Source organism: Paraburkholderia agricolaris (assembly GCF_009455635.1).
In the GTDB taxonomy this organism is placed as follows: Bacteria; Pseudomonadota; Gammaproteobacteria; order Burkholderiales; family Burkholderiaceae; genus Paraburkholderia; species Paraburkholderia agricolaris.
The window spans coordinates 4020083-4250768 of sequence record NZ_QPER01000001.1; the positions used below are offsets into that span (position 1 = coordinate 4020083).

At 62.1% G+C, this 230686-nt stretch carries 206 protein-coding genes, 1 tRNA gene and 1 riboswitch (2 of these 208 cut by a window edge); of the genes, 86 read left to right on the plus strand and 121 right to left on the minus strand.

Going from position 1 to position 230686, the window contains the following annotated elements; genetic code table 11:
• The 6 genes from GH665_RS17610 to glyA all read right to left on the minus strand — a co-directional run.
• A protein-coding gene (locus GH665_RS17610; RefSeq protein WP_408274715.1) for a pilus assembly PilX family protein crosses the window boundary here: on the minus strand, window positions 1-563 show its 5' portion. It extends 16 nt beyond the left edge of the window; only the first 563 of its 579 coding nucleotides appear in the window; the start codon lies at window positions 561-563; the stop codon falls past the left edge of the window.
• A complete protein-coding gene (locus GH665_RS17615; RefSeq protein ID WP_153137091.1) occupies window positions 560-1369 on the minus strand; it encodes a PilW family protein in 810 nt (269 codons plus the stop codon). The genes GH665_RS17610 and GH665_RS17615 overlap by 4 nt, the downstream gene beginning before the upstream one ends.
• Complete coding sequence (locus GH665_RS17620) at window positions 1366-1824, minus strand: type IV pilus modification PilV family protein (RefSeq protein WP_408329456.1); 459 nt, start codon at window positions 1822-1824, stop codon at window positions 1366-1368. The genes GH665_RS17615 and GH665_RS17620 overlap by 4 nt, the downstream gene beginning before the upstream one ends.
• A complete protein-coding gene (locus tag GH665_RS17625) occupies window positions 1821-2381 on the minus strand; it encodes a GspH/FimT family pseudopilin (protein WP_153137092.1) in 561 nt (186 codons plus the stop codon). Before GH665_RS17625 ends, GH665_RS17620 begins: the two co-directional genes overlap by 4 nt.
• A 205-nt stretch (window positions 2382-2586) precedes the next feature.
• Entirely contained in the window at window positions 2587-3069 is a 483-nt protein-coding gene (gene nrdR, locus GH665_RS17630; RefSeq protein WP_027799387.1) for a transcriptional regulator NrdR, read from the minus strand.
• Window positions 3070-3075: 6 nt separating this feature from the next.
• Entirely contained in the window at window positions 3076-4323 is a 1248-nt protein-coding gene (gene glyA / locus GH665_RS17635; RefSeq protein WP_153137095.1) for a serine hydroxymethyltransferase, read from the minus strand.
• A 166-nt stretch (window positions 4324-4489) separates the two neighbouring features.
• A riboswitch (ZMP/ZTP riboswitch) is annotated at window positions 4490-4598 on the minus strand.
• Between the two features lie 238 nt (window positions 4599-4836).
• Here glyA and ydfG point away from each other — a divergent pair.
• The 9 genes from ydfG (at window position 4837) to GH665_RS17680 (ending at window position 11438) form a co-directional block, all read left to right on the plus strand.
• Entirely contained in the window at window positions 4837-5583 is a 747-nt protein-coding gene (ydfG, locus tag GH665_RS17640) for a bifunctional NADP-dependent 3-hydroxy acid dehydrogenase/3-hydroxypropionate dehydrogenase YdfG (RefSeq protein ID WP_153137097.1), read from the plus strand.
• A gap of 70 nt (window positions 5584-5653) precedes the next feature.
• Window positions 5654-6133: a tol-pal system-associated acyl-CoA thioesterase gene (gene ybgC / locus GH665_RS17645; RefSeq protein WP_153138556.1), complete on the plus strand. Its 480-nt coding sequence runs from the start codon at window positions 5654-5656 to the stop codon at window positions 6131-6133.
• Window positions 6134-6288: 155 nt separating this feature from the next.
• Entirely contained in the window at window positions 6289-6966 is a 678-nt protein-coding gene (tolQ, locus tag GH665_RS17650) for a protein TolQ (RefSeq protein WP_012431821.1), read from the plus strand.
• 10 nt (window positions 6967-6976) lie between these two features.
• Window positions 6977-7420 carry a protein TolR gene (gene tolR / locus GH665_RS17655; RefSeq protein WP_153137099.1) on the plus strand — a complete coding sequence of 148 codons (444 nt, stop codon included), beginning with the start codon at window positions 6977-6979 and terminating at the stop codon, window positions 7418-7420.
• Window positions 7417-8424, plus strand: a complete 1008-nt coding sequence (gene tolA, locus GH665_RS17660) for a cell envelope integrity protein TolA (protein WP_153137101.1) — start codon at window positions 7417-7419, stop codon at window positions 8422-8424. The genes tolR and tolA overlap by 4 nt, the downstream gene beginning before the upstream one ends.
• 138 nt (window positions 8425-8562) lie before the next feature.
• Complete coding sequence (gene tolB, locus GH665_RS17665; RefSeq protein ID WP_153137103.1) at window positions 8563-9855, plus strand: Tol-Pal system beta propeller repeat protein TolB; 1293 nt, start codon at window positions 8563-8565, stop codon at window positions 9853-9855.
• A 32-nt stretch (window positions 9856-9887) separates the two neighbouring features.
• On the plus strand, window positions 9888-10397 hold the full coding sequence (pal, locus tag GH665_RS17670) for a peptidoglycan-associated lipoprotein Pal (RefSeq protein WP_028198812.1): 510 nt from the start codon (window positions 9888-9890) through the stop codon (window positions 10395-10397).
• 19 nt (window positions 10398-10416) lie between these two features.
• On the plus strand, window positions 10417-11166 hold the full coding sequence (gene ybgF, locus GH665_RS17675; RefSeq protein ID WP_153138558.1) for a tol-pal system protein YbgF: 750 nt from the start codon (window positions 10417-10419) through the stop codon (window positions 11164-11166).
• Window positions 11167-11362: 196 nt separating this feature from the next.
• Window positions 11363-11438: transfer RNA gene (locus GH665_RS17680), tRNA-Lys, on the plus strand.
• 89 nt (window positions 11439-11527) lie between these two features.
• Here the strand turns inward: GH665_RS17680 and GH665_RS17685 are convergent.
• From GH665_RS17685 to GH665_RS17735, 12 genes are all read right to left on the minus strand, one after another.
• On the minus strand, window positions 11528-11872 hold the full coding sequence (locus GH665_RS17685; RefSeq protein WP_153137105.1) for an HVO_A0114 family putative DNA-binding protein: 345 nt from the start codon (window positions 11870-11872) through the stop codon (window positions 11528-11530).
• 49 nt (window positions 11873-11921) lie between these two features.
• The gene (locus tag GH665_RS17690; protein WP_246216241.1) at window positions 11922-12959 is read right to left on the minus strand and encodes a tyrosine-type recombinase/integrase; all 1038 of its coding nucleotides are present in this window, start codon (window positions 12957-12959) and stop codon (window positions 11922-11924) included.
• Between the two features lie 43 nt (window positions 12960-13002).
• Entirely contained in the window at window positions 13003-13221 is a 219-nt protein-coding gene (locus tag GH665_RS17695) for a DUF4224 domain-containing protein (protein WP_153138559.1), read from the minus strand.
• Between the two features lie 2 nt (window positions 13222-13223).
• Window positions 13224-14003, minus strand: a complete 780-nt coding sequence (locus GH665_RS17700) for a rolling circle replication-associated protein (RefSeq protein ID WP_153137109.1) — start codon at window positions 14001-14003, stop codon at window positions 13224-13226.
• A 413-nt stretch (window positions 14004-14416) separates the two neighbouring features.
• Window positions 14417-15808, minus strand: a complete 1392-nt coding sequence (locus GH665_RS17705) for a type II secretion system protein GspD (protein WP_246216242.1) — start codon at window positions 15806-15808, stop codon at window positions 14417-14419.
• Window positions 15805-16740: a zonular occludens toxin domain-containing protein gene (locus GH665_RS17710; protein ID WP_153137110.1), complete on the minus strand. Its 936-nt coding sequence runs from the start codon at window positions 16738-16740 to the stop codon at window positions 15805-15807. Before GH665_RS17710 ends, GH665_RS17705 begins: the two co-directional genes overlap by 4 nt.
• Window positions 16737-17015 carry a DUF2523 family protein gene (locus GH665_RS17715; RefSeq protein WP_153137112.1) on the minus strand — a complete coding sequence of 93 codons (279 nt, stop codon included), beginning with the start codon at window positions 17013-17015 and terminating at the stop codon, window positions 16737-16739. The genes GH665_RS17710 and GH665_RS17715 overlap by 4 nt, the downstream gene beginning before the upstream one ends.
• Window positions 17012-17140, minus strand: coding sequence for a hypothetical protein (locus GH665_RS39445; protein WP_281357245.1), 129 nt, complete (start codon window positions 17138-17140; stop codon window positions 17012-17014). Before GH665_RS39445 ends, GH665_RS17715 begins: the two co-directional genes overlap by 4 nt.
• Window positions 17137-18387, minus strand: coding sequence for a virulence factor TspB C-terminal domain-related protein (locus GH665_RS17720; RefSeq protein WP_217361886.1), 1251 nt, complete (start codon window positions 18385-18387; stop codon window positions 17137-17139). The genes GH665_RS39445 and GH665_RS17720 overlap by 4 nt, the downstream gene beginning before the upstream one ends.
• 282 nt (window positions 18388-18669) lie before the next feature.
• A complete protein-coding gene (locus tag GH665_RS17725; RefSeq protein ID WP_153137116.1) occupies window positions 18670-18933 on the minus strand; it encodes a hypothetical protein in 264 nt (87 codons plus the stop codon).
• Between the two features lie 66 nt (window positions 18934-18999).
• Complete coding sequence (locus GH665_RS17730) at window positions 19000-19212, minus strand: major capsid protein (RefSeq protein ID WP_153137118.1); 213 nt, start codon at window positions 19210-19212, stop codon at window positions 19000-19002.
• A gap of 224 nt (window positions 19213-19436) precedes the next feature.
• The gene (locus GH665_RS17735) at window positions 19437-19745 is read right to left on the minus strand and encodes a cellulose synthase (protein ID WP_153137120.1); all 309 of its coding nucleotides are present in this window, start codon (window positions 19743-19745) and stop codon (window positions 19437-19439) included.
• A gap of 157 nt (window positions 19746-19902) precedes the next feature.
• Between GH665_RS17735 and GH665_RS17740 the strand changes: the two genes are divergently transcribed.
• The gene (locus GH665_RS17740) at window positions 19903-20493 is read left to right on the plus strand and encodes a hypothetical protein (protein ID WP_153137121.1); all 591 of its coding nucleotides are present in this window, start codon (window positions 19903-19905) and stop codon (window positions 20491-20493) included.
• Window positions 20494-20776: 283 nt separating this feature from the next.
• On the opposite strand, the gene GH665_RS17745 is transcribed toward GH665_RS17740, so the two are convergent.
• Both GH665_RS17745 and GH665_RS17750 read right to left on the minus strand, forming a co-directional pair.
• Window positions 20777-21580, minus strand: a complete 804-nt coding sequence (locus GH665_RS17745; RefSeq protein WP_153137123.1) for an inositol monophosphatase family protein — start codon at window positions 21578-21580, stop codon at window positions 20777-20779.
• A gap of 175 nt (window positions 21581-21755) precedes the next feature.
• The gene (locus GH665_RS17750; protein ID WP_153137125.1) at window positions 21756-22652 is read right to left on the minus strand and encodes a phosphatidylinositol-specific phospholipase C; all 897 of its coding nucleotides are present in this window, start codon (window positions 22650-22652) and stop codon (window positions 21756-21758) included.
• Between the two features lie 129 nt (window positions 22653-22781).
• Here GH665_RS17750 and GH665_RS17755 point away from each other — a divergent pair, with 129 nt between their 5' ends.
• Entirely contained in the window at window positions 22782-23810 is a 1029-nt protein-coding gene (locus GH665_RS17755) for a LacI family DNA-binding transcriptional regulator (protein WP_153137127.1), read from the plus strand.
• A gap of 7 nt (window positions 23811-23817) precedes the next feature.
• On the opposite strand, the gene ugpC is transcribed toward GH665_RS17755, so the two are convergent.
• The 5 genes from ugpC to GH665_RS17780 all read right to left on the minus strand — a co-directional run bounded on the left by ugpC (window position 23818) and on the right by GH665_RS17780 (window position 29360).
• On the minus strand, window positions 23818-24912 hold the full coding sequence (ugpC, locus tag GH665_RS17760; protein WP_153137128.1) for a sn-glycerol-3-phosphate ABC transporter ATP-binding protein UgpC: 1095 nt from the start codon (window positions 24910-24912) through the stop codon (window positions 23818-23820).
• Window positions 24913-25060: 148 nt separating this feature from the next.
• A complete protein-coding gene (locus GH665_RS17765; RefSeq protein ID WP_153137130.1) occupies window positions 25061-26266 on the minus strand; it encodes a porin in 1206 nt (401 codons plus the stop codon).
• 112 nt (window positions 26267-26378) lie between these two features.
• The gene (locus tag GH665_RS17770; protein ID WP_153137133.1) at window positions 26379-27230 is read right to left on the minus strand and encodes a carbohydrate ABC transporter permease; all 852 of its coding nucleotides are present in this window, start codon (window positions 27228-27230) and stop codon (window positions 26379-26381) included.
• Window positions 27227-28099 carry a carbohydrate ABC transporter permease gene (locus tag GH665_RS17775; RefSeq protein WP_153137135.1) on the minus strand — a complete coding sequence of 291 codons (873 nt, stop codon included), beginning with the start codon at window positions 28097-28099 and terminating at the stop codon, window positions 27227-27229. The genes GH665_RS17770 and GH665_RS17775 overlap by 4 nt, the downstream gene beginning before the upstream one ends.
• A 22-nt stretch (window positions 28100-28121) precedes the next feature.
• Window positions 28122-29360 carry an ABC transporter substrate-binding protein gene (locus tag GH665_RS17780; protein ID WP_153137137.1) on the minus strand — a complete coding sequence of 413 codons (1239 nt, stop codon included), beginning with the start codon at window positions 29358-29360 and terminating at the stop codon, window positions 28122-28124.
• Window positions 29361-29771: 411 nt separating this feature from the next.
• Between GH665_RS17780 and GH665_RS17785 the strand changes: the two genes are divergently transcribed.
• A complete protein-coding gene (locus GH665_RS17785; RefSeq protein ID WP_153138563.1) occupies window positions 29772-30143 on the plus strand; it encodes a hypothetical protein in 372 nt (123 codons plus the stop codon).
• Between the two features lie 193 nt (window positions 30144-30336).
• On the plus strand, window positions 30337-31149 hold the full coding sequence (locus GH665_RS17790; RefSeq protein WP_153137139.1) for a mechanosensitive ion channel family protein: 813 nt from the start codon (window positions 30337-30339) through the stop codon (window positions 31147-31149).
• A gap of 166 nt (window positions 31150-31315) precedes the next feature.
• On the opposite strand, the gene GH665_RS17795 is transcribed toward GH665_RS17790, so the two are convergent.
• Window positions 31316-31987, minus strand: coding sequence for a DedA family protein (locus tag GH665_RS17795; protein ID WP_028198817.1), 672 nt, complete (start codon window positions 31985-31987; stop codon window positions 31316-31318).
• A 263-nt stretch (window positions 31988-32250) separates the two neighbouring features.
• Here GH665_RS17795 and mutL point away from each other — a divergent pair, with 263 nt between their 5' ends.
• Both mutL and miaA read left to right on the plus strand, forming a co-directional pair.
• Entirely contained in the window at window positions 32251-34290 is a 2040-nt protein-coding gene (mutL, locus tag GH665_RS17800; RefSeq protein ID WP_153137142.1) for a DNA mismatch repair endonuclease MutL, read from the plus strand.
• A gap of 43 nt (window positions 34291-34333) precedes the next feature.
• Window positions 34334-35290, plus strand: coding sequence for a tRNA (adenosine(37)-N6)-dimethylallyltransferase MiaA (gene miaA / locus GH665_RS17805; RefSeq protein ID WP_153137144.1), 957 nt, complete (start codon window positions 34334-34336; stop codon window positions 35288-35290).
• Window positions 35291-35358: 68 nt separating this feature from the next.
• On the opposite strand, the gene purM is transcribed toward miaA, so the two are convergent.
• Window positions 35359-36426 carry a phosphoribosylformylglycinamidine cyclo-ligase gene (purM, locus tag GH665_RS17810; protein ID WP_153137146.1) on the minus strand — a complete coding sequence of 356 codons (1068 nt, stop codon included), beginning with the start codon at window positions 36424-36426 and terminating at the stop codon, window positions 35359-35361.
• 311 nt (window positions 36427-36737) lie between these two features.
• Between purM and GH665_RS17815 the strand changes: the two genes are divergently transcribed.
• From GH665_RS17815 to panB, 7 genes are all read left to right on the plus strand, one after another.
• Entirely contained in the window at window positions 36738-37814 is a 1077-nt protein-coding gene (locus tag GH665_RS17815) for an AI-2E family transporter (RefSeq protein WP_153137148.1), read from the plus strand.
• An 82-nt stretch (window positions 37815-37896) separates the two neighbouring features.
• Window positions 37897-38691 (plus strand): DnaA regulatory inactivator Hda, encoded by a 795-nt coding sequence (gene hda, locus GH665_RS17820; RefSeq protein ID WP_153137150.1) that lies wholly within the window; start codon window positions 37897-37899, stop codon window positions 38689-38691.
• Window positions 38684-39370, plus strand: a complete 687-nt coding sequence (locus GH665_RS17825; RefSeq protein WP_153137152.1) for a histidinol-phosphatase — start codon at window positions 38684-38686, stop codon at window positions 39368-39370. The genes hda and GH665_RS17825 overlap by 8 nt, the downstream gene beginning before the upstream one ends.
• On the plus strand, window positions 39367-40947 hold the full coding sequence (pcnB, locus tag GH665_RS17830) for a polynucleotide adenylyltransferase PcnB (protein WP_153137154.1): 1581 nt from the start codon (window positions 39367-39369) through the stop codon (window positions 40945-40947). Before GH665_RS17825 ends, pcnB begins: the two co-directional genes overlap by 4 nt.
• 48 nt (window positions 40948-40995) lie before the next feature.
• Window positions 40996-41544, plus strand: a complete 549-nt coding sequence (gene folK, locus GH665_RS17835) for a 2-amino-4-hydroxy-6-hydroxymethyldihydropteridine diphosphokinase (protein ID WP_028198825.1) — start codon at window positions 40996-40998, stop codon at window positions 41542-41544.
• The gene (locus GH665_RS17840) at window positions 41541-42221 is read left to right on the plus strand and encodes a deoxynucleoside kinase (RefSeq protein ID WP_153137156.1); all 681 of its coding nucleotides are present in this window, start codon (window positions 41541-41543) and stop codon (window positions 42219-42221) included. The genes folK and GH665_RS17840 overlap by 4 nt, the downstream gene beginning before the upstream one ends.
• Window positions 42222-42257: 36 nt before the next feature.
• On the plus strand, window positions 42258-43073 hold the full coding sequence (gene panB / locus GH665_RS17845; protein ID WP_153137158.1) for a 3-methyl-2-oxobutanoate hydroxymethyltransferase: 816 nt from the start codon (window positions 42258-42260) through the stop codon (window positions 43071-43073).
• A 376-nt stretch (window positions 43074-43449) separates the two neighbouring features.
• Here panB and pabB read toward each other — a convergent pair whose 3' ends face one another.
• The 8 genes from pabB to hrcA all read right to left on the minus strand — a co-directional run bounded on the left by pabB (window position 43450) and on the right by hrcA (window position 52959).
• Window positions 43450-45348, minus strand: a complete 1899-nt coding sequence (pabB, locus tag GH665_RS17850; protein ID WP_153137159.1) for an aminodeoxychorismate synthase component I — start codon at window positions 45346-45348, stop codon at window positions 43450-43452.
• A 24-nt stretch (window positions 45349-45372) separates the two neighbouring features.
• Complete coding sequence (gene dnaJ, locus GH665_RS17855) at window positions 45373-46515, minus strand: molecular chaperone DnaJ (RefSeq protein ID WP_153137161.1); 1143 nt, start codon at window positions 46513-46515, stop codon at window positions 45373-45375.
• Between the two features lie 266 nt (window positions 46516-46781).
• Entirely contained in the window at window positions 46782-48734 is a 1953-nt protein-coding gene (gene dnaK, locus GH665_RS17860) for a molecular chaperone DnaK (RefSeq protein WP_153137163.1), read from the minus strand.
• A gap of 153 nt (window positions 48735-48887) precedes the next feature.
• Entirely contained in the window at window positions 48888-49106 is a 219-nt protein-coding gene (locus GH665_RS39120; RefSeq protein WP_408274659.1) for a hypothetical protein, read from the minus strand.
• Window positions 49107-49163: 57 nt separating this feature from the next.
• On the minus strand, window positions 49164-49748 hold the full coding sequence (gene grpE, locus GH665_RS17870; protein ID WP_153137165.1) for a nucleotide exchange factor GrpE: 585 nt from the start codon (window positions 49746-49748) through the stop codon (window positions 49164-49166).
• A 521-nt stretch (window positions 49749-50269) separates the two neighbouring features.
• A complete protein-coding gene (locus GH665_RS17875) occupies window positions 50270-50677 on the minus strand; it encodes an RNA-binding S4 domain-containing protein (RefSeq protein WP_153137167.1) in 408 nt (135 codons plus the stop codon).
• 7 nt (window positions 50678-50684) lie between these two features.
• Window positions 50685-51755, minus strand: coding sequence for a ferrochelatase (gene hemH / locus GH665_RS17880; RefSeq protein ID WP_153137169.1), 1071 nt, complete (start codon window positions 51753-51755; stop codon window positions 50685-50687).
• A 184-nt stretch (window positions 51756-51939) separates the two neighbouring features.
• Window positions 51940-52959 (minus strand): heat-inducible transcriptional repressor HrcA, encoded by a 1020-nt coding sequence (hrcA, locus tag GH665_RS17885; protein ID WP_028198834.1) that lies wholly within the window; start codon window positions 52957-52959, stop codon window positions 51940-51942.
• 351 nt (window positions 52960-53310) lie between these two features.
• On the opposite strand from hrcA, the gene GH665_RS17890 reads away from it, so the two are divergent.
• Both GH665_RS17890 and recN read left to right on the plus strand, forming a co-directional pair.
• Complete coding sequence (locus tag GH665_RS17890; protein ID WP_153137170.1) at window positions 53311-54213, plus strand: NAD kinase; 903 nt, start codon at window positions 53311-53313, stop codon at window positions 54211-54213.
• Window positions 54214-54308: 95 nt separating this feature from the next.
• Entirely contained in the window at window positions 54309-55976 is a 1668-nt protein-coding gene (gene recN / locus GH665_RS17895; protein ID WP_153137172.1) for a DNA repair protein RecN, read from the plus strand.
• A gap of 132 nt (window positions 55977-56108) precedes the next feature.
• Here recN and glnE read toward each other — a convergent pair whose 3' ends face one another.
• Complete coding sequence (glnE, locus tag GH665_RS17900) at window positions 56109-58907, minus strand: bifunctional [glutamate--ammonia ligase]-adenylyl-L-tyrosine phosphorylase/[glutamate--ammonia-ligase] adenylyltransferase (protein ID WP_153137174.1); 2799 nt, start codon at window positions 58905-58907, stop codon at window positions 56109-56111.
• A gap of 197 nt (window positions 58908-59104) precedes the next feature.
• On the opposite strand from glnE, the gene GH665_RS17905 reads away from it, so the two are divergent.
• The 6 genes from GH665_RS17905 to GH665_RS17935 all read left to right on the plus strand — a co-directional run bounded on the left by GH665_RS17905 (window position 59105) and on the right by GH665_RS17935 (window position 68254).
• Window positions 59105-63316 carry a YhdP family protein gene (locus tag GH665_RS17905; protein WP_153138565.1) on the plus strand — a complete coding sequence of 1404 codons (4212 nt, stop codon included), beginning with the start codon at window positions 59105-59107 and terminating at the stop codon, window positions 63314-63316.
• A gap of 118 nt (window positions 63317-63434) precedes the next feature.
• Complete coding sequence (locus GH665_RS17910; RefSeq protein WP_153137176.1) at window positions 63435-64322, plus strand: carbon-nitrogen hydrolase family protein; 888 nt, start codon at window positions 63435-63437, stop codon at window positions 64320-64322.
• A 96-nt stretch (window positions 64323-64418) separates the two neighbouring features.
• Window positions 64419-65885, plus strand: coding sequence for a metalloprotease TldD (gene tldD, locus GH665_RS17915; protein ID WP_028198840.1), 1467 nt, complete (start codon window positions 64419-64421; stop codon window positions 65883-65885).
• A 404-nt stretch (window positions 65886-66289) separates the two neighbouring features.
• Window positions 66290-67363, plus strand: a complete 1074-nt coding sequence (gene aroG / locus GH665_RS17925; protein WP_074285379.1) for a 3-deoxy-7-phosphoheptulonate synthase AroG — start codon at window positions 66290-66292, stop codon at window positions 67361-67363.
• Between the two features lie 216 nt (window positions 67364-67579).
• Entirely contained in the window at window positions 67580-67918 is a 339-nt protein-coding gene (locus GH665_RS17930; RefSeq protein ID WP_153137179.1) for a type II toxin-antitoxin system RelE/ParE family toxin, read from the plus strand.
• A gap of 3 nt (window positions 67919-67921) precedes the next feature.
• Entirely contained in the window at window positions 67922-68254 is a 333-nt protein-coding gene (locus GH665_RS17935) for a helix-turn-helix domain-containing protein (protein WP_028198843.1), read from the plus strand.
• 56 nt (window positions 68255-68310) lie between these two features.
• Here the strand turns inward: GH665_RS17935 and hmpA are convergent, their stop codons facing one another.
• Both hmpA and GH665_RS17945 read right to left on the minus strand, forming a co-directional pair.
• Window positions 68311-69516: an NO-inducible flavohemoprotein gene (gene hmpA / locus GH665_RS17940; protein ID WP_153137181.1), complete on the minus strand. Its 1206-nt coding sequence runs from the start codon at window positions 69514-69516 to the stop codon at window positions 68311-68313.
• Window positions 69517-69633: 117 nt separating this feature from the next.
• Entirely contained in the window at window positions 69634-70179 is a 546-nt protein-coding gene (locus tag GH665_RS17945; RefSeq protein ID WP_153137183.1) for a cob(I)yrinic acid a,c-diamide adenosyltransferase, read from the minus strand.
• A gap of 250 nt (window positions 70180-70429) precedes the next feature.
• On the opposite strand from GH665_RS17945, the gene GH665_RS17950 reads away from it, so the two are divergent.
• From GH665_RS17950 to proC, 6 genes are all read left to right on the plus strand, one after another.
• Window positions 70430-71845 carry an FAD-linked oxidase C-terminal domain-containing protein gene (locus GH665_RS17950; protein WP_153137185.1) on the plus strand — a complete coding sequence of 472 codons (1416 nt, stop codon included), beginning with the start codon at window positions 70430-70432 and terminating at the stop codon, window positions 71843-71845.
• Between the two features lie 110 nt (window positions 71846-71955).
• Window positions 71956-73449, plus strand: a complete 1494-nt coding sequence (locus GH665_RS17955) for an FAD-linked oxidase C-terminal domain-containing protein (protein ID WP_153137187.1) — start codon at window positions 71956-71958, stop codon at window positions 73447-73449.
• Between the two features lie 288 nt (window positions 73450-73737).
• Complete coding sequence (gene glcE, locus GH665_RS17960) at window positions 73738-74826, plus strand: glycolate oxidase subunit GlcE (RefSeq protein WP_153137190.1); 1089 nt, start codon at window positions 73738-73740, stop codon at window positions 74824-74826.
• 8 nt (window positions 74827-74834) lie between these two features.
• The gene (gene glcF, locus GH665_RS17965) at window positions 74835-76061 is read left to right on the plus strand and encodes a glycolate oxidase subunit GlcF (protein WP_046566737.1); all 1227 of its coding nucleotides are present in this window, start codon (window positions 74835-74837) and stop codon (window positions 76059-76061) included.
• Between the two features lie 154 nt (window positions 76062-76215).
• Window positions 76216-76914, plus strand: a complete 699-nt coding sequence (locus GH665_RS17970; protein ID WP_153137192.1) for a YggS family pyridoxal phosphate-dependent enzyme — start codon at window positions 76216-76218, stop codon at window positions 76912-76914.
• A 47-nt stretch (window positions 76915-76961) separates the two neighbouring features.
• Entirely contained in the window at window positions 76962-77777 is an 816-nt protein-coding gene (gene proC, locus GH665_RS17975; RefSeq protein WP_153137194.1) for a pyrroline-5-carboxylate reductase, read from the plus strand.
• 39 nt (window positions 77778-77816) lie between these two features.
• On the opposite strand, the gene ubiA is transcribed toward proC, so the two are convergent.
• The 7 genes from ubiA to recG form a co-directional block, all read right to left on the minus strand.
• Window positions 77817-78680 (minus strand): 4-hydroxybenzoate octaprenyltransferase, encoded by an 864-nt coding sequence (gene ubiA / locus GH665_RS17980; RefSeq protein WP_028198852.1) that lies wholly within the window; start codon window positions 78678-78680, stop codon window positions 77817-77819.
• Window positions 78681-78936: 256 nt separating this feature from the next.
• Window positions 78937-79425, minus strand: coding sequence for a Dps family protein (locus tag GH665_RS17985; RefSeq protein WP_027777895.1), 489 nt, complete (start codon window positions 79423-79425; stop codon window positions 78937-78939).
• A 172-nt stretch (window positions 79426-79597) separates the two neighbouring features.
• Window positions 79598-79759, minus strand: coding sequence for a hypothetical protein (locus GH665_RS38770; RefSeq protein ID WP_167530963.1), 162 nt, complete (start codon window positions 79757-79759; stop codon window positions 79598-79600).
• 87 nt (window positions 79760-79846) lie between these two features.
• Complete coding sequence (locus GH665_RS17990; protein WP_153137196.1) at window positions 79847-81301, minus strand: catalase; 1455 nt, start codon at window positions 81299-81301, stop codon at window positions 79847-79849.
• Between the two features lie 87 nt (window positions 81302-81388).
• Window positions 81389-81529 carry a hypothetical protein gene (locus GH665_RS38775; protein ID WP_167530964.1) on the minus strand — a complete coding sequence of 47 codons (141 nt, stop codon included), beginning with the start codon at window positions 81527-81529 and terminating at the stop codon, window positions 81389-81391.
• Window positions 81530-81702: 173 nt separating this feature from the next.
• Window positions 81703-82662, minus strand: a complete 960-nt coding sequence (locus GH665_RS17995) for a LysR substrate-binding domain-containing protein (protein WP_153137198.1) — start codon at window positions 82660-82662, stop codon at window positions 81703-81705.
• Window positions 82663-82786: 124 nt separating this feature from the next.
• The gene (gene recG / locus GH665_RS18000) at window positions 82787-85081 is read right to left on the minus strand and encodes an ATP-dependent DNA helicase RecG (RefSeq protein ID WP_153137200.1); all 2295 of its coding nucleotides are present in this window, start codon (window positions 85079-85081) and stop codon (window positions 82787-82789) included.
• A 148-nt stretch (window positions 85082-85229) separates the two neighbouring features.
• On the opposite strand from recG, the gene queA reads away from it, so the two are divergent.
• From queA to secF, 5 genes are all read left to right on the plus strand, one after another.
• Window positions 85230-86279, plus strand: a complete 1050-nt coding sequence (queA, locus tag GH665_RS18005; protein ID WP_153137202.1) for a tRNA preQ1(34) S-adenosylmethionine ribosyltransferase-isomerase QueA — start codon at window positions 85230-85232, stop codon at window positions 86277-86279.
• 111 nt (window positions 86280-86390) lie between these two features.
• Window positions 86391-87596, plus strand: a complete 1206-nt coding sequence (gene tgt, locus GH665_RS18010; protein ID WP_153137203.1) for a tRNA guanosine(34) transglycosylase Tgt — start codon at window positions 86391-86393, stop codon at window positions 87594-87596.
• 206 nt (window positions 87597-87802) lie between these two features.
• A complete protein-coding gene (yajC, locus tag GH665_RS18015) occupies window positions 87803-88132 on the plus strand; it encodes a preprotein translocase subunit YajC (protein ID WP_007179286.1) in 330 nt (109 codons plus the stop codon).
• 118 nt (window positions 88133-88250) lie between these two features.
• Window positions 88251-90296: a protein translocase subunit SecD gene (gene secD / locus GH665_RS18020; protein WP_153137205.1), complete on the plus strand. Its 2046-nt coding sequence runs from the start codon at window positions 88251-88253 to the stop codon at window positions 90294-90296.
• Between the two features lie 18 nt (window positions 90297-90314).
• Window positions 90315-91265 (plus strand): protein translocase subunit SecF, encoded by a 951-nt coding sequence (secF, locus tag GH665_RS18025; RefSeq protein ID WP_153137208.1) that lies wholly within the window; start codon window positions 90315-90317, stop codon window positions 91263-91265.
• Window positions 91266-91352: 87 nt separating this feature from the next.
• Here the strand turns inward: secF and GH665_RS18030 are convergent, their stop codons facing one another.
• The 5 genes from GH665_RS18030 to GH665_RS18045 all read right to left on the minus strand — a co-directional run bounded on the left by GH665_RS18030 (window position 91353) and on the right by GH665_RS18045 (window position 94700).
• On the minus strand, window positions 91353-92630 hold the full coding sequence (locus tag GH665_RS18030; protein WP_153137210.1) for an MFS transporter: 1278 nt from the start codon (window positions 92628-92630) through the stop codon (window positions 91353-91355).
• 111 nt (window positions 92631-92741) lie between these two features.
• On the minus strand, window positions 92742-92876 hold the full coding sequence (locus GH665_RS39450) for a hypothetical protein (protein ID WP_281357246.1): 135 nt from the start codon (window positions 92874-92876) through the stop codon (window positions 92742-92744).
• Between the two features lie 43 nt (window positions 92877-92919).
• Window positions 92920-93489, minus strand: coding sequence for a YceI family protein (locus GH665_RS18035; protein WP_153138567.1), 570 nt, complete (start codon window positions 93487-93489; stop codon window positions 92920-92922).
• 78 nt (window positions 93490-93567) lie between these two features.
• Window positions 93568-94131, minus strand: a complete 564-nt coding sequence (locus tag GH665_RS18040) for a YceI family protein (RefSeq protein ID WP_153137212.1) — start codon at window positions 94129-94131, stop codon at window positions 93568-93570.
• An 8-nt stretch (window positions 94132-94139) separates the two neighbouring features.
• The gene (locus GH665_RS18045; protein ID WP_153137215.1) at window positions 94140-94700 is read right to left on the minus strand and encodes a cytochrome b; all 561 of its coding nucleotides are present in this window, start codon (window positions 94698-94700) and stop codon (window positions 94140-94142) included.
• Between the two features lie 450 nt (window positions 94701-95150).
• Between GH665_RS18045 and GH665_RS18050 the strand changes: the two genes are divergently transcribed.
• The 5 genes from GH665_RS18050 (at window position 95151) to GH665_RS18070 (ending at window position 100279) form a co-directional block, all read left to right on the plus strand.
• A complete protein-coding gene (locus GH665_RS18050) occupies window positions 95151-95906 on the plus strand; it encodes a paraquat-inducible protein A (RefSeq protein WP_153137217.1) in 756 nt (251 codons plus the stop codon).
• 7 nt (window positions 95907-95913) lie between these two features.
• On the plus strand, window positions 95914-96564 hold the full coding sequence (locus tag GH665_RS18055) for a paraquat-inducible protein A (protein ID WP_153137219.1): 651 nt from the start codon (window positions 95914-95916) through the stop codon (window positions 96562-96564).
• Window positions 96557-98215, plus strand: a complete 1659-nt coding sequence (locus GH665_RS18060) for a PqiB family protein (RefSeq protein ID WP_153137220.1) — start codon at window positions 96557-96559, stop codon at window positions 98213-98215. The genes GH665_RS18055 and GH665_RS18060 overlap by 8 nt, the downstream gene beginning before the upstream one ends.
• Window positions 98212-98946, plus strand: coding sequence for a PqiC family protein (locus GH665_RS18065; RefSeq protein ID WP_153137222.1), 735 nt, complete (start codon window positions 98212-98214; stop codon window positions 98944-98946). The genes GH665_RS18060 and GH665_RS18065 overlap by 4 nt, the downstream gene beginning before the upstream one ends.
• Window positions 98947-99148: 202 nt before the next feature.
• A complete protein-coding gene (locus tag GH665_RS18070) occupies window positions 99149-100279 on the plus strand; it encodes an IS481 family transposase (RefSeq protein WP_153137224.1) in 1131 nt (376 codons plus the stop codon).
• A gap of 212 nt (window positions 100280-100491) precedes the next feature.
• On the opposite strand, the gene GH665_RS18075 is transcribed toward GH665_RS18070, so the two are convergent.
• The 3 genes from GH665_RS18075 to GH665_RS18085 form a co-directional block, all read right to left on the minus strand.
• Window positions 100492-100878, minus strand: coding sequence for a RidA family protein (locus GH665_RS18075; protein WP_028200605.1), 387 nt, complete (start codon window positions 100876-100878; stop codon window positions 100492-100494).
• 83 nt (window positions 100879-100961) lie between these two features.
• A complete protein-coding gene (locus GH665_RS18080) occupies window positions 100962-102443 on the minus strand; it encodes an N-acyl-D-amino-acid deacylase family protein (protein ID WP_153137226.1) in 1482 nt (493 codons plus the stop codon).
• A gap of 3 nt (window positions 102444-102446) precedes the next feature.
• Window positions 102447-103337: a MurR/RpiR family transcriptional regulator gene (locus GH665_RS18085; protein ID WP_153137227.1), complete on the minus strand. Its 891-nt coding sequence runs from the start codon at window positions 103335-103337 to the stop codon at window positions 102447-102449.
• 158 nt (window positions 103338-103495) lie between these two features.
• Here GH665_RS18085 and GH665_RS18090 point away from each other — a divergent pair, with 158 nt between their 5' ends.
• Window positions 103496-104773 carry an amino acid deaminase gene (locus GH665_RS18090; protein ID WP_153137230.1) on the plus strand — a complete coding sequence of 426 codons (1278 nt, stop codon included), beginning with the start codon at window positions 103496-103498 and terminating at the stop codon, window positions 104771-104773.
• Window positions 104774-104914: 141 nt separating this feature from the next.
• On the opposite strand, the gene GH665_RS18095 is transcribed toward GH665_RS18090, so the two are convergent.
• Window positions 104915-105421 carry a MarR family winged helix-turn-helix transcriptional regulator gene (locus GH665_RS18095; protein WP_153137232.1) on the minus strand — a complete coding sequence of 169 codons (507 nt, stop codon included), beginning with the start codon at window positions 105419-105421 and terminating at the stop codon, window positions 104915-104917.
• A gap of 31 nt (window positions 105422-105452) precedes the next feature.
• Window positions 105453-107048 (minus strand): MDR family MFS transporter, encoded by a 1596-nt coding sequence (locus GH665_RS18100; RefSeq protein WP_153137234.1) that lies wholly within the window; start codon window positions 107046-107048, stop codon window positions 105453-105455.
• Between the two features lie 139 nt (window positions 107049-107187).
• Here GH665_RS18100 and GH665_RS18105 point away from each other — a divergent pair, with 139 nt between their 5' ends.
• Window positions 107188-108030 (plus strand): EcsC family protein, encoded by an 843-nt coding sequence (locus GH665_RS18105; RefSeq protein WP_153137236.1) that lies wholly within the window; start codon window positions 107188-107190, stop codon window positions 108028-108030.
• On the opposite strand, the gene GH665_RS18110 is transcribed toward GH665_RS18105, so the two are convergent.
• From GH665_RS18110 to GH665_RS18120, 3 genes are all read right to left on the minus strand, one after another.
• Complete coding sequence (locus GH665_RS18110) at window positions 108000-108974, minus strand: alpha/beta hydrolase (protein WP_153137238.1); 975 nt, start codon at window positions 108972-108974, stop codon at window positions 108000-108002. The two genes, GH665_RS18105 and GH665_RS18110, sit on opposite strands and share 31 nt — an antisense overlap.
• Window positions 108975-109094: 120 nt before the next feature.
• A complete protein-coding gene (locus tag GH665_RS18115) occupies window positions 109095-109529 on the minus strand; it encodes a CHRD domain-containing protein (RefSeq protein ID WP_153137240.1) in 435 nt (144 codons plus the stop codon).
• Between the two features lie 187 nt (window positions 109530-109716).
• On the minus strand, window positions 109717-110844 hold the full coding sequence (locus tag GH665_RS18120; RefSeq protein ID WP_153137242.1) for a porin: 1128 nt from the start codon (window positions 110842-110844) through the stop codon (window positions 109717-109719).
• 318 nt (window positions 110845-111162) lie between these two features.
• Between GH665_RS18120 and GH665_RS18125 the strand changes: the two genes are divergently transcribed.
• Window positions 111163-112284 carry a LysR family transcriptional regulator gene (locus GH665_RS18125; protein ID WP_343038725.1) on the plus strand — a complete coding sequence of 374 codons (1122 nt, stop codon included), beginning with the start codon at window positions 111163-111165 and terminating at the stop codon, window positions 112282-112284.
• Window positions 112285-112503: 219 nt separating this feature from the next.
• On the opposite strand, the gene GH665_RS18130 is transcribed toward GH665_RS18125, so the two are convergent.
• The 6 genes from GH665_RS18130 to GH665_RS18155 form a co-directional block, all read right to left on the minus strand.
• A complete protein-coding gene (locus GH665_RS18130; RefSeq protein ID WP_246216243.1) occupies window positions 112504-116328 on the minus strand; it encodes an ATP-binding protein in 3825 nt (1274 codons plus the stop codon).
• Window positions 116329-116348: 20 nt separating this feature from the next.
• Window positions 116349-117095, minus strand: a complete 747-nt coding sequence (gene aqpZ / locus GH665_RS18135; protein WP_153137244.1) for an aquaporin Z — start codon at window positions 117093-117095, stop codon at window positions 116349-116351.
• 243 nt (window positions 117096-117338) lie between these two features.
• Window positions 117339-117983 carry a response regulator gene (locus GH665_RS18140; RefSeq protein ID WP_025496142.1) on the minus strand — a complete coding sequence of 215 codons (645 nt, stop codon included), beginning with the start codon at window positions 117981-117983 and terminating at the stop codon, window positions 117339-117341.
• 111 nt (window positions 117984-118094) lie between these two features.
• Window positions 118095-118787, minus strand: a complete 693-nt coding sequence (locus GH665_RS18145) for a response regulator (protein ID WP_153137246.1) — start codon at window positions 118785-118787, stop codon at window positions 118095-118097.
• Between the two features lie 138 nt (window positions 118788-118925).
• Window positions 118926-119591: a response regulator gene (locus GH665_RS18150; RefSeq protein WP_174771727.1), complete on the minus strand. Its 666-nt coding sequence runs from the start codon at window positions 119589-119591 to the stop codon at window positions 118926-118928.
• 374 nt (window positions 119592-119965) lie between these two features.
• Window positions 119966-121282 (minus strand): MFS transporter, encoded by a 1317-nt coding sequence (locus GH665_RS18155; RefSeq protein ID WP_153137248.1) that lies wholly within the window; start codon window positions 121280-121282, stop codon window positions 119966-119968.
• A 98-nt stretch (window positions 121283-121380) separates the two neighbouring features.
• Here GH665_RS18155 and GH665_RS18160 point away from each other — a divergent pair, with 98 nt between their 5' ends.
• Window positions 121381-122274 carry a LysR family transcriptional regulator gene (locus GH665_RS18160; protein WP_153137250.1) on the plus strand — a complete coding sequence of 298 codons (894 nt, stop codon included), beginning with the start codon at window positions 121381-121383 and terminating at the stop codon, window positions 122272-122274.
• A 236-nt stretch (window positions 122275-122510) separates the two neighbouring features.
• On the opposite strand, the gene GH665_RS18165 is transcribed toward GH665_RS18160, so the two are convergent.
• Window positions 122511-123641, minus strand: a complete 1131-nt coding sequence (locus GH665_RS18165; protein ID WP_153134442.1) for an IS481 family transposase — start codon at window positions 123639-123641, stop codon at window positions 122511-122513.
• A gap of 175 nt (window positions 123642-123816) precedes the next feature.
• Between GH665_RS18165 and GH665_RS18170 the strand changes: the two genes are divergently transcribed.
• From GH665_RS18170 to GH665_RS18195, 6 genes are all read left to right on the plus strand, one after another.
• A complete protein-coding gene (locus tag GH665_RS18170) occupies window positions 123817-124983 on the plus strand; it encodes an IS30 family transposase (RefSeq protein WP_153134736.1) in 1167 nt (388 codons plus the stop codon).
• A 393-nt stretch (window positions 124984-125376) separates the two neighbouring features.
• Window positions 125377-126447, plus strand: a complete 1071-nt coding sequence (locus GH665_RS18175) for an IS30 family transposase (protein WP_153135631.1) — start codon at window positions 125377-125379, stop codon at window positions 126445-126447.
• Between the two features lie 170 nt (window positions 126448-126617).
• Window positions 126618-128726: a site-specific recombinase gene (locus GH665_RS18180; RefSeq protein ID WP_153137252.1), complete on the plus strand. Its 2109-nt coding sequence runs from the start codon at window positions 126618-126620 to the stop codon at window positions 128724-128726.
• A 216-nt stretch (window positions 128727-128942) separates the two neighbouring features.
• Complete coding sequence (locus GH665_RS18185; RefSeq protein WP_153137254.1) at window positions 128943-130238, plus strand: THUMP domain-containing class I SAM-dependent RNA methyltransferase; 1296 nt, start codon at window positions 128943-128945, stop codon at window positions 130236-130238.
• Between the two features lie 199 nt (window positions 130239-130437).
• The gene (locus tag GH665_RS18190) at window positions 130438-130821 is read left to right on the plus strand and encodes a VOC family protein (protein WP_046566769.1); all 384 of its coding nucleotides are present in this window, start codon (window positions 130438-130440) and stop codon (window positions 130819-130821) included.
• 67 nt (window positions 130822-130888) lie between these two features.
• Window positions 130889-131629 carry a helix-turn-helix transcriptional regulator gene (locus GH665_RS18195; protein WP_153137256.1) on the plus strand — a complete coding sequence of 247 codons (741 nt, stop codon included), beginning with the start codon at window positions 130889-130891 and terminating at the stop codon, window positions 131627-131629.
• A 58-nt stretch (window positions 131630-131687) separates the two neighbouring features.
• On the opposite strand, the gene GH665_RS18200 is transcribed toward GH665_RS18195, so the two are convergent.
• The 3 genes from GH665_RS18200 to GH665_RS18210 are packed head-to-tail and all read right to left on the minus strand — an operon-like array spanning window position 131688 to window position 134641.
• Window positions 131688-133142: an NAD(P)(+) transhydrogenase (Re/Si-specific) subunit beta gene (locus GH665_RS18200; protein WP_153137258.1), complete on the minus strand. Its 1455-nt coding sequence runs from the start codon at window positions 133140-133142 to the stop codon at window positions 131688-131690.
• The gene (locus GH665_RS18205; RefSeq protein ID WP_153137260.1) at window positions 133142-133486 is read right to left on the minus strand and encodes an NAD(P) transhydrogenase subunit alpha part 2; all 345 of its coding nucleotides are present in this window, start codon (window positions 133484-133486) and stop codon (window positions 133142-133144) included. The genes GH665_RS18200 and GH665_RS18205 overlap by 1 nt, the downstream gene beginning before the upstream one ends.
• Before the next feature lie 12 nt (window positions 133487-133498).
• On the minus strand, window positions 133499-134641 hold the full coding sequence (locus GH665_RS18210) for a Re/Si-specific NAD(P)(+) transhydrogenase subunit alpha (protein WP_153137263.1): 1143 nt from the start codon (window positions 134639-134641) through the stop codon (window positions 133499-133501).
• Between the two features lie 293 nt (window positions 134642-134934).
• On the opposite strand from GH665_RS18210, the gene GH665_RS18215 reads away from it, so the two are divergent.
• The 4 genes from GH665_RS18215 to GH665_RS18230 all read left to right on the plus strand — a co-directional run bounded on the left by GH665_RS18215 (window position 134935) and on the right by GH665_RS18230 (window position 139466).
• Window positions 134935-135417 carry an NUDIX hydrolase gene (locus GH665_RS18215; RefSeq protein ID WP_153137264.1) on the plus strand — a complete coding sequence of 161 codons (483 nt, stop codon included), beginning with the start codon at window positions 134935-134937 and terminating at the stop codon, window positions 135415-135417.
• 134 nt (window positions 135418-135551) lie between these two features.
• Window positions 135552-136697, plus strand: a complete 1146-nt coding sequence (gene mnmA / locus GH665_RS18220) for a tRNA 2-thiouridine(34) synthase MnmA (RefSeq protein ID WP_153137266.1) — start codon at window positions 135552-135554, stop codon at window positions 136695-136697.
• Window positions 136698-136835: 138 nt separating this feature from the next.
• A complete protein-coding gene (locus tag GH665_RS18225; protein WP_153137268.1) occupies window positions 136836-138446 on the plus strand; it encodes an FMN-binding glutamate synthase family protein in 1611 nt (536 codons plus the stop codon).
• Window positions 138447-138611: 165 nt separating this feature from the next.
• Window positions 138612-139466, plus strand: a complete 855-nt coding sequence (locus GH665_RS18230; protein ID WP_246216244.1) for an FkbM family methyltransferase — start codon at window positions 138612-138614, stop codon at window positions 139464-139466.
• 268 nt (window positions 139467-139734) lie between these two features.
• Here the strand turns inward: GH665_RS18230 and GH665_RS38945 are convergent, their stop codons facing one another.
• Window positions 139735-139953, minus strand: a complete 219-nt coding sequence (locus tag GH665_RS38945; RefSeq protein ID WP_217361888.1) for a hypothetical protein — start codon at window positions 139951-139953, stop codon at window positions 139735-139737.
• A gap of 191 nt (window positions 139954-140144) precedes the next feature.
• Complete coding sequence (locus GH665_RS18240; RefSeq protein WP_153138578.1) at window positions 140145-140672, minus strand: RHS repeat-associated core domain-containing protein; 528 nt, start codon at window positions 140670-140672, stop codon at window positions 140145-140147.
• A gap of 462 nt (window positions 140673-141134) precedes the next feature.
• Between GH665_RS18240 and GH665_RS39550 the strand changes: the two genes are divergently transcribed.
• Window positions 141135-141380: a SymE family type I addiction module toxin gene (locus GH665_RS39550; protein ID WP_343038757.1), complete on the plus strand. Its 246-nt coding sequence runs from the start codon at window positions 141135-141137 to the stop codon at window positions 141378-141380.
• On the opposite strand, the gene GH665_RS38780 is transcribed toward GH665_RS39550, so the two are convergent.
• From GH665_RS38780 to GH665_RS39660, 4 genes are all read right to left on the minus strand, one after another.
• Window positions 141283-141738, minus strand: a complete 456-nt coding sequence (locus GH665_RS38780) for a hypothetical protein (protein ID WP_167530885.1) — start codon at window positions 141736-141738, stop codon at window positions 141283-141285. The genes GH665_RS39550 and GH665_RS38780 overlap by 98 nt on opposite strands.
• Window positions 141735-142259 carry an RHS repeat-associated core domain-containing protein gene (locus tag GH665_RS18250; protein ID WP_153137271.1) on the minus strand — a complete coding sequence of 175 codons (525 nt, stop codon included), beginning with the start codon at window positions 142257-142259 and terminating at the stop codon, window positions 141735-141737. The genes GH665_RS38780 and GH665_RS18250 overlap by 4 nt, the downstream gene beginning before the upstream one ends.
• A gap of 172 nt (window positions 142260-142431) precedes the next feature.
• On the minus strand, window positions 142432-142923 hold the full coding sequence (locus tag GH665_RS18255) for a hypothetical protein (protein WP_153137273.1): 492 nt from the start codon (window positions 142921-142923) through the stop codon (window positions 142432-142434).
• Complete coding sequence (locus GH665_RS39660) at window positions 142839-143375, minus strand: RHS repeat-associated core domain-containing protein (protein WP_153138581.1); 537 nt, start codon at window positions 143373-143375, stop codon at window positions 142839-142841. Before GH665_RS39660 ends, GH665_RS18255 begins: the two co-directional genes overlap by 85 nt.
• Before the next feature lie 285 nt (window positions 143376-143660).
• On the opposite strand from GH665_RS39660, the gene GH665_RS18265 reads away from it, so the two are divergent.
• Together GH665_RS18265 and GH665_RS18270 are read left to right on the plus strand one after the other, a co-directional pair.
• Complete coding sequence (locus GH665_RS18265) at window positions 143661-143843, plus strand: hypothetical protein (protein ID WP_153137275.1); 183 nt, start codon at window positions 143661-143663, stop codon at window positions 143841-143843.
• Window positions 143844-143943: 100 nt separating this feature from the next.
• Window positions 143944-144180 carry a SymE family type I addiction module toxin gene (locus tag GH665_RS18270; protein WP_153137277.1) on the plus strand — a complete coding sequence of 79 codons (237 nt, stop codon included), beginning with the start codon at window positions 143944-143946 and terminating at the stop codon, window positions 144178-144180.
• 52 nt (window positions 144181-144232) lie between these two features.
• On the opposite strand, the gene GH665_RS18275 is transcribed toward GH665_RS18270, so the two are convergent.
• The 3 genes from GH665_RS18275 to GH665_RS39130 are packed head-to-tail and all read right to left on the minus strand — an operon-like array spanning window position 144233 to window position 148418.
• A complete protein-coding gene (locus tag GH665_RS18275; protein WP_153137279.1) occupies window positions 144233-144619 on the minus strand; it encodes a DUF4279 domain-containing protein in 387 nt (128 codons plus the stop codon).
• A gap of 15 nt (window positions 144620-144634) precedes the next feature.
• Window positions 144635-148099 (minus strand): RHS repeat-associated core domain-containing protein, encoded by a 3465-nt coding sequence (locus GH665_RS18280; RefSeq protein ID WP_153137281.1) that lies wholly within the window; start codon window positions 148097-148099, stop codon window positions 144635-144637.
• A gap of 37 nt (window positions 148100-148136) precedes the next feature.
• Window positions 148137-148418: a hypothetical protein gene (locus GH665_RS39130; RefSeq protein WP_246216245.1), complete on the minus strand. Its 282-nt coding sequence runs from the start codon at window positions 148416-148418 to the stop codon at window positions 148137-148139.
• Between the two features lie 498 nt (window positions 148419-148916).
• Here GH665_RS39130 and glyQ point away from each other — a divergent pair, with 498 nt between their 5' ends.
• From glyQ to GH665_RS18310, 5 genes are read left to right on the plus strand one after another with little or no spacing between them, the layout of a single operon-like run.
• Complete coding sequence (gene glyQ, locus GH665_RS18290) at window positions 148917-149924, plus strand: glycine--tRNA ligase subunit alpha (RefSeq protein ID WP_153138583.1); 1008 nt, start codon at window positions 148917-148919, stop codon at window positions 149922-149924.
• A gap of 15 nt (window positions 149925-149939) precedes the next feature.
• Window positions 149940-152039 carry a glycine--tRNA ligase subunit beta gene (glyS, locus tag GH665_RS18295; RefSeq protein WP_153137283.1) on the plus strand — a complete coding sequence of 700 codons (2100 nt, stop codon included), beginning with the start codon at window positions 149940-149942 and terminating at the stop codon, window positions 152037-152039.
• 10 nt (window positions 152040-152049) lie between these two features.
• Complete coding sequence (gene gmhB, locus GH665_RS18300) at window positions 152050-152604, plus strand: D-glycero-beta-D-manno-heptose 1,7-bisphosphate 7-phosphatase (protein WP_144194646.1); 555 nt, start codon at window positions 152050-152052, stop codon at window positions 152602-152604.
• A 40-nt stretch (window positions 152605-152644) separates the two neighbouring features.
• On the plus strand, window positions 152645-153403 hold the full coding sequence (locus tag GH665_RS18305) for a lysophospholipid acyltransferase family protein (RefSeq protein ID WP_153137285.1): 759 nt from the start codon (window positions 152645-152647) through the stop codon (window positions 153401-153403).
• Between the two features lie 44 nt (window positions 153404-153447).
• Complete coding sequence (locus tag GH665_RS18310) at window positions 153448-154338, plus strand: M48 family metallopeptidase (RefSeq protein WP_153137287.1); 891 nt, start codon at window positions 153448-153450, stop codon at window positions 154336-154338.
• A 102-nt stretch (window positions 154339-154440) separates the two neighbouring features.
• Here GH665_RS18310 and GH665_RS18315 read toward each other — a convergent pair whose 3' ends face one another.
• From GH665_RS18315 to GH665_RS18340, 6 genes are all read right to left on the minus strand, one after another.
• Window positions 154441-154839, minus strand: a complete 399-nt coding sequence (locus GH665_RS18315) for a hypothetical protein (protein WP_153137289.1) — start codon at window positions 154837-154839, stop codon at window positions 154441-154443.
• 26 nt (window positions 154840-154865) lie between these two features.
• On the minus strand, window positions 154866-155252 hold the full coding sequence (gene gloA, locus GH665_RS18320; protein ID WP_153137290.1) for a lactoylglutathione lyase: 387 nt from the start codon (window positions 155250-155252) through the stop codon (window positions 154866-154868).
• Between the two features lie 122 nt (window positions 155253-155374).
• Window positions 155375-157027, minus strand: a complete 1653-nt coding sequence (locus GH665_RS18325; RefSeq protein WP_153137292.1) for a long-chain-fatty-acid--CoA ligase — start codon at window positions 157025-157027, stop codon at window positions 155375-155377.
• A gap of 96 nt (window positions 157028-157123) precedes the next feature.
• On the minus strand, window positions 157124-158944 hold the full coding sequence (locus GH665_RS18330; RefSeq protein ID WP_167530965.1) for an alkyl sulfatase dimerization domain-containing protein: 1821 nt from the start codon (window positions 158942-158944) through the stop codon (window positions 157124-157126).
• A 109-nt stretch (window positions 158945-159053) separates the two neighbouring features.
• Window positions 159054-159743, minus strand: coding sequence for a TetR/AcrR family transcriptional regulator (locus GH665_RS18335; protein WP_153137297.1), 690 nt, complete (start codon window positions 159741-159743; stop codon window positions 159054-159056).
• A 162-nt stretch (window positions 159744-159905) separates the two neighbouring features.
• Window positions 159906-160862, minus strand: a complete 957-nt coding sequence (locus tag GH665_RS18340) for a LysR family transcriptional regulator (protein ID WP_153137298.1) — start codon at window positions 160860-160862, stop codon at window positions 159906-159908.
• 102 nt (window positions 160863-160964) lie between these two features.
• Here GH665_RS18340 and GH665_RS18345 point away from each other — a divergent pair, with 102 nt between their 5' ends.
• Window positions 160965-162311 (plus strand): MFS transporter, encoded by a 1347-nt coding sequence (locus GH665_RS18345; RefSeq protein WP_167530966.1) that lies wholly within the window; start codon window positions 160965-160967, stop codon window positions 162309-162311.
• A gap of 9 nt (window positions 162312-162320) precedes the next feature.
• On the opposite strand, the gene GH665_RS18350 is transcribed toward GH665_RS18345, so the two are convergent.
• The gene (locus tag GH665_RS18350) at window positions 162321-163430 is read right to left on the minus strand and encodes a porin (RefSeq protein WP_153137301.1); all 1110 of its coding nucleotides are present in this window, start codon (window positions 163428-163430) and stop codon (window positions 162321-162323) included.
• A 356-nt stretch (window positions 163431-163786) separates the two neighbouring features.
• Between GH665_RS18350 and GH665_RS18355 the strand changes: the two genes are divergently transcribed.
• Window positions 163787-164722 (plus strand): DMT family transporter, encoded by a 936-nt coding sequence (locus GH665_RS18355; protein ID WP_153137302.1) that lies wholly within the window; start codon window positions 163787-163789, stop codon window positions 164720-164722.
• 81 nt (window positions 164723-164803) lie between these two features.
• Here the strand turns inward: GH665_RS18355 and rsmA are convergent, their stop codons facing one another.
• The 4 genes from rsmA to GH665_RS18375 form a co-directional block, all read right to left on the minus strand.
• Entirely contained in the window at window positions 164804-165700 is an 897-nt protein-coding gene (gene rsmA / locus GH665_RS18360) for a 16S rRNA (adenine(1518)-N(6)/adenine(1519)-N(6))-dimethyltransferase RsmA (protein WP_153137304.1), read from the minus strand.
• A gap of 152 nt (window positions 165701-165852) precedes the next feature.
• Window positions 165853-166863 (minus strand): 4-hydroxythreonine-4-phosphate dehydrogenase PdxA, encoded by a 1011-nt coding sequence (pdxA, locus tag GH665_RS18365; protein WP_153137306.1) that lies wholly within the window; start codon window positions 166861-166863, stop codon window positions 165853-165855.
• A gap of 5 nt (window positions 166864-166868) precedes the next feature.
• Window positions 166869-168233: a peptidylprolyl isomerase gene (locus tag GH665_RS18370; RefSeq protein ID WP_153137307.1), complete on the minus strand. Its 1365-nt coding sequence runs from the start codon at window positions 168231-168233 to the stop codon at window positions 166869-166871.
• Window positions 168234-168300: 67 nt separating this feature from the next.
• The gene (locus GH665_RS18375; protein ID WP_153137308.1) at window positions 168301-170667 is read right to left on the minus strand and encodes an LPS-assembly protein LptD; all 2367 of its coding nucleotides are present in this window, start codon (window positions 170665-170667) and stop codon (window positions 168301-168303) included.
• A gap of 222 nt (window positions 170668-170889) precedes the next feature.
• Between GH665_RS18375 and GH665_RS18380 the strand changes: the two genes are divergently transcribed.
• On the plus strand, window positions 170890-171981 hold the full coding sequence (locus tag GH665_RS18380; RefSeq protein ID WP_153137310.1) for an aminoglycoside phosphotransferase family protein: 1092 nt from the start codon (window positions 170890-170892) through the stop codon (window positions 171979-171981).
• A gap of 3 nt (window positions 171982-171984) precedes the next feature.
• Window positions 171985-172698: an N-acetylmuramate alpha-1-phosphate uridylyltransferase MurU gene (murU, locus tag GH665_RS18385; RefSeq protein ID WP_153137312.1), complete on the plus strand. Its 714-nt coding sequence runs from the start codon at window positions 171985-171987 to the stop codon at window positions 172696-172698.
• 78 nt (window positions 172699-172776) lie between these two features.
• Here murU and GH665_RS18390 read toward each other — a convergent pair whose 3' ends face one another.
• Entirely contained in the window at window positions 172777-174666 is a 1890-nt protein-coding gene (locus GH665_RS18390) for an ABCB family ABC transporter ATP-binding protein/permease (protein WP_153137314.1), read from the minus strand.
• Window positions 174667-174959: 293 nt separating this feature from the next.
• On the opposite strand from GH665_RS18390, the gene GH665_RS18395 reads away from it, so the two are divergent.
• Entirely contained in the window at window positions 174960-175355 is a 396-nt protein-coding gene (locus GH665_RS18395) for an acyl-CoA thioesterase (protein ID WP_153138584.1), read from the plus strand.
• 157 nt (window positions 175356-175512) lie between these two features.
• Here GH665_RS18395 and GH665_RS18400 read toward each other — a convergent pair whose 3' ends face one another.
• A complete protein-coding gene (locus tag GH665_RS18400; protein WP_153137316.1) occupies window positions 175513-175839 on the minus strand; it encodes a DUF4148 domain-containing protein in 327 nt (108 codons plus the stop codon).
• A 214-nt stretch (window positions 175840-176053) separates the two neighbouring features.
• The gene (locus GH665_RS18405) at window positions 176054-176959 is read right to left on the minus strand and encodes a LysR substrate-binding domain-containing protein (RefSeq protein WP_153137317.1); all 906 of its coding nucleotides are present in this window, start codon (window positions 176957-176959) and stop codon (window positions 176054-176056) included.
• 159 nt (window positions 176960-177118) lie between these two features.
• Here GH665_RS18405 and GH665_RS18410 point away from each other — a divergent pair, with 159 nt between their 5' ends.
• A complete protein-coding gene (locus GH665_RS18410) occupies window positions 177119-177733 on the plus strand; it encodes a glutathione S-transferase family protein (RefSeq protein WP_153137319.1) in 615 nt (204 codons plus the stop codon).
• Between the two features lie 78 nt (window positions 177734-177811).
• Here the strand turns inward: GH665_RS18410 and GH665_RS18415 are convergent, their stop codons facing one another.
• Together GH665_RS18415 and GH665_RS18420 are read right to left on the minus strand one after the other, a co-directional pair.
• Entirely contained in the window at window positions 177812-179107 is a 1296-nt protein-coding gene (locus GH665_RS18415) for an MFS transporter (RefSeq protein ID WP_153137320.1), read from the minus strand.
• Window positions 179104-180315: a serine hydrolase domain-containing protein gene (locus GH665_RS18420; protein ID WP_153137322.1), complete on the minus strand. Its 1212-nt coding sequence runs from the start codon at window positions 180313-180315 to the stop codon at window positions 179104-179106. Before GH665_RS18420 ends, GH665_RS18415 begins: the two co-directional genes overlap by 4 nt.
• A 110-nt stretch (window positions 180316-180425) precedes the next feature.
• Between GH665_RS18420 and GH665_RS18425 the strand changes: the two genes are divergently transcribed.
• The gene (locus GH665_RS18425) at window positions 180426-181322 is read left to right on the plus strand and encodes a LysR family transcriptional regulator (RefSeq protein WP_153137324.1); all 897 of its coding nucleotides are present in this window, start codon (window positions 180426-180428) and stop codon (window positions 181320-181322) included.
• 36 nt (window positions 181323-181358) lie between these two features.
• On the opposite strand, the gene GH665_RS18430 is transcribed toward GH665_RS18425, so the two are convergent.
• Window positions 181359-184469 carry a sensor domain-containing protein gene (locus GH665_RS18430; RefSeq protein ID WP_153137326.1) on the minus strand — a complete coding sequence of 1037 codons (3111 nt, stop codon included), beginning with the start codon at window positions 184467-184469 and terminating at the stop codon, window positions 181359-181361.
• 207 nt (window positions 184470-184676) lie between these two features.
• Window positions 184677-185153 carry a nitrate reductase associated protein gene (locus GH665_RS18435; RefSeq protein ID WP_153137327.1) on the minus strand — a complete coding sequence of 159 codons (477 nt, stop codon included), beginning with the start codon at window positions 185151-185153 and terminating at the stop codon, window positions 184677-184679.
• 157 nt (window positions 185154-185310) lie between these two features.
• Here GH665_RS18435 and fdhD point away from each other — a divergent pair, with 157 nt between their 5' ends.
• A complete protein-coding gene (gene fdhD / locus GH665_RS18440; protein WP_153137329.1) occupies window positions 185311-186150 on the plus strand; it encodes a formate dehydrogenase accessory sulfurtransferase FdhD in 840 nt (279 codons plus the stop codon).
• A gap of 48 nt (window positions 186151-186198) precedes the next feature.
• Here the strand turns inward: fdhD and GH665_RS18445 are convergent, their stop codons facing one another.
• The 19 genes from GH665_RS18445 to GH665_RS18535 form a co-directional block, all read right to left on the minus strand.
• Window positions 186199-186969 carry an enoyl-CoA hydratase gene (locus GH665_RS18445; RefSeq protein ID WP_153137331.1) on the minus strand — a complete coding sequence of 257 codons (771 nt, stop codon included), beginning with the start codon at window positions 186967-186969 and terminating at the stop codon, window positions 186199-186201.
• Window positions 186970-187107: 138 nt separating this feature from the next.
• The gene (locus GH665_RS18450; RefSeq protein ID WP_153137332.1) at window positions 187108-188307 is read right to left on the minus strand and encodes an acetyl-CoA C-acyltransferase; all 1200 of its coding nucleotides are present in this window, start codon (window positions 188305-188307) and stop codon (window positions 187108-187110) included.
• 79 nt (window positions 188308-188386) lie between these two features.
• On the minus strand, window positions 188387-190822 hold the full coding sequence (locus tag GH665_RS18455) for a 3-hydroxyacyl-CoA dehydrogenase/enoyl-CoA hydratase family protein (protein ID WP_153137335.1): 2436 nt from the start codon (window positions 190820-190822) through the stop codon (window positions 188387-188389).
• 123 nt (window positions 190823-190945) lie between these two features.
• On the minus strand, window positions 190946-192733 hold the full coding sequence (locus GH665_RS18460) for an acyl-CoA dehydrogenase C-terminal domain-containing protein (RefSeq protein WP_153137336.1): 1788 nt from the start codon (window positions 192731-192733) through the stop codon (window positions 190946-190948).
• 96 nt (window positions 192734-192829) lie between these two features.
• Window positions 192830-193429 (minus strand): TetR/AcrR family transcriptional regulator, encoded by a 600-nt coding sequence (locus GH665_RS18465; protein WP_046566835.1) that lies wholly within the window; start codon window positions 193427-193429, stop codon window positions 192830-192832.
• 324 nt (window positions 193430-193753) lie between these two features.
• Complete coding sequence (locus tag GH665_RS18470; RefSeq protein ID WP_153138586.1) at window positions 193754-195313, minus strand: tetratricopeptide repeat protein; 1560 nt, start codon at window positions 195311-195313, stop codon at window positions 193754-193756.
• Window positions 195314-195594: 281 nt separating this feature from the next.
• Entirely contained in the window at window positions 195595-196854 is a 1260-nt protein-coding gene (gene clsB / locus GH665_RS18475) for a cardiolipin synthase ClsB (protein ID WP_153137338.1), read from the minus strand.
• Window positions 196851-197351 carry a dihydroneopterin triphosphate diphosphatase gene (gene nudB, locus GH665_RS18480; protein WP_153137340.1) on the minus strand — a complete coding sequence of 167 codons (501 nt, stop codon included), beginning with the start codon at window positions 197349-197351 and terminating at the stop codon, window positions 196851-196853. Before nudB ends, clsB begins: the two co-directional genes overlap by 4 nt.
• A 204-nt stretch (window positions 197352-197555) precedes the next feature.
• A complete protein-coding gene (gene aspS, locus GH665_RS18485) occupies window positions 197556-199355 on the minus strand; it encodes an aspartate--tRNA ligase (RefSeq protein ID WP_120347544.1) in 1800 nt (599 codons plus the stop codon).
• 77 nt (window positions 199356-199432) lie between these two features.
• A complete protein-coding gene (locus GH665_RS18490) occupies window positions 199433-200086 on the minus strand; it encodes a DUF502 domain-containing protein (RefSeq protein WP_153137342.1) in 654 nt (217 codons plus the stop codon).
• A gap of 75 nt (window positions 200087-200161) precedes the next feature.
• Window positions 200162-200566 carry an FmdB family zinc ribbon protein gene (locus tag GH665_RS18495; RefSeq protein WP_153137344.1) on the minus strand — a complete coding sequence of 135 codons (405 nt, stop codon included), beginning with the start codon at window positions 200564-200566 and terminating at the stop codon, window positions 200162-200164.
• A gap of 170 nt (window positions 200567-200736) precedes the next feature.
• Window positions 200737-201360, minus strand: coding sequence for a methyltransferase domain-containing protein (locus GH665_RS18500; RefSeq protein ID WP_153137346.1), 624 nt, complete (start codon window positions 201358-201360; stop codon window positions 200737-200739).
• Window positions 201361-201389: 29 nt separating this feature from the next.
• Complete coding sequence (gene ubiB, locus GH665_RS18505) at window positions 201390-202967, minus strand: ubiquinone biosynthesis regulatory protein kinase UbiB (protein ID WP_153137348.1); 1578 nt, start codon at window positions 202965-202967, stop codon at window positions 201390-201392.
• 15 nt (window positions 202968-202982) lie between these two features.
• Complete coding sequence (locus GH665_RS18510; RefSeq protein ID WP_153137350.1) at window positions 202983-203627, minus strand: ubiquinone biosynthesis accessory factor UbiJ; 645 nt, start codon at window positions 203625-203627, stop codon at window positions 202983-202985.
• Window positions 203628-203780: 153 nt separating this feature from the next.
• Window positions 203781-204773, minus strand: coding sequence for a Tim44 domain-containing protein (locus GH665_RS18515; RefSeq protein WP_153137352.1), 993 nt, complete (start codon window positions 204771-204773; stop codon window positions 203781-203783).
• Window positions 204774-204811: 38 nt separating this feature from the next.
• Entirely contained in the window at window positions 204812-205543 is a 732-nt protein-coding gene (gene ubiE / locus GH665_RS18520; RefSeq protein WP_153137354.1) for a bifunctional demethylmenaquinone methyltransferase/2-methoxy-6-polyprenyl-1,4-benzoquinol methylase UbiE, read from the minus strand.
• Between the two features lie 69 nt (window positions 205544-205612).
• Entirely contained in the window at window positions 205613-206026 is a 414-nt protein-coding gene (locus tag GH665_RS18525) for a gamma-butyrobetaine hydroxylase family protein (protein ID WP_153137357.1), read from the minus strand.
• Window positions 206027-206112: 86 nt separating this feature from the next.
• On the minus strand, window positions 206113-206541 hold the full coding sequence (locus tag GH665_RS18530) for an HIT family protein (protein ID WP_153137360.1): 429 nt from the start codon (window positions 206539-206541) through the stop codon (window positions 206113-206115).
• A gap of 34 nt (window positions 206542-206575) precedes the next feature.
• On the minus strand, window positions 206576-210670 hold the full coding sequence (locus tag GH665_RS18535) for a DUF3683 domain-containing protein (RefSeq protein ID WP_153137362.1): 4095 nt from the start codon (window positions 210668-210670) through the stop codon (window positions 206576-206578).
• Between the two features lie 514 nt (window positions 210671-211184).
• Between GH665_RS18535 and ilvA the strand changes: the two genes are divergently transcribed.
• Genes ilvA through queF form a run of 3 tightly spaced genes read left to right on the plus strand, consistent with a single transcriptional unit; the run spans window position 211185 to window position 214455 of the window.
• Window positions 211185-212708, plus strand: a complete 1524-nt coding sequence (ilvA, locus tag GH665_RS18540; RefSeq protein WP_153137363.1) for a threonine ammonia-lyase, biosynthetic — start codon at window positions 211185-211187, stop codon at window positions 212706-212708.
• Between the two features lie 23 nt (window positions 212709-212731).
• On the plus strand, window positions 212732-213634 hold the full coding sequence (locus GH665_RS18545) for a 5'-nucleotidase (RefSeq protein ID WP_153137365.1): 903 nt from the start codon (window positions 212732-212734) through the stop codon (window positions 213632-213634).
• Window positions 213631-214455: an NADPH-dependent 7-cyano-7-deazaguanine reductase QueF gene (queF, locus tag GH665_RS18550; protein ID WP_153137367.1), complete on the plus strand. Its 825-nt coding sequence runs from the start codon at window positions 213631-213633 to the stop codon at window positions 214453-214455. The genes GH665_RS18545 and queF overlap by 4 nt, the downstream gene beginning before the upstream one ends.
• Before the next feature lie 123 nt (window positions 214456-214578).
• Here queF and GH665_RS18555 read toward each other — a convergent pair.
• A protein-coding gene (locus GH665_RS18555) for an IS3 family transposase (RefSeq protein ID WP_246216246.1) occupies window positions 214579-215753 on the minus strand; the annotation gives its coding sequence in 2 pieces (ribosomal slippage) (window positions 214579-215495 and window positions 215495-215753; 1176 coding nt in all).
• Window positions 215754-215913: 160 nt separating this feature from the next.
• On the opposite strand from GH665_RS18555, the gene GH665_RS18560 reads away from it, so the two are divergent.
• Window positions 215914-217460 (plus strand): IS3 family transposase gene (locus GH665_RS18560; RefSeq protein ID WP_408279059.1). Its coding sequence is split into 2 segments (ribosomal slippage): window positions 215914-216379 and window positions 216379-217460, totalling 1548 coding nucleotides; the frame shifts between segments, so codons are not numbered across the junction.
• Between the two features lie 193 nt (window positions 217461-217653).
• Here GH665_RS18560 and GH665_RS18565 read toward each other — a convergent pair.
• A complete protein-coding gene (locus GH665_RS18565) occupies window positions 217654-218598 on the minus strand; it encodes an IS110 family RNA-guided transposase (protein ID WP_174771707.1) in 945 nt (314 codons plus the stop codon).
• An 842-nt stretch (window positions 218599-219440) separates the two neighbouring features.
• Here GH665_RS18565 and GH665_RS18570 point away from each other — a divergent pair.
• Window positions 219441-220571 carry an IS481 family transposase gene (locus tag GH665_RS18570; RefSeq protein WP_153134442.1) on the plus strand — a complete coding sequence of 377 codons (1131 nt, stop codon included), beginning with the start codon at window positions 219441-219443 and terminating at the stop codon, window positions 220569-220571.
• A 219-nt stretch (window positions 220572-220790) separates the two neighbouring features.
• Here GH665_RS18570 and mtgA read toward each other — a convergent pair whose 3' ends face one another.
• From mtgA to mpl, 5 genes are all read right to left on the minus strand, one after another.
• On the minus strand, window positions 220791-221513 hold the full coding sequence (gene mtgA / locus GH665_RS18575) for a monofunctional biosynthetic peptidoglycan transglycosylase (RefSeq protein ID WP_028196445.1): 723 nt from the start codon (window positions 221511-221513) through the stop codon (window positions 220791-220793).
• Window positions 221514-221569: 56 nt separating this feature from the next.
• The gene (gene aroE / locus GH665_RS18580; protein WP_153137369.1) at window positions 221570-222433 is read right to left on the minus strand and encodes a shikimate dehydrogenase; all 864 of its coding nucleotides are present in this window, start codon (window positions 222431-222433) and stop codon (window positions 221570-221572) included.
• Window positions 222430-224550 carry a ribonuclease catalytic domain-containing protein gene (locus GH665_RS18585; protein ID WP_153137371.1) on the minus strand — a complete coding sequence of 707 codons (2121 nt, stop codon included), beginning with the start codon at window positions 224548-224550 and terminating at the stop codon, window positions 222430-222432. Before GH665_RS18585 ends, aroE begins: the two co-directional genes overlap by 4 nt.
• A gap of 175 nt (window positions 224551-224725) precedes the next feature.
• Entirely contained in the window at window positions 224726-225328 is a 603-nt protein-coding gene (locus GH665_RS18590) for a YqiA/YcfP family alpha/beta fold hydrolase (RefSeq protein WP_153137373.1), read from the minus strand.
• Window positions 225325-226719 (minus strand): UDP-N-acetylmuramate:L-alanyl-gamma-D-glutamyl-meso-diaminopimelate ligase, encoded by a 1395-nt coding sequence (mpl, locus tag GH665_RS18595; protein WP_153137375.1) that lies wholly within the window; start codon window positions 226717-226719, stop codon window positions 225325-225327. Before mpl ends, GH665_RS18590 begins: the two co-directional genes overlap by 4 nt.
• A gap of 214 nt (window positions 226720-226933) precedes the next feature.
• Here mpl and GH665_RS18600 point away from each other — a divergent pair, with 214 nt between their 5' ends.
• The 5 genes from GH665_RS18600 to accC all read left to right on the plus strand — a co-directional run.
• Window positions 226934-227587, plus strand: coding sequence for a UDP-N-acetylmuramate--alanine ligase (locus tag GH665_RS18600; protein WP_153137376.1), 654 nt, complete (start codon window positions 226934-226936; stop codon window positions 227585-227587).
• An 11-nt stretch (window positions 227588-227598) separates the two neighbouring features.
• The gene (locus tag GH665_RS18605; RefSeq protein ID WP_153137378.1) at window positions 227599-228147 is read left to right on the plus strand and encodes a TlpA family protein disulfide reductase; all 549 of its coding nucleotides are present in this window, start codon (window positions 227599-227601) and stop codon (window positions 228145-228147) included.
• A gap of 194 nt (window positions 228148-228341) precedes the next feature.
• Window positions 228342-228797 carry a type II 3-dehydroquinate dehydratase gene (gene aroQ / locus GH665_RS18610; protein WP_074282168.1) on the plus strand — a complete coding sequence of 152 codons (456 nt, stop codon included), beginning with the start codon at window positions 228342-228344 and terminating at the stop codon, window positions 228795-228797.
• Between the two features lie 69 nt (window positions 228798-228866).
• Window positions 228867-229337: an acetyl-CoA carboxylase biotin carboxyl carrier protein gene (gene accB / locus GH665_RS18615; RefSeq protein WP_028196453.1), complete on the plus strand. Its 471-nt coding sequence runs from the start codon at window positions 228867-228869 to the stop codon at window positions 229335-229337.
• A 129-nt stretch (window positions 229338-229466) separates the two neighbouring features.
• A protein-coding gene (gene accC, locus GH665_RS18620; protein ID WP_007180351.1) for an acetyl-CoA carboxylase biotin carboxylase subunit crosses the window boundary here: on the plus strand, window positions 229467-230686 show its 5' portion. Its footprint extends 148 nt past the window's final position; 1220 of the gene's 1368 nt are visible here — the first part of the coding sequence; the start codon lies at window positions 229467-229469; its stop codon lies beyond the right edge, outside the window.

Sequence of the window (230686 nt, forward strand, 5' to 3'; positions counted from 1 at the left end):
ACGACATGACGCCAATGGCGCTCGATCTGTTCACCCTCGACCACGAGTTCCATCTGCAACCACACCTGCGACTCTTCCGTCCGGCCAAAGCCACGCGAGGTGAGTAAATAGGCGCGGGCATCGGCGCGCGTGCCCAGACGCCAGGCTTCGATCAAACATTGCGGCGCACGCAGCGATCCTGGCCACTGCGCGACCGGCGCGACAGCGCCGGCCTCAAAGGCGGCTTCGCGCTTCCATTGCGTCGGCTCGCCGGGCAAGAGCGAAGCCACTGGCTGCGATTCGAAAGCTGCCGCGGCAATCGCGCTCCGCGCACAGAGGGTCAGCGCCGAATCCGCGGCATGAAATGCCTGCAGGTAGTCGCGCGCGTTATTGGCGCCGCGCGCCGCCGCTAGCGATGTTTCGAACCAGGCCGCGGAGGTGGTCAACATCATCGCGGAAATCAGCAGGACGATCGGCAGAACAGTGCCGACGTTGCGAATACGTGATCCAAGACCGGTATGGATAGAACGTGCCGGATATTTCAGCGACACACGACGCGTCGGACCACGAAGTTCTCCTGTCATGGGGAATCCTCCGGGTGATTACGCATCGCCGCCCGCCGCCAGAAGGCCTGCCGCGCGCGCATGTCGGTGCCCAGAGCGCTCACGCCATCGCAATCCACATAGCGCACGCGCCGCCCTTGCGGCGCTCCGCGAACAAGTACGCAAAGGTCGACGGCGACGATCTCCGCCCATTGACTGGCCGTCACTACCGAAGCGTCTACGGCCGCCAGCCCGCCGCGCAGCCAGTACTTGAAACGCACACGTTCGACGCCTTCGACCAGCGGTTGCGTGGACCCTGGCTTGCCATTGCCTTCACAGTAAAGTTCCGGCTCACCCGTCGACCCGCTGACCCTGGCGAAGTATCGATTGACCACTAACACGCCCTGGCCACCGAGTGCCGCATCGTTGTTCGTTACAGCCTGACCCAGACAGTCGGTCGATTGGCCGGTCGCCGACGGCCATGTCGACACGGCGTCTCCGACATAGCGAATCAGAATGCCGTCCGAGCGGCCAGGTAATGCCTCGCAGGCAACGCTGCTGTCCGTGCCGGCCGGGCGTCCTCCCGAACATCCGAACAACGCTGGCGGACTGTTGAATCTCACGACGTCCGCAGGCACGAAGCCGGCCATTTGAAGTTGCTGCCCCAGCAGCGTAAGCGCGGTCAGGCCGGCTTCGCGGATCCGCATCGCATCGCTCTCGCGCTCGAACACGTTACGCTGCGTTGTGTAGAGCGAGACCGCACCGGCGGTCACCACCAATCCCAGTGCGATTGCGATCACTAATTCGACGAGCGTATGACCACGCGTGCTCTCGATACGTCGCATCATTTCGCGAACGCCAGCGCGACACATGAGGAGCCCGCGGGAACATCCGCACCGCCGCACGACTCGGGCTTGTCGATAACCTCGTCGGCACGCGGCAGATTGCGCATGGCCGCCCAGGTGACACGCGCGGCAGACACACCGCCGCTTTCCCGTACCGACGCCTCGCCGTGCGGCAACAGGGCCGCAGCAAGCGTACTCCATTGCCTGATCGCAGAATCGCCTGCCGCAGGCTCGCGCATCGCCTCGGCGACGGCATCGACAATCCATGCCGCGTGCTCGCGCATTGCCATCGCATGGGCTTCGCGTGCAATCCACAATTGACCGGCGATCAACCCGAGCGTCGTCACTGCCAGCAGCGCAACGGCCAGCATCACTTCAATCAGCGAACTACCTCGATGCCCTGTTGAGCCGCTTACCGGGCCGTTGTGCGCCCGCGGGCGCGACGGATATCGGCTCATGATGCCGCTCCACAGGCGCCTGCGACAATCCGCGGCCGCCCGCCTGCCGCGATGCGGATGCAGCGCCGCCACTGGTCACCCCGCGTCGCTTTTGAAGGCACGCGCGGCGCGATATCGAAGCTGCGGAAGGCACCGATTAGCTGCCCCGCCGGCGGCGTAAACGTGAGACTGGTCTGCGTCCCGGTGATGCTGACCGCTGCGAGCGATGGCTGGGCGCGCAGCAGCGAAAGCGTACCGCCCCGCTCGGCCAATACGGCCCAGCCGCATGACCAGTCGGTGACGCCGTTGCCGCAAGCTTGCCCTGCGGCAAGGCAATGCCGCGCCGCATCGATTCGGCACACCGTGACGCGAGCACCGCGACGCAATGCCTCGCTGCGCGCATAAGCGAGTGTTGCGGCAAGCACTTTTGCGCGAGCGTCGACCTGGTCGCGCAAATGCCACGCAACGAACGACGGCGTCGCCATCACCGCGATTATCGACAGCAGCGTGACAACAGCCAGTGTTTCCACAAGCGTAAAGCCGCGATGCTGCCGCCAACAGACTGCATTCCATTTCATCTGCATCCCTGATCGTTGCAAAGAATGCAGCCAATCTAGCGATTCGCAAACGGGTCAACAATCGGCCGAATGGCCAGGTGGCACTCAGACGCTATCCCGCGCAAAAATGCACGCGTAACGGACCATAACGGGAGTGGAGATGCAGATGCGTGAACCTACGCAGCGGAAAACAGAACCTGGAGCCCGGCTTCGGGTACGGCAGCAATCAGCGCTTGCGAGAAGGCTTGGGAGGAGAAGAGGCGCGGCGAAATTCCTCGATCACGTCCTCGAATTCGGAGACGTCTTCGAAGCGCCGGTAGACAGAAGCGAAACGTACGTAAGCAATGGTGTCGAGCGCACGCAACTCGTTCATCACGAGTTCGCCGAGGCGCTCGCTGCGCACCTCGCGCTCGCCGCTGCCGAGCAGTTGATATTCGATACGCGCGACAGCCGCATCGATCGCGTCCGCTGCGACCGGGCGCTTGCGCAGCGCCAGTTGCATGCTTGCGACGATCTTGCGGCGATCGAATTCCGTGCGGCTGCCATCCTTCTTGACGACCGACGGCAACGCCAGCTCGACCCGCTCATACGTCGTAAAACGTTTGTCGCAGGCCGGGCAGCGGCGGCGCCGGCGAATCGTCGCGCCGTCTTCGGATACGCGGGAATCCACAACTTGCGTATCGGCGTGACGGCAGAAGGGGCAATGCATGGCGTCTTAACGGTAAACCGGGAAGCGCTGGGTCAGCTCAGCGACTTGTGCACGCACACGTTCGATCGTGGCTGCGTCTTCCGGGTTGTCCAGCACATCGGCGATCAGGTTACCCACCTGCTCCGCTTCCTTGACGCCGAAGCCGCGCGTGGTCATGGCAGGCGAGCCGAGACGCACGCCGCTCGTAACGAACGGTTTTTCCGGGTCGTTCGGAATCGCGTTCTTGTTGACCGTGATGTGCGCCGCACCGAGCGCAGCTTCCGCCGCCTTGCCGGTGATCTTCTTCGCGCGCAGATCGACCAGCATCACGTGGCTTTCAGTGCGCCCCGAGACGATGCGCAGACCACGTTTGACCAACGTTTCAGCCAGCACGCGCGCGTTCTCGACGACTTGTTGCTGATAGGTCTTGAACTCCGGCGACAGTGCTTCCTTGAACGCGACGGCCTTGCCGGCGATCACGTGCATCAGCGGACCACCTTGAATGCCCGGGAAAATTGCCGAGTTGATCTGCTTTTCGAACTCGGCCTTCATCAGGATCACACCGCCGCGCGGGCCGCGCAGGCTCTTGTGCGTGGTGGTGGTGACGAAATCGGCGTGCGGCACCGGGTTCGGGTAGACGCCCGCGGCGATCAGGCCGGCATAATGCGCCATGTCGACCATGAAATACGCGCCAACCGACTTGGCGATCTTCGACAGGCGTTCGAAATCGATACGCAGCGCGAACGCGGAGGCGCCCGCCACGATCAGCTTCGGCTTATGTTCCTGAGCCAGCTTCTCAGCGGCTTCGTAGTCGATGTCTTCAGCTTCGTTCAGGCCGTAGCTCACCACGTTGAACCACTTGCCCGACATGTTGACCGGCGAACCGTGCGTCAGGTGACCGCCGTGCGCGAGGCTCATGCCCATGATCGTGTCGCCCGGCTTGAGCATGGCGAAGAACACGCCCTGGTTCGCCTGCGAGCCGGAGTTCGGCTGCACGTTGGCGGCTTCGGCGCCGAACAGTTGCTTGACGCGGTCGATCGCCAGCTGCTCAGCGATGTCGACGTATTCGCAGCCGCCGTAATAGCGCTTGCCCGGGTACCCTTCGGCGTACTTGTTGGTGAGTTGCGAGCCCTGCGCAGCCATCACGGCCGGGCTCGTGTAGTTTTCCGACGCGATCAGTTCGATGTGCTCTTCCTGACGGCGGTTTTCCTGCTGGATGACGCTCCAGAGTTCAGGATCGACGTTGGCGATGGTGCTTTGGGCTCTATCAAACATACGGATTCCGTTGAGTGTGTTCAGGTTGACCGGATCGTGCGCCGAATCTTGCGTAGAGGGTACGCAGCGCTGCTGGCGGCTGGGCCAGCCCTGACGTGGCGGATGGAGATTCGCCGCACACGCGAGGCAGGACAGCCACCGTCAGCGCAGATAAATGCGCGCGGATCACAGCTGCCCAGGCGAACGGCAAAACGGCACCCCGCGCTTCACGGTGGGTTGTTCCACCTTGAATCCGATTGCTTGAACCGGTTCTATCGCCAGTCACGCAGGGATGAGCGCGTTAGTTTATTGGAAGAGGATCGAATAGGCAACCGGCTTCCCGCCGCCCCGGCGGGTGCTCGCCAAGCCGGTTGTGGCGCCGCCGCAAGCCGCGCGCCAACGGCCGGTCAAAACGGACCCGGAACCCGCTCTGCGTGCCTCCCCCAGCCGTTTGTACGGCTGGTTCATCCTTGCCGCAGCGCCGCATTGGAAGTAGGCTTGGGACCTTTCTCCTCTACCAGCCAGGAAACTGCAATGATCGTGTTCGTCACCGGAGCGTCCGCGGGATTCGGCGCCGCTATCGCCCGAGCTTTCGTCAAGGGCGGCCACCGCGTCGTCGCCACCGCGCGCCGTAAAGACCGCCTGCAGGCACTCGCCGACGAACTCGGCGACGCCCTTCTGCCGTACGAGCTCGACGTGCGCGATCGCGCCGCCGTCGAGGCGGTGCCGGCCTCCCTGCCGGCCGACTTCGCGGCGCTCGACGTGCTCGTCAATAACGCCGGCCTCGCACTCGGCATCGAACCGGCGCAAAAGGCGAGCCTCGACGAATGGAACACCATGATCGAGACCAACTGCACGGGCCTCGTGCAGATCACGCACGCGCTCCTGCCCGGCATGGTGGAGCGCAACCGTGGCCACATTTTGAATCTGGGTTCGGCGGCGGGAAGCTGGCCGTACGCGGGTGGCAACGTCTATGGCGCCACCAAGGCATTCGTGCACCAGTTCAGCCTGAATCTGCGGGCCGATCTGGCCGGCACGGCATTACGCGTGACCAACATCGAGCCGGGCCTGTGCGGCGGCACCGAGTTTTCGAACGTGCGTTTTCGTGGAAACGACGAAAAAGCAGCCAAAATGTACGAAAACGTACAACCGCTGACGCCCGAGGACATCGCCGACTCGATCTATTGGGTCGCCACCCGGCCTGCACACGTCAACGTCAACACGATCGAGCTGATGCCGGTGGCCCAATCGTTCTCCGCTTTGTCGGTACAGCGCGGCTGAAATCCCGGCTGAGGCCCGCCGGGCGGGGCGCACATCTTGATACAGACCTCGGGGTGTGCGTTCCGGTAAAATGCGCCGCATGAATATGTCGACCAGCCAGCCCGGCACGGAAATCGGCTTCACGTGGCCAATCCGCGTGTACTACGAAGATACCGACGCCGGCGGCATCGTGTTTTACGCGAACTACCTGAAATTTTTTGAGCGGGCGCGCACCGAATGGCTGCGCGCGTGCGGCGTCGACCAGAACCGGCTTGCCGACGAAGCGAACGCGATCTTCATCGTCCGCAGTACTGCAATCGACTATCGGGCACCGGCCCGGCTCGACGATGTCGTCAAGGTGGTAAGCCGAATCGAGCGTCTCGGCCGCGCCTCCGTCGATTTTGCGCAGGAAGCGTGGCGCGACGATACGCTGCTTGCCAGTGGCGCGATCCGGGTCGGCTGCGTCGAGCGTATTGCGCTGCGGCCGACCGCGATTCCTGCACCGGTTCTCGCTGCTTTGCGGCGCGGGCCAAGCGTGAACGGTGGCGGTATGTCAACGGACAACGACTGAACCCCGTTGTTACGGGGCCAGTGAACTCATATCGATCAAGCAACACAAAGCATGGTTCGGCTTGCAATATCGCCGATGCTTCCGTTTTGCTCACGGCAAGCTTCGAGTGACCTTGCAGCCGGACGCCCCCTTCCGGGACGTTAAAACGAACCTTTATGAACACTACACAAGATCTGTCGATCGTTTCTCTCGTACTTAATGCGAGCCTTCTGGCACAGGCCGTCATGGCCCTGCTGCTTCTGCTGTCGCTGCTGTCGTGGACTTTCATCTTCCGCAAGTGGTTTGCGATCCGCCGGGCCCGCGCGCAAACTGAACGCTTCGAACGCGACTTCTGGTCGGGCGGCGACCTGCAGGCGCTCTATCAGAGCGCAGCGAACAACCGCCACACGATCGGCGCGCTGGAACGGATTTTCGAATCCGGCATGCGCGAATTCCTGAAGGGCAAGGAAAAGCGCCTGAACGATTCAGGAGCGATTCTCGACGGCGCGCGCCGCGCCATGCGCGCCGCGTTCCAACGCGAAATGGACGTGCTCGAGGCAAATCTGGCGTTTCTCGCGTCGGTTGGCTCGGTCAGCCCGTATATCGGTCTGTTCGGTACGGTGTGGGGGATCATGAATGCATTCCGCGGCCTCGCCAACGTGCAGCAGGCTACGCTTGCGAACGTGGCTCCTGGCATCGCCGAAGCGCTGACTGCCACCGCAATCGGCCTGTTCGCCGCGATTCCGGCCGTGGTCGCCTACAACCGCTACGCGCACGACATCGACCGTCTGGCGATCCGCTTCGAGACCTTCATCGAAGAATTCTCGAACATCCTGCAGCGTCAGGCACAGTAAGGAGTCCACGATGGCAGGCTCTTCCTCAAGCATGCGCGGCTCGCGTCAGCGCCGCGCCATGGCCGACATCAATGTCGTGCCATACATCGACGTGATGCTCGTGTTGCTCGTGATCTTCATGGTGACCGCGCCGCTCGTCGCCCCGTCGATCGTCAATCTGCCGACCGTCGGCGGCGCCGCGCCCCAGCAGCAAACGCCGCCCGTGATCGTGAACATTCGCGCGGACGGCAATATGAGCGTCAAATACAAGGACGACGCCGGCGCACAGCAGCAGGAAGACATGAGCAAGGCCGATCTGCACGGCTTTATCGCCGATCGCGCGCAATCGCACCCCGACCAGCCGGTCGTGATCGCCGCCGACAAGACCGTGAAGTACGAAGTCGTGATGAATGTGATGTCCGATCTGAAGGCTCAGGGCGTCAAGCGCGTTGGATTGCTCGTCAAATCGCAATGATCCGCAAGAATTCCGAATACCCGCTCCAGCCACCGCGTGAACGCGGCACCGGGCGAGCCTTTGCGTTCGCGCTGGTGATGCATGCGCTGCTCGGATTCTTCCTGTACCACGGCATTCAGTGGCAAAACAGCACGCCGGCCGGCGCGGAAGCCGAGTTGTGGACCGAGGTGCCCGACACGGCCATCCCTCGCCCGCCTCCTCCGCCGCCCGTGCCGGTAGCCCCCGCCCCGCCACTGCCGGACGAACAGGCCGACATCGCGCTGCAGGAAAAGAAACGCCAGCAGCAGGAAGCGGCCCGTCAGGCGCAACTGGCCGAGCAGCAGCGCCTGCAGAAGCTGCAAGCCCAGCAGGAAGCCGAGGCGAAGCGCCAGCAGCAACTGGCGGCCGATCAGGCCGCGCAGCTCGCCGCGCAAAAAGCAGCGGCAGCCAAACAGAAACAGTTGCAACAACAGCAACAGCAGCAGGCCGATAAACTGAAGCAGCAGCAATTGGCCGACCAGCAAAAGCAGCAGCAGGCCGAGCAGCAGAAACAGGCCGAAGCGGAAGCGCAGAAGAAGGCTGATGCGCAGAAAGCGGCGAAGGCCAAGGCGCAAGCCGATGCTGCGGCGCAAGCGAAGAAGCTGGACACGGAACGTCGTGCGCGGCTTGCCCAGATGCAAGGTTTGGCGGGCGGCGAAGGCTCGTCCGGCAATGGGCTGGCCAAGAGCGGCACGGGTAGCGGCTCGGGTGGCACCGCGACTTCGCCGGGTTATGCGGATAAGGTGCGCCGTGTGGTGCGTCCGAACATCTCGTGGGGCGGTGAAACGGAAGGTCTGGAGACCGTCATTTCCGTGCGCTGCTCGCCGACAGGCACGTTGCTGGACGCGCAGATCTCGCGCAGCAGCGGCAATGCGGCATGGGACGACGCGGCACTCCGGGCCGTCCAGCGTTCTAATCCGATGCCTCAGGATATCGACGGGAAAACGCCGACCAGCTTCAAGATTACGTTGCGCCCGGCAGGTTGATAGCAGCAATTTGCAGTCAGTTGACCGCAGAGTCCGCGCCCCGCCCGGCGCGGCGTGCCCGGGAACGAATTAGTTGTTTTCGGGTCTCTCTGCTGTCATGAAGTGTTAGTAAAACCGTTTTTGGGGAAACCATTCAGCATGAGTTTGATGACCAAGCTAGGCCTGCGGACACTTGTAGCGTCGTGCCTGATCGCCGTCGGCGGCGCCGCCAATGCCCAGCTCAACGTCCTCGTGACGGGCGTCGGGTCCACCCAGTTTCCGATCGCAACGGCGAATTTCGCCAATGAAGCGAACTCGCCGCAGCAGGTCAGCACGATCGTGCGTCAGGATCTGCAACGCAGCGGGAAATTCACGAATATCGACGCGGGCAGCACGCCGGTTGCGGAAACCGATTCCGTCGACCTCGGCAGCTGGAAAGCCAAGGGCGCCAATGCGTTCGTCTCGGGCAGCGTGAACCGTTTGCCGAATGGCCAGTATGAAGTGCGTTTTAAACTGTACGACACCGTGAAGGGCGAAAGCCTTGGCGGCCTCGTGCTGGTGAGCCCGGAAAGCGGCTTGCGCATGAGCGCGCACAAAGTCGCGGACTATATCTACGCGAAGCTGATGGGTAGCCGCGGCGTGTTCGCCACGCGCTTGTCGTATGTCATCAAGACCGGCGGCCGTTATCAGTTGCAGATTTCCGATTCGGACGGCCAGGACGCGCACATCGCGTTGTCGAGCCCCGAGCCGATCATCTCGCCCGCATGGTCGCCTGACGGCACCAAGGTCGCTTACGTTTCGTTCGAAAAGAAGAAGCCCATTGTCTACATCCACGATCTGCCTACGGGCCGTCGCGTGATCGTATCGGACCAGAAGGGTAACAACAGTGCGCCGGCGTGGTCGCCGGATGGCCGCACGCTGGCCGTCGCGCTCTCGCGCACCGGCAACACGCAGATTTTCGCCGTCAATGCGGACGGCAGCGGCTTGCGGCGCCTAACGCAAGGCAGCTCGATCGACACTGAACCGTGCTTCTCTCCTGACGGCCAGTCGATCTACTTCACCAGCGACCGTGGCGGTCAGCCGCAGATCTACAAGATGTCGGCTCAGGGCGAGAGCGCCGGCGCCGCACAACGGGTAACGTTCACGGGCAACTACAACACCAGCCCGCGCGTGAGCCCGGACGGCAAGCAGCTCGCCTATATCTCGCGCGTCGGCGGCGGGTTCAAGCTCTATCTCCAGGACCTGCAAGGCAATACGGCCACGGGCCTGACGGACACCACACATGACGAATCGCCGAGCTTTGCGGCGAACGGTCAGTACATTCTTTACGCCACACAGGTGAACGGCCGTGGCGTGTTGGCCGCAGTATCGACCGACGGTCGCACTCGGCAGGTCCTGTCCGTTCAGGGTGGCAGCGTACGCGAGCCATCCTGGGGCCCGTTTATGCAGTAACGTTGATGCAATAACACAAGGAGAGTAACAAAATGATGTCTAAACTTCGTTTCGCATTTGCCGTATTGATGGTCGGTGCGCTGGCCGCATGTCACTCGGGCGTCAAGCTCGACGAAAACGCTAACAAGGGTGGCGCAGTTTCGACGCAACCGAATCCGACCGATGTCGCTCAGGTCAACGTCGATCCGCTGAACGATCCGAACAGCCCGCTCGCCAAGCGCAGCATCTACTTCGACTTCGACAGCTACTCGGTCAAGGACGACTACCAATCGCTGCTGCAACAACACGCGCAATACCTGAAGAGCCATCCGCAACGTCACGTCCTGATCCAGGGCAACACCGACGAACGCGGCACCAGCGAATACAACCTGGCACTCGGCCAGAAGCGTGCTGAAGCTGTGCGCCGTTCGCTGTCGCTGATGGGCGTCGCAGACTCGCAAATGGAAGCCGTGAGCCTCGGCAAGGAAAAGCCGCAAGCAACCGGTCATGACGAATCGTCGTGGGCACAAAACCGCCGCGCCGACCTCGTGTACCAACAGTAAGTAACGGGTGATGAGCCGAATGACGCATCGTTTCTCCTGGCTGCGGTTTGCCGCAGCGGCCTGCGTCGCGGGCACGGCCTTTGTGGCTGTGCCCGCGCATGCGGGCATCTTCGACGACGATCAGGCCCGTCAGGCCATTCTCGATCTGCGTTCGAAGACCGATAGCCTGTCGAGCCAACTGTCGGCCGCACAGCGCACGATTCTCGATCAGTCCAACCGTCTCGATCAGCTGAATCAGCAAGTCGCGACGTTGCGTGGGCAGAACGAGGATATGGGCAACCAGCTCGCCACGCTGCAAAAACAGCAGAAGGACTACTACACCGATCTGGACACGCGGCTGAAGAAATTCGAGCCGCAGCAACAGACGGTGGACGGCGTCCAGGGCGAGGTGCAGCCGGGTGAAACCGATTCGTTCAATGCGGCTTCACAGCAGTTCCGCAACGGCGACTTCAAGAATGCGGCGGCGTCGTTCCGCAGCTTCATCTCCAAGTATCCGAATAGCCCCTACCAGCCGACCGCGCAGTACTGGCTCGGCAACGCGCTGTATGCGCTGCGTGACTACAAGGGCTCGACGGCGACCTGGCAAGGTGTGGTGAAGAACTACCCGCAGCATCCGCGTGCGCCGGAAGCGCTGCTCGCGATTGCGAACAATCAGCTTGAGCAAGGTCAGAAGGCTGCGGCCAAAAAGACGCTTGAGCAGATCGTCGCGCAGTACAGCGGCTCGGACGTCGCGCAGTCGGCTCAGAGCAAGCTGTCGCAGATCAAGTAGTCGCGCAAGGTTGGTGCAGTTGATGTAACGCGCAGTGGCTGCGCCGTCTCCAAATTAACGGCCACGCGCGCCTCTCGCCGGAAAGCCCGGGGTAGCAATACCCCGGGCTTTTCACTATCTGAAGTGCGGATAGCCCAACTAACCACCATGGGTTGACAGCCCACGGGGGCTATCGCTATAATCTCGCTTCTCTTTTGGGTCGTTAGCTCAGCTGGTAGAGCAGCGGACTTTTAATCCGTTGGTCACAGGTTCGAATCCCGTACGGCCTACCAAAAGATTCAAGGGCTTAGCTTCGGCTAAGCCCTTTTTCTTGCTCCGCAAAATCACACTTGCTCCGCAAAAAAGAACGTTTCGCGCTCTCTCAAACGTTTCTGCTCCAGACGAAATCCACCTCGACGCGGTCGTACGGAAACACAACGCACCCGTGCGAATCCTCGTCAACAATGCCACGCTCCACGAGCAACTTGAAATCGGCACAGACTTCTTTCAGCGAACGACCAACCAGCTCCTGAACGTCTACGACCAGCATTGCACCCCGGCCGGCCAGCATAGTCAAAATCTCCCAGCGGTCAGGCGTCAACGTCTCCAACAAAGCCGCCGCCGATTCAAAACTTATAAATTCGCCCTGGGTATTACCCTTCAGCGCGGACACGAACCGCGAGTCAAACGCTTCACGCGGTTCCACAACGATTTTCACAGTACGCATCTAACCTCCCCAAGAAACCTCGCCAAAGCCGATCGTCCAGCCGGAAGACTTACCTAGTCGGACCCACCTTATCGCCCTTCCGCTCACGCACATAGTGCTCCGTCATCTTCAACGACTTGTGCCCTAACTGAAGCTGAGCCGCCCGAATATCGCCGGACAATTCAGTCTTATCGGTACCCGCCTTCGCGCGGAGATCCCGAAACTGAAACAAATCCTTCTGCACCCGCGCAGCGAGCCGCGCACGATCAAACCGAAACCGAAGGGCGTCACGCATCAGACGCTCGCCCCCTTCGTTGACCACAAGCGCCTCACACTTCGCGTTGCATGCCGCTTTGCGTGCACGGATCCGCTCGATCACTGCCGCCAGCTCACCAGACAAGGTAATGCGCAACTTCTTGCCACGCTTGCCTTGCACCACCCAAAGCTCATCGCCTCGAATATCGCTTTCCATAAACTTCAATGTGTCCGCCGGCCTTTGCCCAGTCAGATACGCCAAATCCATCGCGTCGCGCGTCGGCTCGTCAGCCACCTGCCACACCCTCCGAAACACGTCATCCTCGACGTAGACCGTCCTACCAACTTCCCTGTTCCGGCGCACGCCTACACACGGATTGACGGCGTCAGTTATCCCATGCTCGCGCGCAAAGTTAAAGATATGCGAGAACAACGCGACCTCACGATTTGCTCGAACGTGCCCCGGTTGAACAGGTACGACACGCTTGCGCTCTACATACCACTGCCGAGCCAGTTCACTTCGCCACGACAGGTACTGCTTCACGTGTACGGGCTTAATATCTGCAAGCAACGCTGGCGGATCGTCAAAAAACTTAAAGAGATTCTCAAGCTCCAACAAGTTGTCTCGCTGTGTGCGCCGTGACTTCAACGGCAAGACTTCGCGCACATACCGCTCAGCGGCATACCGGAACGTTACCAACTGCGCATGCCGATTCTGGCTTTGCGCTTCCAACTCTGACCACTTCCGCACCGCCTCTACGAAGTCCGCACCCAGCGGGATTTCACGACGAGGCGTCCCGCCGACATCAAAGTAATAATAGACAGCCCCGCTTCGCTGCACCCGCGCACGCATGCCCGGCGGCAAACTTAGGTTCTTCCACGGCCGACGCCCCATATCAACCCGCCAACACTCGCGGTTGCCACGACGAGCGTACAGGACGCTCCCTGACGGCCTCACCTTTACCCTCTATTGCAGCACGCGCGACCACAGGCCTGCCTAGCGCATTAACAAAGAACGCTATCCCCATCCGACGCAACGCATCAATTTGCTTTGCCTTCACCTTTCTCCCCGTAAGTTGTACTAATTCTTGTGTCGAAAGAAACATATCGGACATCGTCAATTTTCCCGTGTAGATAGCCAGAAACACCCAAGCTCCTGATTCCAGTACGACTGACAGCGGTCAAGCGACGAGCCGACCCTCAGCGCGGCATTGAATACCGTCTTGATGGCCTCGGCCGGGTTATCGCAAAGCAGATGTGCGATCGGATGCTGTTCAGGAATCGCTATGCCGCGACTGGTCCAATAGCGCTTCTCATTAAGCGCATGCTCGCCGAAATCTTTGGTGATGTATTTCCCCAGATATGCCGCCAGCTTATGGCGCAACCCCTTCTCCCTGAATGGGTTCCGTACATCCACATTTCCGTTGTCCACCCCAACCACGCTATGCCATATGGCACGAAGAACGCGATAGTTTTGACGCCCCTTCACAGCAATGTGCAGATGCCACGCTCCGCGTTTTTGGCGCTCCGGAACTGCCACATACTCAAATCCCTGAATCTTCGCAACGCGTCGCCTAAATGCATCGAAGTGCTTTTTCAGCCTTGTTTTGTCCGTCATGTTCTCTCGGTACGTTGTGGTAATCATCCTATCCGCACCGATCGCCTTGCATCGAAGTCGCACCTGTTGCTTTGCGCGTTTCGCCGCGTCCATCAGATTCTGTTCAGTGTTCTCCGACTCGCCGCGCCTAGCTTTCGGCATCGAGCTCATCCGTTGAGCCCCGACATACCGATCAAACCGCGTCGCCGATACCTCAACCTGGCCGTCACCGAAATTGCGACCGCGAATCACCCATTCACGGCGAAACGCCGAGAAATTGCCTATACTGTCGTCGTGCATTGCAACTAGTCCTTGTAATGCTGTTGTACGAGCCTCGAACCGTTGCAGCGGTCGGGGCTTTTTTCTTTTCTAAATTCGGCGTTGTGCCACTGTTCTCGTAGGCCGTGCTGTATCTCCGTACGTTAAGTGTCCCTGATATAAATCTAGGCGCGCTTCGCGCGCCCGGCTGATCGCGCTACCGCTGCGATCTGCCGGCCGCGCACCGCACAACTCCACACCCTCACAATCCATCAACACCTCGGCAGCCAACTCCGCGCGCGAACAGCTACCGCGCTATTGTCGTCATGGCTTGCGCCGTCCTGCGGCCGACACAACCCATGACGCGAGCGTTTCGCGGTCTAGCTGGCATCAAGGCCAAGCCCTACGGGTCGCTATCGCGAGCCTTGACCCCAGCGCACGGGCTATCCACCAGATCAAAGCTCCGAAGCTTCCACACGCTGCACCTGCAACACTAGAAGCACCTCCGTGCGACTTTTAGACGACCCGCGACCATCGAGAAACTTCGGCAACCAGCCTGGACTACTGACGGAAGATGAATCGCTGTCCTGCACCAATCCGCCCAACACGATTACCTCACCATCCTGCATGCTCACGGTCGTCTGCATCTGCCGGGTGTTCTTGGTCGGCGAATTGTTGACGCCGGTCGTTGTCGGAACGAAGCTCGACATCTGCTCCTGCAACTGCACCTGAATCGCATCGGCCATCACGGTCGGCTGCACATCGAAGATCAAACCTGCGTCCTGATACTGGACCGACTGAACCGGTGTGCCACTCACACCCTGATAGCTGATACTGCCCAAGGTCGGCACCTGAGACCCCACGTTAAGGCGCACTTTCTCGCCCGACACCACACGCACATGCGGATCGCTCACCTGCTTGAAGCGCGTGTCAGCATTCAGCGCGGAAATGGCAACGTCGAGAAAGTTGCTAGTGAACCTCAACGCCGTCCCATCCTGATCAGTCTGCCCGTTCGACGCCGACAGCTTCCCGCCGATCCCTCTCAACACCGTCGCCGCGATAGAAAACGCTGAGTTCTTATCCGATGTACTAGTCACTTCATAGACCCACCCACGCACGACCACTTCACCAGGCGCCCGATCCAGCTCTTGCAACAACTTCCGCAGATCATGAATCTCGGACAGTTGACCGGAAAACACCAACTCGTCTGCGGCAGACACTCCAGACTGCGACCGCACCGCCTCCATAGGAGCCGCCACACTCGCACCCGACGCCCCGACAGGGGCCAGCGCAGATTCAGGCACAGACATCCCCGCAGCCGGCATCGAGCCCGCATTCATGCGACCAGAGAAAAGCGGCTGCACGACCTTCGCCAGATAGTCGGCCGTGCGATATCGCGGCCGGTACACGAACGTCTCCCTCTCCGGCTGCTTGACCTCATCGGCAGGTTTCTTCGTCACGAAGTCCACTCCGTCTCGCGTCTCGACCCTGAACCCCTGCGAATCAAGAAACACCTTCACGAACGCGTGCAGATCGCCCGCCTTTCCGTCGTACTGAAAAGACACGAGCCGCGTATCCTGCAACACGTCCGAGCTGATCACGTGCGGCACATGCATCGCATCACCGTAGAGCAAATCGACAAGCTGCCCCACATTCACGAACCGCAGGTCGAACGCCCCGCCCTTAATGCGAGGTAACGGCACAAGCGGCACCGACGGCAGCGGCGCAGCCATCGCAGGCACCGCCAGCGACGACACCGGCAACGTCGGCAACGGCGGAATTGACTCCGCAGCGGCCGCCGAGGCAGACAGACACACCCCACACAGGACCCCGATAGCTTGTTTCACTTGTGCCCCCCAACGGCGTTGTCACTGCTTGCCGTAGCACCCGACCAGACCGCAACACGCTCGCCGTCCACGATCCCCGTCACACCCAAGGTCTCGCCTCTAAAATCGTCACTAGACTCGCGACGAAAATGCCCCTGCGTGTCGGTCAGCAGCACGTAACCCCGCCCATCAATCGCGTACCGCCCGGCAACACGCCACACATTCGAAACCGCGCCGTTCACGCCACCACCAACCGGGCCGGCACTTGCTTTCGCCGCACCCGACGCAGCAGGACCAGAAGCAGCGCCCGGAACCTTCGCCGCGTCGATACCAAACCCCGTATTGACACCATGGAGCCCCTTCCACGTAAGCACCATCGCTACCACAGCGGCGATCGGCAACACGAAAAGGGCTTTCGGGATAACGGCTTTCGGTTTCGTGTGCATCTCCGCGCTGGTGTACAGCTTGTAGACGCTCTTCGGATACGCCCACATGGTCTTAACCGCGTCCCGAAAACCGGAATTCGGGTTATGTGCCATATCCCACTGGTACAACATCGCCCGCGACAACCCGAACAACTTACGCACGTGAACGTGCCGCCCCACCAAGTCACGCACCGTCTTATTCATCCGATTCGGATGCTGCGTGATCACCACAAAATCAACGCCCCTATGGCGATGCACGTGCAACTGCTCGATGTCCTCAGTCGGCTTCACGCTGGACGACACAGGCGGCCAGATCCTCTGCACTTCATCAACCAAAACGATATCGTTCTGCTGACACCGGTTATGCCAATCGCGCACCCAATCGTCGTCGACAAGCTCATGATCGAGCAGCAAATCCTTCACGCCGTTAACGACAAGCCGACGCCCGGCCGCGACCTCCTTCTGAAGCCACCAGACCGTATAAAGCGTCTTGCCGCTACCCGGCACCCCGGTAATGAGATGGATCATTTGATGAAGAACTTCTTCGCACCGGCCACACCAGCCATCGCAACGCGCGCACTAATTCCGCCGCCGATGTAGCCCATACCTTGGAAAATGCCGCCCATCGCTAACATGTTCGCCATGTCCGACGACAGACCGCCGACTGACGACGTAAGCCAACCCAACGCCGTGTTAACCGCCAGATCAATCCCTCCGACCGTCAACACGCCAACCCCCAACGCAATCAACGCCTGCACAATCAGCGGCTGAACCAGTCCAAGCAGCCATGCAGCCCACGTCATCGCCCGTACCTCGCCATCATCAAATCAGCGGCATCGTTCGCCTGCTCAGCCGTGCGCACCACCGACGCGAAGATGTACCCAAAGAACAGCGCTATCACCACCGCGCACACGGTCAACACCTTCATAGCGACACCCCCATAGCAACGATCAAAGCGGCAGCCAACGCACAAATAGCCAAGATCAACGGGCGCACCTTCTGCACGAACTGACACACCGGATCCCATGACAAAGACAACGGACTACCCAGCACCGTGACGACCTGTGGCGCCGGGCACACGCCATCCGGTGCGCCCACGGCCCACGGCGACATCGACACGTTCGCCGAGCTAGTCGGAATAGGCGGCGCAGCCGGCGCGGTACCCAACGGCGCACACGCCGATGCATTCGGCTCCAGCTGGCAGGGATCCTGAGTAGTCGGCGTCGTGCCGGTCGTACCGCTCGACGGATTGACGGGGGTCGTTTGACCCGGCGTATACGGACTATTCGGAATGGGATTCGTAGAAATCGGCACCGACGTTGAACCGGTCGGACGAGGCATTGCCTCCACAACGTCATTCCACGTCGGAGACACCGGCGCAGTCGCCACATCGGACTGCGAGACCGGATTCGTCGCGTCATACGGATAGCCGTCATACCCCGGCTGCGATGCGGCGTTCTTCCACAGCTGATCAGCCAACGCCGCTGTCATCGTCTGCGGGAAAGGCTGCGTCAACATGTTCGCGGTCGGTGATAGCGACTGCAACGAACCCGTCTGCGTCGTGGGCGGCGCAACGTACGCCGGGTTCGTGGATGGCCACACCGGATAGCTCGCACCAGTAACAGTCGGGTTGTTCGGCTGAGCAGGCCACGTGAGTTGAACCGTGTACGCCAATGGCTCCGCCGTACAGGTCGAACACTGCTGCGCGATAGACACGCTGATCGTGCCTTTAATGCCTGGCTGATTGAAATTCAACTCCGCTGCCGCAGTCTGTTGCGCGCAGTCCAGCCCACTCGCACAGCCAAATACGGCACCAGAGTTGGGATATCCGTTCATGTAATACGGGATCGTCGCCGGCAGCGGATTATTCCCGCACGTCGTGGTCACTGCCGGATTACAAAACGGGTTGGTGTAGCTCGTCCACGATCCTTGCGGCGCAGGCTGTGGAGGCGGCGTCGTACTCGGATTCTGAGGTGTCAACGTCAGCGACGGGTTTGAAGACGAGCCCGTCTGCGTAAGGTTATATATGCCCCAAGCCACTGCACCAGCCGCCGCCAGCGCGCCCACGCTCACAAGCGCACTGAGCCACACGGGAGCACCAAAGATCGTCGCAACGGTACCCGCTGCCATGCTCGCATACGACGCATCATTGGCGGCCTTGCCGACAAATGACATGGTCTCTGCAAACATCGCGTCATTTGCCGCAACCGTGATCCCACGACGCGCGAGATTAGCCATGATTCCGGACCCAATCGCACGGTTAATAACGCCGCTGAAAATCGGGCTAGTCCAGATCGGCAACGCCTGGGCTTGTGCTGCCTGCTGCTGAATTAACATCGAGCACAACGCAGCAATCAAGACGATCCTTTTAAACATAGCGTTCACGCAAAGAGAATCAGGCCAATTGCCCAGCATGTCCCAACCGCTATCGCCACGCACTCGTAATACCAAGTCATCTCACACCTCCCCTGAAAAATCCAAGTGACGCCTGATCGCCCGAATCGACCACGCCACCGCCATCGCACTTAGCACCGCACCGCCGATCTGCAAACCGGCCACCTCGCCACCCGACACCGGCTGATCATTGCTAAGCGTCGAGACCTGCAACACCAACGCGTTACCCGCCGAATCAGTCCCGCACGAAACCGCCCGACCACTTGCCGACACGTAGGTCACGCCAGCCTCAGACGCAGGACCGCACACCACTGCAGACACCGCCATACCCCCCCCGCATGAAAAAAGGCGTCCGGTATCCCAGACGCCTTTACGTGCTCACTCGGGAGCGCCTTAGCGGCCGAGGAAGCCGCCGACCTTGCGGAAGCCCCAAACGACAGCCGACACTGCCAGCACCGCCCCACCTACCGCGACCACCGAAGTTGTCACGCTGCTGATCGACGACGTAACAGCCGTCACGTCCACACCCGACGCCTGCGCGAAAGCACCAGCCGACACAGCGACACCACCAGCGACAACAGCCAACTTCTTATTCAGGCTCTTCATGTTGATTACCCTCTAGACAACGGCCCAATGAATGAGACCCGCCCGCCCGGGCCAGCCGCGAACGAATCAGCTACCCTACGAACTGCGCGGACGCCACAAACGCGACGCCAGCATCAAAACCTTCAAGGCCAAGTGCAGCACAAGCAGCAGGTTCAGCAATGCCAACTGCGCTGATACTGGATCAACTGCATACGACGACAGGCGGTCCATAGCGAACGGGCAACCTATGCGGCGCTCACGCCGGCAGACGGTTTGGCCTTCTGTGCTCCGAACGGGACAAGAGAAACAATGCGCGGCTCGAGCTTTCCATCCATCGACTGCGCAAGGCCGAACTCAGCGAGGTAGTCGCCTGGTTGCGACGCCCACAACTCTTTCGGCAAGTTGACCGTGCCCACGAGCAACTCCCGGCCGTTCTTCTCCGTTTCCTGCTCGAGGATGCATTGCGCAGAATGAATCTCCCACGGCAACCCCGTTTTCTTCGACGTGCCACCCTTTTGAATAACTTGCAAAATCGTAAGCTTCTGCTTGGACATTTGTACTTTCCCCGAGAGGTAAAATTGCGAAAAAGGGACGTTTCCCTAGACTATTCGCACACTCTTGGTGTGCACTTTATGAACACAAAATCTACACTACAGTGTAAATTTATCGTCATTGCCACTTCAGTGCAACTACTTTTTTGAGGCCAAGCAAATGACCGTTTCGAACGAGCGTCGCGAACTGGGTGAGCGACTGCGCTATCTGATAGGACACACATTTCCGACAGCAGGGCGATTCCAAGCGCTCGAAGTGGCCAGCAGCATAAAAGCTTCCAAGTGGAAAAACTTCTATTACAGGAAGCAAGAGGCGAGTAGCGAGATGGTGGAATTTTGGTGCAAAAAATACCCGAATGACGAAAAACTACTCCGCACTGGCGAAATGCACCCACCGGGCTCGACCTTCATGGTGGGTGCGCCGGTTCCAATCAACTGGACAGGTCAAACCGTCGGAGACAGGCTCGTTTGGGTAATTACAGAATGGGCCTCGGCCAAGGCAGACCAAGTTTTTAGCTACCTCGAACAACGCTCGCGCGGCGCAATACCCGCCAGCGAATGGGCATCAGTCGTCATGCGGATGCGCGAACCGACAGTCGAAATGATCGAAGTCGTATGCAACGCAAGACCCCACTTCACGGAATGGGTCATTACAGGCCGAACGTGCGGCCTACCTTCCGTTGACCCGACATCCGAAAAATCAGTAGCTGAATACAAACACGCCACATTCCCCGCAACTGCGCCGAATTGAGCCATGGGAAAGCAAGTGCCGCACAAGTCAAATTTTGCACCGCAATTGCCGACGGCCCCTTACGGGCAAAGGCTCACCAACTAGTCGGTAAGCAGCGATTGCGGAGCAAAAATTAGTCGCTCAGTCCTGTTTTTATTGAGCATTGGTCCGGACTTTTAATCCGTTGGTCACAGGTTCGAATCCCGTACGGCCTACCAAAAGATTCAAGGGCTTGCACGCGTCAGCGTCGCAAGCCCTTTTTCTTTGTTGAGCCAATTCAGCTACGCGAACCCAACGCCCCACCTCAGCACAACCCATGCTTCGTACGACTGTACCCCGCGAGCATAGGCACCATCTGCGCGTACAACTGCGGGTTGCCCGCGACGATTTCGCCGATGCGCAGAAAGTCGGCGCCGCCGGTATAGTCGCCAGCCAGGCCACCGGCTTCCGTGATCAGCAGACTGCCTGCCGCCATATCCCACGCGCTTGATCCCTGTTCGAAGAAGCCGTCGAGGCGGCCGGCCGCGACATTCGCGAGATCGAGCGCACCTGCGCCCGGACGGCGCAAACCGGCACAAGCCCCGGTCATTTCGGCGAACAGGCGTGTGTACGAATCGAGGTCGGCTGTATCGCGGAACGGGAAACCGGTGCCGATCAGGCCGTGGGCGAGGCGGTCGCGCCCCGCCACGCGGATGCGACGATCGTTCAGGAACGCACCGCTGCCGCGTGTGGCCGTGAACAGATCGTTGCGGGTCGGGTCGTAGACCACGGCCTGCTTAACCGTACCCTTGTGCGCAAGTGCGATCGACACGCAGTAGTACGGAAAGCCGTGGATGAAATTCGTGGTGCCATCGAGTGGATCGATGATCCATTGGTATTCGGACTCATTGCCCGACTGGCCGGATTCTTCGGCGAGAATCGCGTGATCGGGGTAGGCGGTCTTCAGCGTCTCGATGATTGCCGCTTCGGATGCCTTATCAACTTCCGTCACGAAATCGTTGTGCTGTTTCTTACTGACCTGGAGCAGATCTAGATCGAACGACGCGCGGGTGATAATCTGCGCGGCGCGACGGGCAGCGTTGACGGCGATATTGAGCATAGGATGCATAAACCTGAATCCTTTTGGCGGACAGGCATGGTGACCGTCCGCTAACAAAGTTGACTGGAAACAATGGGAAAGCAGCGCGGCATCGAGGGCTATCCGGACCCGTCAGAAGTCTCGTCATCGATGTCCCGCGCTCGCGTTTGTTGCACCTGACGCATCACGTTCAGGTTAAGTCGAGCTAAGTCGGCCTCGAAAGCCGGCTCACATTGCGCGCCACCAGCGCACGAACCAGCGCCCAGTCCGCGTACTCGCAAAAATCGATCATTAGCGTCCCGCACGGCCCGTCGTGGGTCACGAGACGCTCGACCAGCATGTCATTGATACCGCGACGCCGGCCATCCCCACAGGCCACCCTGCGTGGATTTGCACCCATTCCGGTACCGCTGCAGAAATTGACGACCCAGCGCTCCGTCACGCGCTGCCCCGTGAGCACAAGGAGCGCTTCAATCGCACGGTATTTGTAATCAATCGATGCCTCCACCGGTACGCGGAATTCGTCCTGAATGGCAAAGGCTGCGCCCGGCCGGTCGAGTTCGAACGTGGCATTGTCAGGCCACATCGACAGATCGATCCCCAACGCAAACTCGCTCGCGAATCTTCGCAACAGCACGATCGAGCCGCGCACTTCGCCCAGACGCGGAATTGTGCCGCCCAGATACCAGGGTACGTTTGCGGCGTAAAGCTCGGCATACGACTCGAACGTCTGCGCGAAGCTGCGCGTGCAGTCCTCACTGCCACATTCGTCCTTGACCGACATCACGATGCATTCACCAGGGTGCAGCGCCAGAAACGCCGCGCACGTGGCGACGACATCGTCGAACATCAGGCCAAGCGGAATGCGCGCGTGGTTGATGTGAAATACATCGCCCTCATGCCGGCAGCGAATATCGAGTACCCGCACGCCATGCTTCAACTGCTCCGCCAGACTCGCACCCTGCGTCCTCGCGAGTGAATCCGTCACGGTATAGGCACAGCTATCGTGGCTGCCCGGCAACGTTAATCGGTTCAATGCGGAATCGTCGGGAAGGTTCGACATCCAGCCAGCCAGCGCCGAGGCGCCAATATCAATGTGCATGGGTTGTAATGGATTAAGTGACCCGGAAATCGCTTTCTTCCGTTGTATATTGTTTGACAGTCATCTTCCTGTCCTCTTGATCGGGCAAGCTGCGCGGAGCAAGCTGTGCATCCCTTCACTCGTTAATACATGCCGAAGAAACAAACGCTTTGGGTTACCGCCGCCGACGTCGCGCGCCGCGCCGGTGTCTCGCGTTCTGCCGTCTCGCGCGCTTTCTCGCCGACTGCCAGCATCGCGCCCGAGACGCGGGAGCGCGTCATGGAGGCTGCCCGCGCCCTCGGCTATCAGGTCAACCTGATCGCGCGCGAAATGATCATGCAGCGCAGCAGCATGGTCGGCGTCGTCACCGCGGGTTTCGAAAACCCGTTTCGCGCGAAACTGCTGTCGCAGATCATCGCCGCGCTCGGGCGCCGCCAACTCACCCCGCTCGTGATGAACGCGGAAGATCCTGTGCAAATCAAACAATCGCTCGATATGCTGCTGAGCTATCGGATCGCCGGCATCATCATGACCTCCGCGTCTCCTCCACTCGACCTCGCTCGCCAGTACCTCGAGGGCGAGATTCCCGTGGTGATGATCAACCGCGCATCGAATCTGCCCGGCGCGGATGTCGCGGTGAGCGATAACGCGGCGGGTTCCGCGATGGCAGCGCAGATGCTGGTTGATGCCGGAGCCACCCGGCTTGCTTTCGTCGGACCGACCAGGACCAGCTACAACGGAAAGTCGCGCGGCACCGGTTTTTCTCGCGCAGTCCAACGCATTGCAAAGGAAAACCGGCGGCTTGCCCATCCGGTCGAGGTCCACGTCACAACCGCCGATACGTACGAATGCGGCATGGCGGCAGCGCACGCGCTGTTGAAACAGAAAGCGCGTCCGGACGGCGTGTTCTGCTCGTCCGATCTGCTCGCTCTGGGTTTTATCGACGCCGCGCGGCAGCACTTCGCGATCCGCGTGCCCGATGAGCTTCGGGTAGTAGGTTTCGATGATATCCCCGCCGCCAGCTATGAAAATTACCAACTCACCACCATCCAGCAGGACACGTCCGGCCTGGCAAATGCGGCGACCGAGATGCTTGTGGACCGTATGAACGCGTTCTCCGGCGCGTCCCGTACTCACGTAGTGCCGGTAGCGGGCGTGGTGCGAAAAAGCTGCACCTGAATGCCACTCAAGCGATGCGTCGACCGCTCTGCGCATCAAAAAAGTGGAGCTGCCCAGCCAGCAGCGTTACGCCGAGCAGTTCTCCCGATGTGGGTCGCCGGTGATACGGCAGGCGCACCACCAGACTCTGCTTGCCCAGACTGCCGAACGCGAGATTGTCCGCGCCCAGCATCTCGCACGCATCGACAGGCAGGCGGATCTGCTGATCGGATTCTTCGCCGCCGGCCGCCAGCATCACATGCTCTGGGCGAATGCCCAGCACGCATTCGCGACCGGCCATGATGGCCGCGCCGGAATCGCGCGCGCCGGCAATGGCAATCCTCGGTCCATCGTTAACGTCGAAGTGCCGCCGGTCGTCGGAGAGCCGGCCGTACAACAGATTCATCGCAGGCGAGCCCATAAAACTGGCAACGAAAGTGCTCTGCGGGCGTTCGTAGATTTGCTCCGGAGTCCCGATCTGCTCAACCCTTCCCTGATTCAGCACGACGATTCGCTGCGCAAGCGTCATCGCCTCAACCTGATCGTGCGTGACATAGAGCGTGGTCGTACCGAGCCGTGTGTGCAGGTTGCGGATCTCCGCACGCATCTGACTCCGCAATTTGGCGTCGAGGTTCGACAGCGGTTCATCGAACAGGAAGAGCGCGGGTTCGCGCACGATCGCGCGCCCCATTGCGACCCGTTGCCGTTGTCCGCCTGATAACGCATGCGGCTTGCGCTCGAGCAAGGCGTCGAGCGAAAGCATCTGTGCCGTTGCCGCGACTCGCTCGCGAACCTTTTCCGGCGTCATGCCGCGCATCCGCAGACCGAATGCGATGTTCTGCGCGACCGTCATGTGAGGATAGAGCGCGTAACTTTGAAATACCATCGCGACGTTGCGGTCTTGTGGCTCGACCTGATTAACTATGCGCGAGCCGATCCTGATGTCGCCGGACGTGATGCTTTCGAGCCCGGCTGTCATCCTCAAAAGGGTCGATTTTCCGCAACCCGAAGGACCGACCAGCACCACAAATTCGCCGTCCGCCACGTCGAGATCGATGTCGCGCAAAACCTGTTGCCGAGCGTGCCGCGTCTTGCAGACCGCACGGAGTGTGAGTGTAGCCACCGTGTATTTCCTGTCGTATTACCGTCGATTCCGGCCACGGAGCCGTGCCGCAGCGGAAGGCTGCCTCCCAGGCGTCGCACGCAATGAGAAGCAGCCCGTACAACCGCGGATCTGAGCGCCGCGCGCCGCCTCGTAGCGGCGGCCGTGATCAGAACCGGTGGAGAATGCCGACACCCGCGGTGACCTGGCTACCCGACGACGACGGAGAGCCATTGAAGCCGTCGCCGATCGAGGCCGTGGCGTCGATGATCTTCACGCCGTTCGAGCCGATCGTCTTGCCGCTCGAGTGCTGATACGCCTCGCCCAGATACAGGCCGGTACGCGCCGACAGGCTGTAGTACTGCGTCAGCGAGATCTGATGATATTGCGCCGCGCTTGTGATGCCGTTCGACTGCGTTGCGCGCGTATAGCTATAGCCACCCGCGAAATCCCAGCTCACAGTCGGCTTCCAGTGCAATACCGCGCCTGCCGTATTGAAGGTCGCCGTGTTGCGGAACGACGAACCCACGCCCGGGATGTACTGAACGTTCGAGTACGACACCGACACGTCCCACGCCGGCGAGAACTTGTAGCCCGCCGTCACCGCGACGCGTTGCTGTCCTTGCGCGGTCTGGTAGCCATTGTTGATGGCTGAAACACCAGGCTGACCGCCCGAATTCGTCGTCGAGTCCGTGCCCCATGCGCCGCCGCCGAGCGTCGAATTGTTGGCGCGCTGGAAACCGGCCGCGATACCGAACGGACCATTCAGATACTGGATCGCCGCGCTCCACGTCGAACCGCGATTGGTGCTGCCCGCCACGCCGCCGAGCGCATACGAACCGCTCACCGTGAAGCCGTAGAGTTTCGGCGACGTATAGACCAGCGAATTATTCGCGCGGATCGTCGTGTCGAGCGAATCGATATCGCCCGGGTGGGCGCCGAAGAAGCCCGTCAGATAGGTGGTCGGGCTATACGGCGAAAGCAGCGAGTAGTACGACGTGTACTGGCGACCCGCCGTGAGCGTACCGTAGGCGGGATTCGTCAAACCGACCCAGCCCTGGCGCGTAAACATCCCACCCGTGAATTGCGACTGGCCGTTTGCACTGTTCACGCCGGCTTCGAGCTGGAAGATCGCCTTCGTCCCGCCGCCGAGATCTTCACCGCCCTTCAGGCCGAACCGGCTGCCGGCCCACGCGCCGTTCGACATCGTGACGGCGGAGTGGCCACCCGTCGTCGAGCCCCGCGAGGTACTGCTGTTCTGATAGACGATGCCGTTATCGATTACCCCGTAGAGCGTGACGCTGCTCTGAGCCTGGGCCGTCGTGGCCGCTGCAAGGCCTGCAGCCGCCATCGCGACCGCCAAGTGCTTCTTCATTTGAGTGGATCTCCAGTGTGGTAGGTAGACGGGCGCCCTGGCACCCGGCACATTGACAATGTCACCTGACGCAGGCGCCATCGAGCGGCGCGTGACGCCTGCTTTATTCGATCTACTTCAGGCCGCCGGCAAAACCGCGCAACAGGTAGCGCTGCACATATCCCGCGACTGCCAGCGTCGGCAGGGACGCGATCATTCCGACGCTCATCAGATCGCCCCAATCGATGCCGTTCTCCGTGACGTATCCGGCCACCGCGAGCGGCAGCGTGAAGCGGCTCGGCGTGGAGAGAAACAGCAAGGCAAGCAGAAATTCGTTCCAGGCCGTAATCAGCACGAAGATCGCAGTAGCGACGAGCCCGGGCGCGCACAGCGGCAGCACGATATAGACGAGCCTCTGGGCGAGACCGGCGCCATCGAGGCACGCCGCCTCTTCGTAGTCGATAGGGATTTCACGCACGAACGAAAGCAGCATCCAGATCGACAGCGGCAGCGTGTACACCTGGTAGGCGAGCATCAGTCCAAACTCGGAATCGAGCAGATGCAGATTTTTCGCCAGCGTGAACAGCGGCACCGCCACCGTGATCGGCGGCATCAGTTTGACCGCCAGGACCAGCATCAGGAACAGCAGGTCGAGGCGCGCCGGAAAGCGCAAGCGCACGAGCGCATACGCGGCCGGAAACGCAAGCATCAGCGCAAGCAAGGTGGTGCCGCAACTCACGAGCAGCGAGTTCAGCAACTGGCGGCCGATGCCGCTTGCCCACACCGATTCGAAGTGCTGCAGGGTCGGCACCTGCGGCCATAACGCGAGCGGATGATCGAGACGTTCGAGGGTCGGCGTGAACGCGGCGCCGAGCATCCAGATGCAGGGCAGCAGCAACAGGATCAGCGCAGTGGCGCGCAGCAGCCCAAGCACCACATGCTGGCCCGTCGGACGAAAAACAGGGGATGAAGAAGCGGAATTCATCGTGCGCCTGCCTTGCGGATCGACAACCACACGTTCACCGAGACCAGCACGGCCGCCACCAGCAGCATCAACACCGAAGCGGCGCTGGCCGGCCCGACATTGAAGAAGCGGAAACCCGTGTCATAGACATAGGTCGACAGCGTCTGGGTTGCGTTCCCAGGACCGCCGCCCGTCAGCGCATAGACCTTGTCGAACAGCTTGAAGGTGTCGATCGAGCGCAGCAGCATGGCCAGCACGATCTGCGGCACGATAAGCGGCAGCGTGATGTGACGTAGACATTGCCACTCGCTCGCGCCATCGATGCGGGCCGCTTCGTACAGTTCGGGAGCGATGGACTGCAAACCGGCGAGAATGATCAGGAATGCCATGGGTGTCCATTGCCAGACATCGACGAGAATCAGCGACCAGATTGCGAGGTTCGGATCGGACAGCCATTGCACGCCCGGCAGACCGAACACCGCGAGCAAAGCATTCAGGAAGCCGCTGTAGTTCAGCCAGTTGCGCCAGATTGCCGAGCACACCAGAGTCGAAAGCATCATCGGCAGAATGAGAAGCGGCATGACGAAACGGCGGCCACGAAATGCACGGTAAAACAGCAACGCCAACGCAGCGCCGAGCACAACCTCGCTAACCGATGCCACAACTGTGAACTGCAGCGTGTTGAAGAAACTGGCGGTAAATTCGCTGTCCGCGAGCACCGCACGATAGTTTTCCAGCCCGGTAAACGCGCGTTGCCCCGACGCATAGTCAACGTTGAAAAATGAATCGACCAGCACCCGCAGGACCGGGTACAGCGCCAGTACGCCGAGTACCAGCCCAGCCGGCCCGACCAGCACGACCAACGGCAGAAAACGACGCACAGCGCTCATGGATGGGTTCAATGCGGCGTCGTTATTTGACAGTGGCGGCCATCGCCGGCGTGATCTTCTGTGCGGCTTGATGCAGCGCCGCGTCGGGAGTGAGTTGCCCCGTCAGCACAAGTTGCAAGGCGTCGCCCAGAATGCTCTCGATCTGCTGCCAGTCCTTCACACGCGGGCGGGCGCGGCCAGCTTTGAGCGCCTTGAGCTGATCCGGATACCAGCGGAATTGCTGCACGAGTGCCGGGTCTTCAAACACACTCTTGCGGGTCGGCGGAATACCCATTGCGGCGAGGCGCGTTTGCGTATCGCGCGCGGTCAGGTAGGCGAGGAATTCCTGTGCCAGAGGGGCATGCGGCGCGTCCTTCGGAATGGCCATTTGCCAGATGCCTAACATCGGCGACGGTCCCTTCACCTGTCCGGGCGGCGCCTGCAGCGCAACTTCGCCGACTACGCGAGACTGTTTCGGATCGTCGAGTGCCGGAATCCATGCCGGCCACACCTCGAGCGCCTGCGCCGCGGCACCCTTTTGCAAGGCGTCGCGCACTTCGGCCGCGCCGTAAACCGCGACGTCCTTCGGCGCATAGGCTTTCAGCGCAATGAACATCTTCAATGCCGCCAGGGCTTGCGGGGAATCGATCGTCACCTTGCCGCCCTGATCGATCACGTCACCGCCATATGCCCACAGAATCGGCATGAAACCTGTCACGACGGGGTTGCCCTTGGTACCGCGAAACACCACGCCGGACACATTCGCATCCGCAGCGCTGGTGACTTGCGCGATCTTCAGCACTTCGTCCCAGTTGCGCGGCGGCTGCAGCTTGTATTTCGCGAGCAGGTCGCGGCGGTAGGCGAACATTTCAACGTTGCCGACCACCGGCAACGCATACAGGCCGCCCGACGGCGCACGGCCGAGCGCGACCGTCGATGCGACCATGTCGGCGTCGGCCAGCGTGGCCGGCAACGGCTTAAGCCAGCCGTTCGCGATGAATTCGGGCGACCAGGTGTCGTCCATCATGACGAGGTCGTATGAGCCGGTTCCTTCGCGCATCGATAGCTTCGGCTTCTGATAGAGGTTCGCATTCGGCAGCTTCAGCAGTTCGATGTCGGCGCCGGGATGCAGCTTCGTGAAACCGGCGACAGCCTCCGCCAGACCGCGGCCATAGATATCGTCGCGCCCCGCGATCACGAGATCGGCTGCGCTGACGCTCAACGTCACAACGGATAGAGCGACGGCGACGGATACGGCGCGCAGGCTACTGAACAGTTTCATGCGATATCTCATTGGATTTGCGGACTCAACACGACGCGTTGCACACGTGTGCAACGCGGACGAAAAAAGAAGGCCACTCAAGGCATGGGCGCCATTCTCGCCGCGGATCGTTAAAGATTTGTGGCAAGCAAACAGAAAGGTGCAACTGTCCGGCTCGGAGAGGCTCAGGCTTCAGAAGCGCCCACGCGGGAAACATCCTCACAGCGCAGATCGCCACACCCCACACAACCAAGAGATCCTTCCTACAACGCGCCTATTCGATATCGAATCAGATACCACGGACTCCGAACATTGATATTTATTGAGACGTAAAGACATGCAATGATCGCCGCCGATTCCGTTCACGGCGCCATTCCGCGTGAGCAGACGCTCTGGCAAAACCGCAGCGCCCTGCACTTTCATTCCGTCAATATGACCAATTTTCTGTTCGGCCTTATCTCGAGCCTTGTCCTGCTGGCTATCGTGCTGAGCACATGTCTTCTGTGCAACCGGCTCATACCCGGCGCCACACTCAATGGTCCGCACATTTTTGTCGCGCTGGCTTCAACGGCGTTGCTGCTCGACGCCGCCCTGACCTTTCTCGTGTTCGCCGATGCGCAGAGCCGCTACGGCAAGTTCAGCTCGTCGAGTGCATTCTTCGAACGCGGCAGCGCGTACGCGGTGGCAGCCATTGCCGCACTGGCATGGCAGCATGTGGCGCGTCGCGCGCGTCATGCCAAAACAAACGACAACACGCTGGTCATTCGCACATCTGCGTATTCCGAATCCCGTCTGCCGATGTAACGCCGCACGGACTGTTTTCTTCCGTCACGCAATTCGCATCATCATCAGGAACGGACCTTGCGTATGGGCGCGCCGTCGCCTATAACTTCCGAAGACCGAGAGTTACCGTTTGCGCCCGTCACCGGGCATTTGCCGCTGTATTGCACTCCCGCCGTTCAATCAGTCGAAGGCAACTTAACCAACGAGGAACATCTTGGATCTCGATACCGTACGCGTGTTCATCATGACCCGAGGCATCGACCTCGGCACCAAGGTACTCGGCGCGATCGTGTTGTGGATCGTCGGCCGCTGGGTCATTGGCCTGATCACCGGCTTGCTTCGCAAGCTGCTGTCGAAAAACGGCCGGGTCGATCCAACCCTCGCTCATTACCTCGGCTCGATTCTCGGCGCACTGCTGAACCTGCTGCTGATCCTCGCGATCCTGCAGGTGTTCGGCGTCCAGACGACCTCGTTCGCCGCCTTGCTCGCCGGCCTCGGTCTCGCTATCGGCACTGCGTGGGGCGGCTTGCTTGCCCACTTCGCGGCAGGCATCTTCATGCAGGTGCTGCGGCCGTTCAAGGTGGGCGATTTCGTTATGGCTGGCGGCGTCACAGGCACGGTCTCGGAACTGGGTCTGTTCGGCACGACCATCGTGACGCCCGACAATGTGACGACGATCGTCGGCAACAACAAGATCTTTTCGGACACAATCTCGAACTACAGCGCATTGCCGGTGCGGCGCGTCGAACTGACCGCGAAGATTGCGAACGGCGTTGATCCTACAGATGCGATGAACCGGCTCAAGGCGGCCGTGACACAAATTCCGAACGTGGCCGAAAGTCCTGCTCCGGATATCGAAGTGTTGAGCTTCACGCCTGAAGGGCCGTTGCTGTGCGTGCGGCCCTACACGCACACCGATCATTACTGGCAGGTCTACTTCGACACCAACCGCGCGATCATCCAGACCTTCAAGGATGCGGGCTATCCGACACCGGAAACACCGCTTGCACCGCGCATAGTCAGTTGAGCCCGATTGGGGCTTAGGCCGCTGGATGGAGGTTGACGTTCGCTGAGATGAGGCGTTTTTTCGCTACCTCGACGGACCAGTTCAACGGAAACCAAAGCACCAATGAAAAACGGCGTCGCGAGATTCGCGACGCCGTTTGTTCTTCTGCCCGGTGCGAGCTGCAAAGTCAGCGGGTGCCCGCCTTCGACGTGTTCTTGCGCGTCATCTTCCATACCGCGCCAAGCACAACCGGCACCACGGCCGCGCCGATACCCACCAGCACGATCAGGTTCAGATACTGCCGGATGAACGGAATGTTGCCGAAGAAGTAGCCGAGCAACACCAGCAGGAGCACCCACAAAAGCGCGCCGAGAATGTTGAACAACTGGAACCGGCTAACTGTCATTTCCGATGCACCGGCAACGAACGGGGCGAATGTCCGCACGACCGGAATGAAGCGCGCCAGCACGATGGTTTTGCCACCATGCTTTTCATAGAAGTTATGAGTCTTCTGCAGCGCGGCACGGTCGAGAAAGCGCTCGAGAAGCGGGATGTGTGAATTGAACACCCGCGGCCCGATCGCCCGCCCGACCATATAGTTCACCGTGTTGCCGGCGATCGCGGCAACCAGCAGCAGCACGATCAGCAACCCGAGGTTCATTTCACCGGTCGCGCAAAACGCGCCACCGATGAACAGCAGCGAATCGCCCGGAAGAAACGGCAGAACAACCAGCCCGGTTTCGCAGAATACGATCAGAAACAGCACCGCATAGACCCAGGCGCCGTACTCGTGAATAAAGACTCCCAGAAACTTGTCGATGTGCAAGACAAGATTGGCGAACTGCAGCAGCGTGTCCAAAAAGCGTCCTTTATTGAGCGAATGTGAGCGTGGCAGGAATGGCCGCACGAGCGGCCTTGCGGGCGATGAGCGGCGAACGCGTGTTCGCCGCCGGAAATTGACCGCGTCATGATACCGAAAGTGCCCGGATGCGATTAAAAATCTGCCGTGCGGGACCGATTTCGATACCGTGAGGCAGTTCAGTGGCACCGGCGCAAAATCACCGCGAACCACGCCTTCGGTCCGCATCCAGCCTGCCCGCGCCGAATCGCTATAATTTCGCTATGTCAGAATTCTCCGAAACGCCTGCCGGCACCGCCGACGCGGCCGCGATTTCCGCCGCCGCGCCCGTCCCACGCCCGTTGCGGGCGATCCAGCCCCTGCCCGATCAACTGATCAGCCAGATTGCCGCTGGCGAAGTGGTCGAGCGGCCGGCCTCGGTGGTCAAGGAATTGCTGGAAAACGCGCTCGACGCCGGCGCGCAGACGCTGCGCATCCTGCTCGACGAGGGCGGCGTCAAACGCATCTCAATCACCGACGACGGCTGCGGCATCCCCGAAAACGAGCTCGCGCTCGCGCTGATGCGTCACGCAACCAGCAAGATCCGCTCGCTCGCTGAACTCGAAGCGGTTGCCACGTTGGGGTTTCGCGGCGAAGCGCTGGCGTCGATTGCGTCCGTCGCGCAGATGAGCATCACGAGCCGCACGGCGGACACGCCGCACGCCGTGCGTGTCGACGCGCAAACCGGCGTGCTGAGCCCCGCCGCCGGCACCCAGGGCACCACGATCGAAGTCCGCGAGCTGTATTTCAATACGCCTGCGCGCCGCAAATTCCTGAAAAGCGAACAGACTGAACTCGGCCATTGCCTCGAACAGATTCGCCGCGCCGCGCTGGCACGGCCGGACGTGGCGATTTCGGTCCTGCATAACGGCAAGGCGGTCGAACACTGGAACGCCAGCGAGCCGCCCGCGCGGGTCGCGAAGATTCTTGGCGAAACCTTTGCGACGGCGCATTTGCCGCTCGACGAATCCGCCGGACCGCTCTCGGTCTACGGTTGCGCGGGCCTGCCGACCGCGAGCCGCGGACGTGCGGACCAGCAATACTTCTTCGTCAATGGCCGCTTCGTGCGCGACAAGCTGCTCACGCACGCCGTGCGCGCCGCCTATGAAGACGTGCTGCACGGCGATCGCTATCCGTCTTACGTACTTTTTCTCGATCTGCCGCCAGAAGGCGTCGATGTAAACGTTCACCCGTCGAAAATCGAAGTGCGGTTTCGCGATTCGCGTTCGATTCACCAGTTCGTGTTCCATGCCGTGCAGCGTGCGTTGGCGCGGCACGCGGGTGCGTCGCCGGAAACCACCGCCGGTGGGCATGCGGCGCATCTCGAAGCGGCGCCGGGTGGACCGGCTTCGTTCGGCGCTACGCCGCTGGGCGGTGCGGGGGCAGGAAGCGGCGGAGGCTTCGGCACGGGGGCAGGCGACCTTGGTAATGCGGCGGGAAGCGGCTTCGGCGCCTCGCAGCCCGGCAATACCTGGATGCGTCAGGCGCGCATGACACAGGGAACGCTGCCGGTTGCGCAGCCACTGGCCTTCTACGACGCGCTGTTCGGCCGCAGGGACACGAACGCCGGCACGGCGGAAGGCGCGACGCTATTCGAAGCGCGCGATTCGGCTGCGGAAACGCCGTCCCCGTACAACACCTCGGGACCGTACGCGTCGCCTGCTTTCAATGCCTCGGATGAGCAACCGCTCGGCTTCGCCCTCGGCCAGATTCACGGTATCTATGTGCTTGCGCAGAACGCGCACGGACTCGTGATTGTCGACATGCACGCCGCGCACGAGCGCATCCTGTATGAGCAGTTCAAGAACGCGCTGGCCGATCGTACGATTGCCGTGCAGCCACTGCTGATCCCGCAAACGATGCAGGCCGATCCGATCGAAATCGGCACGGTCGAAGAAGAGCGCGACACGCTGGACGCACTAGGTTTCGATCTCGCCGTGCTGTCGCCGACCACGCTCGCGATCCGCGCGGTGCCCGCATTGCTGAAAGATGCCGATCTGCAGGCGCTGGCACGCGCGGTACTCTCCGATCTGCACGCGTTCGGCGGCTCCCGCGTGTTGACCGAGCGTCAGCACGAACTGCTCGGCACACTCGCGTGCCATCACGCGGTGCGCGCGAACCGGCGTTTGACGCTCGATGAAATGAACGCACTGTTGCGTCAGATGGAGGCAACCGAACGCGCCGATCAATGCAACCACGGGCGTCCGACGTGGTATCAGTTGACGCTGTCCGATCTGGACCGGCTGTTCATGCGTGGCCAATGACAGTGCGCCTGATTACGCTGAATCGGCGCGCGCCGTCTTGCCCATGACTTCAAGCACTACCCCCACGCCCGCGCCCATCCCTTGCCTGCTCGGCCCGACCGCGTCCGGCAAAACCGCTGCCGCGCTGGCGCTGGCTGCACGGAGACCGGTGGAAATCATCAGTGTCGATTCGGCGCTGGTCTATCGCGAGATGGATATCGGCACCGCCAAGCCCACACCGGAAGAACGCGCGGTGGCGCCGCATCATCTGATCGATATCGTCGATCCGGCGGATTCATACTCAGCAGCGGAGTTTCGCAGCGATGCGTTGCGTCTGATCGGTGAGATCAGCGCGCGCGGGCGGCTGCCTTTGCTGGTCGGCGGAACCATGCTGTACTACAAGGCGCTCACACAGGGACTAAACGACCTGCCCGGCGCCGATGCCGACGTGCGTGCGACGCTCGATGCCGATGCCGCGCGTGCCGGCTGGCCGGCGCTGCATGCGCGGCTCGCGGCGGCCGATCCCATTACAGCCGCACGCCTCGCGCCGAACGATTCGCAGCGAATTCAGCGGGCGCTCGAAGTTTTCATGCTGACGGGACAAGCGATGTCCGCTCTGCTGGCCGCGCCCGCCCGAACGGACGGCGCCGCTTTGGCCTGGCGCTTCGTACCGATTGCGCTTGAGCCGTCCGACCGGAGCGTGCTGCATGCGCGCATCGAAAAGCGCTTCGACGCCATGCTGGCCAATGGCTTTATCGACGAAGTCGTGAAATTGCGCGAACGCGGAGATTTATTGCCCGAGATGCCCTCCATGCGCTGCGTGGGATACCGGCAAGCCTGGGAATATCTCGACGGCACGGTCGACTATTCGACCATGCGGGACAAGGGGGTCTTTGCTACCCGGCAATTGTGCAAGCGGCAACTCACATGGCTGCGCAGCATGACGGAGCGGGTTGTGGTGGATTGCTGCGATCCCGGCGCGACTGCGCAGGCCGTCAGCTTGATTGAAGCGATGATTTGAGGTTTTTTACCCGCGCGACGCTCTTTGTGTGCGCCGCGCAGGCCAACCGGCCTTGAGTCGGGCGCGGGTTAGACGACCACCGTCTGAGCTTCGCCGGCCGCGCTTTCGCGGATCACGCCGATCTTCCAGACTTGCTCGCCGGCAGCCGACAACAGGCCGATCGCCGCGTCGGCGTCAGCAGCGGACACCACCACGGCCATGCCAATCCCGCAGTTGAACACGCGATGCATTTCCGCATCAGCCACGCCGCCGTGTTTCTGCAACCACGAGAACAGCGGCGGCAGCGGCCAGCTGCGATGATCCAGCTCAGCCGTCAGACCTTCACGCAGAACACGCGGAATATTCTCGACCAGGCCGCCGCCGGTGATGTGCGCCATACCCTTGACAGCGATCTGCTGCATCAAGGCCAGCAAAGGCTTCACGTAGATATGCGTAGGCGCCATCAAGGCATCGGCCAGCGTGCGGCCGTCAAAATCCGCATTCAGATCAGGCTGCGCGCGCTCGATGATCTTGCGCACCAGCGAAAAACCGTTCGAATGGATGCCGCTCGAAGCCAGACCCAGCACCACATCGCCCGGGGCGATCGTGCTGCCGTCGATAATCTTGCTCTTTTCCACCGCGCCGACCGCGAAACCGGCCAGATCGTACTCGCCATCCGGGTACATGCCCGGCATTTCAGCCGTTTCACCGCCGATCAGCGCACAACCGGACAGTTCGCAACCATACGCGATGCCCTTCACGACCGTTGCCGCGGTCCCGACGTCCAACTTGCCGCAAGCGAAATAATCGAGGAAGAACAGCGGCTCAGCGCCCTGAACCAGAATGTCGTTCACGCTCATGGCCACCAGATCCTGGCCGACCGTGTCGTGTTTGTTCAGTTGAAACGCGAGGCGCAGCTTGGTGCCGACGCCGTCCGTGCCCGATACCAGCACTGGTTCCTTATACTTCTTCGGCACTTCGAACAGCGCGCCAAATCCGCCGATGCCGCCCAGCACGCCGTCGCGCATCGTCTTTTTGGCAAAGGGCTTGATCGCGTCGACAAGGGCGTCGCCCGCGTCGATGTCCACGCCGGCGTCGCGATACGACAACCCTTGGGCCGAATCAGTTGAATGCTGGTCGGATTTCGGTTGATTCATGGGGAAGTGCTCGAAGGTCGGTAAAATGCGATTTTACCCGATGCCGACCCGAGTTGGCGCTTCAGCGCTTACTCGGGTCCCATGCAGAGTTGCCGACCCGAGTTGGCGCTTCAGCGCTTACTCGGGTCCCATACAGAGTTGCCGACCGGAGTTGGCGCTTCAGCGCTTACTCCGGTCCCATACAGAGTTGCCGGCCGGAGTTGGCGCTTCAGCGCTTACTCGGGTCCCATACAGAGTTGCCGGCCGGCTGGCTGGCTGGAATTTGAATCATCCTGAATCTTCCGGTCGGGACGACACCTGGGAAACAAACTTTGCAACAGAACTCCTCGATCCTGACGCCTGTGCAGCGCCGCGCCTTTATCTGGCTGGCGATCGCGCTGGTTGTTGGTATTCTGCTCTGGCTCCTGAGTCCGGTCCTCACACCGTTCCTACTCGGCGCGATTCTCGCGTACATTCTGCAGCCGGGCGTCGCGTGGATGGTGCGCCGGCGTGTGCCGCGCGGACTCGCCGCCTTGCTGATGATGCTGCTGTTCACGTTGCTGATGACAATGCTCGTGCTGCTGGTGCTGGCCGTCATCCAGAAAGAAGGTCCGCAGTTGAAACAGCAGGTGCCCGTGCTGTTTGCGCATGTGAGCGCGTGGCTGCAACCCAAGCTTGCGTGGCTCGGTCTCGCCGACTCGCTCGATTTTGCCAGTATTCGCGATCTCGTGATGGGGCAGCTCGAAGGCAGCGCGCAACAGGTCGCGATGTATGCATGGACCTCGATCCGCACCAGCGGCAACGTCATGATGACGGTGGTCGGCAACCTCGTGATGGTGCCGCTCGTGCTGTTCTATCTGCTGTACGACTGGAATCGGATGCTCGCGCGCGTGCAGATCGTGGTGCCGCGCCGCTGGCTCGACAAGACGCTGCAACTCGCACGCGACATGGACCAGATGCTGTCGCAATACCTGCGCGGCCAGTTGCTCGTGATGGGCGTGCTCGCGGTCTATTATGCGATTGCGCTGACCATCGCCGGTTTCGAGATCGCGCTGCCGGTAGGTATCTTCACCGGCCTCGCGGTGTTCATCCCGTACATCGGCTTTGCGACCGGGCTTGCCTTGGCGCTGCTCGCGGCGCTGCTGCAATTCGGCGACTGGTATGGCTTCGGCGCGGTTGCGTTGATTTACGGCGTCGGCCAGATCGTGGAGAGCTTTTATCTCACGCCGCGCCTGGTCGGCGAGCGGATCGGCCTGCACCCGCTCGCGGTCATCTTCGCGTTGCTCGCGTTCGGCCAGCTGTTCGGCTTTTTCGGCGTGTTGCTGGCGCTGCCGGTCAGCGCGATTCTGTCGGTGGCGATGCGCGAGTTGCGTCAAAGCTACCTGGCTAGCACGCTTTATAACAACTGAGTCACTGACTGCTCATTGACGTTTTAGGGCCCGAGGTTCGGGCCATTTGCGGCCCAAGCCCCATTTTCGGCATTAACCTACTGTGCTTCGTCAACTGACGCTCGATCTCGGCACCCCGCCGCCATCGACATTCGACAATTTCTTCGCCGGCGCCAACGCCGAGCTGGTCACGCGGCTGCGCGAGCTCGACAACGCGCTCGCGGCCGGCCCAGTGGCCGATCGCACCTTCTACATCTGGGGCGAAGCCGGCAGCGGCCGCACGCACCTGCTGCAGGCGCTGGTCCACGAAGCGCCACCGGGTCATGCGCGCTTTGCCGGTCCGCAGAGCAGCCTCGCCGCCTTCACGTTCGACCCGCGCGTCGCGCTGTATGCGATCGACGATTGCGACGACCTGTCCGCGGCCCAGCAGATCGCCGTGTTCAACCTGTTCAACGAAGTGCGCGCGCATCCCACCAGCGCGCTGGTCGCCGCGGGCAATGCGCCGCCGATCGGCATGACGGTGCGCGAAGATCTGCGCACGCGCCTTGGCTGGGGCCTCGTATTCCATCTCGCGCCCCTGCCGGACGAAGGCAAGGCCGCAGTGCTGAAACATGCGGCGCGCGAGCGCGGCATCATGCTGGCGGACGACGTCCCCGCCTATCTGTTGACGCATTTCCGCCGCGACATGCCGAGCCTGATGGCCTTGCTCGACGCGCTCGACCGCTTCTCCCTCGAACAGAAGCGCGCGGTCACGCTGCCGCTTCTGCGCACCATGCTGGCCTCGCCTGAGGCCGACGACCGGCGCATGGCGCCCGCCTCATCGGCTGCATCCGGGTCGGCCGCCGCCTCATCCGCGTCCCCCGACGCCGCTTCAAGTAAAATAGGCCCCCATGGCTAACCTCGCACTCTTCGACCTCGACCACACGCTCATTCCCACCGACAGCGACCACGAATGGGGCCGCTTCATGGTGAAACAAGGCATGGTCGACGCGGAAAACTTCGCCCGTGAAAACGACCGTTTTTTTGCCGACTATAAAGCCGGCAAGCTGGACATTCACGCTTACCTGATCGCCATGCTCACGCCGCTCTCAAAGTACACGCGCACCCAGCTTGCCGATCTCCACGCGCAGTACATGCATGACGTGATCACGCCCGCGATCTTTCCGGTCGCGCTGGAGCTGGTCAGGGAGCACCGCGAAGCCGGCGATCTGTGCTGCGTAGTCACCGCCACTAACGAATTCATTACCCGCCCGATCGCGCAGGCGTTCGGCGTCGATGCGCTGATCGCCTGCGAGGCGGAAACCGTCGACGGCCAGCCGCATTCGCCGTACACCGGCCGCCCCACCGGCACGCCGAGCTACAAGGAAGGCAAGATCGTCCGTACCGAAGCGTGGCTGGCATCGCTCGGCAAGACCTGGAGCGATTTCGAGCACAGCTATTTCTATAGCGACTCGCACAACGACATCCCGCTGCTGGAAAAGGTCACCGATCCGATCGCGACCAATCCCGACGACACATTGCGCGCCCATGCGCAGGCCAAAGGCTGGCGCATCCTCGAACTCTTTCAACCCTCGTGATCAAAAAACTTATCCGCAAGCTATTCGGCCAGGACTCGGCGCCCGCTGACAACGCCGCGCCCGCCGCAGCCGAAGCAGACGAAACCGGTGAATCGCCGGCACGCAATACGTCCGGCGCCGGCAAAACGCGCCGCAAACCGGCGCGCCCCGCCGCCAAAGCGGTGCGGGACCCCGACGTGCCGGTCATCATTCCGCACGACGTGCATGGCATCGATCAGTCGCTGATCTCACGGAACGCGATTCGCGTTACCGAGGGCCTGCAGGAAGCGGGGCATCGCGCGTTTATCGTCGGCGGTGCGGTGCGCGATCTGCTGCTCGGCATCAAGCCGAAAGACTTCGACGTCGCGACCGACGCCACGCCCGAACAGGTGCAGAAACTGTTCCGCCGCGCCCGCATCATCGGCCGCCGGTTCCAGATCGTGCACGTGCAGTTCGGCCAGGAAATCATCGAAACCTCGACGTTCCGTGCGCTGGTCGATCCGCCCGCGGCCGACGCGGCGCCGCCACGCCGCCTGAAGCGCGACGAGCTCGATCGCCGCACCCATGCGGTGGACGCCAGCGGCCGCGTGCTGCGCGACAACGTCTGGGGCGAGCAACACGAAGACGCCACGCGCCGCGACTTCACGATCAACGCGATGTACTACGATCCGGCCACGCAAACCGTGCTGGACTATCACAACGGCATGGCCGACATGCGCGCGCGTCTGCTGCGCATGATCGGCGACCCGGCCACGCGTTATCGCGAAGACCCGGTGCGGATGCTGCGCGTGGTGCGTTTCGCCGCCAAGCTCGACTTCGAGATCGAATACACGACTCGCGCGCCGATCGCCAACATGGCCGATCTGATCAACAACGTACCGGCCGCGCGTCTGTTCGACGAGATGCTCAAACTGATGCTGTCGGGCCACGCGCTCGCCTGTTTGAAACGTCTGCGCCAGGAAGGCCTGCATCACGGTCTGCTGCCACTGCTCGACGTCGTGCTGGAACAGCCGATCGGAGAGAAATTCATCACGCTCGCGCTCTCCAACACAGACGCCCGCGTACGCGCCGGCAAACCGGTTTCGCCGGGCTTCCTGTTCGCCACCTTGCTGTGGCACGACGTGCAGACGCGCTGGCAGCAATTTGAAGCAAACGGCGAATATCCGGTGCCGGCCCTGCATCGCGCGATGGACGAAGTCCTCGACATGCAAACCGAGAAACTCGCGATCCACAAGCGCTTCTCGTCGGATATGCGCGAGATCTGGGGCCTGCAGTTGCGCCTCGAAAAACGCTCGGGAAGAAGTGCGCTAAAGCTGCTGGAACACCAAAGATTTAGAGCGGGGTATGATTTCCTCCTGTTGCGCTGCGAATCGGGCGAACTCGATGAGTCGGTCGGTGCGTGGTGGACGGAGTTCATTGAAGGAGACGTCGCCGCGCGTGAGACTTTACTCACGCAAGGCGGGAAGGACCGGAGCCCCAGAAAACGACGGAGGCGCAGCAGTGGCGCCAGAACCCGCAAACCGGGCGACGGAATGGAGGGCGGTTCGCCAGAACGCGCAGCCAACGACGCGGGCCATGACAGCTCGCACGATGACTGACACGACGTTGGCTGAGGCCGTCGAACGATAGTTGCAGGAAGTTATGCCATGACGGTTGCTTATCTCGGCCTCGGCGCGAATCTCGGGGACGCGCGCCAGACCCTGAAAGACGCGGTGGTGTGCCTGGCCCAACAGCACACCATCACCGTGCTCGCGAAGTCGAGCTTTTATCGTACTGCCCCGATCGACGCGGGCGGCGACGACTATTTCAACTGCGTCGTGAAGGTCGATACGACGCTCCCCGTGCGGCATCTGCTTGCGCTGTGCCACAAGATCGAACATCAGTTCGGCCGCGAACGGCCGTTTCGCAACGCACCGCGCACGCTCGATCTCGACATCCTGCTATACGGCGATCAATCGATCGACGAAGCCGATCTGATCGTGCCGCATCCGCGTTTGATCGAGCGCGCCTTTGCACTTGTCCCGCTAGTCGAGATCGACCCGGCGCTGATCATCCCGCAACACGGCCGTGCCGAGGCACTGCTCGAAGGTGTGCGCGATCAACGCATCGAAAAGGTCAAAGGGCCCTGTCAGTGTCCAATGCTCAATGCATTGACTGCCGGCGCCCCCGCCGCGGACAAGGGACGTTGCGAATGAGTTCGCCACCACTCACCGTCACCGCCCCGCAACTGCGGCCGCCGTTTGGCTATCTCGCGATCGAAGGGCCGATCGGCGTCGGCAAGACCTCGCTCGCACGGCGGCTCGCACAACGCTGGTCGATGCAGGAGTTGTTCGAGCGGCCGCAAGACAATCCCTTTCTCGAACGTTTTTATCGCGACACCGCACGTTATGCGCTTCCCGCGCAATTGCACTTCGCCTTGCAGCGCGCGCAGCAGGCCCAGGAGGTCGTGGCCGCGCATGTGGCGGGCACACCGCTTATCGCCGATTTCATGACGCAGAAGAACGAGATCTTCGCGCGTCTGACGCTGCAGGAAGACGAGTGGCAACTGTATCGCGCTCTCGCCGCACGACTCGACGTCAGCGCGCCGGCACCGGATTTCGTGGTCTACCTGCAAGCCAGTCCTGAAGTGCTGTTCGCGCGCATCCAGAAACGGGCCGTGCCCATGGAACTGCAGATTTCCGATGCGTATCTGCACGCGCTCTGCGACGCCTACAACGAGTTTTTCTATCACTACGACCGCACGCCCGTGCTGACGGTCAATGCTGAACATCTGAATCCGCTCGACTCGGACGCGGACCTTGCGCTACTCGCCGAACGCATCGAAACCATGCGTGGCCGCAAGGAATTCTTTGTCAAAGGCACGTCGCTTTAAGCGACGCGCCCCCTCTTTTTCCAACGGATTTTCTCCATGACCTATTTGCAGGAAACGAGCCGGAACGCCATCACCGTGCCGAAACTGCAGGCGATGCGCGATGCCGGCGAAAAGATCGCCATGTTGACCTGTTACGACGCGAGCTTCTCCGCGCTACTGGATCGCGCAGGTGTCGACGTGCTGCTGATCGGCGACTCGCTCGGCAACGTGCTGCAAGGCCAGACGACCACGTTGCCGGTGTCGCTCACCGACATCGCGTATCACACGGCGAGCGTCGCGCGAGCACGGCCCTCGGCGTTGGTGGTCGCCGATCTGCCGTTCGGCACGTATGGCACGCCGGAGGACGCCTTTAAAAGCTCAGTAGAACTCATGCGTGCCGGCGCCCAGATGGTGAAGCTGGAAGGCGGTGAGTGGCTCGCGGACACGGTGCGTTTTCTGGTCGAACGGTCGATTCCGGTGTGCGCGCACGTTGGCCTCACACCGCAATCGGTGCATGCGTTTGGTGGCTTCAAGGTGCAAGGCAAAACCGAGGCGGGCGCGAGCCAGTTGTTGCGCGACTCGCTCGCCGTACAGAACGCCGGCGCCCAACTGATCGTCATGGAAGCGATCCCGACGCTGCTCGCAAGCGAAGTCACGAAGCAATTGCGGATTCCGACGATCGGTATCGGTGCGGGTCTCGACTGCTCAGGCCAGGTGCTGGTGCTGCACGACATGCTGGGTATTTTCCCCGGCAAGCGGCCGCGCTTTGTGAAGGATTTCATGCAGGGACAACCGAGCATTCAGGCGGCCGTGGAAGCGTATGTGCACGCTGTGAAGGACGGCACGTTCCCGGGGCCGGAACATACGTTCTAAGTTCGGGCCGGCCTTGGGAACCGTCTCGATCAGGCGCATCCGGGCACGTTTTGAGACCAGTCTGATATCGTCTTAAACCCGGGGCATCTATCTTCGTCTACCTTGTTAACGGCGGCCCTGCCGCCAGCCGAAGAGAGATGACCATGAGCCCCTTTTGCCTAATCGATGTAGCAGAAATCCGCAGTCACGCCACTGCGCCGCATGGCGTGCGCGAATCCACATGGCATGCACGCCTTACGGGATGGGTGGCACGCCTGCTGCACGTTCGCCACGGTTGAGCTACCTGTGGCATGGCGGCGCGCGGCGCTCAAATCCTCGCTCGCCCACCGGCACGGCTGACTTCTTTGGCCTTTCTTCTATAGCCCTGCGCCTTGCCTTAGCCCAGCACGCGCGCCTGTACCGCGCCTCGCAGCGCGTTGCACACGAGAAGCGCTTCCGCATTCTGCACATCGACTCGAGTCAACACGCGTTCCGCCGCGTGAAGGTCGATATCCTCCAGCAGCACGCCCCGCATGATCCCGGGCAGAACGCCTGACTCCAATGGCGGCGTCCACCACTGTCCCGCCAGCTTCACAAACACGTTCGAGCGCCCGCCTTCGGTCAGTTCACCGCGCTCGTTAAAGAACAGCGTGTCGAAAGCCCCCTGCGCTTCGGCTTCGTGCCAGCCACGATCATATTCGGCACGGCGCGTGGTTTTGTGCTGCAGCAGCGGATCATCGGCATGCATAACGGGGAACGCATGATACGGCCCGAGCAACACACCGACGGTCGAGTCGGCCAGCGGTGTCAACACCGCAGCCGTTAATTGCACTGCGCCGTTCTTGCTCAGCGCGAGACGCATGCGGTGCGGAATTTGCGCGGGCAACGCCGCACATTTCTCCGTGATTTGCGCGCGAATTTCGTTTTCGTCGTCGAGTCTGAAACCCAGCGCCGCGGCGCTCGCCGAGAGTCGTGCGAGATGGCGCGATAGATGGCGCACGCCCTCGTCACGCGTTCCATACATCGTTTCGAAAAGCTCGAAACCCGGCTCGGCACCGGTCAGAAAGCTGGCCTTCAATTGGCACTCCGCATATTCGTCGGCGGCAACACTGTCGAGCACGATACCGGCGCCCACGCCCATCGTGCCTCGCAGCACGCCGAGCTGTGCGGCCGGGCTTAAGGTCAGGGTGCGGATCGCGACGGACAGGCAGAAGTCGCCGCAGGCGATGTCGTTTGCGGTGCTTGCGGTGCCTGAGAGCGCGTCGAGCCAGCCGATCGCGCCGGTGTAAAGTCCGCGCGGCGTGCTTTCGAGCTCGTCGATCAATTGCATCGTGCGATGCTTCGGCGCACCGGTAATCGAGCCGCACGGAAACAGCGCGCGCATGATCGCAGCGAAAGAAGTGCCGGCGCGCAGCGTCGAATGGACCGTCGACGTCATCTGCCAAACCGACGCATACGGTTCAATCGAAAACAAGGCCGGCACCTTGACGGAGCCCGTCTGCGCCACGCGCGACAGATCGTTGCGCAACAGGTCGACGATCATCACGTTCTCGGCACGATTCTTCGGGTCGTTGGCCAGGAACTCGGCGGCGTGACGATCGGCCACGGGGTCGGCTGATCGCGGCGCCGTGCCCTTCATCGGCCGGGCACGCAACATGGCGCCTTCTTTCTCGATGAACAACTCTGGCGAGCACGACAAAACCCACTCGTCGCCCGGCAACGCGATCAGCGCGCCATATGGAACCGGCTGGCGCGCCCGCAGGCGCCGATAAAGTGCGGTCGGCGAGCCGAATACATCGAAACCGAGCCGATACGTATAGTTGACCTGATAAGAATCGCCGGCGCGCAGGGCGGCATGGATCGCATCGATCGCTTCGTTGAATTGCGGTGGATCGACGCTCGCGCACATATTCGCTGTACCCGCCACGGATGGCTCGGCCGCGCCGCCGTCGCCTTGCATGAGCCACGCATCGACGTCGTCGCGAGATAGTTTCTCGCAACGTTCAAACAATAAAAAACGCAGCGTGGCATCGCCACGCTGCGTTTCTTTTAATGCCCGGTGAGCCTGGTCGCCATCAAGAAGATGCCGGCCAAACTCATAGTCGGCAAGCACGACGGCATGCAAACCACGCCGCGCATCCGCGGCCACGGTCTCGCACATGAGCTCAAGTTGCGTGGCGTCCACGCACACCCGTTCATGCACAAAACCCGTGTACAGACGACTCGAACGGCGCGCCGCCGTCGCGTCGCAATCGTCGAGCAACGCGAAAACCGCGTTGCGCTCAGCTGCCGTCATGCTTACCGCCAAATCAAACCGCAATTAATCGAAGAAGCTCTTCACCCGATCAAACCAGCTCTTGCTCTGCGGGCTATGCCGCGCGCCGCCTTCCACGAGTGCCTTCTCGAATTGCTGGAGCAGATCGCGCTGCGACTCGGTGAGCTTGACCGGCGTTTCGACTTGCACGTGCACGTACAGATCGCCGGCAATGCTCGAACGCAGCCCCTTGATACCCTTGCCGCGCAGACGGAAGGTCTTGCCCGACTGCGTGCCTTCCGGCACCGTGAAGCTCGCGCGGCCCGCGAGGGTCGGTACTTCGATTTCGCCGCCGAGTGCCGCCGTGGTGAACGGAATCGGCATCTGGCAATGCAGATCGTCGCCGTCGCGTTCGAACACCGAGTGCTGCTTGATGTGAATCTCGACGTACAGATCGCCCGACGGACCGCCGTTGATACCAGGCTCGCCGTTGCCGGCCGAGCGGATACGCATGCCGTCGTCGATACCTGCCGGGATCTTCACTTCCAGCGTCTTGGTTTCCTTCACCTTGCCCGCGCCGTGGCAATGGCCGCACGGCTCAGGGATATAGGTGCCGGTGCCGTGGCACTTCGGGCAGGTCTGCTGGATGCTGAAAAAGCCCTGCGACATCCGCACCGAACCCGAGCCGCTACAGGTCGGGCAGGTCTCCGGCTTGGTGCCGGGCTTCGCGCCCGAGCCATGACAGATTTCGCACGACACCCAGCTCGGCACGCGAATTTGCGTGTCGTAACCGTGCGCGGCCTGTTCCAGCGTGATTTCCATGCTGTAGCGCAGATCGGCGCCGCGATACACCTGCGGGCCTGCACGGCCGCCACCGCCGCGTGCGGCACCGCCGGCAGCCTGGCCGAAGATGTCGCCGAAAATATCGCCGAATGCATCGGCAAAACCGCCGAAGCCTTGTGCCCCGGCTCCGCCCATGTTCGGATCGACGCCCGCGTGACCGTACTGATCGTACGCAGCACGCTTTTGCGAGTCCGACAGCATTTCATAGGCTTCCTTCACCTCTTTGAAATGCTCTTCCGCATCCTTGTTGCCCGGATTGCGGTCGGGGTGGTGCTTCATCGCAAGCTTGCGATAAGCCTTCTTGATTTCGTCGTCGCTCGCGTTCTTTGCGACGCCCAGAACCTCGTAGTAATCCCGTTTCGCCATATCGGTTCAACGCCACTCGCGCAATGGGGCGCGGTGGCTCCTCTTGAATGCTGGAGTCTTGCGACTCGTCCGGCCGTTGTTTACGCCGCTTTCAGGCGGTTCAAACAACGTCCTCCATAAAACAAATGTGCCCGGAGAGCCCAAACAGGCTCACCAGGCGCGATAACCGCTTTGCAGGTTCATGCTCCCTAACGGGAGCAGACCGTTTTGCAGCCGGGCCGCACACATTGCTGTGTGCGGCTTTACGGTCAAATTGCGACCTGGCTTTAGTCTTTCTTGACTTCCTTGAACTCCGCGTCGACCACGTCGTCCTGCTGCTGGCTCGCGCCACCTGCCGATGCGCCCGCACCTGCCGCGCCCGCTGCCGCAGCTTCGGCACCTTGTGCAGCCTGCATGTCGGCGTACATCTTCTCGCCCATCTTCTGCGAGGCGGTCGCCACCACTTCGATCTTGGCTTCGATCGCGGCCTTGTCGCTCGAACCACTCTTCAGCGTTTCTTCGAGGTCCTTCAGCGCGGTTTCGATCGCTTCCTTCTCAGCGGCTTCGAGCTTGTCGCCGTATTCGGTGAGCGCCTTCTTCGTGCTGTGGACCAGCGCGTCGCCCTGGTTGCGGGCATCGGCCAACTCGCGCAGCTTGTGATCTTCTTCCGCGTTCGCTTCGGCGTCCTTCACCATCTTCTCGATTTCGGCTTCGGACAGACCCGAGTTCGCCTTGATCGTGATGCGGTTTTCCTTGCCGGTCGCCTTGTCTTTCGCGCCGACGTGCAGAATGCCGTTCGCGTCGATGTCGAAGCTCACTTCGATCTGCGGCGTGCCGCGCGGTGCCGGCGGAATGCCTTCGAGGTTGAACTCACCCAGCAGCTTGTTGCCCGCTGCCATTTCGCGTTCGCCCTGGAACACCTTGATCGTCACGGCGCCCTGATTGTCGTCAGCCGTCGAGTAGACCTGAGCGTGCTTGGTCGGGATCGTGGTGTTCTTGTTGATCATCTTCGTCATCACGCCACCGAGCGTTTCGATGCCAAGCGACAGCGGAGTCACGTCGAGCAGCAGAACGTCCGTACGGTCGCCCGACAGAACCTGACCTTGAATCGCGGCGCCAACGGCCACGGCTTCGTCCGGGTTCACGTCACGGCGCGGATCCTTGCCGAAGAATTCCTTAACCTTTTCCTGCACCTTCGGCATACGGGTCATACCGCCGACCAGAATCACGTCGTCGATTTCGCCGACCTTCACGCCTGCGTCCTTGATAGCCATGCGGCAAGGTTCGATCGTGCGTTCGATCAGCTCTTCAACCAGTGCTTCCAGCTTGGCGCGCGTGATTTTCAGGTTCAAGTGCTTCGGACCCGACGCGTCGGCCGTGATGTACGGCAGGTTGATTTCGGTTTGCTGACTCGACGACAGTTCGATCTTCGCCTTTTCAGCCGATTCCTTCAGGCGTTGCAGCGCAAGCACGTCTTTCGACAGATCGACGCCTTGTTCCTTCTTGAACTCACCGATGATGTAATCGATGATGCGCTGGTCGAAATCTTCACCGCCGAGGAACGTATCGCCGTTCGTGGACAGCACTTCGAACTGCATTTCACCGTCGACATCCGCGATTTCGATGATCGACACGTCGAACGTACCGCCACCCAAGTCATACACCGCGATCTTGCGGTCGCCCTTTTCGGCCTTGTCCAGACCGAATGCCAGAGCGGCGGCGGTCGGTTCATTGATGATCCGCTTCACTTCCAGACCGGCGATGCGGCCTGCATCTTTGGTAGCCTGGCGCTGGCTGTCGTTGAAGTACGCGGGAACCGTAATCACAGCTTCGGTGACCGGCTCGCCAAGGTAATCTTCAGCGGTCTTCTTCATCTTGCGCAGCGTTTCCGCGGAGATTTGCGGCGGCGCGAGCTTCTGGTCGCGCACTTCGATCCATGCGTCGCCGTTGTCGGCTTTCATGATCTTGTACGGCATCAGAGCGATGTCTTTCTGCACTTCTTTTTCTTCGAAGCGGCGGCCGATCAGGCGCTTGACGGCGTACAGCGTGTTCTTCGGGTTCGTGACCGACTGACGCTTGGCCGGTGCGCCGACGAGAATTTCGCCGTCTTCCATGTAAGCGATGATCGACGGCGTGGTGCGCGCACCTTCCGAGTTCTCGATCACTTTGACCGAATTGCCTTCCATGATCGCCACGCACGAATTGGTCGTGCCGAGGTCGATACCGATGATTTTGCCCATTTTTACTAATCTCCTAACTTTGATCGCTGCGGGAATCGCCGGTTTTGCCCATCTGGCGGTACGGCGATCCGCTCTCAATTCCTACCTGCACTCAACATAAGTGCGTCCGCATCGTTTTCAAGACCTCTTTTACGATGCGGTCTTTAATTTTTTTCAATCAGTCGAACTTTTGCCGCTTTTTTCACCATCTGCCGTGCTCCCGACCGCATTGGCCGGCCAATTCTTGTCCCACTCGGCGGCAACCGCCCCTTCGAGTGGCCCAAGGCCGCGCCAGCCAGTTGCCAGGCTGAGCCGCTTGCCTCGGTAAAAGAAGAGCCAGGTGAGCACGCCGTGAAGCATGAGCCCGGCGGCGGCGACGGGAACGTTGGCCATAGCGGCGCGTGTCAGGCGCAACGGCAAATAAACGGCTTGTACAGCGCCTTGCGATGCTTACTTCGGCGCCGCGACAGTCACGAGGGCCGGACGCAGCACGCGGTCGGCGATCACGAAGCCTTTTTGCAGCACGGCGACCACGGTGTTCGGCTCCTGATCGGCCGGCACCATTGAAATAGCCTGATGACGATGCGGGTCGAACTTCTCGCCAACCGGGTTCAAGGCGACGACGCGCCCCTTCTCCAGTGCGCCGGAAAGCTGGCGCAGCGTGAGTTCGACGCCCTCACGAACCTTTTGCAGGTCGTCGGACGAATGGGCAACCGCTGCCTCAAGACTATCGACCACCGGCAGCAAATGCTCAGCGAAGCTTTCGATCGCGAACTTGTGGGCCTTCGCGACATCTTCCTGGGCGCGGCGGCGCACATTCTCAGTCTCGGCCTTCGCGCGCAGGAAGCTTTCCTGCAGCTCGGCGATCTTCGCCTCTGCTTCGGTCAATGCAGCTTCCACGCCGGTTGCCGGCGCTTCTGGAGCCGCGCTTGCAGCCGCGTCCTGCTGGGGTGCCGCGGCCTCGGCGGCCTGACGCGCGGTTTCGTCGGCGGGCGTGGGATTCTGGCTCGTCGGGTTCTCTTGCGTGTTTTCCATGTCGCTGAAAGTCGTTAAAAAGTTAAAGCTAAAAGTGACGGCAACGCGTCAAAGCCTGCGCAATTTGTGCGTTGCAAAATTGCGACAGACAACTTGGCGCAAAACCTGGTGCGTTGACGCTTTTCGAAACGGCAGATGGGGCCGGAAAGACCCATTTCAAGCGCCTCTCCCGGAACTTTTCACACCACGCGCGCGCGGCCGAAACGCTCCGTTACAACCATTATTGCGTCGCAATCAGATTGAGATTGAGTGCGCCCGACAAGTGGCCTATGCTCCAATAAAGCATCGGAAAAGACACGTTAACCCTAATCTAACGTAATCCTTACCGAAATTTTTCAATCCACCTGATTCGCCTGTTTCCGTCCCGAATCTTCCCAAGGGGAGTACCGTGAAACTGACCTTTGCAATATCGGTGGTCGCATTGGTACTCATCGCGGGCACCACGACCATCTGCATGTCCGGGGCCGTCAACGATCACACTACCGAGTACGGTGGTGTGCACGCGACGATGGAACAGTTGTTCAATCCCCACCTGAAAGTTTGTCGATAGTGCGCCGGTCGCGCTTGGTCGGCCTTCCGTGCAATGCGGCGGCCGGCTCGCGGTACGTCTTGCGCCGCTCCTGTTCGACCTGCCGCCTCATCCTGCTCTCTTCGGTTTCCGCATAAAGCGTCTGCGCGACGTTGGCTGGGCCGCGCACGTCGCACACACCTAGCACTTCCACCTGCCACACAATCCGTTCGATCTCGATCTCGACCAGGTCGCCGACGCGCACGTCTTTGGCCGGCTTGACGCTGGCGCCGCCAATGCGCACATGACCTTTGTCGACAGCGTCCGCCGCGAGCGAGCGGGTCTTGAAGAAGCGCGCAGCCCACAGCCATTTGTCGATGCGCAACTTCGCGCCCGCTTCAGTTGAAATCCTGTAATTCATGAGCTGCTTAAGCCCCTGTCGTATGCGGCACCGGCACCGCTTGCACGGGCCAGCCCTGCAGGTTCTGGGCAACGATTTCGCCTAGCGCGGCGATCCATGGCTGCGAGGCGTTCACGCAGGGAATCCGATGAAACTCCTTGCCACCCGCATGCAGGAATTCGTCGCGTACTTCCATGCCGATTTCTTCAATCGTTTCAAGGCAATCGGCGGTAAAGCCCGGACAGAACACGTCGGCTCGACGCACGCCTGCCGAACCGAGTTCCTTCAGGGTGGGCGCAGTGTACGGTTGCAGCCATTCGGCCTTGCCGAAGCGCGACTGAAACGTAATGCGGCATTCCACCTGCGTCAATCCCAGCGCCTGCATCAACAGCGCGCCGGTTTGCTGACATTGCTCGTGGTACGGATCGCCGAGATCCATCGTGCGCTTGGGCACGCCGTGAAAGCTCAGCACCAGCTTGTCTCCGGCCGCGAAATCCGGCCGGCCGTGCTGATGCCAGTAGTGATGCACCTGAGCGGCGAGCGCGGCGATATACGCCGGATGATCCGCGTACTGCCGCACCGTGCGGATTTCCGGCTGATTGCGCATGCGCTTGAGGGCCGAAAAAGCGTCGTCGAAAGCCGTAGCCGTGGTCGACGACGAGTATTGCGGATACATGGGCACCAACAGCACGCGCTCCGCGCCAGCCAGCTTCAACTGGTTCAGCATGGCCGGAATACCGGGCGTGCCGTAGCGCATGGCGTAGTCGACCAGCACCGTGTAGTCGTTCAATTGCAACAGATGGCGCAAACCCTCCACCTGCTTCTCCGTGAAGACACGCAGCGGCGAGCCTTCCGGCATCCACACGGCCGCGTACTTCTTCGCCGACGCGCGGCTGCGGAAAGGCAGAATCAACAACCGCAAGATCACTTGCCAGAGCAGCGCCGGAATTTCGACCACACGGGGATCGGACAGGAACTGCGCAAGATAGCGATGGACTGCACGCGGCGTTGGCGCGTCGGGCGTGCCGAGATTGATCAGCAGCACGGCGACACGGTGTGACGTGGCGTTCTGTGAGGGCCGCTCGAGGTCGAAGCGCATAGGCAGCAGGGATAACCGCTTGGGGCGGAGAGTCGGTTCAGGTGGAATTCATTATAGCGGCGCGGTCCACTGCAAGGTCCGCCAGGGACCCCTGGCCATTCGGCCAATTGGCAAGCCGCGCGCCGTCGCGCATCATTTGCAGCATGAGATGCCGCAGTGGACAGTGACCGGAAACCGGCGCGGATTACTGCTGGCTGAGCGTGAGGGAAAGCAGCCGCGCGGTGATGTCGACAATCGGAATCACGCGGTTATAGGCCATGCGGGTCGGCCCGATCACGCCGAGTGTGCCGACGATCTTGCCGTTCACCTCGTAAGGCGCGGTCACCACGCTCATTTCCTCGATCGGCACCAGATTCGATTCGCCTCCGATGAAAATCTGCACGCCCGCGGCGTGACTCGACACGTCGAGCAACTGAAGGAGACTGGTTTTTTGATCGAACACATCGAACAGCTTGCGCAGGCGCGCCATGTCCGACGAAAGGTCGGCCACTTCGAGCAGATTACGCTCGCCGGAAATCAGCACGGTCTCGCCGGTGTCGGTTTCATCCGTGCTGGCCGTGACCGCCGCGTGCATCAGCGTAGTCATGTCACCACGCAATTCGTCGATTTCTTCGCGCAGACGGCGGCGCACGTCGTCGAACGAGAGGCCGGCGAAGTGCGCGTTGATGTAATTGGACGCTTCCACCAGTTGCGACGGCGAGAAGTCACGCTGGGTCGCCATGATGCGGTTCTGCACGTCGCCCTCGGGCGTCACGATGATCAGGAGAATGCGCTTGTCCGACAGGCGCATGAACTCGATCTGCTTGAACACGTGGCTGCGGCGCGGCGTAAGCACTACACCGGCGAACTGCGACAGATTGGACAGCACGCTGGCCGCCGCGGCGACGATTTTCTGCGGTTCGCCCGCTTGCAGCGTGGTTTTGACGATGCGCATCACCGCTTCTTCGTCCGCGGCGGATTCCAGGGTCAGCATGGTATCGACGAACAGCCGGTAGCCACGCGGTGTAGGAATGCGGCCCGCAGACGTATGCGGACTGATCACGAGCCCCAGGTCCTCGAGATCGGACATCACGTTGCGGATCGTCGCCGGACTCAGTTCGAGGCCGGAATAACGTGACAGCGTGCGCGAGCCGACCGGCTGACCTTCGGCGATGTAGCGCTCGATCAGCGTTTTGAGGAGGGTTTGTGCGCGGGGATCTAGCATGAGGGAAAATTTTAGCTCAATGACGCGACTACAGCGAGCGCTAACGGCGCCCACCCCTGACTATCGCGCCGCCGGCCGGCGGGGCGGCGCCTGGTATTGCATGTGGCGCGTTGACTGGCGCTGGGTCCAACATGGTCGGCGCCTCGCCGGGATTCGAATCCTGCGTCTCGCCAGCCACCGGTCCGGCAAGTCCGCTGGCGGCGCGCCGCCGGACTATAACCGGCGCGCATGCCATCAAGACTTCACCATTCTAACGATAATCGCTCAATGCGCCGGCAGCCCGCTTGCGCAGGCCCGCTACCGGGTCTGTCTGCGGTTCTTTTCAGGCCCTACCTATGGTGTAATGCCGGCATGCAAGTGACCAGCCAGTTCAAGACCGTCGCGCTCGTCGGGCGCAACAATACGCCAGGTATCGGCGAACCGCTGACCGCGCTCGCCTCGTGCATCGCGAAGCGCGGCTTCGAGGTCGTATTCGAAGCCGACACCGCCGCCGAAATCGGCGTCGCCGACTACCCGGCGCTGCGTCCCGCCGAGATCGGCGCGCGCGCCGACGTAGCCGTGATCCTCGGCGGCGACGGCACGATGCTGGGCATTGGCCGCCAGCTTGCGCCCTACCGCACGCCGCTGATCGGCATCAACCACGGGCGGCTCGGCTTCATTACCGACATTCCGATCTCCGACATGCGCGAGATCGTGCCGCAAATGCTCGCGGGCAACTTCGAGCGCGAAGAGCGCACGCTGCTCGAAGCGCGCATCATGCGCGACGGCACGCCGATTTACCACGCACTGGCCTTCAACGACGTGGTGGTCAACCGCAGCGGTTTCTCCGGGATGGCGGAACTGCATGTCTCGGTGGATGGCCGCTTCATGTACAACCAGCGCTCGGATGGGCTGATCGTCGCCACGCCTACGGGCTCGACCGCCTATGCGCTGTCGTCGCAGGGGCCGATCCTGCACCCGCAATTACAAGGCATCGTGCTCGTGCCGATCGCGCCGCATGCGCTGTCGAACCGGCCAATCGTGCTGCCGGACGACTCGAAGGTGAGCATCCAGATCGTTTCAGGCCGCGAAGTCAACGTCAACTTCGACATGCAGTCGTTCACTTCGCTGGAATTGGGTGACACGATCGAAGTGCGCCGCTCGCGTCATACCGTGCCGATTCTGCACCCGGTCGGCTACAGCCACTACGCCACGCTGCGCAAAAAGCTGCACTGGAACGAATATCCGTCCCACGAAGAAGATACCAAACCCTGAGCGGCCGGAACGCCGGAACGCCGGGCCGCCGGCCCCTTGGAACGCGAACGACACCGCTGCCGAACCCTGAATATCAAGCTCACCAGACGACCTCCATGCTTCGCCACCTCTCGATACGCGACTTCGTCATCGTCGCCGCGCTCGACCTCGAATTCGACAGCGGCTTTACCGTTTTTTCGGGCGAAACAGGCGCCGGCAAGTCGATCCTGATCGACGCGCTGGCCCTTGCGCTCGGTGCCCGCGCCGACGCAAGCGTGGTGCGCACCGGCGAAAGCCGCGCCGACATCACTGCGGAATTTGACACGCATGCGCAAGTCGAGCAATGGCTCGACGAGCAGGCGCTCGGCGCGCCTGTCGACGACGATCATCACGGCACCGTGATGCTGCGTCGCGTGATGGATACAAACGGCCGCTCGCGCGCGTTCATCAACGGTACGGCGGCAACGCTCACGCAGTTGCGCGAAGTCGGCGAGATGCTGGTGGATATTCATGGCCAGCATGCCCACCAGTTGCTGATGCGCCCCGACGCGCAACGCGAACTGTTCGACACCCACGCAGGCCTCACGGAAACCGCGGCAACCGTCACGCGGGCATGGCGGGCATGGCGCGAAAAGGTTCAGGCCGTCGAACACGCACAAACGCGCGACCGCGAGCTGCAACTGGAGCGCGAGCGGCTCGCCTGGCAACTCACCGAACTGGACAAACTTTCGCCGCAATCGGGCGAATGGGAAGAGGTCAACACCGAACACCGGCGACTGTCGCATTCAGCCAATCTGATCGACGGCGTTCAAGGCGCGCTCGGCGCGTTGTCTGAATCGGACGAGGCGATGATCACGCATCTCGCCTCGATCGTGTCGAAGGTGCGCGATCTGGCCGAGATCGACCCGGCGCTGAACGACGTGCTGGCGGCGCTGGAGCCGGCCGAGATCCAGTTACAGGAAGCGGCCTATTCGCTCAGCCACTACGCGCAAAAGCTCGAACTGGATCCGGACCGGCTCGCCCAGGTCGAAAAGCGTCTGGACGCGCTGCACTCGGCCGCGCGCAAATTCCGCCTGCAACCCGAGACGCTGCCGCAAGAGCATGAAGCGCGTCGAGCGCAACTCGCCGCGCTCGACGCGGCAGCCGATCTCGACAGCCTGCATGCGGCCGAAGCCAAGGCAAAAGAAGCCTTCCTCACCGAAGCGAAAAAACTGTCAAAGGCGCGCGCCAAGGCCGGCAAGGCCCTGGGCGCCGCCGTGACCACCGGCATGCAGGAACTGTCGATGAAAGGCGGCAGCTTCGAAGTGGCGCTGGTGCAACTGCCGGAAGGCGGCGCACATGGGCTCGAGCAGGTCGAATTCCGCGTCGCCGGTCACGCCGGCGTACCGCTGCGGCCGCTCGCGAAAGTTGCCTCAGGCGGCGAACTGGCGCGGATCAGCCTCGCATTGGCGGTGATCGCGAGCGCCGCGAGTCCGACACCGACTCTGATCTTCGACGAGGTGGATACCGGCATCGGCGGCGGCGTCGCCGAAGTAGTTGGACGGCTGCTGCATCAACTGGGACAGGCGCGTCAGGTGCTGTGTGTCACCCATTTGCCGCAGGTCGCCGCGCGTGGCGACCATCATTTCCAGGTGGCGAAGTCGGGCAACGGCAAGGGCGGCACGGTCAGCAGCGTGACGTCGCTAGACCGCGCGAGCCGCGTCGAAGAAGTCGCGCGGATGCTCGGCGGACTGGAGATCACCGCGACGACGCGGAAACACGCCAAGGAAATGCTGGCGGCCTAGCCGTCCCATCGGTCGGAGGCCGGTCGGGAGCCAGTGGGAAGCCGCTGCGACCGTTAGTCTGAAAATGCGCGAAGGCAGCGCCGCTTGCCTTCGCGTCAGTCATTCAGCCATTCAGGCGCAGACTTCCAGTCCTCAGCCAAACACCCGCTTCCAAAGCCCCAGCACCGCCTCACGCTCAGTCACCACCAAGGCCGGATCGACCCGAGCCTTCTCCATCCCATCGAGCCGCAGCTTGTGCTGCAACTTCCGGTAGGTCCGGTAAGCCGCGCCGACCGTCTCCGCTTCCGCCTCGCTCATCAAGCCAAAGCGCGACACTTCGCGCAGCAACGCAATGTTGCCGGTATTGCGGATCAGTTCCGGATCGCTCGCCGCGTGCAGCAGCACCCAGTACTGCACGGTGAATTCGATATCGACCATGCCGCCACGATCGTGCTTCAGGTCGAACAGCGCCGTCTGGTTCGGGTGTCCCGCCTCGACGCGCTCGCGCATTTCGACGATTTCCTTCGCAAGCGGTGCAGCTTCGCGCGGCGTGGTCAGCACCTGTTCGCGGATCAGCTCGAACTTCGCGCCAATTTCGGCGTCGCCCGCGCAGTAGCGCGCGCGGGTCAGAGCCTGATGCTCCCACACCCATGCGGTATTGGCGGCATCGCCTTCGCGCAGTTGATACCGGCGGAACGCATCCAGGTCGGTGACGAGCAGACCCGACTCGCCGTTCGGCCGCAATCGCAAGTCGACGTCGAACAAAGTACCCGCGCCGGTGGCCGTCGTCAGCCAGGTGATGAGGCGGCGAGTGTAGGTGGCGTAGACGTCGGCGGCGGCATCGTCCGGATCGTCGTATAGGAAGATGACGTCGAGGTCCGACGCGTAACCCAATTCCTTGCCGCCCAGCTTGCCGTAGGCAATCACCGCGAACTTCGGCACCTCGCGATGGCGTTTGGCCAACTGCTTCCAGACGGCTTCGAGCGTGACGTCGAGCACCGCGTCGGCGAGTTCGGACAAACGGTCGCTCACATGTTCGACGCTCAGCCGGCCGGCCAGATCGATCAACAGGATGCGGAACACCTCGGCCTGGTGCGCGTGGCGCAGCAGATCCATCTGTTGCTCGACACCGTCCGCCGCGGCCAGACGCAAACGCAGCGTGCGCTTGAATTCGGGCCAGTCGAACGGACTGTCCATTGCCTCGTCGTCGAGAAGTTCGTCGAGCAATTGCGGGTGGCGAATCAGATAGCCCGCGGCCCAGCGCGAGCCACCCAGCACCGACAGCACCCGATGCAGCGCCTGCGGATATTCCGTTAGCAGCGCAAGGTACGCACCGCGCCGGCTCACGGCTTCGAGCAGGTCGAACAGGCGCGCCACCGTATCGCCGCGCCGTTCGGGCGGCTCCAACGTCCGCGCGGCTTCCAGCGCACGCTGCGCGACGATGTCGAAGCGCTGCCGGCTACGTTCGGCGAGCCCCGCGTAACGCGACGACTGCCACACCGCGCGCAAACGCGCCAGCAGTTCGCCCGGCTCGGGCACGCCCAGTTCAATCAGACGCGCGCGCAGCGCTTCGTCGGCGCTGTCGTCGGCGAGCGCGCTGCTCCAGATCCAGGTCGCCGCGCCGTCTTCCCGTGCGCCGCAACCGTCGCGGCCGCTCACCTTGTCGGCAAAAATCTGGTCGAACTGCTGCTCGACGAACTCGCGGTGCGCGTCGAGCTTGAGCATCAGCGCAGCATAATCGTCGCAGCCCATGGCGTGCGCGAGCGCCACGCGTTCCTCGGGATCGACCGGCATCGCATGGGTTTGCGCGTCGTTGCGGTATTGCAGGCGATGCTCGAGTTCGCGCAGGAAGCGGTACGCCTGTGACAGTTTCACGCAAACCGAGGTATCGATCAGCCCATGGGTCGCCGCGTGCCGCAAGACCGCGAGCGTCGGACGCACCCGGAAGCCGGCATCCTGGCCGCCGCGGATCAGCTGAAATACCTGCGCGCTGAATTCGATTTCGCGGATGCCACCGCGGCCCAGCTTGATGTCGTCGGCCTTGTCGGGCCGCATCGAGGCGCGCCGCTGCGCTTCCTGGCGAATCTGCAAATGCAGAGCCCGAATCGCGCTGATTACACCGAAGTCGAGATAACGTCGATAGACAAACGGCGTGACGATCGCGTCGAGTTGCTTCTGCAGCCGCACTGCCGCCTCGCTCGCGCCTTCGGACACGAGCCGGCCCTTGATCCACGCATAGCGCTCCCACTCGCGGCCCTGCACGTAAAAATATTCTTCGAGCATGCCGAGGCTGCACACGAGCGGCCCCGAATCGCCGTTCGGCCGCAAGCGCATATCGACCCGGAACACGTAGCCGTCGGCAGTCACCTCAGCCAATGCGCCGATCAGGCGCTTACCGAGCCGTGTAAAAAAGTCCTGCGTCGCGATCGGCGAACGCTGACCGCCGGCGGTCTCGCCGTCCTCTTCATAGACGAAGATCAGGTCGATATCCGACGACACATTCAGCTCACGCCCGCCCAGCTTGCCCATTCCGACCACGCCGAGCGCGAGCCGCTCGCCCTGCGGTCCACGCGGTTCGCCGTAAAGCGCTTCGAGCTCGGCGGACACAACCGCCAAGGCGCGCTGGATCGTCGTCTCCGCCAGATCGGTCATCGCGCCGGTGACTTCGGCGACATCCGCCTCGCCCGCCAGGTCGCGCTCCATCACGGCGCAAAATACTTCGGTGCGCAGCCGGCGCAAGGCTCGTTTGAGTGCATCCTCGCTCAACGGGCCACCGCCCGCGCCGGCGCCGGCGCCCTCGGCGCACAGCGCGTCGAAGCGCGCGTCGATCCGCTCGCGCGTGAGGGGCGCGGACGCGAGCGCCGCCACCTGTGCCACGATTTGCGGGCGGGCCGCCGCGGCACGCGCCGCGTAATGTGAATAGCTGGAACTCAGGAGTGTGGCGTCAGTCATCTAGGGTCTGGCTCGCTCGTTGCTTTAACAGCGTGGTTCAGTTCGCTGTAGCACACGGGTCCAGGTGGAGCCAGGCAACCTCGCGCAGGTCGCGAGACGGCATGCAGAAAGGGTTTGCCGGAGGTCCGCCGACGCTTTCCCGTGTGTTACATTTCGTCGTTAATTCGCAAAACTACCATACGCCCACCCGCTGCAGCATGTCCGAGCGAAACGAATCCGCCGACCCGCACGAAACTGGGCAGGTCCGGCCTGTGAGCGGAAGCGACCACATCGTGCTGCGTCGGACCCTTCGCGTGGTCCTGGCGCTGGCACTCGTTCTGTACTTCATCGCAACGAGTCTCTTTCTCGGCCTGCGTTACGTACTGCTGCCGCGCGTCGATTCGTTCCGGCCGCGCATCGAAGCCACGGTTTCCGAAAAGCTGCACGCGCAGTTCACCATCGGCAAGCTGGCGCCGCACTGGAGCGGTTTTCAGCCCGGCCTCGACGTCGCCGACATCGTCATCCGCGACCCCGACGGCAGAGCGGCGCTGACCATTCCGCACGCCACCGCCACGCTTTCATGGAAGTCGCTCTGGCAATTCCATCCCGCGCTTTCCAGCCTGATCGTCGATCAGCCCGACGTGCTGGTGTCGCGCAATGGCGACGGCGTGATCTCGGTGGCGGGCGTGCCGGTGCCGACCCGGCACAGCGGCAACGACACCTTGTCCACGTGGCTCTTGCGCCAACAGGCGATCGTGGTGCGCGGCGGGGTGCTGCGCTGGCGCGATGCCGAACACGACGCGCCGGAACTCGCCCTGCGCGACATCAGGATCGCGATTCTCAACGACGGCTACGACCACCGGCTTGCGTTGCAGGCGCCCGCCGACGGTCAGGTGCTGCACGGGCCGATCGACTTCCGCACCCATTTCAAACACGCCCGCCTCTCGGCGATCGGCAAGCCGGTCAACTGGGCCGGCCAGGTCTACATGTCGACCGGCCCGGTCGATCTGCCGACTCTTGCGCGTTACATCAATTTCCCGATCGAGACCTTCGCCGGCCGCATCGACAATGCGATCTGGGGCGATTTCGCCGATGGCCGCATGACCTCGGCGAGCGGGCAGCTGGCCGGCACGAATGTCTCGATGCGGGTCCGCCCGACCCAGCCGAAGCTGGACGTGCCGATCGCCAACTTCTCGTGGCGCGTCACGGTCAACCAGGGCGACTACACGCTGCAGCTCAATAACCTGCACGCCGAGCTCGGCCAGCCGCCGCTCGACGACGGCACGCCGCTGACCCGCACCCTCGCGCTCTCCACGTTGAACGGCCGCTTCCGGACCGCGTCGCTGCAGCATGGGCAACTCGTCAGCTTCAGCGGTGACCGCGTCGACCTGGGCATCCTCGCGGAATTCAGCCGCGCGCTGCCGTTGCCGCGCCCGCTGCTGAACAATCTGGTGCGCTTCAATCCCCGCGGCATGGTGGCGAACTATGTGATCGAAGTCGAACGCGGCAAACCTGAGTCGGGCGAAGCAGGCAGCGACCACCGGCCAAGCGGCACCGAGCCGATCGAGCGCTATCGCTTCAAGGGCGACCTGCAAGGCATCAGCTTCGCCGCGCAGGAGCCGCCGCCGGGGCTTACCGCGCTGAATCACCCGCGCGCCGGCATTCCCGGCATCGAAAACCTGTGGGGCAGCGTCGACGCCGACGAAAAACACGGCACCGCGACGCTCGACACCTCCAAGGTCGCGATTACGTTGCCGGGCGTGTTCGACGACCCGCGCCTGAAATTCGACCGCCTGCATGGCCGGGCGGACTGGACCATCACGCCGAAGGCGCCGGGCGAGAATCACCCGGCCTTCACTGTCAAACTGGCCGACTTCGGCGTGTCGAACGCGGACGCGGACGCCACGGCCACCGCCAATTACAGCAACCCGGGCCACGGCCGCGGCTCGCTCGACCTGAAGGCCGACTTCCAGCGCGCGCAGGTCACCCGCATCGTCCGCTATCTGCCGACCAGCATCAGCGAAAAGCTGCGCATTTACCTGGGCCATGGGCTGCAATCCGGCATATCGCGCGGTGCGACAATCGAAATCCACGGCGATCTGACCAAATTCCCCTACTCGCGCGCGCCGGAAGCCGGGATCTTCCATATCGTCGCGCCGTTCAAGAGCGGCAAGTTCGACCCTTCGCCGTACCCGCCGCGCAAGATGAAGAACGGCACACCGAACGTGTGGCCGCCGCTGGACGGTATTGACGGCGTGTTCGAACTCAAGCAGAACCTGCTGCGCTTCGACATCGACCGCGCCCATTACAAGCAGGTCGCCTTGAACAAGGTGAATGGCAAGATCGACGATCTCGGCACCAAGGCGTCGGATCTCGTCATCACGGGCAACGGCCGTGGGCCGCTTGCCGACATGCTCGACTACGTCAACGAAAGCTCGCTCGGCATCATGTCCAAACATGCGACCGAAAAAGTGCGCGCCGAAGGGCCCGCCGCGCTGGCGCTCAAACTAACCGTGCCACGCACGCCGAAGCCGCATATCGGCGTGGAAGGCGCAGTGGGCTTCCAGAACAACCGCCTGACGGTCGACAACGTGCCGCCGTTGTCGCAACTGAACGGCAAGGTGCGTTTTACCGAACATACGGCGCAGCTCGACCGGCTCTCGGGCCAGTTCCTCGGCGGCGACGTGCACGCGGACGGCGGCCTGAAGCAGGACGGCACGTATTCGCTCGCGCTCGGCGGCCATATCGCCGTGGATGCCGCGCGCGGTCTGAATCTGCACGGCCCGGCCGCCGAAGTGCTGACGCGCATGAGCGGCAGCGCGCCCTACGCGCTCAACGTGCGCGGCGCCAGGGGGCGCTTGCCGGAGGTCACGGCGAACTCCGATCTGACCGGCCTTGCGCTCGACTTCCCCGCGCCGTTCGACAAACCGGTCGGCACGCCGATGCCGCTGCGCTTCGCGGTCAAACCATCCACCGATACGAGCGAAGCCGGGCTGGAACGCGCCGACCTCACCTTCGGCCCGATCGTCGCCACCTATCTGCTGCGCTATGAGCCCAAAGCCGGGCCGAAGACACCACCCACGGTCGTACGCGGTGCGATCGGCGTCAACAAGCCCGCCGACCTGCCCTCCGATGGCGTGATCGCCACCGTCGACGTCGAAGCCTTCGACGCCGATGCCTGGCGCGCGCTCCTCACGCAAATGCGCAACAAAGATGCGCCCACTCCGTCGCCCAGCGCCGCGGCAGCGCCCGCTGCACCGAATCCGGCCCTCGCCCAGTTCCTGCCGAACCGCTTCGCGCTGCATATCGGCACGCTGACGCTGCTCAAGCGGCATTGGGATAGCGTGATCGTCGGGGCGTCGCATGCGGACGGCAAATGGCAGGCCAACATCGCGTCGAACCAGGTGTCGGGCCACGTTTCCTGGCTGCCGGGCGCCAACAAGGCGTCGCCCGGCACGCTGCAGGCGCGCTTTGCCCGGGTGGTGATTCCGTCCGTCACAGACCAGGATTTGCTTGGCCAGGCCATGTCGGCGCCGGCGCAGAACATGCCGTCGATCGATCTGGTGGTCAACGAATTGATCGTACGCAATCGCAACATTGGCCGGCTCGAAGTCGACGCGCACAACTTCGAGGAAGACGGCGTGCCGGTCTGGCAACTCGACAAGCTCGACATCACCAACCCAGCCGCCACGCTGAGCGCCACGGCGAACTGGCGCACCTCGACAGGCCTCGGCAATACCGCTGACGAGGCCACGCCGCGCCGTACCGTGTTCGATTTCAAACTCGACATCAAGGATGCCGGCGCCCTGCTGGAGCGCTTCGGCCAGCCGCACACGCTCAAGTCCGGCAATGGCTCGCTGTCGGGCAAGGTGGTGTGGCGCGGCGGCCCAACCAAGATCGACTACCCGACCCTCAATGGCAATCTGGCCGTCGACCTGCGCCATGGGCAGATTCTCAAGGTCGACCCGGGCGTCGCGAAATTGCTGGGCGTGCTCAGCCTGCAAAGCCTGGAGCGCTTCGCCACGCTCAATTTCCGCGACGTGATCGGCGAAGGGTTGCCGTTCGAACACGTCACCGGCACGGGCGAGATCCACAACGGTATTGGCCGCACCGAGAATTTCGAAATGGTGACAGCGCCGGCCCGCGCCGAGATGAAGGGCTCGGTGGATCTGGCGCAGGAAACCCAGGATCTGCACGTGCAGATCGTGCCGACTGTCAGCGCTGGCGCTGCCGTGATCGCCGCGACCGTGATCAATCCGCTCCTCGGGTTAGGCGCGCTAGTGGCCGATCTGGCGTTCAGCAAATCGGTCTCCACGGCGTTTGCGCGCGAGTACGCGATCACCGGTTCGTGGTCGAAACCGCACGTCGAGCGGGTGAAGAGCGATCGCGGTAAGATGGACGTTCCGGCTTCGACCGTGGGCGCACACTGAACTCGAACCCTCGTTTGATCAGAAGAGTGCCGCGCCACAGGCCCCAGCCAGTCTTGAACGACGTATGCGGCGCCAGCAGTTCGCGCCGCCGCCTTGCCGGGAGTTCTTCGAAACGCTCATGAGCGAAACACACGTCTCTTCATCTTCGTCCGCTGCTTCGTCCACCGCCTCGCCTGCGGCGTCCAGCGGCTCCTCCGGGAGCGCCTTCCGCGTTGCCGCGCTGCAAATGGTGAGCACGCCGGACCGCGAGCGCAATCTGGCCGAAGCGGAACGCCTGATCGCCGAAGCCGCCGCCGACGGCGCGCAACTCGTCCTGCTGCCCGAGTACTTCTGCTTCATGGGTTTCAAGGACACGGACAAGCTCGGCGTACGCGAGCCCTATCAGGACGGCCCGATCCAGCGTTTTCTCACCGATGCCGCGCGCCGGCACAAAGTGTGGGTGATCGGCGGCACCTTGCCGTTGATGTCGCAGGAACCCGCACGCGTGCTCAACACCACGCTGGTGTTCGACCCGCAAGGCAACGAGGCGGCGCGCTACGACAAGATCCATCTGTTCAACTTCGAAAAGGGCGAGGAATCGTTCGACGAGGCGCGCACCATCTGCCCCGGCGGCGAAGTCCGCACCTTCGAAGCGCCGTTCGGCCGGGTCGGCCTGTCGGTCTGCTACGATTTGCGCTTTCCTGAGCTGTACCGGCGCATGGGCGACTGCGCGCTGATCGTGGTGCCGTCGGCGTTCACTTACACCACCGGCCGCGCACACTGGGAGATGCTGCTGCGGGCCCGGGCGGTCGAGAACCAGTGCTATGTGCTGGCCGCCGCGCAAGGCGGCAAACATGAGAACGGCCGCCGGACATGGGGCCACAGCATGCTGATCGACCCGTGGGGCGAACTCGTCGCGGTGCGCGACGAAGGCGCCGGCGTGGTGGCCGGCAATCTCGAGCGTGCGCGCATCGACGAAGTGCGGCAGAGCCTGCCCGCCTGGCGTCACCGCGTGCTGAGCTGCTGACGTATTACCTGACATTGAAAGTGCGGCGCTTGTCACCCATATCCCAGTGATAGCAGCGCTAACCGAATCCTTCGTATCGAGCAGAACATACTTCGCATGAACATCATCGAACCCGGTATCCGTAATCTCGCCACCGCCAAGGATATTCTCCTGACGCCCTACGGTCTCGACGAGTCCCTGCTCACCCGCACGCTCGCCGAAATCTTCACGCACAAGATCGACTACGCCGACCTGTACTTCCAGTACACGCGCAGCGAAGCGTGGAGTCTCGAAGAAGGCATCGTGAAGTCGGGCAGCTTCAGCATCGACCAGGGTGTCGGCGTGCGCGCCGTGTCGGGCGATCGCACGGCTTTCGCGTATTCGGACGATCTGTCGCCCGAAGCGATCCGTCAGGCGGCGCTCGCCACCCGTTCGATTGCCAAGGCGGGCGGCGGCAAGCAGAAGATCAAGGCGGCCTCGTCGCTGACCGGCATTGCCGGGCGCGATCTGTACCTGCCGTCCGATCCGCTGCATTCGCTCGACGCGACCGCCAAGGTCAAGCTGCTCGAGCGCATCGAAAAGATGGCGCGCGGCCGCGATCCGCGCATCCAGCAAGTGATGGCAGGCCTCGCCGGCGAATACGACGTGGTGCTGGTCGCACGCAGCGACGGCGGCTTCGCGGCCGATATCCGTCCGCTCGTGCGCGTGTCGGTCACTGTGATCGCCGAGCAGAACGGCCGCCGCGAAATCGGCAGCGGCGGCGGCGGCGGCCGCTTCGACTATGGCTACTTCACCGACGAAGTGCTGTCGCGCTATGTCGACGACGCCGTGCATGCAGCGCTCGTCAATCTCGACGCCCGTCCGGCTCCGGCCGGCGCCATGACCGTCGTGCTCGGCCCGGGCTGGCCCGGCGTGCTGCTGCACGAAGCAATCGGCCACGGCCTCGAAGGCGACTTCAACCGCAAGGGCTCGTCGGCGTTCGCGGGTCGGATCGGCGAGCAGGTCGCGGCGAAGGGCGTGACGGTGGTCGACGACGGCACGCTGCCGAACCGCCGCGGCTCGCTGAACATCGACGACGAAGGCAATCCGACCCAGTGCACGACGCTGATCGAAGACGGCATCCTGAAGGGTTACATCCAGGACACGCTGAACGCGCGCCTGATGAAGATGCCGGTCACCGGCAACGCGCGTCGCGAATCGTACGCCGCGCTGCCGATGCCGCGCATGACCAACACGTACATGCTCAATGGCGACAAGGACCCGCAGGAAATCATCGCGTCCGTGAAGAACGGTTTGTACGCGGTGAACTTCGGCGGCGGCCAGGTCGACATTACAAACGGCAAGTTCGTGTTCTCGGCCTCCGAGGCGTACATGATCGAAAACGGCAAGGTCACCTACCCGGTCAAGGGCGCGACGCTGATCGGCAGTGGGCCGGAATCGCTCAAGTTCGTCAGCATGATCGGCAACGACATGAAGCTCGATTCGGGTGTCGGCGTATGCGGCAAGGAAGGCCAGAGCGTGCCGGTCGGCGTCGGTCAGCCGACGCTGCGTATCGACCGGATGACGGTTGGCGGCACGGCCTGATTTTGATGTGGACGCATACTTCGTGCATGATATTCACGAAGTATGCGGATTTACCGCATTTTTACACCTTGCAGCTTGCCAGCCCAGCTTACCCGGGTTATAAAGTCACTCACCCTTTTTGACCAGCGACCTATTTCGCCATGTCCGCCAAGTTTTACTTTTACTTTTTTTGGTATCTCAGACCGCTGGCGGATCGAGAGGGGTGTTAGTGCACGCAAGACACTCAGAATTCACGAAAACCGCCAGCTAGCCTGGCGGTTTTTTTTTCGCCCCACGTCTTTGAAACTTTTGCCGTTGAAATCTTTTTGATTGTTGTTCGCCCTGGCATCGCTGCCTGATCGCAGTCTGATCGCAGCCCTTGTTGCCCGCGCGAACACGCTACGACCCGATTCAGGAGAACAAACATGCCCCCGCACAACACCGACGATGTCCGCATCCGCGAATTGAAAGAACTTACGCCGCCCGCTCACCTGATCCGTGAATTCGCCTGCGACGAAACGGTGTCCGACGTGATCTACAACTCGCGCAACGCGATGCATCGCATCCTGCACGGCATGGAAGACCGGTTGATCGTCATCATCGGGCCGTGCTCGATTCACGATACGAAGGCGGCAATGGAATACGCCGGGCGTCTCGTCGAACAGCGCAAGCGCTTCGCCGGCGAACTCGAAATCGTGATGCGGGTGTACTTCGAAAAGCCGCGTACGACGGTGGGCTGGAAGGGTCTCATCAACGACCCGCACATGGACAACAGCTTCAAGATCAACGACGGCCTGCGCACCGCGCGCGAGTTGCTGCTGCGTATCAACGAACTCGGGCTGCCGGCCGGCACCGAATACCTCGACATGATCAGCCCGCAGTACATCGCCGATCTGATCTCGTGGGGTGCAATCGGCGCGCGTACGACCGAATCGCAAGTGCACCGCGAACTGGCTTCGGGCCTGTCGTGCCCGGTCGGCTTCAAGAACGGCACGGACGGCAACGTCAAGATCGCCGTCGACGCGATCAAGGCCGCGTCGCAGCCGCACCATTTCCTGTCCGTCACCAAGGGCGGCCACTCGGCGATCGTCTCGACCGCCGGCAATGAGGACTGCCACATCATCCTGCGCGGCGGTAAAACGCCGAACTACGATGCGGATAGCGTCAACGCCGCATGTGCCGACATCGGCAAAGCGGGTCTCGCGGCGCGTCTGATGATCGACGCGAGCCACGCGAATAGCTCGAAGAAGCACGAGAACCAGATTCCGGTGTGCGCGGACATTGGCCGCCAGATTGCTTCGGGTGACGAACGGATTGTCGGCGTGATGGTGGAATCGCATCTGATCGCCGGGCGCCAGGATCTGCAGGAAGGCTGCACGCTCACGTACGGTCAGAGCATCACCGATGCCTGTATCGGCTGGGACGAAAGCGTTGCCGTGCTGGAAGGTCTCGCCGAAGCGGTCAAGCAACGGCGCGTGGCGCGCGGCAGCGGTAATTAAACGCCGCTTCACGCACGTTGCGCACGTTGCGCATCGGCGCGATTGCTGTAGTGGTTGCATCGAAAACCCGGCTCGACAAGCCGGGTTTTTTTATTGGCCGAACGGATGAATGGTGCTTCAAGCCCCGCCTATGTACCGTAACAACTCGTTGCCAGGTCGGATACGACTTGACAGGGCTGAATGTTGCGTATAAAATTTTGTACATGAAAGGTGCTTATGGAGCAGGAGAAAGAAATTCGCTGGATGGGCTCCAGCTATCACGATTTACTCATCTTTCCTGAAGAACCACGTCGCCGGGCCGGTTTTCAGTTGGGCAAGATTCAGGCTGGCCTTGACCCCGACGATTGGAAGCCATTTGATTCGATCGGCGCTGGAACACGCGAGATTCGCATCAGAGAAGCTGATGGCATTTATCGCGTGATGTACGTCACGAAATTTGTGGAAGCGCTGTACGTTCTGCATTGCTTCCAGAAGAAAACTCAGAAACTTCCGCCGCTGGATAGAAAGATTGCCGAGATGCGGTATCGCGCCATCATCAATGATAGGAAACCTTAACAAATGACGATCGACACAAAAATCCGTCACGTAACAAAACCCGGTGCAAACCTGTTTCTCGAACTCGGCTTCTCCGCCGCAGAAGCGAAGCGCTTGCACGCCGCTTCGCAGAAACAGATTAACGACACGCGTCTGCTCAAGGAACAGTTGATGACCGAACTGTCCAGCTGGATCGAACAGCATCATCTGAAGCAGGCCGAGGCCGCTGAGATTCTGATGGTGTCGCGACCGCGCGTGTCGGACGTGGTCAACAAGAAGAGCGCCAAGTTCACCATCGACACACTGGTCGAAATGATGAGCCGGATCGGCAAGCCGGTCACACTGGCGATTGGATAAGGCGCATGGCGCGCCCTACGCGGGCTTTCCCACATCGCTCGCCATGCGCCCTCGCTTCACTGCACCGCGCCTGAACCGAACACTTCAGTGTGAATCCGGGTTGCATCCACACCGAGCGCGGTCAACGCCTCGTATTGCGCGCGCATGAACGGCACCGGGCCGCAGATGTAGTAATCCGCATCGGGAATCATCACCTTGCCGGTAATTTTCGTGAGGTCGAGGCGGCCTTCGAAGTCGTAGTCGACACCCGCGCGATCCCCCGTTTCAACGGCTTCGTAGAACACTGCGCGCGTAACATTGGGATGCGCGGCAACCGTGTCGTTAAGCCACTGCCGGAATGCATGCACGCGTCCATTGCGGCAGGCATGCACGAAAGTCACGCTGCGCTCGCTGTGATCGGCGAGCAAGGTGGAGAGCATCGAGGTCATCGGCGTCACGCCCACACCGCCGCTCATTAGCACCACGGGCGTCGTCTTCTCGCGCGCCAGCGTGAAATCACCCATGGGCGCGCTGACATGCACCACCTCGCCCACTTCCACACCATCGTGCAGAAGGTTCGATACATGGCCGGGCGCCTGATCTTCACGGCCGGCCTCGCGCTTCACCGAAATACGCAGCCATTTTCCGTTCGAGGCGTCCGACAAGCTGTACTGCCGCGGCTGATCGACGCCGAGTTCATCCACGAAACGCTTCACGCTCAGATATTGGCCAGGCTCGAAGCCGCAAGCCGGTGAGCCATCGGCGGGCGTCAGATAGAACGACGTGATTTCATCGCTCTCCACTTCCTTGCGCGCAACCTTGAACGGCCGGAAGCCACTCCATGCCGCACCTTCATAGAGCTTCGCTTCCGCGCCGATGAAAATGTCCGCGAGTTGCCCATATGCGACTTCCCACGCGCCAAGCGTCTCCTGATCGACCGCATCGCCGAGCACATCGACGAACGCACCCAGCAGGTGCCGCCCCACGATCGGATACTGCTCCGGCCGGATATTCAGACTCGCGTGCTTATGAGCGATTCGCGAGACAGTCGGGCCCAGCGCGCCGAGGTTATCGATATTGGCCGCGTATGCGTACACCGCTTTCGCGAGTGTTTCCGGCTGATTGCCGCTCTTCTGGTGAGTCTGGTTGAACACATTCTTCAACTCAGGATGATGCGCGAACATGCGCTTGTAGAAGTGTTTGGTGATGGTCGTGCCGTGTACGGCGAGCACGGGTACGGTGGCTTTGACTCGAGCGATCTGGTCGGCGGTGAGAACGGTCATGACTACTTCTCCTTAAAGATGTATCTACAATACATTTTTAAGAAGCAAGTTTGACCCGGACAGATTGTCACAGCACTCATACGGCTTAAAGGGACCGAAGCGCGATGCTAGCCGGCCCTACCGATCGTGCTGCCATAACACGTCGCTGCCGCCATCCGCGCGATTGAGTACGCGCGCGAGCACGAACAGCAGGTCGGACAGACGGTTCACATACTGGCGCAGTGCTTCATTGATTGCTTCGCTTTCACCCAGGGCCACGATCGAGCGCTCGGCGCGCCGGCACACCGTACGGCCCACGTGCGCAAGCGCGGCCGCGCGCGAGCCGCCGGGCAAAATGAATTCCTTCAACGGCGGCAGGGTCGCGTTGTAGTCGGCCAGCCAGCCGTCGAGTTGGCCGAGTTGCTTGTCGGTGATCATCGTATGACCGGGAATGCAAAGCTCGCCGCCAAGATCGAACAGGTCGTGCTGAATTGCGACCAGCGCCGCTCGCACGTTGTCAGGCAGCGTTTCGCACAGCAACACGCCGAGATTCGAATTGAGCTCGTCAACGTCGCCGATGGCGGCAATGCGTGCGCTGTCTTTGCGTACGCGGCGGCCGTCGCCGAGACCGGTGGTGCCGTCGTCGCCCGTACGGGTGGCGATCCTGCTCAAGCGGTTGCCCATGATGTCTCCCATGCATTCACATTCAGTAACGATGCGTTGGCGCGGTGCGGCCGAATCCATCCGGCGCATCCGGCAAACAGGCCACCGCGTTAGCCACCGCATTGGCCACCGCGTTTATCCATATTGCGCGCATCGCGAGGTCGCCACCATTATAGGAGCGGCAGCCGCGCCCGACGCCGGTCCCCGGGCGATCGGCGTAAAATGAAGCACAAGCTGTAGAACAGCTCTGCCCTACTATCAGGAGACATGCGTGAATCATCCCGTGCCGCCGGCCCCATTGCGCCGGCCGTTTCCCGCCGAATTGCTGACCGCCCTCAAAGCCGCTTTCGGCGAGCGCGTCTCTACCGCTGAAGCCGTGCGCGCCCACCACGGCCGCGATGAATCCCCGTTCGATCCGCAACTGCCCGACGCCGTCGTGTTCGCGCGCAACACGGAAGACGTGCAAACCATCGTGAAGCTGTGCGGCCAGTACGACGTACCGATCATCCCCTACGGCAATGGTTCGTCGCTCGAAGGGCATCTGCTGGCGGTCCAGGGCGGCGTATCCATCGACCTGTCGGAAATGAACCGCGTGTTGTCGATCAATGCCGAAGACCTGACCGTCACGGTCGAACCCGGCATCTCGCGCAAGCAGTTGAACGAAGCGCTACGCGACACCGGCCTGTTTTTCCCGATCGACCCGGGTGCCGACGCGAGCATCGGCGGCATGTCGGCTACGCGCGCGTCGGGCACCAACGCCGTACGCTACGGCACGATGCGTGAGAACGTACTCGGGCTGACGGTGGTGCTCGCCGACGGCCGCGTGATCAAAACCGGCACGCGCGCGCGCAAGTCGTCGGCGGGTTACGACCTCACGCGTCTGTTCGTCGGCTCGGAAGGCACGCTCGGCGTGATTACCGAAATCACCGTTCGGCTGTATCCGCAGCCGGAGGCGGTCTCGGCCGCGGTCTGCACCTTCCCGTCGATGGGCGATGCCGTGCGCGCGGTGATCGAAACGATTCAGATCGGCGTGCCGATCGCGCGGGTCGAATTCGTCGACTCACTGGCGATCCGCTCGATCAATCGCCATTCGAACCTGACGCTGCGTGAAGCGCCTACGCTCTTCTTCGAATTCCATGGCACCGAAGCCGGTGTGAAAGAGCAAGCCGAACTGGTGCAGGAAATCGCCGCGCAGAATGCCGGCGAAGGCTTCGAATGGGCGACCCGGCCGGAAGATCGCAGCCGCCTGTGGAACGCGCGCCACAACGCCTACTTCGCCATGCTGCAACTAAAGCCCGGCTGTCGCGCCGTCACAACCGACGTCTGCGTGCCGATCTCGCGCCTTGCGGAATGCGTGGTGGAAACCGAGCAGGATCTGAACGCGTCGCCGCTGCCTTGTCCGATCGTCGGCCACGTTGGCGACGGCAACTTCCACGTTGCGATCCTGATCGATCCGGACAAGCCGGAAGAACTCGCCGAAGCCGAGCGCCTGAACCATCGCATCGTGCAGCGCGCGCTGCGCATGGACGGCACCTGCACCGGCGAGCATGGTGTCGGTCTGCACAAGATGAATTTCCTGCTCGAAGAACATGGTGAAGTCGCCGTCGACACGATGCGCTCCATCAAGCACGCGCTCGATCCGCGCAATCTGATGAACCCGGGCAAGATCTTTTCCTGGGCGGCTTGAGGCGCCGGTCGAACCCAGCTCCGTTGCATTAGCGGCAGTGGCAACGCCTGCTGCCGCACAACCAGGCTGGACCGGGCACGCAGAGTGAACGACATCAGGAGACAAGTCATATGAACGCACCCGTCGAACTGACGGCCGAAGTTCTCGCCCAGCGCCAGCGAGAAGTCGTACAGGCGCTGATGGCCGTGCTGCCGACCCACTGCCTGCTGTATCGCGAAGAAGATACCGTCGCTTACGAGTGCGACGGCCTCGCAGCCTACCGGCGTCTGCCGCTCGCGGTTGCGTTGCCGGAGACGGAATCGCAGGTTCAGCGCATCGTGCAGATCTGTCACCGGCTCGACGTGCCGATCGTGCCGCGCGGCGCGGGCACCGGTTTGTCCGGCGGGGCGATGCCGATTCGTCACGGGGTGGTGGTGTCGCTCGCACGCTTTCGCAAGATCGTCGAAGTGGACTCCTACGCCCGAACCGCCACGGTGCAGCCGGGCGTGCGCAATCTGTCGATTTCGGAAGCCGCCGCGCCGTACGGCTTGTACTACGCACCTGACCCGTCGTCGCAGATCGCCTGCACGATCGGCGGCAACGTCTCTGAGAATTCAGGCGGCGTGCACTGCCTCAAATACGGTCTCACCGTGCACAACGTGCTGCGTGTACGCGCCGTCACGATGGAAGGCGAAATCGTCGAGTTCGGTTCGCTCGCGCCGGATGCGCCGGGGCTCGATCTGCTCGCGGTGCTGATCGGCAGTGAAGGCATGTTCGCGATCGTCACTGAAGTCACCGTCAAGCTGATCCCGAAACCGCAAACGGCGCAGGTCATCATGGCCAGTTTCGACGACGTCGTGAAAGGCGGCGATGCGGTCGCCGGCATCATTGCGGCGGGCATTATTCCGGCCGGTCTGGAGATGATGGACAAACCGGCTACGCGCGCCGTCGAAGAATTCGTCAATGCAGGCTACGACCTCGACGCGGCGGCGATCCTGCTATGCGAGTCGGATGGCACGCCGGAAGAAGTGGCCGACGAAATCGTGCGCATGACCGCGGTGCTGCGCGAACAGGGCGCTACCCGCATCCAGATTTCACGCTCGGAAAATGAGCGGCTGCGCTTCTGGTCCGGGCGCAAGAACGCGTTTCCGGCGGCGGGCCGCATTTCTCCCGACTACTACTGCATGGACGGCACCGTGCCGCGCCGCAGTATCGGGCCGCTGCTGGCGCGTATCGAAGTGATGGAGAAGAAGTACGGCCTGCGCTGCATCAACGTCTTCCATGCGGGCGACGGCAACATGCATCCGCTGATCCTGTTCAACGGCAACGATCAGGACGAATGGCACCGCGCCGAGGCATTCGGTTGCGACATCCTCGAAGCCTGTGTCGAACTGGGTGGCACCGTGACGGGCGAACACGGCGTGGGTATCGAGAAGATCAACTCGATGTGCGTGCAGTTCTCACCGGAAGAGCGCGACACGTTCCACGCGGTCAAACGCGCCTTTGACGCACCCGGCCTGCTCAATCCCGACAAGGGTATTCCCACCCGTGCCCGGTGCGCCGAGTACGGCAAGATGCACGTACGCGGCGGCTTGCTGCCGCATCCGGACCTGCCGCGGTTTTAAAACGGCTTTAAGACCGCTTTAAGACGGCTTCGACCGTTTCAACGCTGCCGGGCTCAAGTCGGGCCCGCAGCGTCTATCGCGTGCCCGCCGCACGGTCCCGCTTGCCCAGATACCGGGACTCCCACCTCTGCCAGCCTCCGCGCGACTCCCTGCGCCGACGCATTCCGCATGTGCCGCGCCCGCACTGCTTTCCAGCGCCCACCCTGATTACCCGATACGGGTCCGCTCCGGGTTGCCAGCGAGCCGCCGCCCGGTACAATCGATCGAAACACAACGAAGCAGGGCACCATGGAAGAGGATGACATCGTCGCCATCTGGTCTGAACGCGTGCGTTCAGCCAGCGCCGAAGGGCGCACATTGCGCATCCGTGGCGGCGGCACCAAAGACTGGTACGGCCAGACGCTGGAAGGTGAGATCCTCGACACGCGCGCTTACCGCGGCATCATCGCTTACGACCCGGCTGAACTGGTCATCACGGCGCGCGCGGGCACGCCCCTGCTGGAGATCGAGGCCGCACTCGCCGAACGCGATCAGATGCTCGCCTTCGAACCGCCGCATTTCGGCCCGCAAGCCACCTTCGGCGGCTGCATCGCGGCGGGCATTGCCGGTCCACGCCGCCCTTCAGCAGGTGCCGCGCGCGACTTCGTGCTCGGCGCCGTCGTCATGAACGGCCAGGGCCAGGCGTTGCATTTCGGCGGCCAGGTGGTGAAGAACGTTGCCGGTTACGACGTCTCCCGTTTGATGGCCGGTTCACTCGGCACACTTGGGCTGATCCTCGAGTTGTCGGTCAAGGTACTGCCGGTGCCGCAAGCCGAAACCACGCTCAAATTCGATATGAACGGCACAGATGCGGTCCGCAAGCTCAACGAATGGGGCGGCCGGCCGCTGCCGATTACCGCGAGCGCATGGCGTCATGGCACGCTGGCCGTGCGGATGGCCGGCGCGGAAGCTGCGGTCAAGGCCGCGCGTACGGCGCTCGGCGGCGAAGTCGTCGACGCCGTCGAAGCGGAGCGTTTCTGGGCCGGCCTGCGTGAACAGACCGACTCGTTCTTCGCGGCTATCCCACCGAAAGCCGCGCTGTGGCGCCTCGCCCTGCCGTCGATCACCGAGCCGCTGCAATTGCCCGGCGCGCAACTGATGGAATGGGGCGGCAGCCAACGCTGGTGGATCACCGATACCGACGCACAGACCGTGCGTATCAGCGCCAAACAGGCCGGCGGCCACGCCACCATCTTCCGTACCGGCCACGGCTACGACCGCGGCGCCGGGGTGTTCACGCCGCTGCCCGCGCCGCTGATGAAAATCCATCGCGGCCTGAAAACCGCCTTCGACCCAGCCCGCATTTTCAATCGCGGCCGTCTCTACCCCGACTTCTGAGCCACGCGATGCAAACCAATCTCGCGGACTTCATTCGCAACACGCCCGATGGCGACGAGGCCGACGCCATCCTGCGCAATTGCGTGCATTGCGGTTTCTGCACGGCGACCTGCCCGACCTACCAGATTCTCGGCGACGAACTCGATGGCCCGCGCGGGCGCATCTATCTGATCAAGCAGATGGTGGAAGGCGCGGCGGTCACGCGCAGCACTCAGGTCCACCTGGATCGCTGCCTCACCTGCCGCAACTGCGAAACGACCTGCCCGTCCGGCGTGCAATACGGCAGGCTGGTCGAGATCGGCCGCAAGATCACCGAGGAAAAAGTCACGCGTCCCCTCGGTCAGCGGATGGTGCGCCGGCTGCTCGCGAGCTTCGTGCCGAACAGCGCACTGTTCACGCCGACCATGCGCCTCGGTCAGCATGTGCGCGCGCTCCTGCCCAAAAAACTGCGCGACAAGGTGCCCGCCCGGCAACGTCCGCTCGAATGGCCGACCGCGCAACATCCGCGCAAGATGCTGATGCTCGCCGGCTGCGTGCAACCGTCGATGATGCCGAACGTCAACATCGCCACCGCGCGCGTGCTCGACGCCCTGGGAGTGGAAACGCTGATCGCGCCGGAAGCAGGCTGTTGTGGCGCGATCCGGCTGCACCTGGGCTACACCGACGAAGCGCTCGACGACCTGCGCGCCAACATCGACGCATGGTGGCCCTATATCGAGCAAGGTGTCGAAGCGATCGTCATGAACGCGTCCGGCTGCGGCGCGACAGTCAAGGAATACGCGCATCTGCTGCGCAACGATCCCGCGTATGCGGAAAAAGCGCGCCGCGTGACCGAATTGACGCGGGACATCGCGGAGATCCTGCCGGAGTTCGAAGAAGCGCTCGCCGCCGTGACGCGCCGCCGCGCGATCCATACGGTGGCGTTCCATCCGCCGTGCACGTTGCAGCATGGTCAGCAGGTGCGCGGCAAGGTCGAACATCTGCTGGCGGCGCTCGGCGTGGAAGTGCGCCTGCCCGCCGACAGCCATCTATGCTGCGGCTCGGCCGGCACTTATTCGCTGACGCAGCCCAGGCTCTCGTACGCACTGCGCGATCAGAAGCTCGAGCGGCTGCAGGCGCAGGAGCCGCAGGTGATCGTATCGGCGAACGTCGGCTGCATCGCCCATCTGCAAAGCGGTACGTCCACGCCGGTCGCACACTGGATCGAACTGGTGGAGCATATGCTGTCCACCTGAAACGATCGATCCCGATCGCGAAGCGCGGCACGTGGCTTGCGATGCTTCACCGCAAGCCACGTTCGTTTGTCCGAGTCATTGTCAGGAAGCGGCACGAGGCGCGGCGTCCGTATAATTCGACCATTGTCTTTCGCTGGACTTCCGGTTCCATCCCATGCCATATCTGATCCACAACCTCGAAGCGGTGCGGCAGCGCATCGCCCTCGCGGCGCAAGTCGCCGGACGCGATCCGCATTCGATCACCCTGCTCGCGGTCTCGAAGACGTTTCCCGCCGAAGACGTGCGCGCCGCCTACAAAGCCGGGCAGCGCGCGTTCGGTGAAAACTATGTGCAGGAATCGCTCTCCAAGATCGAAACGCTGGCCGATCTGCGCACCGCGCTCGAATGGCATTTCATCGGACCATTGCAATCGAACAAGACGCGGCCGGTTGCGGAGAATTTTGACTGGGTACATTCGGTCGACCGTCTGAAGATCGCTCAACGGCTGTCGGAGCAGCGTCCGGACAACCTGCCGCCGTTGAACGTCTGCCTGCAGGTCAACATTAGCGGCGAAGCGTCCAAAAGCGGTGTGAGCATTCCCGAGGCGGTGGAAGTCGCACAGACCATCGCCGCGCTGCCTAAGCTGAAGCTACGCGGCCTGATGGCGATTCCTGAACCGGCCGGTGGCATCGAAGAACAGCGCGTGCCGCATCGGCAACTACGCGAGCTGTTCGAACGCCTGCAAAATGACGGCCTTGAACTCGATACGCTGTCCATGGGCATGTCAAGCGACCTCGAAGCCGCAGTGCTGGAAGGCGCGACGATCGTGCGCGTCGGCACCGCGATTTTCGGCGCACGAGATTACTCCAACTGACCGTTTCGGCCCTTGGCGGCTTCACACGGAACTTTTCACGGAACATCATGAAAATTGCTTTTATCGGTGGTGGCAACATGGCGGCGGCGTTGATCGGCGGCCTCATCAAGCGCGGCGTCGCGCCCGCTGATCTGTACGCGATCGATCCCAACGAAGAGGCGCGCAAGCGCAATGAGCAGCAATTCGGCATCAAGACCGGCGCCGCCGCGGACGCCGCGCTCGCCCCGTACGACGCCGTCGTGCTGGCGGTGAAACCGCAAATCCTGAAGAACGTCGCCGGGTCACTGGCGCCGCATCTGCAGGCGTCGCAACTGGTAATCAGCATCGTCGCGGGCATTCGCATGGATGACATGTCGCGCTGGCTGAACGGCCATGCCCGCATCGTGCGCGTGATGCCGAATACGCCGGCGCTGATCGGCATGGGCGTAACGGGCCTCGTCGCGACCGGCAGCGTCGACGAGACCGGCCGCGCGCTCGCGTCGCAGGTGTTGGGCGCTGTCGGCGAAACCGTCTGGTTCGACGACGAAGCGAAGATCGACGCCGTCACCGCGATCTCGGGCAGCGGTCCCGCTTACGTGTTTTATTTCATCGAAGCGTTGCAGGAAGCCGCGCGCCAGCTCGGCATGGATGAAGCGCAAGGCCGCGCGCTGGCGGTTGCGACCTTCACCGGTGCGGCACAATTGGCCGCAAACTCGGACGAACCCCCGAGTCTGTTGCGCGAACGTGTGACGTCGAAGGGCGGCACCACCGCGGCCGCGCTGGCGTCGTTCGATGCCAGCGGAATCAAGGACGCAATCGTCCGCGGCGCACTCGCTGCCGATGCACGCGCCAGGGAAATGGGCGACGAGTTCGGCAAGCAGTAAGCGCGGTTCGAGATTTGCGGGTTGGCTGGCGCGGAAGAATTAAAACGAAGCAGCCGCGTAATGCGCGGCAATGCCGACAAACAACGCGCCGCCCAACCAGTTGTTATGACGGAACGCCGCGAAGCACGCCATCCGCTCGCGATTGCGGATCAACTTGTAGTGATAGATCGCGCAGCCCACCGCCGCTACCCAGCCCAGCCAATACAACATGCCGAAGCCGAGCACTACGCCGATGCCGACGTAAATGCCCAGCGTGGCCGCGTAGCACAGCATGATCGCCGCCACGTCGAAGCGGCCGAAGGTCAGCGCCGAGGTGCGGATGCCGATCTTGATGTCGTCGTCGCGATCGACCATCGCGTATTCCGTGTCGTACGCAACCGACCAGAATATATTGGCCAGCAGCATGATCCACGCGAGCATCGGCACATGATCCTGAATCGCGGCAAACGCCATCGGAATCCCGAAGCCGAACGCAATGCCCAGGTACGCCTGCGGAATCGCGAAGAAGCGCTTTGTGAACGGATACGAACCCGCGACGAACAATGCCGCCACCGATAGCTCCTTGGTCAGCGTATTGAGCGGCAGGATCAGCAAAAACGCCAGCAGCGACAAACCGGCCGCCAGCGCCACCGCCTCCCATGCCTTGATCTTGCCCGACGTGATCGGACGGTTTTCCGTGCGCTTCACATAGCGGTCGAAGTCGCGATCCGCGTAGTCGTTGATCGCACAGCCCGCCGAGCGCATCAGCACCGTACCCACCGTGAAGATCACCAGCAACGGCCACGAAGGATGGCCGTCGGACGCAATCCACAGTGCATTGAGCGTCGGCCACAGCAGCAGCAGGCTGCCGATCGGCTTGTCCATGCGCACGAGGCGCAGATACAGGGGAAGTCGGGCGAACATGGGCGGATTCGGTGAAGTGCAGACGGTGCCGCTATTTTACGGGATGCGGACGGCAGACGGACTTCATGCCAACGGCGGCCGACATGTTGCACGCCGGATTCGGATGCAAGCGCTGCCACGGCCGCAGCCGGGTCCGAATCGGGCACTGCAAAAAACAAAGCCTCCCGCAAAGGGAGGCTCGTTTGTGTTCCTGTTCAACGCGAAGCTCGAGCGCCATGCTGAAATCGTGCACTCAGCGCTCCAAACGCCAGCCCAATCACGCCAGCATCGAGCGCAGCATCCACGCGGTCTTTTCGTGCGTTTGCATGCGTTGCGTCAGCAGGTCGGCGGTCGGCTCGTCGTTAGCCGCTTCCGTCGACGGGAAAATCGCGCGCGCGGTACGCACCACGGCTTCCTGACCTTCCACCAGTTGGCGGATCATTTCTTCCGCGGCCGGCACACCGTCCGCTTCCGGAATCGATGAGAGCTTCGCGAATTCCTTGTAGCTGCCCGGCGCATGCACGCCCAGCGCGCGAATCCGTTCGGCGATCGAATCGACCGCCAGCGCCAGCTCGTTGTATTGCGTTTCGAACATCAGGTGCAGCGTGTTGAACATCGGACCCGTCACATTCCAGTGGAAGTTGTGAGTCTTCAGATACAGCGTGTAGGTGTCGGCGAGCAGTCGCGACAACCCTTCTGCAATCTTCTTGCGATCCTTGTCGCTGATCCCGATATTGACGTGCTGTACAGCTTCTTTCTTGGCCATGACGACTCCTTTGAAGAGTGATACGAACCGATCGGCAATGTGACGGTGCGCGATTGGCAAACCCGCAAACCCGGCACCTCGAACGCCCGCCAGTTTATCTTAGAAAGCAAACGCGTTCGTGTGACGCGTGGTCGCTTGCAGCACCCGCCGCCTCGTGTTCAATCACGTGCAATCACGCTCCCAGCGTGTGCTGCAGCGCCTGCACAACGATCACTGTCCAGCCGCTCAAGACGATCGCGAATCCCACCGACTTGCGCAGCATCAATGCTTGCCGCTGTTGCGCCTCGCGTACTGAGGACACGCCGCCAAGAGTGGACATCATCATCTGGATCATGATCGTGCTCCTTCGATTCGTATCATTACCGGCGGGGCGCCGCTGCGCCCCACCCTGCTGCATCAACTCAATTCAACTGCTTACTGCTTACTTCTTGCTACTTTCGGCGAGTTCGGCCAGCGCGGCGATCACGCCATCCGCATAGGCCGGATCGGCGCGGCGGAAATGCTCGATCTGACGCGCGACGATTTCCTGCGGCACACCGTTGATATGGCGTGCGATATTGCCGAACAAACGCTGGCGTTGTGCCGCGTCGAACAGGGCGAACAACATACCCGGCTGCGTGTAGTAGTCCTCGTCCTGGCGATGGTCATAACGATCCACCGTACCCGCTGCGAGCGGCGGCTCCGACGCGTTGCTGTCCTGCGCGAAATCGCCGAAGCGATTCGGCTCGTAGTTCACGGTGCCGCCAAGGTTGCCGTCCGTGCGCATCGCGCCGTCGCGATGGAACGAATGATGGACCGGACAGCGCGGCGCATTCACCGGAATCTGATGGTGATTGACGCCGAGACGATAACGCTGGGTGTCGCCATACGAGAACAAACGGCCCTGCAACAGACGGTCCGGCGAGAAGCCGATACCCGGCACCACATTGGCCGGCGTGAACGCGGCCTGCTCCACGTCCGAGAAGTAGTTCGCCGCGTTGCGGTTCAACTCGATCGTGCCGACGTCGATCAACGGGTAGTCCTTCTGTGACCACACCTTCGTGATGTCGAACGGATTGAAGCGATAGTTCGCCGCGTCCGCCTCCGGCATCACCTGAATGGCAAAACGCCATCTCGGGAAGTTGCCGGCATCAATGCTCGTGAGCAAATCCTGTTGTGCGCTTTCACGGTTCTGTGCAACCACCCGCGCCGCTTCGGCGTCGGTAAAGTTCTCGACGCCCTGCATCGACTTGAAGTGGAACTTCACCCAGAAACGCTCGTTGTTCGCGTTGATGAACGAATACGTGTGCGAACCGAAGCCGTGCATCTGCCGGTAGTTCTTCGGAATACCGCGATCGCTCATCAGAATGGTGACCTGATGCAACGACTCCGGATGACGCGACCAGAAATCCCATGCCGCAACATTGCTACGCATGTTGGTGTACGGATCGCGCTTTTGCGTGTGAATGAAGTCCGGGAACTTCAGCGGGTCGCGGATAAAGAACACCGGCGTGTTGTTGCCGACCACGTCCCAGTTACCTTCTTCGGTGTAGAACTTGATCGAGAAACCGCGCACGTCGCGTTCCGCGTCGGCGGCGCCACGCTCGCCCGCCACCGTCGAAAAACGCATGAAAAGCGGCGTGTCCTTGCCGACCTGCGCAAACACCTTTGCCTTCGTGTAACGCGAGATGTCGTGCGTGACCTTCAGCGTGCCGAATGCGCCGGAACCCTTGGCATGAACACGACGCTCCGGAATCACTTCGCGATCGAAGTGAGCGAGTTTTTCGAGCAGCCACACGTCTTGCAGGACGACCGGACCGCGCGCGCCGGCGGTCATCGAATTCTGGTTGTCGGCGATGGGTGCACCGGCTGCATTGGTGAGCTTACGTTCGGACATGCGGGACTCCTGAGTGGCTTTTATCGGAAACAGAACGGGAGAAGTGGTGCGGCGCGCTAACGCTACGGTTCAAGCGGATCAAGCGGCTCAAGCGGATAGGGCCCGGTCGACCAGCAAGGACAGCGCAACCGTGCGCAAACCGCGCACCGATGCGGCGAAGCTGCCGGTGGTCACGCGAGTGGATTGAGCGGCGACGGTTTGGACTTGCTGCGGGTTCGACTGCGTCATGATTTCCTCCGGGTCTTGGGATCGGGCGATCCATGGAGGACACTATAACAATGCTATCGAATTATCGTGTTTGATTAATTTTATCTATTCGATAGGGACTGCAGCTATCGGCACCCGACGCGGCTGGCCGCTCACGGCGGTGCGCGGCGGCCGACCTGGGTACGTCGTGCCGCCTAGTTGACGGCGACGGGCAGATCGAGCTTTTTGACACCCGCCAGATCGCAGGCGTTGATGGCGTCGCAGATCGCTTCGATCGCGGGCATCCGCGTGAAGCTCTTGCGCCAGGCGAGCACGACGCGGCGATCCGGCACCGGTTCGTCGAAAGCGACATAGCTGAGCAAACCAGCGTCGATACCGCCGGCGTGCGGCTTGACTTCATTCACCGACATGCGCGGCAGCACGGTTATGCCGACGCCGCTTGCCACCATATGACGGATGGTTTCCAGCGACGACCCTTCGAAGGTCTTCTGGATGCCGTCTGCGTTCTGCGAGAAACGCATCAGTTCCGGGCACACACCCAGTACGTGGTCGCGGAAGCAGTGGCCGCTGCCGAGCAGCAGCATGGTTTCCTGCTTGAGATCCTCGGCATCGATCCGCGGCCGGTTTTCCCATGCATGACCGGACGGCAGCGCGACGACAAACGGTTCGTCGTAGAGGGGCCGCAGCATCAGACCCGTTTCCGCGAACGGCAGCGCCATGATGGCGACATCGATTTCGCCCTGCTTAAGCAGTTCGATCAGCTTGACCGTGTAATTTTCCTGCAGCATCAGCGGCATCTGCGGAACGCGCTTGATCATCTGCTTGACGAGGGTAGGCAGCAGATACGGCCCGATCGTATAGATCACGCCCAGGCGCAGCGGTCCGACCAGCGGGTCTTTACCCTGTTTCGCGATTTCTTTGATGGCAAGCGTTTGTTCAAGAACGCGCTGAGCTTGCGTGACGATCTGTTCGCCGATCGGCGTGACACTCACTTCGCTGGTGCCGCGCTCGAAAATCTGTACGTTGAGTTCGTCTTCGAGCTTTTTGATGGCCACCGACAGAGTCGGCTGGCTGACGAAACACGCTTCGGCGGCCCGGCCGAAGTGCCGCTCGCGGGCAACCGCGACGATGTATTTCAATTCGGTGAGCGTCATTGGGGGACCAATCAGTGCGGATAGTTCGATAGGTTCTAGTTATACACCTATAGGGTCGGTTCGCCAACTTTTTGGTCCTTCCGGCGCCAGGCGGACGGGTCTGTCCGGTATCAAAAGGCCGTCCTCAAGCCTTCAGATATTGCTCCCGAGCCCCGAGCCAACGGGCCAGGTGCTGCAAGACCACATCGGGATACTTCTCGAGCAAAGCCGCGGCGGCTTCTCTGGCCGGCTCGATGAGCCACTGATCGTTCTGCAGATCGGCGAACCTCAACATGGCCGCACCCGACTGCCGGGCGCCGAGAAATTCCCCCGGACCACGAATCTCGAGGTCGCGCCGGGCGATTTCGAATCCGTCGGTCGTCTCCCGCATGGTCTGCAAGCGCGCCCGCGCCGTCATCGACAACGGCCCGGTATAGAGCAGCACGCAAACCGAAGCCGCACTGCCGCGCCCCACCCGTCCTCGTAACTGGTGCAATTGCGCGAGGCCAAACCGCTCGGCATGCTCGATTACCATCAGCGAGGCATTCGGCACGTCGACGCCCACTTCGATCACCGTTGTCGCCACCAGCAACTGCACCTCGTTGCGCGTGAACGCATCCATCACCGCGGCCTTCTCCACCGGCGCGAGGCGACCGTGCACCAGACCGACATTCAGCTCGGGCAACGCGGCCACCAGCGTCTCGTAGGTCTCCACCGCGGTCTGCAACTGCAAGGTCTCGCTTTCCTCGATCAGCGGACACACCCAGTACACCTGCCGCCCCGTCAGCGCGGCCTCGCGCACGCGGCCAGTCACCTCTTCGCGCCGCGCATCGGAGACCAGTTTGGTCAGAATCGGCGTGCGCCCAGGCGGCAGCTCGTCGATGGTCGAGACGTCGAGGTCGGCGTAATACGTCATTGCCAGCGTGCGCGGAATCGGCGTCGCGGACATCATCAGTTGATGCGGCTGGAAATCGTGCGCGCCGTCGGCCGCGTTCTGCGCCTTGGCGCGCAACGCGAGCCGCTGCGCCACGCCGAAGCGATGCTGTTCGTCGACGATCACCAACCCCAGCCGCGCGAACTCGACCGCATCCTGAATAATCGCGTGCGTGCCGATCACGAGCTGCGCCGTGCCGAGCGCCGCCGCTTCGATCGCGGCACGCTTTTCTTTGGTCTTCAGACTGCCCGCGAGCCACGCGACGCTCACGCCCAGCGGCTCCAGCCAGCCGCGCAATTTGCGTGCGTGCTGTTCGGCAAGGATTTCGGTCGGCGCCATCAGCGCGGCCTGATAACCGGCATCGATCGCTTGAGCGGCGGCCAGCGCGGCTACGATTGTTTTGCCACTGCCGACATCCCCCTGCAGCAGCCGCTGCATCGGATGAGGCTGGGTCAGATCGAGCGCGATCTCGCCGCCCACGCGCTCCTGCGCTTTCGTCAGCGAGAACGGCAATGCCTTCAGCAAACGCGCCACAAGCGCCGCTTCATCGCCCAGCTTGCGGCGCGGCATGGCCGGCGCCGCCCGCGTGCGACGCTCGTCATGCGCGCGCTTCAACGACATCTGCTGCGCCAGCAATTCCTCGAACTTGATCCGCACCCATGCCGGATGCGTGCCGTCGATCAACGCGGTCTCATCGGACTGCACGCCCGGATGATGCAGCGTGCGCACGGCGTCCATCAGCGTGGGCACGCCGAGCGGCTGCATGTAAGTTTGCGCGATCGGCGCGGGTAGCAGCTCCGGCAACGAGGTGCGCGACAACGCGTTGTCAATCGACTTGCGCAGATACGCCTGCGTGACGCCCGCGGTGCTCGGATAAACCGGCGTCAACGCCTGCGGCAGCGGTGTGTCTTCGTCGACTACGCGCACCGCCGGATGCACCATCTCCATGCCGAAGAAACCGCCACGCACGTCGCCGCGCACCCGCAACCGCGCGCCGATTGCCATCTGCTTGACCTGCGAGCCGTAGAAATTCAGAAAGCGCAGCACGAGTTCGTCGCCGGCGTCGTCGCGCAGTTTCACCAGCAACTGGCGCCGCGGGCGATACGCAATCTCGTTGTCGAACACCACGCCTTCGGTCTGTGAGATGCCGCCAGGCAACAGGTGCCCGATCGGCGTCAGCGAAGTCTCGTCTTCGTAGCGCATCGGCAGATGCAGAACGAGATCGATGTCGCGCGTGAGACCGAGTTTGGCGAGCTTGTCGGCGGGCTTGGCCGGGGGTTTGGCACCGCTCTTGGCAGCAAGCTTTCCGCTGGCTTTGCCCGCGGGCTTGTCGCCGAATGGGTTGACTGTTTCACCTTCACGCGCGGCCCGTTCGCTCTCGGGCGCGGCGCCCTCGCCGAGCTCGCTCGAGCCCGCCGCCGCTGCTTTGCCCCGCGCGACGCGGCGCTTGGGCTCGGCGCTCACTTCGTCGGTGGCGGAGGGCATTCGGCGTTCGGACAAAGGCATGGGTTGCTTCGCAAGTACAATATCGGCTGTCAAAGGTGTCGCCGCCAATCAGCGCGCGGGCTCGCGGGCCGCTCCGGCGTCCCGCAATCATAGCCGCCCGGCTCCGGCTTCGGCTCAATTCAGTCTCAATTCGCTTCCAGTCGTCCGCATGTTTACGCTTTCCGATTTCGATTTCGATCTGCCACCCGAGCTGATCGCGCAAGTTGCGCTGCCTGAGCGCAGCGCCAGCCGTCTGCTTGAAGTGGACAACACGGTGAGCCCCGCGCGTCTCACGGACCGCCGCTTTGCCGAGCTACCCGAGTGCATCGCGCCCGGCGATCTGCTGGTCTTCAACGATACCAAAGTCCTGAAGGCGCGTTTCCTCGGCCAGAAGGCCAGTGGCGGCAAGATCGAAGTGCTGGTAGAGCGCCTGACCGGCGAGCGCACGGCGCTCGCGCAGATCCGCGCGAGCAAGAGCCCGCAGCCGGGCACCACGATTCGTCTGGCCGACGCGTTCGACGTAACGGTCGGCGAGCGCGTCGAGCCGTTCTACACGCTGCATTTCCCGGACGACTGCCTGACGCTGATCGAGCAATTCGGCCGACTGCCGCTGCCGCCGTACATCGAGCACGACCCCGACTCGACCGACGAAACGCGTTACCAGACGGTGTTCGCACAGAACCTCGGCGCGGTGGCTGCGCCCACCGCCGGCCTGCACTTCGACGACGCGCTGCTCGCACGGCTCGACGCCGGCGGCGTGGAACGCGCGACCCTCACGCTGCACGTCGGCGCGGGCACCTTCCAGCCGGTGCGCGTGGAAAATCTGGCCGAGCACAAGATGCACAGCGAGTGGTATCACCTGCCGCAATCGCTCGCCGACAAGATCGCGGCGACGCGTGCGCGCGGCAACCGCGTGATCGCGGTGGGCACGACGTCGATGCGCGCGCTCGAAGCCGCCGCGCGCGACGCGGAAGCGGCCGGCCGTCCACTCGGCGCGGCCAGCACGGAAACCGATATTTTCATCACACCCGGTTATCAATTCCGCGTGGTCGACCGGCTGGTGACGAATTTCCATTTGCCGAAATCGACGCTGCTGATGCTGGTGTCGGCATTCGCGGGCGTCGATACAATTCGCGAGGCCTACCGCCACGCGATCGAACAGCGTTACCGCTTTTTCAGCTATGGCGACGCGATGCTGCTGACGCGCCGCGACGCCTGACATCCGGCACGCCGTTTCAAAGTTTTTGTCATCCCCCAAGCCGCCGCGAGACTTTCCGGCGGCGATTAACATTTGCGCCGGACTGTTTTCCGGTAGCACAGGAGTTAACCCATGACCGACGGTCATACCCACGATACGAGCAGTACCTGTAACACCTGCGCAAGCCACGGCGAGCGCCCTGAAAACGGCCTCAAATTCGAACTGCTCGGCACCGACGGCCAGGCGCGGCGCGGCCGCATCACGCTGAATCATGGCGTGGTCGAAACGCCGATCTTCATGCCGGTCGGCACCTACGGCACGGTGAAGGCGGTCCAGCCGCGCGAGCTCGAAGAAATGCACGCGCAGATTATCCTGGGCAATACGTTCCACCTGTGGCTGCGGCCGGGCCTTGAAACGATCGAGGCGCACGGCGGTCTGCACGGCTTCATGGGCTGGAACAAGCCGATTCTGACCGACTCAGGCGGTTTTCAGGTGTTTTCGCTAGGCGATCTGCGCAAGATCACCGAAGATGGCGTCACGTTCGCATCGCCGATCAACGGCGACAAGCTCTTCCTGTCGCCGGAAGTGTCGATGCAGATCCAGAAGGTGCTGAACTCGGACATCGTCATGCAGTTCGACGAATGCACGCCGTATGCGACCAACAACGTGCCGACTTCGCATCAGGAAGCCGCCGATTCGATGCGTATGTCGATGCGCTGGGCCAAACGCTCGATCAACGAATTCAACCGCCTCGGCAATCCGAATGCGCTCTTTGGCATCGTCCAGGGCGGCATGTTCGAAGACCTGCGCGACGAATCGCTGGCGGGTCTCGCGGAGATGGATTTCCACGGCCTCGCAATCGGCGGCCTGTCGGTCGGCGAACCGAAAGAAGACATGATGCGCGTGCTGAACCATATCGGCCCGAAGCTGCCGGCCGACAAGCCGCACTACCTGATGGGCGTCGGCACGCCGGAAGACCTGGTGGCAGGCGTGGCCGCCGGCGTCGACATGTTCGACTGCGTGATGCCGACCCGCAACGCGCGCAACGGCTGGCTCTTCACCCGCTTCGGCGACATCAAGATCCGCAACGCCGCGCACAAAAACTCGCTGCGTCCGCTCGACGAGCAATGCGGTTGCTATACCTGCCGAAATTTCACCCGGGGCTACCTACACCATCTGCATCGTGTAGGGGAAATCCTCGGTGCGCAGTTGAACACGATTCACAACCTGCACTATTACCTCGAGTTGATGCAGGAAATGCGCGACGCGATCGACGCAAAACTGTTCGAGCCCTTCCGCCAGCGCTTCCACGAGAACCGTGCGCGCGGCATCGATTAGCCGGCAAACAGGAATCAACTCACGAATTTGACGGCCGAATCCGTCGGCGCTGCACGGAAAACCTTACAATTAACTTTCGCGCGTGGCAGAAAAGGCTTTAAACGGTTGATCGGAAAGCCGATTCGCCGCGCCGACCCCCGTCAGGCCAGTGGTAGAATAACCGGCTGATTTTTTTGATCGTTTTGATTTATAACGGAGAGACCAACGTGTCGTTCATTTCCAATGCCTTCGCCCAAGGCACAGCAACAGGTGGCATTGAATCGAACCTGATGAGCTTCCTGCCGCTGATCCTGATGTTCGGCGTGCTGTACTTCATCATGATTCGCCCGCAAATGAAGCGCCAGAAGGAACATCGCAACATGCTCGCCGCCATGGCCAAGGGCGATGAAGTGGTGACGAATGGCGGCATCGTCGGCAAGGTGACCAAGGTGGGTGAAGCTTACGTCGGCGTCGAAATCTCGGAAGGCACGGAAATCACCGTGCAAAAAGCGTCGGTCACGACGATTCTCCCGAAGGGCACGATCAAGTCGCTGTAAGGCCTGCTCTCTCGCGTCCGGCGCGGCCTCGCCGGCAGTTCTTGCGGAACCTCGCTGAACGGCCCGCGCTCATCGCCGGACGCATCGCTTCCAAGCCAACCTTCCCGTTGGACCACTCATGAATCGCTACCCCCTCTGGAAATACGCCGTGATGCTGGTGGCTCTGGTCATCGGCCTCGTCTACACCTTGCCCAACCTGTTCGGCGAAGCGCCGGCGGTGCAGGTGTCGAGCGGCAAGGCAACGGTCAAACTCGACTCGACCACGCTGTCGGCAGTCGAAACGGCGCTTGCCGCCAATCAGATCAAGCCTGACGAAGTCACGTTCGACAACTCGTCGACCAACGCGAACATCCGCGTGCGTCTGCTGGACACCGACACGCAATTGCGCGTGAAAGATCTGCTGCAAAAATCGCTGAACAGCGACCCGACCGATCCGCAGTACGTCGTCGCACTGAACCTGCAGAGCGCCTCGCCGCGCTGGCTGACCGCCCTGCACGCGCTGCCGATGTACCTCGGCCTCGATCTGCGCGGCGGCGTGCACTTCCTGCTGCAGGTCGACATGGCCGGCGCGCTCAACAAGAAGCTCGACTCCGACGCCTCGGATGCGCGCACCATGCTGCGCGACAACAACATTCGCGATGGCGGCGTGAACCGCGTCAACCAGACGGTGGTGATCAATTTCGCTGACCAGGCGACGGCCGACGCGGCCACCAAGCAACTGAGCCGCGGCATCAGTGAACTCCAGTGGGCCTCGCAAACCAACCCGGACGGCGGTGTGCAACTGGTCGGCACGTTCACGCCGGCGGTGCAGAAAGCCGTGCAGGACGCAGCGCTCAAGCAGAACATCACCACGCTGCATAACCGCGTGAACGAACTCGGCGTGGCCGAGCCGGTGATCCAGCAGCAAGGCTCGGACCGTATCGTGGTCGAACTGCCGGGCGTGCAGGACACGGCGAAGGCGAAGGACATCATCGGCCGCACGGCAACGCTTGAAGCGCGCCTCGCCGATCCGGTCAATACGCATCCGAATCCGGGCGATCCGGTACCGCCGGGCGACGAGCTGTTCACGCAAGGCAACCAGACGCCGGTGCTGCTGCGCAAGCAGATCATCTTCACGGGTGACCGCATCATCGACGCGTCGGCCGGCTTTGACGAACATCAACGTCCGTCGGTCAACATCCGCCTGGATTCGGCGGGCGGCCGCGCGGTGCGCAGCGTCTCGCGCGACAACATCGGCAAGCCGATGGCGATGGTGCTGTTCGAGAAGGGCAAGGGCGAAGTGCTGACCGTGGCGACCATCCAGTCTGAACTGGGTGACCGCTTCCAGATCACCGGCCAGCCGAACCCGCAAGCTGCCGCCGACCTCGCGCTGCTGCTGCGCGCCGGTTCGCTCGCCGCGCCGATGGACATCATCGAAGAACGCACGATCGGCCCGAGCCTCGGTGCCGACAACATCAAGAAGGGCTTCCACTCGGTGGTCTGGGGCTTTGTAGCGATCGCTGTCTTCATGATCGCGTACTACATGCTGTTCGGCGTGATCTCGATGATCGGCCTGTCGGTCAACCTGCTGCTGCTGATCGCCGTGCTGTCCATGTTGCAGGCCACGCTGACCTTGCCGGGTATCGCTGCTATCGCGCTCGCGCTCGGTATGGCGATCGACGCGAACGTGCTGATCAATGAGCGCGTGCGCGAAGAACTGCGCCACGGTGCGCCGCCGCAACTGGCGATCCAGAACGGCTACGCGCATGCATGGGCGACGATTCTCGACTCGAACGTCACCACGCTGATCGCCGGCCTCGCACTGCTCGCCTTCGGTTCCGGCCCGGTGCGCGGCTTCGCGATGGTTCACTGTATCGGCATCTTGACGTCGATGTTCTCGGCGGTGTTCTTCTCGCGCGGCATCGTCAATCTCTGGTACGGCGGCAAGAAGAAGCTCAAGTCGCTGGCTATCGGTCAGGTGTGGCGTCCGCAACCGGAAGGTATCGACGGCGCCGCGGCTTACCTCAGTAACGACGACACCACGACCGATACGGCACGGGCCGTCGCCGCGGCAAGCGCCAAGCCCAAGGCCAAAGCCGCCCCGGCCCAGGCGCGTGCCGGCAAGCCGACTGTGCGCCGCCGCAACGCGTCCAACACGCCGCAGAAACCGGGTTCATCCCGCTGAGTCCCGGAGAACAAGACCATGGAATTTTTCCGTTTCCGCAAAGACATTCCGTTCATGCAGCGTGCGTTGATCTTCAACGCAATCTCGCTGCTGACGTTCGTCGCCGCTGTATTTTTCCTGCTGCATCGCGGGCTGCATCTGTCGGTGGAATTCACCGGCGGTACTGTCATCGAAGTGCAGTATCCGGGTGCGGCACCGCTTGAACCGGTGCGCGGCACGCTCAACAAGCTGGGCTATCCCGACGCGCAGGTGCAGAACTTCGGCACCTCGCGTGACGTGCTGATCCGTCTGCCGCTCAAGCAGGGCTACACGTCGGCACAACAGAGCGACCAGGTGATGGGCGCGCTGAAGGGCGAGGACCCGCAAGTGCAGTTGCAACGCGTCGAGTTTGTCGGCCCTCAGGTCGGCAAGGAGCTCGCGACCGACGGCCTGATGGCGCTGGCCTGCGTGGTGATCGGCATCGTGATCTATCTGTCGTTCCGCTTCGAATGGAAGTACGCGGTCGCCGGCGTGATCGCGAACTTGCACGACGTGGTCATCATTCTCGGCTTCTTCGCGTTCTTCCAGTGGGAGTTCTCGCTCTCGGTGCTGGCTGCGGTGCTCGCGGTGCTCGGCTACTCGGTGAACGAATCTGTCGTTATTTTCGACCGGATTCGTGAAACCTTCCGCCGCGAACGCAAGATGACCGTGATCGAGGTGATCAACCACGCGATCACGAGCACGATGTCGCGCACGATCATCACCCACGGCTGTACGCAGATGATGGTGCTGTCGATGTTCCTGTTCGGCGGCCCTACGCTGCACTACTTCGCTCTGGCGCTGACGGTCGGTATTCTGTTCGGTATCTACTCGTCGGTGTTCGTCGCGGCGGCGCTCGCCATGTGGCTCGGCGTGAAGCGCGAAGACCTGATCAAGGACAAGAAGGAACGCGTCGATCCGGACGATCCAAACGCAGGCGCGCAAGTCTGATTCTGCTGCAGGCAGACATCTGACTCGATCGCAAAAAGAAAGGCCGGTTCTCTCGAACCGGCCTTTTACGTTTACCGCCTGTGCGCCTTAGCGAAACCCAAGCTTGCGGCGCGCCGCCATCAGCGCCACCAGGCTAATAGCCGCGGCGAGAATCATGTAGTAGCTTGGCGCGGCCTTCGACCCCGTAAAGCTGATCAGCCACGCGATGATGAACGGCCCGAAGCCGCCGAAGATCGTCACGGCGATGTTATAGGCCAGCGACATGCCGGTCGTACGCGTCTGCACCGGGAACATCTCGGAGAGCAAACCCGGCAGCGCGGCAAAGTAGCCGGTCATCAGAAAGCCGAACACGATCTGCAACGCGATCAGCGTGCCGAAGGTCGGATGCGCGACCAGATACACGAAAGCCGGATTGATCAGGATAAGCAGCAGCAGCGCCGAAATCAGCATGATCGTGGTGCGCCCATGGCGATCCGACAGATGGCCGATCAGCGGCGAGAAAACCATCTGGATCAAGCCGGTCAGCGCAATTGCCGCGAACGCAACCGAAGGCGCGAGCCCCAACTGCTTCACGCCGTACGTCGGCATGAACAGCACCAGATAGGTCGACACCGTACCGAGCACCACCACGCCGATCGCAATCACGAGGCGCAGCTTCTGGCTGCTGAAGGTATCGCGCAGCGGCGTGGCGGTGGTTTCCGCCGCAAGGAACTCAGGCGTTTCGTCGAGTTTGGTGCGGATATACCACGCCACCGGCCCGATCAGAAGACCAAAGAAGAACGGCACGCGCCACCCCCACGAGGCCATCTGCTCCGGCGACAGTTTGCCGGTCAACACCACGCCGAAGCCGGCTGCGAGCAGCGTGGTGAGCCCCTGGCTCGCGACCTGCCAGCTTGCGAAGAAACCGCGCCGCCCCGGTACGTGTTCCGCGAGAAACGCCGTCGCGCTGCCGAACTCGCCGCCCGCCGAAAAACCTTGCATCAGGCGCGCGATCACGAGAATGATGGGCGCGGCAATGCCGATGCTTTGATACGTCGGCAGAACCGCGATGATCAGCGTGCCGCACATCATCAACAGAATCGACAGCGTGAGCGCCGCCTTGCGTCCGGCGCGGTCGGCGTAAGCGCCGATCACGATCGCGCCGAGCGGCCGCATGAAGAACGACACGCCGAAGGTGCCGAGCGTCAGCAGCAACGAAACCGTATCGTTGCCCGCCGGGAAAAACAGCTTCGCGATGATGACCGCGAAAAAACCGTACACCACCAGATCAAACCATTCCAGCGCGTTGCCGATCGAGGCGGCCACCACCGCGCGCCATGAATTCTGGCGGCTCTCCGCGAGGCTTGCCGTTGTCGTTGTATTCATACAGATCTCCAATGCGCGCGAAATATTTTTCACGTAAGTTTTACGCCGGGTCTTGCCGAACTGGATGCGCGCACAACCAGTTCGGAACCAGCGCTCTATGTACCTGAAAAATTAAACCGATGCGAGCAGCAAATCACCCGAGGCCGCCGCACAAGGCTTCCGGCGCTTCAGGCGGACAATAAAAAACCGCTTCATCGCAAAAGCGAACGAAGCGGTTTTTTTGTTGCGACGCAGCGGCCGCGCCATGACACGCCTTGAATACCGAGTGGCGCAAGACTCGTTGAAACGCTTATTGCTTGATGCCTTCCGACTGGATATGCAGCTTGGTGTCCATGCTGAAGCCGTACTTGGCGCCGAAATCCATGCCGTACTGGCTGCGGTCGAAATGCGCGCTCGCTTCCACGCCGCACACTTCGCGCTTGAGCACCGGGTGCTGCATGCACTTGAAGGATTCGATCTTCAGATTCAGCGGCTTGGTCACGCCGCGGATCGTCAGGTTGCCGATCACTTCGACGGGCTTGTCGCCGTCGAACCTGATCTCCGTGCCCTTGTAAGTCACCGACGGATACTTGGCGACGTCGAAGAACGCATCCGTCTTCAGATGCTCGTCGAGCTTGCTGTTGCCGGTATCGACCGACGCCGGATCGACCGTGACGTCCACCGTACCGGTCTTCGCCGCGCGGTCGAGCGTGACGGTGCCCGAACTTTTGGTGAACTTGCCGCGCCATACCGACAGACCGCCGAAGTGATCCGCTTCGAAGCTCGGATAGGTGTGGGTCGGGTCGAGTTGATAGGTGTCGGCGGCAGCAAACGCGCCAAGCGAGAACGATGAGGCCAATGCGCCGACGGCGATCAACAGGGAAGTTTTCAATTCAGGCTCCTTACGTTTCTGAAATGCTTGAAGGATAGCGGCTACGCCCAGCGAGCGCAGCGAACATCACTTGCGTGCGGCGACAATATGAAATTTGATCACCACCTCATCGGCGACCACCGAGGTGTCTTTCCATTCGCCGGTGCCGATGTCGAATTGCGAACGCTTGATCGGCAGCGAGCCGTCGAACGTCTGCGTCGCGCCCTGCTGGATGACCGTGACCGGCACCACGACAGTCTGCGATTTACCCTTGATGGTCAGCTTGCCGGTGACCTTGAACTGATTGCCGCCGGCCGGGGCGATCGCGCTCGACACAAAGGTGGCAGTCGGATAGGTCTTCGCGTCGAACCAGTCCTTGCCGCGCACCTGATCGTTGTAACTTTCGTCACCGAGGTCGTAACTGCCGACGTCGATACTGAACTGTGCGCTGCCGTCGGCCGGTTTTGCCGGGTCGAACTTCACCTGCGCGGTGAATTTACCGAACTTGCCTTCCACCGGCACGTTCATCTGCTTTGACGTCGCGGTCACCGAACTTTTGGCGACATCGACTTGCGCAAGCGCACTGCCGGCCGCGGTCAGCGAGGCTGCGGCGAACGCGGCGAGCATATAACGATAAAACGAAACTTTCATGGTTATCCTTATTTGATGAAAGGGAGCATGCGCGACAACAGACCGTCGCGGTCCAGCCATTGATGCTTGAGCGCCGCCACGACGTGCAGCGCGACCAGCACGAGCAACGTGTAATTCAACGCAATATGCACGTTTTTCAACAGTTCCTTGAGGTGCGGGTCCGGTGCGATCAGACGCGGCAGCGGAATCAGGCCGAGGTACACCACCGGCACATTGGCCGCCGAGCTATACAGATAGCCGGAAGCGGGAATCACGATCATCAGCACGTAGAGCAGCAGATGCGTGAGATGCGCGGCGCCGCGCTGCCATGCCGCCATGCGGCGCGGCAGCGGCGGGGCCGCGTGGGTGGCGCGCCACAGAATGCGCAACACGGCGAGCGCGAACACCGTTACGCCGATCCATTTGTGCCAGGAGAAGTAGCGCAGCTTGGTGGGCGTGAAGCCGGGGATGTCGGTCATCACCCAACCGAGCGCGAAACCGCATACGATCAGCAGCGCGATCAGCCAGTGAAAGGCGATGGCAGTCCGCGTGTAGGACTCCCGGCCACCGAAAGAAGGATTGAGTGCCATGACAGGTCAACGCAAGCTAAGAGAGGATAACGGCACAGCCGGCCCTGCTATTCCACGCTGCCAATGCACGCTGCATCGTGCAACTCGATAGAAAGCGTGGCGGCTGCGGCACACGCCAAGGCCGCCATGCTACCGCAAGCGGAAAAAGCCGGCTTGGCCAGGTCCCATGCAACGCTGGCGGCCGGCATTGCCGGCGGTGCGAAAATTTTCCCACGTACCGAACGGTATTGAACAATTGGGGACGGAGAGTGTCAGAATCAGTCGATTGTATGTAAGACTAGCCCTGATGCCGACGCCGCTTGCCACACATCGGCGGCTGGGCCAACGGCCGGCCCGGCGGCGAAGCGCGTTTGATACTATTGCTCCACGCTTACTGTTCCACTTTTTCTCCGGCCCTGCCCCGAAACCGGCATTGCACGCCTGTCCTCACGTCGTTAGCCCTTCTGCCGTATGGAACATAACAACCTGATTGCGTGCCATGAATGCGATGCGCTGTTCAGCAAGCCCCGGCTTGTCGGGCGGGCGGTCGCGCGCTGCCCGCGTTGCGGCGCGACGCTCTATCGCGGCGTCTCCCGCAAGCTCGACAGCATCTGTGCGATGACACTGGCTGCGCTGATCACCTTCATCATTGCCCAGGCTTTCCCGATCGTCGAACTCGAAACCAACGGCATCACCTCGCAGACCACGCTGTTCGGCGCGCTCATCGCGCTATGGGGCGAGGACATGCAGATCGTCGCGGTCATGGTGTTCTGCTCGACCATCCTGTTCCCGCTGACCGAGCTGGTCGCGCTGCTCTACGTGCTGATCCCGCTGCGCGCCGGTTACGTGCCGGTCGCCTTCAATCACGTGTTGCGCGCCATTCAGTTCGTGCGGCCGTGGGGCATGATCGAAGTATTCATGCTTGGCGTGCTGATTACCATCGTGAAGATGGTGAGCCTCGCCCGCGTGATTCCCGAAGCGGCGCTCTTTGCGTTCGGCGTGCTGACGCTGATGATCGCCGTGGTCCTCACGTTCGATCCGCGCGTGCTGTGGGATCTCGCCGACGAAATGAACGACCGCAGCAAGAAACCGGCACCGCGCACCGCCGCGGATAGCGCCGCGGCTGCCGTCAGTTCGCTCGACCTGCCGCCCGCGCCGCCCGAGGTGCAAGGCACGAGTCAATCCGCATTGCCGCCGGGCGTACCCCCGGCGCCGCGTCAAGGATGAGCGCGCGATGAAATATGTGACCGCGAAGAGCGCGGGTCTGGTCTCCTGCCACGCGTGCGGACGCGTGGAGCCGCGCATCCGCTCCGTCACGCCGCAGCACTGCAGCCGTTGCGGCGCGGTGCTGCACCGGCGCAACCCCGACAGCCTGATGCGCACCTGGGCACTGCTGATCGCAGCGGCCTTGCTGTATATTCCGGCGAATTTGCTGCCGGTGATGCATACGTCGTCGCTGCTCGGCTCGGAAGACGACACCATCATGAGCGGTGTCGTGTACTTCTGGACCTCGGGCGACTGGCCGTTGGCCGTGATCGTGTTTATCGCCAGCATCATGGTGCCGATGCTCAAGCTCAGTGTGCTCGTGCTGCTCACCGCCACTGCGCAGCGCCGCTCGCGCTGGCGGCCGGAGCAACGCACCACGCTCTACCGGATGGTCGAGCGGATTGGGCGCTGGTCGATGCTCGACGTGTTTGTCGTCACGCTCACCGTCGCGCTGGTCCGCTTCAAGTCGCTTGCCGTGATCACGGCCGGACCGGGCGCGATCGCCTTCGGTTCGGTGGTGATTCTGACGATGATGGCATCCATGCAATTCGATCCACGGCTCATCTGGGACAACGTGGAAGGCCGTACCCAAAAACCTCAGGACCTCGACCATGACTAGCCCGCAAGGACCGACGCCCGCCTCCGATGCGCCGCGCAACGATTCGAACGGACCGAAGCTGCCGCCCCAATTGCCGGACCCTGACATCGAGCCGCGCAGCCGCTGGCTGCCCTCGCTCGTCTGGGTGATTCCGCTGATCGCCGCGCTGATCGGCCTCGCGCTCGTGATCAAGTCGGTGACCGAAAAAGGCCCGACCATCACGCTCAGCTTCATTAGCGCCGAGGGCCTCGAGCCCGGCAAGACCAAGGTCAAGTACAAGGACGTCGATGTCGGCTCGGTGAAGACCATCACGCTGTCGAAAGATCTTTCGCACGTGCTGGTTCAGGTGCAGCTCACCAAGGAAGGCGAAAGCTTTGCAGTGAAGGATTCGCGCTTCTGGGTGGTGCGCCCTCGCGTCGGCGCGAGCGGCGTATCCGGGCTGACCACGCTGCTCTCGGGTGCGTACATCGGCGCGGACGCCGGCCATTCGCCGGACACCGAAAAGAACTTCGTCGGCCTCGAAACGCCGCCGCCTATAACGGGCGACCAGAAGGGCCACCAGTTTATTCTGCACGGCGACTCGCTCGGTTCGATCGACATCGGTTCGCCGATCTTCTACCGGCGTGTGCAGGTCGGCCAGGTGGTCGGCTTCTCGCTCGACAAGGACGGCACCGGCGTAACGATGCAGGTCTTCGTGTCGGCGCCGTTCGACCAGTACGTCGGCACCAATTCGCGCTGGTGGCATGCGAGCGGTGTCGATCTGCGGCTCGACTCGAGCGGCTTCAAGCTGAACACGCAATCGCTCGCGACGGTGATCGTCGGCGGCTTGTCGTTCCAGTCGCCGCCGGGCCAGGGCGTGGGCGCACAGGCGCCGAACAACATGACGTTCCGCCTCGCCTCGGATGAACAGGACGCAATGCGCGAGCCGGACGGTGTGCCGTTGCGCGTGGTGATGAACTTCAACCAGTCGCTGCGTGGGCTGTCGGTCGGCGCGACCGTCGATTTCCGCGGCATCGTGCTGGGCCAGGTGACCAACATCGGCATCGACTACGATCCGAAGACGCGCAGCTTCACGATGCCGGTCACGATGAATCTGTATCCGGACCGTCTCGGCAAGCGCTTCCGCGAAACCGCGCCGACACCGGGTACGCTCGCCGGCCAGACCTTGCTGCAACAGCTCGTCAAGCACGGCTTGCGCGGCCAGTTGCGCACCGGCAATCTGATTACGAGCCAGTTGTATGTGGCGCTCGATATCTTCCCGAAAGCGCCGCCGGCCACGGTTGACGTAACGGGCGATCCGCTCGAGTTGCCGACCATTCCGAACACGCTCGACGAGCTGCAACTGCAAGTTGCCGACATTGCGAAGAAGCTCGACAAGGTGCCGTTCGACGAGATCGGGACGAACCTGAACAGCGCGTTGAAGAATGCCGACCAGCTGTTCACGCGACTCGACAAGGAAGTCGTGCCGGAGGCGCGCGACACGCTGGCCTCGGCGAAGCGCACGTTCGGTTCGGCAGAGGCGACGTTGCAGCAGGACTCGCCGTTGCAGTCGGATGTTCATCAGGCGTTGCAGGAACTGACACGCACGTTGCAGTCGCTGAATGCGCTGTCGGATTATCTGGAGCGTCATCCGGAATCGCTGTTGCGCGGTAAATCAGGAGATAAACCATGACGTTTGCCCGGCTCCCCCGCCCGCCGCGCGGGCTTGTGCGCGGCGCTGTTTATGTCGGCGCTCTGGCCGGACTGGTGGCGATGGCGGCGTGTTCGTCGCCGAGCAGCCGCTTTTATACGCTCGGCGCGGATGGCGCGCCTGCCGGTTCCGCGGCGCCGGTCAGCGCCCGGACGGCTGCGCCTGCGTGGCTGATCGAAGTCGCGCCGATCGATGTGCCGCCGCAAGTGGCGAAGAATCAGTTGGTGGTGCAGACGGGGCCGACGCAGGTCAAGGTACTCGAACAGGAACGTTGGGCTTCGTTGCCCGGTGACGAGATTCGCCGGGCTTTGTCGACCAGTCTGACGCAGCAGTTGGGCACGATCGATGTGTATGGCACCGCGTATCCGGATACGACGCCGGTGTATCGGGTCAGCATGAATGTGCAGCGGTTCGAGTCGTGGCCGGGGTCGCATGCGTTGATCGATGCGGTCTGGAGTGTGCGGGCTGTGCGTGGGACGGCTGTGATGACGTGCCGGAGTGTGGTGAGTGAGCCGGTTAGCGGCGGCTACGATGCGCTTGTTGATGGGCATAGGGCTGCGTTGCAGCGGGTTGCTTTGCAGGTGGCTAGTGGTGTGCAGGCTATGGCTGCTGCTGGTGCTGGTGCTGCTAAAGGTGGCTCCGCCGGGAAGGGAGTTGGGATTGCTGCGCCAGCGTGTCCTCCCGCTGTGGAGGCTCGTGCCGCTGGCAGTTGAAAGAGGGTTTTGCCTTGTCGGCGGGGTTGTTGGTTAGCCTGGCCCTTTGGCCTTTCCTTGCTGTGTTAGTGGTCTATTAGCGTTGCCCCTGTGCGGGGCGGCACTTACTTTCTTTGCGGCGGTGTATAGACCGGAGACATAGCTGACAGGTGTGCGGGGACATGGTTGACACTTCCGGGTACTAAAACACCCGGTCCCGACCATGCCCTGGAACGCAAGAGACACCATGAGCCTCCGACAGGAATTTGTTCATCTGGCCAGTCAGGACACGCTGACGATGACCGAGCTGTGCCAGCGCTTTAACATCAGCCGGCAGACCGGCTACAAATGGCTCCATCGCGGCGAGCATGCGCTGGCAGATCAATCCCGACGCCCGCTCAGCAGTCCGTCGAAGACCCCCACTGCGATGGAGCAGGAAGTGGTACGGCTGCGCCAGGCCCATCCGCGCTGGGGCGGACGCAAGATCAGCCGGCGCCTGCGTGATCTGGGCCTTGAGGCGGTGCCGCAGCCCAGCACCGTGACCGACATCCTGCACCGGCACAACCTGATCCTGCCGGCCGATTCAGCGATGAGCCAACCCTGGAAGCGCTTTGAGCACGAGCAGCCTAACGTACTCTGGCAGATGGACTTCAAGGGGCACTTTGAGACCCTCGGGAAGGAGCGCTGCAGCCCCCTGACGGTACTCGACGACCACTCGCGCTTCAGCATCCTGCTGCGCGCCTGTGGACCCACCGACACCGCTACCGTGCAGACGGGATTACGGGAGGCGTTTGGACACTATGGCCTGCCGTTACGCATCAATACCGATAACGGCTCGCCGTGGGGTTCGCCTGGCAGTCCGGGGCAACTCACCGAACTGGCCGTCTGGCTGATCCGGCTGGGTATCCGCATCAGTTACAGCCGGCCTTACCACCCGCAGACCAACGGCAAGGACGAGCGGTTTCACCGTACGCTGAAGGCTGAAGTACTGAACGGACGAAGCTTCGCTACCCAGCAGCACGTGCAACAGGAACTGGACCGCTGGCGCACCGTATATAACTGCGAGCGCCCGCATGAGGCGATCGGCATGGACACGCCCATCAGCCGTTACCGGCCGAGCCCCCGGGCGTATCCATCGATCCTGCCGGAGCCGGAGTACGGCCCGGATGACATGGTGCTGCTGGTTAAATCGGATGGCCGGCTACGCTTTGAAGGACGGCACCTCAAGGTCTCGAATGCACTTTATGGACTGCCGGTTGCGGCACGCGCAAAGCCGGGCGAAGACGGCGTATTTGAATTCTGGTTTGCCCATCACCGCATCCTCACCCTTGACCTGAGGAGCGACAATCACTGACCATAAAGTGTCAATGATGTCTCCGCACGTTTGTCAACCATGTCTCCGGTCTATACACGGCGGCAAAGAAAGTAAGTGCCGCCCCGCACAGGGGCAACGCTAATAGACCACTAACACAGCAAGGAAAGGCCAACACCTCAAAACCACAACCAAAACCACCCCGCCGAGCAGGCCAAAACCTCATCCCCCACCCACGGCGAACAAAAAAAACATCAAGCCGAAGGCTTCTTATAAGCAACGCAATCAACCTCAACCCGGCAATCAATCACCATAGAAGAAACCACACAAGCCCGAGCCGGCGGATTCTCGCCGAAGTATTCCCGAAACACCTTGTTGAAAGAAGCAAAGTCCCGCGGATCGTCGAGCCACACGCCGCAACGGACGACATGCTCCGCCCCATACCCCGCTTCCTTCAGAATGGCGAACACATTCTGAATCGCCTTGTGCGATTGCTCAACGATCCCGCCATTGATCACCTCACCGTTTTCCATCGGCGTCTGCCCGGAAACGAACAACCAGCCATCGGCCTCGACAGCCCGAGCAAACGGCATATGTTGACCACCGGTACCCTTACCACCCTCAACACCATATCGCTTCATCATCCAACTCCTTTAAAAGTCCGGCGCGCATCCAGCAAAATCGCCACACGCACCGCAATCACTCGAATTCGATCGATCAAAAATCAAAACGCGCCGTGCGCATCACCCTTCGACGCCGCACCGCGCGCTACAAAATGCCCTGCCCGTTCGCCAGTCACCGCGCCATCGCGATAAGTCAACACGCCATTCACCCACACCGCGTCGATGCCATCGGCGGCCTGCTGCGGATTCTCGAACGTCGCCGCATCGCGAACCCTGGCGGGATCGAACAACACCAGATCCGCGTGATAACCGATATGCACCTCGCCGCGCTGCGCGAGACCAAACCGGTGCGCCGACAAACTGGTCATCTTGCGCACCGCCTCTTCGAGCGGCAGCAACTTCGCATCGCGCGCGTAGTGGCCGAGCACGCGCGGAAACGCGCCCCACAAACGCGGATGCGGCAGCGGATCGTTCGGCAAACCATCTGAGCCGACCATCGTCGCGGGATGCGACAGAATCCGCCGCACGTCGTCCTCGGACATGTTGTGATACACCGCGCCCGCAGGCTGCAAACGCTTGCCCGCCTCCTGTTGCGTGACGCCCCACTCGGCGGCAATTTCCTTCACCAGCTTGCCCGCCATCTCGGGATGCGGCTCCGACCACGTAATCGTGATGTCGATGTCGCCCGTCACCTGCTTCAGATCGAGCGTCGATGAACTGCGGTTGTACGGATAGCAGTCGCAACCGATCGGCTGCAAGCGGCGCGCGCCTTCCAGCGACTTCAGCACCTCCTCGCTACGCCCCCAGTTGGACGGCCCCGCGCACTTCAGATGCGAAATCACCACCGGCACATGCGCGTGACGGCCCACCCGGTACGCTTCGTCCATCGCGTCGAGAATCGCGTCGAACTCGGTGCGCATGTGCGTCGTGTAAAGCGCGCCGGCAGCTGCAAGCGGCTCGGCCAGCGCCATCACTTCTTCGGTCGGCGCGGAGAAGGCGGAGCCGTACGCGAGGCCCGAACTCAGGCCCAACGCACCGTTTGCCAGCGCCTCTTCGAGCTGCGCGCGCATGCCTTCGATCTCCTGCCCGGTCGCCGCCCGGTCCAGGCGCTCCATCTGGTTGCTGCGCAGTGCCGTGTGTCCAATCAGCGCACCGACATTCACCGCGGGACGCGCCGCGTTCACCGCTTCGACATACGCAGCGAACGTCGGGTACTGGAACGCGTCGCGCTCGCCAAGCAGGTTCATCGGATCGGGTGGATCGCCCTTCAACGAAACCGGCGACGCGCTGATCCCGCAATTGCCGACGATCACCGTCGTCACGCCCTGGGTGATCTTCGGCAGCATTTGCGGCGAGCGGATCACGTGCGTGTCGTCATGCGTATGAACATCGATGAAGCCCGGCGCCAGCGCGCGGCCATTGGCCTCGATCACCTCTTCAGCAAGCCAGTTCGACAGATTGCCGATCGCGGCAATGCGGCCATCACGGATCGCGACGTCGCGTTCGACCGGCGGTGCGCCCGTGCCGTCATACAGTTGCGCGCCGACGATCAGCGTGTCGGCGGCTTCGGGATGCGAATGCATGGATCAGTCTCCTAGTGGTTGTCGATCGCCACCGCCGCGGTGCGTATCGAGCGCGTGCTTCATGCGGCGCAGCAATTCGCGGCTCTCGTCACCTTGACTGACGGCGAGTTCGGTGACGAGCACGTCGAGCGCCATCATCATCGCGTAACGTGACGACGACGGCTTGTAAATGAAATCGGTTTCAAAAGCGACGATCGGGATCACCCAATCGGCCAGCTTGGCCAACGGCGAAGCCGGCGCGGTCAGCGCAATCACGCTGGCCCCATAGCTGCGCGCGATCTTGCAGTTCTCGACCATCTCGGGCACGCGTCCGGTGGTGGACAGCGCGATCACCACGCACTCGCGCGACACGGTGCTCGCCACCATCCGCTGCAACAAGCCGTCCTGATAGGTCGCGACCGGGCGGCCGAGGCGCACTAGCCTGAAGCGCATTTCGTCAGCCAATGCGGTCGAGCCGCCGCCCATGCCGAATACGTAGATCATGCGCGCGGCGCGCAAGGCGGCTGCCGCTTCGGTTAAAGGCGCCTGACGGAGAAGTTGATGGTTATGGGCCAGCGTGGTTTGCAGTTCGTCGAAAACGCGAGTGGCGATGGGCTCCGGGGCATCGGTCGGGCCGCCCGCTTGCAGGAAGCGCTGGCCGACCGCCGCAGCCTGCGCGAGCCGCAGCTTCAACTCCCGCACGTCGCGGCAACCCACCGCCTTCGCAAAACGGGTCACGGTCGCGACACTCACCTCGGCCTGCTGGGCAAGCGCGCCGATACTGGCACGCGACGCGCCGGTCAGATCGTCGAGAATCAGCGCGGCAACCTTCCGTTCGGCCGAACGCAGTTCCGGCGCGCATTCGGCAATGCGCGCGACGATATCGAAGGCCAGCGGTTCGGCGGTTGAGTTCATTAAGGTTGTGTGACGGGGATCGCGGGTGTCCCGTGAAGGCTTACAAACAGCCTCCGAGAAACCGTGGTACTAAATAACATTCCTTCATGCATCGTACTTTCGGTAACATAGTAAAGTCAACTTTGATTCAATTTAACCGGACGATGGAGCAGGGACACATGAAAGTTACAAACTATCAGGGCGCAACAATTGATCCTTATAGCAAGGGCTTGGGCATGGTTCCGGGCACCAGCATCCAGCTCACGGATGCCGCGCGCCTCGAGTGGAACCTGCTGAACGAAGACGTGGGCCTGCCCGCCGCCGTGCTATACGCGGATCGTGTGGAACACAATCTGAAGTGGATGCAGGCGTTCGTCGCCGAATATGGCGTCAAGCTCGCGCCGCACGGCAAAACCACCATGGCGCCGCAACTGTTTCGCCGTCAACTCGAAACCGGCGCATGGGGCATCACGCTCGCCACCGCGCACCAGGTGCGCGCGGCATATCACGGCGGCGTGTCGCGGATCCTGATGGCCAACCAGCTGGTTGGCCGCCGCAACATGATGATGGTCGCCGAGTTGCTGAGCGATCCCGATTTCGAGTTCTTCTGCCTTGTCGATTCGGTCGAAGGCGTCGAACAACTGGGCGAGTTTTTCACGTCGGTGCGCAAGCCGTTGCAGGTATTGCTCGAACTCGGCGTACCGGGCGGCCGCACCGGCGTACGCGACGAAGCGCAGCGCAACGCGGTGCTCGAGGCGATCGCACGCTATCCGGATGTGTTGAAGCTGGCAGGCGTCGAATTGTATGAAGGCGTGCTGAAGGAAGAACACGAAGTGCGCGAGTTCCTGCAAAGCGCGGTCGCTGTTACGCGCGCGCTGGTCGAGGAAGGACGTTTTGCCCGTACACCGGCTGTTTTGTCAGGCGCCGGTTCGGCCTGGTACGACGTGGTCGCGGAAGAATTCGTGAAAGCCTCGGAGACCGGCAAGGTCGAAGTCGTGCTGCGGCCCGGCTGCTATCTGACGCATGACGTCGGGGTCTACCGCAAGGCGCAAACCGACATCTTCGCGCGTAATCCGGTCGCGAAGAAAATGGGCGAAGGCCTGTTGCCGGCATTGCAACTGTGGGCCTACGTGCAGTCGATTCCGGAACCGGATCGCGCGATCATCGGTCTCGGCAAGCGCGATTCCGCTTTCGACGCGGGCATGCCCGAACCGGCACGCCACTACCGTCCGGGCACCGAAGCGCCGCGCGATATCGCGGCGAGCGAAGGTTGGGAGATTTTCGGCTTGATGGATCAGCACGCGTATCTGCGGATTCCCGCCGGCGCCGATCTGAAGGTTGGCGACATGATCGCGTTCGACATCTCGCATCCGTGTCTGACGTTCGACAAGTGGCGTCAGGTGCTGGTGCTCGATTCGTCGTACCGCGTCACGGAAGTGATCGAAACGTTCTTCTGATTCGCTTCTGATGAAACCGGCGCGCTTCAAGGTGATGTAGCGCGCCGTTTGCGATGCTGATGAGGGTCATGGCTTCGACGCAGGCCGTGTCATCAACAGCAGACGCGGCGCTTGATCGGCGCCACTTTCATCTGAGGTGATCTAACGCGTCGAGCCGGTGTTAGCCACGTCCAACGCTTGCGGAACGGAAGCCGACTCTGCGCTTGCAGCGTTAGCCGTCGCCGCCACCTCACCGATCCGCATTTCCAGCATCTTCAAGGCCCCTGAGAGCGCGCTGAGCGCCTCATCCGGCAATGCCGTCATCGTGTCATGCAAAAAAGCGTTGCGGCGCGGCAGGCTGGCTTTGGTTATTGACTGCCCAGCTTCTGTCAAACGCACATTGGTCACGCGGTTATCGCGTGTATCCATGCTGCGCGCAATCCAGCCTAAGCCCTCGAGCGTTTTCAACTGCCGCGTGAGCGCGCCCGGATCGACGCGCAAGCGTTCAACCAGCCGCTTCTGCGAGGACTCGCCGGCCTGCTCGTGCAGTGCGAGCAGAATGCGCCAGCGCGGCAAAGGCTGGCCAACCTGGGCCTCGAACGCCGACATGAATGCCCGATAAGTGCGCCCGAATTGCTGCATAACGGCGACGCGGTCCTGTTCTTCCATGATCTGTCAGTAAAACGGTAAGGCTAAAAAATCAATCCGCGTGAATCACCGGCTCGAGCTTGCGCTGGAGCTTGATTGGCGGCACACGGCGGCTTTGCCACACGGACACTACGGCAATGATCGCCGCCATCGCGAGACCCAGATGAATCGCCGCGACGAGCGACTCACGCGCGCTCTCCAGCAACATCGCGCCGTTGTGACCCGCATGCTGCAGTTGACCGAGCAAGGTGGTTTGCGCGTCGCGATTGATCAGGATTTGCGGGTCGCCGAGATCGGAGAACCATTGCGACGCGTGATCGTTCTCCAACGCGCTGCGCACGCCGCTTGCGTACATATGGCTAATCAGGGTGCCGGTCAGCGCCGTGCCGATCATGCCGCCGATCATCCGCAGCGACTGCAGCAGCGCCGTCGCAATGCCAAGATGCTCTCGGCCGGCCGTCTGCTGGGCGAAGATTGTCAGATTCGGCATCACAAAGCCGAGACCGAGACCACCGAGCACCATGAACGACATCAGCAGCCATTGGGGCATGGAACGCGTCGCGACGACCACGCCGAGGCACGCCAGCGCCACCAGTGCGAAGCCGATGTACAGCATCAGATTCGGATTGCGCACACGCGAGACGATACGGCCGTTGGCGATACTGCCGATCGTAATAAACACGACGAGCGGCGTAATAACGAGCCCCGCTTCTTTCGGCGACATCCCGAAGCCGCCCTGGAACAGCAACGGCGCGTAGAACAGCAACGAGAACATCGTGAAGCCGCCGAGCACGGCCAGCGTGAAAAGCGCCGACAGACTGCGATTGCGAAACATGTCCACCGGCAGAATCGCCGTCGGGCAGCGCTTTTCCCACTGCCACAGGCCGTATGCCGACGCGACACTCAGTACGAGCAACGCGCAAACGCCCAACGTGACACCGTGCTTCGGCAAGAACTCGACGAACAGTTGCAGCGAGCCGAGCGCCACCGCGATCAGCAGCGCGCCAGGCCAATCGAGCCGCATCTTGCCTTCGTGCTCGATGTGCCGCAGATGCGGCAGGAAACGCCAGACGAAAAATAGCGACAGCAGACCGACCGGCAGATTCACATAGAACACCGAGCGCCAGCCGTAGTACTGCGTGAGGAAACCGCCGAGCGACGGACCCACCGCGTTCGCAATACCGAACGCCGAACTCATCAGCACCTGCCAACGCAGACGCACGACCGAGTCGGGGAACAGATCAGGAATGCATGCGAAGGCGGTGCCGACCAGCATGCCGCCGCCGATGCCCTGCAAGCCGCGCGCGAGCACGAGGAACAGCATGTTGTTGGCGGCGCCGCACAGCACCGACGCCGCCGTGAATACGACGATCGATGCGATCACGAATGGCTTGCGCCCATAGTAATCGCCGAGGCGGCCGAAAATCGGCACGGTGATCACCGAGGTCAGCAGATATAACGTGGCGACCCACGCATAGAGCTCGAAACCCTTCAGTTCCGCGACGATGGTGGGCAACGCGGTGCCGACCACGGTCTGGTCCAGAGCGACCAGCATCGAAACGAAGGAAACGCCGAGCATCGCTAGCAGCGATTCACGGAACGGTAAGACTTGCCCACTCGAGTGGTGGGCCGCGGTATGGACAGCCATTTTTGATAGCGCAACAGTTGACTCGTCAAACAATTGGGAATCATACCACGGGGCGATGCTCTAAGCTGGAACCCGCCGGCGCGGTTTACCGTAGCGGCAATCGACTGAAGAATGGAAACACATGACGCCAGGGAGGCACATGGAGCAGAGTTCGCTCGCAGCACAATCGTTATCGGACGGCGACCTAAGCGCGTTGCGACGCGCGAAACACGAGTTGCAGAGCCCCGCGCTGGCGATGAAACTGGCCAGCATTGTCGGCGCGCCGCTCGAAAAGCTGCTCTCGCGCATGCCGGCTTTTGCTAACGAAAAGGTCACGGATGCGACGGAACTGGCCTTGCGCAAGTGCCTCTCGATCGCGCTGCGCACGTTAGGGCGGCAGGCTGGCGCATCGCCGTTGATCGTGCCCGACAAGCCGAGCAATCTGCTGCACAAGTTCGCGGTGGCCACCACCGGCGCGGCCGGAGGCGCGTTCGGTCTGTTCGCGCTGCCGGTCGAGTTGCCCGTCACCACCACGCTGATGTTTCGCTCGATCTGCGACATCGCGCGCAGCGAGGGCGAGGATCTGGCGTCGATCGACACGCAGTTGCAATGCCTGACGGTGCTCGGCATGGGCGGCACCTCGAAAGCCGACGACGATGCCGACTTCGGCTACTTCATCATGCGCGGCGCGCTGGCGCAGGCGGTGTCGAAGGCGTCATCAGAAATCGCGACGAAAGGCTTCACCGCGCATGGCTCCGCGGCCTTGCTGCGCCTGCTCAACACGATTGCCGCACGCTTTTCGGTGCAGGTGAGCGAGCAGATCGCCGCCAAATCGATTCCGGCGATCGGCGCGGTGCTCGGCGCGATGGTCAATACCGTGTTCATCGACCACTTCCAGCAAGTCGCGCACGGCCACTTCACCGTGCGGCGGCTGGAGCGGCAATACGGCCAGCAAGCAGTCGAGAGCGCCTATCAGGCGATCGACGTCACACTGGACGGTTGAGCGGTCGTGCCACGCCCGCCCGCTGTACTCGTCACGCGGCGCACAAATGCCGCGGCGCGGTCGAGCGCGCGGCCGCCTTCCGGGATGAACGGCGTGAACAAGGGCCAGACGTGCGGCATCTTCTTCCACACTTCGAATTCGCAGTCGACGCCTGCGGCGCGTGCGTTGTCGGCGACGCGTTGCGAGTCGTCCAGCAACACCTCCGTGCTGCCTGCCATGATGAAGAGGGGCGGCAAGCCGCGCAGGTCGGCATAAACCGGCGACGCGTAAGGATGTGTAGCCGGGGTGCCACCGAGATAGACCTGCGCAGCGCGAGCGATCGCGGGGCCGCTGAACATCGGGTCGAGGCCGTCATTGTTGCGGATCGAAGCGCCGGCGGCGGCCAGATCGGTCCACGGAGAGAACAGCAAGCCTCCAGCCGGCAGCGGATCGCCCGCATCGCGCAAGGCAACGAGCGTAGCTAGCGCGAGACCGCCGCCCGCCGAATCACCTGAAATCACGATCGACTCAGGCGGCGTACCGTCGGCCACCAACTGCCGATAAGCCGCGGTCGCGTCATCGAGCGCAGCCGGGAAGGGATGCTCCGGCGCAAGCCGGTAGTCGAGCGAAAAGACCGGCGCGTTGGCACGCGTCGCCAGACCAAACACCAGCGAGCGATGCGTACGCGGTGAGCAGAAGTAATAGCCGCCGCCATGACAATACAGCACGGTCGGCTGGGTAGGGGCGCTCGACACGCCGTCGACGCGTTCGATCCACTCGCCCTGCAGCGGCCAATTGTTCGCCTCCTGCAACTCCCGCAGACGCCAGCCGGCGGGTACTTTCGGCGACCAGACGCGCTTGGCGGTCAACGCGCGCGCCTTCTCGACATTGATGCCCGGTTTGAGGGTTTGCGGCCGGAACTGTCTGCGCAGAAACCAGCACGCGAGTGCACTTTGCCAACTCATCGGGACACGCTCCTTCGCTAGTGTCCCGCCATGGTACGTGCGTTCGCCGATGCGTCGGTGGACGGCGGCTTCTAATCCTGAACAAGCGCGCGCCACCGGCTGACAGGGTGTTCCTCCTATCTAGTTCGCCGGCAAAACCTGCCCGCGAATTTCACCCATCGGGTTCTGCGCGGTATGGACATTGAAGTACCACTGGCCCGCCATCAAATCCGTCACCTGCTGCTCGGAGAGCGCCGCCGATCCTTTGATCGGACTTGCCAGCGCTTCTTTCCCGATCGGCACCTGTACCTTGGCGTTCTGCCCGACCGGCGCGGGGCCATGGAAATGCGCGGCGGTTGCCGGGCCGCTCAGCCCTTCATAGGTCACAGTCCATTGCAGGGTTTTGGTCGACGTATCGAACGTGGCGTTCAACAGGCCGTGCCCATGGCTCACTCGCGGCGGCACTTCGCTCGACGGCTCGAGGTCCGCTTTCAACGCCACCGTATCCGCGAAGGCGACACCCGACGCCAACGCCCACAACACCACAGCCAGATTCAGCTTTCGAAGTGCAATCATCGTCTTCTCCGGACTTGATGCACCGCCGCACCGAAAACCCGGATGCGCGCGGAGCCACCAAATACTAGTGCAAATCCTTCGAACATGTTTGTATCCGGGGACGCTTGATGCGACTACGATGCGCAATCGCATCTGCCAATAGAAAAAGCACCGCGAACGGTGCTTTCTCTTCCTCCAGCAAGGCGCTTTAGAAACGGTGGCGAATACCCGTCGTCACCAGGCCCTGACTCCTGCCCGACGACGGCGCATCGGTACCGAACACTTGCGATCCAATCTTGTTGCCCTTCGCGCCAACCTGCGCAACGCCTTCAAGGTACAGGTCGGTACGACGCGACAGCGCATAGTCAGCCTGCAGGCCGATCTGGTTCCAGTGGCTCGACCCGTTGGACACGCCCGGCGTGTTCTGCAACGCCTGCATGTAGGTGTACGCCGCACCGAACGACAACGCCGGCGTCAGGTTGTAATGCGCGTTGACTTCGTAGTTGCTATAACGCACCGACGCATCATTGGCGACAAAGTTAAAGCGGCTTTGCGTGTAGACGAGGCCAACCGATGCCGGACCAAATGCGTAGCTACCGCCGGCACCCCAGGTACGCTGCCGCTGACGCTCGCCCGCCACGCCGATGTTCGGCGCGCCGTCCTGGACCGCACCGCTCGCGTTGCCGCCGACACCTTGAACCTGGCGATAACCGGCCGCCAGCTTCAGGCCGCCGTTCGAATAACCCATAGCCGCACTGTAAGCGCGATCATTCGCGAAGGCGCCGGCCTGGTTCGAAAAACCATACAGACCGCTAAAGGAGAAACCGTCATAGTTCGCGCTTTGGTACTTCACCGAGTTATTGATACGCATCGACGCGTTGGCGTTGTCGTTATCACCGCGATGGGCGAGATACACGCCGCCCCAACTGCCGGTTGCGGTCAACGGACCGATATAGTCGACCATCGAGTCGTACTGGCGGCCCAAAGTCAGCGTGCCATAGCTGCTCGAAACGCCGACAAACGCCTGGCGGTCGAAGCTGCGGTTACCTTGCCCCGTTGTGCCGTTGGCAACGTTAAAACCGTTTTCCAACGTGAAGATCGCCGCGTAGCCACCGCCGAGATCTTCACGACCACGCATGCCCCAACGGCTGCCCGACGCATTGCCGCTCGTCACGCCGAACGACGCGGCGTGCTTCGGCGAATTGCCGGGCGAGACTTCATTTTGCACATACGTGAAGCCGGCATCGACGACACCGTACAGCGTCACGCTGCTTTGCGCATGGGCGGCGCTAGCGAACGTCGCGGAAACCGCCGCAAGGATCAGAATCTTTTTCATGATGTTCCAGATAACGTGTGATTATTGAGTCCTCGACTCGATTTATTTGCACAGCGCGATTGCAGGCTCGGGGGCGGCTTCATCCAGAGCGATCACTGCAGACCGGCTTGATTTGCGGAGCGGAGTTTAGGTGTCGAACTTTCAGAGACACCACGCGTGTTCGCACAAAATATTTTTTGATTTATTCGAAAGATCGGCATCGCAATATTGGCGAGCCTTGAGCCACAAGGCTATCGATTTATCTCGTTTAATATTTAGCGATGCTTATCTAATTAAAGCGTTGCGACACTGCCACATCGTGCGTTCGGAAGTCTCATCATGGCTATTCGGCCGGTTCTTTTACCAGGCAGTTTGTTTGGCGATTACGATGCCCATCTGTTACACCCAGCATTAGCGCTTCCCGTCACGGAACACTGCCGCTACCGGCACGGTTTCTCTCCACACTCAACCGAACACCAGCAGTTCCATGCGCCCAGGCGCTCCCCGACCAAGTCCACTATCACGATGAACCAACTGCAGGCCATGCGCGTCTTTCTGAAAGTCGCCGAAAGCGGCTCTTTCGGACGCGCGGCTGCGAGTCTTGGCATTTCCAATGCAGTGGTGACGCGCTATGTCGCGCTGCTCGAAACGCACCTCGATACGCGGCTCGTCAATCGGACCACACGCAGCCTGTCGCTGACCGAAGCCGGGCTCGCCTACGCCGATGGCTGCCGGCAGCTTCTCGATCAGCTGGATGCCATAGAGTCCAGTGTTTCTCAAAGTGCGAACGATCAATCCGGCACGCTGAAACTTGTGGCCGTCGCGTCATTTTCGCTATTTGGGTTGACGCCGCTGCTGCAGCGCTATCGCTTGCAGTGCCCGCGAGTCAAACTGTCGGTCACACTGCTGCACCGGCCGGTAGATCTGATTGAAGAGGGCTTTGACGTCGGCATCGTGGTGCCTGGACAGGTCAGCGGTGGCACGTTGATCAAGCGCGCTTTGTTCAAGGTCCGCTCGGTGGCGGTTGCATCGCCCGCCTACCTCGCCGCGTCGGGCAAGCCATCCACCCCGGCGCAACTTGTTGCGCACCCTTTTCTGGCGCCGTCATCCAAGATTCACAGCTCAGAATGGTGTTTCGTCGACGCCGACGGAAAAGAGGTCACCGTCAACATGAAAGCCAGCTACGCGGTGAACAACGCGGTGATGTTGCGCCAGGCGGCGCTCGCCGACATGGGTATTACGATCCTGCCGGAAAACCACGTCTCGGCGGATCTGACGAACGGTACGCTCGTGCAGGTGCTGCCCGATTATCGAATCAAAGATGCAGACAAGGAAGTTTCGCTGGTGTATCCCGGACGTCGGCACGTGTCCGCTACGACACGCTCGTTTGTCGATTTCACCGTCGACTATTTTCGAAACAGAGCCGGCACGAACCTTTCATCGATATTTACGAACAGTTAATTGCGCATTTTGTAGTGAATCTTTTGCGTCGTCCCGATTATGCTTCCGGTTGCGAGAAGTGACTCCTTCATCGAGGGATGTCTCCAAATCTTTAACGCGGCCTCGGCCGCGTTTTTTTTGCCTTTCCGGTTCGTCATCTGGATTCGCTCTTAGCGCGCCAATCCAATCGTTCAAGCAAGGCACTAGGCCTCGTAACGCTGCTGCGTACTGCGACCAACGTCATGCGAGCAATGCAGCCTGCTCCTCGATTCCATCCAGCATGGCATGGCATTTGCGCACCAGCTCCAGCCCTTCGCTGCGCAAGCGCTCCGGCGTCTTGACCGCGATGTCCCGACGATAGTCTTCCAACGCGCCAAGCAGCGGCGGATACCGCAGCACGCTCGCCGCGCCCGCCACGCGATGATGCCACTCGCGCAGACGCTCGACCTCGATGCGCTCGAGAAGCGGTAACAATGCCCGCACGTCTTCGCGTACGGAAGAAACGAACGAATCGAGCAGGGCCTTCACCGTCGATTCGCTCCCCCACAATTGCGTCATGTGACTCAGGTCGACCGGAACGAATGGTTCGGGGCTGCCGTGCGCAGCCGCGCCGGAAACCTGCACCGCACTGACGGTTTCAGCGGGTGCTGCTTGCCATGCGCTATCCGTGCCAAACCACCGGCTCAGGTAGTCGCGCAGCGTGGCAAGTCGCGTCGGCTTGACGAGGCAATCATCCATGCCCGCGTCACGACATAACTTCAGGTCTTCAGGCGCGGTATTCGCCGTAATTCCCAGAATCGGCAGATGGCGTGCGCAGCCGTGCTCTTGCTCCCGGATACGCCGCGCCAGTTCGTAACCGGACAGGTTCGGCATGTGGCAATCCGTGATCAGACACCCGTAGACAGTTTGTTCCAGCGCTGCCAATGCCTCGGCGCCGTCATTCGTCACGTCACAGGCAAAACCGAGCAAAGCCAGTTGATGACGGATCAATTCCTGATTGACCGGATGATCTTCCGCAACCAGGATCAACCGTCCGCTAGCAATGGCCCGTTCGCGGTCCGGCGGTACCGTGGTGCCTTCAGCCATGCTCGACTTCACGCCGGATCGCGGCGCCACCGGCGGCAAGCCTGTCATCGCCGCCGCGCATGCCGCGCCGAGACCGCGCCACGAAATCGGATTGATACTGACGCGCACGTTGTTCTCGAAAATACGGTAGCCGGTCGGCTTTGGCTTTTCTGTCAGACGAATGATCCGCAAATTGGAGTCGACCTTTGCCGGCAGCATCACATCTTCGCTCGCGAAAATCATATCCACTCCACCCAGCGCAGCCGGATCACACTGTTCGACCGCACGCGGCGACACTTGCCGCAACTCGAGCCCGAGGGCCTGGCCAAAATGCATCAGCGCCTGCGCGACTCGCGCGTCGCCCGTCGCCACGACGCCACGCTTGCCGCGCAGGCCGCTCACGGAGTAATGCTGCGATTCCACAGGCATGGTTAGACGTACTGTCATACGTGTACCGATCCCAGGTTCGCTACGCAATTCGAGCGTGCCGTTCATCAGGTCGATCAGCTTTCGGCAGATCGTCAGGCCAAGACCCGTACCGCCGAAGCGGCGGGTGGTAGACGTCTCCGCCTGCACGAACGGCTCGAACAGCCGGGCCTGGACCTCTGGCGCAATGCCGATGCCGGTATCCTCGACGGTCATCTCAAGCGTCTGGGCGTTGCCGGTCTGATCGACCATCGCAACCTGCACGTCGACCTCGCCCTGCGGCGTAAACTTGATGGCGTTGCCGAGCAGATTGAACAGAATCTGCCGCAATCGCACGCTGTCGCCACGTAACGTAGCCGCAACCTCGGGTGCGATATCCACGCGCACTTTCAACCCCTTCTCGTGGGCGCGGCCCGCAAGCAAACCAACCGCGTTGTCGACCAGCTCGCGCATGTCGATAGGTTCGGCTTCGATCGTCAACCGTCCCGCTTCGATTTTCGAATAGTCGAGCAAGTCGTCCAGAATCTGCAGCAGCGCACCAGCCGACTCGTGGATCATGCTCAGCATTTCCCCTTGATCCGCATCGAGTGGCGTGCGTTCCAGCACCTCGACGAGACCAAGCACGCCGTTCATTGGCGTACGGATTTCGTGACTCATCATCGCGACAAAGTCGTCTTTTGCGCGCGAAGCCGCTTCGGCCACGTCGCGCGCTCGCGCGAGTTCCTCGGAGCGCGCGTGCTCGACGCTCGCATCCACCCAATAGCCGCTCCACACAACGCTGTCATCCTTCTCGCGGCGTGGTACCAGCTCCGCCCGCGCCCACCTGAGCTCGTCCTCGACCTTGAAGCGAAATTCCATATTCACCGGCGTCGCGCAGCGCGCGGATCGTTCCAGCTCGGCCAGCACGAAATGCCGGTCTTCCTCACACACACGTCCGAAATCGATCTCTTCGTAGCTCATCGACGACGCGCCGTTGCCACCCAGCAGATGTCGCGTGTCGCCACCGATATACGGAAACGAATAGGTACCGTCCGCGGTGCGGCGCAGTTGAAATACGACGGCCGGCAATGAGTGAGTTACGTCGAACAGGCGCCGTTCGGTTTCGCGGGCGAGCATTTCAGCACGCCGGATATCGGTAATGTCGACCATCGTGCCCAGCACACAACTCGGCCTGCCGTCGCTGCTGCGACAGACCCGTGTCCAGAACAAGCCGTGCCGCAGATCGCCCGCGCCGCGCTCGAACTGGAGTTCTGCCTGGGCAATCTCACCGCCTGTCAGCATCTTGCGCGTGAGGTCATCCAGAACGTGACTGTTGGCTTCGCCCCATGTCTGGACATCCACAGCCGTGCGTCCGATTACTGCTTCACGGCTTAGGCCACACGCCTCTTCATATGCCCGGTTGATCGCGATATAACGCCCATCCAGATCCTTGGCGACAAGCGGATAAGGAACCATCTCCATCATGGTTTCCTGGAAATTCAGTTGTAGCTCAAGCTCGCGTTCGGTCTGTTTGCGCAGCCTGACTTCACGCTTCAACAGCAAATAGGCACGCAACGTAACCAGCAGTACGAGACCGATGCCGATTAACAACGGCAGAAGGCGCACCGCGGTAACGCTCCACACTCCCTGCTCGCCCGTGCTACCGGTCACCGACTTCTGCCGGGTGCGCTGCTTCTCTTGCGGAGTCAGAACGAGAGGCCGCGCAGTGAGCGTCGCTTGCGGGTCGAAATTGCCGGATAGCCAGCGTGCGCGGATCGCCGCGTCATCGGCCGGATTCATCGCCGCGAGCGCGCGGTCGAGTTGGTCACGCAACGCCACGTGGTTACGTGGCACAGCAAAGCGTAAGTCGGCAAGTCTGTTGCGCTCCTCGAAAGCAACTTGCAGTCCGCGGAATTCTTCGGCGGTCAGCGCGTACTGAATGGAAGGTGTGAAACCAAGGTAGGCGTCGGCGCCGCCTTGCGCGACCGCCTGCAACGCGGCGTGTGTAGTGGCGAAAATCTCGAGATGGGCGCGTGGGAAGCGTTCGCGCAACGAGCGTTCCAGCGCAAATCCTTTCTCGACCGCGAGGCGCGCACCCGCAAGCTGAGCGGCGTTCACATACACGTCGCCGTTGCGACGGACCACGACCGATGCGGACGCCTGAAAGTACGGCGCGGTAAAGCTGAAACAACGCTCCCGCTCAAGTGTGCGAGCGAGACTCATGACCAGATCGACGTCGCCTGCGCAGGCAGCGGCCAGCAGTTGTGGCATGTCAGGGAACGTTTTCGGCTGAATCACGACATTCGGCCCAACCAGCATGCGCAGGTAGTCGGCGCTCAAGCCAGTTGGCTGACCGTCCTGAAGCCCGTCAAAGGGCAACCAACCGCTAGCCAGAACGCCAATGCTCAAGGTGGCAGGAACCGCGCCGCCCAGAGAAGGATGCGGCTGACCGGTGGCCGGCTGGGCTGCCGCTGGCTGCATCTGCATGCCAACAAACACCAACGCTGCAAGCAGGCACCGCGATACACGCCCCAGCATCCGCTTCATCACGACACCGAGCACGACACCACGCAGTAGTTTCGTGAAAGGCATCATGAAATGACATGCGGCGGCGCTCACGCGACCTCGCCCTGCCCAAGAGCGAACGAGGCCGCGTACCGTCGGGACTTGCAGCACAGAAATGAAAACAACGCACCTGCGGCAACGCCACCCAGCAAAGGCGCCGCCCAGAAAAGCCAGAGCTGGTCAAGCGCCCAGTTGCCGACGAACAGGGCCTGACTGGTAGAGCGTGCGGGATTGATCGAGCCGTTGGTAACCGGAATCGATACCATGTACACGATCGTCAGACACGCACCGATGACGAGCGGCGCGATCTGCCTCGACCTTCGCCGACTGGCCAACATCAGACTCGCCATGACGAACGCGAACGACAGAACAAGCTCGATGACGAGCGCGGAATGTAGTTGATAGTCGGCAGGAGAATGATCGCCAAAACCGTTCGCCGCGAATTCGCTCGCGGCCAGGTCAAAACCCGGACGGCCGCTCGCTACATAAGCGAGCAGTCCTGCAGCTGCGGTGGCTCCGAGAATCTGGGCGGCAATATAGGGCAGCAAGTCCCGAACCGGGAATCGTTGCGCGACCGTAAAACCGATCGTGACAGCAGGATTGAAATGCGCGCCGGAGAGGGTGCCGAACGCATAGCTCGCAGTGACCAGCGCGAGGCCGAACGCGAGCGACATCTCAAGCACACTGTAGCCTTGCTGGGTCGCGCCGGTGTTCAATACGACGCTGCCGCAGCCGATGAACACCACCCACGCCGTTCCACTCCCCTCGACCAATAATCGCTTGCCTAGCGCTACCATTCCGCCCCCAGTCTTTGTGCAAATGGCAGACGGTGCAGCACTCCAGCCGTTGAACATCTGCCTGAATTTTCCTGGCCCGGCAGCGCACAGCATCGCGAAATAACGGCTTTCGTCATGCGAGTGTTGGAAGTCGAGCCACAGTCAACTCAGAACTATGAAACGGTAACGTTGCGCAACCAATCAGAAGACTCCTAAAGTCGTAAGGAGCATTGACTGTCCAAGGATAGTTCTCTCACGCGGCTGTCAGGTTAAGCCTATCTGTCTCGCGTAGTCGATGAGGTCATTTTCTGTCTCGAGACCGAGCTTGCGCATCGCGCTACGCTTCTGCGTGCTGATGGTTTTACCGCTGCGCTGCAGGCGTACCGCAATCTCATGGACTGTCAGACCTTGCACATATAGCTGGAAGACCTCCCATTCGCGTGCGCTTAGCACGCCAGCGCGCGGCTGCGGCGGCGCATCGGATGTGTCTATCGCGATGCGTGCCTGATCCGACAGATAAACGCCGCCGGCGACCGCTGCCTCGATAGCCTCGATCAACGACCTGGCGGTGTCGCGTTTGTCGATGATTCCGGCCACGCCCAGGTGCAACAAACCGGAAAGCATGTGCGCATGACAAATCATCGTCAGGATAACGACGCTGGGATGCGGGCGAGCCCGGAACAGGCGGCGCAGGAAGGACACGACGTTGCTGGCTCCGTCGATGCCCGGCATGCCGATATCCGACACCACGACGTCGCACGCATGGGTGTCGAGCAATTCGGCCAGCATCTGGGTATCAACCGCCTCGCCGACTATCTCTATGTGGGGTACCGATTGCAACAGGCGCATCACGCCAACACGAACGCAATCGTGATCGTCGGCCACGATGACGCGGATTTTTTGTGTCATTTTTTGTTGTGTTATCGACTGGCACTCCCTGCACGCGACGTGCCTCCCCGGGATATGCCAAGTGCATCTTCTGTTCGTCACGCCACCGGACCGGCGTGACGTCCCGTCGGCTTAACGCCGGTTTTGCAGGCAGTCTTCAGAGACCACGCCGTGCTCGACGGCGAAGCGGAACAGTTCCGCGTCACTGTGCAGACCGAGCTTGCGCATCGCGGTACATTTCTGTGCGCTGATTGTCTTGACACTGCGCTCAAGGCGGCCGGCAATCTCCGTCACACCAAACCCGGAAGCGTATTGCGTGAACACCTCAAGCTCACGACGCGACAGCATTTGCCGGACAAAATCGAGGCGTTGCGCGACCGTCGCGTCGGCAATCAACGATCGCACCGCAGGTCCCAGATAGCACTCATGAGCCAGCGCGGTGACGATTGCCACATGGATCAGATCGAGCCGGTCGCGTTTGCTGATCAACGCGTCGACACCGAGCGCGATGACCTTCTTCAATGCGGCCGCTTCGGTTTCCATGGTCAGCACGACAAGCGCAACCCCCGGAAAGCGGACCTTAAACTGCCTGACAGTTTCCAGTGCGCTGCCGCAGAAACCGCATGGCATATAGAGATCCATCAGAACGAGGTCACACGGAATGCGGTCGGCTTCTTCGAAAAGTTCTGTTGCGTCGGCAGCACGGCCGACGATCTGCATTTCCGGATAGCCCGTCATCAGATTCTCGATTGCCAACAGAACCAGTGGGTGATCGTCTGCGATGATGGTTCGAACAGGCGTGCTTAAGTCAGCGTTTTCGTTCATTGTCTTTTTCTCCCCCGTACCTTGATTTCCTGTCGCTCTCTCCGGAGCAACTGGCCCTGTCGCGATCATTCAACATATTCCGGAGAAGAAAAATAAGAGCGCTCCGAAATAATTCAATCAACTCGCATGAATAATTAATTAGCTATGCGATTTAACTAACATAACGCCATGTGCGCGAATATAGGCGAAAAGACCGGGGTCGTTGGTGACGCCGAGTTTAGTCATCGCTTCGCGTTTTTGACGGCTAACCGTTCGGCTATGGCATCCGAGCTCTACCGCGATCTCAGGGATCGATAAACCACGCACGAACATTCGTATCACCTCTGCCTGCTTGCGCGACAAAGGCAAAACCGGCGACGGGTCGCATGCCTCGTCGCCAGGCTTGGCGAGCGCTTCGACGACGGAGCGGCCGACATAAACCTCCCCCTTGCCGCTTGCCTCGATTGCTTGCCAAAGCTCGTCGGTCGTTTCCATCTTACTGAGCGTACTGACCACACCATCCGACACGATAGCGCGCAGAATCTCGGTGTTCGTCAGAGCTGTCATCACGACGATGCGCAGTAATGGCCATGCGCATCGGATTCGCCTGACAAGATCAAGACCGTCGTCGGCCGCGCCAGACACCTCCGGCATCGTCAGGTCGGTGACTAGCACGTCGCAAGGCGTGCTCTGCAACAATTTGATCAATGAACCAGGTGTGACCGCCTCACCGACAATGGTGACACCGGCATGCATTTCCAGTGCAGCCCGAACGCCAAGTAAAACGAACGGGTGGTCGTCCGCCAGAATGACTCGAAGATTCACGATTATTTCTCCCGATTGTTGTAGGTGTATTCGGCGAACATGCAAGGAAAATCCCACTCGCTTCGCACTTGCCTGATGGCCGCCAAAGCTTGAATGGCGAGTCAAGGGCGGCCATAAAACCACTGTGGCATTGGGGAGAAAATCGGAACGTTCTGAAACCGGCAGACGATTTGATAGTCCATTGCGGCACTATCAAAGTAGGAATACATAATTATGCGAACCGAATATGCGACAGTTTTCTCTCGCAGGTTTTCTCCGCTGTTTGTTTCCGACCAGAAAGCAATACAGCGACGGGAGCGCATCCCACCGCTCCCGTCGCATGAACACCGACAAATGGGACCGGCAGCTTCACGCCGCCGGCCGAGCTTGCCTCATCAGGTGGCATCGCAAGCGCGCACTGCTGCCAGCTTGCTTGCGCGAGCCGCGCGCGGAAATACCGGCAGCGCGAGCAATGCGCACATACTGGCTATCGCCCACACCATCGGCCACGAGCCCACCGACAACAGCAGCGGAATCGCGAGCGGCGTCAGGAACAGCGTGAGAAAAACACACGTGTTGCCGATCGCGAGCGCGGTACCTGCGCGGCTCGTCCCCGCGAGCGTTGCGAGCTCAGTGAAGGCCACGCCATGCCATGCGGACGCGCTTATGCCGCCCAGCACGATCATCAGCGTGAACACCGCGGTCATCGCCGCGTGGTGCATGCCGGCGAGTCCCGTCAACAGCGCAAGCGAGGCGAACAACACCGCAGTCAGCACACTGCAGGCGCGCATGTACGCGCGTCGATTACCGCGGCGGTCGGTCCACGCTCCACTCCAGACCCGTGCAATTGCGGCGCCCAGTTGCACCGCCGCCATCGTTATGCTGATCGCCAGCACGCCGGCGCGGCTGAAGTCGTGAAGGAAGACGGTCCCGAACGTCACGACAGCAAGCTGCGGCACGCACAGTGCACCCGCGCCGAGCGCCACTCGCCATATATTCACATCACGGAGCGGCGAAACCTTCGCGGGCGCGGCACCCGCAATCGCTGCATTGCGAGCCGTATCCGCGCGATTGCCTGGGGCATGCGAAGGCTCATGCAGCCAGCACCAGGCAAACACCGCGGTAATCGCGCACGCAAGGGCCAGCACCGTGTACGCGCTGGCAAAGCCAAATCTCGAGGCGAGCACCGGCAAGATCAGCGCCCCCAGACCACCGCCGGCCGGCACCGCGGTCTGCCGGATGCTCATCGCGAGGCCGCGCTCACCTTCGCGAAACCAGGCCATCACCGCGCGGCCACTTGAACCGTTGACGCTACCGCCGAGCAGGCCAACCAGCAGCAGGCCGAGCGCGAGTGTCGCCATGTTCGGCACATGCGCGCCGGACGGCACCACAAACAACGCCAGCCCGGCCAGCGCCGCGGCAGTCGAAAGCAGCCCGAGCAACAACACGCGGCGATCGCCCCAACGGTCGGTCAGGAGTCCCCATGGCAGCTCGCTGACCGCGATGCCAAGACCCAGCATACCCAGCACCAGCCCTAGCCCTTCGTTGCCGAGGTGATAACCCGAACGCAAGAAGACAGCTGTGGTCGGGATCCCTGAGAAAGCTGCCGAAAAACTCGCGTTCGCCGCAAAGCCCACACCCAGCACCTTCCACCGATGACTCGCCGCACGCTCGCCTGACACCCGCACGGCAGCAACTGAATCGCTTCTCATGACAACCTCCGCAATGGATGAATTGGGGGTATCCTACGGCTAGCCAAACCATCGGAAAAGCCGGAAATTTAGATGGCTTCCATCGGATATACCGAATCATGAGTCAACGCGGATTTGATCTGACACAGCTGCGCACCTTTGTCGCCGTTGCCGAATCGGGCAGCATCTCGGCGGCTGCGGAGCGCGTGTTTCTGTCGCAATCGTCGGTGAGCGAACAGTTGAAGAAGCTTGAGGAGCGCGCCGGCCAGCCACTCTTTGTGCGCAGCAAGCAAGGGGTGTCCGCCACGTCGGCTGGCAGCCGCCTGCTCGATCACGCGCAACGCATCATCGCAATGAGCGAAGCGGCGTTCGAAGACCTGCAAGGCCGCTCGCTTGACGGTGAGCTGCGTATCGCGATCACGGACTACTACCGTCCGCTCGACATCGCTCGCATTCTCAAGCTGTTTTCGGAACAGCATCCGCGCCTGAAACTGCACGTCACCGTGCTGCCGAGCGCTGTGATCGACAGCAGCGCGGGCGACGATGCGTCGTACGACATCGGCCTCTCGTTGCGGCTCGTCACCGGGAGCGCGCGCGCCACCGGCCGGCGGGCAGGCGTTGGTGTGCAAAGCACCGTGGTGCGGCGCAAAAAACTGCTATGGGTCTGTGCGGCCGATGCCAGTCCGCGGCCGGCCACGCCTTATCCGCTGGTTTTACTGCCGTCGAGTTGCCAGTTGCAGCGTTTCGTTGTGAAGCTCCTCGACGAACACAAGGTGCCGTATCTGGTGTCGCATTCGGCCTCCGGCGTGGCCGGGTTGCAGCTGGCATTGAGAGCTGGGCTGGGTATTTCCTGCCTGAACGAATCGTCGATTGGCGGAGGGGTAGTGGCCTGCCCGGCGAGCGTCGGGTTGCCTGCGCTGCCTGTTGTGGAGTTTCATTTGTTGCCGGGGCGAGCCGGCGAAAGTGAGCGTGTTAGTAATGCGCGCATGGCGTTGATGCGGTTGTTTAATTGACGCCTTGGGCGTCGGGGGGTGTGGTGGTTTTTTGCCTGTTGGGCGGTTTTGTTGATTTGGATTTTTGGCGTTGCCTTGTAGTGGTCTGTTTGGGGTTGGTCTTTTGGCCTTTCCTTGCTGTGTTAGTGGTCTATTAGCGTTGCCCCTGTGCGGGGCGGCACTTACTTTCTTTGCCGCCGTGTATAGACCGGAGACATGGTTGACAAACGTGCGGAGACATCATTGACACTTTATGGTCAGTGATTGTCGCTCCTCAGGTCAAGGGTGAGGATGCGGTGATGGGCAAACCAGAATTCAAATACGCCGTCTTCGCCCGGCTTTGCGCGTGCCGCAACCGGCAGTCCATAAAGTGCATTCGAGACCTTGAGGTGCCGTCCTTCAAAGCGTAGCCGGCCATCCGATTTAACCAGCAGCACCACGTCATCCGGGCCGTACTCCGGCTCCGGCAGGATCGATGGATACGCCCGGGGGCTCGGCCGGTAACGGCTGATGGGCGTGTCCATGCCGATCGCCTCATGCGGGCGCTCGCAGTTATATACGGTGCGCCAGCGGTCCAGTTCCTGTTGCACGTGCTGCTGGGTAGCGAAGCTTCGTCCGTTCAGTACTTCAGCCTTCAGCGTACGGTGAAACCGCTCGTCCTTGCCGTTGGTCTGCGGGTGGTAAGGCCGGCTGTAACTGATGCGGATACCCAGCCGGATCAGCCAGACGGCCAGCTCGGTGAGCTGACCCGGACTGCCAGGCGAACCCCACGGCGAGCCGTTATCGGTATTGATGCGTAACGGCAGGCCATAGTGTCCAAACGCCTCCCGTAATCCTGTCTGCACGGTAGCGGTGTCGGTGGGTCCACAGGCGCGCAGCAGGATGCTGAAGCGCGAGTGGTCGTCGAGTACCGTCAGGGGGCTGCAGCGCTCCTTCCCGAGGGTCTCAAAGTGCCCCTTGAAGTCCATCTGCCAGAGTACGTTAGGCTGCTCGTGCTCAAAGCGCTTCCAGGGTTGGCTCATCGCTGAATCGGCCGGCAGGATCAGGTTGTGCCGGTGCAGGATGTCGGTCACGGTGCTGGGCTGCGGCACCGCCTCAAGGCCCAGATCACGCAGGCGCCGGCTGATCTTGCGGCCGCCCCAGCGCGGATGGGCCTGGCGCAGCCGTACCACTTCCTGCTCCATCGCAGTGGGGGTCTTCGACGGACTGCTGAGCGGGCGTCGGGATTGATCTGCCAGCGCATGCTCGCCGCGATGGAGCCATTTGTAGCCGGTCTGCCGGCTGATGTTAAAGCGCTGGCACAGCTCGGTCATCGTCAGCGTGTCCTGACTGGCCAGATGAACAAATTCCTGTCGGAGGCTCATAGTGTCTCTTGCGTTCCAGGGCATGGTCGGGACCGGGTGTTTTAGTACCCGGAAGTGTCAACCATGTCCCCGCACACCTGTCAGCTATGTCTCCGGTCTATACACGGCGGCAAAGAAAGATAAGCAAAGAAAGCGGCGGCGGATTCAACCGGTCATTGCAACACCTCTGTTCCAATACGGAAATGGAGTGTGGAGCACGATGGAACGACAAAGAAAACATTGGTTGAGCGCGGAGCAGAAGAACGAGATATGGAGGATGTGGCGCGAGGGTGAGTCGTTGAGCACAATCGCGCGCATGCTCGAGCGTCAGCCGAGTGGGGTTTATCGGGTTGTTCACAAGACCGGTGGAATCTCTCCGGTCGCTCGTACACGATCTGCCCGGTCACTGACACTTGCCGAACGCGAGGAGATATCGCGGGCCTTGGGGGCAGACAGATCGTTGGGCCAGATTGCCCTGCAACTGGGGCGCTCGAAATCGACCATCAGCCGGGAGATCGGGCGCAATGGCGGTATTCAGCGATATCGGGCGCACGAGGCCGATGCGAATGCCTGGGAGCGTGCACGGCGGCCCAAGGCGTGTGCGTTGTCGGGCAACGCGCGTCTGCGCCGGCTGGTGGCAGCCAAGCTCAAATTACAATGGGCTCCTGTACAGATAGCGGGATGGCTCAGGCGCGAGTTCCGGGTCAACAAGGACATGCAGATATCTCACGAGACGATCTACCGCAGCCTGTTCATCCAGGCGCGCGGGGTGCTTAAAAAGGAACTCGTCACCCATCTTCGTACGAACCGTACGATGCGTCAGGCGAAGAGCGCCTCGGCAAGCGGCCAGAACAGGGGCAAGATAATCGGGGCAGTGTCGATCAGCGAAAGACCCGCTGAAGTGGAGGACCGCGCGCTGCCCGGTCACTGGGAGGGCGATCTGCTGGCGGGTTCGAACAACACCTACATTGCCACACTGGTGGAGCGGCACTCGCGTTATGTGATGCTGGTCAAGGTGGCAGGCAAGGACACGGCAAGTGTGGTGTCCGCGTTGATAAAACAGGTGAACAAGCTGCCAAAAGAACTGCGTGGATCGCTGACATGGGACCGCGGCACGGAAATGGCGAGCCACCGGAACTTCACGATTGCCACGGACGTGCAGGTGTATTTCTGCGATCCGCGAAGTCCATGGCAACGGGGCAGTAATGAAAACACGAATGGCCTGCTGCGTCAGTACTTCCCCAAAGGCGAGCCGGTGGGCGGCTATTCGCAGTCAGAATTGAACAAGGTCGCCGCGCGCCTGAACGGTCGGCCCCGGCAAACCTTGCAATTTATGAACCCGGCTGAAAAACTGGCAGAAACGTTGGGTGTTGCGTTGACCGGTTGAATCCGCCGCTCACCCCGCCAGCTCATAAGCGGGTCCCCCGCACAGCCGCGGTAGTGGTGCATCTGGAATCTGTCGCCTCGCACACTTCGCGCTGTTGACAAAGGATTCATCAGCACCCACTCCGCACTGCGTGCGTCGCGGACGGGTCTGCCAGGGAAACCTGGCCGGCGCTTTGCACAACTGATGGTCTTGGGAAACGGGTTTCGGCGGCGTAGCGCCGCCGGAGGTATGACTGCCTTGTCACTGAGACGGAGTGTGCGATGGGACAGATTCCAGATGCACCACTACCGTGGCTGCGCGGGGGACCCGCTTAAGAATTAGCGGTTTGAGCCGCTTTCTTTTGCCTGGCGGTTTCAAAATACAAGTGCAACAGCCTCAGTTAGGATGCGTTGCATGGGAAAAATATACGAACATCTGAGCGTCGAAGAGCGCGGCGTGATCTTTGCGATGAAGATGGAGAATCGCAAATCAAGCGAGATTGCGCTCGCTTTGCAGCGCTCGCGCAGCACGATCAGTCGGGAGTTGAGGCGCAATAACTGGAAGCCGAAGCACGAACGCGGCGCACTGGGCAGGCCGCCGGTTGCGGGTGGATACAATGCAACATCGGCCGGGCGCAGGGCTGCACAGCTTCGTCATAAGCCGCGTCGCGAACGCAAGCTACAGCCTGAAGGAGCCCTGTGGGCTGAAGTGCGTCAGCATCTGGACGAGTGTCACTCGCCCGAACAGATTTCTGCCGAACTCAAACGTACCCATCCAGACGAACCTGCCTTGAATGCCTCACACGAAACCATCTACAACGCCATCTACGCCATGCCGCGTGGCGAACTCAAGCGCGAGTTGGTGGGTCTGTTAAGACAGGGGCGTAGCACGCGCAAGCCGCGCACGCGAGGCGAAGACCGACGGGGCAAACTGGTCGATATGGCTAGCATCCATATCCGGCCTCCGGAGGCCAATGAGCGGCGGATTGCCGGACATTGGGAGGGGGATCTGATCAAGGGTGCGGGCAACCGTTCGGCAGTGGGCACACTGATCGATCGCAGCACGCTGTTCGTGATGCTGGTGAAGATGGAGGACAGCACCGCCGAAGCCGCGCTCAAGGCGTACAGTGCGGCGTTTGCGCCGCTCGATCCGGATTTGCTGAAGACCCTGACTTACGATCAGGGCAAGGAAATGGCGCTACACAAGAAGCTGGCCGAAACAACCGGTATCAAGGTGTATTTCTGTGATCCGCATAGTCCCTGGCAACGCGGTATCTGCGAGAACACCAATGGGTTGCTGCGCCAGTTCCTGCCGAAGGGCGTGGACCTGTCAAAGTTCACGCAGCGCGAACTCGATGCCATCGCGCTGAACCTGAATCGGCGACCTCGCAAAACACTCGGCTGGCGCCGGCCCGGCGAGGTCTTCATTGATAACTGCGCCAGACAGGGAATTGTTATCGACCCGGCTGTTGCACTTGGTATTTGAAACCGCCCCTACTTTTCTTTGCGGCAGGCAAAGAAAAGTAGGTGCCGCCCCGCACAGGGGCAACGCTAATAAACCACTAACAAAGCAAGGAAAGGCCAAAGGGCCAAAAAGACCAAAAGCCCAAAGGGCCAGATCAACAAGGAAACCGCCGACCAGGCAAAAAAAGCAAAATGCTCACCTCAATCAAAAGATTCATAAAAAAATGGCGTGCCTCCCGCGACGGCGGCCACCAACTGGACGCTCTGCTAGCGATCGCAGATAAAACCGCCCCCTATCCAGACCGCAGCGAATGGCTGATCGAACTCGCCCACTGGATCCACCGCGGCCGCACAGTCCAACCCGACCACCTCGACGCCGTCGAAACCACCACCCCAACGCACACAAGAATCCGCTATCTCCTCCACGTGCTGGACCGCAACCCGGCCTGGAAAGCCAACGTCGCCGGCATTCTGCGCGCGCTCCTGCGCGAAAGCGACGGCCTCTCGCTGCTCTGCGATGCCGGCATGCCCGTCCACTCCGGCTTCTTCGGCGCACTCTTCGAACGCCTCGAAGCCTCGCTCATCCCGCCCGCGCCAAACCGCCGCGACCTGCGAGCAATCGTCACACTGATGTTCGGCCAGCAACGCGACGCCGAATGGATCGCCAATCTGCCCACCGATCTGCTCACCCGCATCCGCGCCCTCCTCGACTACGACCAGGACGACAGCGAACAACGCGACGTCACCCCTTTCTCGCTCGACCTGCTGGCCGCGCTGCACAACCTCACCTGCCAGATCAGTTCAACCGGTCTGTCGCAAACCGTCCGCAGCCGGCTCGGCGAAGTCGACATCCGCGATGCCGGCGATGTACGCGTCGCCATGGAAAAGCAGCCGTTCTACCGGCTCACGCGCGCCATGCTGGCCGTCGAAGCAGCCCATCAGGCTGTCACCGCAGGCGGCCCGCAAGACAAGCTGCTGCATGAGGTCAACTATCTGCGCCTGCTGCTCGACGAATGCCGCAGCGCCACCGACAACGTCTTCGCCCATCTTTACCGCAATGGCGTCAGTGTCGACATCGTGTTCCAGGTCGAACGCATGCGCATGCGCATCGTGCGCGCGGAACATCTGCTGAACGCCTGGATGACGCAGGACGATCCGCACGCCGGCGCACGTCTCGCCGCCGAACTGGTGAACGCGAATCACGCGAGCCAGAGCGTCACCCATCTCGTGCGCAGCAATTTCTCGCTACTGGCGCGCAAGGTTGTCGAGTACAGCGCCGATACCGGCGAACACTACATCGCGCGCGATCGTGCCGAATACCTGAAGATGCTGCGCATGGCGGCCGGCGGCGGACTCGTGACCGTCGTCACGGTCTGCGTGAAATTCGCCATCACCGGCGCGCATCTGCAATCGATGTTCGAAGGGCTGCTCGCCGGCATCAACTACTCGGCCAGCTTCCTGCTGATGCACTTCCTGCACTTCTCGCTCGCCACCAAGCAACCGGCGATGACCGCGCCCACCCTCGCCCGTGAACTGGACGGCGTCGGCACGCCAGCAGGCGTGGACAGCTTCGTGAGTTCGGTGACCGCGCTGATGCGCACCCAGGCAGCCGCGGTGCTCGGCAACGTGCTGCTGGTGTTTCCGGTGTGCTTCGGCGTGCAATTGCTGTGGCATGCGCTCTTCAATGCCAACATCATTTCGCCGGAGAAGGCGCACGCCACGCTGCACTCGTTCTCGCTGCTCGGGCCGACGCCGTTCTATGCCGCGTTGACGGGCGTGCTGCTGTGGTCGTCGAGTTTGCTGTCGGGCTGGGCGGACAACTGGTTCGTCCTGCATCGCGTGGCCGACGCGCTTGCCTATAACCGGCGCCTGCGCATGACGCTCGGCGTGGCCGGCGCCACCCGGCTCGCCGAGTTTTGCCGCTCGAATGTAGCGGGCGTGGTGGGCAATATCACGCTCGGCCTCATGCTCGGACTCGTGCCAGCGATCCTGACCGCGTTTGCCTTCACTTTCGAGGTGCGTCACGTAACGCTCAGCGCCGGCTCGATCGGCGTGGCGCTCGGCGTGCTGGGTAAGGACGCGTTGAAACTACCGGAGTTGTGGTGGGCGGTCGCGGGCGTCGGCAGCATGGCGATCCTCAACGTAGCCGTGAGTTTCGCCCTCGCCTTCTACATGGCGGTGAAATCGCGCGATTTGCGGCGCAATGCGGTGCGCTCGCTGCGTGGCGCGATCTGGCAGCGGGTGTTCAGGCATCCGCTCGAGCTGGTATGGCCGGCCAAAGCGGCGCCGCAAGACAAATAGAGCCATCCGCGGGGGTCGCCCGGCAATCGGCTGCCATGCCTTCCATGTGCGGCGCCGGGCGTCCCTGAAACCACGCGCTGCTCACACGCTGCTCACACGTTACTCACGAGCGCAGGCCGCCCGCGTACGCCGCCGCGCCTCCGGGAACGCCGCCGCCTGAGCCGTCACCCCAACCGCGTACAATAGCGCCTTATCTAACGCCTTCCGGCAACCTCAATGTCCTTCGATTTCTTCCTTCCCTGTCCGCGCGGCCTTGAAGCCTCGCTCGCCACCGAGCTCGCCGAAATTGCCGCGAAGCACCTGAACGGCGCGCCGTTCACAGCCGGCGCGCAAGTGCCCGGCGGTGTGCATTTCCGCGGAGGCTGGGCCGCCGGCATGGCCGCCAACCTGTACTCTCGCCTCGCGAGCCGCGTGCTGCTGAAAATCGCGCATCGGCCGTATCGCAGCGAACAGGACATTTACGCGCTCGCGCTCGAACAGCGCTGGGAGCAGTGGTTCTCGGCGAATGAAACGCTGCGCGTGGACGTCACCGCGATCAAATCGCCGCTGCGCAGCCTCGAATTCACGACGCTGCGGGTCAAGGACGCGATCTGCGACCGTCTGCGTGAAGTGAGCGGCGCCCGTCCGAGCATCGATACCGCCATGCCCGACGTGCGCGTGTTCGCGTTCCTCACCGCCACCGATTGCACGCTGTACCTCGACACCTCCGGCGATCCGCTCTTCAAGCGCGGCTGGCGTCTCGACAAGGGTGCAGCGCCACTGCGCGAGAATCTCGCGGCGGGCATCCTGCGCCTGACCGGCTGGACTGCCGGCACGCCGTTGTACGACCCGATGTGCGGCAGCGGCACCTTCCTCGCGGAAGCCGCGCAAGTGGCGCTGAATATCGCGCCAGGCGCGGAGCGCCGCTTCGGCTTCGAGAAGCTCAAGCAATTCGAGGCCAAGACCTGGCAACCGCTGAAGGCCGCCGCGCTCGACGCCAAACACGTCGCCCGCAGCTCGCGCGCCGATCTGCAGATCTTCGGCAGCGACATTTCCGGCGACATGCTCGACAAAGCACGTGCGAACTTCCAGCGCGCCGGCCTGCCGACTATTCCGCTCAAGCAGGTCGACGCACGCGGCATGACGGCGCCGTCGACTGAACCGGGCATTCTCGTGGCGAATCCGCCGTATGGCGAACGGATCGAAGTGCGCGGCCGCAACGCCCGTGGTGAAATCCGCGAAGGCCGCGCCACGCGCGAAGGCCGCGACGACGATAGCTTCCGCCGCGCTCAGGAAGAAACGCCGGACAGCGAATTCTTCCAGTCGCTCGGCGATGCGCTGAAGCAGCGCTTTACCGGCTGGCATGCGTTCATTCTCACGTCGGATCGCAAGCTGCCGGGCCAGATGCGTCTGCGCGAGTCGACCAAGACGCCGCTCTTCAACGGTGCGCTCGAATGCCGGCTGTTCCGCTTCGATCTGATCGCGGGCAGCGTCCGCCAACGGCCGCAGAACAACGACACGCCGGCGGCCTAAGCCGGAGCAGAACGACATCGAAAAACCGCGGACCTGGTCCGCGGTTTTTTTTCGCCGGCACCTCAGTATTGCGACACCCGCGACACCCCCGACACCCGCCAAGCCCTACTGACACTACGCTGTCAGTAGCCCTCACGCACACTCCTTCTCACGCCATCCGGCGCTTTGCACGGCTTACCGCCATCCACAGGAGAGTGTCATGTCCGCTTCATCCAAAGTTGTTGCATGGTTCGAGATTCCGTCCGTCGATTTCGCTCGCGCCGTGCGCTTTTACGAAGCCGCGCTCGACGTCAAGCTGCGCCATGAGGAAGTCGGCGGCCAGCCGATCGCCATCTTCGGCTACGAGGAACCGGCCACCGGCGGCGCAATCGTCCATAGCCCGTCGACGACGCCGACCGGCGACGGCGTGCTCGTCTATCTGAACGCCCAGCCGACGGTCGACGCCACCCTCGCCCGTATCGAAAAGGCCGGCGGCAAAACCGACGGTCCGGTGATCAAGCTGCCGCAGGACATCGGCTACATCGCGTTCTTCACCGATACGGAAGGCAACCGCCTCGGCCTGCATTCGCTGACCAACGGTTGAGCACGTGATTCGGCGCACCAGCGCGGCGGCCGGCAGGCGCCGCACGGAACGCTGACCGGAGCGCGGCATGCGGCGCTATCATCGTGGGTCTGTCCCCGTCCTTTTCTACAAGACGCCCACGATGACGCGACGCGCCGACCGCCTGTTCCAGATCGCCGAACTGTTACGCGGCCGACGTCTGACCACCGCACAACAGCTCGCCGACTGGCTGAATATCTCGCTGCGCACGGTCTATCGCGACGTGCGCGATCTGCAGCTCTCAGGTGTGCCAATCGAAGGCGAAGCGGGTATCGGCTACCGCTTGAGCCGCGCGGCGAGCCTGCCGCCCCTCACCTTCACCGCCGACGAACTGGCCGCGCTCGCAGCGGGCGCACGCATGCTCGAATCGTGGGGCGGTGCCGGCTTCGCGAGCGGCGCACGCGGGGCGTTGGCGAAGATCGCCTCGGCAATGCCCGCCGACAAACGCGCCACGCTCGAACGTCTGGCGATCTTCGCGCCGTCGTTTCATATCAAGGCGGATTTTTCGGCGAAGGTAGATGTGCTGCACCGGGCGATCGATGCACGTCAGGTGGTGAGCTTCGCCTATACCGATGCGAACAGCGCGGACACCGAGCGGCGCGTGTGGCCACTGTCGCTGGCTTATTGGGGGGCGCGCTGGACGCTCGGCGCGTGGTGCGAATTGCGCGGCGATTTCCGCAATTTCGGGCTGGAGAGGATCCGCGATCTTCAGGTGCTTGAAACGTATCCGGATCAGGAAGGGCGACGATTGGCGGATTGGCTGCGGCACGTGAATGGGAAGCAGCGATAAAGATGCAGATGCGGTTTGCGGCCTGCCGCGAGGCAGGCCGCGGTAACACGGTGGCCAGTTATTCCACCGCTTTCACCATATCCTCGATCACCTTCTTCGCGTCGCCGAACACCATCATCGTCTTGTCCATGTAGAACAGGTCGTTGTCGAGACCGGCGTAGCCCGCTGCCATCGAACGCTTGTTCACGATGACCGTGCGCGCCTTGTACGCCTCGATGATCGGCATGCCCGCGATCGGCGACTTCGGATCGTTCTTCGCGGCCGGATTCACCACGTCGTTCGCGCCGAGCACCAGCACCACGTCCACCTGACCGAACTCGCCGTTGATGTCGTCCATTTCGTAGACCATGTCGTACGGCACCTCGGCTTCCGCGAGCAGCACGTTCATGTGCCCCGGCATGCGTCCGGCCACCGGGTGAATCGCGTACTTCACCTCGATGCCCTTTTCGACCAGCTTGTCGGTGAGCTCCTTCAACGCATGCTGCGCACGCGCCACGGCGAGGCCGTAACCCGGCACGATCACCACGGTTTCGGCATTGCCGAGCATGAACGACGCATCGTCGGCGGAACCCGATTTCACCGGACGCTGCTCGGCCGCGCCACCCGCCGCCGCCGCGCCTGGCTCGTTGCCGAAGCCGCCGAGAATCACGTTGAAGAACGAGCGGTTCATCGCGCGGCACATGATGTACGACAGGATCGCACCCGACGAGCCCACCAGCGAGCCCGCAATAATCAGCATCGGATTGTTCAGCGAGAAACCGATGCCCGCCGCCGCCCAGCCCGAATACGAGTTCAGCATCGACACGACCACCGGCATGTCCGCGCCACCGATAGGGATGATGATCAGCACGCCGAGCACGAACGCGATCAACGTCATGATGATGAACGGCAGCCACGATTGCGTGAGGAAGAAGATCACGCCGAAGCCGAGCATCCCGATCGCAAGAAACAGGTTGATGAGGTGCTGCCCCGCATAGACCACCGGTGCGCCCTGGAACAGCCGGAACTTGTACTTGCCCGACAGCTTGCCGAACGCAATCACTGACCCGGAGAACGTAATTGCGCCGACGAACGTGCCGATGAACAGTTCGACGCGATTGCCATACGGTAGAAAACCCGGAATCGCATTGTCAGGATCGACGAGGCCGAATGCCGCCGGCTCCGACACCACCGCATACGCGATACACACGGCCGCAAGACCGATCAGCGAGTGCATCGCCGCGACCAGTTCCGGCATCTTGGTCATTTCGACGCGTGCCGCGACGAACGCGCCAATCGCGCCGCCGATCACCAGCGCGACCAGCAGCAGGCCGAGCCCGAGGCCCAGATTCGAGCCGAGCGCGTTCGCCTGTTTGACGATCAGCGCGATGGTCGTGAGGATCGCAATCGCCATCCCGACCATGCCGAACGTATTGCCCGTGCGCGCCGTCTTCGGATTCGACAGCCCCTTGAGCGCCTGAATGAAACAGACCGACGCGACCAGATAAAGCAGCGTGACGACGTTCAGACTCATTACGCGTTCTCCTTGGCCGTCTTGTCCGCAGTTTTGTCATTGGTGAGCTTCTTCGGCTCTTTCTTCCTGAACATCTCCAGCATTCGCCTCGTCACGAGAAATCCGCCGAACACGTTCACCGCCGCAAGCGCGACGGCCAGCGTGCCGAAGAACTTGCCGGTGTCGCCCACGGTGAGGCCTGCCGCGAGCATCGCGCCGACGATCACGATCGCCGAGATCGCGTTGGTCACCGCCATCAGCGGCGTGTGCAGCGCGGGCGTGACGTTCCAGACCACATGGTAGCCGACGTAGATCGCCAGCACGAAGATGATCAGGTTGATGACGGTGTGGTTGATGACTTCCATCGCCGCTCTCCTCTATGCCTTGCGTGTGACTTCGCCGTCGCGGGCCAGCAGCGTGGCCGCGACGATGTCGTCTGCGAGATCGATATTCAGGGCGCCTTCCTTGCTGATGATCAGCTTCAGGAAGTCGAGCAGGTTGCGTGCGTAGAGCGACGACGCGTCGGCGGGCACCATCGAAGCGAGATTCGTATAGCCGACGATCGTCACACCATGCTTCACGACAACCTGGTCCGTTTCAGTCAGCGGGCAGTTGCCGCCGCGCTGGCCTTCGTACTCGGCACCGCGTCCAGCGGCCAGATCGACCAGCACGGAGCCCGGCTTCATCGCCTGCACGGTTTCCACCGAGATCAGCGTCGGCGCGGCACGGCCTGGGATCAGGGCGGTCGAGATCACCACGTCGGCCTGTTTCGCGCGTTCGTGCACCAGTGCGGATTGGCGCGTGAGCCATGAAGGCGGCATCGGTCGCGCATAGCCGCCGACACCCTGCGCGGCTTCGCGCTCTTCGTCAGTCTCGTACGGCACGTCGAGGAATTTGGCGCCGAGCGATTCGATCTGCTCCTTGACCGCGGGACGCACGTCGGAGGCTTCGATTACCGCGCCCAGGCGCTTGGCGGTCGCGATCGCCTGCAGACCGGCCACGCCAGCGCCAAGAATCAGCACGCGGGCCGCTTTGACGGTGCCTGCGGCCGTCATCAGCATCGGCATGAAGCGCGGATAGAGCGTGGCGGCCAGCAGCACCGCCTTGTATCCGGCGATGTTGGCCTGCGACGACAGCACGTCGAGACTCTGCGCGCGCGTGGTACGCGGCGCGGCTTCGAGTGCGAACGCGGTCACGCCGGCAGCCGCCAGCTTTGATGAGTTTTCGGTATTAAACGGATCGAGCATGCCGACCAGCGTCGCGCCGCGCTTCAGAAGCGGCAGTTCGGCGTCGGTCGGAGACTGGACCTTCAGAACGAGATCGGCCCCAAACGCAGTTGCCGCGTCGACGATTTCCGCGCCGGCCGCTGTAAAGGCTTCGTCAGGAAAGCTCGCGCCGGTGCCGGCGCCGCTCTGGATCGTGACCCGGTGGCCCTGGGTCACATACTTCTTGACCGTTTCGGGCGTCGCGGCGACGCGGGTTTCGTGCGCGCGCGTCTCGGCTGGCACTCCGATGTGCATCTTTGTTCCTCCTCGACTTCCTGTTTTACGACAGAGCTGCCGACGAGGCACGCCGGCTTGCAAGTGCAACGGCTAACGGCGTCACTTTAACCGAAACCTGGGGGTGCGCCGAAATCGGGGACAATCCGGGGGTCTTGGCCCGGCGGGCGCCTTGCAGGATGCCGGCCACGGGGCGCCGATCATGTTGCTCATGCCGCTTGCGCCTGAGTAGCCGCTCGGCCCGCAGCCGGTCGCCCGCCGCCGGTCGCCCGCTTCCCGGCAGCCCAAGCCTATAAACGGTAAAATGCGCACCCATGAAACCGGAAACTTGGCTGCCGCACGTTACCGTTGCGGCCATCGTCGAGCGTGATGGGCGTTTTCTCGTCGTCGAGGAACATACCGCCGACGGCCTGCGCCTGAATCAGCCCGCCGGCCATTTGGAAGCGGGCGAAACGCTGGTGGAAGCGGTCATCCGCGAGACGCTCGAGGAAACCGCGCATCCGTTCACGCCCGAGGCGCTGGTCGGCATGTATATGACGCACTTCGAGCGACCCGGCAGTGAGGGCGTGACGTATCTGCGCTTCACCTATTGCGGCACGAGCGGCAGAGCGGATGCAGAGCGCGCTCTCGATCCCGACATTGTCCGCACGCTGTGGATGAGCGCCGACGAATTGCGCGCCTGCCCTGAACGGCATCGCACGCCGCTCGTCATGCAATGTCTCGACGACTACCTCGCGGGGCGGCGTTTCCCGCTTGATTTCGTGCACACGCATTCGGTCGGGCACAAACAGGCATAGTAGGCAGGCAGCAACAGACGTCCCACGGCCTAACCCGTCAAACAAGCCGGATCCGTCACGAGCGGCCAGGCAGGCGGGCAAGTAACACGGTCACCCACGATCCATGAAGTCACGCAGTACCCAGTGAGCACCTTATGAGCAAGCAGAAAGTCGTAGTAGGCATGTCAGGCGGCGTCGATTCGTCCGTCACCGCGTGGCTGCTGAAGGAACAGGGCTACGACGTGGTCGGCCTGTTCATGAAAAACTGGGAAGACGACGATGACAGCGAGTACTGCTCGACCCGGCAGGACTGGATCGACGTCGTCTCGGTGGCAGACCTGATCGGCATCGACGTCGAAGCGGTCAACTTCGCCGCCGAATACAAAGATCGCGTGTTCGCCGAATTCCTGCGCGAATACTCGGCCGGCCGCACGCCGAATCCCGACGTGCTGTGCAATGCCGAAATCAAGTTCAAAGCCTTCCTCGATCACGCCATGTCGCTCGGCGCGGAAACCATCGCGACCGGCCACTATGCGCGCGTGCGTGAGAACAACGGCCGCTTCGAACTGCTGAAGGCCTTCGATCATACGAAGGACCAGTCGTATTTCCTGCATCGGCTGAACCAGGCCCAATTGTCGAAGACGCTGTTTCCGCTCGGCGAAATTCCCAAGACGAAAGTGCGCGAGATCGCCGAACAGATCGCGCTGCCGAATGCGAAGAAGAAGGATTCGACCGGCATCTGCTTTATCGGCGAACGGCCGTTCCGCGACTTCCTGAACCGCTATCTGCCGACCAAACCGGGCCCGATGAAAACCCCCGACGGCAAAGTGATCGGCGAACACATCGGCCTCGCGTTCTACACGTTCGGGCAGCGCAAGGGCATCGGCCTTGGCGGCAGTAAGGACGGCAGCGGCGAGCCGTGGTTCGTTGCCGGCAAGGACATTGCGTCGAATACGCTGTATGTCGCACAAGGCCATGACCATCCGTGGCTGCTGAGTCATACGTTGAGCGCGGGCAATACGAGCTGGGTCGCGGGTGAACCGCCGGCTGAAGATTTCGCATGCGGTGCGAAAACCCGCTATCGGCAAGCGGATGCGCGTTGCTCGTTCAGCGCGGCTGGTGTCGGCGAAGGCCTCTTCGAGCTGAATTTCGACGCCGCCCAATGGGCTGTCACACCGGGGCAATCTGCGGTGCTCTACGATGGCGACGTGTGTCTCGGCGGCGGCATCATCGAACACGCGGTGACCGGGCAACCAACGGTGCGCGAGGCGCAACAGGCAGCGTTGCTAACCGCCCGTTGACCTGCGAGTTTGAGCCAGATTCCCTTGAGCCGGCTTCCCAATAACAAGCAGTCGTTCGTTTCCCTTCGCGGCTGATTCCGCCTGCGCCGAGCGCGTCGACGATCCCTCCGCGACGATTCCCACTGCACTGGAGTCCCCATGCTTTCTCGACGTTATCTGGCAATGTGGTGCGCAGTCATTCTGCTCGCAGCCTGTGCGGCGCTCGCCGCGGCGCATCACATTTCGTGGTTCTGGATCATCGTGCCGGTGGCGCTCGTCGCGCTCGGCCTGTTCGATCTGACGCAGCAACGCCACGCGATTCTGCGTAACTATCCGCTGTGGGGCCACTTCCGCTTTCTATTCGAATTCATCCGCCCGGAAATCCGCCAGTATTTCGTCGAGGACGACACCGACGAGAAACCGTTCTCGCGCGCACAACGCAGCATCGTGTATCAGCGTGCCAAGAACGACGTCGATAGCCGCCCGTACGGCACCGAACTCGACGTCAAGGCCGTCGCGCACGAATGGATCAGCCACTCGCTTGCGCCGACCACGATCGCCAGCCACGACTTCCGCATCGTCGTCGGACCCGACCGTGCGCAGCCTTATTCGATGTCGATCTTCAACGTCTCCGCGATGAGCTTCGGTTCATTGTCGGCGAACGCGATCATGGCGCTGAACCTCGGCGCGAAGAAAGGCAACTTCGCGCACGACACGGGCGAAGGCTCGATGTCGAAATACCACCGCGAGCATGGCGGCGACATCATCTGGGAAATCGCTTCGGGTTACTTCGGCTGCCGCAACGACGACGGCACCTTCAGCGCGGAGAAGTTCGCGAAGCAGGCCGCCGAGCCGCAAGTGAAGATGATCGAAGTGAAGCTCTCGCAAGGCGCGAAGCCCGGCCACGGCGGCGTGCTGCCGGCCGCCAAGATCACGCCCGAGATCGCGGAAACGCGCGGCGTGCCGATGGGCCGCGATTGCATCTCGCCCGCCACCCACTCCGAATTCTCATCGCCGCGCGGCCTGCTCGAATTCGTCGACCGCTTGCGCACACTGTCCGGTGGCAAGCCGACCGGCTTCAAGCTGTGCATCGGGCATCCGTGGGAATTCTTCGGCATTGCGAAAGCGATGCTGGAGACGGGCATTCTGCCGGACTTCATCGTGGTCGACGGCGCGGAAGGCGGCACGGGTGCGGCGCCGCTGGAATTCACCGACCACGTCGGCGTGCCGTTGCAGGAAGGCTTGCTGCTGGTGCACAACACGCTGGTGGGCATCGGCCTGCGTCAGCGCATTCGCATTGGCGCGAGCGGCAAGATGATCACCGCGTTCGACATCACCAAGACGCTGGCGATCGGTGCGGATTGGGTCAACGCGGCGCGTGGCTTCATGTTCGCGGTCGGTTGTATCCAGGCGCAGACCTGCCACACCGGCCGCTGCCCGACGGGCGTCGCGACACAAGACCCGGTGCGCCAACGTGCGCTGGTCGTGCCGGACAAGGCCGATCGCGTGTTCAACTTCCATCACAACACGCTGCATGCGCTGAAGGAAATCATTCAGGCCGCGGGGCTCAAGCATCCGGCGGAGCTGCGCGCGCATCACATCGTGCGGCGCGTGTCGTCGCATGAGGTGCAGTTGATGTCCGAGCTGTTGAAGTATCTCGATCCGAACGATTTGCTGAACGGCAACTATCGCTACACGCTGTACGAGAAATATTGGCCTATGGCGCAAAGCGATTCGTTTGCGCCGAAGATTGAATTGGCCGCGACGTAAGCCGGTTGTGGCGGCGGTGGGCTCTTATTGAACCGATCGCCGCCTGAGTCTTAGGTTTTGGCGGGGATTTCTTTCAGAAAAATAAGAATCCTTAGGAACCCGTCTTATATACATCTGCTGTGACGGACCGTACATTGGCGGATCTTCTGCACCCGCTTAATGTTCATGCTTACATCCCCTTCTGCTCCGCTGCCGCTTGCCGCTCATACGCAACTTGTCCAGACCCGTCACGGCTGGATGCTCGCCAATCCCAACGACTTCTATCTAGGCCGGGCGCTCATCGAATACGGCGAGTGCTGCGAGCTGGAATCCGCCGTACTGCGACAGTTACTGGTGCAACCGGGGATCGTTGTGGAAGTCGGCGCGAATATCGGCGTGCATACCGTCATGCTGGCTCGCGAGGCGCTGGCGCGACGCCAGGTGCTGGTTGCATTCGAGCCGCAGCCGGTGATCTTTCAGAACCTCTGTGCGAATCTCGCGGCCAATGGTTTGCGTAATGTTCTGGCGTGGCCGTATGCGTGCGGGGCGAGTGCGGGCACACTGCATTTTGCGCGGCCCGACTACGACGCACCGGGCAACTTTGGCGCCGTGTCGATGCAGACCGAGGCCGCGGCAAACACGATTCCGGTTCCATGCGTCCGGCTTGACGATGTGCTGCGCTCGCATACGGTCGGCTTGCTGAAGCTCGATGTGGAGGGGTTCGAGTTAAACGCGCTGCACGGGGCGGAGGAAACCATCGCCCGCTCGCGGCCGGTGATTTACGTGGAGAACGACCAGCGCGATCGTTCGCAGGCGTTGATCGAATGGTTGTGGGCGAAGGACTATCGGATGTGGTGGCATTTGCCGCCTTTATTCAATCCTGGGAATTTCTTTGGGCGCGCGGAGAATATTTACGACCGTGTGGTGTCGTGCAATATGCTCGCGCTACCGCGGGAACTGGAGATGGAGATCGAGGGGTTTGTGGAGGTGACGGATTCGTCCGTGCATATGTTGGTGGGTGGGAGCGGGGCGAGTGGTTGACAATGGCTGCTCGGGGTCTTCACGGATGAATCTTGCTGCCGCCGGACTGTAACGCCTATTCTGGTAGTGGACAAATGGTACTGCGCTGACACTCATCGGTTTGCAGTTGGGCAAGCGCGTCGTAGCTGCATTCGTTGAACGTGCCTACCTCCGGTTCGCTATAACCGTCCAAAGCCCACCGCTCCGCCCGAGCAAGAGTAGATAAACGAAGGGCCGCTCAAACGTGGCCCTTCTGGTGCCTGACTGTTGATAGCCTCAAAGCTAGGGACTAGCGTGTGCCACCCCCCTCGTTCTCAGCAAAGTAGCGCTTGCCCAGTTCGATGTCAGCAGGCAAGAACCGAAGCTCCGGCATCTCCATACAATTCTTTAAGTGCTTTTCAAATCGAACACGAATAGCAGCTTCCCTAAGATCGGCCGGCCTTATTCGACTGACACACAACGCGGCTTCGTGCAACACGCCGAAGATTGAATTGTGCAGGTTGCGCATGATAATTTCCTCTGTCGAACCAATATAGTGCGCCTCCCTCGCATCAGACAAATCGTACAAGCCTTTAACTGAATAGCGATCCGATAGCGGATCGTGTCGAACCAGTACGCTCAGGTCGACTACCTCGGGCCATTCGAGGAGAGCGCGTCTTAGCAAGACATTGAATTTTAACGACACCGTTACGACCTCCCTCATTTTCGAATGCGTCCGTCAGGCCAAATACTATTTGGCGTCCTTCCTTTGCTCCAGTCTTTCTCGTTCTTCCACCGCTTCCATTGGTCTCCGCCATGGCTCGAGGTGTCTTTCTCCCAAACAGAACCATCATCAAGACATTTTTTTCCGCGCGTTCCACGAATAGGTTCAAAGTTCCCCGGTGCTTCTTGCGGATTGTTCGGATAAACAACAGGATCATCAGCGCCACCGTTTGAAAATATCCCGCCGACGGTATCCCTGATCCAGTCGCTAGCCCCCTGAGCACCCCACGGCGGAGAACCCCAGGACGGTGTATTTGACCCTGCGCCCGGCGGCGGTGGGACCGGCGTGTATGGGAACGGTACCTGCAGGCCCGACGGATCACTGTACGAAACCGGATTCCCGCCTACATAAGCATACGCATTCGTCTGCCCACTCGCGTAGCCTATCGGGTCTTCACTGATGAATCTGCCCGTTGCGGGGTGGTAGCACCTATTCCGATAGTAAACAAACGCCCCGACACGAATCCACCCTCACGCGGCCCGCCTTCCCTTATCAGGCAAGCCTTTTCCGCGTATCGACTTCGCGGGCCAGAGAATTTTTTTCCAGACGCGATTCTCGATTGATTCGCATCTCGAAACAAGTGTGATTTCAGGGTCGTTACGCGGTAACGGGCGCATGGCCGGCGTTGCCGCGTAACGCCTCAGATATCCAGATTCAGCCGGCCAGCCGCACGGCGTGGCTCCGGCGCAAGCCGCTAGAAGCAGGAAGGGAAGTAACGCAGTAAAGGCGCGGGCCGCATGGGCGGCAACCCATACGACCCGCTGACCACCACCAACTCATACAGTGAGTTGATCATGGCTGATGCCAATCATAAAGCACGTCTGCCCGCCACCGAACGGTTCGTCACCATCCAGGAATCCCGGCGGTATCAGAAGCCGGCACGCCTGCCCTTCCATATGTGCAAGGAGCCGGCCACCTTTCCGTGGATGAAGCTCCCCGGAAGGTGGATCGAGACCGCCGGCTTTGAACCCGGATCACGCGTGCGTATCACCGTCGAGTGCCAGCGGCTCATCATTACGCCGCTAAATGCAGAAGGGCCGCGAACGCGGCCCTTCTGTCATGCATCAGGCAATTTCAAGGATTACACCATCGCTTCGCCTCATCAACAATGGCTCTTTCAAAGAAGTCCCTCTCCCAAGGCCGGTCATCGGCCTCACTTGCGGCATAGATAAAACTATCCACTTCGTGGAAGTCAATCAAATTCGCGCCGAGACTTGCCCGCCATATGGCTTTTGCACCATCTACAGGAGACACCGATCCAGTCAGAATGGATTCCGAAATCCGCTTCGCGTAATGCCTAAGCGCATCAATTGTCAGCATTCCCTCGATGCCCACTTCCAATAGTATCTGTCCGAACAACTTGCGAATTTCGCCGGCCTCGTCGCTCGTGCAAATTGCAAGCTGTACAACAGCATCCCTACGGTCTCCCTCAAGTAGCGCACGGGACGCCATCTCTATCAATCCTTGATCATCAAGGAGGCCCAGCACTCGCAGGGCTTCGGCGTGAACGACGTCAAACACTTTGCTCATTTGAACTTGAACCCTTCGCTAACGCCTGTCACCAGGTTGTTCCAATAGTGAATAACAATGTTCTTCCCAGTCTGCGCATCAGGATGAACGTACTGCATTTTTGCCCAAACGTCCCCTGGATATCTTGAGTCGTTGATTAGCCCTTGCATAATACGTTCACCTGCTCCGGCTTTTGCCGCATCAAGCGCCAATTGCTCCGCAAGAGTGCTAGCAACGGTTCGCACAGTACCCGGACCGATACAAATACTGACGCCGCCACCTGTCGCCATGCAGCCGTTATCGTCAATGTTTGGCGGGGGGATCAACGGCTTGCAAGATGCACCGTCATCGATAAGCCCTCCCGGCATCACTTTTGCGAGGCCGAACGGATCTCTGGACTGAATCGGATTTCCACCCACATAAGCATACGCGTTCGTCTGCCCACTCGCGTAGCCTATCGGATCCTCACTGATGAACCTGCCCGTCTGCGGACTGTAATACCGGTTCCGGTAGTAGAACATCGGTACTGCGCCGACACTCATCGGTTTGCAGTTGGGCAAGCGCGTCGTAGCTACATTCGTTGAACGTACCTACCTCCGGTTGGCTGTGACCGCCCAAAGTCCACTGGTCCGCCCGAGCAAGAGTAGATAAACGAAGGGCCGCTCAAACGCGGCCCTTCTGGTGTCTGACTGTTGATAGCCTCAAAGCTAGGGACTAGCCCGTGCCACCTCCCTCGTTCTCAGCAAAGTAGCGCTTGCCTAACTCGATGTCTTGGGGTCTGCAATCTTCCGGTGCGTCCAGGTATTCTCGAATACGTCTTTCCAGTCGAACCCGAACAGCTTCAGGTCGCAATTCAGATAGCCTGATTCGCGTCACGTATGCTGCCGCCCCGTGCAGAACTTCGTACAGAGCGGTATGCAAATTGCGCATGATGGTTTCCTCCGGCGAACCTATATATCGACTCTCACGAACGTCCGCCATGTCATACAGACCGCGGATCGAATATAGCCCCGATTCAGGCTTGCTCCTCCGCAAAGAATGCACATCAATTTCCGCTGGCCATTCTGCGAGTGCCCGACTGAGCAAATCCTCAAATTTGAATGACATGTGTGTTCCGTCCATCATTTTCGAATCCGGCCATCGGGCCAGATGCTCTGGGGAGTTCTTCCGTTTTCCCACGATTTCCTGTTCGGCCAGCGCTTCCACTGACTACCGTCGCCCTCGCGATTACCATGACCCGACTTGTCGCGTTCCCAAACGGAGCCATCGAGGCACTGCTTACCGGGCGTCCCCGGAATGTTTTTGAATCTTTCTGCACTCTCGTCAGGATTATTCGGATAAACAACAGGATCATCAGCGTTGCTGTCCGCAAAGGTTCCGCCAGAGGGGTTGCTTAACCAGTCGTCAAGCCCCTGCGAACCAGACCCAGGCGTCCTCGGTCCGAACCCGCCACCTGGTACATATGGACCCGGCGTAAGAGAACCGCCACCAGCAAACTGCAACCCCGACGGATCGCTGAACTGAACCGAGTTCCCACCCACATAAGCATACGCGTTCGTCTGCCCACTCGCGTAGCCTATCGGATCCTCACTGATGAACCTGCCCGTCTGCGGACTGTAATACCGGTTCCGGTAGTAAACAAACGTCCCGACGCGAATCCGCCCTCACATGGGCCGCTTCCCCTTAGCCGGCAAAGCTTTGCCGCGTATCGACTTCACCAGCAGAGAATTTTTTCCAGACGCGATTCTCGATTGATTCGTATCTCGAAACAAGTACAACTTCAGGGTCGTTACGCGGTAACAGGCGCATGGCCGGCGTTACCGCGTAACGCCTCAGATTTCCAGATTCAGCCGGCCAGCGTAGTAATCAGCCTGCCCTTTGGGTAGCTTCCCCGCCCGCCTGAGGTAGGGCGCAGGCGCATCCCTGTTTCGGCGCTGCCGGTCGTGGCGCGAACCCTGTCGGTTTCGCTGGAGGAGCTGTTCGGCGAGCCCGATAGCTCACCTCGCAAACGCGGCCCCATGCCCAGATGGCAGAAGCACATCGAAGCCATTGCGCAGTTGCCCAAAGCGAAACAGCAGTTCGTCGCGCAGATGCTCGAAGCCGTGCTCGCGCAGGCGCAGCAGTAGTAAGGAAGGGGATGTAACGCCGTAAACGAAGCGCGGGCGATGAGTGCGCTAACACTCACCGCCCGCTGACCACCACCCACTCTTATCAGGAGAGTCGATCATGGCTGACGCCAATCACAAAGCACCACCGCCACCCGTCACCGAACGGTTCGTCACCATCCAGGAATCCTGGCGCTATCAGAAGGAGGCCCGCAGGCCCCTCCGTATGCGCAAGACGCCACCCCTCTTTCCGTGGATGAAGCTCTCCGGCCGATGGATCGAGACCGCCGGCTTCACACCACGATCCCGCGTGCGCATCACCGTCGAGCACCAGAAGCTCATCATCACACCGCTTTAAATACAGAAGGGCCGCTCACGCGGCCCTTCTGCAATTCACAATCCCGCCACAGCTACTCTTCTTCCGGCGGGTCAAACCACAAATCAAAGTGCAACTCCATATCCAGCGATGCCAGTGCCGCCATCTGCTTCGGCCCAAGCGCAGGGCCACCATTTCCCGAAACGGAAGACCAGAAGCAGTAAGTTCGGTACCAGCAGCCCATCTCCTTAATCTTTTTCATGTCAACGCCATACGTTTCCAACTCTCGCAGTATAAGATCCAAATGATCCGCGACGTCGACGGAGTCGAGTTCCTTGGTGTCGAAGAACCAGCCAAGAAGACCGTTCCTATTGCTGGTTCTGGTCGGGGAAATTTTTATCTCGTCCGCCATGCGATTCATCGCATCGGCATCAGATCCATAAATACAAAGCGTTACGTAGGTCCGCGCGCAAGCTGACATGTTTCATCCAATAAGTTAATACCGCGACCGGCCGCCTTTGCCGCTCTTGCCGCCCTTCCCCACCGGACAACCTTCGCCATTCCACTGGTTCCAGAAGTCGTCAAGCATGGGCTTAGTGAAATTAACTGGACCCGGGATACCTTCGTCCTGTTTTATGCCATGCACCCAATCGCGGAAATTCTTATCGTTGTACCCGTACCATTGGTCGCCTTTATGTAGACCGTATGGATCGTTGAACTGCACCGGGTTGCCGTTGACGTAAGCATACGCATTCGTCTGCCCACTCGCCCAGCCTATAGGGTCTTCACTGATGAATCGTCCGGTCGCCGGACTGTAGTACCTATTGCGGTAGTAATACAACCCCGTCCCGTCATTCTCCCGCCCGGTGTACTGCTGCGGGTTCGCATCCGCTGCGCCACTCTGCGTCGTCTGTCCGTAAGGCTCGTAGCGGTACTGCGTGACGATGTTCTGCCCCGCATCGGTCGGCGCAATCACGTTGTTGTTCGCGTCGCGCAACACGTAGCGGTCGGTTGCCGGATCATCACCATTGCGCCGCATCAGCAATTCGTCCGGCGCACCCTCGATGAACAGCGGGAACTGCTGCAGCCGGTGCGACCAGTCGTTGTCCGTGTTCGCGATCGCCAGATCGTCGCCCACGTTCAGGTAGTCCGTCGTCCTGCTGCCGTTCGCAATCATCCGCTTGCGGCGCCCCAGCACGTCGTACTGGTACTGGATACTGCTGCCGTCGGCGCTGTCGATCTGACTGAACTCGCCAGTCACGCCCCAGCCGTAGCGATTCACACCGTCGCCGGTGAGGCTGCCGTTCGCGTCATAGGTGAACGTCTTTCCCGCCCAACGCGTGAGCTGGTTCGCGCCGTTGTACTGCGCGTCAGCGACCGGTTGCGGCAGTGTTGTCTTCGCGAGCGAGCCGCCCATGCCGGTCCGGCGGCCGGCCGCATCATAGGTGTACGTCAGTGTGCCAATCGTTGTGCCGTCGCTCCTGCCGTATGTGATCCCGGTCAGCTGGCCGGCGGCGTCCCACGTGTAGGCAATCGCAATGCCATTGCCCAGCGTCGCCTTCGACCGGCGGCCCAGGGCGTCGTAGGCAAAGGTAAATGTCTTCGGCGCTTCATCGTTTAGCGTGTACTGCGCCTGCGTGATCCGGTGTTCCGCGTCGCGCATGTAGTCTACTGTCGCGTCGTTCAGCACCACACGCGTCAGGTCGCGGCTGTCCTGGGCATATCCAAACTGCTGTGTCTGGTGCCCCGGCAGATTGGGGAACTCCTGCACGTCCGCCACCTTGCCGCTGACCGGATCGCGTTTAACCATCAGCACCGCAGCGTTGTCCGTGAAGTACGGATCTTTCCAGGCACTCTGCGACGTGATCTGGAATTTCCCGGTCACCGCGTCCCAGCCGTAGTTCTGCGTGCGCATCGGACGGTCTCCGCCGGGGGGCGTCAACTCCCTGCGCGTGAGGCGGCCCGCCGCGTCATACCTGTATGTAGTGACCTGCCCCTTGCGGTCGGTCACGCTGGCCAGTTGCCCGGCACTGGTCCACGTGTACGTCTCACTGTGGCCCAGCGGGTCGGTTTTACTCACCGGACGGCCGATCGCGTTATAGGTGTAGCGCGTGGTCACCCCCTTCGGGTCGCTCTGGCTGAGCAGGTGCCCGTTACGGTCCCACGTGAAGCGGGTCACGCCGTTCAGTGCATCGGTGATATCGGTCGTGCGGTCCAGCGCGTCGAGTGTGCGCTTCGTCCTGTTGCCCAGCGGGTCCTGCACCGCCGTCACACGGCCTGCCGCATCCGTCGTGTACTGCGTGGTGCGGTTCAGCGGATCGGTGACAGCCGTCAGGTCACCGCCGGTATAGGTGTAACGTGTGACGCCTTTCAAGGCATCGGTCACCGTCAGGACGCGACCCTGCGCGTCGACCGTGAAAGTCGTGCGCTTACCGAGCCGGTCAGTGACCGTCAGCAGGTTGCCCTTCGCGTCGTACGTGTAGACGGTGGCCACGCCCCGCTGCGGATCGCCCGCTTCCGCGTCCGTCAGGACCTGGCTGTAGCCGTCATGGGTGCGCGTGTGCAGCGTGCTGTACTGATCGGCCTCACTGATGCGATTGCCGTTCGTGTCGTAGCCATAGGTGTACTGGCGATCGCCTGCCGCCAGGTTCGTCACCCGGCCCGTCGCGTCGTACGTGAAGGTCTGCACCTGCTGCGCGGTGTCACCCAGCGGATACGTATTGCGCACCACCCGTCCGTTTGCGTCAAACTCCACGCGGCGGATGCTGCCGCGCCGGTCGGTCACGTCGGTCTGCGTGGCCTTGCCGCCGCCCAGCGTGTAGGCGAACGCAAAGGTACTGCCGTCCGCGAGTTTCTGGGCAATGACCCGATCGTTGTCGTCGTAGGTGCTGGCGACCTGGAGATTGCCCTCGGGGTCGGTGATGACTGCAAGGCGTGAGTTGCTGTCCCAGCCGTATTTCCAGATGCCGCCGGCTGCGTCGCTCACCTGAACCAGACGGTCCGCGCTGTCGTACGTGTAGCTCACCTGGCGGCCCAGCGGGTCGGTCACGCGCGAAATGAGCGGCGTGCCGCGCGCCCCCACGATCGACGTGAACGTCAGCGTGCGGCCATTGGGGCCGCTCACGCTGGTGATCGCACCCGTACTGCTGTCACGGGCAATCACGACAGCATTCCCGTTGCGGTCCTCGAGACGGCTCAGGCGGTACACGCCGCCCATCGACGTGAAGCGCTGGATGCGGCCATCGCGCAGCGTCAGCGTCAGGCCGGTCGTGCCGGCCGCGTCGATGCGGGCACGGTAGTACTCGCCGGGACTGGTCAGATCGTCCCAGCCCTTGCCGCCGCTGCCCGCGCGCGGCGTGAACGGCACACGGATGCCGGTGGCCTGGCGAAGTTCGAGGCGCTGGCGGTCCGTGCTCATCGCGAGGATCGTGTCGAAGCCCAGGCCGCCGCCGACACCGAACGCGCCCACCAGCGGCCGGCCGCTACTGTCGTAGGCACCGCTACGGTAGGTGCGGGCAAGATCCAGCGGCAGCGTGTCGGTCACCGCCAGATCGTGGCGAAAGAAGTAGAACTGGCCGGTGTACAGGTTGACGGGCTCACCGCCCGACGTGCTGCTGCCGCACCCGGCAGTGGCGTCGGCCGCGCAGTTGTCCGGGTCGTCCGGCATGCTGCCCTCGGGCGAAACCGGTTCGGTCGTGTCGGTAGCCGACGGACCGCTGCAATAGCTCGCGATCACCGAAGGATCGCCACAGACGTAGCCGCCCATGCCGCCGAAGTCAGCGGCCGCGGCCTTGAGCGGGCACATCGGATCGGCAGGATACGCGCCGGACGCCGCGTAGCGGCCGGGACACTCGACAGCATGCGCGTGCGGCGTGACAAACCACGACAGCAGCACGAAGAAGAACAGCACGAACGGGCGCAGGAGGACCCGACGCGCCGTGAGGGCATCGATGGCGTGCATAAGGATCTGGGAGAGACTGGGGAAGGAACCCGGAAGATCAGGCGCCGCGAATCTGGCGCGCGCTGGTCTGAATCGGGATTGACGACAATGCCGGATTACCGGCCTCCGCAGCCGGCGGAGAACCCGTGCCGCTCACCGGCACCGCAGAAGCCACCCCACCCTGCCGCCGGATTGCCGTGATGTTGCCCGCCGCGTCGTAGTCGTAGTCGTAGTACGCGGTGGCGCCAGCCACGGCGACCGACGTCAAGCGGCCCAATGCGTCGTAGCCGTAGGTGATGTCGTCGGCGTAGGCAAGTGTGACAAAAGCGAATCCAAGCATCACTCCGCAGCATCTGCCAAGTAGTCGCAGCAATCCAGACGGCAAAGGCATAGACAACAGAGAAACAGGCTGCTCGAAGGTATTTTCAATGGCCATCGATATCTCCTCCCACAAAACATAAGTAAGTTTTACTTAATATTTTTTAACGATATCGAAAGGAAATCTCTGCGCCCACTTCTTTTGTGTCAAATTTGGTCAATACAAGAATCGATGATCCGCGTCAAAGCACTCTCCGAAGCACGCGGGTCCGCGAAGGCATCCAGACAGCTCACATCTCAGCACCAAGTCAGCCGTCCGAACTCCCGCATATCTCGAACCGTCGAGAGAGGTAAATCCCCCTCCGTCTTCCGGGCCGCACTCTCACCTTCAGCCCCCGCCGCCCCGCAAAACGGACACCCCCCTCCCTTTCCGTTAAAATCTACGGTTTAGCACTTCGCTCCACGGCCAGCCCGCGCGCTCCGGCGTTTGCGGCGCGGCCCTATGCCCGAAAGGCACTTCATGCTCACGTTTCAGCAAATCATCCTGACACTGCAGTCCTACTGGGATCAGCAGGGTTGCGCGTTGCTCCAGCCGATCGACATGGAAGTCGGCGCGGGCACGTCCCACGTCCATACTTTCCTGCGCGCAATCGGTCCGGAACCGTGGCGCGCCGCCTATGTGCAGCCATCGCGCCGCCCGAAAGACGGCCGTTACGGCGAGAACCCGAACCGTCTGCAGCATTACTACCAGTACCAGGTCGTGCTCAAGCCGGCGCCGGAAAACATCCTCGATCTGTACCTCGGCTCGCTGGAGGCCTTGGGCTTCGACCTGAAGCAGAACGACGTGCGCTTCGTCGAGGACGATTGGGAAAACCCGACGCTCGGCGCCTGGGGCCTCGGCTGGGAAGTGTGGCTGAACGGCATGGAAGTGACCCAGTTCACCTACTTCCAGCAGGTCGGCGGTCTGGATTGCAAGCCGGTGCTCGGCGAAATCACCTACGGCCTCGAACGTCTCGCGATGTACCTGCAGAAGGTCGAAAACGTTTACGACCTGGTCTGGACCGAGTGGGAAGAGCAAGGCCCGAACGGCCCGGAACTTCGTCGCCTGACGTACGGCGACGTGTACCACCAGAACGAAGTCGAACAGTCGACCTACAACTTCGAGCACGCGAACGTCGATCTGCTGTTCACGTTCTTCAACAGCTACGAAGCGGAAGCCAAGCGCATGATCGAAGCGCAGATCGCGCTGCCCGCTTATGAACTGGTGCTGAAGGCCGGCCACACGTTCAACCTGCTCGACGCCCGCGGGGCAATCTCCGTCACGGAACGTGCGGCCTATATCGGCCGGATCCGCGCGCTGTCGCGTCTGGTCGCGCAGGCTTACTACGACTCGCGCGAGAAGCTCGGTTTCCCGATGCTCGGCAATCCGGTGCACGGCGTGCCCGGCCTGACGACCGACGAACAGGATGCCGCGATGCCCGCATGGGCGCCGCCGCTGAAAATCGAACGCAAGATCGATCCGGACTGACGAGAACATCAAGAAATGACTCAACCCCATCAAGCCACCCTGCTCGTCGAGCTGCTGACCGAAGAACTGCCGCCGAAAGCGCTCGCGCGCCTGGGCGACGCGTTCGCCGAAGGCATTGCGCAGCGCCTCGCGGCGCGCGATCTGATCGAAGGCGAACTGTCGTTCGAACGTTACGCCACGCCGCGCCGCCTCGCCGTCACGATCAAGAATGTGCGTGCGGTCGCGCCGGAAAAACACGTGCGCGAAAAAGTGCTGCCGGTTTCGGTCGCGCTCGATAAAGACGGCCAGCCCACCGCACCGCTCGCCAAGAAACTGGCTGCGCTCGGCTTCCCCGATTTCTCGGTGAACGACCTGGAACGCGGGCAAGACGGCAAGGCCGAAGCCTTCTTCCTGCGCTACGCCGCGCCGGGCGCCACGCTCGTCGAAGGCCTGCAAAGTGCGCTCAACGAAACGCTCGCCAAGCTGCCAATCCCGAAGGTGATGACGTATCAGCGCCCGGACGGCACCAACGTGCAGTTCGTGCGCCCGGCGCATCGCCTGACCACCCTGCACGGCGACCAGGTCGTGCCGGTCACGGCGCTCGGTATCGACGCCGACGACACCACGCTCGGCCATCGCTTCCTGTCCGAAGGCCTGGTGCAGATCCAGCACGCGGATTCGTACGCCGATACGCTGTTGCACAAGGGCCGCGTGGTCGCGAATTTCGCCGACCGCAAAGAAACCATCCGCACGCATCTGCTCGCGCAAGCCGATGGTGACCAGGTCGTGATGCCCGAATCGCTGCTGGATGAAGTGAATTCGCTGGTCGAATGGCCGGTGGTCTACGCCTGCCGTTTCGAGGACGAATTCCTGCAAGTACCGCAGGAATGCCTGATCCTGACCATGCAGACGAACCAGAAATACTTCGCGCTGACAGACGCGAACGGCAAGCTGCGCTCGCGCTTCCTGATCGTGTCGAATATCGAAACGAAGACGCCGGGCGACATCGTCGAAGGTAACGAACGCGTGGTGCGTCCGCGTCTGGCCGATGCGAAGTTCTTCTTCGAGCAGGACAAGAAAAAGCCGCTCGCCGAGCGCGTGCCGCTGCTCGCCAACGTCGTGTATCACAACAAGCTGGGTTCGGCGCTGCAACGCGTCGAGCGCGTCGAAGCGCTGGCAGGTGCAATCGCCTCGCTGATCGGTGCGGATGCCGCACTGGCAAAGCGCGCCGCGCGTCTCTCGAAGGCCGACCTGATCACTGACATGGTCGGCGAATTCCCCGAGCTGCAAGGCACGATGGGTACCTACTACGCGCGCCACGACGGCGAGCCGGAAGAGGTCGCGCTGGCGTGCTCGGAACACTATCAGCCGCGTTTCTCCGGCGATGCATTGCCCGCCACGGCAACCGGCACCGTCGTCGCGCTTGCCGACAAGCTCGAAACGCTGGTCGGCATCTGGGGCATCGGCCTGCAACCGACCGGCGAGAAAGACCCGTTCGCGCTGCGCCGTCATGCGCTGGGCGTACTGCGGATTCTGGTCGAGAAGCAATTGCCGGTCGATCTGATCGAATTGCTGCGCACCGCTTACGCGCAATTTGCCGCCGTGCCGGGTGTCGCCGATTCGACGCAGGCAATTTACGAATTCAGCATCGACCGCCTGCGCGGTCTGCTGCGCGAACGCGGCTATGCGCCGGGCGAAATCGACGCGGTGCTGGCACTGAACCCCACGCGCCTCGACGACATCGTCGCGCGTCTGGATGCGGTGCGCGAGTTCGCGGCGCTGCCGGAAGCGGCCTCGCTCGCGGCGGCTAACAAGCGCATTTCGAACATCCTGAAGAAGTCGGAAGGCTCGGTCACCGGCGGTGTGCAGGTCACGCTGCTGACCGAAGCGGCGGAAAAAGCCTTGCATGCGCAACTGGAGCAGGTCGCACCGCGCGTGCAATCGCAACTCGCCGTGCGCGACTATACGGGCGCGCTGACCGCGCTCGCCGCGTTGCGCGAACCGGTCGATACGTTCTTCAACGACGTGATGGTCAACGCCGAAGATCCGGCGTTGCGCGCCAACCGTCTGGCTTTGCTCGGCGCGCTGCATCAGCAGATGAATTGCGTCGCCGACATTTCCCGACTCGCCGCCTGAGCCCCGCGCCATGCCGACCAAAAAAGTGGTGATCCTCGACCGCGACGGCGTGATCAACGTCGATTCCGACGCGTTCATCAAGTCGCCGGACGAATGGGTCGCCCTGCCCGGTTCGCTAGAAGCGATCGCGCGGCTCAACCAGGCGGGTTATCGCATTGCGGTCGCGACCAACCAGTCGGGCATCGGCCGTGGTCTCTTCGACATGAACGCGCTCAACGCGATGCATCTGAAAATGCATCGCATGGCGGCGGCAGTCGGCGGGCGTATCGACGCGGTGTTCTTCTGCCCGCATACCGCACAAGATCACTGCGAATGCCGCAAGCCAAAGCCCGGCATGCTGAAGATGATCGCCGAACGTTTCGAAGTCGATCCGCAGCATACGCCGGTGGTCGGCGACGCGATGCGTGACCTGGAAGCAGGCGCTTCGCTCGGACATCCGACCCATCTGGTGCTGACCGGCAAGGGCCGCAAAACGCTCCAGGCCGGCGGATTGCCCGAAGGCACGCGCGTGCATGACGACCTGCGGGCGTTCGCGCTCGACTTCCTTTCCGCCGCTCAAGAGTGACACGCACCACGCGCGTCCCCAACCCTCACAGACCACGCCGATGCGCTTCATTCGTTCCCTGCTGCTGCTGATCTATTTCGTGCTCTTCACGGTGCCGTACGCCACCGCGTGCTTCATCGCGTTTCCGTTCATGCGCGCCGACAACCGCTACTGGATGGCAGCCGGCTGGTGCAGCGCCACGCTGCGCACGGTGCGCTGGCTGAACGGCATCCGCTACAGGATCGAAGGCTTTGAGAACCTTCCCGACGGTCCGGCCGTGCTGCTGTCCAAGCATCAATCGGCGTGGGAAACGCTGGCGTTTCCGGCGCTGATGCCGCGGCCGCTGTGCTACGTGTTCAAGCGCGAGCTGCTGTACGTGCCGTTTTTTGGTTGGGCGCTCGGCATGCTGAAGATGGTTCACATCGACCGCAAGGAAGGCAAGTACGCGTTCGAATCAGTCATCAGGCAAGGCAAGCAGCGCATGGCAGAAGGCGCCTGGGTCATCATGTTTCCGGAAGGCACCCGTACGCCGACCGGCAAGCAGGGCAAGTACAAAACCGGTGGCGCGCGTTTCGCGATTGCCACCGGCGCACCCGTCGTGCCGATCGCGCACAATGCCGGGCGCGTGTGGCCACGTAACTCGTTTCTCAAATATGCGGGTATAGTCACAGTGTCGATCGGCAAGCCGATTGACACGACGGGGCTCACGCCCGATGAAGTGAACACGCGCGTCGAACAATGGATCGAAGCAGAAATGCGTCGCATCGATCCTACTGCGTACCGCGCGGCGGATAGCAGTTCCGCCGCCGCACCAATCTGACGCGCCCGCGCCCTCGAAGGCGCATTTGCGCGAAGCCGAATCCGATGCAGAAGTCTCCTACGTCGCAGCCCGCTGTGGCGCTCGATAACCGGCAGCTCGATCTCCCGCTCTTCGCCGAGCCGGGGTCGACGTCGTCGTCCCCAACACCCTCCGCTCCGTCCGCGGGTTCGCAGAGCGGGCAGCAGCCGGCCGTGCCGCTCGCGCCGGACGGCACCAAGCTGCGCAGCCTCACCATCGGTTCGCGCACGCTGCACTACGTACTCAAGCGCTCGGCACGCCGTTCGATCGGGTTTGCGATCGACAGCACCGGCCTGATGATTACCGCACCACGTTGGGTCACGCTCGCCGACATCGAAACCGCGATCACCGAAAAGCAGCGCTGGATTTTCACTAAGCTGATCGAGTGGCAAACGCGTGTCGAACAGCGCGCGCTGCCCAAGGTCGACTGGAAAGACGGTGCGGAAGTGCCGTATCTCGGCCAGCCCGTGCGTGTGAAGCTCGGCTCGCCGCAAGGCACGCTCGCGTTCAATGCGGCTGAAGCCGCGTTGCAGGTTCCACTGCCGTTGCAAGCCGATCCGCAGCAGATCAAGGATCGCGTGCAAGGCTGGCTGCAGGGCGAAGCAAAACGTCTGTTCGGCGAGCGCCTCGCGATCTACGCGGAAAAGCTAGGTGTCAACTATCGTGCGTATGCGCTCTCTTCAGCGGCCACCCGTTGGGGCAGTTGTTCAAGCGACGGCAAGATCCGCCTGAACTGGCGGCTGATTCACTTCCCGTTGTCGATCATCGACTACGTCGTCGCGCACGAACTCGCGCATCTGCGGGAGATGAATCACAGCCCGCGCTTCTGGCAGACGGTCGAATCGATTTTTCCGGAATTCCGCGAAGCGCGGCAGACGTTGAAGTCGCATCCGCCGGAATTGCTGCCGACGCTTTAGAACCCTCGGGCTTTCTTCGGCACAAAGCCGCAAAGGCACAAAGCCGCGAAGCCTCAAAGCCGGTGCCTCGACCCGACGCACCGGCGTTCCAAAACCCGCCATTTACTCCGTGCAGAAAGTTTCCTGCAGGTGACGCCACATCACCTTGCCGTGTGCGTCGAGTTCCAGCACCGCTGTCGAGCGTCGCACGTTCGCATTGCCCGCGCTGTCGCGCTGATACTCGCGATATTTCACCACCGCGCCCGACGGATACTCGGAGACGATTTCCATATCGCGGATGGTGATCTGCGAGCCGGGTCGCGCGCCGTTCAGCTTCGTGAAGATCGCGCGCAGGCCCGCGTGGTCGAGTGCGAGACCGGACGGCATGACCATCGTGAATTGCGGAGCAAAGCGCGCCATGATGTGTTCCAGCGCGCCGTGATCCGCGGAGCCGTCGAACAACGCCTGAATTTCGACGTGAATGTCGGCAAGTTCGTTGAAGTAGGGATTGCTGTTATTCATCGCTTGTCCTCACCCTGCCGCTTACGTCACTTTTTCTTCTGGATGAACTCGATCTTGTAGCCATCCGGATCTTCGACGAAAGCAATCACGGTGGTGCCGTGTTTCATCGGGCCGGCTTCGCGCACGACCTTGCCGCCTTGAGCCTTGATCTTGTCGCATGCTGCATAGGCGTCTTCCACTTCGACCGCGAGGTGGCCAAAGCCGCTGCCGAGGTCATACGACGGCGTGTCCCAGTTGTGCGTCAGCTCGAGGACGGTGCCGCTGCGTTCGTCTTCATAGCCGACAAACGCCAGCGTAAATTTACCTTCCGGATAATCGTCCCGGCGCAGCAATTTCATGCCGAGCAGGTCGGTGTAAAACGCAATCGAACGGTCCAGGTCGCCGACCCGGAGCATGGTGTGAAGCAGGCGCATCGTGTACTCCCTAGTGCGTGATGTCGAGAACGAGAATGTACCCGGAATTACGCCACGCTGCAGGGAGCCTCAACGTTGCAGCATGTGGGAAACCCACGTCAGGACACACGACACGCCCATTTTCAGCCCGCGCTCTTCACCTCGTCGCGCAATACGCGCCGCAAAATCTTGCCGACGTTAGTCTTTGGCAGTTCGCTGCGAAACTCGATGATTTTGGGGCGCTTGTAACCCGTCAGTTGCTCCTTGCAGAAGGCGAGAATCTCCGCTTCGGTGAGCGCGGGGTCTTTCCTGACCACATAAAGCTTCACCACCTCCCCCGCATCCGCGTCCGGCACGCCGACCGCCACCACTTCGAACACGCCCGGGTGCTTCGCCACCACGTCCTCGATTTCGTTTGGATAGACGTTGAAGCCCGACACCAGAATCATGTCCTTCTTGCGATCGACGATCTTCACGAAACCTTCTTCCGTCATTACGCCAATGTCGCCGGATTTGAAGAAGCCATCCGGCGTCATCACCTTGGCGGTTTCATCGGGACGGTTCCAGTAGCCGGCCATCACCTGCGGCCCGCGAATGCAGATTTCGCCGCGCTCGCCGAGCGGCACTTCGTGACCGGCGTCGTCGCGAATCGAAATATCCGTGGACGGCAACGGCAAACCAACCGTCCCGGTGAATGCGGTGGACGTCGGCAGATTGGTGGTGGCGCACGGCGAGGTTTCCGAGAGCCCATAACCTTCGACAATCGGCACGCCGGTCACCGCTTGCCAGCGTTGCGCAACGGCTTGTTGCACCGCCATGCCGCCGCCATTCGATTGCACCAGCTTCGAGAAGTCGAGCGTCTTGAAGTCGGGTTCGTTCAGCAGCGCGTTGTACATCGTGTTCACGCCGGGGAACGAGTTGAGCGCGAAGCCTTGCAAGGCTTTGATCATCCCGGGCAGATCGCGCGGATTTGGAATCAGGATGCCCAGGCCGCCACAACGTATCGTCAGCAAACCGCAGATTGTCAGCCCGAAGATGTGATAAAGCGGCAGCGCGACGACCGTGATGTACTGCTTGATATCGCTGCGCTCGCGATAAACCGGCTCGCGCCACAACGCCGATTGCAGGACGTTGGCGATCAGATTGCCATGCAGCAAGGTGGCGCCCTTCGAAACACCGGTGGTGCCGCCCGTGTATTGGAGCACGGCCACGTCGTTCTGCGTGAGCGCGACCGGCGTGAAGCCCGCCTCCGCACCGCGGGCGATCGCATCGTCCAGCGCGATACATGAACTTGGCGGCACATCGCCCGCAACCACGGGGCTCCCCGCACCGAGCATCTCGCCGATCGAGGTCAGCACAACATGCTTGACCGACGTATGCGCCTGCACCGCCTCAAGTGTCTTCGTGAACGTGTCGAGCAGCACGATTGCTTGCGCGCCGCTATCGATCAACTGATGCTCCAGCTCTCGCGGCGTATACAGCGGATTGACGTTCACCACCACGTAACCGGCACGCAGAATGGCTGCCATGGCCACCGGATACTGCAGCACATTCGGCAGCATCACAGCAATACGCGCGCCCCGCGCAAGACCCAGCCGTTGAAACCATGCGGCAAGATCACGCGACTTCGCATCCAGTTCGCCGTAGGTCAGTTCACGGCCCATGCAGACGAACGCGCGCTCGGCCGCGTGCGCCACGAAACTCTGCTCCAGCATGTCGCCAACGGAACTGAACCGCGTAGCGTCGATCTCCGCCGGGACGCCCGGCGGGTAGGACTTCAACCATATTTTTTCCAAGTCTCCTCCTTGTGTTTCGTATCGCGCTGCGCCAATGCACGATGTGGCGCGCTGCGCCAACGCACCGAAGCGCGCGACGCCGCTTCTATCCTGGCTCTATCGCGTGGTCAGTGCGGGCATCCGCCGTACCGGCCGGTCGAAGCAGTCAAAAAACTCGCGCAACTGCCCGGCCGTGCCGCGCTCCAGGGTTACTGCGCCGCTCTCGAGACACTTCGGCAACTGCGCCGCCATGTCGCGAAGCATACTGTACAAGGTGGCGGTTTCCAGCGCGAGTTGGACGTCGATCGTCGCAGGGGCTAGCTCGTGAATCTGCAACACGCCACGCCGCAATTCGAGCACGTATGTTTCATCGCGATCCGTCACGCGGAATGCGAGCGTCATCTGTACGTCGGTACAACGTTGCGGATCGACGTTCACGCTGAAGCGCTGGAACACATTGCGCAACGGTTGAGCGCGCAACACATCCACCGAGGCGAGGCTCGAACTGCCGCCAAACGGCAATTCGTCATAGGCGTGTTCGAGCTCGCGTGCCGCGCTCAGGTACCAGTTGCGCCAATTGGTGTTCACCGTACGGTAGCCCAATTCGCGCAACGCGCTCGCCTTGAGATTGCGTGCATCGGTGTCGGTTTTGTCGAGACGCACCAGCAGCGTGGCCAGCTCCGCGGCCCAGCGCCAGTCTGAATCGTCTAACGCCGCGCGCACGGCGGCGCGCACCGCTTCTGCGCCGCCCATCATCTGCACCATGCGCTGCGAACGCTCAACGCGCGGCAACGGATCGAGCGATGCCGGATCGCCGTCGAACCAGCCGAGCTGGCCGCTATACACCTGTCGTACCGAATGCTTGACTGTGCCGTAGTACTCGCCGAGCCATGCATGTTCCGCGAGATGAGGCGGCAGCGCGGGAATCGCCTCGGCGAGTTCATCCGGACTCAGACCGAAGTTCATCTGGCGGATGGTCTGGTCGTGGATGAACTGGATAGCGTCGCGATACACGCACAACACCTCGGCAACGTATTGCGCGCCCGATACCGGGCGGCCATGCGCCGGCACCATATGCGCCGCATTGAAGCCGCGCATCATGTCGATCGTCTGATACCAGCGCACCGGATCGCGATAACGCGTGCCGCGCAGCGTATGCACGTTCGCGAGACACTCGCCCTGGATCACTTCCGCCGACAGCAGTACTCCGAGCTCGGGCAGCCACATGACGATTTCGTCGTCGGCTTCGGAAGGCGCATAGCGGAACTCGAAACGCACGCCCGCCAGCACGATGTCGAGCCTGTCGTCGAACACACGGGTCGGCGCGAAGAAACTCGCCGGCTCGGCGATCAGAACCGGCCCGATACCCGCGTTGACCTTGCCGGTCGCGCCCTCCGGGAGCAGGGTGCCGAAGCTGTACGCCGAACGCGTGGCGAGAATCGGCGCCACGAGATTCGCGTTGTTGATCACGGTTTCCATCAACGAGCGGTGCGCGATGATCTCAATGCTGCCTGCCTCGAGCGCGGCTTCGTCGACAAAAGCACGCACGCCGCCCGTATGGTCCGTGTGGTTGTGCGTGTAGACCACGGCCTTGACCGGCAGCTTTGCGTGCCGCGGATCGATCGAGCAGAAATCTTCATAGATGCGTTTCGCAGCGGACACCGCTTCGGTCGCGTCGATGACCACGATGCCGTCGTCGCCCACCACGAAGATGATGTTCGCGATCGCATAGCCGACCGCGCAATACACGCGCTCGGCGACGCGGTAGATCCGCTGCGCCATGCGTCGCGAGTGTTCAGTGAGGCGTGGCGGCACGGTCGGCGCAGCAATCGTGAACGCGAGATTCACACCGGCGTCGAACGCGACGTCGAGCGGTTCGCCAAGATGCGGCGCATCGAAGGCGGGATTACGGACCCGTTCCGGGCAACATGAACTCATGCAGTGTCTCCTTGAAGGTTCGGCGGCGCGTAATGGAAATCGCGCGGCATCCGGATAGTTTTCTGACATACAGAACCGGAATTCCGATTCCGTTTTTTGGGCAAAAAAATCAGCCGTCCGCGAGGCCAAGGCAACGCCGCAGCCGGATCTGCAGCCATGAGCGCAGTTGGCGGCTGGACAGCGACAAAGGACCGGGGTCGTTCAGCACGCTGTTGACCAGCATGCCAAGAATCATCTGCAAGGTGGCGCGCACTTCGAATTCGAGCGCCTGGGTAGTGTCGTGATTCGCCTTGATGCCGCGCGACTGCGCCAACGCGCTGACGAGGCGCGGCACCATCATTGCCAGAACCTCGTGATTGGCCGACTTCACGACGTCCCAACTGGCTTTGCGCTGCGACGCCCGCAGCAATGACGCGTGATACAACCCGCGATTGCGCCGGAACGTCACAACGTAAAACGAAATAACTGCATCGGCAAGCGTGCCCGCATCGTTCGAACGCCAGGCCGGGTCACGCTCGACGGTCTCGCGTACGTGCTCGAGCCCCGCTTCCATTGCCGCATCCTGGAGGACATCGAAGAAGGCGTCCTTGTTGTCGAAGCGCCGATAGAACGCGCCGATCGACGTACCCGCGCGCTCGACGATGTCGTTGATCGACAGATCGTCGAGATTGCCGCTCGCTTCGATCAACTCGCGCCCGGCCTGCAGCATGCGAACGAGCCCTTGCTGACTGCGCGTCTGACGCGGCGCCGCGATGGCGCCCGGCTGCGTTTCGCGCCCGCGTGGTGAAGTCGTCGTCATGCGCTGTTCAGTCTCGGTTCGCTGCTTCGATAATAGGGAAGATTCTCGTGAAACCGGAATCTGGATTCCGGATCGTCCGCGATTGGGATCGCTGTGTCAACCGCATCCAGGGTAATCACGGGGACGCTCATCCGGTCACGCCGCCGGCCATTCGGCCGCCCGCTACGCCGTCGGCGCGCCGGGGTGCAGCAGGCCCTGCGCAGCGCGGTTGGCGTCCTCCATCACCTGCTCGGCAAGCCCCAACGCGGAATACGCGGCGGGCGAAGGCGTACGTTCGGCCAGATACACGAGCGCGAATTCCAGTGCGAGACGCGGGGGATTGACGAGCGGAATGCGCGCGAGCCGCCGCATTTCCAGATCCCGCCGCACTGCGGACGCCGTGGAGAACAGCACCGCGTCGGTCTGCGCGGCGACGTCCTTCAGCACCGCCACGTCGTTGCATTCGATCTGCAACGGAATCTGCTCATGAGCACGATACTTGAGCAGGCGATGCAAGGCGTCTTTCATGAACGCGGGCAAGCTCACCGAGACCAGCGGGAACTCGCGCAATGCCGCCAACTGCACGGTGTCGCGTGCAAACAGCGGATGGTCCGGCCGCGCGAACCAGCCGCCCTCGTGACGCGGCAGGCGCTGCAAGGTGACATCGGGCGTGACGGGGGGCACCCGGCGGTCGGTGACCAGAAAATCGATCTGTTCGCCACGCAGCTTGGCAAGCAGCCCATCGCCTTCGCCGAGTTCGATCGACACCTTGATCTTCGGAAAACGCCGCGCGAACTCCACCAGCAAGTCCGGCAGCAGCACGACGGCCGCATAGGGTCCGAGGCCGATACGCACCTCGCCGAGTTCGTGCGCCTTCAGCAGTTCGACGTCGCGGAACAGGCAACGCGTTTCGAACAGCACACGCCGGGCGCGCTCGACCAGCAGCCGCCCAGCCGCTGTCATCGCGACGCCGCGGGCGGCACGATCGAACAGCTTCATGCCGACTTCCTCCTCCAGCGCCTGAATGCTGCGGCTCAACGCCGGCTGGCTCAAATGAACCCGCTCGGCCGCGCGCGCAAAACTGCCTTCCTCGGCCAGTGCGATCAGATGGCCAAGGCGGCGGGAATTGACCTCATGCATGATTTGCAAGCTCCCGATAACGAGAATGCACTTGAACAATTCACTTATACCACCTCAAATGGGCGAAAACCCAGCGCCCCGCGCCAGAAACGGAGACACGCCTTGCCCACTATTCTCAGCAGCACGAAGCGCTGCACGGCGCTAGCCGCCGACACGGCGCCGGTTCAGCCCGCCCAAGCACGCGAGGCCGCACAGGGGCGCCGCTGGGTAATCGTCGCCTCGCTGTTCCTGTTCATGCTGATCAATTTCGCCGACAAGGCCGTGCTCGGACTGGTCGCGATCCCGATGATGCATGACATGCAATTGACGCATGGTCAATTCGGCTTCGTCGGCAGTGCGTTTTTTCTGCTGTTCTCGATCTCGGGCATCGCCATTGGCCTGATTGCCGACCGCGTCAATATGAAATGGCTGCTTGCCGCGCTCGCGCTGATCTGGGCGGTCGCACAGTTGCCGCTCGCGTGGCCGACCAGCTTTGCCGTGTTGCTGCTATGCCGTGTCCTGCTGGGTGCGGGCGAAGGCCCGGCCTCGTCGCTCGCGTTGCATGTGGTCTATAGCTGGTTCGACGACCGTGAGCGCAGTCTTCCCACCGTCATCGTGCAACAGGGGGCAACGGCGGGCGTCATCATCGCGGGGCCCGCGCTCACCTACATCTCGCAGCGTTGGCACTGGCACGCAACGTTTCTCACGCTTGGCGCGGTCGGCGTCGGCTGGACGATCCTGTGGCTGTGTCTGGGCAAGACGGGGAATCGTCAGCACAACCCATCACCCGCGCTTGCCGTTGCAGGGGCGGCCCCTCGCGCGGCGTCGTTGCGCTTGCGGCGCATGCTAGGCGACCGCACGGTCATCGGTGTGATGCTGCAATGCTTTGTCGCCTATGCGGTGATCGCGATCGGTTTCACCTGGGTGCCCGCGTATTTCCGGCTCGGCCTCGGCTTCGCAGCAACCGAGGCCGGCTGGCTGTTCGCGCTGCAAGTCGCGGCGCAGATCCCGATCGGCATCGCGCTCGCGATGATCTCGCATCGCATGCTCAAGCGTGGCGTGTCGTCGAAGGTAGCTCGCGGCAAATTGATCAGCGCGGCATGCGTGGTGAGCGGATTGGCGTACTGCGCATTGCTGTTCGGTGCGCCGCCGCTCGTCAAGGTCGCCTTGATGGGGCTCGCCAGCGCGTTGGCGCTCCAGACGTTCACCTTCGGTCCGATGCTGGTCGCCGAAGTCGCGCCAGTGGCGCGGCGCGGGGCCTTGCTCGCGATCACCAACTCGATCTTCACCACTGCCGGACTGATCGGCCCCGTCGCGATGGGCAAGCTGCTCGGCGCGGCAGGCGACGCGCGTGGCTACGAGATCGGGTTCGCAGTAACGGGCGTGCTGCTGCTGATCGTCGGCACAACGGGGTTCACGCTGATCGATCCGCAACGGTCGAAGCGGCGCATGGAAGGCGCGCCGGTGTAAATCGGGCATTCAAAACTGATGCCGCATACCGGCCATCAGGCCAATCTGGCTCCCCTTCTGCGCCAGCCCGACACCGTTGACGCCTTGCAACTGCGCGCCGATCAAACCGCCCCGGTACAGCGAGTAGTCGCCTTCCAGATAGACATCGGTGCGCAACGAAAGGTTGTAGTCGGCGACCAGTTGGTACTGCCACGCTGACCCGTTCTGCGCGGCGGTTTTGCCGTCCTGCAGGGTGCGCCACACGTTCGCGGCGAAGTGCCACGCGTTACCGACCTGCTGCGTGATGCCGCCCATGATCATGCGACGCCGCGAAAAATCGGTGTACTTGAGCGCGGCCAGCGCAGGCGCGGTAAACGGCCCGTTGGCAAAATTCGAAAAGCCGGCGTCATTCTGATTGACGATATAGCCGGCGGAGAACCGGGTCATGTTCCACGTGTACGACCCGCCGAAGGTCCACGCTTTCGCCGCGGCACCATTGACTGAATCTTTCGACTCCTGATACGCGCCGCCGAAGGTGAACGGGCCGCCCGGTGCGTAAGCGGCCGCCACGCCCACCTGGCTGCCGTACGAATTGCCCGCGTTGCCGCCGAATGCGTAGCCGGCGGCGAGATTGAAACCCGCATACTTCGCCTGATACTGCACCTGGTTGCTGGTCCAGATGCCGCCGGTCATCGTCACTTCCGGCTGAAAGCTGAAATCGTATGGAATCCAGAGATTGCTGCCATAACCGCCAATGGTCACGCCCTCGATCATCGCGTTGTACTGACGGCCGAAGATCACCTGACCATAGGAATCCGAGCGCACGCCCACTTGCGCTTCATTGAAGAATGGCAAGGTGGGATCGCTTTGGCCGCTATTCATGTAGAAACGGTTTTCGAGCTTGAAGAACGTCGACCAGCCGCCGCCCAGATCCTCGGTGCCCCTGATACCCCAGCGGCTCTCCGTCATGCCGCTATTACCGAGCCCGAGTGACGAATCACCGGCCTGATTTGCATGAGTCAGATAACGCACGCTCTCGTCGATCACGCCGTAAAGCGTCACGCTCGATTGGGCATGCGCCATGTGGCACGCCAACGCTGCGGGCACGGCCGCCATCGCCCACCTGCTTACGTTCTTCATTTCGTCTCCTCGTACAGGTTCCCGCTTTTTACGGATATTCGACACCGCCACGCTCGACGCAAAGTACCGGCACGCTGCTCATCTGAGGCCGCGCAAATCGACGGAAGACGCCATCCGGGTCTGCGTCGGAACTCATCACGAAGGCCCGTACAAGCTGCTTGAATGAGCTGACGAAATGCGCGTGGATGAACCTTAGCGCGAAATCAGGGCGGTAAGAAAATAGACTGACATAAGTGTTGTTCTCGTATCGAAACGCTTGCAGCTTGTAAGAAGCACGCGTAGGCGGTGGGGTCATCGCATGGCGGGAGGGACGGATTTGATATCGTACGATCTATAACTACTACGCCACGAGACCCATGAGCGCCACCGCCCTGCCCGCCCGCCGCACCCTGGACAGCTTTGCCATCCTTCTGATGATTGGCTTGTGCGCGATCTGGGGACTGCAGCAAGTCGCGATCAAAAGCGCCAACACCGCATTGCCACCGATATTTCAGGCGGGTTTGCGCTCGGCGATTGCCGCGGTGCTGGTCTGGGGCTGGGCGCGATCGCGCGGCACCCCGCTGTTTCGCGACGACGGCACGTTGGGCGCGGGCTTGCTCGCGGGCGTGCTGTTCGCCGGCGAATTCGTGTGCATTTTTCTCGGCCTGACGCTAACCAGCGCTTCGCGCATGGCGGTGTTTCTGTACACCGCCCCCTGCTTCACAGCGCTCGGCTTGCACTGGTTCGCCGATGGCGAGCGGATGCGGCGCACCCAGTGGCTCGGCATCCTGGTGGCGTTCGCGGGCATGGCGCTAGCGTTCGCAGACGGCTTCCTGCACGGCCACGCGGCGCAGGGCTCGACCCTGCAGGGCGTCGCCGGCGACGCGCTCGGCGTGCTGGCCGGCGTCTTGTGGGCCGCGACCACCGTGGTGGTGCGTGCCACGCGACTTGCCCACTCGAGCGCCAGCAAGACGCTGTTCTATCAATTGATGGTGTCGGCTGTGGTGCTGCTCGCGCTCGCGCTGGGGCTCGGCCAGGCACGCGTGGAAACCGTCACGCCACTCGCGGTGATGAGCGTTGCGTATCAGGCAGTGGTCGTGGCGTTCGTCAGCTATCTGGTGTGGTTCTGGCTGTTGACCCGTTACGTCGCGTCGCGCCTGTCGGTGTTCTCGTTCCTGACGCCGCTGTTTGGCGTGACCTTCGGCGTACTGTTGCTCGGCGAGTCGTTCAGCCTGCGCTTTCTGATGGCGGCGGCGCTGGTTCTCGTCGGCATTGCGCTGGTCAATGCGCCCGTGAAGCGGGCTGCTGCTTAACGGGTGGAGTGCGCGCGGCGCGTTTCACACGCGCTGCAGGACGCAGCGCGCTTCCTTCAGTTCAGGACCGTGCAACGCGACTCACGCGTCGTCAGTTCCAGTTCCAGTTCCAGTTCCAGTTCCAGTGTCCGCGGCTGCGGCATCGCGCGCCGGCGAAGCCGCCACGATCTGCGCCACACGCACATATTCGGCCACCGGCACATCTTCGGCGCGGCGCTGCAGATCGAAACCCAGCGCTTCGAAATCCACCAGATCACGAAACGCGGCCAAGGTGTTGCGCAGCATCTTGCGCCGCTGCGAGAAGGCCGCCGTGACTACCTCGCCGAGCACGCGCTCGTCCACGGCCGGCAATTCATGCGGTTCGTACGGAATCATCCGCACGATCGCAGAATCGACCTTCGGCGGCGGCTGGAATGCCTCAGGCGGCACATCGAGTTGCTTATCGATCACGTAGCGATATTGCAGCATGACCGACAGGCGGCTGAACGCCTTGGTGCCCGGCTCCGCCACCATGCGATCGACCACTTCGTTCTGCAGCATGAAATGCTGATCGATCACGCGATCCGCGAAGGCGGTCAGATGAAACAGCAAGGGGCTCGAAATGTTGTACGGCAGATTGCCGACAATGCGCAGCGACGCCTTCTCACCAGGCGCTGCCAACGTGCCGAAGTCAAACGCGAGCGCGTCACCCGCATGCAACTCGAGCAAGGCGCCGAATTTCGTCTTAAGACGGCCGATCAGATCGCGATCCAGCTCGACCGCATGTAACGGCGCCTCGGGCGTCGCCAGACGCTCGATCAACGGTTCGGTGAGCGCGCCAAGCCCTGGTCCGATCTCGACCATGCGCTCGCCCCGCTGCGGCCGGATCACGTCGACGATCGAATCGATCACGCCGATATCGACCAGAAAATTCTGCCCGAAACGCTTGCGCGCGATATGGCCCTGGTGGCGGCCCTGTTGCTGTCTGCTGGTGGACATCGAAGAAACGCTTTGAAAGAGAACTGCTTAAGAATAGGAGCAACCGGGAGCAATCAGGAACAACCCGGCAACAAACCAGGGCCACGCGCGCCACGAACGCGAAAACAGCAAGCGGCGAGAAGCGCGTAAGCCCCGTCTGCGCGGCTGCTGGATCAGCCCGCGCGGCGGTGCTGCGCCATCGAAACCGCCGTATCGATCGCGGCGATCAGACTGCCCGCGTCGGCACGGCCGGTGCCGGCCAGATCGAGCGCGGTGCCGTGATCGACCGAGGTGCGAATGATCGGCAAGCCGAGCGTGATGTTGATGCCTTCACCGAAGGTCGCGTACTTCAACACCGGCAGACCCTGATCGTGGAACATCGCCAGCACGCAGTCGGCCTGCTCCAGATAACGCGGCTGGAACAAGGTGTCCGCCGGATAGGGGCCAGGCGCGTCGATGCCTTGCTCGTTCGCGAGCTTCAGTGCCGGGGAAATCACCTCGATTTCCTCGCGGCCCAGATAACCGTTTTCGCCCGCATGCGGGTTCAACCCCGTCACGAGGATGCGCGGCGCGGGCAAACCAAAGTGATGGCGCAAATCGTGATCGACGATGCGCAGCGTCTCGACGATCCCGTCGATCGTTAGCGCGGCAGAGACGTCTTTGAGCGGCAGATGCGTGGTAGCCAGCGCGACGCGCAACGGGCGCTTGCCAGTGCCGGCCAGCATCATCACCACGCGCGGCGTGTGCGTGCGCTCAGCCAGATATTCCGTGTGGCCGGTGAACGGGACGCCGGCGTCGTTGATGGTGCTCTTTTGCAGCGGCGCGGTGACGATCGCGTCGAACGTGCCGGCCACGGCGCCGTCGATCGCGCTGTCGAGCAGATCGAGCACGTAGCGGCCGTTGGCGGCGTCCAGCTTGCCGGCCAGCGAGGGCGCACCGAGCGGCCTATGCTGCACCCGCACGCGCTTGCCTTGCGCCAGCAACGCGGCCCAATCGACCCCGACTGCGCGCGCGCGGTCCGCCAGCAAATCCGCATCGCCCAGCACGGTGAACTGTGCGTGAGGCCAATGCGCCGCCGCACCCGCCAGCGCCTGCGCGGTCAGCTCGGGGCCGACGCCGGCGGGCTCGCCGGTCGTGATCGCGATCTGCAACGGAAGGCTGGTGGGCTGCGCGGCGGTTGTCATGATGTTTATTGCATGCTCGACAGGGTCGGCTTCACTTCCACGTAGGCGGTGTCGCGCAATTCGCGCAACCAGTCGGCGTAGGCCTGTTCCGCCTTGCGCTGACCGATCGCCTGACGCGCCAGATCCATCTGCTGCGAAACCGAGCCTTCCGATTCGCGGCGGCCCAGCACCTGAATCAGGTGGTAACCGTATTCGCTGCGCACCGGATCGCTGATCTGACCGTCCTGCAGGCTGTTCATCGCGCGCTCGAATTCCGGCACCGTCTCGCCCGGGCTGATCCAGCCGAGGTCGCCGCCTTGCGACGACGAACCGTCTTGCGAGTAGGTGTGGGCAAACTTCGCGAAGTCGCCGCCGGCGGCGATCTCGTTCTTGATTTCGAGCAGCTTCTGACGCGCTTGCGGCTCGGACATGCCGTCGCCGACGCGCAGCAGAATGTGGCGAACGTGCGTTTGCACGAGCTTCGGTGCATCGGAGCTGGTGCCCTGGCCGGCGCGACGATCGACGAGGCGCAAGATTTCGAAGCCGTCGTTGGTGCGGATCAGATCCGGATTGATCTCGCCTGGACGCAGCGTCGAAGCGGCCTTGACGAACTCAGGCGGCAGCTTGGACGGCGGCACGAAACCCGTGTCGCCACCTTTCGACGCATCCGGCGCCTGCGAATTCGACTTCGCCAGCTTCTCGAAGTTGGCGCCGCCTTTGGCTTCGGCCAGCAGGGCCTGAGCCTTTTTCTGCGCGGTTTCAATATCGGTTTCCGAGGCGTTCAGCGGCGCCTTCAGGAAGATGTGCTGAAGGTGCAGATCGCTCGTCAGACCGGCGTTCGGGCCGCGCTGGCTGGCAATGTAGTTCGCGACCTCGGCGTCCGACACCGTGACCTTGCTGTCCACTTCCTTCTCACGCAGACGCGAGAGCGTCAGCTCGGTGCGTGCGTCTTTCGTGAAGGTGGTCCAGGGCACGCCTTGCGCCTCGATGCGCGAGCGATACATGTCGAGCGACATGTTGTTGGCCTGCGCGAGCCGCTCGAGCGTTTTTTGCACGGCGGCGTCGTCGATGTTGATGCCGTCTTCTTTCGCCTTCTGCAACTGGATGCGTTCCAGCACCATCTGGTTGAGCACCTGCTGGCGCAACTGGTCCATCGGCGGGACCGGAGCGTTCTGCTGGTTCAGCCGGTGGGTAATCAGGCCGATGCGATCATCGAGCTCGCGCCGTGTAATGACACCGTTGTTGACCACTGCGGCGATGGTGTCGACCGTCTGGCCGTTATTGCCGGACGACAGCGCCTGCGCCTGAGCGGGCGCAACCGACAGGAAAGACGCTGCGGCGACCAGACCGGCCGCAAGTGTTGCCAAGCGAAGCTTTTTCATGATTGCCACAGATACTCCAATGATGTCGGGCGCGCCTGGCCCGTCTTTTCGCATGCGATAAATGATCGCGCCAGCGTCATTCGTAATTGGTGAAACGCGATTCCGGCGGCGGTGGCGGCGGCAACGGCGTATAGCCCGCCACGCTGGCGCGGAATGCCGGAATCAGCCCGTTGTCGACGGTCGACAAGCCCTTGAGCGTCAACTGCGCGAGAAACCGCGTGCTCGACTGATTCTGCCCCGACGTATTCAGACCGTTCGCATAGCGCTGAATCCCGGCGCCGAGCGTCCAGCAGTCGGCGTCGTATTGCAGACCGATCAGGCCGTCGACGATCCGATGCCCGCCCAGGTCGTAATTGAATCGCCCGACCCCGTACACCCGATGCGTCAGCGGCCACTGCCCCGAAATCAGCACCTGATTGATTGGCGTGTTATCCAGCGTGGTGTTCGCGCGCGTGTAGCGATACGCGACATTGATCACCTTGCCGGAGGCCGGGCTGAAGCCAAAGCCGACGCTCGTCTTCACCAACTGGTTGTTGTCGGCATTATATTGGAACGCCGTTTCCGAAGCGAAACCGGCGCCGAGCTTGAGCGACGCCCCCAGGATCAGGTCCGAATGCGTGGCCTGCGTGCTGGTCTGCGTAGGCAGCAGCGTGACGCGCTGATCCTGGAAGTAATACTGCTGCGCGATCACGAAGCGCGCGCGTTCGTCGCCCGTTTCCGGGTTGATGAAGCGCGTGGTGATGGCCGCGGTCAGACGGTTCGCGTCGGCGATCCGGTCGTTACCGACGAAGGTGTTCGGCGTGAAGATTTCCGCCAGCCCGAAGTCGGAGTCGGCCGTATCGAACAGCGGCGCGGACGCCTGGTTGCGGTACGGCGTGTAGACGTAGTAAATCCGCGGCTCGAGCGTCTGGATGTAATCCTGCCCGAAGAGCCGCACCGAACGGTCGAAAATCAGCCCGGTGTCGAAGGTGAGCGTCGGGATCGATTCGGTGAAATTCTTCGGCGTGCCGACCGGCACGTCGTTGCTGATGTTGTTCAGGTTGTACGACGCAAGGTGCCACTGCACCTTCGGCGTAATGAAGTACCCGGGTCCGACCGCCGAATACGACACGTATGGGTTGAACATCACCCGCTGACCCTGGGTCATGTCCGCGGTCGTGATGCGGAAATTCGTGTAGTCGGCTTCCGCGCCGTAGTCGAAACCGCCAACGTTGTACTTCGTGTACTTCACGTTCAACTGCGGCTCGCGGCCATACGGCGCGATCGAAGGCGTCAGCGTCTGCCAGTGCTGTTCGCGGGCGAGCACCGACCACGGGCCGTTGTTATAGGTCAACCCGGCTTCCTGTTGATACAGAAGCTGGGTGCCGTTCAGGAACTGACTGACCGACGACGACAGGTCTTCCGGATACGTATTGTCCGAGACCTTGTTGTAGTAGATATAACCGCCGAACCCGTTGCCGAAGTTCTGGTTGTGCTGGATGTACAGCGCGTAGCGGTTGGTATGGGTCAGGCGGTCGTCCGGCAGAAACTCACCGGTGATCGAGCCCGAATACGTCGGCGACAGATAACGGAAGCTCGACTGCAACTGCACACCGCGTTTCGAGATCAGGCGCGGTGTGATCGTCAGATCGCGATTCGGCGCGATGTTGAAGTAGTACGGCAGCGACAGCTCGAAGCCGTTTGTCGAACTCAGCGAATACGAAGGCGGCAGCAGACCGCTGCGCCGGTCACCCGACAGCGGAAACGACAGCCACGGCGAAGCGAATATCGGCACGCCCTGGAAGAACAGCACGCTGTTGTACGCGACACCTTCGTCCGCACCGGTGTCGAAATCGAACTCGCCGCCCTTGAGGTACCAGGCCGGATTGTCCGAGCACGAGCAAGCCGTGTAGGTGCCCTTCGTGAACACGGAGCGCTCGTTGTCGAGCAGGTCGACGCGCTCCGCGCTGCCGGAGCCGCCCGTCACGTTGAAGCGGTACTTCGGCGCCGACATGAAGCCTTCGCTCGAGTCCACCCGCATATGCGCTTCCGGGCCGGCAAAGACAGCGCCGTTGTTGTTCAGGTGAACCTGGCCGTAGGCATCGGCCATGTCCGTGTCCTGATCGTAGTGCAGCGCGTCGGCCTTGATGACGAAGGTATTGCGCCGCACCTCGGCCGAGCCTTTCGCGGCCAGGTCCTGATCGGTGGTGCCGCTCGTCGTGTCGCCGAGCACGAAAGTGGCCGGCTTCTGGCTGGCCTGCAACGGATGTTCTTCGAGCTGCGGGGCGAGCTGCATGCCCCAAGGCGCGTCGATAGGTTGCGGCTGCGCCGCTTCCCCCACCAGCTGGGCGTGCGCAAGCGCGGGCATCAGGCCCGGAACGGCGATCAACGCCGCTACGAGCCGCCTTTTGCGCGGCACTACGGCACAAGAGGAAGTCGTTTGGGAAAGCTGTCTAGGCGGCATGTATCGTTTGGCGAATCGGCCCGTCCGTCAGCTTCTGCAGTCACGATCCACCGCCTGCACACCCCGACCGTGACAGTCGGCTGCACATCAATATTTACAATCTGTCGAACGATGAGGCGGGCGGTAAAGCGGAATGCGCGAAAGCTGGCGTGAGTCGCGTCAAAAAAGTCGTGGGGTATTATATGGCAAGACGTTGCCCCCCTGAATTTGCCGCCGGTTTTCATGACGCTGCCCCTCTCCAAAGACTCCACCCAAGCTTCCGCCGATAGCCGCCTCGAACTGCTCAAGGCCTGGCTGAACGCCCACGCAGCACGCTATGCGCTCGAACTCGACACGCTCGCCCCGGCTTCGTCCGACGCCAGTTTCCGGCGCTATTTCCGGCTTGCCGGTAAGGCGGCGGAAGGCGGCAGCAGCGGCACCCTGATCGCCGTCGACGCCCCGCCGCCCGAAAAGTGCCGCGAATTTGTGCAGGTCGCGCATCTGCTCGAGGCCGCCAATGTGCATGTGCCGCGTGTGCTGGAGGTCGATTTCGATGCCGGGTTCATGCTTGTCACCGATCTGGGCACCGATTCGTACCTCGGTGCGCTGACCGAGGCGCAAAGCGGGGATGAGCCCCGCCGCGCCCGCTCGCTGATGCGCGACGCGCTCGATGCGCTGATCCGCTGGCAGCTCACCTCGCGCGAAGGCGTGCTGCCGCCGTTCGACGAAGCCTTCCTGCGCCGCGAGATGGAATTGATGCCGGAGTGGTTCCTCGGCCGCCATCTGAGCCGCGAGGTCGACGAAAAGACCCGCGGGGTGCTCGATCGCACCTTCGCGCTGTTGATCGCCAGCGCCCGGGCACAGCCGCAGGTCTTCATGCTGCGCGACTTCATGCCGCGCAATCTGATGATCGCGGCCGAGCCCAACCCTGTGAATCCCGGCGTGCTGGACTTTCAGGACGCGGTGTACGGCCCAATCACCTACGATGCCGCCTCGTTGCTGCGCGACGCCTTCCTCGGCTGGGACGAAGAGTTCGAGCTGGATTGCTTCGTGTACTACTGGGAGCGCGCGAAAAAAGCCGGCCTGCCGGTCGATCCGGATTTCGGCGAGTTCTACCGCCAGCTCGAATGGATGGGGCTGCAACGGCACATCAAGGTGCTGGGGCTGTTCTGCCGGATCAACTACCGCGACGGCAAGCCGCACTACATGAAGGATCTGCCGCGTTTTATCGGCTATGCCCGCAAGGTCGCTGAACGCTATGCGCCGCTGCGTCCGTTCGCGAAACTGCTGGACGATCTCGAAGGCCGCGCGAATGAAGTCGGCTACACCTTCTGACCGATGACGATGTCTCTGAAGAAAGCGATGATTTTCGCCGCCGGGCGCGGCGAGCGCATGCGTCCGTTAACCGACACATGCCCCAAACCTTTGCTGGAAGCCGGCGGCAAGCCGTTGATCGTATGGCAGATCGAACGCCTCGCACGCGCCGGCTTGCAAACCATTGTGATCAACCATGCGTGGCTCGGCGAGCGGATCGAAGCCGTACTCGGCGACGGTTCGCACTGGGGCGTGCAATTGCGCTATTCGGCGGAACACGAGGCACTGGAGACGGCGGGCGGTATCGCGCAGGCGCTGCCGTTGCTGGAAGACGCGGGCAGCAGCGAAGTCTTCGTCGCGGTCAGTGGCGACGTCTACGCGGATTTCGACTACGCGGCACTCGACACGCGAGCCAAAGCGCTGAACGCGCTAGCCACGCCCGGCATGCATCTGGTGATGGTGCCAAACCCGGCGTTTCATCCGAACGGCGATTTCGGCCTGGTTGACGGAACGCTGTCGCTGGATACGCAACCGCGCTTCACATTCGGCAACATCGGTCTCTACGACACACGCATGTTTCGCGATCTGCCGCGCGGCACGCGGCGCGCGCTCACGCCGTACTATCGCGAGACGATTGCGCATGGTCTCGCGAGCGGGGAGGTGTATGAGGGTTTGTGGGAAAACGTCGGCACGCCGGCACAGCTACAGACTCTGGATCAGCGCCTGAGCGCACGATAGTCGCCGGGAGCCCGGCGCAAGAGGTTCGCCCAGGTTCGCGTCGTCACGCCACGCCACCCTGGGCGCCGACGCAAAACTTCACCGTCCGCCGTCGCCCACGCTCACCGTTTCCGCCGACTCCGGCGTCTCAGCGGCACGTTGCTGCTGCAACGCCCACATCTGCGCGAACAGCCCGTTCGCACTCAACAACTCGGCATGTGTCCCGCGCTCCACGATCCGCCCTTTGTCCATCACGATGATCTGCTGCGCGTGCACCACCGTCGAAAGCCGGTGCGCGATGATCAGCGTCGTACGCTCGCGAGCGATCTGATCGAGCTCATGCTGGATCGCACGTTCCGAACGTGAATCGAGCGCCGAGGTCGCTTCGTCGAACAACAGGATCGGCGGATTCTTGAGGATGGTCCGAGCAATCGCGACGCGCTGCTTTTCCCCGCCGGACAACTTCAGGCCACGCTCGCCGACCGGCGTTTCATAACCCTTCGGCAGTCCTTCGATGAAGTCGTGAATATGCGCCGCGCGCGCCGCCGCGATCACTTCCTCGCGAGTAGCCGACGGACGGCCATAAGCGATGTTGTAGTAGATCGAATCGTTGAACAGCACCGTATCCTGCGGCACGATGCCGATCGAGGCACGCAACGAATCCTGCGTGACGTCGCGAATATCCTGGCCGTCGATGGTGATCGCGCCGCCCGTGGCACGGTCCAGATCGTAGAAGCGGAACATCAGCCGCGCGAGCGTCGATTTGCCCGAGCCGCTATGACCGACCACCGCGGTGGTGCTGCCCGCCGGAATCGTGAAACTCACGTCGTGCAGAATCTGCCGCGCCGGCTCATACGAGAAGTTCACATGTTCGAAGCGCACCTGCGCACCGCTCACCCGCAACGCGGGCGCGTCCGGCACGTCGGGCACTTCCTGCGTGGCGCCCAGCAGCGTGAACATGCGATCCATATCGGTGAGGCTCTGCTTCAGTTCCCGATACACGACGCCGAGAAAATTCAACGGGATATAGAGTTGCAGCATGAAGGTGTTGATCAGCACCAGATCGCCGAGCGTGAGGCGCCCGGCCATCACGCCTTCAGTCGCGCGCCACAGAATGAACACGAGGCCCGTGCCGATGATCGCCTGCTGCCCGAAGTTCAGCGCCGACAGCGAGCGCTGCGATTTGATCGCGGCCGTGCGATAGCGCTTGAGATTTTCGTCGTAACGGTGCGCTTCCCACTCTTCGTTGCCGAAGTACTTCACCGTCTCGTAGTTGAGCAGCGAATCGATCGCGCGCGAATTCGCCTTTGAATCGAGCTCGTTCATCGTGCGGCGAAAATGCGTGCGCCATTCGGTGACTTTCACGGTGAATACGATGTACGCGGCAAGCGCAATGAACGTGACGATCGCGTAATACGCCTCGTATTTGACGATGAAAAAGCCGAGCACGAGGCCGACTTCGACGAGGGTCGGCAGAATGCTGTACAGCGAATACGAAATCAGTTGCGTGATGCCGCGCGTGCCGCGTTCGATATCGCGCGACATGCCGCCCGTCTGCCGATCGAGATGAAACCGCAGCGACAGGGCATGCAAATGGCGGAACACTTTCAGCGCGAGCTGGCGCACCGCGCTTTCGGTTACCTTCGCGAACAGGATCTCGCGCAGCTCGGTGAAAAGCGAGGTGGACAGCCGCACCACCGCATAGGCGACCACCATCAATCCAACGCCGCCAAGCAGCACAATGCCCGGCGAATCGTGCGCACGGCCGAGCGCGGTGAGATGCTTCACCGACGCGAGGCCGTCGATGATCCGCTTCATTACGATCGGCACGCCGAGATTCGCGACCTTCGCGCCGATCAGACAACTCAGTGCGAAGCCCACGCGCCATTTATAGGTGGCGAGGTAGGGCAGTAAAGACAGGATCGTTTGCCAGTCGTTGCGCGGCTGGGTCGAGATCGGGGAAGGTTCGGACGAGGGCGTACGGCGCATGGGATCGGCTGGGGAGAGTATGGAAGCGACGGAGTTCGCAGCGGCGCGCCGACCGGCAGCGTGCCAACCTCGCACTCTGCTTGATGTCGCGCGACCCGGCTGGGCGCTTTCCCGTACAATTCCTGATCTTTCTATTGTCGCAGAAGCTGGCTGGCGCCGCTTTTCATGGGCTGACCGGCCGCCGGTTGCAGGTGGACCGCGCCGATGTGGTGTCATTGCGTCGTGCAGTTGCCATGAAATCCCCGCCTGCCTCTCGAGCCGACCGAGCCATTACGAATTTCAAGGGTGCCCCGATGACCGATATCCTCCAACTTCCGCAAAAGCACTGCGCCCTGCGCGTCGTTCCGCAGCCGTCGGACGCGAACGTCCATGGCGACGTGTTCGGCGGCTGGATCATGGCACAAGTGGATATCGCCGGTTCGATTCCGGCAAGCCGCCGTGCCAACGGCCGGGTCGCGACCATCGCGGTCAATTCGTTCGTCTTCAAGCAGCCGGTGTTCGTCGGCGATCTGCTGAGCTTTTACGCGGACATCGTCAAGACGGGCAATACGTCGATCACCGTGGCGGTCGAGGTCTACGCGCAGCGTATGAGCCTGACCGAAGACCTCGTGAAGGTCACCGAAGCAACCCTGACCTACGTCGCCACCGACAGCGACCGGCGCCCACGCGCGCTGCCGGTGCTGGATTAAACGGCGGATAGGGGCATTGAATGAAATCGAGGCGCCTGAGCGCCTCGCTTAACTTCACAGGTTGTCCTTACCCGGTTGCGTTTGCGAGGCGGCTAGCGCCCCTACTGCCCGGCCCAAACGCAGCCGAACCCGCAATCGCTGTCCGGCCCGCAGCCGCTTACTGGCTCGCCGCCGCACCAGCCGCCGCCTTCTTCTGCGCATTCTGCAGATTCGTCGGATAGTTGGGATCGTTACGCGACGGGTTATACCCGTTGCTCTCCAATTGCTTCAACTCTGCGTTCTTCTTGGCGCGTGCCGCCTTGCGGGCGGCCTTGCGTTGCGCCCTGGCGGCTGCCTTGGATGCGGCCGACGGCTTGGCGGCATTGGTGGTATCGGCCGCCGGAGCACTTGCATCGTTTTGTGCGAACGCCGGTGCAACCGAAGCGACGCTCAGTACAACCGAGGTCAGCAGCACAGCCCATTTCTTTGCAGGTGAAGACGTCATTTTTCTCTCCAGTCGTATTGGAAGATATTCGACGGCGAAACGCCCAAGACGGAGTGCGAGCAGCGAAAGGCGGGCGCAACGCCACGTGAATCGATGCTTCGTGGTTCCCGGGGAAGTCTGAGACGGGAATCCCGAATATATACGACTGCCACGCGCCCGCAAACCGGTAATCCCCCTGCAAGCGGCCGCTGCATGTGCCAGGCGGCGCGCACTCTCACGAACCGTGACGCAAATAAGCGTCGACCTGCCCATCGATCCATTGGGCGAAATGCGCCTGTTTCGCGTTCAGGATCTCGCGTTGCTGCCAGACCAGCCAGTACGGATAGCGATACGGCACGCGGATGTCGGTGATCTGCACCAGCTCGCCCCGCGCGAGCGCATGCGCGACGAGGCTGCGCCGCTCGAGCGCGACGCCCTGCCCGAGCAGCACGGCGCCGATCACGATGTTCGAATCGTTCGCCGACAAGACCGCCGCTTCGGCGGCCGGCTCGGCCACCTGTGCCGCCTGGCACCAGTCGCTCCAGGGCGCGTCGGGGCTCGAGATCAGCGGACATGCGAGCACGTCCTCGGCCGTGCGAGGAAAACGGCCATGCGGCCCGAACGCGAAATGCGGTGCCGCGACCACGAGCATGTCGTCGTCGAATAGTTTCTGTTGTGCGACGTCGGGCCAATGCCCTTGCCCCATGCGAATGCCGATGTCGCTGGTGCCCTGGCGAAAATCCTCGATCTGCAGATTCGTCATCAGGCGTACGCGATAGTATGGATGCGCTTCGCGGAAACTCGCGAGGCGCGGCACGAGCCAATGCTGCGCGAACGACGGCACGGTTGAGATCACCAGATCGCTTTGGTGCGGGCGCGCCTGCGCACGGCGGGTCGCCAGGGTGATGTCGCGCAGCGCGGAGCGTATTTCGAGCGCGTACAGCCGGCCGTCGTCGGTAAGGCGCAAGCCACGTGCTTCGCGCACGAACAGCGCGACGCCCATCGACTCCTCCAGCACCTTGATCTGCTGACTGATCGCCGAATGCGTGACATGCAACTCCCGCGCGGCCGGCGTCACGCCGCCGAGCCGGGCGACGGCTTCGAAGCAGCGCAGAGCAGCAAGTGGTGGAATGGGTTTCATGTAAGAAATTCTGACGTAAACCGTCGAATAATGTCGCTTTTTCTGCCATGAAAAGACGGTTAATCTATTGCCTTCACGCTCCGTAAGCGCCGCCTGACAGGCAAATCGCCGCCTACCCGCTCGCACGGGCAGCCATATAGATCTTCTAACGGGATTGAGATGAAACTGATCGGAATGCTGGATTCACCCTACGTGCGCCGGGTCGCTATCTGCCTGAAGTTGCTAAAACTCGACTTCGAGCATCAGTCGATTTCGGTGTTCAGCACTTACGACGCGTTCGCGAAGATCAACCCGGTCGTGAAAGCGCCCACGCTGATCCTGGACGACGGCCAGCAGGTGATGGATTCGACTGTGATCCTGCAATACGTCACCACGCTCGCCGCACCGGATCAACGGATTTTCCCGACCCAGGCGGACCACTGCCTGCGGGCAGCACGCCTCACCGGTCTCGCGCTGGCCGCATCTGAAAAGACCGTGCAGATCGTCTATGAACGCAATCTGCGGCCGGCGGAGAAACAGCATGAGCCGTGGATCAATCGGGTGACCGAGCAATTGCACGCCGCTTACCGTGAACTCGAAGAGGAACTCGCGGCGGCGCCGCTGCCGGTCGAACCGAACCGTTTCGGTGCAGCGGACGTGGCGGTGGCCGTCGCGTGGAACTTCACGCAGATGTATTTGCCGGAGATCGTCACCAAGGCAGCGCACCCCCACTTGCAGGCATTTTCCGAAGTGGCGGAACAACTGCCGGTTTTCCTCGACACGCCTGCCGCCTGAGATACCCGCCGGACAGGAACGGGTATCGATCGTCGATTGCTACGCGGCACACAGCGACTCAGCCGCCGCCCCACGCTTTCACTGGCGGCCGCAGAGATCGAGACGCGCAGCGGCGGCAGTAGCCGCCGCCCGGCGTGTACGGCTGCCACGCTGCGCATTGATGCCCGCCTTGATAACGATGCACAGCAGCGTGCCGGTCAGCAGCACCGCGGCCGCCCACGGCAGCGAGACCGCGCCGTACCGGTCGATCGCAATGCCGCCGAACGCCCCGCCGCCCGCTATCGCGAGATTCCAGAACGTGACGATCATCGATTGCGCGACATCGGCACCCTCGCCCGCGGCACGCGCCGAAGCCGTTTGAAAGAGCGTGGCGGCACCGCCGAACGCGAGCCCCCACACCGCCACACCGGCATAGACAACGGCCGGCAGATCGCTCGCCAGACCGAGCGTCACGACGGCCGCACCGAACAGCGCGACGCTGATCAGCGTCAGCCGGCGCAGATGCCGGTCCACCAGCACGCCGACGATCGCGATACTCACAAGCGCCATCACGCCGAACACAAGCAGCACGACATCCACGCGCTGCTGCAAATGTGCGAGCGCAAGAAACGGCGAGATGTAGGTGTAGAGAATGGTATGCGCGAGCACATAGGTGAACATCACCGCGAGTACTGCCTTGAGACCGGGTGAGGCGAGCACGCCACTCAACGTCGTGCGCCGTCCGGCCGCCTGACCGGCGAAATCGGGCACCTGCCAGCGTACCCAGCCGAGCAGCACGACCGTCAGCACGCTCATCGCACCAAACGTATAACGCCAGCCGATTGAAGCGCCCATCAGCGTCCCAAGTGGAATGCCGAGCGACAAGGCCAGCGGCACGCCCGTCATCGCCACCGCGATGGCCCGGCCTTGCAGATGAGCCGGCGCCATGCGCGCCGCGTAGCCGGCAAGCAGCGCCCACAGCAGACCCGCCGACACGCCGGCAAAGAAACGCGCAACCAGCGTGAGCGTGTAGTTCGTCGACAGCGTCGTTACCGTATTGACGACGATGAAACCCGCGATCGCCATCAGCAGCAGCGGACGACGGCGCCAGCCGCGCGTCGCGATTGCAAGCGGAATAGCCGCCACCAGCGACCCCGCCGCGTACACGGTGACAAGCTGCCCGATCAGTGCCGCCGACACCCCGAAGTCGCCGCTCATTTCGCCCAGCAGGCCGGCGGGCAAGGCCTCGGTAAGGATCGTGATAAACCCGCCCGTGGCGAGCGCGAGCAAACCAGACAGCGGCAAGCGACCGGCAGGCTGGGGCGATTGTGCCGATGCTGCTGATGTTGCCGGACACGTCGCGGCGTCAGCCAGGTCCTGGTCGAATTCGCTCATGAGCGGCTCGCTCCCTGACCCTTGGCCGCGCTCACGCCGTACACCGCATCGCGCAGTTCATCCACGAACGCCCCCGACATTCCTTCGTACAACGTGTTGGTCAACGCAACGACGCTCAGGCCGCGGCTACGGTCCACGAACCAGGAGTGGCCATACGCGCCGCCCCAGCGCCAGGTGCCGGGCGACTCCGGTGAATCGGCGGCGAGCGGATCGCGCAGCACCGAAAAACCCAGGCCGAAGCCGTAGCCCGGCTTATCGGGCGGACCCATCTCGCCCGTCTGATTGCGGCCCATTTCGTCGACGATCGCGCGCGGCAGCAAAGCGCCGCCGCCATCGCGCAGTATGTCGAGCAAACGCAGCACGTCGTCGGCGCAACCCACCATGCCCGCGCCACCTGACGCAAACGCTTCGGGGTCCAACGCGCGCGCCGGCTCGAAATCGATGCCGACCGCTCCTTCGAACGGTGTCGCGCGCTCCTTGTCGCGCATGCGGTGCGGTCGCGGCACGTCGCTCACGTAGGGTGTCGCGAGACGCTGCGCGTCGAGCGTATAAAAGGCGGTGTCGTTCATCCCGAGCGGCGCGGTGACGAGATCGCGCACCGCGTCGCCCAGCGGCAATTGCGTCACGCGTTCGATCAGCGCGCCCAGCACGTCGATCGACAGCGAGTAGGCCCAAGCCGTACCCGGCGCGAACAGCAACGGTACGCCGGCAATCCGTCGCAGGTTCTCAGCGAGCGTAATGCCTGCGCCATCCATCCCATCGGAAACACCTGCGCGGGCATACGGGCCGTGCTCATCAGGTTCGAGAAAACGGTAGCCGAGGCCCGCCGTATGCGTCAGCAAATGCCGCACGGTGAGGTGCGCGGCGCCGCCGTCCGCTCCACGCGGCGTGAACTCAGGCAGATAGCGCTCGACTGCGTCGTCGAGCCCTAGACGCTGCTGACTGACCAGCACCATCGCGGCCGTCGAGACGATCGGCTTCGAAATCGACGCAAGCCGGAACAGCGTATCTTCGCGCATCGGTTGTTCATGCTCGCGGTCGGCGAGACCTGCGGCGCGGCGATACACCGGCTCGCCGTGCTCGGCGATCAGTACGACGCCGCCAACGAGGCGTTGCTCAGCCAGTGCTCTATCGATCACCGCATCGACCCGCAGCGGGAGTGGCGCGGCATCGCGAGCAGTGCGGGACAACGCGGACAATTCGGACATGACGGCTCCAATCAGAGGGATGCGGCCATCATACGAATCCGGCAAACGAAGAAAAACTGGGATAGAGTTCCTCAGTCTACGGACATTTATGTCCGGAATCGGAGGCGACGGTGGAAAGTCTGGGCGGGTTCCTGGTATTCGTGCAGGTGGCAGAAACACGCAGCTTCGTCGCAGCCGGGCGGCTGCTCGGTGTGTCGGCGTCGGCAGTCGGCAAGCGCATCGCGCGCCTCGAAGAAAGGCTCGGCGTGCGGCTTTTTCATCGCAGCACGCGCAGCATCACGCTCACCACCGACGGCATGCAATTTCTCGAACGCAGCCGGCGCATCCTTGCCGAAATCGAAGCAGCACAACTGGAAATATCGCAAAGCGCCGGCTCGCCGCGCGGCCGCTTGCGTGCGAGTCTGCCGCTGGTCGGTTCGCTGGTGTTGCCGATACTCGCCGATTTCATGCTGGCCTATCCGGAGATTGAACTTGATCTGGACTTCAGCGACCGCGTGGTCGATGTGATCGACGAAGGTTTCGACGTCGTGGTGCGTACCGGCGCGCTGGCGGATTCACGCCTCGCCGCGCGGCAAATCGGTTCATTCGGCGTAGTGCTGGTTGGCGCGCCGGCCTATTTTGCCCGGCACGGCACGCCGCAAAAACCCGCCGATCTCTCGAACCATATCTGTCTGCACTACCGCTACCCGAAGAACGGCAAGCTGGAGATCTGGCCGTTGCGACGCGAAGCCGGTGAGCGCGAGGTGACCTTGCCGATTTCGATGGTTTGCAACAACGTCGAAACGCGCGTGTGCTTCGCCATGCGCGGTTTGGGAATTGCGTGCATGCCGGATTTTTCGGTGCGGCAGGCGCTAAAAGACGGCCTGCTTTGCACGGTGCTCGACGACTACGTCGAGCGGGTGATCGATCTGAGTATCGTCTGGCCGGCCGGACGCAGTGTGCCGCCCCGCTTGCGGGTGTTCATCGATTTCATGGCCGCGCGGATTCTCGCGGACAACCTTCCGTAACGCTACGTCAGCGTGCCGCGCAGCGTCGCCGACCAGTTACACCGCCGCAGGCTCTCGCGCATCACCACCCTGGAACAACGCGGAAATCGCATCTGTCGACAACGGCTTCGCAAAGTAAAAGCCCTGCATTTCGTCGCACGCGCGCTCCCTCAGGAAATCGAGTTGCGCCGACGTCTCCACGCCTTCCGCGATCACTTGCAGTTTCAGTGAATGGGCGAGCGCGATGATCGCCGAGGTGATCGTCTCGTCGTCGCCCGACACGCCGATATCCGACACGAACGAGCGGTCGATCTTCAAACGGTCCACCGGAAAGCGCTTCAGATAACTGAGACTCGAATAGCCGGTGCCGAAGTCGTCGATGGCAAGGCCGATACCGAGCGCATGCAGCTCGTTGAGCATCGACACCGCCTCCTCGGCATTGCGCATGATGGTGCTTTCGGTCAGCTCGAGTTCGAGGTACTGCGGCTCGAGCCCCGTTTCGGCGAGCACCTGCATGACGAGCTTGGCGATATCGCGCTGCTGGAAAACGCGCGCCGACAGATTCACCGACACCCGCGCGGGCGGCAACCCTTCGTCCTGCCACGCCTTGTTCTGGCGGCATGCCTCACGCAACACCCATTCCGACAGCGGCCCGATCAAGCCGCTCTCCTCGGCGACCGGAATGAACAGCGACGGCAGCACCAGGCCGACTTCCGGATCGTGCCAGCGCACCAGCGCCTCGGTGCCGACGATCTGTCCGCTTTCGATATCCACCTGCGGCTGGTAGTGCAGCAGGAATTCATTGTCGCGCAACGCACGGCGCAAACGCCGTTCGAGATTCAGGCGCGCGCCGGCGCTCGCATTCATCTCCGGCTGATAAAACTGGAATGTGTTGCGGCCCATGTCCTTCGCGCGATACATCGCGAGATCGGCCTTTTTCATCAGCGTTTCCGCATCGTCGCCGTCCTGCGGGAAGAGGCTCGCACCCATGCTGCAACCGACATACAACTCGGTGCCGTCGAGCCACACCGGTTCGGAAATCGACGCGCGCACCCGCTCCATCCACGCGATCAGCGACTGCTCGTCGACGGTATCGGTCATTACGATCACGAACTCGTCGCCGCCGTGCCGCGCGACCGTGTCGCTGGTTCGCGTGCAGCGCGCGAGCCGCTCGGCCACCACGCCCAGCAAGCGGTCGCCGACGCTATGACCGAGGCTGTCGTTGACGTTCTTGAAGCCGTCCAGGTCGATGAACACGACCGCGACGCCCTTGTGATGCCGCTGCGCGACGATCAGTGCGTGCTGCAGACGATCGCGCAGCAGGTTGCGATTCGGCAGCCGCGTGAGACTGTCGTAGTTGGCCTGGTACTCGAGTTGCTCCTGATAGCGGATCAGATCGGTCACGTCATTGATCACACCGATGTGATGGGTAATCACCCCCTCCGCGTTCGGCACCGGCGCGATGAACAACTGATTCCAGAATAGCGCGCCGTCCTTGCGATAGTTGCGCACCACGGCGCTCACCTCGCGGTTCGCCGCAAGCGCCTGACGGATCAACGCGACGCCTTCCTGGTCGCGGTCGTCGCGTTGCAGCACACGGCAATCGTGGCCGATCACTTCGGCGGGATCGTAGCCGGTGATACGCATGAACGCGGGGTTCACGTATTCGATCAGATTGCCCGACGGCGACGGCGCGGTGATCAGAATCGCGTTGACACTGGCATCGAGCGCGCGGCTTTGCAGGCGCAAGGCCAGGTCGGCGCGCTTGCGCTCGGTGATGTCCGTGTAAGAACCGAGCACGCCGATCACGCGGCCCTCGCCATCGGTGAATGGCAGCTTGCTCGTGACGGTGGTGCGATGCACGCCGTCGATCACCAAATCGACCTCGAAATTCATTTTCGGCACGCCGGTGGTCACCACCTCCTTGTCGTGCTCGTTCAGCAGACTGGCAAAGGCCCGCCACGGCATGTCGTTGTCGCTCTTGCCGACCACCTGCTCCGGGTAAGAGAGCCCCGCGTCGCGCGCGAACGCCATGTTGCAGCCGAGATAGCGCGACTCCTGATCCTTCCAGAAAATTCGCTGCGGGATGTTGTCGATCACGGTCTCGAGCATCTGGTTCGAACGCTGCGCCTCAGCTTCGGCGTTGATCTGTTCGGTGACGTCGTCGGCCAGTACAAAGAAGGCGGCGCGGCCCATGAAATTGAGCGCGTGATACGAAATGTCGGCGCTGATCATCGACCCGTCCTTGCGCCGGTGATGCCAGACGCCCGCCATCGTGCGGCCGTGGTGCAGGACGTCGCTGCGTTGCAGGTGCGATTCGAGACGCGAGATCTCGCCATTCGGCCGGATCGCGCGAATCGTCATGCCGAGGAATTCGCTTTCCGAGTAACCGTATTGCTGGATCGTGGCCGCGTTCACGGCGAGAAAGCGCAGCGTCTCGCGGTCGAAAATGTACATCGGCACCGGATGATCGTCGAACAGGCCGCGAAAGCGCTCGTCGTTGCGATTGAGCGCGCGGACCGTGCGCAGTTTCTCGCGCGCGCGGCTTTCGCGAGCGCCGAACGTGAAGATCAGGAGCGCGCTGCCGGCCAGCATCGTCACGATCAGCAGGAACATGGCGCGCTGGGTTTCGTTCGCGGACGCCGCGACCGACGCCTGCAACACGTCATTCTCCTGCTGGCGCAGCGCTGCCAGACTGGTTTCCACTCGGCCCAGCCCCAGCCCGAGGTGCGTATAGGTCGATGCCGCCCACGCGCGTGACTCGTTCGGCGTGGCGTGAGCGCTCCTCAGCAGTGCATCGTCAATGTCGCGTTGCAGCGCGTGACTGTCCACACTCAATTTGGCGAGCGTGGCGAGCAAGGCTGGTTCGCCAGCGAGCTCCTTGCGCAACTCGCGCTCCACGTTGGCCAGCGAACTCGCCATGGCGGTGGCCTCGGTGACGGGCGCGGCGTCACCCGATGCTTCGAAACGGCCGAGCGCGGCCAGTCCGCTATCCAGCGCCGTATGGTAGGCGTCGAGATTCTGACGCACGTTCGCTGAACGCAGCATGCGCGCGTCAGCGTCGCGCTGGCCGCAAATCTGCGTGTAGGCGACGAACGCGTTCGCGCCGACCGCCGCGGCGACGACCGCCAGATTGATCAGCAGCCGCTTCGATAAAAAAGGAGTCATGGGTTCCGAACGTCAATCGTTCTGAGGGCGGGAGCGCGGGGTCGCTTTCGATGCGTCGGATCGCACCGGGTCGAGTCTTTTTACGCGCCAACCCATGGATAACGGCCGCGTTCGGAACAGGTTGAGGGGTGGGGGCGAAATAATTAGGGGATTTGGGTGGGGTGTTGGGCTGGGGGCGCCTGGTCGGCCACGCCTGGCCGGCCGCACCTAGCCGGCCGCACCAAATTCCTTCATTGCGGGAACGAAGTCATGGTTGCCTTCCGGTTTGCGTGACAATTTGGCCAGTACATAGCGCTTGAACGGCGCAAGCTTGGCCCACTGCGCGATACCCGGCACCGGCAGGCCGGCGAGTCCAGCCTGGTGTGCGACACCCTCCGGCACCGCGTCGATGCGGCGCCAGGCGGGCGCTTCCTCGGGCGTGAACCATTCCGGCTCGACATTCGCGTGCGTGCGCAGCATTTCGAACAGTGCGTGATCGAAATTCGGCTCGATTTCCGTGTCCTCCTCGACCGGAAACCGCGCCAGCAGCTTACGGTCTTCGAGCGGCAGCAACTGCCACTGCTCCAGTGTGATGCGCAGCCCGAAACGATCGAGATTGAAGCGCACCGACATCGGGATGTAGGTGAAATTCTCCGAAGACGCGACTTCGAAGTCGAACAGAAGCGGTGCCTCGTTGAGTCCCATGACAGTATTCCTCTTTGGTGACGGGCAACACTCAAGCCCAGCTTGAGGTATTTTAGAACCTTATTCGCGCGATAGCGGCGTGGTCTGGCACCGCTTCGCGCCGCTGGCAAAGCTGCAAACCGCTCAAACGCGTGCGGCATGAAAGGAGTGAAATCGCTTGAACCAACTGGAAACCGCCGGGCAACCCGGCGCCGTGGAGCGCGAGGTGCACCGGCATCGCGGCGCGGCGGTCGAAACCGTCACCGATCACGTCGGTCAGGAGTGGCCGGTGGCGCTCGTCTTCAACGGCATCTCGCACGCGGTCATGATGTGCACGCCGTGCGATCTGGAAGCGTTCGCAGTCGGCTTTGCAATTTCGGAAGGAATCGTGGAACGCGGCAGTGACATTCAGGACATCGAGGTCGAGCTGCACGACGACGACGAATTGCCGCATGCCGAAGTGCAATTGAAGGTCGTTCAGCAGGCGTTCGTCGCGTTGAAGGAAAAACGCCGCGCGCTCGCCGGGCGGACCGGCTGCGGCGTATGCGGGATCGAAAGCATCGATCTGCTGGATCTGAAGCCGGAGCGCGTGCCCGACACCGGCTTTCTGCAACGGCTTGCGCCGGATGCGATCGCGCGTGCGGCGCGCGAGTTGCCGGAACATCAGGCGCTAACGCGCCTGACTGGCGGCCTGCACGCCGCCGCATGGTGCGACGCCGCAGGCGCGATCCGCTACGCGTTCGAAGACGTCGGCCGTCACAACGCGCTCGACAAGCTGATCGGCCAGCTAGTGCTCGATCGCGTCGATACCCGTGAAGGGTTTGTGTTTCTGTCGAGCCGCGCCAGCTACGAGCTGGTGCGCAAGGCGGCGCGTGTCGACGTACCGATGCTCGCGACGATTTCGGCGCCGTCGTCGCTGGCGATTGCGATTGCCCGCAAAGCGGGCGTACGGCTTGTCAGCTTCTGCCGGGAAACCAGCTACGTCGACTACGACACCTTGCAGCCGGCGCAAGCTTGAGCGCTTCAGGCGCCTGAAGTATGGTCAGGCGCCCTGAGCGCAGCCGGTTCAATCGAACTGCCGGAAGTCCGGCTTGCGCTTCTCGAAGAACGCCTTGAACGCCTCGCGCGCTTCCGGCGCGATCAGCATCTTGCCGAAGTGCACCGCCTCCTCGCTCATCTGTGTTTGCAGTTCATGCTGGCTCGCGCGCTTCATCAGACTCTTCGTCACCCGCAACGAAGAAGCCGGCAGCGCCGCCAGTTTGGCTGCCTGCGCGGCGGCGAACGCATCGACTTCAGCCGCGGGCAACACGCGATTCACGAAACCCATGCGGTGCGCTTCGACAGCATCGAAGGCTTCGCCGAGCAGCAGCTTTTCCGCTGCGGCCTGATAGCCGGCCACGCGCTGCAACAGCAAACTCGACGCCGCTTCCGGGCAAAGCCCCAACTGCGTGAACGGCAGTGAAAAGCTCGCCGTATTCGATGCGTACACGAGATCGCAGTGCAGCAGGAGCGTTGTGCCAATGCCGACTGCCGGGCCCGCCACCGATGCCACCACCGGTTTTTCCGCCGCACTGATCGCGCGCAGGAACTGGAACACCGGGGCATCTTCGCCGCCTGGCGGCTTCTTCATGAAGTCTTCGAGATCGTTGCCGGCACTGAAAATGCCGGCGCTGCCGCGAATCAGAATTGCCCGGATCGATGTGTCGCCCTGCGCTTCGACCAGTGCGTCGGCCATCGTCTGATACATCGCAGCCGTGATCGCGTTTTTCCTGTCGGGCCGGTTGAAGGCAATCGTCAGCACACCGTCGGCGCGCTCGACCAGAATATCCATTGTCATCTCCTCGTACTCCTGGTTGCTGCTGAATGGAAAAAACGGCTCGCAAGCCGGATAGGCCTGCGAACCGTTTCCGCGGTCCTTAAGTGGTCGCTGCAAGGGTCACTGCAAGGATCACTGTCAGGACCTGGCAAAATACGCTTACAGACGTTCGATAATGCCCGCCGCACCCATGCCGGTACCGACGCACATGGTCACCATGCCGTACTTGAAGTTGCGGCGGCGCAGGCCGTGCACAACCGTCGACGCACGAATCGCGCCGGTCGCGCCGAGCGGATGGCCGAGTGCGATCGCGCCGCCAAGCGGGTTGATCTTCGACGGATCGAGACCGAGGTCCTGAATCACCGCCAGCGATTGCGCGGCGAATGCTTCATTCAGTTCGATCCAGTCCATGTCCTCGATCTTCAGACCGGCGGCCTTCAGCGCAGCCGGAATCGCTTCCTTCGGACCGATACCCATGATTTCCGGCGGCACGCCGCGCACGGCGAAACTGACAAAACGGGCGAGCGGCGTCAGGTTGAATTCCTTCAGCATCTTTTCCGACACGACGATCAACGCGCCCGCGCCGTCCGACGTCTGCGAGCTGTTGCCCGCCGTCACCGAACCCTTGTTTGCGAACACGGCGCGCAGTTTCGCCAGACCTTCCAGCGACGTTTCCGCACGCGGACCTTCGTCGAGCGCGACTTCACGCGTCTTCACCTTCACTTCGCCGGTGGCAAGATCGGGGAAACGTTCGGTGATCGTGTACGCGGCGATTTCGTCGTTGAACTCGCCGGCCTGCTGTGCGGCGATGGCACGGCGATGCGATTCGACCGAGAACGCGTCTTGCGCTTCGCGGCTGATCTTCCAGCGCTCGGCGACCTTCTCCGCGGTCAGGCCCATGCCGTAGGCAATGCCGATGTCTTCGTTGCGATCGAAGATATGCGGCGACATCGACGGCTTGTTGCCCATCATCGGCACCATGCTCATCGATTCGCAGCCGCCCGCGATCATCGCGTCCGATTCGCCGACGCGGATGCGGTCCGCCGCCATGGCCAGCGCGGTCAGGCCCGACGCGCAGAAACGGTTCACCGTGACACCGCCCACCGTGTTCGGCAGGCCCGCCAGCAGCGCGCCCATCCGCGCGACGTTGAGGCCCTGCTCGGCCTCAGGAATCGCGCAGCCGATGATGGCGTCTTCGATCACCTTGGTGTCGAGGCCGGGCACTTGTGCCACAGCCGACTTGATCGCGTGCACCAGCAGTTCGTCCGGGCGCGTGTTCTTGAACATCCCGCGCGGCGCCTTGCCGATCGGCGTGCGGCTCGCGGCGACGATGTATGCGTCTTGCAATTGCTTTGCCATTTCAAGCTCCGTTGTCGACGGGAGTTAGCGCTTCAGCACTTACTCCCGTCCCATGCAATTTATTGCGTTCGTTCGTCGCTTAGTTGCGCACCGGCTTGCCGGTTTGCAGCATGCCCATGATCCGTTCCTGCGTCTTTTGCGTGCCGAGCAGATCAACGAACGCTTGACGCTCGAGTTTGAGCAGCCATTCTTCGTCGACGAGGCTGCCGGCTTCCACGTCACCGCCGCACACTGCTTCCGCGATGCGGCTGGCGATCAGGAAATCGTGCTCGCTGATGAAACGGCCGTCGCGCATGTTGACGAGCGATGCCTTGATGGTCGCAATCGCCGAGCGGCCCGCCACCGGCACTTGCGTGACACGCAGCGGCGGACGATAGCCCGCGGCCGACAGCGCGCGCGCTTCCTTCTTCGCGATGTCGAGCAGTTCGAACACGTTGAAGACGATCGTGTCGGACGGCTTCAGGTAGCCCATGGCGCGAGCGTCGAGAGCGGAGGCCGAAACCTTCGCCATCGCCGCGTTTTCGAACGACTTCTGCACGAACTTGAGCAGGTCGTTGGTTGCGCCGGCCGAGGTTGCGGCTTCTGCCGTGCGCAGTGCCGCTTCCTTCAAACCGCCGCCCGCCGGCACGAGACCCACGCCGACTTCGACCAGGCCGATATAGCTTTCGATGTGCGCGACACGCTTCGCGCTATGCAGCGCCAGTTCGCAGCCGCCGCCGAGCGCGATGCCCGACACCGCCGAGATGACCGGCACACTCGCGTACTTCACGCGCAACATGCCTTGCTGGAATTTCTTCACGAACGGCTCGATGCCCTTCGCACCGCCCGTCATGAACGCGGGCATGGCTTCTTCGAGGTTCGCACCTGCGGAGAACGGGCCGCCCGGCGTGCCGAGTTTCAGCGACGTAGGCTGCCACACGACCAGGCCCTTGTAGTCCTTCTCGGCCAGTTCGATGGCTTGCGTCAGGCCGTCGATCACCGACGGTCCGATCGTGTTCATCTTGCTCTTGAACGACACGATCAGGACGTCGTTCTCGCCTGCGCGGTCGTCGACCCACGCACGCACGGCGTCGGTTTCGAACAGCGTCTTGCCGTAGGTTTTCGGATCAGCCGACGTTTCGCCGACCAGCGGTGCGCGGAACACCTGTTTGTCGTAGACGCTAAGGGACGAGCGCGGCACAAAGGTCTTCGAAGCCGGCGACCACGAACCTTCGTTGGTATGCACGCCACCCTTCTCGGCAACCGGACCTTCCAGCACCCACGACGGCAGCGGCACGTTCGACAGCGCCTTGCCCGCCGCGATGTCTTCCTGCACCCATTCGGCGACCTGCTTCCAGCCGGCCGTCTGCCAGCCTTCGAACGGACCTTCGTTCCAGCCGAAGCCCCAGCGGATCGCCAGATCGACGTCACGCGCGTTATCAGCGATCGATTCCAGATGCACGCCGATGTAGTGGTACACGTCACGGAAAATCGACCACAGGAATTGCGCTTGCGGATGCTCCGATTCGCGCAGCAGCTTTAGACGTTCTGCCGGCGGGCGCTTCAGAATGCGGCCGACCAGTTCATCGGCCTTCGCGCCGCCGTCGATGTACGAACCCGTCTTCGGGTCGAGCACCTTGATCGCCTTGCCTTCCTTCTTGTAGAAGCCGCCGCCGGTCTTCTGACCCAGCGCGCCCTTCTTCACGAGTTCGGCCAGCACGGCCGGCGTTTCGTAGACCGGGAAGAACGGATCGTCCTTCAGCGTGTCCTGCATCGTCTTGATGACGTGCGCCATCGTGTCGAGACCGACCACGTCCGCGGTACGGAACGTTGCCGACTTCGCACGGCCCAGACGCGAGCCCGTCAGGTCGTCCACTTCGTCGAAACGCAGGCCGAACTTGGCGGCTTCCGTAATGACGGCGAGGATCGAGAAAATACCGACGCGGTTAGCGATGAAGTTCGGCGTATCTTTTGCCCGCACAACACCCTTGCCGACCACGCTCGTCAGGAACGATTCGAGCTGGTCGAGGATTTCCGGACGCGTCGTGGCGGTCGGGATCAATTCGACCAGATGCATGTAGCGCGGCGGATTGAAGAAGTGCACGCCGCAGAAGCGCGCCTTCAGTTCATCCGCGAAACCGTTCGACAGTTCGGTGATCGACAGACCCGACGTGTTGGTCGCGAAAATCGCATTCGGTGCGATGTGCGGCGAAACCTTCTTGTACAGGTCGTGCTTCCAGTCCATGCGTTCGGCGATCGCTTCGATCACGAGGTCGCACTCGGCGAGCTTCTCGATGTCGTCGTCGTAATTCGCGGGCTGGATGTATTGCGCGTCGTCCTTCACGCCGAATGGCGCGGGCGACAGCTTCTTCAGATTCTCGATCGCCTTCAGCGCGATCGCGTTCTTCGGGCCTTCCTTCGCGGGAAGGTCGAACAGCAGCACGGGCACCTTGGCGTTGATCAGGTGCGCTGCGATCTGCGCGCCCATCACGCCGGCGCCGAGCACGGCTACCTTGCGAATGTTCAGATTGCTCACGTCGTTCCTCCGGGGAGTTATGCGGTGTCGCGAATGTGTCTCTTACATTTCGCGATGTATGACTTGTGGCGGTGGAAGACGCCACGCCTTGTGAAGGCGTGGCGTTTGCCGTAAAGGTGCGCCTTAGAACAGCGACTCTTCGACGTCCATCATCGACTTCGAACCGGCGCGCGCCTGACGAATCGTCATTGCCGTTTCCGGCAGCAGCTTCGCGAAGTAGAAGCGCGCGGTAGCCAGCTTCGCCTTGTAGAACGGATCGCCCGATGCTTCGTTGTCCAGCGCGATACGTGCCATGCGCGCCCAGAAGTACGAGAACACCAGGTGGCCGACGGTGCGCAGATACGGCACGGCGGCGGCGCCGACTTCGTCCGGGTTCTGCATGGCCTTCATGCCGATTTCCATCGTCAGCTTCTGCACCTTTTCGCCGATGTCGGCGAGCGGGTTGATGAACTCCTGCATCTCCGGCTTCACGCCTTCGGCTTCGACGAAATCCGACACCAGCTTGCCGAACTTCTTCATCTTCGCGCCCATGTCGCCGAGAATCTTGCGGCCGAGCAGGTCGAGCGCCTGAATCGCGTTGGTGCCTTCGTAGATCATGTTGATACGCGCGTCGCGCACGTATTGCTCCATGCCCCATTCGGCGATGAAACCGTGGCCGCCGTAAATCTGCATGGCGTGATTGGTGCTCTCGAACGCGTTGTCCGAGAGGAAGGCTTTCAGGATCGGCGTGAGCAGCGCGACCAGATCAGCCGCCTCTTTACGCACCGATTCGTCGGCGTGCGACAGTTCCTTGTCGATGTGCAGCGCGGACCAGTACGAGAACGCGCGCGCGCCTTCAGCGTAGGCCTTCTGCGTGAGCAGCATGCGGCGCACGTCCGGGTGCACGATGATCGGGTCGGCGGCTTTTTCCGGCGCTTTCGGGCCAGTCAGCGAGCGCATTTGCAGACGCTCTTTCGCGTACACCAGCGAGTTCTGGTAGCCGATTTCCGTCAGGCCCAGGCTCTGCATGCCGACACCCAGACGCGCGGCGTTCATCATCACGAACATCGCGTTCAAGCCCTTGTTCGGCTCACCGACCAGCCAGCCCTTCGCGTTGTCGAGATTGATCACGCAGGTCGCGTTGCCGTGAATGCCCATCTTGTGTTCGATGGAGCCGCATTTCACGCCGTTGCGCTCGCCCGGTTCGCCGGCTTCGTTCGGGATGAACTTCGGCACGATGAAAAGGGAAATGCCCTTGGTGCCCTTGGGCGCATCCGGCAGACGCGCCAGCACCAGATGCACGATGTTCTCCGCGAGATCGTGTTCGCCGCTGGAGATGAAAATCTTCGTGCCGCTGATCGCGTACGAACCATCGCTGTTCGGTTCGGCCTTGGTGCGCAGAATGCCGAGGTCGGTGCCACAATGCGGCTCGGTCAGACACATCGTGCCGGTCCAGACGCCCGCAACCAGCTTCGGCAGATAGCGTTGCTGCAGTTCCGGCGTGCCGTGCGCATGCAGACATTCATACGCGCCGTGCGACAGACCCGGGTACATCGTCCACGCCTGATTCGCTGAATTCAGCATTTCATACAGCGCGTTATTGACGAATGCGGGCAGGCCCTGGCCACCGTACTCCGGATCGCAGCCGAGTGCCGGCCAACCGGCTTCCACATATTGTTTGTAGGCTTCCTTGAAGCCCTTCGGCGTGGTCACGACGCCGTCGCCGACGTACGTGCAGCCTTCCTGGTCACCGCTGTGATTGAGCGGGAACAGCACTTCGGAGCAGAACTTGCCGGCCTCTTCGAGCACGGCGTTGATCGTGTCCGCATCGAGATCCGCGTGCTTCGGCATCTGCTTGATCTCGGCTTCGACGTTAAGCAGCTCGTGCAAGACGAATTGCATGTCGCGCAGCGGCGCGGCGTACTGTCCCATGACTCTCTCCAAAGTTTGACAAGGAGCCAGGCTGTTAGCTCATCCGGGAAAACGGACTTTCAACGCCGCTGAATCTGTTTAAGTTCGACGACCTTGCTAACGGCTTTCGCTCTGATACGAAACAATCAATTTTTCCAGCGCGGCCCACGTGAGACGCACTGCATCCGGCAAGTGCAGGAAGCGTGCGTCGTGATGCAGGCCGAGCGTGAAGCTGTACAGTTCGAACAGCATCAGCTGCGGATCGGTATCGGCGCGCAGATGCCCTTCTTCCATCGCCTGCGAAATGGCACGAGTGAGCGCTGCACGCCAGATCGTCACGCTCGACACCAGTTGCTCGCGCACCGGGTTATCCCCACGGTCGTCATACTCGACCGCGCCGCTGATGTAGATGCACCCAGTGGTGACTTCCTGAATGCGTTTCTCAATCCAGCGGGAGATCATCGCGCGCAAGCGCGGCAAGCCACGAGGCTCACGCAAGCTCGGGAAAAACACCTCGTCTTCGAAACGACGGTGATATTCGCGCACGACTTCCACCTGCAGATCCTCGCGCGACCCGAAATGCGCGAACACACCGCTTTTGCTCATCTGCATGCGCTCGGCCAGCAGCCCAATCGTCAGACCTTCCAGTCCGTCGCGGCTTGCCAGATCAAGTGCTGCTTCGAGAATCGCGACTCGTGTTTGTTCGCCTTTTCGCATAGCTTTTTTACCGTTCTAATGTGACCGAAAGAAAATCGAACGGCCGTACTATTATTGAGTGCTGCCGTCCGCGAAACAAGGACTTTATTAGAAACCGGTTTCTAACCTAGTTTCAATTCTGCGGCATCCGTCAATCAGACGAAGGAGATTTTTTAGAGGCGTTTGCCTTCTTTTTTTGCCTTGCCTTGCGCAAGGACGACATGATGCAGCAAGCGAGGGGGCATCGGGAAGAGTTTGAGAACGGTTTGACGGCCGTATGTGAGCGTCAAGTGCCGCGTGGCGGCGGCGCGTGGAGATGAACTGAAACCCTCACCATCTACAGAATCATGGGGCCTGTCGAACGACCTCCTCCTGCAAAGCGGCGACGACACGTGCCAGCACGTCGTCCCAGTTACCGCGCTCGAACTGCGTGAAGAGACGCAAGCCGGGATACCAGGGACTCTTTGTCCCGTTCATCCAGCGCCAGCAGCCGGGGAACCGGTTGAGTAGCCAGACCGGCTTATCCATCGCCGCGGCAAGATGAGCCACGGATGTGTCGACGGAAATCACCAGGTCGAGGTTCTCGATGAGCGCCGCAGTCTCCGCGAAATCATGCAGTTCGTCGGTCCAGTCGAGCAGTTGCGCCTTGCTCGCTTCATCCGGGCGCTTCGCGTCGTCGTCTGTTTTTTGCAGGCTGATCCAGCCGACGTTCGACACGTTCAGCAGGGGTGCGATCGACGCCGACGTCAGGCTGCGCCTCTTGTCGAAGTTAATGATTGAGTGACCTCCCGCCCAAACGATACCCACGCGCGGCATGGCTCGTGGCAACGAATCGCCGAGCCTGGCTCCCCACCAGCTGGCGCGCGAAGTATCCGCGTATAGATACGGCATTTCAGCCGGAATGGTGTCGATGCGGGTCTGAAATGCCAACGGCAAGGACATCATCGGACAATGCCAGTCCCAATCGCCCAGATCCGCGGGCACCGAGTCGAGCAACACAATGCCGGGCCAGCGCGAGCACAGAGACTGCTCATACAGGCGCCGCAGCGATGGCGGGCAGACATAGTCAACCCGCGAAAAACGCTCAAGCGCCAACGGCAGATAGCGCACGAAGTGCAGGCTGTCGCCCAACCCCTGCTCGTGGAGGACCAGCAGACTTTCTCCGCCGGAATATGGCTGCGCCGGATCGTTGGACGGATTCGGTTTCTCGCCGCGCCAGCGCGGCAGCGATACGCCGATCGGGACTGGGCACGGACGCCCATTGCTATCCTGTTGGCTGACCCAACGATCTTCGTAATAGGGCCACGCTTCGTCGTATTGCCCCTTGGCAAGCAGCGTTCGGCCAAGATTGTGGCGGGACGTCGGCTTATCCGGCACGAGCGCAATGGCGCGCCGGTAGTGGAATTCGGCCGTATCCGGAGCGCCGAGTTCCTGTAGTGCAAAGCCCAGATTGTTATGGATCGATGCATTGTCCGGGTCGAGTTCAAGTGCGCGGCGGTAGCTAATCACCGCTTGGTCGAGCACATCCAGTTGTTGCAGGGCCCACGCCAGGTTGTAATGGAATGCGGCGAAGTCCGGGTCGAGCGTCAAGCCCCGTCGGAGACTCTCGATGGCATCATTGAACGCGCCCAATTTGAATTGAATGGAATAGAGCGTGTTGTAGAAGTTGGGTTCGGCGGCAACTTCTAGCGCTCGCGCTACCCAGCGCTGCGCGGCCTCGGCATCGCCCAACGCGAGCAGTGACAAACCGCCCAGGTGCATGGCGTGAGCATGCTCCGGTGCATGAGCAAGGATTTCGTCGACGTGTGCCGATGCGATATCAAAACGCCCCGCGTAGTAGGCGTCGACGGCTTTCTGGTAAAGGTCTGCAATGGGATCGGAAAGATCCGGGGAAGGGAGCGTCATGGGGGTCAACGGATAAGAGAATCGGCCGGCGAGTGGCGCTTTTCGCGCAATCGCCTGAGCAACGCCCCGGACTGACTCGATACGCGTGAAAGGTAGCACTGCAGTCGAGGTCAGACCGCGCGGATCGTTATGGAGCGCCGATTGTGCGTACTACGGTCACAATCGTCTCTAAGAACAGTCCTAAACGCGGGTCGCTCGTGCCGACGCCCCACCTCGTCCACCGGCCATGTCGCGCCGCCCGCCCCCCGTGACTCGGCCACTTCCCGATGCGCATTCGCGCACTAATCGTAACCACCCACCGTCAACAGCTTCATCGCCGCCCGGTAAGCCGTGTAGGCCAGCCAGTTGAGCAACCGCTCGCCGGCCGGCCGGGCGTCGTAGTGCGCCTCGTCGATCCGGCGCGAATCCTTGAACGCGGCGAGGATCGCGGCGCGTAGCTTGTCGATTGCCGGGTCGTTCACCAGCACCACGTTGGCTTCGTTGTTGAGCATCAGGCTCAACGCGTCGAGGTTCGACGAACCGACCGTCCCCCAGTTCGAATCCACTACCGCGACCTTGCCGTGCAGCATGGTTTTCTCGTACTCGGCGATCTGCACGCCGGCCTTGAGCAGCGCCCGATACAGGAACGGCACGGCGTAATCGAGCGCCTTGAACTCCTTGCGCCCGATGATGAGCTTCACGTCGACGCCGCGCCGCGCCGCGAACACCAGCGCACGCCGCAGCTTGCGGCCCGGCATGAAGTACGGGTTGGCCAGCAGCACTTCGTTGCGTGCCTGGCCGATCGCAGTCAGATACGCCTTTTCGATGGCGCGGCGGTTGATCAGGTTGTCGCGCGCGACGAAGGCCACGCAAGGTTGACCGCCGGCCCAGAGCGCCTCGTTGCGATTGCGGCGCCGGCGACGCAGTGTGCCGAGCGACGCCACGGTCTTCGGCCCAAGATCGGGCTGCAGAGATTCCAGAGGCCGATGCCCGAGGCGAATCCGCCGCCATTGCACCTCGAACGCCTCGCGGATATCGGCGACCACGGGCCCTTGCAATTCCACCGCGAAATCCCAGCGCCGGTAAGGCAGCCTCTCACCGTTGTTCTCGTAATCGTCGACGATGTTGATGCCGCCGCAGTAGCCGAACTGATCGTCCACCACCGCGATTTTGCGATGCGTGCGCGAGAAGCCGAAGCGGCCGAACAGATGCGGGTTATAGATGCGGTGGTCGATGCCGGCGAGCGGCCATTCGTTGAACATCGGCAAGCGCGCGGTGCCGATGCCGTCGGTAATCACCCGCACGGTCACGCCGCGCGAGGCAGCGCGCAGCAAAGCCGCGCTGACGGCCTCACCCGCGCTGTCGTCACAGAAGATATAGGTTTCCAGAACCACGTCGCGCTGCGCCGCATCGATACGCTCGATCAACGCGGCGAAAAACTCGTCGCCGGAACATAGCAGCTTGACCTCGTTACCGCTGGTGAAGCGGTAGCGCTGCCAGTAGCGGCGGCCGAGCAGCGATTGCCGGAGTCGGGCAAAACGGCGCGCGCCGCCGACGCTCACCGGGCACGCTCCCCGGGCTGGCCATTCAGGCGCCCAGCAAGCCGCTTCGGCAATTGCAGGATCGCGTCGGCATTCGACGACGAAAAGCAGCGTGAGGCCGCTTCTTCATACGGCAGCCACAGAAACGCGGTGTGCTCGCGCGGCGCGAGCGTCACCTCGATCTGCTCGGGCACTTCCAGGCTGAACCAGTGCTCGGTGTTGTGAATCACGCCCTCGGCATAGCGATGCCGGAACTGAGGGTAGATCTCATACTCGATCGCATACTGCCAGTCGTACAGCGCACTCGGCGGCACCAGCTTGCTGCCGACCACAATGCCGGTTTCCTCGGCCACTTCGCGGGCCGCGGTCTCAATGAAGGGTTCGTCGATCTGGTCTTTAGAACCGGTCACCGACTGCCAGAAATCCGCGTGATCGGCGCGCCGGATCAACAGCACGTCGAGCGCGGGCGTGTGGATGACAACGAGTACGGATTGCGGAATCTTCGGCGGTTTCGGCATGGCGTAAAAAACTGGGCGCAAAAACTTGCGCGGTACATGTCGGTGGTCGGTTCGGCTAGCGGTCCGGTGATCGATCGGGACCGGTTGCTTCGACTGTAACGCAAAAAACGAAAAAGGCGCATCACGCGCCTTTTTCGTTTGCTTCTCCGTGTACCTCATGCGGCCATATTCAGGCCGCTTCGGTTTGCTCCGGTTTGCTTCGGCTTAGACCTTCGGTTCCGGCTGGCGCAGACGGATGTGCAATTCGCGCAGCTGGCGCTCGTCCACTTCACTCGGCGCCTGCGTGAGCAGACACTGCGCGCGTTGCGTCTTCGGGAACGCGATCACGTCGCGAATCGAATCGGCGCCGGCCATCATCGTGATGATGCGGTCCAGACCGAATGCGATACCACCGTGCGGCGGCGCGCCGTATTGCAGCGCGTCGAGCAGGAAGCCGAACTTGGCTTGCGCTTCTTCCGCGCCGATCTTCAGCGCGCGGAACACCTTGCTCTGCACTTCTTCACGGTGGATACGCACAGAACCGCCGCCGATTTCCCAGCCGTTCAACACCATGTCGTAAGCCTTGGCGAGACAGCGCGCCGGATCCGTTTCCAGATACTCGAGGTGCTCGTCTTTCGGGCTCGTGAACGGGTGATGCGCGGCGACGTAGCGGTTGTCTTCCTCGTCGTACTCGAACATCGGGAAGTCGATCACCCACAGCGGCTTCCAGCCGGATTCGACCAGGCCGTTGGCCTTGCCGAATTCCGAATGACCGATCTTCAGACGCAGTGCGCCCAGGCTGTCGTTCACCACTTTCGCGCGATCCGCCGCGAAGAAGATGATGTCGCCGTCTTGCGCGCCGGTGCGCTCGATGATCGCCTTGACCGCTTCGTCGTGCAGGTTCTTGACGATCGGGCTTTGCAGACCGTCACGGCCCTTTGCCACTTCGTTGACCTTGATCCACGCGAGACCCTTCGCGCCGTAGATACGCACGAATTCCGTGTAGCTGTCGATGTCGCCACGCGAGAGTTCGCCGCCCTTCGGCACGCGGATCGCCGCGACGCGGCCGTCTTTCGTGTTGGCCGGCGTGCTGAACACCTTGAAGTCGACGTCTTTAACTGCGTCCGTCAAGTCGGTGAATTCGAGCTTCACGCGCAGGTCCGGCTTGTCCGAACCGAAACGGCGCATGGCTTCCGAGTACTCCATGACCGGGAATTTCTCGGCCAGTTCGACGCCGATCGTTTCCTTGAACACGTGACGGATCATCGCTTCGAACAGATCGCGAATTTCCTGTTCCGACAGGAACGAGGTTTCACAGTCGATCTGCGTGAATTCCGGCTGGCGGTCGGCGCGCAGGTCTTCGTCGCGGAAGCACTTGACGATCTGGTAGTAGCGATCGAAGTTCGCCACCATCAGCAACTGCTTGAACAGTTGCGGCGATTGCGGCAGCGCGAAGAACTGGCCCGGGTTGGTGCGCGACGGCACGAGGTAGTCGCGCGCGCCTTCCGGCGTGCTCTTGGTGAGCATCGGCGTTTCGATGTCGATGAAGCCCAGCGAGTCGAGGTACTTGCGCACTTCGATCGCGACGCGGTAACGCAGACGCAGGTTGTGCTGCATCTGCGGACGGCGCAGGTCGAGCACACGGTGCGTGAGGCGCGTGGTTTCCGACAGGTTGTCGTCGTCGAGCTGGAACGGCGGCGTGATCGAAGGGTTCAGCACGATCAGCTCGTGGCACAGCACTTCGATCTTGCCGCTCTTGAGCGAAGCGTTCGTGGTGCCTTCCGGACGAGCACGAACCACGCCCTTGATCTGCAGACAGAACTCGTTGCGCACGCCTTCGGCCGTCTTGAACATTTCCGCGCGATCCGGATCGCAGACGACCTGAACGAGGCCTTCGCGGTCGCGCAGGTCGATGAAGATGACGCCGCCATGGTCACGGCGGCGGCTTACCCAGCCGCACAGCGAGACAGATTGGCCCAGCAGTTCTTCGGTCACCAGACCGCAGTATTCAGATCTCATCGACATGATGTTTGTCTTTCGTTTTGCATTAGTTGAACGGGCGCGCAGCAATCAAACACGGTTTGAAGCGCTGCGCACCGGCATTACAGCGGAGGCTCGACTGTCGTGCGGCGCACCGGCGCCGGCGGCGCGGACGGCGCCACGACGCCCATCGAGACGATGTACTTGAGCGCGGCGTCGACTGTCATGTCGAGTTCGATCACTTCGCTCTTGGGCACCATCAGGAAGAAGCCGGACGTTGGATTCGGCGTAGTCGGCACATACACGCTGACGTGATCTTCTTTCAGGTGGTTGAGCACGTCGCCGCCCGGAATACCGGTCAGAAACGCGATCGTATAGGAGCCGCGGCGCGGATACTCGATCAGGAGCGCCTTGCGAAACGCATTGCCGCTGCTCGACAACAAAGTGTCCGACACCTGCTTCACGCTGGTGTAGATCGGGCCGACCACCGGAATGTGCGCGACCACGACTTCCCACCACTTCACGAGCTTCTGGCCGATGAAGTTTTGCGTCAACAGACCGACGACAAAGATGAACGCCAGCGTAAGGACCGCGCCGAGGCCCGGCAAACGGAAGCCGAACAGGCGCTCCGGTTGCCATGCGCTCGGCAGCAGCAGCAGCGTCTGGTCCATCGTGCCGATGATCAGGCCGAGCACCCACAGTGTGATAGCCAGAGGCACCAGCACCAGCAGGCCAGTCAGGAACACCGATTTGAGCGTCGTTTTTTTCGTCGTCATGTGTACCGCCAGAAAGCCGCGCAAGCCGGTATCCGACGCGCGGCGTGTGCGCCGCCCGCGAGGGCGGCAGACCTACTAGGCGCTGCCGGAACCGCTCGAACTCGTCGATGCGGCGGGTGCGGCAGCAGGCGCGGCAGGCGTTGCGGCTGCGCCCGATGAAGCGGCGGCGGCCGTGCCGTTGGCCGAAGCCGTGTCGGATTTCGCTGCGCCGTCATTGCCGGCTGCGGCGTTTTCGCCCGAATTCGCATTCGAGCCGCCATTCGCGTCGGGCTTGGCCGACGCGCTCGCGCCAGCATTACCGCCGCGGAAATCGGTTACATACCAGCCGGAGCCCTTCAACTGGAAACCGGCTGCAGTCACCTGCTTGCGAAATGTGTCTTTTCCGCACTCGGGACACTGCGTCAACTGGGGGTCGCTCATCTTCTGAAGCACGTCCTTCCCGAAGCCGCATGACTCGCAACGATAAGCGTAGATCGGCATGAACTTTTCCCTACTGAAATCTTGTAAACGCTTGCAAAGCCTTGAATTATAGCCGCATATGGCTAGTCGCCCGTGAATTTCAGGGACAAACGCCGGACGCAGCCGCCGTCCACGTAAATGGGGGCGGCTGCTATCGAATCAAGTGCGCCTCGAACATGGTGACGCCGCGCTCAACCACGGCGGCGCCAGGTCATCCAGCGCTCGCGGCCGGCAAACACGGCAATCGAGTCGCTCACAGCCTCATCTTCGATCAGATCGAAATGCGGCATGAGCAACGCGTCGAGCTCGGCACGCTCGATGCCGAACGGTGGCCCTTTTGGCGTCGCACCCATGAAATAGAAACCTGCCAGCAACGCACCCGCCGGTAACAATTCCGCCATCCGTTGCGCGTAGTCTGCGCGGCGCGCCAACGGCAACGCGCAAAGGAACGCGCGCTCGTAGACCCATGCTGGCGTGAACGGCGGTTCGTAAGTGAAAAAGTCGGCCTGCTCGACCAGTTGCGCATGCTGCGCGCCCAGTTGCTCGCGCGCCGCAGCCACGGCGGCTGGTGAGAAATCGATCGCTCGAACCGGATTGCCCTGCTCGGCCAGCCAGAGCGCCTCGTAGGCACTGCCGCAGCCCGGAATCAGCACGGCGCCGCCGCTGTGCCTGCTGGCGAAAGATTGGAACGCGGACGGCACGCCGGCCTGATCCCACGGCATGAAATGGCGTTCGAAGCGTTCGTCCCAGAACTCAGGCGAGTTGGGATCGCGGCTCGCGAAATCAGGCGCGGAGGGCTGGGTGGGATCGCTCATGGGAGGCCTCGTCAGGATCTGGATCGAAATTAGGCGCCGTAGGCGAAGGCCAGAAACGCCCGCGCCGCCACCGCGCCGACGCCAACCGCCACGCCGAACAGCAGCAACCCTTGCAGCAACCGGTTGGTGCGCTTCTGCTCCAGCAGGATCTGGCGAATCATCTCGTCGTTCGCGCCGCGCGCGTTGTCGTGACGCTCGGCCAGCACGTGATGAATCAGGCGCGGCAACTGCGGCAACGTCTTGCTCCACTGCGGCGCTTCGATCTTCAGCCGCTCGTACCAGCCGCGCAGACCGATCTGCTCGTTCATCCAGCGTTCGAGATAGGGCTTGGCCGTCTTCCACAAGTCCAGTTCAGGATCGAGCGAGCGGCCGAGCCCTTCCACGTTAAGCATGGTTTTTTGCAGCAGCACCAGTTGCGGCTGGATTTCCACATTGAAGCGGCGCGAGGTCGAGAACAGGCGCATCAACACCTGGCCGAGCGAAATATCCTTCAATGCGCGATCGAAATAGGGCTCGCACACCGCGCGGATCGCACTTTCCAGTTCTTCGACCCGAGTAGTAGGCGGCACCCAGCCGGACTCCAGATGCAGCGTGGCCACGCGGTGGTAGTCACGCTTGAAGAAAGCGAGGAAATTCTGCGCGAGATAGTTTTTGTCGAAATCCGACAGCGCGCCGATGATGCCGAAGTCGAGCGCGATATAGCGGCCAAAGTGCGCCGGATCGAGGCTCACCTGAATGTTGCCCGGGTGCATGTCGGCGTGGAAAAAGCCGTCGCGGAAGACCTGGGTGAAGAAAATTTCGACGCCTTCGCGCGCCAGCTTCGGAATATCGACACCCGCCGCGCGCAGCGTTTCCACCTGGCTGATCGGCACGCCGACCATGCGTTCCATCACCAGCACCGTGGGCGTGCAGAACTCCCAGTACATTTCCGGCACCAGCAGCAGATCGAGCCCGGCAAAGTTGCGGCGCAACTGGCTGCCGTTGGCCGCTTCGCGCATCAGATCGAGTTCGTCGTGCAGATACTTGTCGAATTCGGCCACCACCTCGCGCGGCTTGAGTCGCTTGCCATCGGCCCACAGGCGCTCGGCCCACACCGCGATATCGCGCAGCAACGCCAGGTCGGAGTCGATCACCGGCAGCATATTCGGCCGCAGCACCTTCACGGCGACCGCCTTGCCGGCGTGCTGCCCCGCTTTCACCTTCGCAAAGTGAACCTGCGCGATAGACGCGCTCGCCACCGGCACCCGCTCGAAATCGTCGAACAGCACGTCGACCGGCGCGCCGAGCGACTTCTCGACCAGTCCGATCGCCACCGCCGAATCGAACGGTGGGACCTGATCCTGCAGCTTGGCCAGTTCATTGGCGATATCGACCGGCAGCAGATCGCGCCGCGTAGACAGCACCTGGCCGAACTTGACGAAGATTGGCCCGAGACTTTCGAGCGCGAGCCGCAAACGCACGCCCGGTGGCGCGTCAAACTTGCGGCCGATGGTGGTGATACGCAGCAATAGACGCACACGCCGGTCGTTGACACGGCTGAGCATCATCTCATCGAGACCGAATCGGATGACCGTGAAGAAAATCTTGAGGAAACGCAGAAAACGCATAGTTATGCCCAGTGACTAGCGCGTGCCGCGCGACGTGGCGGCGCCGCCCGGCGCATTGGCGCCGTGGGCTTCGACCTTCTGTTCAAGACGCTCGATGCGCTTTTCCACTCGCGCCAAAGCGTCGCGGGCGCGGGCCAATTCGGCGTTGAAATCTTCCAGCGCGACGCGCCGTACCAGTTGCGGATTTTCGTCGAGAAGATATTCGGCGGCGGTGTCGAGCAGGTTGCGCCCGGTACGCCGCGCATGTTCGCCAACCGTACGCACGACCGACGCGACCCGCCACGCCGGACCGTCACCGATCAGCTTCGCCAGATCCTCTTCCGGCTCCCAGCGCAGATGCTCGGCGAGCCTGGCGATCACAGTCGCAAATTCGGCGTCGCCGTCGATCTTCACGTGCTTCATCACCGCCGCCTGGCCGCCTTGCATGAAGGCCGGCAGCGCGTCGGACGGTACCGAGATGGTCACGTCGAACTGTTGCGTATCGGTTTCGCCGACGGCGCCCAGATAGCCGTCCGGTTGCACCAGCAGCATCAGCGTGACCGGCGGGCAGGACAGTCTGGCGGTCTTGCCCGCGTACGGGGCGAGGCGCTCTCGAGCCCACGATTCGCGGGCGAGCAGGTGATTGACGGCAGCAGCGAAGGGCTTGGCGGCGAGGGTCATTGAGAGTGGCAAGAAAAAACCCGCGCGGGCGAGGTGCCCGCGCGGGTTCCTATTGTAACGTCCGTTCGCTTCGCGGCCTGCTATGCCGAACGGCCAATGCTGTGTGCGAAGTCAGGGTTCGCAGCGCTGCCCCGGCTTTGTCTCGCGGCAACTTTAGTGCTGCACCACTTGCTGGATACCGGCCAGCAGCCAGCCTTCACCCGGCCGGTTCGACTTCGTCAGGTTCCACACTTCGACGAACGGCTCAGCCGCCGCACCCGCCGATTCACGGATCAGGCCGGAGAAGCGCACGCTGGCGAAGTACTCGGTCGCACGTTCTTCAACGCCCAGCAACTCCGCATTCAGTTGCACCACGTCCGTCTGATTGGACTCGGCGCCGCGCGACGACAGATCGACCTTTACTTCGGCGAACATTTCCGGCGTGGTGAATTCACGGATGTCTTCCGTGTTGCCGACGTCCCACGCGGCTTGCAGGCGCACGAAGTACACCTTGGCGTTGCGCAGGAACGCGTCCGAATCAAAGCCGGCCGGCACGACCGGGGCGGTATTGATCGACGGCGTGCTCAGCGGGTTGCCTTGCGGTTCGAGGTAGGAGCCCGTGGGCGGAGCGGTATAACGCGGTTCCTGCGTGTAGCCGGTACCACCCGCATTCAGCGACGGCGAGCCGCCGGCGTAGGCCGGTTGAGCCGTGTCGCGTTTGCGGCCCATGAAACGGCGGATCAGCCAGATGCCGATCATCGCGAGCACCGCAATCACAATGATGTTGGCCATGGCGCCGGCGAATGCGCCGCCCAGACCGAAGTGCGACAACAGCGCCGCGATACCGAGACCGGCCGCAAGACCGGCGATCGGTCCGAGCCAGCGCGAGCGGTTAGGCGCCGCCGCAGGTGTCGGCGCAGGAGCCGGTGCCGGCTGCGCGCGCTGCTGCATCGCCTGATTGCTTTGGGAAGGTTGCGACGGGGTCGATTGTTGCTGAACCGTGTTCGACTGACGGCCAATACTACGGCCACCGCCCATGCGGCGAGCTTCCGCATCGAGCGAGGCGAGAGAGCCGGCCATGATCAGACCGACCATCGCGATCAGTCCGATTCTTCTCACCAACGACCGCCCAACCTTACGGGGAGATAACACACCTGAATCGGACATTTTCGTACTTTCCTTTAAAAATCGATGGGTTAGGGACCCTAGTATTTGGTCCCCACATGTAAAGCTACCACGCCAGCTGACAAATTGTAATATTTGACGCCGTCCAGGCCCGCTTGTTCCATCATTGTTTTTAAAGTTTCCTGGTCCGGATGCATCCGGATCGATTCCGCCAGGTATCGGTAGCTCTCGGCGTCCTTCGCAAAGCGGTCGCCAAGCCACGGCAACACCTTGAACGAATAGACGTCGTAGACCTTTTTAAGCGGATCCCACACTTTCGAGAATTCCAGCACCAGCAGACGGCCCGCCGGCTTCAACACCCGGCGCATCTCGGCCAACGCCACGTCCTTGTGGGTCATGTTGCGCAAACCGAAAGCCACCGTCACCACATCGAAGTAATTGTCGGGAAAGGGGATTTTTTCGGCGTCGCAAAGCAGTGCCGGCGTGATCACGCCCTTATCCAGCAGGCGGTCGCGGCCCACGCGCAGCATCGATTCGTTGATGTCGGTGTGCCAGACTTCGCCGGTTTCGCCCGCCTGTTTTGCGAACGCCTTCGACAGATCGCCCGTGCCGCCCGCGATATCGAGCACCTTGAAGCCCGGCCGGACGTTGGCCTGGGCGATCGTGAACATCTTCCACGCCCGGTGCAACCCGCCCGACATCAGGTCGTTCATCAAGTCGTAGTTGGAGGCGACCGAGTGGAATACGCCCGCCACCTTCTGCGCTTTTTCCTGTTCGTCGACCGATTGAAAGCCGAAGTGGGTTTTGCTCATCGCGCTCGTCCTTTCGCGTATTCTGAAATATGTTGCGCCGCATCAGTGCGGCGATCAGGGCGAATCGTATCAGTGACAGTGCCCGTGCGCAGCACCGGCTGGGGTCATTGGCGTATCACGGTCAACACCGGCCGCTGCCAGTTTGGCGAGATATTCGCGCCAGAGTTCATCCTGACGGACGGCCATGTCGTGCAGCAGGTCCCAGGAATAGATGCCGGTGGAATGCCCGTCGGAGAAAGTCGGCTGTATCGCATAGTTGCCGACGCCTTCGATCATCTTGATCGTGACCTCGCGCTTGCCGGTTTGCAGCGTCTCCTGGCCGGGCCCGTGGCCCATCACTTCCGCCGATGGCGAATACACGCGCAGCAACTCGAAAGGCAGGCGATAGGTTTCGCCATTTGCGTATTGCAGTTCGAGCACGCGCGATTTGGAATGCACGACCACGCCGGTCGGCACGGGAGTATTGGGAGTCAGTCCACTCATGTTGACCTCATATAGAAAACGCCAGGCCGTCCCGAGTTTCCGAACCCCTCGGCGCATCTGGCGCGCAACGCCAGACTCAGGGACGTTCAGCCAAAAACCTGTTCGATTTCCTGCCGCACCGCTTCGCGCAGCAGGGTAGCCTGCGCGCGGCGCGACGACAGCATGGCTTCGGACACCGTGCGTTGGCGCGGCGCCCAGATCGGCAGTGGGAAGTGAGCGTCGTTCGAAAAACGCGGAATCACGTGCCAATGCACGTGCGGAACCTGGTTGCCAAGACTCGCCAGGTTGACCTTGACCGGCTGAAGAATGCGCCGGACCGCTCGCTCGACCGCATACACGGCCTGCATTACGCGATCCCGGTCGGTTGCGGCGAGATCCGAAAACTCGGCGACATGCCCGTTCCAGATCACCCGGCAAAAACCCGGGTAATCGTGTTCGTCGGCGAGGACGACACGCAGCGTATCGTCCTGCCACAGCACATCACCGCCATCTTCACGGCAAAAAACGCATTCCATCGTCGTCCTCAGGCAAAAATCGTCAGTCGTGCCATTAAACCAGCACGCGCTCGATTCCGCCATTGTTCGCCCGCTGGACGTAGTCCGACATCCAGTCTTCACCAAGCACGTGACGCGCCATCTCGACGACGATGTAGTCCGCCTCGGTGCCCGCATCCTCGTTGTAGCGCGACAGGCCTTGCAAGCAGGACGGGCAGCTCGTCAGAATCTTGACGTCGGTCGCGCCGTTCGGTTGCGGCCCATCGCCCGCCTTGAGCACCGAGCCATCCAGCGCACCTGCCGCACCGGCCGACGCATTGGCCGCATTGATTCCGTTCGCGCCCGCCTCGGCCACCAACGGAATGCCTCGCAGCTTCGCCGCGCCCTTGCGCATTTCTTCTTCCTTGCGGAAGCGGACTTGCGTCGAAATGTCCGGACGCGTCACCGCGAGTGTGCCGGATTCGCCACAGCAGCGATCGTTCTTCTCGATCTTGTAGCCGTCGTTCTCCGACCCCATCAGCTGATTGACGAGCTTGACCGGGTCCATCGTCTTGATCGGGGAGTGGCACGGGTCGTGATACATGTAGCGCACGCCGTTCACGCCTTCGAGCTTGATACCCTTCTCGAGCAGGAACTCGTGAATGTCGATGATCCGGCAACCCGGGAAGATCTTCTCGAATTCGTAGCCGGCCAGCTGGTCGTAACACGTGCCGCACGACACCACCACCGTCTTGATGTCGAGGTAGTTCAGCGTATTGGCGACGCGGTGGAACAGCACGCGGTTATCCGTGACGATCTGTTCGGCCTTGTCGAACTGGCCCGAGCCGCGCTGCGGATAACCACAGCACAGGTAGCCCGGCGGCAGCACGGTTTGCACGCCCGCTTCCCACAACATGGCTTGCGTCGCCAGACCCACTTGCGAGAACAACCGCTCGGAGCCACAGCCCGGGAAGTAGAACACCGCTTCCGTGTCGGCCGTGGTCGTCTTCGGATTGCGGATGATCGGGACGATCTTGTTGTCCTCGATATCGAGCAACGCGCGGGCGGTTTTCTTCGGCAGGTTGCCCGGCATCTTCTTGTTCATGAAGTGGATCACCTGCTGCGTGACCTTCGGCTTGCCGACGGTTGCCGGCGGGTGTGCCGTCTGCTTCTTCGCGAACTTCTTCAGCACGTCGTTGCCGAGACGCTGCGCCTTGTAGCCGATGCCCATCATCGCGGTGCGCGCGAGGTTGATGGTCTGCGGGTTGGTGGCGTTCAGGAAGAACATGCCGGCTGCGTTGCCCGGATTGAATTTCTTCTTGCCCATCTTGCGCAGCAGGTTGCGCATGTTCATCGTCACGTCGCCGAAGTCGATCTTCACCGGACATGGCGTCACGCATTTGTGACAGACCGTGCAGTGATCGGCGACGTCGTTGAACTCGTCCCAGTGCTTGATCGACACGCCGCGGCGGGTCTGCTCTTCGTACAGGAACGCCTCGACCAGCAAGGAGGTGGCGAGAATCTTGTTGCGCGGGCTGTACAGCAGGTTCGCGCGCGGCACGTGGGTCGCGCACACCGGCTTGCACTTGCCGCAACGCAAACAGTCCTTGATCGACTCGGAAATCGCGCCGATGTCGGACTGCTGCATGATCAGCGATTCATAGCCCATCAGGCCGAAGCTCGGCGTGTAGGCGTTGCGCAGGTCCGCGCCTGCGAGCAGCTTGCCCGCGTTGAAGCGGCCATGCGGATCGACCCGCTGCTTGTACGCGCGGAATTCGCCGATCTCTTCTTCGGTCAGGAATTCGAGCTTGGTAATGCCGATGCCGTGCTCACCGGAAATCACGCCGTCGAGCGAACGCGCCAGCTTCATGATGCGCGCGACCGCCGTGTGGGCATCCTGCAGCATCTCGTAGTTGTCGGAGTTGACCGGCAGGTTCGTGTGAACGTTGCCGTCGCCCGCGTGCATGTGCAGCGCGACGAACACGCGGCCACGCAGCACCTTCTTGTGGATCGCCTGGGCTTCTTCGAGAATCGGCTTGAATTCGCCGCCGTTGAAGATCTGGCGCAACTCTGCGCGGATCTCTGCCTTCCACGACACGCGGATCGTCCGGTCCTGGGTGATGTGGAACACAGTGGCATCCGGCTGCGCGTCCGCGCGATCGGCAAACTTCTCGGCCAGCCCCTCGTAGCCGAGGCCGACCAGATAGTGCTGCGCCTCGCGCAAGGACAGATCGAGCTTGTCGCGCAGGAATTCCCAGCGCGCGCGCACCTTCTTCAGCAGATCGAGCGCCTGTTGCACGCGGTCTTCGAGCAGCTCCGCGCTCGGGATCTCGTTGGCGTCGTCGCTCTTGCCGAGCGGCAACTTGCCGCCCTTGAAGAACGTTTCGAGCGCGTCGACCAGTTGCAGCTTGTTCTTGATCGACAGTTCGATATTGATGCGCTCGATGCCGTCGGTGTACTCGCCCATCCGGTCGAGCGGAATCACCACGTCTTCGTTGATCTTGAACGCGTTGGTGTGCTTGGCAATCGCCGCGGTCCGGCTGCGGTCGAGCCAGAAGCGCTTGCGCGCCTCGGCGTTGACGGCGACGAAACCTTCGCCGCTCTTGCCGTTGGCCATGCGCACGACTTCCGAAGTGGCTTGTGCGACCGCGTCCGCATCGTCGCCGACGATGTCGCCGATCAGCACCATCTTCGGAAACGCGTTGCGCTTGCTCTTGGTCGCGTAGCCGACCGCGCGCAGATAGCGCTCGTCCAGATGCTCGAGGCCGGCGAGAATCGCACCGCCCTGCTTCGACGTTTCGAACAGATAGTCCTTGATCTCGACGATGCTCGGAATCGCTTCGCGGGCCTGGCCGAAGAATTCGAGGCAGACCGTGCGCGTGTGCGCCGGCATCTTGTGCAGCACCCAGCGCGCCGACGTGATCAGGCCGTCACAGCCTTCTTTCTGCACGCCCGGCAGACCCGCCAGGAATTTGTCGGTCACGTCCTTGCCGAGACCTTCCTTGCGGAACACGCGGCCCTTGATGTCGAGCGCTTGCGTGCGCAGCAGCTTTTCGCCCGGCGCGTGGCTGCCGTCAAACCACTTCAGCTCGAAACGCGCGACTTCGATGTCGTGAATCTTGCCGAGGTTGTGATCCAGACGCGTAATTTCGAGCCAGTTCCCTTCCGGGTCGACCATCCGCCACCAGGCGAGGTTGTCGAGCGCCGTGCCCCACAGCACCGCTTTCTTGCCGCCCGCGTTCATCGCGACGTTGCCGCCGACGCAGGACGCATCCAGCGAGGTCGGATCCACCGCGAACACATAGCCGGCCTGTTCGGCGGCTTCGGTCACGCGGCGCGTCACGACACCGGCGCCGGAGAAAATCGTCGGCACCTTGCGATCGACGCCCGGCAGTTCGGTCAACTCGACCGCGCCCAGCTGTTCGAGCTTTTCCGTATTGATGACAGCGGAAAACGGCGTGAGCGGCACCGCGCCGCCCGTGTAACCCGTGCCGCCTCCACGCGGAATCACGGTCAACCCCAATTCGAAACACGCCTTGATCATGCCGGCGATCTCGGCCTCGGTATCCGGCGTCAGCACGACGAATGGGTACTCGACGCGCCAGTCGGTCGCGTCGGTCACATGCGAGACACGGGACAAGCCGTCGAACTTGATGTTGTCCTTTTCCGTGACCTTACCCAGTACCTTGTTCGCGCGACGGCGCAGATCGAAGGTTTTCTGGAATTCGCTCTCGAAATCGTCGACGGCACGACGTGCCGCCGCCACCAGCGTCTCAACGCGAGCCGCCCGATCAATCCCCGCTTCATCGCCATGCGCGACCAGATCGGCGCGACGGCGCTTTTCGATCTCGGTCAGACGGTGATGCAGCGCCTCGATCAGCATCGCCCGGCGCTTCGGATTGTCGAGCAGGTCGTCTTGCAGGTAAGGATTGCGGCGCACGACCCAGATGTCGCCGAGCACTTCATACAGCATCCGTGCCGACCGGCCGGTGCGGCGTTCCGCGCGCAGTTCGGCCAAAGCCGCCCAGGCATCGTCGCCTAGCAGGCGGATAACGATTTCACGGTCGGAAAACGACGTGTAGTTATAGGGAATTTCGCGCAGACGCGCTTCGGGATCGGCGGCCACCGCTGCGGCGGCCCCGTGCGGATCGAAAACTTGAGGTGCGTTCATGTTCGGACGACTCGGTGGGTCAACCAGGCGCGCTCACGGGTGAGGCGTCGGCGGACGGTGCGCGTGGGGCGCAATGCTGGAAATCTTCTAGGGGAGCGAAGCGCAACCGACGGCTTACCCACATCGGTCGCTTCACGGCGCTCAGAGACAGCTACACGATCGTGCCTGACGGACGTGACGCTCCGCCGCGGGGCAAGACTCACGCGGGACGGGCATCAAATGGGCGATCCGAGGCTGCCAGTGCATCTTCCGATCCTTATTCCAAAATGGAATTCTACCTTATGATCCCGCCGCGCGTTGACGCCCGAAATCGGAGCTGCGACGGGGTTTTGGACGGTTTTGGGTGAAACGGCGCTCATCGATGCCGACGGCGAATTCTCCGACCGAACGGTCGGGTGGCCGCTTGCCGGCGGCGCTCAGGCGCGCGCCGAGGGTTCGGCGACGGCCAGAGCGCCCACCGTTGGCGCTATCATTGACCCTTTCCCGTCTTCACAAAGCGCACCGCGCCACCCGCATGGCTTCCCACGACTACCTGAAGAAAATCCTGACCGCGCGCGTCTACGACGTAGCTCGCGAGACCGAACTCGAACGCGCGCCGAATCTGTCGGCGCGCCTGTCCAATCCGGTTTATCTGAAGCGCGAGGACAACCAGCCGGTGTTCTCCTTCAAGGTGCGCGGCGCGTACAACAAGATGGCGCATATCCCGGCGGACGCGCTCGAGCGCGGCGTGATTACCGCGTCGGCGGGCAATCATGCGCAGGGCGTGGCGCTGTCGGCGGCCCGCATGGGCGTGAAGGCGATCATCGTCGTGCCGGTGACAACCCCGCAGGTGAAGGTCGACGCCGTGCGTACGCATGGCGGAGCAACGGTCGAAGTCGTGCAGTTTGGCGAGTCCTATAGCGATGCGTACGGGCATGCGGTGAAGCTGCAGGAAGAGCGCGGCCTGACCTTCGTTCACCCGTTCGACGATCCGTATGTGATTGCCGGCCAGGGCACGGTTGCGATGGAGATCCTCAGCCAGCATCAGGGCCCGATCCACGCGATCTTTGTGCCGATCGGCGGCGGCGGACTCGCGGCAGGCGTTGCGGCATACGTGAAATCGGTACGCCCGGAGATCAAGGTGATCGGCGTACAGACCGACGACTCGTGCGCGATGGCCGCCTCGCTGAAAGCGGGTGAACGGGTCACATTGAACGAAGTCGGGCTATTCTCGGACGGCACGGCAGTCAAGCTGGTGGGCGAAGAAACCTTCCGACTGTGCCGTGACTATCTCGACGACGTGCTGCTCGTGAATACCGACGCGCTGTGCGCGGCGATCAAGGATGTGTTCCAGGACACCCGCAGCGTACTGGAGCCGGCCGGCGCGCTGGCCGTGGCCGGCGCCAAACAGTACGCCGAGCGCGAGGGCCTCGAGAACCAGACGCTGATCGCGATCACGTCGGGCGCGAACATGAACTTCGACCGCATGCGTTTCGTGGCCGAGCGTGCCGAAGTCGGTGAAGCGCGCGAGGCGGTATTCGCGGTGACGATTCCCGAGGAACGTGGCAGCTTCCGCCGCTTCTGCGAGCTGGTGGGCACCCGCAGCGTCACCGAGTTCAACTACCGGATTGCGGATGCCAGCTCCGCCCATATCTTTGTCGGCGTGCAGATCCGCAATCGCAACGAATCGGCGCAGATTGCCGCGGCCTTCGAAGCACACGGCTTCGCCACCGTCGATCTGACTTTCGACGAACTGTCGAAGCAGCATATCCGCTACATGGTCGGTGGCCGCTCGCCGCTGGCGCATGACGAACGCCTGTTCCGCTTCGAGTTTCCGGAGCGGCCGGGCGCGTTGATGAAGTTCCTGTCGTCGATGGCGCCGAACTGGAATATCAGCCTGTTTCACTACCGTAATCAGGGCGCGGACTACAGTTCGATTCTGGTCGGCATCCAGGTGCCGGAGAGCGAGAACCGCGAGTTCGACCGTTTTCTCGCGACACTGGGTTATCCGTACTGGGAAGAGACGCAGAACCCCGTGTACCGCTTGTTCCTCGCTTGATCTTTTTGGACTGAAACGCGCAGATGGCTCTTTCGCTCGTCGACAAACTGGTGGTGGCAATCTCGTCGCGCGCGCTGTTCGACTTCGAGGAAGAGAACTGCGTGTACGAGGCGGGCGACCTGCGAGCGTATGAGGCCTTGCAGCGCGAACGGCTGGCCGTGCCTGCCAAACCAGGCGTCGCGTTTCCGCTGATCCGCAAGCTGCTGGCCTTGAATGCCGGTGGCCATCGGGTCGAAGTCGTGATCCTGTCGCGCAGCGATCCGATCAGCGGCTTGCGCGCGTTTCATTCGTGCCGGGAATATGGACTCGCGATCGAGCGTGGCGTGTTTACACGTGGGCGCGCGCCGTTCGGCTACCTGAAGCCGTTGAATGCCGCGCTGTTTTTGTCCGCGAATCAGGACGACGTGCGTGACGCACTGGCCGCCGGATTTCCGGCCGCGCGCGTCTTGCCCGAATCAGCGAGAATGGCGAGTAAGTATCCGGACGAGATCCGGATTGCCTTTGACGGCGACGCCGTGTTGTTTTCCGACGAAGCCGAGCGCATCTTTCAGAAGGACGGCCTGCGCGCTTTCGTTGGCCATGAGATTCACAACAAGGACTTACCGCTTGCGGATGGGCCTTTGAAACCGTTGCTCGAAGCGCTGCACCGGTTGCAGAAACTCGCGGACGAAGCCGCGCCGATGCATATTCGTACGGCATTGGTGACGGCACGCTCGGCGCCGGCGCATGAGCGCGCGATCCGCACATTGATGGCGTGGAACATCGAAATCGACGAAGCGATGTTCCTTGGCGGCCTCGACAAGAGCGCATTTTTGCGTGAATTCGAGCCGGACTTTTTCTTCGACGACCAAATTGGCCATTGCGAATCGGCCCGCGTCGTGACGGCGACGGGGCACGTGCTGAGTGGCATCGTGAACGCATCATGACACCTGAACAGTCACCACTGGGTAAGGCTTCCACTTACACCGAACAATATGACGCCTCGTTGCTTTTTCCGATTGCCCGGAAGAACGCGCGTGAGGCGATTGGGATTGGCACGCAGTTGCCATTTTTCGGCACGGACATCTGGAACGCTTACGAGTTGTCCTGGCTGAATGCGCGCGGCAAGCCGCAGATTGCTGTGGCGACTTTCTTTGTGCCGGCTGATTCGCCGAGCATTGTCGAGTCGAAGTCGTTCAAGCTTTATCTTGGGTCGTTTGCGCAAACGGCGTTCGAATCAATGGAAGTGGTGCACGACACGATCAAGCGGGATGTGTCCGCTTCTTGTGGCGCGACGGTTTCTGTTCATCTGAGCGCGCCGTATGAGTTTGGCAAGTTGCAGATGGAAGAGTTTGAAGGCTTGTCGCTGGATCGGCTCGATCTGGATACGGATGTTTATCAGCCGGATGCTTCGTTGCTGAAGGCTGCACTTGATGAAGCGCCGGTTGAGGAGACCTTGTTCTCTAACTTGCTGAAGTCGAATTGTCCGGTGACCGGGCAGCCTGACTGGGGTAGCGTGCAGATTCACTATGTTGGGCCGCAGATTGATCATGCGGGTTTGCTGCGGTACATCATCTCCTATCGGAATCACACCGGGTTTCATGAGCAGTGTGTCGAGAGGATTTTTGTCGATATTCTTAAGGCCTGCCGGCCGGTGAAGTTGGCTGTTTATGCGCGGTATACGCGGCGCGGGGGGCTCGATATTAATCCGTTCCGGACGAATTATAATTTGCCGATGCCGGATAATATGCGGTTGGCGCGGCAGTAAAAAAGTTTGGGTTTTGGCCTGCTCGGCGGGTTGGTTTTGGTTGTGGTTTTAAGGTGTTGGCCTTTCCTTGTTGTGTTAGTGGTCTATTAGCGTTGCCCCTGTGCGGGGCGGCACCTGTGGTGGTCAAGTAATCCTGGACACTTTTTCCGCTTTCCACTTTTTCTGCATGGTGATTTCGTATTCGGCGGGCGGCATGTTGCCGGCCGCCGAATGCAGCCGCTGCTGGTTGTAGAACGTCAGGATGTAATCAGTGACATCGATCTTTGCTTCGAGATAGCTTCGGTACGGACGCAGCCTGACCCGCTCGGTCTTCAGGCTGCGGAAGAAACGTTCTACTACCGCGTTATCCCAGCAGTTGCCCTTACGACTCATGCTCTGCGTGATTCCGTTCTGGCTGAGGAAGTATCGGAACACATGGCTGGTGTACTGACAGCCCTGATCCGAATGGAACATCAGCCCTGAGGCGGGCCGGCGCACGTCCAGCGCCAGTTGCAAAGCGCGTATCACGAGGTTGGTGTCGGGCGAGGCCGGGCAGGCCCATCCGACCACACGCCGCGAGAACAGGTCCATCACGACGGCCAGATACAGCCAGCCTTGCTGCGTCCAGACATACGTCACATCCCCGGCCCAGACCCGATTGGGCATTGCGACATCGAATGCCCGCTCCAGCAGATTAGGCGCGAGCGTCGCTGTGGCGCCTCCCTTCGGATACTGATGGGTGCGTGCCACACGGACCTGCACACCGGCTTCGCGCATCAGGTTGCGGGCGCGATGTCGTCCCGCGTTGTGACCGCGCCGGCGCAGTTCCTGCGACATGCGTCGACTGCCACACGTCTGGTCGTACTGCGCGTGAATTGCACACACTTCACGCAGTGCCATCTGTCGCTTCGGATGCGGGCGGCCACCGCGCGCCTTCCACGCGTAGTAACTGCTGCGCGCCACCCCCACAGCCCGGCAGACAGCCGCTACCGGATAGGCCTTCCCTGCGCGCTGGATCACTTCGTATTGCGATCCAGTTCCTTGACAAAGAAGGCTGTGGACTTTTTTAAAATGTCGCGCTCCCGTTCCAGTTCGGCCACCCGCCTTTCCAGCTCCTGAATGCGGATCTGGGCAGGCGTCGAGCCTTCCTTTGGTGGCTCCGTCACGGCACCGTGTGGCAGGCGATCACCCATCCAGCGGCGCAACGCCGTCTCACCAATTCCCAGCGCCCGCGAGGCCTTCGTGACCGTGTAGCCCTGCCGCAGCACCAGATCGACCGCATCTTCCTTGAACTGCTTCGAGAATTCCCTTCTTCCCATCTGACACCTCTCTGTCTGGATATAAGTCTACCTTTTGAGGTGTCCAGCTTTATTAGGCCACTACAGCACCTACTTTTCTTTGCCGGCCCTCCATGTCAGGCTAGTTGTCGCCTCACTCGAACGATTGATGTAAAGATGGAGGGCGGACAGCGAATGGAATATGAGACGCTATTCAGCAGAGACGCGGGAATGGGTAGTCAAACAGATGATGCCGCCGTTCAATCGTGCGGTCATCGAGCTGGCAGGGGCGACGGGCATCACGACGGTGACACTGCGTGCCTGGCGGCAGAGCGCGAGACAGGCTGGGGGATTCATGCCGGGCAATGGCAAGACAAGCGATCAATGGTCGAGCGCCGACAAGTTCAGGGTGGTGCTGGAGACGGCATCGCTGAACGAGGTGGAGACCTCAGAATACTGCCGTAGCAAGGGCATTTATCCGGAGCAGATCCGGCAGTGGCGTCAGGCGTGCGAGCAGGCCAACGTGCCGGAGGCGAAACTCACGGCTGCCCAGCGCAAGGAAGTGAAGGCTCACCAGAAGCGCATCCGTGAACTGGAGCGCCAGCTCAAGCGCAGCGATGCGGCCCGTGCGGAGGCGGCGGCGTTGCTGAACCTGCGAAAAAAAGCCGACGCGATCTGGGGCAAGGAAGAGGAAGACTGATCAGCAGCCCGGATCGCGATGAAGCCATGCAGTTGATCGATGAAGCCGTACGGCAAGGGGCATGCCGCTCGCGAGCATGCGAGCAGTTGGGGCTCAGCATACGCAGTGTCCAGCGCTGGCGCCTGTTGCCGCATGACGGGCGCACTCAGGTGAAGCGTGCAGCGCCGCCCAACAGGCTGAGTGAAGCCGAGCGGCAGGCCGTACTCGATGCGGCCAACCGCCCGGGCTACGCGAGCCTGACGCCGCACCAGATCGTGCCGAAACTGGCCGATGAGGGGGTTTATCTGGCTTCCGAATCGACGTTCTACCGGGTGCTGAAAGCGGCAGGACAGGGCCAGCGCCGGGGCCGCGCGCGTGCCCCGCAACGACGCACGCTCACGACGCATTGTGCCGATGGTCCGAATCAGGTGTGGTGCTGGGATATCACCTGGATGCCGACCACGGTAAGGGGCCGGTACTTCTACTGGTACATGATGAAGGACATCTACAGCCGCAAGCTGGTGATGAACGAGGTCTGGGAGCAGGAGTCGGCCGAGCACGCGAGCGTGCTGCTGGCCAAGGGGTGTCTGCGTGAAGGCGTCGCCGGGCGTCCGCTGGTGCTGCACTCTGATAACGGCAGTGCAATGAAAGGCGCCACCATGCGCGCGGCGATGATCGATCTGGGTGTGCAGCCTTCGTTCAGCCGGCCGCGTGTGAGCAACGACAACGCTTTTGCCGAATCGCTGTTCCGAACGGCGAAGTACTGTCCGTTGTGGCCAGAGCAGCCGTTCGACACGCTGGAGGCGGCTCGGCAATGGGTGCAGCGCTTCGTGCAGTGGTACAACGAAGAGCACTGTCACAGCGGTCTGAAGTATGTCAGCCCGGGCCAACGTCACCGGGGCGAAGCCAGTGACCTGCTGGCCCGACGGCGAGCGCTGTACCGGAGCGCACGCATGCGAAACCCGGCGCGCTGGTCAGGAGCTATCCGGAACTGGCATCTGGCAGACGCGGTCTATCTGAATCCGGAACGAACCTCGGCCTCGGCCCAAATGTACAGGCAGGCAGCGTAACGGTTCACGCGACAACTACCTTGACACACACCGCCTGCCGCAAAGAAAAGCAACCGTATTGGAAGTCAAGCGACGGCTAGCTGGCGGATGACTGATGCCCGGCACGGTAGTCAGCGATGCACAGGCGAGCGCATGCAGCACGATTGATGATCGCGCCCGGACTGCCCGCCATCAGGGCAACGCGTGACGAAGCTCAGTTAGTCGGCGAACTCCAGGGCGTGGCGTTACGGACCATCGCATTGAGCGTGACGACGAGCTTGCGGATGCAGGCCGTGATAGCAACCTTGAACGGTTTGCCGGCCTTGCGTAGCCGGTCATAGAAAGCCCGGATGGTCGGGTTAAAACGCAGCGCCGGCACGCAGGCCATATAGAGCGCTCGCCGCACGACGGCGCGCCCACCCTGAATGCGGCGTTTGCCGATGTGCCTGCCGCTGTCGCTATTGAAGGGAGCGACGCCGGTGAGCGCAGCGATCTCCCGGCGGTTCAGCGAGCCAAGTTGGGGCATAAAAGCGATCAGCGTCGCGGCGGCGCCGGGACCGATGCCTGGCACGGAGCGCAGCAGGTCTTCCTTCTGGCGCCACGCGGGCGAGGAGCGCAGGAATGAATCGATGTCGTTGTCAGCGAGCTTGATCTGCTGCTTGAGCCATTTGATGTGCTCGTTCAGACTGTCCCGTGCAGCGGCATGGGCGCGCTCAAGCCGTGCTTTCTCTGCCACGAGCATATCGATGAGCTGGGCACGGCGCAGCAGCAGGGCCTGCAACTGCTCGGTCTGCACATCGGTGAGCGGGCGCACGACGGGCTTGAGGACCGCGGCGAAATGGGCGATGGCGAAGGCGTCGATGCGATCGGTTTTGGCACGCGAGCCGGTTGCGCGGGCGAAGTCGCGTACCTGCCGGGGATTGACCGCGACGGCGGGCAAGCCGGCCTCGCAGAGGGCCCTGAGCACAGCGAGTTCAAGCTTGCCGGTGGCCTCCATGACGATCAGTGTGGGGCTCAACGCGATCAGACGTTGCACCAGCTGTTCGATAGCGACCGGCTCATTGTCGACACGGAAATGTTCGGTGGTGTCGTGAATGGCAATATCGAGCGCGCTGCCGCTGACGTCGATGCCGATATAAACGGAAGAAGATTGATTCATCACGGTACCCATACTTGCAGGAAAATACGAGCTCAAGGCTCAGTCAACTGTTCGGGTTAGAAGGATGAAAAAGGATAGTCGCTCAAGCTTCTCTGCGGGCTCGAAACCCGGTAGGCAGACGAACTGACTGTCCCTGTGACGACAACTGATCGGGTCGGCGTCACAGAAGGGAATATACAAGTAGGCAAAAGAAAGCGGCTTTACACCGCTAGCTCATAAGCGGGTCCCCCGCGCAGCCACGGTAGTGGTGCATCTGGAATCTGTCGCCTCGCACATTCAGCGTCAGTGACAAAGGAGTCATACCTCCGGCGGCGCTGCGCGCGCCGACACCCAGTTCATAAACCGCCCGCTACGTTTTCGCACGCACGCCTCGTTTGGCGAGTGGGTCGGACTGTGTCTGGTGAGCCTTTATCGCCGGCATCATTTCATTCGAAGTACGAAATTTGAATAGCGCAAGCCATTACGACTTGCTGGCCAGTCAGAATGAAATCACGATACGTGTGAAAGCGCTGCAATACTTTTGCGCACTCCGCCGAGGCGAAGCCGATGGCTCCCGCTGCGCGAAGCAAACCCGCTGGTTTCCCTGGCAGACCCGTCCGCGACGCACGCAGTGCGGAGTGGGAGCTGATGAGCGCTTTGTCACGAACGCGGAGTGTGCGGGAACACAGATTCCAGATGCACCACTACCGTGGCTGCGCGGGGGACCCGCTTATGAGCTTGCGGTGTGAAGCCGCTTTCTTTGCTTATCTTTCTTTGCGGCGGTGTATAGACCGGAGACATAGCTGACAGGTGTGCGGGGACATGGTTGACACTTCCGGGTACTAAAACGCCCGGTCCCGACCATGCCCTGGAACGCAAGAGACACCATGAGCCTCCGACAGGAATTTGTTCATCTGGCCAGTCAGGACACGCTGACGATGACCGAGCTGTGCCAGCGCTTTAACATCAGCCGGCAGACCGGCTACAAATGGCTCCATCGCGGCGAGCATGCGCTGGCAGATCAATCCCGACGCCCGCTCAGCAGTCCGTCGAAGACCCCCACTGCGATGGAGCAGGAAGTGGTACGGCTGCGCCAGGCCCATCCGCGCTGGGGCGGACGCAAGATCAGCCGGCGCCTGCGTGATCTGGGCCTTGAGGCGGTGCCGCAGCCCAGCACCGTGACCGACATCCTGCACCGGCACAACCTGATCCTGCCGGCCGATTCAGCGATGAGCCAACCCTGGAAGCGCTTTGAGCACGAGCAGCCTAACGTACTCTGGCAGATGGACTTCAAGGGGCACTTTGAGACCCTCGGGAAGGAGCGCTGCAGCCCCCTGACGGTACTCGACGACCACTCGCGCTTCAGCATCCTGCTGCGCGCCTGTGGACCCACCGACACCGCTACCGTGCAGACAGGATTACGGGAGGCGTTTGGACACTATGGCCTGCCGTTACGCATCAATACCGATAACGGCTCGCCGTGGGGTTCGCCTGGCAGTCCGGGGCAACTCACCGAACTGGCCGTCTGGCTGATCCGGCTGGGTATCCGCATCAGTTACAGCCGGCCTTACCACCCGCAGACCAACGGCAAGGACGAGCGGTTTCACCGTACGCTGAAGGCTGAAGTACTGAACGGACGAAGCTTCGCTACCCAGCAGCACGTGCAACAGGAACTGGACCGCTGGCGCACCGTATATAACTGCGAGCGCCCGCATGAGGCGATCGGCATGGACACGCCCATCAGCCGTTACCGGCCGAGCCCCCGGGCGTATCCATCGATCCTGCCGGAGCCGGAGTACGGCCCGGATGACGTGGTGCTGCTGGTTAAATCGGATGGCCGGCTACGCTTTGAAGGACGGCACCTCAAGGTCTCGAATGCACTTTATGGACTGCCGGTTGCGGCACGCGCAAAGCCGGGCGAAGACGGCGTATTTGAATTCTGGTTTGCCCATCACCGCATCCTCACCCTTGACCTGAGGAGCGACAATCACTGACCATAAAGTGTCAATGATGTCTCCGCACGTTTGTCAACCATGTCTCCGGTCTATACACGGCGGCAAAGAAAGTAAGTGCCGCCCCGCACAGGGGCAACGCTAATAGACCACTAACACAACAAGGAAAGGCCAAAGGACCAAAAGACCAACCCCAAACAAACCACCAACAAGGCAACACCAAAAAACCCAGAATCGCCGAGCAGGCCCAAACCTTGACCTTCAATCAGGCAATTCCGCGGCTCCCATACGCCGCGCAATAACCCGCGAACGTTGCGCCAGATACCCCGAGCCCCTGTGCTCATCAAAGTACTTAGGCTGCGGCAGCATCACCGCCAACCGTGCCGACTGCGCAGCAGTCAACTTCGCAGCCGAAGTCTTGTAGTAATAATGCGCGGCCGCCTCCGCGCCATAAACCCCATTCCCCCACTCAACGGAGTTGAGATAAATCTCGAAGATCCGCTGCTTGTCCATCAAGGTCTCGAGCATCCACGTGATAATCAACTCCTGACCCTTGCGGATATAACTCTTCTCCCGCGATAAAAACAGATTCCGCGCCAGCTGCTGAGTAATCGTCGACCCGCCGCGAACAATCCTGCCCTTGGCTTTATTCCGCTCCCAGGCCTGCAAAATGGCATCCGTCTCGTAGCCATTGTTATTCACGAAGTTCGCGTCTTCAGAAGCAATAATCGCGCGCTTCAGATTGTGCGAAATCTGCTCATACGGCACCCACGTATGCTGCACCGAAAGATCAGGCCGATCCTGCGACAAACGCCACGCATCCGAGCGCATGAAAGCCGTCGACTGAGGATTCACGTAATTCCACACCGCGATCTGCGCGAAGTAAAACGCCTGCGTCGCAAGCCACGCAATCGCCACCACCACGCCCAGATAAAACACCCATCGCACCGGGCCTGGCCGGCTCGCGCGCCGCGTTGCTGTCATCGTGCCTGGAGTCCTCGAGTGAGTGAGCCGGTGGGTTCCGGGAAGTTAAAAGCCGCCTAAGCGTGCGACGGCGCTGTCAACAACGCTCGCAATTCGGCTAGCACCGGCGCGCCGTCGGGCCGCACGCCTCGCCACACGTAAAACGATTCGGCCGCCTGCTCGACCAGCATGCCGAGGCCATCGGCTGCGCGTGCACCCAGCTTCCGCGCATGCTCCATGAACACCGTCGGATGCGCGCCGTACATCATGTCGTAAGCAAGCGTGCCGCTGCCGAACGCGCGGTCGTCGCATTCGGGCAACGAGGCATCCAGACTGCCCGCCGTCGCGTTGACGATCACGTCGTATGCGCCGGCTTCGATCGCACGCGCGCTACCGCCGGCCAGATGGCAAGCGGCCTCGCGCGCGGCTTGCGCGAACTGGTCGACGAGCGCGTCGGCCTTCGCCGCCGTACGGTTGACGATGGTCAACGTGTGCGGCGCACGGTCCAGCATCGGCAGCACAACGCCGCGCGCGGCGCCCCCCGCACCCAGCAACAAAATCCGCGCGCCCTTCAACGACACACCGAGATTCACCTCGATATCGCGCACGAGGCCGAAACCGTCCGTGTTGTCGCCGTAAACACCGCTCGCGTCGAACCGCAGCGTGTTCACCGCGCCTGCTGCCGCCGCACGCGGCGACAAGGTATCGGCAAAGGCATGGGCGTCGAGCTTGAACGGCACCGTAACGTTCATGCCGCGGCCGCCCGCTTCGATAAAAGCCCGCACGTGCGGCACGAAGGCATCGACCGGCGCCAGCAGGGGGACGTACTCGATCGGCTCGCCAGTCTGCGCGGCAAAACGGCCATGAATGAACGGCGACTTGCTATGCCCGACCGGGTTGCCGATCACGGCGTAGCGGTCATGTGACTGATCCGCGCTCATCGTCCCGGCTCCGCGACGTGCTGCTGATCGGCGGCCGCATCGCCGGTGCCGGTGTCGGTCCCGTTTTCGGCGTCGCCTGCTTCTGCCGCGGCACCGTCGAGGTCGGCTTCCGCCTGAACCTCGGCTTCGCCTTCGGCACTCTCATCCGCCACGTCGATGATTTCCTCTTCGCCCTCGTCAGCTTCTTCAGCCTCGCTGCCGCTCGTCACGGTCGGCGCGTCGAGCACATGCAACAGGCGCACAGACGCTTCAACGGTCAGTTCGTCGATCGACATCACTTCCATCTGCAAGCGCGTGCCGCGCGCATGCACGCCGAGACCCGGCACGTGCAGCAACAGCGGAATCTCTTCGAGGCGTACGAGATCGCCCTTCACCACCGACGCCACCACCTGCTTGCGGTTCTCCTGCTTCAGCCAGCGCAGACACCAGAAGTACTCCATGCGGCGCTGGTGATCGGCGTACGCGGTGTAGGTGTCATCGAACCCTTGCACGACGGCAAACAGATCAGCGTCCTTCGGCTTGAACGGCGCAGCCAGTTTCGCAGTGACGCCGTGCTGCACACAGGCAAGCAACTGCCACTGATTCACGAGGTCGACATAGCGGCGCAGCGGCGAGGTGCTCCACGCATATTGCGTGACCCCCAAGCCTTCGTGCGGCGCGGCATTGGTCTGCATGCGGGTGCGTTTCGGGCCGGTCGGCGCGCCGAACGCGCGTTGTGTGCGATAGATGCCCGGCACGCCATGGTCGTGCAGGAACGCGCCCCACGACGAGTTGGCGAGAATTGCGAGTTCCGCGACGATCGTGTCGAGCGGCGAACCGCGCCGGCGCGGCGTAATCGTGATGTGCTCGCCTTCAACATAGAAATTGAAATCGGTGTTGCGCTGCACTTCACGCCGCAGGCCGTAACCGGCGCGCGCGGTCTGACGCTTTTCGAACAGCGCCTGCGCGAACGGCCACAGCACGGCGATGTCTTCCTTATGCGGATAGTCGCCCGTCCCCGCGGCCAGCGCTTCTTCGGTGACCAGTTCGTCCAGCGTGTTGTGGCGCAAATTATTCTTCACGAACACACGCTCGGCGCGCGTTTCGCTCGCCACGATTTCCTGCGTCTCGCGATTGATGATCACATACAGCGACAACGCCGGCCGCAAACCGCCTTCAGCCAACGTAAAAGCTTCGACGACGCTGTCGGGCAGCATCGTGATCTTGTCGCCCGGCATATAAACGGTCGACAAACGCGTGCGCGCGATCGCATCGATATCGTCGCCACGCGTAATGCCGAGCGCCGGCGCGGCAATGTGCACGCCGATCCGCACGCGGCCATCCGCCAGGTGCTCGACCGAGAACGCATCGTCGATTTCCGTGGTGGTGATGTCGTCGATCGAGAAGGCCTCGACCTCGGCTTCCGGCAGATCCTCGGGCAACGTGCCGACCGTGACCGGCGGAAAACCGGTGCCGTGCGGGAAAAACTCGGAGAGGAATTTCGCCTCGTGCAACGCGCGAGCCGACGCAATCCCGCCGCATTCGAGCATCAGCCGCGCCTGCGAAATGCCGCGCGCCGCCGCTGCGGCTTCGAGCGCCTTGTACTCGATCGTGTTCTTGTCGGGCTTGGTGAGCAAGGCCAGCGCCTTGCTGCCGCTGAAGCCTTCCGGCAGGTGGCCCGCTTTCAACTCCTCTTCGTAGCCGGCCTGCACCAGCGCCTGCTGGCGCTTGCGCTCCAGCCCGGCAAGCGCCATCTTGAGCTGCTCCTGCGGCGCGCGTTGGTACATGCCCCGGCCCTTGCGGCGGAAATACACCGGTGAGCCATGCATGCGCAGCACCAGCGCGGCGCGTTCGATGGCGCCAAACGAAACGCCGAAGTACTCGGCGCCCAGCGTGGCAAACGGAAATTCGTCTTCCGGCGCACATTCCCACAGGAAATCCAGATCGATGTCCTGCGCGGCCGCGTCAGCCTGCTGCATCAACTCACCGGCGCTCGGCTTTTCGAACTCGATCAGCACGTCTTTCGCGCGCACCTTGGTGCGCCGACCGCCCGGCAACTCGACCTGAAAAGCGTCGCCTTGGCGCGACAGCACGCTGCCCGCCTTGAAACTGCCCGATTCCTCAAAGAAAACGTTCACTCAATACTCTCGTTCTGACTTGCATCCACCGGCGCGCCCGATTGAGTTCAGCTATCGGTCACTGCGTGCGCGGCACGGCAACGTGTTCGTGGTAGTGGATCCGCGGCGCGACATACGCGCCAGCGGTATGAATCTGGTGATCCGCAACAGCCTCGCTGCGGGATCGTCGGTACTGTCAGGCCGCTTCGCGCGGCGCCGGCGGTTCGATATCCTCGGCGTCGCAAAAGGCCAGCACCTCGTCGACGTATTGCGCGAATTCGCTGATCGCGTGGTCGCTCCCTTCGATCAGCGTAGTGCGTGCGCCCGGATAGTGCGCAAGCATTTCACGGTAATCGAGCACTTCGTCGCCGGTAGCGGCTATCAAATAATAGCGTTCGGGCCGCGTGATCGACGCGACGCCGAGCGCGCGCAACTCGTCCAGGTGATGCGGCTCGACTGTAATGCTGCCGCCGCCATGCCACAACGGCTGCTCGCCGAGATAGGCGCTCAGGTCGCGCTGCGGCACCACCGCCGGATTCAGCAGCACCGCCGGCCAGCCGTGTTTCTCAGCAAGATACGTAGCAAAGTAGCCGCCCAGCGAACTGCCGATCACGGTGACGTTCGCCGGCCTCGCGGCCGCCACCAGCGATTCGACGAGCGCCACGGTCTCGAACGGCGAGACCGGCAGCATCGGGCAGCACCATTCGCCGCCGCGCCCGAGTTCGACCAGGCGCGCCGCCAGCACGCGCGCCTTGAACGAGTTGGGCGATGAACGAAAACCGTGCAGATAGAGGATCACGACGTGCCTCGTGCGGAAAGTGCGTCGAGCAGCTTCTGATGCACGCCGCCAAAGCCACCGTTGCTCATCACCAGAACCTGGTCGCCGGGGCGCGCGGCATGCGCCACCGCTTTGACCAGCGCGTCGAGATTGTCGAAAGCCTGGGCCTTGCCGCCGAGCGGCGCGAGCGCTTCGGCGAGATTCCAGCCGAGCGCGTCACGGCCGGACGGCGCGCCGTAGCCGAACACCAGATCGGCGTCGGCGAGGCTCGCCGGCAGTTGAGCTTTCATCACGCCGAGCTTCATGGTGTTTGAGCGCGGTTCCAGCACGGCCAGGATTCGCGTGTTTTCGTGGCCGACACGGGCGCGCAAGCCGGCTACCGTGGTCTCGATCGCCGTGGGGTGATGGGCGAAATCGTCGTAGACGGTCACGCCCTCGACGCTGCCGCGCACTTCCATGCGGCGCTTCACATTGCGGAAGCTCGCGAGCGACTTCGCGGCTTGTGCCGGCGGCACGCCGACATGGCGCGCGGCGGCGATCGCGGCCAGCGCGTTCATGCGGTTGTGCTCACCCTGAACCTGCCACTCGACGACCCCGACACGCTCACTGTTGTGATACACGGCAAAGCGCTCGTCGACCGGCTCGCCGTCTTCCGCCGGAAGGGTTTCCCAGCCCCCTTGCACGCCGAAGCGCTCGACTTCGCTCCAGCAACCGCGCGTCAGCACACGCTCGAGCGCGTCTTCACGACCATTGGTAACGATACGGCCGATGCCCGGCACGGTGCGGATCAGGTGATGGAATTGCGTTTCGATCGCGGCCAGATCCGGGAAAATGTCGGCATGATCGAACTCGAGGTTGTTCAGGATCGCGGTTTTCGGCCGGTAATGAACGAACTTGGAGCGCTTGTCGAAGAACGCGGTGTCGTATTCGTCGGCTTCGATCACGAAGAAGCTCGAATCGGTCAGCCGCGCCGACACCCCGAAATTCAGCGGCACGCCGCCGATCAGGAAGCCCGGATTGAGACCTGCGTCTTCAAGCAGCCAAGTCAGCATCGAACTGGTGGTGGTCTTGCCGTGCGTGCCGGCTACCGCCAGCACCCACTTGCCGTTCAGCACATGTTCGCCGAGCCACTGCGGGCCGGACACGTACGGCAGGCCGCGATCGAGGATCGCTTCCATCAGCGGGTTGCCGCGTGTAACCACGTTGCCGATTACGAACAGATCGGCATTGAGGCCGTCCAGCTGCTCAGCGCCATAACCTTCGATCAGACGAATGCCCTGTGCCTCGAGTTGCGTGCTCATTGGCGGGTAGACGCCGACGTCGCAGCCCGTCACGGTATGGCCCGCGCCGCGCGCGAGGACCGCGAGTCCGCCCATGAACGTGCCGCAGATGCCGAGGATGTGGATGTGCATAAGCCTGTCGTGCCGCGCGGGCGTATTTTTTGCAAGGGATGGGAGTGCAGAGAAGCGGCCGAAACGACCGTCTGCAAAGGACGCTATTGTAACCGACGCCTCCGAATCGCCCTACGAACGGGACCGTCAGCGCGGCCATCCGCCTGGCCCGTGCCGGGCACCCGGCGCGGCCCGCCCGGAAAGGGCTGTCATCAATCTCTAGTATGATTGAGAGATGGTTCGCAAATCACATTTCGATCCGCAGCGCGTGCGCGAGGAAATCGCCACTGCGGCTGCCCGGATGATCGCTGAAGACGGTCTGGACTACGCAACGGCCAAGCGTAAAGCGGCACGGCAGGTAGTCGGCGAGAGCCGTGTTGCCGGCGAATGGCTGCCGGATAACGACCAGATCGAAGAAGAAATCCGCGAGTACCAGTCGCTCTTCCAGGGTGACAGCCAACCGGCGTTGCTGCGGCGACTGCGTCACATTGCAGTCGACTGGATGGAGCGGCTCGCGCCGTTCAATCCGTATCTGACCGGCGCGGTGCTGGGCGGCACCGCTGGCGAGCACTCGGATATTCACCTTCAGGTGTTTTGCGACAACCCGAAAGAAGTCGCGATCTACTTTCTGAATGCCAACATTCAGTACGACGTTTCGGAGACACGGCATTTTGGCGGCCGCGGCTATGTCGAGACGCTGAGCTTCCTCTGGCGCCCCACGAACGAAGGGCGCGACGCGGAGCCGGCCGGCATCCACGTCGCCCTGTACGAAACAGACGACTTGCGCGGCGCGGTCCGCGCCGACGCGCGCGGCCGCACGGCCCGGGCGAATCAGCAGGCGGTTCAGGCGCTGCTCGACAGCAGCAACGTCACCTCTTCAACTAATTAGACAGACCTGGAATGAATACGAGACGGATTCTGGCAGGCGCGCTGGTCGCGATCGCCGCGGCGGGCGGCGGGGTGCTGGCCAATCATTGGCTGAACGGCGCCCCGGAAGTCGCCCACGCGGCGCAACCCGGTTCCACGCAAAGCGCGGTCGAGCAACTCTGGAGCGCGCCCGTCACGAATGTCGACGGCAAGCCGCAATCGCTAAGTTTGCTTAAAGGCCACCCTATCGTCGTCAATTTCTGGGCGTCGTGGTGCGGACCGTGCGTTGAAGAGATGCCCGCCCTGTCGCAACTTCAGCGTGAATATGCAAAGAAAGGTATCCAGTTCGTCGGACTTGGCGTCGATTCGGATAAAAATGTCCAGGCGTTCCTGCAGAAAGTCAAAGTAGCCTACCCGGTCTATGTGATCGGCTTCGGCGGCGCCGATCTCGCCCGCGCGTTCGGCAATAACGCCGGCGGCCTGCCCTTTACCGTCGTTATCGACGCCAAGGGCAATATCCGCTCGACAAAATTAGGGCAAATCGACCCGCGAGCGTTGAAAGAGACCCTCGACGCACTCTAAATTTCACATTCTTTTGACGATCAGATCGGGGTAAAAGGCGCGAAATTACGCGCAAATCGCCCGAATTTGAGAGAAGATGGGCGTCCGGAGAAGCGGCGAAAGGTCGCCGGCGGCGTTTCGAACGCGCGGGAAACTAGACAAGTTTCTCTAATCAGCGCTAAAGTGCGCCCAATTCCACGGAAAAAGAAGCGACCATGACGCGACTGCTGGTACTGCACGGCCCCAACCTCAACCTTCTCGGCACCCGGGAACCCGAGGTCTACGGCCGCGTGACGTTGCCGCAGATCGATCAGGCGCTGGCGGACCGCGCAGCGGACGCCGGTGTCGAACTCGCGTCGTTCCAGAGCAATCATGAAGGCGCGCTGGTCGATCGCATCCAATCCGCACGGACTGAAACAACCGATTTCATACTGATCAATCCCGCCGCGTACACGCACACCAGCGTGGCCATTCGGGACGCACTGGCGGGGGTCGGCATCCCGTTCGTCGAGATTCATCTGTCGAACGTACATCGCCGCGAACCGTTCCGGCATCACTCGTATTTCTCCGACCAGGCAGAGGGCGTGATTTGCGGCCTCGGCTGGAAGGGGTATCTGTACGCGCTCGAATTCGCGCTCGACCGGCTGTCCGCCGGTTCGTCGCGCGGCTGATTCCAAACACGTCTAATTTGCGCCGGCTGCGTACGCGCCGGCACTTTACGCATTGAAAGGGGCTTCCTGATGGATCTACGTAAACTGAAAACTCTGATCGACCTCGTCTCGGAGTCCGGTATTTCCGAACTCGAAGTGACCGAAGGCGAAGGCAAGGTCCGCATCGTCAAGAATGCGCCGCCGGTTTACGTGCAACCGTCCGCTTCGTATGCCCCGCAATATGCGCAACCGGCGCCGATGCCGGCTGGCGAAGCGCCGGCTGCAGCAGCCGGCGCCCCGGCTACGCCGGCCGCCGCCGCGCCGCAAGGCCACGTGGTGACCTCGCCGATGGTCGGCACCTTCTACCGTGCGCCATCGCCGGGCGCCGAGCCGTTCGTCCAGGTGGGCGATACGGTCAAGGAAGGCCAGACGATCTGCATCATCGAAGCGATGAAGCTGCTCAACGAAATCGAGTCGGACAAGTCCGGTGTGGTCAAGGAAATCCTCGTCGACAACGGCCAGGCGGTCGAGTACGGCCAACCGCTGTTCGTGGTCGGCTAACGCGGCACGCGTTGCGCTTTTTTTGCGCCTGCCGCCCGCGCGCCTGCCCTCCCGGGGCGCGCGGCCGATCCTCTGAGGCGGCCTGTGTTGTGATCAACCGGGCGCCTATTGATGAGTCGAAAACCCGCTATGTTTGAAAAAATCCTCATTGCCAATCGTGGCGAGATCGCGCTCCGTATTCAGCGCGCGTGCCGCGAACTTGGCGTCAAGACCGTCGTCGTCTATTCGGAAGCCGACAAGGAAGCCAAGTACGTGAAGCTCGCCGACGAGGCGGTCTGTATCGGCCCGGCACCTTCGAATCTGAGCTACCTGAACATGCCGGCGCTGATCAGCGCGGCAGAAGTGACGGACGCCGAAGCGATCCACCCGGGCTATGGCTTCCTGTCGGAAAACGCCGACTTCGCCGAGCGCGTCGAGCAGTCCGGCTTCACCTTCATCGGCCCGCGCCCGGAAACCATCCGGATGATGGGCGACAAGGTCACGGCCAAGCAGACCATGATCAAAACCGGCGTGCCCTGCGTGCCGGGTTCTGAAGGCGCGTTGCCGGAAGATCCGAAAGAGATCGTGAAAATTGCCCGCCAGGTCGGCTACCCGGTCATCATCAAGGCCGCCGGCGGCGGCGGTGGCCGCGGCATGCGCGTGGTGCATACGGAAGCGGCGCTGGTCAACGCGGTCAACATGACCCGCGAAGAAGCCGGCCGTGCCTTCGGCAACCCGCAGGTCTACATGGAGAAATTCCTGGAGAACCCGCGGCACATCGAAATTCAGGTGCTGGCCGATTCGTTCAAGAACGCGGTCTGGCTGGGCGAGCGCGATTGTTCGATGCAGCGCCGCCACCAGAAAGTGATCGAAGAAGCGCCGGCGCCGGGCATTGCGCGCCGCCTGATCGACCGTATCGGCGATCGCTGCGCGGACGCCTGCAAGAAGATGGGCTACCTCGGCGCGGGCACGTTCGAATTCCTGTACGAAAACGGCGAGTTCTATTTCATCGAAATGAACACTCGCGTGCAGGTCGAGCATCCGGTGACCGAGCTGATCACCGGCGTCGACATCGTGCAGGAACAGATCCGCATCGCGGCGGGCGAGAAGCTCGCCTTCCGTCAGCGCGACATCGTGTTCAAGGGTCATGCGATCGAATGCCGGATCAACGCAGAAGATCCGTTCAAGTTCATTCCGTCGCCGGGCCGGTTGACGTCGTGGCATATGCCGGGCGGTCCCGGCATCCGCGTCGATTCGCACGCCTACAATGGCTATTTTGTGCCGCCGAACTATGATTCCATGATCGGCAAGCTGATCGCATACGGCGCGACGCGCGAGCAGGCGATCAAGCGGATGCGCATCGCGCTGTC

Excerpts from the sequence above, each read along its gene's own strand:
- GH665_RS17615 (WP_153137091.1), bottom strand. The coding sequence starts at position 1,369 with ATGATGCGACGTATCGAGAGCACGCGTGGTCATACGCTCGTCGAATTA.
- GH665_RS17620 (WP_408329456.1), bottom strand. The coding sequence starts at position 1,824 with ATGAGCCGATATCCGTCGCGCCCGCGGGCGCACAACGGCCCGGTAAGC.
- GH665_RS17625 (WP_153137092.1), bottom strand. The coding sequence starts at position 2,381 with ATGAAATGGAATGCAGTCTGTTGGCGGCAGCATCGCGGCTTTACGCTT.
- nrdR (WP_027799387.1), bottom strand. The coding sequence starts at position 3,069 with ATGCATTGCCCCTTCTGCCGTCACGCCGATACGCAAGTTGTGGATTCC.
- glyA (WP_153137095.1), bottom strand. The coding sequence starts at position 4,323 with ATGTTTGATAGAGCCCAAAGCACCATCGCCAACGTCGATCCTGAACTC.
- ydfG (WP_153137097.1), top strand. The coding sequence starts at position 4,837 with ATGATCGTGTTCGTCACCGGAGCGTCCGCGGGATTCGGCGCCGCTATC.
- ybgC (WP_153138556.1), top strand. The coding sequence starts at position 5,654 with ATGCGCCGCATGAATATGTCGACCAGCCAGCCCGGCACGGAAATCGGC.
- tolQ (WP_012431821.1), top strand. The coding sequence starts at position 6,289 with ATGAACACTACACAAGATCTGTCGATCGTTTCTCTCGTACTTAATGCG.
- tolR (WP_153137099.1), top strand. The coding sequence starts at position 6,977 with ATGGCAGGCTCTTCCTCAAGCATGCGCGGCTCGCGTCAGCGCCGCGCC.
- tolA (WP_153137101.1), top strand. The coding sequence starts at position 7,417 with ATGATCCGCAAGAATTCCGAATACCCGCTCCAGCCACCGCGTGAACGC.
- tolB (WP_153137103.1), top strand. The coding sequence starts at position 8,563 with ATGAGTTTGATGACCAAGCTAGGCCTGCGGACACTTGTAGCGTCGTGC.
- pal (WP_028198812.1), top strand. The coding sequence starts at position 9,888 with ATGATGTCTAAACTTCGTTTCGCATTTGCCGTATTGATGGTCGGTGCG.
- ybgF (WP_153138558.1), top strand. The coding sequence starts at position 10,417 with ATGACGCATCGTTTCTCCTGGCTGCGGTTTGCCGCAGCGGCCTGCGTC.
- GH665_RS17685 (WP_153137105.1), bottom strand. The coding sequence starts at position 11,872 with ATGCGTACTGTGAAAATCGTTGTGGAACCGCGTGAAGCGTTTGACTCG.
- GH665_RS17690 (WP_246216241.1), bottom strand. The coding sequence starts at position 12,959 with ATGCGTGCGCGGGTGCAGCGAAGCGGGGCTGTCTATTATTACTTTGAT.
- GH665_RS17695 (WP_153138559.1), bottom strand. The coding sequence starts at position 13,221 with ATGTCCGATATGTTTCTTTCGACACAAGAATTAGTACAACTTACGGGG.
- GH665_RS17700 (WP_153137109.1), bottom strand. The coding sequence starts at position 14,003 with ATGCACGACGACAGTATAGGCAATTTCTCGGCGTTTCGCCGTGAATGG.
- GH665_RS17710 (WP_153137110.1), bottom strand. The coding sequence starts at position 16,740 with ATGATCCATCTCATTACCGGGGTGCCGGGTAGCGGCAAGACGCTTTAT.
- GH665_RS17715 (WP_153137112.1), bottom strand. The coding sequence starts at position 17,015 with ATGACGTGGGCTGCATGGCTGCTTGGACTGGTTCAGCCGCTGATTGTG.
- GH665_RS39445 (WP_281357245.1), bottom strand. The coding sequence starts at position 17,140 with ATGAAGGTGTTGACCGTGTGCGCGGTGGTGATAGCGCTGTTCTTTGGG.
- GH665_RS17720 (WP_217361886.1), bottom strand. The coding sequence starts at position 18,387 with ATGTCATTTGTCGGCAAGGCCGCCAATGATGCGTCGTATGCGAGCATG.
- GH665_RS17725 (WP_153137116.1), bottom strand. The coding sequence starts at position 18,933 with ATGGCGGTGTCTGCAGTGGTGTGCGGTCCTGCGTCTGAGGCTGGCGTG.
- GH665_RS17730 (WP_153137118.1), bottom strand. The coding sequence starts at position 19,212 with ATGAAGAGCCTGAATAAGAAGTTGGCTGTTGTCGCTGGTGGTGTCGCT.
- GH665_RS17735 (WP_153137120.1), bottom strand. The coding sequence starts at position 19,745 with ATGTCCAAGCAGAAGCTTACGATTTTGCAAGTTATTCAAAAGGGTGGC.
- GH665_RS17740 (WP_153137121.1), top strand. The coding sequence starts at position 19,903 with ATGACCGTTTCGAACGAGCGTCGCGAACTGGGTGAGCGACTGCGCTAT.
- GH665_RS17745 (WP_153137123.1), bottom strand. The coding sequence starts at position 21,580 with ATGCATCCTATGCTCAATATCGCCGTCAACGCTGCCCGTCGCGCCGCG.
- GH665_RS17750 (WP_153137125.1), bottom strand. The coding sequence starts at position 22,652 with ATGCACATTGATATTGGCGCCTCGGCGCTGGCTGGCTGGATGTCGAAC.
- GH665_RS17755 (WP_153137127.1), top strand. The coding sequence starts at position 22,782 with ATGCCGAAGAAACAAACGCTTTGGGTTACCGCCGCCGACGTCGCGCGC.
- GH665_RS17765 (WP_153137130.1), bottom strand. The coding sequence starts at position 26,266 with ATGAAGAAGCACTTGGCGGTCGCGATGGCGGCTGCAGGCCTTGCAGCG.
- GH665_RS17770 (WP_153137133.1), bottom strand. The coding sequence starts at position 27,230 with ATGAATTCCGCTTCTTCATCCCCTGTTTTTCGTCCGACGGGCCAGCAT.
- GH665_RS17775 (WP_153137135.1), bottom strand. The coding sequence starts at position 28,099 with ATGAGCGCTGTGCGTCGTTTTCTGCCGTTGGTCGTGCTGGTCGGGCCG.
- GH665_RS17780 (WP_153137137.1), bottom strand. The coding sequence starts at position 29,360 with ATGAAACTGTTCAGTAGCCTGCGCGCCGTATCCGTCGCCGTCGCTCTA.
- GH665_RS17785 (WP_153138563.1), top strand. The coding sequence starts at position 29,772 with ATGACCAATTTTCTGTTCGGCCTTATCTCGAGCCTTGTCCTGCTGGCT.
- mutL (WP_153137142.1), top strand. The coding sequence starts at position 32,251 with ATGTCAGAATTCTCCGAAACGCCTGCCGGCACCGCCGACGCGGCCGCG.
- miaA (WP_153137144.1), top strand. The coding sequence starts at position 34,334 with ATGACTTCAAGCACTACCCCCACGCCCGCGCCCATCCCTTGCCTGCTC.
- purM (WP_153137146.1), bottom strand. The coding sequence starts at position 36,426 with ATGAATCAACCGAAATCCGACCAGCATTCAACTGATTCGGCCCAAGGG.
- GH665_RS17825 (WP_153137152.1), top strand. The coding sequence starts at position 38,684 with ATGGCTAACCTCGCACTCTTCGACCTCGACCACACGCTCATTCCCACC.
- folK (WP_028198825.1), top strand. The coding sequence starts at position 40,996 with ATGACGGTTGCTTATCTCGGCCTCGGCGCGAATCTCGGGGACGCGCGC.
- GH665_RS17840 (WP_153137156.1), top strand. The coding sequence starts at position 41,541 with ATGAGTTCGCCACCACTCACCGTCACCGCCCCGCAACTGCGGCCGCCG.
- panB (WP_153137158.1), top strand. The coding sequence starts at position 42,258 with ATGACCTATTTGCAGGAAACGAGCCGGAACGCCATCACCGTGCCGAAA.
- pabB (WP_153137159.1), bottom strand. The coding sequence starts at position 45,348 with ATGACGGCAGCTGAGCGCAACGCGGTTTTCGCGTTGCTCGACGATTGC.
- dnaJ (WP_153137161.1), bottom strand. The coding sequence starts at position 46,515 with ATGGCGAAACGGGATTACTACGAGGTTCTGGGCGTCGCAAAGAACGCG.
- dnaK (WP_153137163.1), bottom strand. The coding sequence starts at position 48,734 with ATGGGCAAAATCATCGGTATCGACCTCGGCACGACCAATTCGTGCGTG.
- GH665_RS39120 (WP_408274659.1), bottom strand. The coding sequence starts at position 49,106 with ATGGCCAACGTTCCCGTCGCCGCCGCCGGGCTCATGCTTCACGGCGTG.
- grpE (WP_153137165.1), bottom strand. The coding sequence starts at position 49,748 with ATGGAAAACACGCAAGAGAACCCGACGAGCCAGAATCCCACGCCCGCC.
- GH665_RS17875 (WP_153137167.1), bottom strand. The coding sequence starts at position 50,677 with ATGAATTACAGGATTTCAACTGAAGCGGGCGCGAAGTTGCGCATCGAC.
- hemH (WP_153137169.1), bottom strand. The coding sequence starts at position 51,755 with ATGCGCTTCGACCTCGAGCGGCCCTCACAGAACGCCACGTCACACCGT.
- hrcA (WP_028198834.1), bottom strand. The coding sequence starts at position 52,959 with ATGCTAGATCCCCGCGCACAAACCCTCCTCAAAACGCTGATCGAGCGC.
- GH665_RS17890 (WP_153137170.1), top strand. The coding sequence starts at position 53,311 with ATGCAAGTGACCAGCCAGTTCAAGACCGTCGCGCTCGTCGGGCGCAAC.
- recN (WP_153137172.1), top strand. The coding sequence starts at position 54,309 with ATGCTTCGCCACCTCTCGATACGCGACTTCGTCATCGTCGCCGCGCTC.
- glnE (WP_153137174.1), bottom strand. The coding sequence starts at position 58,907 with ATGACTGACGCCACACTCCTGAGTTCCAGCTATTCACATTACGCGGCG.
- GH665_RS17905 (WP_153138565.1), top strand. The coding sequence starts at position 59,105 with ATGTCCGAGCGAAACGAATCCGCCGACCCGCACGAAACTGGGCAGGTC.
- GH665_RS17910 (WP_153137176.1), top strand. The coding sequence starts at position 63,435 with ATGAGCGAAACACACGTCTCTTCATCTTCGTCCGCTGCTTCGTCCACC.
- tldD (WP_028198840.1), top strand. The coding sequence starts at position 64,419 with ATGAACATCATCGAACCCGGTATCCGTAATCTCGCCACCGCCAAGGAT.
- aroG (WP_074285379.1), top strand. The coding sequence starts at position 66,290 with ATGCCCCCGCACAACACCGACGATGTCCGCATCCGCGAATTGAAAGAA.
- GH665_RS17930 (WP_153137179.1), top strand. The coding sequence starts at position 67,580 with ATGGAGCAGGAGAAAGAAATTCGCTGGATGGGCTCCAGCTATCACGAT.
- GH665_RS17935 (WP_028198843.1), top strand. The coding sequence starts at position 67,922 with ATGACGATCGACACAAAAATCCGTCACGTAACAAAACCCGGTGCAAAC.
- hmpA (WP_153137181.1), bottom strand. The coding sequence starts at position 69,516 with ATGACCGTTCTCACCGCCGACCAGATCGCTCGAGTCAAAGCCACCGTA.
- GH665_RS17945 (WP_153137183.1), bottom strand. The coding sequence starts at position 70,179 with ATGGGCAACCGCTTGAGCAGGATCGCCACCCGTACGGGCGACGACGGC.
- GH665_RS17955 (WP_153137187.1), top strand. The coding sequence starts at position 71,956 with ATGAACGCACCCGTCGAACTGACGGCCGAAGTTCTCGCCCAGCGCCAG.
- glcE (WP_153137190.1), top strand. The coding sequence starts at position 73,738 with ATGGAAGAGGATGACATCGTCGCCATCTGGTCTGAACGCGTGCGTTCA.
- glcF (WP_046566737.1), top strand. The coding sequence starts at position 74,835 with ATGCAAACCAATCTCGCGGACTTCATTCGCAACACGCCCGATGGCGAC.
- GH665_RS17970 (WP_153137192.1), top strand. The coding sequence starts at position 76,216 with ATGCCATATCTGATCCACAACCTCGAAGCGGTGCGGCAGCGCATCGCC.
- proC (WP_153137194.1), top strand. The coding sequence starts at position 76,962 with ATGAAAATTGCTTTTATCGGTGGTGGCAACATGGCGGCGGCGTTGATC.
- ubiA (WP_028198852.1), bottom strand. The coding sequence starts at position 78,680 with ATGTTCGCCCGACTTCCCCTGTATCTGCGCCTCGTGCGCATGGACAAG.
- GH665_RS17985 (WP_027777895.1), bottom strand. The coding sequence starts at position 79,425 with ATGGCCAAGAAAGAAGCTGTACAGCACGTCAATATCGGGATCAGCGAC.
- GH665_RS38770 (WP_167530963.1), bottom strand. The coding sequence starts at position 79,759 with ATGATCCAGATGATGATGTCCACTCTTGGCGGCGTGTCCTCAGTACGC.
- GH665_RS17990 (WP_153137196.1), bottom strand. The coding sequence starts at position 81,301 with ATGTCCGAACGTAAGCTCACCAATGCAGCCGGTGCACCCATCGCCGAC.
- GH665_RS38775 (WP_167530964.1), bottom strand. The coding sequence starts at position 81,529 with ATGACGCAGTCGAACCCGCAGCAAGTCCAAACCGTCGCCGCTCAATCC.
- GH665_RS17995 (WP_153137198.1), bottom strand. The coding sequence starts at position 82,662 with ATGACGCTCACCGAATTGAAATACATCGTCGCGGTTGCCCGCGAGCGG.
- recG (WP_153137200.1), bottom strand. The coding sequence starts at position 85,081 with ATGCCTTTGTCCGAACGCCGAATGCCCTCCGCCACCGACGAAGTGAGC.
- queA (WP_153137202.1), top strand. The coding sequence starts at position 85,230 with ATGTTTACGCTTTCCGATTTCGATTTCGATCTGCCACCCGAGCTGATC.
- tgt (WP_153137203.1), top strand. The coding sequence starts at position 86,391 with ATGACCGACGGTCATACCCACGATACGAGCAGTACCTGTAACACCTGC.
- secD (WP_153137205.1), top strand. The coding sequence starts at position 88,251 with ATGAATCGCTACCCCCTCTGGAAATACGCCGTGATGCTGGTGGCTCTG.
- secF (WP_153137208.1), top strand. The coding sequence starts at position 90,315 with ATGGAATTTTTCCGTTTCCGCAAAGACATTCCGTTCATGCAGCGTGCG.
- GH665_RS18030 (WP_153137210.1), bottom strand. The coding sequence starts at position 92,630 with ATGAATACAACGACAACGGCAAGCCTCGCGGAGAGCCGCCAGAATTCA.
- GH665_RS39450 (WP_281357246.1), bottom strand. The coding sequence starts at position 92,876 with ATGGCGCGGCCGCTGCGTCGCAACAAAAAAACCGCTTCGTTCGCTTTT.
- GH665_RS18040 (WP_153137212.1), bottom strand. The coding sequence starts at position 94,131 with ATGAAAGTTTCGTTTTATCGTTATATGCTCGCCGCGTTCGCCGCAGCC.
- GH665_RS18045 (WP_153137215.1), bottom strand. The coding sequence starts at position 94,700 with ATGGCACTCAATCCTTCTTTCGGTGGCCGGGAGTCCTACACGCGGACT.
- GH665_RS18050 (WP_153137217.1), top strand. The coding sequence starts at position 95,151 with ATGGAACATAACAACCTGATTGCGTGCCATGAATGCGATGCGCTGTTC.
- GH665_RS18055 (WP_153137219.1), top strand. The coding sequence starts at position 95,914 with ATGAAATATGTGACCGCGAAGAGCGCGGGTCTGGTCTCCTGCCACGCG.
- GH665_RS18060 (WP_153137220.1), top strand. The coding sequence starts at position 96,557 with ATGACTAGCCCGCAAGGACCGACGCCCGCCTCCGATGCGCCGCGCAAC.
- GH665_RS18065 (WP_153137222.1), top strand. The coding sequence starts at position 98,212 with ATGACGTTTGCCCGGCTCCCCCGCCCGCCGCGCGGGCTTGTGCGCGGC.
- GH665_RS18070 (WP_153137224.1), top strand. The coding sequence starts at position 99,149 with ATGCCCTGGAACGCAAGAGACACCATGAGCCTCCGACAGGAATTTGTT.
- GH665_RS18075 (WP_028200605.1), bottom strand. The coding sequence starts at position 100,878 with ATGAAGCGATATGGTGTTGAGGGTGGTAAGGGTACCGGTGGTCAACAT.
- GH665_RS18080 (WP_153137226.1), bottom strand. The coding sequence starts at position 102,443 with ATGCATTCGCATCCCGAAGCCGCCGACACGCTGATCGTCGGCGCGCAA.
- GH665_RS18085 (WP_153137227.1), bottom strand. The coding sequence starts at position 103,337 with ATGAACTCAACCGCCGAACCGCTGGCCTTCGATATCGTCGCGCGCATT.
- GH665_RS18090 (WP_153137230.1), top strand. The coding sequence starts at position 103,496 with ATGAAAGTTACAAACTATCAGGGCGCAACAATTGATCCTTATAGCAAG.
- GH665_RS18095 (WP_153137232.1), bottom strand. The coding sequence starts at position 105,421 with ATGGAAGAACAGGACCGCGTCGCCGTTATGCAGCAATTCGGGCGCACT.
- GH665_RS18100 (WP_153137234.1), bottom strand. The coding sequence starts at position 107,048 with ATGGCTGTCCATACCGCGGCCCACCACTCGAGTGGGCAAGTCTTACCG.
- GH665_RS18105 (WP_153137236.1), top strand. The coding sequence starts at position 107,188 with ATGGAGCAGAGTTCGCTCGCAGCACAATCGTTATCGGACGGCGACCTA.
- GH665_RS18110 (WP_153137238.1), bottom strand. The coding sequence starts at position 108,974 with ATGAGTTGGCAAAGTGCACTCGCGTGCTGGTTTCTGCGCAGACAGTTC.
- GH665_RS18115 (WP_153137240.1), bottom strand. The coding sequence starts at position 109,529 with ATGATTGCACTTCGAAAGCTGAATCTGGCTGTGGTGTTGTGGGCGTTG.
- GH665_RS18120 (WP_153137242.1), bottom strand. The coding sequence starts at position 110,844 with ATGAAAAAGATTCTGATCCTTGCGGCGGTTTCCGCGACGTTCGCTAGC.
- GH665_RS18125 (WP_343038725.1), top strand. The coding sequence starts at position 111,163 with ATGGCTATTCGGCCGGTTCTTTTACCAGGCAGTTTGTTTGGCGATTAC.
- GH665_RS18130 (WP_246216243.1), bottom strand. The coding sequence starts at position 116,328 with ATGATGCCTTTCACGAAACTACTGCGTGGTGTCGTGCTCGGTGTCGTG.
- aqpZ (WP_153137244.1), bottom strand. The coding sequence starts at position 117,095 with ATGGTAGCGCTAGGCAAGCGATTATTGGTCGAGGGGAGTGGAACGGCG.
- GH665_RS18140 (WP_025496142.1), bottom strand. The coding sequence starts at position 117,983 with ATGACACAAAAAATCCGCGTCATCGTGGCCGACGATCACGATTGCGTT.
- GH665_RS18145 (WP_153137246.1), bottom strand. The coding sequence starts at position 118,787 with ATGAACGAAAACGCTGACTTAAGCACGCCTGTTCGAACCATCATCGCA.
- GH665_RS18155 (WP_153137248.1), bottom strand. The coding sequence starts at position 121,282 with ATGAGAAGCGATTCAGTTGCTGCCGTGCGGGTGTCAGGCGAGCGTGCG.
- GH665_RS18160 (WP_153137250.1), top strand. The coding sequence starts at position 121,381 with ATGAGTCAACGCGGATTTGATCTGACACAGCTGCGCACCTTTGTCGCC.
- GH665_RS18165 (WP_153134442.1), bottom strand. The coding sequence starts at position 123,641 with ATGCCCTGGAACGCAAGAGACACTATGAGCCTCCGACAGGAATTTGTT.
- GH665_RS18170 (WP_153134736.1), top strand. The coding sequence starts at position 123,817 with ATGGAACGACAAAGAAAACATTGGTTGAGCGCGGAGCAGAAGAACGAG.
- GH665_RS18175 (WP_153135631.1), top strand. The coding sequence starts at position 125,377 with ATGGGAAAAATATACGAACATCTGAGCGTCGAAGAGCGCGGCGTGATC.
- GH665_RS18180 (WP_153137252.1), top strand. The coding sequence starts at position 126,618 with ATGCTCACCTCAATCAAAAGATTCATAAAAAAATGGCGTGCCTCCCGC.
- GH665_RS18185 (WP_153137254.1), top strand. The coding sequence starts at position 128,943 with ATGTCCTTCGATTTCTTCCTTCCCTGTCCGCGCGGCCTTGAAGCCTCG.
- GH665_RS18190 (WP_046566769.1), top strand. The coding sequence starts at position 130,438 with ATGTCCGCTTCATCCAAAGTTGTTGCATGGTTCGAGATTCCGTCCGTC.
- GH665_RS18195 (WP_153137256.1), top strand. The coding sequence starts at position 130,889 with ATGCGGCGCTATCATCGTGGGTCTGTCCCCGTCCTTTTCTACAAGACG.
- GH665_RS18200 (WP_153137258.1), bottom strand. The coding sequence starts at position 133,142 with ATGAGTCTGAACGTCGTCACGCTGCTTTATCTGGTCGCGTCGGTCTGT.
- GH665_RS18205 (WP_153137260.1), bottom strand. The coding sequence starts at position 133,486 with ATGGAAGTCATCAACCACACCGTCATCAACCTGATCATCTTCGTGCTG.
- GH665_RS18210 (WP_153137263.1), bottom strand. The coding sequence starts at position 134,641 with ATGCACATCGGAGTGCCAGCCGAGACGCGCGCGCACGAAACCCGCGTC.
- GH665_RS18215 (WP_153137264.1), top strand. The coding sequence starts at position 134,935 with ATGAAACCGGAAACTTGGCTGCCGCACGTTACCGTTGCGGCCATCGTC.
- mnmA (WP_153137266.1), top strand. The coding sequence starts at position 135,552 with ATGAGCAAGCAGAAAGTCGTAGTAGGCATGTCAGGCGGCGTCGATTCG.
- GH665_RS18225 (WP_153137268.1), top strand. The coding sequence starts at position 136,836 with ATGCTTTCTCGACGTTATCTGGCAATGTGGTGCGCAGTCATTCTGCTC.
- GH665_RS18230 (WP_246216244.1), top strand. The coding sequence starts at position 138,612 with ATGCTTACATCCCCTTCTGCTCCGCTGCCGCTTGCCGCTCATACGCAA.
- GH665_RS38945 (WP_217361888.1), bottom strand. The coding sequence starts at position 139,953 with ATGCGCAACCTGCACAATTCAATCTTCGGCGTGTTGCACGAAGCCGCG.
- GH665_RS39550 (WP_343038757.1), top strand. The coding sequence starts at position 141,135 with ATGAAGCTCCCCGGAAGGTGGATCGAGACCGCCGGCTTTGAACCCGGA.
- GH665_RS38780 (WP_167530885.1), bottom strand. The coding sequence starts at position 141,738 with ATGAGCAAAGTGTTTGACGTCGTTCACGCCGAAGCCCTGCGAGTGCTG.
- GH665_RS18250 (WP_153137271.1), bottom strand. The coding sequence starts at position 142,259 with ATGAGTGTCGGCGCAGTACCGATGTTCTACTACCGGAACCGGTATTAC.
- GH665_RS18270 (WP_153137277.1), top strand. The coding sequence starts at position 143,944 with ATGGCTGACGCCAATCACAAAGCACCACCGCCACCCGTCACCGAACGG.
- GH665_RS18275 (WP_153137279.1), bottom strand. The coding sequence starts at position 144,619 with ATGTCAGCTTGCGCGCGGACCTACGTAACGCTTTGTATTTATGGATCT.
- GH665_RS18280 (WP_153137281.1), bottom strand. The coding sequence starts at position 148,099 with ATGCACGCCATCGATGCCCTCACGGCGCGTCGGGTCCTCCTGCGCCCG.
- GH665_RS39130 (WP_246216245.1), bottom strand. The coding sequence starts at position 148,418 with ATGCTTGGATTCGCTTTTGTCACACTTGCCTACGCCGACGACATCACC.
- glyQ (WP_153138583.1), top strand. The coding sequence starts at position 148,917 with ATGCTCACGTTTCAGCAAATCATCCTGACACTGCAGTCCTACTGGGAT.
- glyS (WP_153137283.1), top strand. The coding sequence starts at position 149,940 with ATGACTCAACCCCATCAAGCCACCCTGCTCGTCGAGCTGCTGACCGAA.
- gmhB (WP_144194646.1), top strand. The coding sequence starts at position 152,050 with ATGCCGACCAAAAAAGTGGTGATCCTCGACCGCGACGGCGTGATCAAC.
- GH665_RS18305 (WP_153137285.1), top strand. The coding sequence starts at position 152,645 with ATGCGCTTCATTCGTTCCCTGCTGCTGCTGATCTATTTCGTGCTCTTC.
- GH665_RS18310 (WP_153137287.1), top strand. The coding sequence starts at position 153,448 with ATGCAGAAGTCTCCTACGTCGCAGCCCGCTGTGGCGCTCGATAACCGG.
- GH665_RS18315 (WP_153137289.1), bottom strand. The coding sequence starts at position 154,839 with ATGAATAACAGCAATCCCTACTTCAACGAACTTGCCGACATTCACGTC.
- gloA (WP_153137290.1), bottom strand. The coding sequence starts at position 155,252 with ATGCGCCTGCTTCACACCATGCTCCGGGTCGGCGACCTGGACCGTTCG.
- GH665_RS18330 (WP_167530965.1), bottom strand. The coding sequence starts at position 158,944 with ATGAGTTCATGTTGCCCGGAACGGGTCCGTAATCCCGCCTTCGATGCG.
- GH665_RS18335 (WP_153137297.1), bottom strand. The coding sequence starts at position 159,743 with ATGACGACGACTTCACCACGCGGGCGCGAAACGCAGCCGGGCGCCATC.
- GH665_RS18340 (WP_153137298.1), bottom strand. The coding sequence starts at position 160,862 with ATGCATGAGGTCAATTCCCGCCGCCTTGGCCATCTGATCGCACTGGCC.
- GH665_RS18350 (WP_153137301.1), bottom strand. The coding sequence starts at position 163,430 with ATGAAGAACGTAAGCAGGTGGGCGATGGCGGCCGTGCCCGCAGCGTTG.
- GH665_RS18355 (WP_153137302.1), top strand. The coding sequence starts at position 163,787 with ATGAGCGCCACCGCCCTGCCCGCCCGCCGCACCCTGGACAGCTTTGCC.
- rsmA (WP_153137304.1), bottom strand. The coding sequence starts at position 165,700 with ATGTCCACCAGCAGACAGCAACAGGGCCGCCACCAGGGCCATATCGCG.
- pdxA (WP_153137306.1), bottom strand. The coding sequence starts at position 166,863 with ATGACAACCGCCGCGCAGCCCACCAGCCTTCCGTTGCAGATCGCGATC.
- GH665_RS18375 (WP_153137308.1), bottom strand. The coding sequence starts at position 170,667 with ATGCCGCCTAGACAGCTTTCCCAAACGACTTCCTCTTGTGCCGTAGTG.
- GH665_RS18380 (WP_153137310.1), top strand. The coding sequence starts at position 170,890 with ATGACGCTGCCCCTCTCCAAAGACTCCACCCAAGCTTCCGCCGATAGC.
- murU (WP_153137312.1), top strand. The coding sequence starts at position 171,985 with ATGACGATGTCTCTGAAGAAAGCGATGATTTTCGCCGCCGGGCGCGGC.
- GH665_RS18390 (WP_153137314.1), bottom strand. The coding sequence starts at position 174,666 with ATGCGCCGTACGCCCTCGTCCGAACCTTCCCCGATCTCGACCCAGCCG.
- GH665_RS18395 (WP_153138584.1), top strand. The coding sequence starts at position 174,960 with ATGACCGATATCCTCCAACTTCCGCAAAAGCACTGCGCCCTGCGCGTC.
- GH665_RS18400 (WP_153137316.1), bottom strand. The coding sequence starts at position 175,839 with ATGACGTCTTCACCTGCAAAGAAATGGGCTGTGCTGCTGACCTCGGTT.
- GH665_RS18405 (WP_153137317.1), bottom strand. The coding sequence starts at position 176,959 with ATGAAACCCATTCCACCACTTGCTGCTCTGCGCTGCTTCGAAGCCGTC.
- GH665_RS18410 (WP_153137319.1), top strand. The coding sequence starts at position 177,119 with ATGAAACTGATCGGAATGCTGGATTCACCCTACGTGCGCCGGGTCGCT.
- GH665_RS18415 (WP_153137320.1), bottom strand. The coding sequence starts at position 179,107 with ATGAGCGAATTCGACCAGGACCTGGCTGACGCCGCGACGTGTCCGGCA.
- GH665_RS18420 (WP_153137322.1), bottom strand. The coding sequence starts at position 180,315 with ATGTCCGAATTGTCCGCGTTGTCCCGCACTGCTCGCGATGCCGCGCCA.
- GH665_RS18430 (WP_153137326.1), bottom strand. The coding sequence starts at position 184,469 with ATGACTCCTTTTTTATCGAAGCGGCTGCTGATCAATCTGGCGGTCGTC.
- GH665_RS18435 (WP_153137327.1), bottom strand. The coding sequence starts at position 185,153 with ATGGGACTCAACGAGGCACCGCTTCTGTTCGACTTCGAAGTCGCGTCT.
- GH665_RS18445 (WP_153137331.1), bottom strand. The coding sequence starts at position 186,969 with ATGACAATGGATATTCTGGTCGAGCGCGCCGACGGTGTGCTGACGATT.
- GH665_RS18450 (WP_153137332.1), bottom strand. The coding sequence starts at position 188,307 with ATGGCAAAGCAATTGCAAGACGCATACATCGTCGCCGCGAGCCGCACG.
- GH665_RS18460 (WP_153137336.1), bottom strand. The coding sequence starts at position 192,733 with ATGGGACAGTACGCCGCGCCGCTGCGCGACATGCAATTCGTCTTGCAC.
- GH665_RS18465 (WP_046566835.1), bottom strand. The coding sequence starts at position 193,429 with ATGCGAAAAGGCGAACAAACACGAGTCGCGATTCTCGAAGCAGCACTT.
- GH665_RS18470 (WP_153138586.1), bottom strand. The coding sequence starts at position 195,313 with ATGACGCTCCCTTCCCCGGATCTTTCCGATCCCATTGCAGACCTTTAC.
- nudB (WP_153137340.1), bottom strand. The coding sequence starts at position 197,351 with ATGCCGAAACCGCCGAAGATTCCGCAATCCGTACTCGTTGTCATCCAC.
- aspS (WP_120347544.1), bottom strand. The coding sequence starts at position 199,355 with ATGTCGATGAGATCTGAATACTGCGGTCTGGTGACCGAAGAACTGCTG.
- GH665_RS18490 (WP_153137342.1), bottom strand. The coding sequence starts at position 200,086 with ATGACGACGAAAAAAACGACGCTCAAATCGGTGTTCCTGACTGGCCTG.
- GH665_RS18495 (WP_153137344.1), bottom strand. The coding sequence starts at position 200,566 with ATGCCGATCTACGCTTATCGTTGCGAGTCATGCGGCTTCGGGAAGGAC.
- GH665_RS18500 (WP_153137346.1), bottom strand. The coding sequence starts at position 201,360 with ATGAGCGATCCCACCCAGCCCTCCGCGCCTGATTTCGCGAGCCGCGAT.
- ubiB (WP_153137348.1), bottom strand. The coding sequence starts at position 202,967 with ATGCGTTTTCTGCGTTTCCTCAAGATTTTCTTCACGGTCATCCGATTC.
- GH665_RS18510 (WP_153137350.1), bottom strand. The coding sequence starts at position 203,627 with ATGACCCTCGCCGCCAAGCCCTTCGCTGCTGCCGTCAATCACCTGCTC.
- GH665_RS18515 (WP_153137352.1), bottom strand. The coding sequence starts at position 204,773 with ATGTCCGATTCAGGTGTGTTATCTCCCCGTAAGGTTGGGCGGTCGTTG.
- ubiE (WP_153137354.1), bottom strand. The coding sequence starts at position 205,543 with ATGAGCAAAACCCACTTCGGCTTTCAATCGGTCGACGAACAGGAAAAA.
- GH665_RS18525 (WP_153137357.1), bottom strand. The coding sequence starts at position 206,026 with ATGAGTGGACTGACTCCCAATACTCCCGTGCCGACCGGCGTGGTCGTG.
- GH665_RS18530 (WP_153137360.1), bottom strand. The coding sequence starts at position 206,541 with ATGGAATGCGTTTTTTGCCGTGAAGATGGCGGTGATGTGCTGTGGCAG.
- GH665_RS18535 (WP_153137362.1), bottom strand. The coding sequence starts at position 210,670 with ATGAACGCACCTCAAGTTTTCGATCCGCACGGGGCCGCCGCAGCGGTG.
- ilvA (WP_153137363.1), top strand. The coding sequence starts at position 211,185 with ATGGCTTCCCACGACTACCTGAAGAAAATCCTGACCGCGCGCGTCTAC.
- GH665_RS18545 (WP_153137365.1), top strand. The coding sequence starts at position 212,732 with ATGGCTCTTTCGCTCGTCGACAAACTGGTGGTGGCAATCTCGTCGCGC.
- queF (WP_153137367.1), top strand. The coding sequence starts at position 213,631 with ATGACACCTGAACAGTCACCACTGGGTAAGGCTTCCACTTACACCGAA.
- GH665_RS18565 (WP_174771707.1), bottom strand. The coding sequence starts at position 218,598 with ATGAATCAATCTTCTTCCGTTTATATCGGCATCGACGTCAGCGGCAGC.
- GH665_RS18570 (WP_153134442.1), top strand. The coding sequence starts at position 219,441 with ATGCCCTGGAACGCAAGAGACACCATGAGCCTCCGACAGGAATTTGTT.
- mtgA (WP_028196445.1), bottom strand. The coding sequence starts at position 221,513 with ATGACAGCAACGCGGCGCGCGAGCCGGCCAGGCCCGGTGCGATGGGTG.
- aroE (WP_153137369.1), bottom strand. The coding sequence starts at position 222,433 with ATGAGCGCGGATCAGTCACATGACCGCTACGCCGTGATCGGCAACCCG.
- mpl (WP_153137375.1), bottom strand. The coding sequence starts at position 226,719 with ATGCACATCCACATCCTCGGCATCTGCGGCACGTTCATGGGCGGACTC.
- GH665_RS18600 (WP_153137376.1), top strand. The coding sequence starts at position 226,934 with ATGGTTCGCAAATCACATTTCGATCCGCAGCGCGTGCGCGAGGAAATC.
- GH665_RS18605 (WP_153137378.1), top strand. The coding sequence starts at position 227,599 with ATGAATACGAGACGGATTCTGGCAGGCGCGCTGGTCGCGATCGCCGCG.
- aroQ (WP_074282168.1), top strand. The coding sequence starts at position 228,342 with ATGACGCGACTGCTGGTACTGCACGGCCCCAACCTCAACCTTCTCGGC.
- accB (WP_028196453.1), top strand. The coding sequence starts at position 228,867 with ATGGATCTACGTAAACTGAAAACTCTGATCGACCTCGTCTCGGAGTCC.